The sequence below is a fragment of the Streptomyces albireticuli genome (assembly GCF_021228125.1).
Classification (GTDB): domain Bacteria; phylum Actinomycetota; class Actinomycetes; order Streptomycetales; family Streptomycetaceae; genus Streptomyces; species Streptomyces albireticuli.
In genome coordinates this window covers 113,667-287,361 of sequence record NZ_JAJQQS010000010.1, presented here as the reverse complement: position 1 = coordinate 287,361, position 173,695 = coordinate 113,667, and the positions used below count along the sequence as shown (strand labels likewise).

The following is a 173,695-nucleotide window of genomic DNA, read 5'->3' as shown; positions in this document are numbered from 1 at the left end:
GCCCGGCGCTGACCGACTTCGTCTTCATGGTCCGCGAGACCTCCCAGATGTTCATCACCGGCCCCGACGTCGTCCGCGCCGTCACCGGCGAGGAGATCAGCCAGAACGGCCTCGGCGGCGCCGACGTCCACTCCGCCACCTCGGGCGTCTCCCACTTCGCCTACGACGACGAGGAGAGCTGCCTGGAGGACGTGCGCTTCCTGCTCTCCCTGCTGCCGGCCAACAACCGCGAGCTGCCGCCCGCGACGCCCGGCCAGGACCCGGCCGACCGGCGCACCGAGGCCCTCCTCGACCTCGTCCCCGACGACCCGGGCCGCAGCTACGACATCCGCTCGGTCATCGAGGAGATCGTCGACGACGCCGAGTACTTCGAGATCCACCCGGCCTGGGCCACCAACATCGTCTGCGCCCTGGCCCGCCTCGACGGCCATGTCGTCGGCATCGTCGCCAACCAGCCCGCCTCGTACGCCGGTGTCCTGGACATCGAGTCCAGCGAGAAGGCGGCCCGCTTCGTGCAGTTCTGCGACGCCTTCAACATCCCGCTGGTGACCCTCGTCGACGTGCCCGGCTTCCTGCCCGGCGTCGACCAGGAGCACAACGGCATCATCCGGCGCGGCGCCAAGCTGCTCTACGCCTACTGCAACGCCACCGTCCCGCGGATCTCCCTGGTCCTGCGCAAGGCGTACGGCGGCGCCTACATCGTCATGGACTCCCGCTCCATCGGCGCCGACCTGGCCCTCGCCTGGCCCAGCAACGAGATCGCCGTCATGGGCGCCGAGGGCGCGGCCAACGTCATCTTCCGCCGCGAGATCAACGGCTCCGACGACCCCGAGGCGGTCCGGCAGCAGAAGATCAAGGAGTACAAGGCCGAGCTGATGCACCCGTACTACGCCGCCGAGCGCGGCCTGGTCGACGACGTCATCGACCCCGGCGAGACCCGCCAGGTGCTCATCCGCTCACTGGCCATGCTCCGCGCCAAGCACGCCGACCTGCCCTCGCGCAAGCACGGCAACCCGCCGCAGTGACCGTACCGACCGCGCCGCGACCGCAGTGCCGGAGGCACCCATGACCATCACCGATCCCCTCATCCGCGTCGAGAAGGGCCACGCCGGGCCCGAGGAACTGGCCGCCCTGACGGCCGTGCTCCTCGCCGTCACGGCCACGGCCGGCACCGAGCCCGACGACCTGGCCCGGCACTACCGGGCCACCGCCCGCTGGGGGCGCCACGAGCGCGCCGACCGGTCCCCGGGCCCGCGCAGCTGGCGCACCCGGCCGACCGGCCCGGGGGAGCGGTCCTGAACCGGCGCCCCTCCGGCGGCGCCTGACCGCCCCGCACACCCCCCACCCCTCCCTTTCTATCCCTGCCCGTTCACCACGCCCGTAGGAGAAGGTCATGTCCACGATCGACAGAGAACTCACCGAGCTGCATATCCAGGTGCGCGCGCTCGCCGACCGCGCCGCCATCAGTGAGCTCGTCGACCGCTATGTCGTCCTCCTGGACACCCAGGACGCCGACGGATTCGACGACAGCTGGCCGGCGACCGTCTTCACCGACGACGTCGAGCTGGCCTTCCCCGTGGGCACCTGGCAGGGCCTGGAGGGCGTGGCCCGCTTCCACTACGAGGCCAAGGCCCGCTTCGCCCACACCCTGCACCTGAGCGGCAACCACACCATCACCCTCGACGGTGACGAGGCCGACGTCCGGCTGCACCTGGTCGCCACCCACGTCCACCACCCCGCCGACCCGGCGCGCGCCCACTTCGACATCGGCGGCCACTACGCCGGCAGGGCGGTGCGCACCGACGACGGCTGGCGGTTCAGGACCTGGGGATTCCATCTGGACTGGAGCACCGGCCCCGGTCCGGACGGCGTCCCCCTCGGCTGACCGCCGGCGCCGGACGGCGTGAAATCCGGGATCCCCACAGGAAGAAGTGAAACCTCTGTCCGATCCGCGATAAATCAGGGGCGACCGGCCGAACGGACCGAATAGTTCCGGGAATATGGTCCCCAGTGGCCCGGCGCCCGGGCAATTCCCTTCCCGGAGCACGGCCGGCCTCTTCGCAACACCGATGAAAAGAATCAGGCGTCGACCCGACCCCGGCCACCGGCCGGCCGCCGAGAACCGTCCGGGCGACGCGGCGTCCGGCCGGCCGGGGGAGCGCGGACGGGGCGGGAAACACAGAGGAGACCAACCGTGGTGACCGATACGAACGACACCGTGCGAGCGGAGCGGCCGGGGCGACCGGCCGGTTCGCGCCCGCTCCTGATCACCCTGCTGCTGTCCAGCATGCTCACGACCATGGCCGGCGCCATCATCGCGCCGTCCCTGCCCGCGATGGAGAAGCACTTCTCCTCCGTGGACAACGCCGACTTCCTGGTCCGCATGGTCCTCACGGTCCCCGCGCTGATGATCGCCCTGGGCGCGCCCCTGGTGGGCACGCTGGTGGACCGGGTGGGCCGCAAGCCCGTACTGACCGCCTCCGTCGGCCTGTTCGGCTTCGCCGGCGGCTCCGGCCTGGTGCTCGACAACCTCTACGCCATACTCGCCGGCCGGCTCCTGCTGGGCGTCGCGGTGGCCGGCATCATGACCGCCACCACCACGCTCGTCACCGACCTCTACCCCGGGGAGTCCCGCTCGCGGGTGCTGGGCCTCCAGGCCGGCTTCATGGGCTTCGGCGGCGTGGCCTTCCTCTCGCTGGGCGGCCTGCTGGCCGACATCGACTGGCGCGGACCGTTCGCGATCTACCTCGTGGCCATGCCGCTGACCCTGCTCGTCCTGCGCTTCGTCACCGAACCGCCCCGCGCGGCGGCGACCCCGGGCGCGCCCGGCGACGCGGCCGGCGCCCGCTTCCCGAAGCTGGCCTACGGCATCTACGCCCTGGTCCTGCTCTCCCAGATCATGTTCTACCTGGTCCCCTCCCAGCTGCCCTTCTACCTGGAGGACATCGGCGGCATCGGGGCCAGCGGCGCCGGCCTCGCGATCGCCCTGATGAGCCTGGCCAACGCCCTGGTCGGCCTCAACTACGGAAAGATCAACAAGCGGTTCGGCTTCAAGCAGGTGGCCGTCGCCACCTTCGCCCTGCTCGCCACCGGCTACATCGCCATGGGCGCCACCTCGGCCGTCCCGCTGGTCCTCGTGGGCCTGGTGGTCCTCGGCTGCGGCGTCGGACTGCTGATCCCCAACTTCAACACCTGGCTGGCCTCCCGCACCCCCGTCGCCCTCCGCGGCCGGGTCATGGGCGGCGTCACCTCCTGCATGTTCCTGGGCCAGTTCCTCTCCCCGGCCCTGAGCCAGCCCGCCACCGGACCGCTCGGCATCGACGGCGTCTACCTCGCCGCGGGCGCGCTCGGCGCCACCGTCGCCGTAGTCCTGCTGCTCCTCCGCACCGGCTCCCGGGACGCCGCCCCCGGGGCAGCGGCCCCGGGCACCCCGGAGCCCGCTTCCCGGACCACCGCCGGGCGCCCCTGACGCCCCGTCGGCCCGTACCGTCACACCCCCGAAGCCCCTAAGGAACCATGACCCCCGTGAGCGACCGTCCCACGCCCCGCCGCGTCGACATCGTCCTCGACATCATCTGCGCCCACTCCTACATCGGCTACACACGCTTCGCCCGTGCCGCGCGCCGCTTCCGCGACGAGGGGGGCGAGGTGGAGGTCCGCTTCCACCCCTACCAGCTCGACCCGGACGCGTCGCCCGCCGGCGAGCCGCTCCTCGCCGCCCTGGAGCGCAAGTTCGGCGGCGGCGTACGCGCCGAGACCGCCCGCGTGGCGGCACACGCCGCGCACGACGGGCTGGTCCTGGACTACGAGCACGCCGTGCACACCACCACCCTCGAGGCCCACCGCCACCTCGTCCTGGCCGCCGGCCAGGGCAGGGCCGAGGAACTCGCCGAGCGCCTGTTCCGCGCCTACTTCACGGACGCCGTGAACATCGGCGACCCCGCCGTCCTCGCCCGCCTCGCCGACGAGACGGGCGTGAAGACCGGCGACGACCCCACCGAGGGCGCCGACGAGGTACGGGCCGGCCTGGAGCGCGTACGCCGCGGCAACATCCGCGCGGTCCCCGTCTTCCTCTTCGAGAACGGCCCCACCTTCACCGGCGCGCAATCGGAGGAGGCCTACCTGGCCGCACTCCGCACCACCGTGTGAAAGACACGGGAATGACAATTCCCTGTCAACTCTTTCCTCCTGGCTTGACCTGACCGGGGGGCGACGGTGGAGGGTTGTTTCCACCGCCACCGATTCCCCCGGACAGGGCCTTTCCCGCCTTTCCGGCACCTGAATTCCCGCACCACCCGAAGGAGCACATCTTGTCCGCTAGCACCGCGCCCCTGAAGCTCGCCGTCATCGTGGCCAGCGTCCGAGAGGGCCGCTTCGGCCCGACGGTGGCGAACTGGTTCGTCAAGCAGGCCGGTCTGCGCGACGACTTCGAGGTCGACGTCATCGACCTCGCCGACCACGAGCTGCCCTACGTCCTCTCGCAGCAGCCCTCCGCCGAGGTCGTCGAGGCCCTCTCGAAGGTCACGCCGCGACTGGAGCAGGCCGACGCCTTCGTCGTCGTCACGCCGGAGTACAACCACAGCTTCCCGGCCTCGCTCAAGAGCCTGATCGACTGGCACTACACGCAGTGGCAGGGCAAGCCGGTCGGCTTCGTCTCCTACGGCGGCCTCGCCGGCGGCCTGCGCTCCGCCGAGCAGCTGCGCCCGATCTTCGCCGAGCTGCACGCGGTCACCATCCGCGAGGCCGTCAGCTTCCACATGGCCTGGGAGAAGTTCGACGAGAGCGGCGAGCCCAAGGACCAGTCCGGCCCGGCCGGTGCCGCCAAGGCGCTGCTGGACCAGCTCGGCTGGTGGGCGGACGGCCTGCGCGAGCAGCGCGCCCGCCGCCCCTACGGCAAGTAGCCGTCACGGCCGGCGGGAACAGCACTCCCGCCCGCCGTCCACACGCACCGCGCACCCGCGCGGATCACACCCCCGGTGACGGACCCGGTGGCCCCTTGAGGGCCACCGGGTCCGTCGCGTCCGGGGGCGCGGCCCGCCGCGTCCGCCCGCGGCGCGCCGCCCCCGACCGCAGATCACCTCGCACAGCGGCGGGAGCCCGGACCGGTCACACGGCCCGGGCTCCCGCCGCTGTCCGCGTACGCCCCGCGCCCGCCCGCCGCGCCGCCGCCCGCCACGAGCCCGAACCGAGGAGACCCCGTGCCCGCACCCGACCAGCACGCCGCCCACCCGCGCGTCCGCCGCAAGGAACGCCCCGCCCGCCGCGCCACCCTGCGCGCCCGCGCCCGCCGCGCCGCGCTGCGCCTGGTCACCCACCCCACGCCGGCCACGAACCTCCCCGGGAGCGCCCAGTGACGATCACCGACACCGCCGCCCGCCCCGCCGACACCGCCGACCGCGTCCTGTTCCACGACGCCGTCGGCCGCGTGCTCCTCGCCGGCGAGGACGAGGACACCACGCCCGAGCCGCACATCTTCCGCGGCATCGACTGACGGACCGCCGGACCCCTCACGACCGTTCCCGCACTCCGCCCCGATGGGTCGTCATCCGGGCGCTGGACCAACTGGAGTACGCACCACATGACACAGCTGATCCAATCCACCGTCCCGGACGTGCGCGACATCGTCCTGGACGCGGCCGGCACCTCACTGTCGGGCCTGCTCGTCGAGCCCCGGCACACGCCTCCGCGGGCCCTCGTCGTGGCGGTGCACGGCGGCGGCATGCGCGCCGGCTACTTCCACGGCCAGACCCACCCCACCCAGTCGCTGATGACCCTCGGCGCCCGCCTGGGCTTCACGGTCCTCGCCGTGGACCGCCCCGGCTACGGGCTCTCCGCGGCCCGCTTCCCCGAGGGCCAGACCCTCGCCGAGCAGTCCCACATCCTGCACGCGGCCCTGGCAGGATTCGCCCGTACCCACGACACCGGCGCCGGCACCTTCCTCATGGCCCACTCCTACGGCGGCAAGCTCGCCCTGCACGCCGCGGCCGACGACCGCGGGGCCGGCCTCATCGGCCTGGACATCTCCGGCATCAGCCACCGCTACGCCGTCGACGTACGCCAGTTCCAGGACTTCCACGGGCTGAAGACCTGGCCGCTGCACTGGGGCAAGCTCGGCCTCTATCCGCCGGGCACCTTCCGCCACGCCAAGCCGCTGGTGACGCCCATGCCCCCGCGCGAGGCCGGCGAGGCCCGCCGCTGGGCGGAGGAGTTCCCCCGCCTCGCCGCCCGGGTGAAGGTACCGGTCCGCTTCACCTTCGCCGAGCACGAGGGCTGGTGGCACCACGACGACGAGACCCTCGCCTCCATGCGCCGCCTGCTGAGCGCCGCGCCGAGGGCCGTCTTCGACCGCCAGCCCAACGCCGGGCACAACATCAGCCTCGGCTGGGCGGCGCGCTCGTACCACCTGCGCGCCCTGGCCTTCGTGGAGGAGTGCCTCATGGAACGCGAGGTGCCGACCCCCGCCGGGCGCGTCACCGCCCTCGCCGCCGCCCGCGCGGCCTCCAGGACGGGCGCGGGAACGGGAACGGGACCGGGCACGGGCGAGGGGCCCGCCGCCCCCTTGCCGCCCGTCGTCCCCGGACCGCGCCGGCCCGCCGGAGCGGCCTGACGGCCGCCGTCGGCCGCTCGTTCCGTCGGCCGTCGGTTCCACCCGCACGCCCTCCGGTTCCACCCGCACGCCCTCCGGTTCCGCCCGCTGCCCGCCGCGCACCGGACCGCCCGCGCCGCCTGCCGCCACCGAGCACGTCCCCCCGCACCGGGCCGTCGGTTCCACCCGCACGCCCTCCGGGACCGGCCGCTGCCCGCCCAGCGCACCGGGCCGCCCGCGGCCCGCCGCCGAGCACGCCCCCCCCGCACCTCCGCAGCGCCTCTGCCCCCGGGGCGGGCGGCAGGGCGACGCCCCGACTCGCCGGGGCGTGCGGAACGGCGTCGGCGTGACCCGGCCGGTGGTGGGCGGGGCCGCGCCGCCCGCAGCACTCCCGCACCGCAGCACCCCCGCACCGCAGCACCCCCGCACCGCCGCACCCCCGGACCGCCACGCGGGCACCGGCAGGCCCGTCGGACCCGCCTCGTCCCCGACCCCGACCCCACTCCCACCCACCGGAAGCCCATGCAGCCCTTCATCGAACACGCCCGCACCCTCGGACACCGCATCGCCCAGCACGGCCACCACCGCGCCGAGTTCGGCCGCCTGGCCGCCGGCCAGTCGCCCGCGGCCCTCTTCGTGACCTGCTCCGACTCCCGGGTGATCCCCTCGCTGATCACCGGCGCCCGCCCCGGCGACCTCTTCGAACTCCGCACCGCCGGCAACGCCGTACCCCCCTACGCCCGGCACCGGCCCACCGGCGAGTGCGCCACCATCGAGTACGCCGTCGACGTCCTCGGGGTCCCCGACATCATCGTCTGCGGCCACTCGCACTGCGGCGCCGTCGGCGCCCGTGCCCGCGGCGAGGACCTCAGCGCCCTGCCCGCCGTCGCCAACTGGCTCGCCACCCAACTGCCCGACGGCCTCGGCGCCAACGGCCACGACCAGGACCCCGGCGCGCACGCCGCCGCCCAGCGCAACGTCCGCGCCCAGCTGGAGCGGCTGCGCGCCTACCCGAGCGTCGCCGAGCGGGTGGCCGCCGGGACCCTGCGCCTGCACGGCTGGTTCTACGGCGTGGACACCGGCCTCGTCCTCGCCCACGACCCGGAACTGGACGCCTTCCTCCCGCTCTGACGCCCCGTTCCCGACCACGGCCACGGCCCCACCCCGTTCCCACTTCAAGGAGCTCCCCATGACCGACCTCGCCCACGAGATCACCGAACTGCGCCGCGACGTGCGGACCCTCGCCGACCACGCCGCGCTCACCACCCTGCTCGACCGCTTCGCCGCGGGCCTCGACAGCACGGCCCCCGACCGGAACGACGAGACGTGGTACCGCTCGCTGTTCACCGAGGACGTCCGCCTGGAACTGCCCAACGGCGTCCACCACGGCACCGCGGGCCTGGACGGGTTCCTCGGCGCGCCCAAGAAGGCCTGGGCCCGCACCCACCACCTCGTCACCAACCCCGTCGTCACCGTCGACGGCGACCGGGCCACCGGGCGGGCCAACGCCCACGCCACCCACGTCCCGCACCCCGCCGAGGACGGCACCACCGGACCGCTCTTCGTCGGCGGCGCCCACTACGACTACACCGCCGTGCGGACCGCCGACGGCTGGCGCGTCGACGCCCTGACCGCCTCCGTCGTCTGGGTCGAGGGCGCCCCCGGGGCCTGACGGTGCGCGCCGTGCCCGCCGGGCCGACCAGGCCGGACCGGATCAGGCCAGGTCGGCCCGGCCGGGCGCGGGCACCGGCGGCGCCTTCGGCAGATGGCTCCGGGTACGCAGCCCGAACGCCGCCGTCGCCGCCAGCCACATCACCGCGAACCACAGCGGCCCCAGCAGCAGATGCCCGTACGGCACCGCCCCCGAGAACCCCGCGGCCACGCTCACCTGCGTCGGCCCGTACTCCGGCAGCAACTGCACACCGTCCTTGCTCGCCCCCGGATTGCTGACCGGGTTCTGGAGCATCGTGTCCAGCAGGCTCGTCATGATGATGACGAACATCCCCTCCAGCTCATGGCGCAGGAACGCCCCGAGCAGGATCCCGATCCCGCCGTACCCGACCGCCGCGCTGAACAGCCCCGCCGCCAGCAGCACGGGCCGCACGGGATCCCAGTACCAGCAGATCACGGCGGTCGCGTACGCGGCGGTGGCCGCCGACGCCAGCACCAGCGCCGCCACCTTCGCCACCAGCAGCGGGACCCGGGGATAGCCGGCGAGCGCCAGCCGCCGGTCGAAGGCCAGCGACTTGAAGGTGCTCATGAACATCATGAAGCCGACGATCAGCGTGACGGCGTTGAGCGCCCCGGAGATCATGGTCAGCCGGCCGGCGTCGACCGTCACCGTCCGCCCGGTCGCGCGCAACAGGAAGCGGCTGGGCGCCGGATCGACGAACCAGTGCACCATCGACAGCCAGAACGGGATGTAGAAGACCACCAGGACCAGCGCGAACCGGTTCCGCGCGTGCTCCAGCAGCGCGAAGCCGACCGCCGTCGTGAGCCGCCGCCACGCCTGTCTCACCGGCTCGCCCCCACCGCCACCGAGGGGTCCCCGTACGAGGGATCGGGCACCGGGGCCGGCCGCCACGGCTCGACCGCGCCCTCGCGCAGCCGGTACAGCACGTCCAGCCGCCCGGTGTCCCAGGCGAGGTGGGACACCACCAGCACGCACCGCCCCCGCTCCCGCAGCCGCCCCGCCACCTGCCAGAACCGCAGGTACGTCTCCCAGTCGAAGCCCTGGTACGGCTCGTCCAGCAGCAGCACCCCGGGGTCGTGCATCAGCGCCAGCGTCAGATTCAGCTTCTGCCGGGTGCCCCCGCTCAGTTCACCCGCCCGGGTGTGCCGGTACTCCCCGAACCGCAGCTCCTCCAGCAGTTCCTCCGCCCGGTGGGTGTCCCGCAGACCGTAGGCGACCCGGAAGTACCGCAGGTGCTGCGCGACGGTCAGGAAGTCGTTGAGCACCGCCTCCTGGGGGCAGTGCCCCAGCGTCCCCCGGACCACCGCCTCGCCGCGGTCCGCCGCCAGCTGCCCGGACAGGATCCGCAGCAGCGTGGTCTTCCCCGCCCCGTTCTCGCCGACGACCCCCGCCAGCGTGCCGGGTTCGAGGGCGAGGGAGACACCGCGCAGCACATGGCGGGCGCGGTAGGACTTGTGCACGTCGCGCACGTGCAGAGCGGGTGGAGGTCCGGGCATGGCGCACACCCTAGCCACGCCCGGAGCGCCCGGACGCCCACCACGGCGGGCGTGTGCCCGCTCCCGCCCGGCCGTCACCGGAACGCGTCAAAAACCCGGCCGCGCCCGTGTTGGAGGCATGGACCGGCGCGCGGAGCTGGAAGGGTGAAGCGCCGGGTACGCCTCCCGGCGCCCGCTTCCGCACCGCACCTCGCGAGGATCCGTGAACCTCGATCCAACCCCCGGGACCGGCCGGGCTCCGGCCGTCGTGTTCTCCGGTTACTACACCAGCCGCGTCCAGGACCTCTGGCCCCGGGACGACGACGCCCTGGACGACCTCGCGCGCTACGCCCTGCTGCCGCACGGCAAGCTGCTGCGCCCCCGGCTCTTCCTGCTCTGCGTCGCCGCGCTCGACGGCGACCTCGTCCAGGCCGCCGCGGTGGCCGCCGCGCTGGAGAGTCACCACACCGCGAGCCTGGTCCACGACGACCTCATCGACGGCGACGCCGAGCGCCGCGGCCGCCCCTCCGTGCACGCCCGCTACGGCACCGGACAGGCGCTGCTGGCCGGGGACGCCCTGCTGTGCCGCTCGTTCGCCGAGGTCGCCGAGTGCCACCGGCACGGTATCGCCCCGCGCCTGCTCCTGGACATCATCGCCCTCGCGGGCCACACGGGGGTGGAGATCTGCCGGGGTCAGCTCCTGGAGGAGCGGCTGCGCCGCGACCTCGCGTGCGGGCTCGACGCCTACCTCGCCATGGTGACCATGAAGACCGCCGCCCTGCTCAGCGCCACCTGCCGCACCGCGGCGCTGCTCTCCGGCGCGGACGAGAAGACCACCGCCGCCCTCACGGTCTACGGCGAGACCCTGGGCGTCGCCTTCCAGATGCGCGACGACCTGCTGCCCTACCGGGACGCCGAGACCGTCCGCGCCGCGGGCAAACCGCTCTCCAGCGACCTCCGCAACGGCCGCCCGACGCTACCGCTGCTGCTGGCCGTGGAACGGGCCGTACCGCGCCAGGCCCGGGGGCTGCGCCGGCTCTTCGCCCGCGCCGCCCACAGCGCGCGGGCGCGCGGCAGGCTGACAGCCCTGCTCCACGAGCTCGGCGCGGTCGAGGCGGCCACGGGGGTACTGGAGTCCTACGTGGAGAAGGCCCGCGTCCACCTGGACCACCTCCCCGCGACCCCGCACCGTGAACAACTGCACCGCCTCACCTACGCGATGGGCACGGGCTGAGCCGCCCATGAGGGGCTTTCCCCGGCCCCGCCCCTTCCCGCAGCGTCCGATGTGCGGCTCGCCCCGGACCCCGGTCCTCGAATTCCCCCGGCTATCTCCCCCAGCTACCGCTGGAGGCGCCCCCGGACGGGCTGAACCGTTCCCCGGAACCGGGCGAAAACCAGCCTGGTCGGCGACCGAGGCCACCGCGCGGCAGCGCGGCCGGGGGGCCCGGGGGCGGAGCCCCCGGTCAGGGGGAGGGGCGGGTCGGGGAAGGAGCCCCCGCCCCGAACTCCCGCACCGCGTCCTCCACGATCGTCTCCAGCCGCGCGTGGTGCGCCCCGCGCCAGTACACCCGGTCGCAGTCGACGCACTGCGCGAACACGTCGTACGTGGCGCGCGTGCCGTCCTCCAGGTGCTCGCCCACCGCCTCCTTCTCCGCGTCACGCAGCGGCCCGTTGCAGTTGGTGCAGCGGGTCCACGGCGCGAGGCGGGGCGCGAAGCGGCCCAGGACGTCCCGCAGCTGCTCGTCCGGCTTGTCGCTGTAGACGTAAGCGCCCGCCCAGATCTCCCGGCGCCGCAGCAGCCCCCGGTCGCGCGAGAGCATCACCCGTCGCTCGGCGGCCGACAGCGCGGCCAGCGCCGCGTCCCCGATGTCCTCGCTCTCGTAGGCGGCGTCCACGCCCAGCAGCCGGAGCCGGCGGGCGAGCGTGCCCAGGTGCACGTCGAGCAGGAAGCGCAGCGGGGCTCCCGGCACCTCCTGCGGGCGGGCCACCGCGCGCACCTCGACGGACTCCCCGGCCGCGGGTATGTGCGAGACCGTCACGGGGCGGCCGTCGACGAGGATCTCGCCCGCTTCCGTGAGCGGGACGCCGAAGGACTCGACGACGTGGCCGAGCGTGGAGGAGCCGTCCGTGACGAGCGGCACGTGAGCGCCGCGCCGGTCGGCGGGGGCGAAGAGGCGCAGCTCAGGGGCGAGGGTCAGATCGATACGAGGGCCGTTCACCCTTCCAGCATGCCATTGGCCCCTTCCACCCCTCACAGCGCGGTCGGCTCGTCCTCCGCCGCCGGTGCCCGGTCCCTCAGAACTCTTACGCGGCCGCCGATTTCGACGCTTCCGCCGGGGAGCGGACGTGTGCGGATCAGCGAGCCCCGGCCCTGGCGGATGTCCAGGGCGCGGCCGAGCTCATGGGTGAGGACCAGGGCGGCGGCGCCCGTCGCCTCGTCCTCGGCGATGCCGTCACCGCGGCGCGGGAAGCCGCGGGCCCGCACCTTCCCGGCCGCCTCGTCCTCCCACGCCCACGCGTAGAGCCAGCCCTCGCCCTCGGGCGGTGCCGGCAGCGCGTCGACGGCGGCGGGCGACCCGTACCGCCGGGTGTGCCGCCCGGCCGCCCACGCCGGGTCGGCGCGCACCCAGGTGAACTCGCCGTCCCGCCGCACCGGGACGTCCCGGCGGGCGGGCGGAGCACCCGGGCGTCCAGCAGCCGGCCGGTGCCGACGAGCGGGTGCCCGGCGAAGGGGAGCCGGCCGCTCGGCGTCCAGATGTCGACGACGCCGCGCCGGGCGTCGTCGACGAACACCGTCTCGCTGTGGCCGAGCGCGGCGGCGAGCTCCCGCCGCGCGCGCCCGCCGGGCACCGTCGTGCCGTCGCGCACCACGGCGAGGGTGTTGCCGCCCCGGCCGCCGGGTCCGCAGAAGACGCTGAGCACCGCTATGCCGATCATGCGGGCATTCAACATCACCCGCCGTCGGGGCCGGCCCGCCGGGTGCCGGTGGAGGGCGCGGGGGCGGCGGGAGCCACGGCCGGGGCGGTGGGGGCCTTCTGCCGGAGGAGACGCAGGAGCCGGGTGAGCGCTCCCGGCGGGCGGCGGACGACCTGGAGGGGCCGCGGCGCGGCCGTGGCGTCGTCCGGCGTCCGCTCGGTGGCGGACTCCGCGGTCCCGGCCGGGGCGGGCCCGGCGGGCGCGGCGGGCTCTCCGGGTGCCGGCGGCCGCTCGGGACGGCCGGCGGCCGGGGGTTCGGGGCTGCTTTCGCGGTAGGCCTGGGCGCGCAGATAGGCGCTCAGGGCACGTGCGGGGTCGAGCGGCATGGTGGCCTCTCCCTGGTCTCGTCCAGCTGGTGTGCGAGGGATGCGAGGGATGTGGGGGACGGGCCGGGAAGGGCCTGACCCGTTCGGAGGCAGCCCACGGCGCGGCCCCTCGGGGCCGGTGGGCGGGCTCGCTCCGGGGTGCTCCTCAGCAGCGCAGGACGGTGTGGCGCGCGGGGGTGCCGGACGGCGGGGCGGCCCCGGGCGGCGGCGCGGACGGCCGCGCGCGGGAGCCGGGCCCCGCGTCGCCGGCGGGCGGCAGGGCGGGCGGGCGGCCCCTTCTGCCGGGGCGCCTCCCCTCCCGCGCCGCGGCCGCGGCGGAGACATCGGTCTCGGAGGCGTATTCGTCGGCGGAGGTGAACTCCAGGGACACCGAGCCCGCTTCGCGCTCGCCGCCGGCCGCGGCGGTGGCGGCTTCCCCGCCGGGGATCAACAGGAGCAGGGCGATCAGCACGGCGGTCGCGCCGCGCGAGACGGACTGCGACAGAGCGCGACCCCACTCAGGCATGCACCTAGGGTAATTTGGCAATTACTTTGCGTGCATTCCCGCATTCGGGTGATATTTCGACGAACCACCCATCGAGGGCCAAGTATTTGTCGAGGTCCTGACAATTCGGCCGGGTGGTGGCACGCTCGAAGGCGCCCCTCCACGCGCCCCGCGTTCCCCGTTGCCCCTTCTTCCCCCCCTTCTTCCCTCTTCTTTCCCCCTCTTTCTCGCTCCCCTTGCTGCCCGCAGTCGCCCGCCGTCCCCACGGCCGCAGCCGACAAGGAGCCGCCATGGCCCGCACCCCCGCCCGCAGCCCGCTCCGCACACCCTCCCCGCGAGCACCGCGCCGCCGCGCCCGTCGCTCCCCGGCGGCCCTCGTCTGCGCCGCCGCCCTCGCCGCCGCCGCGCTCGCCGGCCCGCACACCACCCCGGCGGGCGCCGCCGCCCGCCCCGCCGGCATACCCGCCACGGGCACCGGCTGCGGCTCCACCGTCGGCAAGGTCACGCTCGACACCACCTACGACCCCGCGACCGGCCGCTATCTGCTGGCCGACCTCCGGCGCGCCGACCACCGGACGTACGACCTGAACGGCGCCACCACCGGCACCGGCACCCTGGTGACCGACGACGACAACGTCTGGTGCGAGGGCGGCCCGCAGGCCGCCGCGGTCGACGCCCACTACGTCAACGCCGTGGTGTGGGACTACTACCTCACCGTCCACGGCCGCAAGGGCGGGGTCTACCCCGACGGCCGGGGCGGGTGCGGCCGCGTCCACTACGGCGACCGCTACCAGAACGTCATCTGGCGCGACTCCTGCCTCACCTACGGCGACGGCGCCGACCCGGCCCGCCCGCTGACCAGGATCGACGCCGGCGGGCACATGCTGACCCAGGTGCTCGTCGCCGCCACGGCCGGCCTCAGCCCGTACAGCGGCGAGTCCGCCGCCCTCGCCTTCGCCACGAACGACATCTTCGGGGTCTCGGCGGAGTTCTTCGCGGACAACGCCGCCGACCCCGGCGACTACCTCGTCGCCGAGGCCACCGGGGCCGACGGCACCACGACGGCACTGCGCCACATGGACCGGCCCTCCAGGGACGGCCACGCCAAGGACTCCTGGTACCCCGGCATCGGCGCCACCTTCCCCGGCGACGCCGCGGGCCCCGCCGAGCACTTCTTCTACCTGCTGTCCGAGGGCAGCGGCCCCAAGGTGATCGGCGGCGTCGCCTACGACAGCCCGACCCACGACGGCCGACCGGTGGCGGGCGCCGGCCGGGCCGTGGCGGAGCGGATCTGGTTCCGGGCGCTGACCTTGTACATGACCCCGACGACGAACTACAAGGCGGCCCGTACCGCCACCCTCCGGGCGGCCGCGGACCTCCACGGCGCCGACAGCGCTCCGTACCGCGCGGTGGCGGCGGCCTGGGCCGCGGTCAACGTCGTGTGACCGGACCGGCGGCCTGGGTCAGGCGGTCCAGTGCGGCGGGCGCGTCAGCGCGGCCGGCAGCCGGGTGGCGGCGTCGCCCCGGGCGGCGTTCACCTGCATCTGGGTGAGGAAGAAGCTGCCGGTCAGGTCGGCCCCCGACAGATCGGCGTCACGCAGGTCGGCCCCGATGAGGTCGGCCGTCCGCAGGTCGGCGCCCTTGAGGTCGGCCGCTATCAGATAGGCGCCGCGCAGGCTGGCGCCCTGGAGGTTCGCGCCCCGCAGCCGGGCGCCCATCAGGTCGGCGCCCCGGTGGTTCTTCTTCTTGCCCTTGACCCCGGCCCGGACGAGCTCGCTCGTCCGCAGCAGCAGCTGGTTGACGGCGTGCCGGTGCTCCGCGACGTCGACCTCCCGCAGCGCGGCGGGGTTGTGCAGGGTGAGGCGCTCGGTCTCCTTCAGGGCGCGGCGCAGGTCGCCGTGGACCGGGCGGGCCGGCGCGAGGGCGAGCGCCTCGGTCAGGTACCAGAGCAGCTCATGGAGCTGCCGCATCACGGGGAAGGACTCGAACATCTGCCGGGCGGTGTCCGGGTCCGCCCGCCAGTCCCGGCCGCCGAAGGTGACCTGGGAGACCTTCTGCCCGGCGCCGAAGCAGTCGTAGACCGTGCAGCCGGTGTAGCCGCTCGTGCGCAGCCTCGCGTGGATGCCGCAGCGGAAGTCCTGCTGGAGGTTGCCGCACGGTTGTCCGGCGGGCTTGGTCACCGCGAAGTCCGAGGACGCCGAGAAGGGCAGGGCGACGCAGCACAGGCCGAAGCAGCTACCGCAGTCGGCCCGCAGCCCGAGACGGGTCCGGTCGGCTTCGGCGTCGTGGTGTTTCGCGGTCACGGTGAAAGGTTTCCTTAACTCCGGAGGGGCGGTCCGGAGCGAGTCCATCCCGGCGCGTCTGCGCAGGTAAAGCCATTTTACGGGCTTTGGGTGCGGGGCCCGGCGGCGGGCGGGTCCCGCCGGGCGGTCCCGAGGGGGGAGGGCCGCCCGGCGAGGTTGCGACGATCACAAAGACGATCACACAGAGGCGCCCGTGGCGGGAGGGCGCGCCGGGCCCGTCAGCGCACGGCCACCGGGGCCTCGGCGGCCCGGTCGGCGCGTCCGTGGTGGCGGCTGATGTTGCGCTCCAGCAGGGCCAGGCACTCCGCGACCCCGACGCCGGCCTCCGTGTGCACGGGCAGCCGCCCCTCGTCCGTCTTCAGCTCCGCGAGCGCCGCGTCCATCGCGGACTGCGCGGCGAACAGGCAGGGCGTGCTGTAGATCGCCACGTCCACGCCGAGCGCGCCGAGCTCCGGCAGGGAGAGCCGCGGCGACTTGCCGCCGGCGATCTGGTTGAACAGCAGGGGCTTGTCGCCGATGACGTCGCGGACCTTGCGGATCCAGTCGACGCTGCGCACGCCGTCCACCAGCAGGACGTCCGCGTCGGTCGCCGCGAGGGCCTTGGCCCGGCGGAGGATCTCCGCCTCCTCCGTGGCGTCGGTGCGGGCGACGACCACGAGGTCACGGCGGGAGTCGAGGACCATGCCGAGCTTGTCGAGGTACTCCTGCAGGGGCAGGATCCGCTTGCCGTCCACGTGCCCGCAGCGGCGTGGCCGCTGCTGGTCCTCCAGGATCACGCCGGACGCCCCGGCGGCCTCCAGCTGCTGCACGGCGTGGCAGGCGGTCTCGGGGTCCACGTAGCCGTCGTCGATGTCGACCAGGAGGTGCTGCGCCGGGAAGGCCAGGCGCAGCCGCTGGACGAAGGCGACGATGTCCGGCCAGGCGATGAAGCCGATGTCCGGCAGGCCGTAGTGGGAGGCGGCGAAGCCGAAGCCGGAGACGAACATCCCGTCGTAGTGCCGGGCCGCGACGGAGGCGGAGAACATGTCGAAGACGCCGATGAGCGGTGTGGTGCCGTCCGCCGCTATGGCGGTGCGTAGCCGAGCGGGGTGGTTCACGGTACCCTCCGGGAAACTGGGTTGCGTGGGTACGCCGTTCCGGTCGCCGTCGTCGAAGTCCGTGGCCGGGACCGGCGTTTCATGACCTGGTGCCCCGGGGTGCGGCGCCGCTCGCGACGGCGCCGCCCCGGGCATTTCCCTTGCCTGGGTGCTGCGTGTGCTCTTGATGCTGACCGGCCGGCTGACTGGCCGTCCGTTCCGCGGCGAGGCTAGTCAAGAGATGGTCATGGGGCAATATAGACAAGGTAAAGCGGATGGTGAGGGCGATGCTTTCACGCCGCCCCCGTCCGCCTCTTCCGTCCCGTCCGTCACGATCGGTTCCGGGCGGTCCCGCCCCTTCAGTGCCCCATCCGCACCTCCGGCCCCTCGCGCCCCGTGACCGATATCCGGAACAGCGGCCTCCTGCCAGGGGCGTAGCGTGTGAACGCTCCTGAAGCCCCTCCGCCGCGCGCCTCTGTCCGTACCGGCCCGGGCGCTTCCCGGACGCCGTTTCGCATATGCCGCGGATCGGCCGGATCTCGCTCCGCCTGCCCGCCGCCGGGCCGGCGAGGGGCCCCGCCCGGAAAATCGCATGATCGTTGCAGGTGGGAGCGGGTTCCGGTCATCATTTCCCCATGCATAGCGACCTCTTCGCCACCGAGAACATGGTCAAGCCCGCCACCACGGCGGGCATGAGCCTCCAGAACGCCAAGTCCATCGTCTACGCCGTGAACGGCGAGTGCTACGCCCGCCAGGGATCGATGATCGCCTTCCGCGGCAACCTCCAGTTCGAGAAGCTGGGCCAGGGCGTGGGCAAGTTCCTCAAGCGCGCCATGACCGGCGAGGGCCTGGCCCTGATGGCCGTGCGCGGCCAGGGCGAGGTGTGGTTCGCGCACGAGGCCGCCAACTGCTTCATCATCGACATCGCGCCCGGCGAGAGCCTTACCGTCAACGGCCGCAACGTGCTGTGCTTCGACCCCACGCTCTCCTACGAGATCAAGGTCGTGAAGGGCGCGGGCATGACCGGCGGCGGCCTCTTCAACAGCGTCTTCACCGGCCACGGCAAGCTCGGTGTGATGTGCGAGGGCAACCCCATCGTCATCCCCGTCTCCACGCACGCCCCGGTGTTCGTCGACACCGACGCCGTCGTCGGCTGGTCCGCCCACCTCCAGACCTCCCTGCACCGCTCGCAGAGCCTGGGCTCCATGCTGCGCGGCGGCTCCGGCGAGGCCGTCCAGCTCAAGCTGGAGGGCGAGGGCTTCGTGATCGTCCGGCCGAGCGAGGCGAAGCCCCAGCCGGCGAGCAACGGCTGACGCCCCGTCCGCGCCACCGCCGGTGAGCCCCGGGCCCGCCGGCCGTGGCGGCACCGGCGCGGTACCGGACGCGTGGCGCCGCGCCGAGCGCCGTCGTGGCCACCCGCCGGCGTCCGCCGGGCGCACACCGGTGGCCTCGCCCCTCGCCGCACGATCGGCGGCGCGACGGTCGTGGCCCCGGACATTCTGGGCGAACATGTGCTGGTACGGCCTGATACCTGACTGAGGAGGGGCCGAGATGGCCTTTATGACGACGGTGCTCGCCGCGTCGCTGGCCCTGACGCCGGGCCTGAGCACCCTGAGCACCACCGACAGCACCAGCCCCGAGGGCACCCAGCACAGCGCGGTGACCGTGACCGAGACCTTCCGGACGACCGCCGGATCCGGGTACGGGGCGGTGACCTACGACCCCAAGTCCGTACCGCCCGGCAGCCGTGTGGAAGTGCGGGAGCGGACGAGCGACCGCGGCACCTGGTTCGAACTCCGGCTGGCGGGCGTCCAGGCTAAACGGACCTTCGGCGCCCACGTCCACCAGAAACCCTGCGGCACCGACTCGGCGACCTCCGGCGGCGGGCACTACCAGAACGTCAAGGACCCCGTGCAGCCCTCCGTCGACCCCGCCTACGCCAACGCGCGCAACGAGGCGTGGCTGGACCTGACCACGGACGCGCGCGGCAACGGCCGCTCGCAGACCTCCGTGCGCTGGCGGGTCCGGGACGGCGAGGCCCGCTCCGTCGTGGTGCACGAACGCGCGACGGACACCAGGCCCGGCAAGGCGGGAACCGCCGGCGCCCGACTCGCCTGCGTCAACGTGCCGTTCGTGTAGGTGCGCCATGTCGATGCGCGACAGGATCAAAGGCGCGTTCGCGGGCCACCACGGCCGCGGGGAAGGGGCGAAGGCCCGCGCCGAACCGGGCGGGCCCGCCGCTCCGCCGTCCGGCCGGACGGCGGAGCGGGAGACCCGCGAGCGCCTGGAAGAGGTGCGCCGCAAGGCCGACGACGACGTCGACCCGCACGAGTGGCCCGATCAGGGCGACGGCACCGCCACCCCCGTATGAGCCGTGCGGACGGTACGGACGCCCCGGCGCGGCCCCTTCAGCCCCGCCGCCCCTTCAGCACCGCCTCCGCCGCGTCCCGGCCCATCAGCTCGTGCAGCAGACGGGTGGCGGGCAGCGCCGGATCGAGATAGACGTACTCGCGGCGGCGCTCGACGACGGCGAGCATCCTGCGCAGCGTGTCCGCCGCCTCCTCCCGGCGGCCGGCGTGGAACTGCGCCTGCCCCAGCAGTCCCAGGTGCAGCGGCAGCCGCAGACGCGTCCGGGACGGGCTCAGCTCGTCCAGCGACGTGCGCATCAGCGCCAGGCCCTCGTCCGCGTGACCGGAGTGCGTCAGGGCCCACCCGGCCGGCAGGCTCAGCATCGCCTTCCAGTACAGCAGCCCGTGCTCGCCCGCCACCCGGGCCCCCTCGCTGCCGGAGGCGAGCGCCGTGTCCACGTCGCCCTCCCAGGCGGCCACGACGGCGTCCACGTACAGCGCGAAGGCCCGGTCCGAGGGCCTGCTCTCGTAGTCGGTCAGGCGCCGCAGCTCGTGGCGGCGCACGGCCGCCGTCCGCCGGTCACCCAGGAGCCAGTGGGTGAACGTGTCGTACGAGCGGCACGAGACGCGCGGATCGTGCTGGAACGTCCGGGCCAATGAGTGGCCTTCCCGGGCGAAACGATCCGCCATCTCGACGCCGTGCTCCAGCTCCGCCAGCGCCTCGGGCAGCCGGCCGCGCACGTGCAGCACGATGCCCTCCCCGTACGCCGCGCCGAGCACCGCCACCGGCTGCCCGGTCCGCCCGGCCAGGTCCCGCAGCAGCCCGGAGAACCGCCGGGAGTCGTCGTAGCGGCCGGTCACCAGGAGCGCCGCGCACAGCGCCCACAGCACCGACGGGTCCTCGGGGCTGTGCGTGACCGAGCTCAGCGCCCGGCCCCGGCCCAGCGCCGCCTCGGCCTCGGCGTCGCCGTAACCGCGGATGGTGGCCAGCACCTGCCCGAGCTGGATGTGCAGCCGCTGCTCCAGGCCCGGCGCCGAGGGATCGTCGGCGGGCAGGAAACCGGCCAGGTGCACCGCCCGCCGCAGCCAGGTCTCGACCTGTTCGTACGCCAGGTGGTGCTCGGCCCGCTCGGCGGCGCGCAGCAGCCGGGGCAGCGTCTCCCCGGGCGCCAGCGCCTCCTTGGCGTGCCAGGAGTGGTGGGCCACCCGCTCGATCTCCTCGTCGCCCATCTGCCCGCGCCCCCGGGAGCACAACGCCTCGGCGACCCTCGCGTGCAGCCGGTGCCGCTCCTCACGGTCGGGCTCCTCGGCGAGCGTCTCCTGCACCAGCGCGTGGGCGAAGTGCAGCCGCCCCGGGTGGTGCGGGTCCTCGCCGAGCAGCCCGGCCCGGATCGCCGACTCCAGTGCCTCGGCGACCGGTTCGTCCTCGGTGGCCGTGCGGTGCAGCAGGTCCGTGTCCACCTCGGCGCCGATGACCGCGCACAGCCGCAGCACCCGTACGACCGGCTCCGGCAGCGCGGAGAACCGCTGCCGCAGCGCCTCGCGGACGCCCGTCGGCACCCGGGCGAGGAGGACGGTCGAGGCACCGGGGTCGTGCAGGTGCCGGACGTCGCCGAGGAGCGAGAGGAGCTGCATGACGAAGTAAGGATTGCCCTTGCTCCGCCGGTGCAGCGCCTCGACGACCTCCGCGTCCACACCCGGCCCGGCCTGCGCCTCGACCAGGGTCGCGACCGCCTGCCGGGGCAGCCCGTCGAGCCGCAGGGTCTCGCTGCGGGGGCCGCGGACCACCTCGGCCAGCAGCCGGCGCATCGTGGCGTCGGACTCGATCTCGAAGTCACGGGCCGTCAGCACGATGCTCAGCGGGTGCCCCAGGCGGCGGACGCCGAGCAGCCTCAGCAGGTCCAGGGAGGCGGTGTCCGCCCAGTGCAGGTCCTCCAGGAGCAGCACCAGCGGGCTGTCCGCGGCGAGGGCCAGGAGGACCTCGCAGACCGCGTCGTGGGTGAGGAAGCGGGCCTGCGCCCAGTCGACCTCGGCGGCCGGCGCGCCGCCCGGCCCGGCCGACCGCTCGGGCATCAGCGGGGCGAGCAGGGCGCCGAACGGCGCCGCCGCCGCGCGGAAGGCGTCCGGCCGGGTGGCCGAAAGCCTGCGCAGGACCTGCGTCCACAGCCAGTAGGGCGGCACGCCCTCACCGGGGAAGCAGTGGCTCCAGACCACTTCGAGCTGCTCGTCGGCGGCCTCCAGGCGCGGCGCGAGCTCCATCAGTAAGCGGGTCTTGCCGACCCCGGCGGGGCCGAGCACGGACACCACGTGCCCGTGGCCGGTGAGCGCCCCGGCCGCGGCCGTCGCCAGGCGGCGCAGCTCCTGGTCCCGGCCGGTGAACGGCCAGGGCGCCGAGGGGTCCCCGGTGTCGGCGCCGGCGTTCCCGGCGGAAGCCGGCGCGGGGATCCGCGACGGCGGGACCCGCCCGGGCTCCGGCGACCGCGTGAAGGGAGTGCCGGAAATGGCTGAAGCGAAGGGAAGGGAGGGAGGGGAGGGAGCGGGGGGAACGGGAGAAGCGGAGGCCGGGTCCGGGGCGGCAGCGGGCGCCGCCGCGGCCCGGCCGCCCGGCCCGTCCTCGCCCAGCTCCTGTCGCAGGATGGCCGTGCGCACCCGCTGGAGCTCCACGGCGGTGTCCACGCCGAACTCCTCGACCAGATGGCTGCGCGTCCGCTCGTACACCTCCAGCGCCTCCGCCTGCCGCCCCAGACGGGTCAGCGCGGTCATCAGATGGCCGACGAGGCGCTCGCGCATCGGGTGCCGGCGCACCTCCCGGTCCAGGTCGGCCGCCACCTCCTCGGCCGCGCCCAGGGCGAGCCGGGCCTCGGCGAAGGACTCCAGCGCGGCCAGCCGGACCTGCTCCAGCCGGGAGGTCTCGTCGGCCAGCGGCGGGTGGGCGGAGAACTCCGTGTAGGGGGAGCCGCGCCACAGCTCCAGGGCGTCGGCGAGCCGGTCCCGCGCGGTGCGCGGATCCCGCTGCTCCAGGAGCCGGCGCCCGGTGGACACGAGGTCCTCGAAGCGGCAGAAGTCCACCTGGTCCGGGGCGAGCTGGAGGACGTAGCCGGGCGCGACGTAGCGCAGCACCGACGGGGCGCCCGGCCCGGCCGTCGGGTCCAGCGCCCGGCGCAGGTGGGAGACGTGGCTCTGGAGCGTGGCGACGGGCTGGCGCGGCGGCTCCTCCCCCCACAGCTCGTCGACGATCAGTTCGGTGGGGACGACCCGGCCCAGCCGGATGAGCAGCAGGGCGAGCAGGGCGCGCCGGCGTGGCGGCCCGAGCGGCAGGTCCTGCCCCTCGAATCGCGCCGACATGGGTCCGAGTACCCGCAGCAGCGGTCCGTCCGGGTCCGCCCGCCCCGGTGGCGGCGGCGGGCTCGGCGTCCGGAGTGCGTGCATAGGGTCCTCATCGTTCTCGTTTCCGCGGGTGCGGCCGTGCCGGCGGACGGGCCGGGCGACCTTGTGTCGCCGAACCCCTCCAAAACGTGATCTTGGCATAACGGACAGGCCGTTCCAAGGCTGCCAAACCAGCAATTGGCAAGCAATCGGCAAGCGTCCCGCAAGAGTTGTGACAAGGGAACTACAGAGCTTCGCAAGATCCTGCCAGCGCCCGCACCAGGGGCCCGCAAGGGGACCGTCGCACGATGACGGCGTCGGTGATCCCGCCGGCCGATCCGCGTCGCGGGGGAACCGGTATCGAGCTGAGAGGCGCCATGTCGTTCGCGATTCTCTTCCCCGGGCAGGGAGCGCAGTTCCGAGGAATGGGCGCGGACGTCTTCGACCGCTATCCCGGCCTCACCCGGTTCGCCTGCGATCTCCTGGGGTACGACCTCCCCGCCCTCTGCCGCGACGACCCGGACGACGTCCTCTCGCGCACGGAATACACCCAGCCCGCGCTCTACACCGTGAACGCGCTGCGGATGTTCGAGCGCGAACACCGCGAGGAGCGGCGCGCCGACCACTACCTCGGCCACAGCCTCGGCGAGTACAACGCGCTCCTGGCGGCGGGCGTCCTCGACTTCGAGACCGGCCTCCGGCTCGTCAAGAGGCGCGGGGAACTGATGGCCGCGGCGTCCGGCGGCGGAATGACCGCGGTCATGGACGTACCGGCCGCGCGCCTGCGGGAGATCCTCGCGCAGGACGGTGTCGAGGGCGTGGACGTGGCCGGTTTCAACACCGACACCCAGATCGTCGTCGCCGCCCCGGCCGAGGTGCTCCGGGCCGCCCACGACGCGTTCGCCCGCCGGGACATCCGCTTCGCCCCGCTGCGCGTCAGCGCGCCGTTCCATTCACGCTACATGGAGCCGGTGCGGGCCGAATTCGAGGACTACCTCCGGGAATTCACGTTCCATGAGCCGGCGACCCCCGTGATCGCCAATGTGACCGGCCGCCCCTATGAGAAGGGGGCCGTCGTCCGGCTGCTGAGCGACCAGCTCGTCGAGCCGGTGCGCTGGACCGACAGCGTCCGCCTTCTGCTGGCCCTCGACCCCCGGACGGAATGCGAGGAAGTGGGCGGCCGGGCCCTCCTCCGCATGGTGCAGAAGATCCGGCGGTCCGCCGACCGTACGCCCCTCCGTGAAACCAGGACGTGAGACATGGACAGAACAGTCAGGATCCGGCAGTTCATCGAGGACCGCTTCCTCGTCGAATTCGGCGGTGAGGTGACGGACGGGACCGACCTCTTCAAGGCCGGGGTCATGGACTCCTTCGGATACATCCAGCTCATGGGCTTCCTGGAGGAGGAGTTCTCGATCGGCGTCACGGACGAGGAGATCCTCACCGACGTCTTCGTCTCCCTCGAAGCGATCGACGCCTTCGTGGCCCGGAAGCTCGCCGGGCCGGGCGCGGGGCAGGGGGACGCCTCATGTGCGGGATAGCCGGATTCCTGGCGCCGTCGCTGCACCCCGACGCCGCGCCCGGGGTCGTCACCTCGATGCTGTCCCTCATCCGGCACCGCGGGCCGGACGAGGCGGGCTACTACCTGGACGACGGCTTCGCCATGGGCACCGTCCGGCTGGCGATCGTCGACCTCGCCGCCGGCTCGCAGCCGATGTCCGACGCCGCGGAGCGCCACTGGATCTCCTTCAACGGCGAGCTGTACAACCACGTCGAGCTGCGGGAGGAGCTGCGGGCCCTCGGCCGGCCGTTCCGCACGCACTGCGACACCGAGGTCGTCCTCCAGGCCTGGATCCAGTGGGGGCCGGAGTGCCTCACCCGCTTCGACGGCGCCTTCGCCTTCGCCGTCCGGGACGCCGTCACGGGCGACCTCTTCCTGGCCCGCGACCGCTACGGCAAGCGCCCGCTCTTCTACACCGAGCACGGCGGCGCCCTCCTCTTCGCGTCCGAGATGAAGGCGTTCCGCGCCTTCCCCGGTTTCCGCTTCACGCTCGACCCGCGCGAGCTCGCCTCGGTCTTCGCCGTCTGGACGCCGCTGCCCGACCGCACCCCCTTCCAGGGCGTCCGGCAGCTCCCCATGGGCGGCGTCCTCACCGTCCGGGGCGGCCGCCGCACCCTGCGCACGTACGAGGAACTCGCCGTCGCCGCACCGCCGTTCGAGGGCTCCGAGGAGGACGCCGCCGCGTTCGTCCGCGAGACCCTGCGCGCGAGCGTCGAGAAGCGCCTGCGCGGTGACGTCGAGGTCGGCGTCTACCTGAGCGGCGGCCTTGACTCCTCGATCGTCACGAAGCTGGCGACGGACCTCTCCCCGCGAGAGGTGCGGACGTTCTCGGTCGAGTTCGAGAGCGCGGAGTTCGACGAGTCCGGCAGCCAGCGGGTCGTGGCCTCGCACCTGGGCACACGGCACTCCTCCGTCACGGTGTCCGGCGCCGACATCGCGGAGCACTTCCCCTCGGCCGTCGAGCACGCCGAGGTCCCGGCCTTCCGCACCGCGTTCGTCCCGATGTACCTCCTGTCCCGCCATGTGCGGGACTCCGGGATCAAGACGGTCCTGAGCGGCGAGGGCGCCGACGAGGCGTTCCTCGGCTACTCGCTGTTCCGCGAGACGATGCTGCGCGCCTCCTGGCACGAGCTGTCCGGCGAGGAGCGCGAGGCGGGGCTCGCGCGCCTCCACCCCGAGCTCGCCCACTTCGGGCCCGCGCACCGGAAGCACATGGCGGGCCTCTTCCAGCAGTTCTCCGAAGAACGCCTCCCGGGCCTCTTCTCGCACGAACTCCGCTACCAGAACGGCCGCTTCGCCGCCCGCCTGCTCGAGGACCGCGGCATCGACCCCTTCGCCGGCGTCCTCGACCTCGTGCGCACCGCGCCCGGCTACGCGGACCTGACCGCCGTCCAGAAGGCCCAGTGGCTGGAGTACAAGACGCTCCTCGCCGGCTATCTCCTCTCCACCCAGGGGGAGCGCATGAGCCTGGCGCACGGCGTCGAGAACCGGTGCCCCTTCCTCGACCCCGCCGTGGTGCGGGCCGCCGCCTCCGTGAACCTCCGCTTCGACGACGGATCCGAGGAGAAGGCCCTGCTGAAGAGGGCCTTCCGCGGTGAGCTGCCCGCCTCCAGCCTGGCCCGCCGGAAGCAGCCCTACCGCGCCCCCGGCAGCGCCGTGTTCAAGGACCGGCGGCCCGAATACCTGGAACTGGTGCTCTCCGACACCGAGCTCGGAAAGCTCGACTGGGCCGACCCGGTCTTCGCGCGGAAGCTCGTCGCGAAGATCATGGCCACCCCCGCCGAGGAGATCAGCACCAAGGAGGACCAGGCGTTCGTCCTCCTGCTCTCCACCGCGCTCCTCGACCAGCGGTTCGTGAGGGACACGGCGTGGCCGGACGCCTCGCCCGAGTCCGGCCTCAAGATCCGGACCGTCGTCGACAACCGACGGGTCCTGCCGCGCGTCGGAGGAATGCGATGAGCACGTTCACCACCCCGGAGGGCACGCGGGGCACGGAAGGCCCGGGGAACCCGGCGGACGCCCCGGCGGACACCGACGACATCGCGATCATCGGGCTCGCCCTGCGCCTTCCCGGCGCGGACACCCTGGAGGAGCTCTGGCGGCACCTCGTCGCCGGCCGTTCGCTCATCTCCGAGGTACCGGCCGAGCGCTGGTCGAAGGAGCGGTACTTCGGGGACCCCCGGCGCGGCGCCGAGAAGACCAGCAGCGTCTGGGGCGGCTTCGTCGAGGACGCCGACCGCTTCGACGCCTCCTTCTTCCAGATCTCCCCGCGCGAGGCGGAGACCATGGACCCGCAGCAGCGGTTCGCCCTCGAACTCGCGTGGCGGGCCGTCGAGGACGCCGGATACCGCGCGAGCGCCCTCGCGGGCACGCGGACGGGCGTCTTCATGGGCGTCTGCCACGCCGACTACGCCGAGCTCATGGAACGCGAGAAGGCCGCGACCGACGCCTACTTCCCCACCGGCACGGCCTATTCGATCATCTCCAACCGGGTCTCCTACTTCTTCGACCTCCAAGGCCCCAGCATCACCAACGACACCGCCTGCTCCAGCTCGCTGGTGTCCGTCTACGAGGCCGTCTCGGCCCTCCGCAACGGCGACTGCTCCATGGCCCTGGCCGGCGGGGTGAACCTCTGCTGGTCCCCGAAGCACTTCGTCGCGTTCAGCCAGGCGAGCATGCTCTCCCGCACCGGCGAGTGCCGGGCCTTCGACCAGGGCGCCGACGGCTACGTCCGCGGCGAGGGCGGCGCGGTGCTGCTCCTGAAGCCCCTCGCGCGGGCGCTCGCCGACCGCGACCCGGTGCACGCCGTCATCAAGGGCGTCGCCACCAACCACGGCGGCCGGACCAGCTCCCTGACGGTCACCAACCCGGCCGCGCAGGCGAGCCTCGTCGAAGGGCTCTACACCCGCGCCGGCATCCGGCCGGAGACCGTGACGTACATCGAGGCGCACGGCCCCGGCACCCCGGTCGGCGACCCGATCGAGATCATCGCGCTCAAGCGCGCCTTCCAGGCGCTCCACGAGGCACAGGGCACCCGCCCGGAGCCGGAGTCCTGCGGGATCGGCTCGGTCAAGACCAACATCGGCCACCTCGAAGGGGCCGCCGGCGTCGCGGGGATCGCCAAGGTCATCGGCGCCCTCGCCGGACGGAAGCTCCCCGCGACCGTCAACTTCGAGGTCCGCAACAAGCTCATCAAGCTCGACGGCAGCCCCTTCCACATCGTCCGCGACACCCAGCCCTGGGCCGGACCGCCCACCGGGGCGGACGGACGGCCCGCGCCGCGCCGCGCGGGCGTCAGCTCCTTCGGCTTCGGCGGCACCAACGCCCACGTCGTGCTGGAGGAACACCTGGCGGAACACCCGGGGGAGCGCCCGGCGGAACACCCGGCGGACGGCTCGCCGGAGCCCGCGGGCCCGTACCTCGTCCCCCTCTCGGCCAAGACCCCGGACCGGCTGCGCGCCGTGGCCGAGCTGCTGCTCGGCCACCTCCGCCCGCTCGGGCCCGGCGACGCCGCCGCCGCGCTCAGGCCGCCCCAGGACCTCGCCGACATCGCGTACACCCTGCGGGCCGGCCGGGAGCCGATGCCCGCCCGTGTCGCGTTCGTCGTCTCCTCCGTGCCCGAACTCACCGAGGCGCTCGAAGCCTTCCTGTCCGGCACGCTCGCCGGGGCCGGGGCACACCCCGGCGCGACCGTACGGGCCGGCGCCGCCCTCACCGAGGACGTGACCGCACTCCTGGAGACGGCCGCGCGCTGGGCCCGCGGAGAGACGGCTGAGCTACCGGAGCCGCACCACGCCGCCGGGTCCGCCGGGCCGCGCCGCGTCCGGCTCCCCGGCTACCCCTTCGCCCGCGAGCGCCACTGGTTCAAGACCCCGGAGGCGGACCCCGCGCGGGGCGCCGCCGCCCTCCACCCGCTCCTCCACCGCAACACCTCCGGCCTCGCCGGACAGCGCTACACCTCCACGTTCACCGGTGACGAGCCGTTCCTCGCGGCCCACCGGGTGGGCGGCGCGCGCGTCCTGCCCGCCGTCGCCTACCTGGAGATGGCCCGCGCGGCGGTCGCCGACGCCACGGGACACACCGCGCGGGCGTCGGACGGCGGGCTCCCCGCCGTCCGGCTCCGCGAGGTCGTGTGGCCGCGCCCGCTCGTCGCCGGTGACGCGCCCGTCGACGTCCGCGTCAGCCTGACGCCCGGCGCCGGGGAAGCGGCCGGGGAGCTCGCGTTCGAGGTGACCACCGCCCACGACGCCGCGCCGGCCGCGGTCCACGGCAGGGGCACCGCCGAACTCCTCCCGGCCGAGGAGCCGGAGACCCTCGACCTCGGCGCGCTCCGCGCCGCCTGCCCCACGCCCCACGCCCCCGAGGACGCCTACGCCGCGTTCCAGGGCCAGGGCCTCGACTACGGGCCCGCGATGCGCGCCCTGCGCGAGATCCACCTCGGCGAGGGGCAGCTCCTCGCCCGGATCCAGGCACCCGCCCCCGGAGCCCGCCCGGACCAGGGCCACGTCCTGCCCCCGAGCGTGCTGGACGCCGCCTTCCAGGCCTCGCTCGTCCTCATGGCGGCCGACCGCGAACAGGACCGCGAACCGGCCGGCCCCACCATGCCGTTCGCGCTGGAACGGATCGACGTCCACCGCCCCTGCGCGGCGGTGACCTGGGCCGTGGTCCGCCGGCGGCCGGGCGGCGGCGGGGCCGCCGTGTTCGACATCGACCTCTGCGACACGGAAGGAGCCGTCGACGTGCGGCTGCGCGGACTGGTCCAGCGGACGAGCACGCCCAAGGCGGCGCCCCGGGCGGCCGCCGGGGCGCGCGTCGTCACGGCCACATGCCGGTGGACGGACGCCCCGCCCGCCGCGGAGCGTGAGACGGCGACGGGCACGGAGACCGTGCACGCCTTCCTCACCGGAAAGGCCGCGGCCCGGACCCCCGGCCTCGCGGGCGAGCCCGGCCTGACGCTCACCCACCTGCCCGACATCACACCCGGCCGCCTCGCCGACGGCGTCGACACCGTGCTCGGCCTCGTCCTCGCACGGGTCCAGCAGGTCCTGGCGGCGCGCCCGAGGACGCCGCAGCGCTTCGTCGTCCTCGTCGACGACCGCGTGCCCCGGCACTTCCACGCGCCGCTCACCGGCCTCCTCGCCACCGCGGCCCTGGAGAACCCCCTGGTCTCGGGGCGCGTCGTCCGCGTCGCCGGACTCGACACCATGGCCCCCGGGCGGATCGCCGGCGTCCTCCGCGCCGAGGCCGCCGACCGGGAGACCCTCACCGAGGTCCACCGCACCGCCGACGGCACGCGCCGGGCGTGGCTGCCCGCCGGCCTCGCGCTCGGGGCGGGCCCCGAGGTCCCGCCGCTGAAGGAAGGCGGCGTGTACTGGGTGACGGGCGGTCTCGGCGGTCTCGGCCGGCACGTCGCCCGCTACTTCGCCCGGCACCCCGGCGTGACCGTCGTCCTCAGCGGGCGCTCGGCCCCCGGCCCGGCGAGCGAGGAGGCCCTCGCCGCGCTGCGGGCGGCCGGCGTCGACGCCCACTACCTCCCCGCCGACACCGGCAGCGCCGAGGACGTCGCACGCGCCGTCCGCACCCTCACCCGCGAACACGGGGCGCTCGACGGGATAGTGCACGCCGCGGGCGTCCTCCGCGACGCCTACGTGCTCCGCAAGGACGCGGCCGACCTCCCCGCGGTGCTGGAGCCGAAGGTGCGCGGCGTCCTCAACCTCGACGCGGCGACGCGCGCCCTCGCGCTCGACTTCCTCGTCGTCTTCTCCTCCGTCGCGGGCGTCTACGGCAACGCCGGGCAGGCGGACTACGCGGCGGCGAACGCCTTCCTCGACGCCTTCGCGCACCACCGGCAGGCCCTCGTCGACGCCGGTGAGCGCACGGGCCGGACGGCCGCCGTGAGCTGGCCGCTCTGGGCGGACGGCGGGATGACCGTCGACGACCTGACGCGGGAGTCGATGCGCGGGCAGCGCGGCTGGGAACCCCTCCCCACGGAGGAGGGCCTGCGGGTGCTCGGCCGTGTCCTGGACGACGCCCCGGCACACGTCGTCGTCGCCTACGGGGCCGACGCGACCCTCGCCCACCTCCCGACGGGCCCGGCCCCCGAGCCCGCCGCCCCCGCCGCTCCCGCGGCCCCCGGCGACGGCGCGCTCCGGGAGCGGACCGAGGACCTCCTGAAGGAGCTCCTCGGCGAGGTGATCCACCGCGACCCCGCCACGATGGAGGCGACGGTCGACCTGATCGAGTACGGGATCGACTCCCTCAGCATCCTGGAGATGACCGCCCGCCTCGAGGAGCGCTTCGGGCCGCTCTCGAAGACCCTCTTCTTCGAGTACCTGAACATCGAGGGCGTCGCGGGCTACTTCGTCGAAGCGCACCGCGAGCGGCTGGAGAACGTCCTCGGCGCGGCCCCCGCCGCACCCCGGACGCCGCCGGCGCCCGTCACCGCGACCACGGCCGCCGCGGCCCCGCTTCCCGCGCCTCCGCTTCCCGCCGCCCCGCTCCCCGTACCCGCTCCCACGCCGTCCCGCGACGACCGTCACGACATCGCCGTCATCGGCATCTCCGGCAGGTACCCCGGCGCCGGCACCCTCGACGAACTCTGGTCGCTCCTCGAAGAGGGCCGCCACGCTTTCGAGGAGGTCCCGCGCGACCGCTGGGACCACGACGCCGTCTACAGCCCCGACCGCTCCGTCCCCGGCAGGAGCGCCATCCGCACCGGGACGTTCCTGCGCGACATCGACAAGTTCGACCCCCGCTACTTCCGTGTCTCCCGGCGCGAGGCGGAGCGGATGTCGCCCGAGGTCCGCCTGTTCCTCCAGGCCGGGGTCGAGGCCCTGGAGGACGCGGGCTACTCGCGGGAGACGATCCAGCGGCAGTACCAGGGCGACGTCGCCGTCCTCGCCGGGACGATGAGCAACCACTACAACCTCTACGGCTTCCAGAACAGCCTCACCCGAGGGGCCCCGGCCACCGGCAGCTACACGGGGACGCTCCCCAACATGCTGTCGTACTTCTACGGGCTCACCGGACCGTCCGTCTTCCTGGACACCATGTGCTCGGCGTCCTCGACCTGCATCCACCAGGCCGTACAGATGCTGCGGTCGGGCGAGTGCGAGATGGCCGTCGCCGGCGGCGTCAACCTCCTCCTGCACCCGTACAACCTCATCACCTCCTCGCAGGAGCACTTCACCACCGCGACCTCCGACGTCATCCGCAGCTTCGGCCTCGGCGCCGACGGGACGATCCTCGGGGAAGGCGTGGGCGCCGTCGTCCTGAAGCCGCTCGTCGACGCCGAGCGCGACGGCGACCACATCCACGCCGTCATCAAGGGAACCGCGCTCACCAACGCGGGCGCCCGCAACGGCTTCACCGTCCCCAGCCCGCGCATGCAGGCGCGCGCCGTCGAGAAGGCCCTGGACGACGCCGGGGTCGACGCCCGGACGATCAGCTACGTCGAGGGCCACGGCTCGGGCACCTCGCTCGGCGACCCGATCGAGGTCAAGGCGCTGACCACCGCCTTCGGGAAGCACACCCGGGACACCGGGTTCTGCGCCCTCGGCTCGGTCAAGTCGAACGCGGGCCACCTCCTGGCGGCCGCCGGCATGATCGGCTTCGCCAAGGTGGTCCTCCAGCTCCGCGAGGGCAAGCTCGCCCCGTCCCTGCACAGCTCCGAGCTCAACCCCGACATCGCCTTCGCCGACACCCCCTTCCGCGTCCAGCGCGAACTCGCCGACTGGAAGCCGGCCGTCACGACGGACGGCGGACGCGAGACCGTCCACCCCCGGCGGGCCGGCATCACCTCGATCGGCGCGGGCGGGATGAACTCGCACATCGTCGTCGAGGAGTACCGGGGCACACCGGGCACGGCGTACGAGCACGACGGCCGCGAACAGCTCCTCGTCTTCTCGGCGATGACCGACACCGCCCTCGCCACCTCCCTCACCCGCTTCCGCGCCTACCTGGCCGGCGCGGCGGAGGACGCGCTCCCGTCGATCGCGCACACCCTCCGCGTGGGCAAGAACGAACTCCCGCGCCGCTGGGCCTTCCTCGCCCGGGACCGGCGGGCGGCCCTCGCGGCCGTCGACCGCTACCTCGCGGGCGACCGGGACACCGACGCCGCGCTCGCGAGCCACGACCCGCGCGCGGGCACGGCCCGCGCCCTCGCGGCGGCATGGCTGGAGGGGAAGGGCGTCGACTGGAGCGAGCTGACCGGTCCGCGCCCGCCCCGGCGAGTCCCCCTGCCCGCCTACCCCTTCGAGCGGGTGCGCTGCTGGGTGGAGGAGGAGCCGGAGGCGCCGTCCGTGACCGCGCCGCTCGCCCTCCGCGAGAAGCTCCACCCCTTCCTCGGCCGCAACGCCTCCGACGTCGACGGCCTGCGCTACGTCCTCGACGTCCACCTCGACGACCTCCTCGACTACGGCCACCGGCACGACAAGGAACGCGACGTCGCCCCGACGTTCGCCGCCGACCTGGCCCTCGCCGCCGCCAAGGCGTCCGGGTTCGCCGCCGCACCGGTCGTACGCGACCTCCGGCTGCCCGCCCCGGTCCCGTGGACGTCCGCCACCCGCCTGGTCACGACCCTCGCCGTCACGGGCGCCGGGACGGCCTCCGGCACCGTGACCGCCGAGGACGCGACCGGCGCGCGGACGACCGTCGCCACGTTCGACGTCCACCGGGGCGGCGCGAGCCCGGACCCGGGGGAGGGCTTCCCGGTCGGCACGCTCGGACGGGCCGCCGTACGCGCCCTGACCGGGGACGAGTTCCTCGCCGAGCTCGCCGAGGGCGGCCTCGACCACGACCCGCTGTACTCCGGCGTCCGCGGCGCGCACTGGCTGCCCGACGGACGGCTGGTCCTCGCCCTCGCCGCGCCGAGGCTCCGGCAGGACCACGGCGCACGCCACGTCACCCTCGCGCCGCACGTCCTCACGGCCGTCGCCCAGGGCCTCCGGCTCGTGGCGAAGCGCGCGGACGCCCCGCGCTGGGCCCGGACGGCCCCGTACGGGATCGAGGGGATCCATGTGCCCGGCGGCCCCGCCGACGTGGCGTACGCGCTCTTCGAACCCGACGGCCCCCACGGCCGCGTACGGCTCCTGGACGGCGACGGCGAGGCCGTCGGCGAACTCACGGGAGTGCGGTGCGACGACGGTGAACCACCGCGAAAGGAAAGGGAAGCGGACATGAAGAGGGAGGAGCGGCCCGCGCCCGTCCCGGAACCGCGGCCCACGGCGGAGCCCGCCAGGGAGGCGGCCACCGGCGCGGCCACGGGCCCCGGGATCGTCCCCTTCGTCGTCGCCGAACTGCGCGAACTCGCCTCCGCGATCCTGAAGTTCGCCCCCGACGAGCTGGACGACCGCACCACCTTCGACGCCTTCGGCTTCGACTCGATCTCGCTCGTCACCTTCTCCGGGTGGATCCGCGAGCGCTTCGGTGTCACCCTGAGCCCCGCCGCCTTCTTCGACCTGAGGACGCTCGGCGCGCTCGGCCGGCACCTCGCCCAGGAGTTCGACGGCCCCGTCCGTGAGGCGTACGCCCGGTCGCTCCCGGCCGGGGAGGCCCCCCGGGCCGCCGCCACCGGCACCCGGTCCGCCACCGTGGCCCCGGCCGCCGGGGCGCCGATGCCCATCGCGGTCGTCGGCGCGGCCGGCCGCTTCCCCGGGGCGCCCGACCTCGACACGTACTGGGCGAACCTGGCCGCGGGGAAGGACTCCGTCACGGACTTCCCCGCCCACCGCTACGGCCCGGCCTACGCCCGGGTCGTCGCGGAGGCCGACTTCCCCAAGCGGGCGGGCGTCCTCGACGGCGCCGACGGGTTCGACGCCGGGTTCTTCCGGATCTTCCCGCGCGAGGCCGAGCTCATGGACCCGCAGCACCGCCTGGCCCTGGAGACGGTCTGGAACGCCGTCGAGCACAGCGCGTACACCCCCGCCGACCTGCCGGAGAACACCGGCGTCTTCCTCGGCGTCTCGGGCCACGACTACGCGACGCTGCTCACGACCCACGGCGTCGCGCCGGACGCCTTCACCTCGACCGGCAACGCGCACTCGATGCTCGCCAACCGGATCTCCTACGTCCTCGACGTGCGTGGCCCGAGCGAGCCCGTGGACACCGCCTGTTCGAGCTCGCTCGTCGCCGTCCACCGCGCGATGGAGGCGATCCGGTCCGGAGCCTGCGACGCGGCGATCGCCGGCGGCGTGAACCTCCTCCTGAGCGTCGACACGTTCGTGAGCGCCCACCGGGCCGGGATGCTGAGCCCGGACGGCCGCTGCAAGACCTTCGCGAGCGACGCGGACGGCTATGTGCGGGGTGAGGGCGTCGGCGCGGTCGTCCTGAAGCCCCTCGCCGCGGCCGAGCGGGACGGCGACGCGATCCTCGGCGTCCTCGTCGGCGGCGCCGAGAACCACGGCGGGCGCGCCAACTCGCTGACCGCGCCCAGCGCCGACGCGCAGGCCGACCTGGTCACCGCCGCCATGGGCGCCGTCGACCCGGACACCGTCGGCTACATCGAGGCGCACGGCACCGGCACCGCCCTCGGCGACCCGGTCGAGGTGCGCGCGCTCACCACCGCGTTCCGCCGGCTGGGCGCCACCGGCCGGGGCACCTGCGGGCTCGGCTCGGTGAAGACGAACATCGGCCACCTGGAGGCGGCGGCGGGCATCGCCGGCCTGCTGAAGGTGCTGCTGGCGATGCGGCACCGGGTCCTGCCCGCGACGCTCCACTGCCGCGAGACCAACCCGTACATCGAGCTCGACGGCGGCCCGTTCCGCATCGTGCGCGAGCCGGAGCCCTGGCGGCGGCCGCGCGACCGCGAGGGCGCTCCCGCGCCGCGCCGGGCGGGCGTGAGCAGCTTCGGCTTCGGCGGCGCGAACTGCCACGTCGTGGTCGAGGAGTACGAGGAGAACGACCACCCGCGTGACGACAGGCACAAGGAGTACGAGGCTGTGGATGCCCACCACGACGGCGGTGAGACCGGCCGCGAGACCGGCCGCGGGACCTTCCGCGCGGACGGCGCGGAGGCGCTGATCCCGCTGTCGGCCCGCACGGGCGAGCAGCTCCGCGAGCGGGCGCGGGACCTCCTCGCGTACCTGGAGCGTACGGACGCGCCCGCGGGGCTCCACTCGATCGCGTGGACCTTGCAGACCGGGCGCGTGGCCATGGCGGAGCGCGTCGGCTGGGTGGTCGCCTCGCGCGGCGAACTCGCCGACAGGCTCCGGGATTTCCTCGCCGGTGACGGGCGCGCCACGGGCGGCTCGCGGGGCCGGGCCGCCCATGACGGCGGCCCCACCGCGCACACGTCCGCACCGGACGCGCGGGCAGGCGCCACGGCGGGCGGCGACCTCACGACGCTCCTGGCCGACTGGACCGGAGGCGCGTCCGTCGACTGGCGCGCCCTCCACGGGGCCCGGCCGCCGAAGCGGGCGCACCTGCCGGTGTACCCGTTCGCGTACGAGCGCCACTGGATCCCGGAGACGCCGGGGGCCGGGGAGACCCTGGTGCCCCGGGGAGCCGTAGAGATCCCGGCGGGCCCGGAGCTCCGGGAAACACCGGGGACTCCGGCGACCGCCGACACGGGGGCTCTTCTCGCGCACGCCCGGACCGGGGCACGCCCCGGCCACGGCCGTGACGGCGAGCCCACGCGTCCCGTCGCGCCGCGGAACGCAGGCGCGGGGACCACCGCGGGGACCACCGCGGGGACCACCGCGGGGACCACCGCGGGGACCACCGCGGGGACCACCGCGGGGACCACCGCGGGGACCACCGCGGGGACCACCGCGGGGACCACCGCGGGGACCACCGCGGGGACCACCGGCAGTGCGGCGGACCCCGCCGCCCCCGGCACCGTGCTTCTCCTCCCCGCCTGGGTGCCGCGGCCCCCCGTCACCGGCCACGCGGGCGAACTTCCCCACGCCCACCGCGTCGTGATCCTTTGCGGTGCCCTCGCCCAGGCGCGGCCCGACGTCGAGCGGCGCGTCCCCGGAGCCGTCTGTGTCACCGTCACCACGGCCGCGCGGCGCCTCGACAACCGGTTCACGGACGTCTCGCGGCAGGTCTTCGAGGCCCTCCGCGGCCTGGTCGCGGAAGAGCGCGACGGCACGACGCTCGTGCAGGTCGTCACGCCGTCGGACGGCGATGACAGCACCCTCGCCGCCCTCACCGGACTCCTGCGGACCCTGACCCTGGAGCACCCCCGGATCGCCGGGCAGGTCATCGGCCTCGACGGCGCGCCCACGGGCGACACCGTCGCCGCGCTCGTCGCGGAGAACGCGCGGAGCGCCGGCGAGGACACCGTCGTCCGCTACCACGAGGGCGAGCGCGCCGTGCGCGACTGGACCCCCGCCGCGCCCCGCACGGACGCGGCGGACACACCGTGGCGCGCGGGCGGCGTCTACCTGATCACCGGTGGCGCGGGCGGCGTCGGCGCCGTCGTCGCGCGGCGGATCGCCCGCGACGTCGCCCGGCCTGTGCTCGTCCTCGCCGGGCGGCGGCCGCGGGACGGGCGCGTCGACGCGCTCCTCCACGAGCTGCGGGACCTGGGCGCCGAGGCCCGCTACGAGCGGGCGGACGTCTCCCGCTGGGAAGAGGCGCGCCACCTGGTCGCCCGGGTCCGCGAGGACGCGGGCGGGATCCATGGCGTCGTGCACTCCGCCGGAGCGCTCCACGACGCGGCGCTCGCGCGGCAGACACCCGAGGAGTGGACCGAGGTCCTCGCGCCGAAGGTCGCCGGAACGGTTCACCTCGACCGGGCCACCGAGGCGGCGCCGCTGGAGTTCTTCCTGACCTTCTCGTCCGGTGCGGCCGTCACCGGGAACCGCGGCCAGGGCGCGTACGCCACGGCCAACGCGTTCCTCGACGAGTTCGCCGCGCTGCGCACCGCGCGCGTCGCGGCGGGGGAGCGGTCCGGCCGGACGCTGTCCCTGGCCTGGCCGCTGTGGAAGGACGGCGGGATGACCGTCGACGACGCCGCGCGCGCCGCCCTCCGGCGCGACCGCGGCCTGGTGCCCATGGAGTCGGCCGACGGCGTCGCGGCCCTCCTGGACGCCTGGCGGCTCGGCGGCGACCGGGTGTGGGTGCACCACGGCGACACCACCCGGGTGCCCCACCGTGCCCCGGCCCCCGCGGAACCCCCTCGCGCGACGGCACCGGCCGCCTCCGCGCGGGACACCTTCCGCCTCCTCGTGGGCCTCTTCGCCCGCGTCACCAAATCCGCCCCCGGCACCGTCGACGCCGACGCGCCGCTGGGCGCCCTGGGACTCGACTCGATCATGGTGGTGCAGTTGAACAAGGAGCTTTCCGCCGTGTACGGCGACGTCTCGAAGACCCTCTTCTACGAGCGGCCGACGCTGCGCGCGGTCGCCGAGCACCTCGCGGCGGAACACGCGCCGCGGCCGGCGGGCACGGACGCGCGGCCCCTGGCCGCCGCCGGCCCCGCCGCCCCCGTACCGGCCACGCCCGCGCCGAGGGAGCCGATCGCCGTCATCGGGATGAGCGGCCGCTACCCGGGCGCCGGGAACGTCGCCGAGTTCTGGGAGAACCTCAAGGCCGGACGGGACCGCGTCGGTGAGATCCCGGCCGACCGCTGGCCGCTGGACGGCTTCTTCGAACCGGACCGCGAGAAGGCCGTCGCGACCGGCCGCAGCTACGGCAAGTGGGGCGGTTTCGTCGACGACTTCGCGGCTTTCGACCCCCTCTTCTTCAAGATCGCGCCGCGTGACGCCTACGCGATGGACCCGCAGGAGCGGCTGTTCCTCCAGGCCTCCTGGGAGGTCCTGGAGGACGCGGGCTACACACGTGAGGAGCTCGCGCGCCGCCACGGCCGGCGGGTCGGCGTCTTCGCGGGCGTCACCAAGTCCGGCCACGCCCGGCACGGCGCCGGACGGCTCCCCTCGGGCGGTACGGTCGTCCCCGGTCTGTCCTTCGCCTCGGTCAGCGCCCGCACCTCGTACGTCCTCGACCTGCGCGGCCCCAGCCTGACCGTCGACACGATGTGCTCGGCGTCGCTCACCGCGGTCCACGAGGCCTGCGAGAACCTCCACCGGGGATCCTGCGAGGTCGCCGTCGCCGGCGGCGTGAACCTCTACACGCACCCGCTCGACTACACCGAGCTGAGCCGCTCCACGATGCTGTCGTCCGACGGGCACTGCCGCAGCTTCGGCGCCGGCGGCGACGGCTTCGTCCCCGGCGAAGGCGTCGGCTGCGTGCTGCTGAAGCCGCTCTCCCGCGCCCTCGCCGACGGGGACCGCGTGCTCGCGGTGATCCGGGGGACCAGCGTCAACCACGGCGGCCGCTCCCACGGTTACACCGTCCCGGACCCGGGCGCCCAGGCGGAGCTCGTCCGCGACGCCCTGGACCGCGCCGGGGTCTCCGCCCGCGAGGTGGGCTACGTGGAGGCGCACGGCACCGGCACGGAGCTGGGCGACCCGATCGAGGTCAAGGGCCTCACCACCGCGTTCGCGCGGGACACGGACGACAAGGGGTTCTGCGCGATCGGTTCGGTGAAGTCGCAGATCGGCCACCTGGAGGCGGCGGCCGGCATCGCCGGCCTCACCAAGGCCGTCCTCCAGCTCCGCCACGGGCAGCTCGTACCGAGCCTGCACGCCGAGGAGCCGAACCCGAACATCGACTTCGACCGGACCCCGTTCTTCGTCCAGCGTGACCTCGCCCCCTGGCGGCCCGAGCGCGGCCCGCGGATCGCCGCGGTCTCGTCCTTCGGCGCCGGCGGCTCGAACGCCCACGTGATCCTGGAGGAGTACGCCGACGCCGACACATACGAAGCCGGCACATACGAAACGGACGCGGCGGACGGCACCGAGCAGATCGTCGTCCTCTCCGCGCGGACGCCGGAGCGCCTCCGCGAGGCCGCCGCGCGCCTGGCGGACTTCCTCGACCGTGAGGAGGCGGCCGGCCGGCCCGTCTCCCTGGCCGACCTCGCCCACACCCTCCGGACCGGCCGCGAGGCGATGACGGAGCGCCTCGCCGTGGTCGTGGCGTCGACGTCCGAGCTGCGCCGCGTCCTGCGCGCGTACCCCGGTACGGGCGAGCCGGAGCCGGGCCTTCACCTGGGCACGGCCGGCGGCGCCCGGGGCGCCGCCGCCGAGATCGCCGCCGACGCCGACCTCCGGGAGCTCCTCGTGGCCCGCTGGGCCGCCGCCGGGAAGCTCGACAAGCTCGCCGCCCTGTGGGCCTCCGGCGTGGACCTCGACTGGCGCGCCCTTCACGGCCCCGCCGCCCGCCGGATCTCCCTGCCCACCTACCCCTTCGCCCGCGACCGCTTCTGGATCGGCGACCTGGAACCGGCGGGCGGTGCCCACCGCGCCCCCGCCACCGGCGGGAACACGGCGACCGCGCCCGCGGAGCGCCCGGCCCGTACCGCCGCGCCCGTACCGCCCGCCGGGCCGCCGGCCCCGCTCGACACCTCCGTGGCGCGGGTCGTCCGCGAGAAGATCGCGGCAGCCCTCGCCATGGACGAGGCCGGCCTCGACGGCCGGCTCGCCTTCGCCGACTACGGCGTCGACTCCATCCTCGCCGTCCGCATCGTGCACGACCTCAACGAGGCGCTCTCGCTGGCCCTCCCGACCAGCGTCCTCTTCGACCACAGCTCGGCCGACCGCCTCACCGCGCACCTGCTCGCCGACCACCGCGACACCCTCGTGCCCCCGGCCGCGGAGGCCGTCACCACCACGCCCGCCGCCGAGCCGCCGCGCGACGCCCCCCGCCCGCCGTCCGGGACACGGGAGCCGATCGCCGTCGTCGGCATGAGCGGCCGGTTCGCCGGCGCCGACTCCCCCGACGAGCTGTGGCGGCACCTCGCGAACGGCGACGAGCTCGTCACCGAGGCGACCCGCTGGGACCTCCGGGGCACCGGTGACGACGCGTCGGACCGCTGCACGCGCGGCGGGTTCCTCGACCGGATCGACACCTTCGACCCGATGTTCTTCAACATCTCCGGCGTCGAGGCCGCCGTCATGGACCCGCAGCAGAGACTCCTCCTGGAGGAGTCGTGGAAGGCCCTGGAGGACGCCGGATACGCCGGCCGGACCGGCGGCACCCGCTGCGGCGTCTACGTCGGCTGCTGGGACGGCGACTACCAGGAGATCGTCGGCGAGGACGCCCCCGCCCAGGCGTTCTGGGGCAACACCGCCTCGTTCGTCCCCGGCCGCGTCGCCTACTTCCTCGACCTCAAGGGCCCCGCCGTCGCGGTCGACACCTCCTGTTCGAGCTCGCTCGTCGCCATCGACATGGCCTGCAAGGACCTGTGGTCGGGCGAGACCGGGATGGCCCTCGCGGGCGGTGTCTTCGTCCAGGCCACACCCCGGCTGTACGAGCTCGCCGGGCGCGCCGGAATGCTGTCGCCGACCGGCCGCTGCCACACCTTCGACCACCGCGCCGACGGCTTCGTGCCCGGTGAGGCGGCCGGTGTCCTCGTCCTGAAGAGGCTGTCCGACGCGCTCGCCGACGGCGACCACGTCCACGGCGTGATCCGCGCGTCCGGCGTCAACCACGACGGAGCGACCAACGGGATCACGGCGCCCAGCTCCGTGTCCCAGGAGCACCTGCTCCGCGACGTCCACGAGTCGTTCGGCGTCGACGTCGAACGGATCGGGCTCGTCGAGGCGCACGGCACCGGGACCAAGCTCGGCGACCCCATCGAGTTCCGGGCGCTCACCCGGGCGTTCCGCGCCCGCACCGACAAGTCCGGCTACTGCGCGATCGGTTCGGTCAAGACCAACCTCGGACACACCCAGTTCGCGGCCGGTGTCACCGGCGTCGTCAAGGTCCTCCTCGCGATGCGGCACGGACGGATCCCCGCCTCGCTCCACTTCGAGACCGCGAACGAGGCCGTCCCCCTCGACGGCAGCCCCTTCTACCCGAGCACCCGCACCCACCCGTGGGAGACGCCCGGCGGCGGCCCGCGGCTCGGCGCCGTCAGCTCCTTCGGCGCCAGCGGCACCAACGCCCACCTCGTCCTCGAGGAGGCCCCGGCCGCGCGTCGCGTCCCCGCGCCGCGCCCCGCCCACCTCGTCGTCCTCTCCGCCCGCTCCCGCGAGCAGCTCGCCCGGCAGGTCGCCGGCCTCGCCGCGCACTGCCGCCGCGAGACCGCCCTCGACACCGGCGACGCCGCCTGGACCCTCGTCGTCGGCCGGGAGCACTTCGCCCACCGCTTCGCCTGCGTCGTCCGCGACCGCGCCGAACTCCTGAGCGTCCTCGACGAAGGACTCGACGGCCCGCGGGCGTTCACCGGCGAGGCCGCGGCCTCCCGCAAGAAGCCCACCGGGACCGCCGCCGGCCAGGAGCGCGGCGAGGAGTGCCTGCGCCGCTGCGCCACGCCGAGCGGCACGGACCACACCTACCGCACGGACCTCGCCACCCTCGCCGAGCTCTACGTCCAGGGCACCGCGCTCGACTACGACCGGCTGTTCCCGGCCGGCGCCCACCTGCGCGTACCGCTGCCCACCTACCCGTTCGCCCGCGAGAGCCACTGGGCCGCGCCCACGCCCCCGCCCGCCGCGCGCACCGCCGGGCCCGCCGCGCCGCCCGCCCCGCCGCACCCCCTCGTCCACACGACGGCCCCCGTGCCCGGCGAGCCCGGCGCGCTGCGCGCCACGACCACCCTCACCGGCGCGGAGGCCTTCCTCCGCGACCACACGGTGCACGGCCGGCGGATCCTGCCCGGCGTCGCCCACCTGGAGATGGCGCGCGAGACCGCGGCCCGCGCCCTCGGCGCCGACGCCACCACGCCGCTGCGCGTGCGGAACGTCACCTGGGTACGGCCGCTCGACGTCGAGGACGGCCCCCAGGACGTCGACGTCCTGGTGCGGCCCGCGGCCGACGGCGCCCTCACCTTCCAGGTCGCCTCGCGGGCCGCCGAGCCCGTCGTCTACAGCGAGGGCACCGTCGCCGCCTCCGGCGCACCGCGCCCGGCGCGCGTCGACCTCGCGGCCCTGCGGGCGGACTGCCCGACGGCGGTGCCCGCCGCGCGCGTCGCCGAGGCCCTCCACGCCATGGGCATCCGGCACGGGGACACCCTCCGCGCCATCGACGAGGCCTACGTCGGCCGGGGAGTGGTCCTCGCCCGGCTCACCGTGCCGGCCGCGGCCGGGCCCGCCGGCGCCCCCTACGTCCTGCACCCGTCCCTGATGGACTCGGCCGTCCAGGCGTCGATCGCGCTGCACCTCACCGGCGACGGTTCGCCCCGGGACACCACGGTGCCCTTCGCGCTCGGACAGCTGGAGCTGTACGCGCCCTGCGCGGCCTCGATGTGGGCCGTCGTCCGCGTCGCGGACGACAGCGCGGAGGTGAGTCCGCTCAGCCGGCTCGACATCGACCTCCTCGGCGCCGACGGAGAGGTCCACGTCCGGATGACCGGCTACGCCTCCCGCCGCGTCGCCGAACCGGTGCCCGCGCTCCACACACCCGTCTGGGACGCCCTCCCCGCCGGGACGCTCGGGGCCGCCGTGCCGTGCCGCAGGCAGCGCGTCCTCGTCGTCGGGGGCACCGCCGAGCAGCGCGCCGCGCTCACCGTCGCCCACCCGCTGGCCGAGCACTGGAGCCTCGCGCCCGGCGCCCCGGCCGACGAGGTCGCCCGCGCCGTCGAGGCCGCGGGCCCGGTCGACCACCTCCTGTGGCTCGCCCCCGGCACCGAGCTCGCGCCGGACGACGCCGCCGGCTTCGTCACCGCCCAGGAGGAAGGCGTCATCGCCGCCTTCCGCATGGTCAAGGCCCTGGTGCGCACCGGGCACGACGCGCGCCCCCTCGGCATCACCCTGGTGACCCACCGCGCCCTCGCCACCCACGCGCACGAGGACGTCCACCCCGCCCACGCCGGCCTGCACGGCCTGTTCGGCTCGCTCGGCCGCGAATACACCCACTGGACGGTCCGGCGCGTCGACCTCGACGGCACCGACTGGCCCGCGGATCTCACGGCCCTCCCCGCCCACTCGGGCGGCGACACCTGGGTCCGGCGCGCCGGCCAGTGGCTCGCCCGCCGGCTCGCCCCCTGCGAGGCCGGCCCCCGGCCCGCGGCCCCGTACCGCGAGGGCGGCGTCTACGTCGTGATCGGCGGCGCGGGCGGCCTCGGCACGGCGTGGACCCGGCACGTCGTCGAGCACCACCGCGCGAAGGTCGTATGGCTCGGCCGCCGCCCGCACGACGCCTCCGTCGACGCGAAGCTGCGCGGCATCCCCGGCGAGGTGAGCTACCTCCGCGCCGACGCCACGGACCCCGCCGCCCTCCGCCGCGCCCACGCCGAGATCACGGCCCGGCACGGCCGGATCCACGGCGTCGTCCAGGCGGCGCTCGTCCTCCGCGACCAGACCCTGGCCACCATGGACGAGGCCACGTTCCGCGCGAGCCTCGCCGCGAAGGTCGACGCGACCGTCGCCATGGCCGAGGTCTTCGCGGCCGAGCCGCTCGACTTCGCCCTGTTCTTCTCCTCCATCCAGTCCTTCGCCACCGCGGCGGGCCAGGCCAACTACGCGGCCGGCTGCACCTTCGGCGACTCCTACGCCCACTTCCTGTCCCGGCACCGGTCCTTCCCCGTCAAGGTGATGAATTGGGGCTGGTGGGGGAGCCTCGGCAGCGTCACCTCCGACTTCTACCGGGAGCGCATGACCCGCTCGGGACTCCTCTCGATCGAGCCCCCCGAGGCCATGGCGGCCCTCGACACCCTCCTCACCGGCCCGCAGGACCAGCTGAGCTTCGTCAAGATGACGAAGCCCGGCGTGCTGGAGGCCGTCGACCCGGCCACCCGCGCCACCGTCTACCCGCGCGACCCCTCCCCGGTCGACCCCGGCGTGGTCACGGCCCGGCCCCTCGAACCGGCCGACCGCGAGACCCTGGACGCCGTCGCCGCGTGGCGGGCCGAGGAGCGGGACCCGCTCCTCGCCAGGATGCTCCGCGCCCACCTCGACGCCCTCGGCGCCGCCCCCGGCCCCGGCGACACGCACACCGACGTCACGGCGCTCCGCGTCCGCGCGGGCATCCACGAGCGCTACACCCCCTGGCTGGAGCACTCGCTCCGCGCCGTGCCCGCCTCGGCCCCCTCGCTCGACGAGGTCACCCGAGAGTGGGACGAGCGCCGGGCGGCCTGGTCGGCCGAACCCGACCGGAAGGCCGAGCTGGAGCTCGTCGACACCATGCTCCGCGCCCTGCCCGGCATCCTCACCGGCGCGGTCCGGCCCACGGACGTCATGTTCCCGCGCGGCTCCGTCGAACTCGTCGAGGGCTGTTACCGGAACAACAAGGTGGCGGACACCTACAACCGCGCCCTGTGCGACGCCGCCGTCGCGATCGTCGCCGAGCGGCTGGCCGCGGAACCGGGCGTGCGGCTGCGCGTCCTGGAGATCGGCGCCGGCACCGGAGGGACCAGCGCCGGGATGTTCACCGCGCTGCGCCCCTATGCCGGACACATCGAGACGTACACCTACACCGACCTGTCGCAGGCGTTCCTGAACCACGCGCGCGCCGAGTACGGGCCCGGCGCGCCGTACCTGACGTGCGCCCGGCTGGACGCCGAACAGCCCCTCGCGGGCCAGGGGATCGACCCCGGAAGCTACGACCTCGTCATCGCCGCCAACGTCCTGCACGCCACCCGCGACACCCGGAACACCCTCCGCAACGCGAAGGCCGCCCTCCGGGACGGGGGCTGGCTCCTCCTGAACGAGCTCTCGGCGTTCGAGATCTTCGGACACCTCACCTTCGGGCTGCTGGAAGGCTGGTGGCTCTTCGAGGACACCGCGCTGCGCGTGCCCGGCTCGCCCGCGCTGTCGCCCGAGAGCTGGCGCGAGGTGCTGGAGGGCGAGGGCTTCCCGTCGGTCGTCATGGTCCTGCCGGAGGCGCGTGCGCTCGGCCAGCAGATCATCGCCGCCCGGAGCGACGGCATCGCCCGGCAGCGGGTCGTGCGCCGTACGCCCGGAGCGGCGGGTGCGCCGCGCGGCGGCGCGGCCCCGAAGCCCTCCCGCGTGGAGACCGCGACGCCGGCACCGGAGGCGGTACGCGCCCCCGCGCCCGCCCCGGAGAACCACGAGAACGCCGCGACGCGAACCGTCACGGAGAGCACGACCGGCACGCGTGCCGCGGCGGCCACGGTCAGCCGCCCCGCCCCCGGGGGCTCCGGCGCCCGAGCCGGTGCGGACGGTCCCGCCACCGCGGCGGGCGGTCGCGCGGAGGCCGGTTCGGGAACCGGCCCTGTCACGGCGGGTCCCGCCGCCGCGGGCACGCGTACGGAGCCCGGTTCGGGAAGTGGCCCCGCCCCCGCGGACGCCGGTCCCCGAGCCGGTGCGGACGACCCCGCCGCTGCCACGGGCACGCGCGCCGAGGCCGGTTCGGACGGTCGCCCCGCCACCGAGGGCTTCCGCGCCCGAGCCGGTGCGGACAACCCCGCCGCTGCCGCGGGCACGCGCGCCGAGGCCGGTTCGGACGGTGGCCCCGCCACCGAGGGCTCCCGCGCCCGAGCCGGTGCGGACAACCCCGCCGCTGCCGCGGGCACGCGCGCCGAGATCGGTTCGGACGGTGGCCCCGCCACCGAGGGCTCCCGCGCCCGAGCCGGTACGGACAACCCCGCCGCCGCAGGCTCCCGCGCCGAGGCCCTGGCCGGTTACCTCCGCGACAAGGCGGCCGCCACGCTGAGGATCCCCGCCGACAAGATCGACCCGTCGGTGCCCCTCGCCGACTACGGCATGGACTCCATCCTCGTCCTCCAGCTCACCAACGCCCTGCGCGAGGACCTCGGCGAGGTGCCGACCACGCTCCTCTTCGACGTGGAGAGCGTCGAGGAACTCGCCGAGCACTTCCTCGGCACCGGCACCGCCCGGGTCGAGGCGCTCGTCACGAGCCTGCTGCCCGCCCCGGAGGAGGAGACGCCCGAGCCCGCGGACGGGCCCGCGCACCTGCCCGGCCCCGAGCGGTCGGGTCTCTCCCAGGCCCAGCTGGGGCTCTGGCTCACCCAGCGGATCTCCCCGGACACCACGGCCTACCACGTCCCCCTCGCCTTCGAGGTGCGCGGCGAGCTCGACGAGCGCGCGCTGGAAGCGGCCGTCCGCTCACTGACCGCCAGGCACCCCGTGCTCGGCGCGGTCTTCCGCGAGGACGACGGCGTGCCGTACATGGAGACCGACGGGTCGCGCCGCATCCCGTTCGCCCGCGCCGAGCTCGTCGCGGAATCGCACGCCGAGCGGGCCGCCCGGGTGCGGGAGAAGGTGACCGCCCCCTTCGACCTCGCGGCCGGGCCCCTCGTCCGCGCCCACCTCATGACCTTCGTGACGCCGGACGGCACCGAGGAGGCGTGCCGCGTCCTGCTGCTGACGGCGCACCACATCGTCGTCGACGGGATCTCGGCAGGGCTCCTCGTCCGCTCGCTGACCGAGGCGTACCGCGCCGCCGTGCGGTCCGGAGGGGACCCGGAGACGCCCGAAGGGGCGGCCCGGTACGCCGAGTTCACGGCCTGGGAGGCCGCGATGCTCGCCGGACCCGAGGGCGAGGCGCACCTCGCCTACTGGACCCACGAGCTGCGCGCCCCCCGGCGGGCGCTCGCCCTGCCCGGCGACCGTCCCTTCGACCCGGCGGCCACGCCGCGCGGCGAGGAGGTCACCGCGAAACTCACGCCCGAGCTGTCCGCGGCGCTCACCGCCCGCGCCCGTGAGCGCCGGGCCGGCCCGGCCGTGGTCTTCCTCGCCTCGTACATGGCGTTCCTGCACCGGGTGACGGGGGAGTCCGACCTCGTCGTCGGCCTCCCGGCCGCCGGCCGGCCCGACGCCCGCTTCCGCGACGTCGTCGGCCACTTCGTGAACCTGCTGCCCATCCGCTGCGCCGTCGACGGCGGCGACACCTACGGGGACCTCCTCACCTCGGTGCGCCGGGCGGTGATGGGCGGCCTCGAACACGGCGCCTACCCGTTCCCGGCGATCGTCCGCGCGCTCGACGTGCGGCGTGACGGAACCCGGTCCCCGCTGGTCCGCACCAGCCTCTCGTACCAGAACTTCGAAGAGGCGGCGCTGTTCGCCGAGGACCCGGCGACGGTCCCCGGCGAGCTCGGCCTGCGGACGTTCGAAGGCGTCCGCCAGGAAGGCGAGTTCGAACTGGAGGCGGAGGTCTTCCAGGAGACCGACGGCTTCCGGCTCTTCCTCAAGTACGACGCCAACCGCTTCGACGCGACGACCGCCCGAGGACTGCTCGACGCCTGGTGCGCACAACTGGAGCGCGTGGCGCACGCACCGGACGGGCGCGTCGGCGACGCGGCACCGTCCGCCGGGGAGGCGGACGCGCGGACGGCGCTGTGCGCCCTCTTCGCCGAAACCCTGGGGCTCGGCCACGTCGGACCCCACGACGACTTCTTCACCCTGGGCGGCGACTCGCTCCGGGCCGCCCGGCTCGCAGGCCGGGCCGGCCGCGCCCTCGGCGTGGAGCTGTCGACGCGGGAGGTGTTCGAGGCGCCGACCCCCGCGGCGCTGGCGGCGCTGGCGACCCGGCCGGCCCGCGCGGCCGTACCCGCGCGACCGGCCCTCCGCAGGATGTTCCGAGAAGGAGATGCTTCATGATCCCGTTGTCGTTCGCGCAGCAGCGGCTGTGGTTCCTGCACAAGCTGGAGGGCCCCGGCGCCACGTACAACCTCCCCTTCGCGCTCCGGCTGACGGGAGAACTGGACACCGACGCCCTGGAGGCGGCCCTCCGCGACGTGATCGGCCGGCACGAGAGCCTGCGGACCGTCTTCCCCGAGACCGCGGGCGTCCCCCGGCAGCGGGTCCTGGACCCGGTCGAGGCGTGGCCGGGCATGAAGACCGTGCCCGTCTCCGAGGACGACCTGGCGGCGGAGGCCGGGAACGCGGCACGGTACGCGTTCGACCTGTCCTGCGAACCGCCCCTGCGGGCCACGCTCCTGCGGCTCGCGGAGCGGCGGCACGTCCTCGTCGTCACCCTGCACCGGATCGCGGGCGACGGCTGGTCGCTGGGCCCGCTGGCCCGCGACCTGTCGACCGCCTACGCGGCCCGGCGCGAGGGCGCGGCACCGGACTGGGCCGAACTGCCCGTCCAGTACGCCGACTACACGCTGTGGCAGCGCGAACTGCTCGGCGCCGAGGGCGACCCCGACGGACTGCCGGCCCGCCAGGGCGCCTACTGGCGGCAGGCGCTGGACGGCGCGCCGGAGGAACTGGCGCTGCCCCACGACAGGCCGCGGCCGGCCGTCGCCTCCTACCGCGGCGGGCACGTGTCCTTCGCGCTCGGCCCCGAGCTGCACGCCGGCCTGCGACGGGTCGCCCGCGAGCACGGCACGACCCTGTTCCTGGTCCTCCAGGCCGGTCTCGCGGCGCTGCTCTCCCGCATGGGCGCCGGCGAGGACATCCCCGTCGGCTTCGACGTGGCCGGGCGGCCGGACGAGGCCCTGGACGGCCTGGTCGGCCTCTTCGCCAACACCCTCGTCCTGCGCACCGACATATCGGGCGACCCCACCTTCACCGAGCTGCTGGGCCGGGTGCGGGAGCGCGCGCAGGAGGCGTACGGGCACCAGGACGTGCCCTACGAGCACCTGGTCGCGGCCCTCGCCCCGGCCCCCTCCGCCGCCCGCCACCCCCTCTTCCAGGTGGCGCTGCTGCTCCGGCACGAGCAGGCCGGGTACGCCTTCCCCGGCCTGCGCGCCCGGCCGGAGCGGGTGTCCACCGGCACCTGCCGCTTCGACCTGTCCTTCGCCCTCGCCGAGCGGCTGGGCGCGGACGGCGCCCCGGCCGGCCTGGACGGCACCCTGGACTACGCCGCCGAACTGTTCGACCACCCGACGGCCGTGGCGCTGGCCGCCCGTCTGACACGCGTCCTGGAGCAGGCCGTCGCCGAGCCGGGCGCGCCCGTGGGCCGCCTGGAGGTGCTGTCCGCCCGGGAGCGCCACGACGTCCTGGAGGGCTGGAACGACACCGCCCGTGAGGGCGGCGTGGGCGATGTGGTGGAGTGCGTCCGCGAACTCGCGGAGGCCCGGCCCGGCCACGTCGCCGTGGTCGACGGCTCCGGCGAGACGAGCTACGCGGCCCTGGCCACGCGCGCCGCCGGGGTGACGGCCCGGCTGCGGGAGCTCCCGGAGTGGGAGCGCGGCCGGGTGACCGGTCTGCTGGCCGGTCCCGGCACCGGCTTCGTCGCGGGCGTCCTCGGCGTGCTGGGCGCCGCGGGCGCGTTCGTCCCGCTGGACCCCGCGGCCCCCGCCGGCCGCTCCGGTGGCGTGGTCGCCGACGGCGGGGTACGCGTCCTGCTGGTGGAGGAGGGGCTGGAGCCCCTGGCCGCACGGGTGGTGGCCGCGTCCGGTGCCGAGGTGACGGTGCTGCCGCTGCGCGCCGCCGACGACGACCGGCCGCGGCCCTGGGAGGTGGCCCCGGCGTCCCCGCTGGACCTCGCCTACGTGATCTTCACATCCGGTTCGACCGGCCGCCCGAAGGGCGCCATGGTCCACCGCGGCGGCATGGCCAACCACCTCTCCGCGAAGGTCGCCGACCTCAGGCTGACCGCCGAGGACTCCGTCGTCCAGAACGCCCCGCTCACCTTCGACGTCGCCGTCTGGCAGATGCTCGCCCCGCTGGCCATCGGCGGCCGCGCCCGCGTCGTCGACCACGCCACGGCCGCCGACCCCGAGGCCCTGTTCGGCGTCGTGGAGGACGAGGACGTCACCGTCCTGGAGGTCGTCCCCTCCCTGCTGCGCACCGCCCTCGACGCCTGGGACGCCGGACTGCGCGCCCCCGGCCTCCCGGACCTCCGCCTGCTGATGCTCACCGGCGAGGAGCTGCCGCCCGAGCTGTGCGACCGCTGGTTCGCCCGCTACCCGGGCGTTCCGGTCGTCAACGCCTACGGCCCCACCGAGTGCTCCGACGACGTGACCCACGCCGTCCTCACCGGCCCGGTGACCGGCGCCCGCACCCCCATCGGCAAGCCCGTGCGCAACACCCGCCTCTACGTCCTGGACGAGGCGCTGCGCCCGGTGCCCGTCGGCGTCCCCGGCGAGCTGTACGTCGCCGGCCGCGGCGTCGGCCGCGGCTATGTTTCCGACCCGGTGCGCACCGCCGCCGTGTTCGTGGCCGACCCCTACGCCCCGGCCCCCGGCGAGCGCATGTACCGCACCGGCGACCAGGTGCGGTGGCGGGCCGACGGGCAGCTGGAGTTCCTCGGCCGCCGCGACTTCCAGATCAAGGTGCGGGGCCACCGCGTCGAGCTCGGCGAGATCGAGGCGGCCCTGCGCGGCGCGCCCGGCGTCACCGGCGCCGTCGCCGCCCTGGCCCACGACCCCGCCGGGCGGCCCCAGCTGTGCGGCTACGTCACCGGCGCCACCGACCCGGCGACGGTCCGCGCCCATCTGACCGGCCTGCTGCCCGGCTATATGGTCCCCGCCGCCGTGACGGTCCTGCCCGCCCTGCCGCTGACCGCGCACGGCAAGACCGACCGCAAGGCCCTGCCCGCCCCGGACCTCACCGCCGTCACCGCCACCGCCTCACGGCCCCCGCGCACCCCGGCCGAGGAGATGCTCTGCGGCCTCTTCGCCGAGATCCTCGGCCTCGACACGGTCGGCGCCGAGGACAGCTTCTTCGACCTCGGCGGCCACTCCCTCCTGGCCACCCGGCTGGCCTCCCGCGTCCGTACCGCCTTCGGCGCCGAACTGCCCGTACGGGACGTCTTCGAGGCGCCCACGCCCGCGGGCCTGGCCACTCGCCTGGACGCCGCCGCGGCGGCGCGGCCCGCGCTGGCGCGCCGGCCCCGGCCCGAGCCGCTCCCGCTGTCGTACGCGCAGCGGAGGCTGTGGTTCCTGCACAAGCTGGAGGGCCCCGGCGCGACCTACAACATGCCCGTGGCCCTGCGCCTCTCCGGCGAGCTGGACGTCCCCGCCCTGGAGGCGGCCCTGCGCGACGTGACCGGCCGGCACGAGAGCCTGCGCACGGTCTTCCCCGAGACCGGCGGCGTCCCCCGCCAGCTGGTGCTCGACCCGGCCGACGCGTGGCCCGGGCTGACCGCCGTGCCCGTCCCCGAGGACGGCCTGGCGGCGGAGATCGCGGCCGCGGCCCGGCACGGATTCGACCTGTCCTGCGAACCCCCGGTCCGCACCACGCTGCTGCGGGTCTCCGAGCGGGAGCACGTCCTGCTGTTCGTCCTGCACCACGTCGCGGGTGACGGCTGGTCCCTCGGCCCGCTGACGCGCGACCTGTCCGAGGCGTACCGCGCCCGGCGTGCCGGGCACGGCCCCGGCTGGGCCGAACTGCCCGTCCAGTACGCCGACTACACGCTGTGGCAGCGCGAACTGCTCGGCGCCGAGGACGACCCGGACAGCGCGATGTCCCGCCAGGTGGCCTACTGGCGCGACGAACTGGCCGGGGCCCCCGGGGAACTGGCCCTGCCCTACGACCGGCCCCGGCCCGCCGTCGCCTCCCACCAGGGCGGCTACGTCCCCTTCGAGGTGGGTCCCGAGCTGCACGAGGGCCTGTGCCGGGTGGCCCGCGAGCACGGCGCCACCCCCTTCATGGTCCTCCAGGCGGGGCTGGCCGCCCTGCTGTCCCGGCTCGGCGCGGGCGAGGACGTCCCCGTGGGCTTCGGCGTCGCCGGACGGCTCGACGACGCGCTCGACGGACTGGTGGGCTTCTTCGTCAACACCCTCGTCCTGCGCGCCGACCTCTCCGGCGCCCCGACGTTCGCCGAACTCCTCGGCCGCGTACGGCGGTCGGCGCTCGCCGCCTACGCCCACCAGGACGTGCCGTTCGAGCACCTCGTGGAGACCCTCGCCCCGGAACGCTCGGCCGCCCGCCACCCCCTGTTCCAGGTCGCGCTCGTGCTCCAGAACAACCGGCGCGCCGAGCTCGACCTGCCCGGCCTGCGCACCCGCATGGAGTGGGCGGGCACCGGCACCTCCCGGCTCGACCTCTTCTTCTCCCTGGACGAGCGGGAGGACGCCGAAGGCCGCCCGGCGGGCCTCGACGGATTCGTGGAGTACGCCACCGAGCTGTTCGACCGCGCGACGGTCGAAGGGCTCACCGGCCGCCTGCTGCGGGTCCTGGAGCAGGCCGTCGCCGACCCCGGCACCCCCGTGGGAGAGCTCGACCCGCTCTCCGCGCGGGACCGCCACGACGTGCTCGTCGGCTGGAACGACACCGCCGTGGCACCGCCCGGCCCGGCGACCCTGCCCGTCCTCTTCGAGGCCCAGGTGGCCCGCGCGCCCGGCGCGGTGGCCGTCGACCACGACGGCGAGGAGACGACCTACGCCGAACTGGACGCCCGCGCCGGTCTGCTGGCCCGGCGCCTGACCGCCGCCGGCGTCGGCCGCGAGGACCTCGTGGCGCTCGCCCTGCCGCGCTCCACCGAACTCGTCGTCGCGGTGCTGGGCGTGCTCAAGGCCGGTGCCGCCTACCTGCCCGTGGACCCCGGATACCCCGAGGCCCGGATCCGCTTCATGCTCTCCGACGCCGCCCCGAAGCTGCTGCTGACCGACCGCCCGACCGCGCGGACCCTCCCGGACACCGGCGTCGACCGGTGGCTCCTCGACGACCCGGCGGCCCCCGGAGCACCGCAGGCGCCCGTACGGCCCCCGCGCCCGGGCGACCCGGCCTACGTCATCTACACCTCCGGATCCACCGGCCGCCCCAAGGGCGTCGTCGTCCCGCACACGGGCCTGCCCGGCCTCGCCGCCGCACAGGCCGCGCACCTCGCGGTCGACGCGACGAGCCGGGTGCTCCAGCTCGCCTCGCCCAGCTTCGACGCCTCCGTCTGGGACCTCCTCATGGCCCTGGCCGCCGGCGGCACCCTGGTGCTGCCCGGCACCGACGGACCACTGGCCGGTGAGGCGCTCGCCGAGACCCTCGCCGCACGACGGGTCACCCACCTGACGATCACCCCCTCGGCGCTGGAGGCCGTACCCCCGGGCGCGGAGTCCACGCATCCGACCCCGCGCACCGTCGTGACCGCGGGCGAGACCTGCCCGGCGCCCCTGGTCGCGCGCTGGGCCCCCGGCCGGCTGATGGTCAACGCCTACGGGCCCACCGAGGCCACGGTGTGCGCCACCATGAGCGGACCCCTGTCCGCGGCGGCCACCGGCACCGGACCGGTCCCCATCGGCCGCCCGGTCGCCGGCTCCCGCGCGTACGTCCTGGACGACCGGCTGCGCCCGGTGCCGCCCGGCGTCACCGGCGACCTGTACCTGGCGGGCCCCGGCCTCGCCCGCGGCTACCTCGGCCGGCCCGGCCTGACGGCGGGGCGCTTCGTCGCCTGCCCGTTCGGCGCCCCCGGCGAGCGGATGTACCGCACCGGCGACCTCGCCGCCTGGACGCCCGGCGGACAGCTGGTGTTCCGGGGCCGTGCGGACGAGCAGGTGAAGGTCCGCGGCCACCGGGTCGAGCTCGGCGAGGTCGAGGCACGCCTCCGGGAACACCCCTCGGTCGCCCGGGCCGCGGTCGTGGCCCGCGAGGAGACCCCGGGCGACGTGCGCCTGGTGGCCTACGTCGTCCCCGCCGCCGGGGCGCACACCGCCGGCGGGGAACTCGTCGGCGAATGGCGGGACATCCACGACCAGGTGTACGCGGCCGCCGGGCCCGCACCGTGGGGCGAGGACTTCCGCGGCTGGCACAGCACCTACGACGGCGGGCCGATCCCGCTGGAGCACATGCGGGAGTGGCGGGACGCGACGGTGGCCCGGATCACCGAGCTGCGGCCGCGCCGCGTGCTGGAGATCGGCGTCGGCGCCGGCCTGCTCCTCTCCCGGCTCGCCGCGCACTGCGAGACGTACTGGGGCACCGACTTCTCCCCGGCCGCCGTGGCGAGGCTGACCGCCCACGTCGCCGCCGACCCGGGGCTGGCGGAGAAGGTCGAGCTGCGCTGCCGGCCCGCCGACGACGTCGACGGGCTGCCCGCGGACTTCTTCGACACCATCGTCATCAACTCCGTGGCGCAGTACTTCCCCGGCGCGGGCTATCTGTCGGAGGTCCTCGGCAAGTGCCTCGGCCTGCTCGCACCGGGCGGCGCCGTCTACGTGGGCGACGTCCGCAACCCGCGCACGCGGCGCGCCCTCCAGGCGGGTGTGGCGGGCCACCGGCCGGCCGACGACGCTCCCGGGCAGGACGGAACCGACCCGGCCACCGCCCTCGACCTCGCGGTCGACGCCGAGCCGGAGCTCCTGGTGGCCCCGGAGTACTTCACCGCCCTGGCCGCCGCCGACGACCGCGTCAGCGGCGTCGACATCCGCCTCAAGCGCGGCCTGCACCACAACGAGCTGACCCGCCACCGCTACGAGGCGGTGCTCCGCAAGGCGTCCGGCACCGCGACGGAGGACGCGCCCCTGCCGGTCGACGGCCTGGAGGAGCTTCCCTGGGACCGGCTCGTCACCGACGGCCCGGGCGCCGACGGCGTCGCCGCCCTCGCGGCCCGGCTGGCCACCGGCGGTACCGGAGTGCGCGTCACCGGCGTGCCCAACGGCCGTGTGCTGGCCGAGTTCTCCGCCCTGGCCGCGCTCGGCCGCCCCGGCGACCCGCCCGCGACACCGGTCCGGGGCCCGGGGGCCGACCCGGAGGCGCTCTGCCGGCTGGGCGAGGCCCTCGGCCTGCGGCCCGTCGCCACCTGGTCGCCCGCCCGGCACGACACCTTCGACATCGCCTTCCTGCCCGCCGGCACCACCGGCCCGGTGGCCGCGTACACCGCACCGGAGGCCGACCCCGACCCCGCCGCGCACGTCAGCACCCCCCTGCGCGCCCGTGGCCACCACGACCCCGCCACGGGCGTCCCCGCCCTGAAGCGGCACCTCGCCGAGGCCCTGCCGGCGTTCATGGTCCCGGCGGCCTACGTCACCCTCGACGAGCTGCCCATGACCGCGAACGGCAAGCTGGACCGCAAGGCCCTGCCCGAACCCGCCCACACCACCGCCCCGGCCGGACGCGCCGCGCGCACCCCCGTGGAAGAACTCCTCTGCGGCGCGTTCGCCGACGTCCTCGGCCTCGCGTCCGTGGGCACCGAGGACAGTTTCTTCGACCTCGGCGGCCACTCGCTGCTCGCGACCCGGCTGGTCAGCCGGATCCGGTCGGCGCTGGGCGCGGAGCTGACCCTCCGCGACCTCTTCGGCGCCCCCACCGTGGCCGAGCTGGCCGGACGGGTCGCCGAACGGCGCGCCGCGGCCCGGCCCGCGCCGGGGCCGTACGCCCGCCCCGAGCGCCTCCCGCTCTCCCCGGGCCAGGACCGCACCCTGCGGATCGGACTGGGCAACGCGGCCTCCAGCGCCCTGAAGAACATGCCGATCGCCCTCCGGCTCGCCGGAGACACGGACCGGGCGGCCCTGGAAGCGGCGCTGACGGACGTCGTCCACCGGCACGAGGCGCTGCGGACGCTCTTCCCCGGCCCCGACGGCGACCGGTACCAGCGCGTGCTCCCGCCCGAGGACGCCCGCGTCACCCTGCCGGTCGTCGACACCACCGAGGCCGCACTGGCCGACCGGGTCCGCGACGCCGCCCACCACGCGTTCGACCTGCGGAACGAACCGCCCTTCCGGGCCGTGCTGTTCCGGGTCGCCGAGCGCGAGCACGTCCTCGTGCTGGTGTGGCACCACATCGCGGGCGACGGCTGGTCGGTCGGCGTGCTGCTCGGCGACCTCGCCGCCGCGTACGCCGCCCGGCGCGCCGGCACCGGCGACCGCCGGGAGCCCCTCGCCCTCCAGTACGCCGACTACACCCTCTGGCTGCGGGACCTGCTGGGCGACGCCTCCGACCCGGACAGCCTCGCCGCGCGGGGACACGCCTTCTGGAACGAGACACTGGCCGGCCTGCCCGTGGAGGCGACCCTCCCCCTGGACCGGGCGCGCCCGGACGACCCCACCCACCGGGGAGCGACCGTCCCCTTCGAGATCGCCCCGGACGTCCACCGCGGCCTGCGGAAGCTGGCCGCCGAGCAGGACGCCACCCTGTTCATGGTGCTGCACACGGCCCTGGCCACCGCCCTGACCCTGAGCGGCGCCGGCACCGACATCCCCGTCGGCACGTCGATCGCCGGCCGGGTGGACGAGGGACTCGACGACCTCGTCGGCCTCTTCACCAACTACCTGGTCCTGCGGCTCGACACCTCGGACGACCCCGCCTTCACGGACCTCCTCCGCCGGGCCAGGGAAACCGACTTCGCCGCCTACGAACACCAGGAGCACCCCTTCACCGCCATGGTCGACGCCTGCGACCCGCCCCGGCACCCCGGGCGCCACCCGCTGTTCCAGACCATGCTCGTCCTCCAGAACTACGCCGGATCCGCCCTGGAACTCCCGGGGCTGACGGTGGAACCGGTCCCCGTGGACCATGTGTCGGCGCGCATCGACCTCTCCCTCCTGCTGACCGAGGCACCCGGCGCCGAGGGGCTGAGCGGACACGTGGAGTACGCCGACGAACTGTACGACCGGGAGACCGTCGAACGCTTCTGCGCGGTCCTGACCGACGTCCTGAAGGCCGCCGGCGACCACCCGGAACTCCCCATCGGACTGATGTCCCCCGCTGCCGCGACCGCCGCGCGCCGCCCGACCGCCGCGACCCCCGAAGGAGACCAGCTGTGAACCCGTTCGACGACGCCGACGCGACGTTCCTCGTCCTGACCAACGCGGAGGGCCAGCACTCGCTCTGGCCCGCCTTCGCCGAGGTCCCGGCCGGCTGGACGGTCGCGTTCGGCGAGGACACCCACGCGGCCTGCGTGGACCACATCGAGGCGAACTGGACCGACATGCGGCCCAAGAGCCTGGCCGAGCCGACGGACGCGCAGTGCTGACCGGGGAGCCCGGCATCCTGTCGACCGTGGGCGCGACCCCCCTCGTCGAACTCGTCAGACTCTTCCCGGACAGCCCCGTCCGCGTCTTCGCGAAGCTGGAGGGGTTCAACCCGGCCGGCAGCATCAAGGACCGGCCCGCCCTGAACATGCTGGGCGACCGCATCCGCCGCGGCGAGCTCGTACCCGGCGAGTCGGTGGTCGTCGAGTCCAGCTCCGGCAACCTCGGCATCGGCCTCGCCCAGGTCTGCCGGTACTACGGGCTGCGCTTCATCTGCGTCGTCGACCCCAGGGCGAACAAGCAGAACATCGACATCATGCGCGCCCTCGGCGCCGAGGTGGAGATGGTGACCGAGCCCGACCGGGAGACCGGCGACTACCTGCCCGCCCGCGTGCGCCGCGTACGCGAGCTGACCCTGACCGTCCCCGGCGCCTACTGGCCCAACCAGTACGGAAACCCCCTCAACGCCCTCGCGCACCGCACCACGATGCGGGAGATCGACGAGGCGCTGCCCGGTGGCCTGGACTACCTGATCTGCTCGGCGAGCTCCTGCGGCACCCTCCGCGGCTGCGCGGACTACATCCGCGCGCACCGCCTCCCCGTGAAGATCGTGGCCGTGGACGCGCTGGGCAGCGCCATCTTCGACCCCGAACCGCCCGCGGTCCCGCGCCTCCTCCCCGGGCACGGGGCCGCGACCCGGCCCCCGCTGCACACACCGGACCTGGCCGACACGGTCGTCCACGTCGGCGACCTGGACTGCGTCATCGGATGCCGCCGGCTGGCGGCGACGGAGGCGATCCTCGCCGGCGGCTCGTCCGGCGCGGTCGTCAGCGCCCTCGACAGCCTGCGCCACGTCATCCCGGACGGCTCGACCTGCGCGATCGTCCTGCCCGACCGAGGCGAGCGCTACCTCAGCACCATCTACAACGACGCCTGGGTCTCCGAGAACTTCGGCCGGGTCCCCCGGCCGCAGGGCCTTCCGGCAGACCTTCCGGCACTCCCGGCACCTTCCGCGATGGAGAAGATCTCATGCTCGTCATAGGCAACCACACCGTCCGCGGCACGCTGGACGGCAAGGAGCACGAGGTGCTCGACGCCGTCCGCGACGCCTACGTCGCCCACGCCGTCGGCGACACCGCCGTACCCCACTCCGTCTTCCTCCGCTTCCCCGCCGACGACACCAACCGGATCATCGGCCTCCCCGCCTACCTGGGCGGTGGCACCCAGGTCGCCGGGATGAAGTGGATCTCCTCCTTCCCCGGCAACGTGGCGTCCGGACTCCAGCGCGCCTCCGCCGCGATCATCCTCAACTCCCTGCGCACCGGGCAGCCCGAGGCGCTGATCGAGGGCTCCACCATCTCCGCCCGCCGCACCGCGGCGAGCGCCGCCCTGGCCGCCCGGACGATGCCGGGCGAGGCCCCCGACACCGGCGTCTCCCTCATCGGCTGCGGAGTCATCAACGCCGAGGTCCTGCGCTTCCTGAAGGTCGTGGCGCCGGAGCTGCGCACCGTCCGCCTCTTCGACCTCGACCGCGCGCGGGCCGAGGCATTCGCCGCGGCCCACGCGACCGGGCTGGCCGTCGAGTTCGCCGAATCGGCCGACGACGCCCTGGGCGCGCACCGCCTCGTCTCCGTCGCCACGACCGCCTCCACCCCGCACACGGGCCTCGGCCACTGCCGGCCCGGCACGCTGGTCCTGCACCTCTCCCTGCGCGATCTCACCCCCGAGGCGATCCTCGGCAGCGTGAACGTCGTGGACGACGCGGACCACGTGTGCCGCGCCTCGACCTCCCTGCACCTCGCGGAACAGCGCGCCGGGAACCGCGACTTCATCACGGCGGCCCTCGGCGACACCCTCGCCACGGGCCGCCCGCACCCCCGCGACCCGCGCGAGGTCACGGTCTTCTCGCCCTTCGGCCTGGGCATCCTGGACCTGGCCCTGGCGAACCTGGTCCGCGAAGCGGCGGAGAAGGAGGGCACGGGGGTCCGCTTGACGGACTTCCTGCCGGAGGCGTAACGGCCGGGCTTCAGCCCGGCCGGCGCTTGAGGCCACCGCGCGGAACGGTGGGCCGGGGGCGTCGCCCCCGGTTCCGGGAAGGGGCGGGGTGGGGGAGAAGGCCCCCACCCGCTACGGCACCCGCACCGGAACCCGCCGAGGCCCCCGCACCAGCAACCCCGGCCGGTACGGCAACCCCGAAGCCTCCGCCGCCAGTTCCAGCCCCGGCAACGCCTCGAACAGCCGGGGCAGCGCCACCGCCCCCTCCAGCCGGGCCAGCCGCGACCCCAGGCAGAAGTGCGGCCCGTGCCCGAACGCCAGGTGCGCCGCGGCCCGCTCGCCCTCGCCGCCTCCCGGGTCCGTCAGGTACCGGTCGGGAAGGAACGCGTCCGGCGAGGGGAAGCGGTCCGGATCGCGGTTAGCCGACGCCAGGACCACCAGCACCGACGCCCCCGCCGGTACGACCGTGCCCTGGCCGAGGTCCACCTCCACCGCCGCGCGCCGCCACGTCGTACCCTCCAGCGGGCTCGCGTGCCGCAGCGCCTCCTCCACCACGGCGGCCCACCGCTCCGGACCGCCGTCCCGCGCGGCCGCCAGCTCGTGGGGGTGGGTGAGCAGCAGCAGCGACGCCGAGGCGAGCAGGTTCATCGTCGTCTCGTAACCGGCGAACAGCAGCAGGAACGCCATGGCGAGCAGCTCACCGTCGTCCAGCCCGCCCTCGTCCGTGTCCCGGACCAGGGCGCTGAAGAGGTCCTCGCCCGGCTCCCGCCGCTTCCGCGCGATCAGTTCGGTGAAGTAGGCGTGCAGGCGCACCCACGCCTCGTCGGCCTCGCCCTCCGCCAGGGCGTCGGCGGGCGACCCCACGCGGTAGGTCCAGGCCCGCAGGTCCGCGCGGTCGGCCTCCGGCACGCCCAGGACCTCACCGATGACGAGCACCGGCAGCGGGAACGCGAAGGCGTCCACGAGGTCGGCGGTGCCGTCCGCCGCCACCCGACCGGCGACCTCCGCGACCAGCTTGTCGGTCAGTTCCTCGATCCGGGGGCGCAGGGCGTCGACCCGGCGCGGGGTGAACGCCGCCGTGGTGAGCCGCCGCAGCCGGGTGTGGTCGGGGGAGTCGGAGTTGAGCATGTGCCGGGCCAGGCACGCGCGGGCCCGCTGCGCCGGGGAGTCGGGCCGCGGCCGGCCGGCGCCGCTCGGCGGCACGTTCGAGAACCGCGCGTCCGCCAGGACCTCCCTGGCCTGCCGGTAGCCGGTGACCAGCCAGGCGTGGGTGCCGTTGGCCAGCGCGACCCGTGCCGCGGGGCGCCCCTCGGCGCGCAGCCGCGCGTAGTAGGGGTACGGGTCGCGAGCGAAGGCGGGGTCGGCGGGGTTCAGGAGATCATGCACGGGCCTCATCCTCGCTTTTTCCGGGCGCCACCACAGGGGGCACCGACGCCAGCGCTGACCCTGCCACGTCTGTTCGATTCCTACAAAGCCCCCCCAGGACCCCCGCGCCCTCCGGCTCGTGGAACCGTCCGGCACCGCCGCGCGTTCTCCCGGGAAGTACGGGCGAGCGGTGGTGGGTGGTGCGGCGATGAGCGATCTGGTGGCCGGCGGGAACCGGGCGATGCCGGACGGCGCGCTCTCCATACGGGTGCCCGGCCCGTTCGATCTGTCGGTGATCGTCACCGGTGAGGACGGCCGGACCGCCGGGGACGGCGACTTCGTCTTCTTCAACCAGCCGGCCGCCCCCGGTGCCCGGCTGCGCGCGGACACCCTCACCGTGGAGCCGGCGCGGCTGCGCCGGGGCGCCGCCAAGGTGACGGTGGTCGTCAGCCCAGCCGAACCCGGCACACCCCTCGCGGCCCTGCCCGTCCCCGTGATGACGGTCACCGGGCCCGGAGGCGGCACGCTGGCCCGGTTCACGCCGCCGCGCCCGACGCGGGAGACCGCCCTGCTGCTCGCCGAGCTGTACCGCCGGGGGACCGGGTGGAAGCTCCGGGCCCTCGGGCAGGGGTACGCGGACGGCCTGGCCGGAGTGGCCCGCGATTTCGGCATCGAGGTCGTGGAGGAGGACGGGGCCGCCCCGCCCGCCGCCGGCGCGCCGGGCGGCCCCGGGCCCGGCGGATCCGTGCCCCACGGACGCACGCCCCGTGTGCCCGCGCCCCGTACGCCCGCGTCCGGCACGCACACGTCCGCCACGCCCGCGTCCGCCACGCCCGCGTCCGCCACGCCCGCGTCCGCCACGCCCGCGTCCGGCACGCCCGCGTCCGCCACGCCCGCGTCCGCCACGCCCGCGTCCGGCACGCACACGTCCGCCACGCCCGCGTCCCACCGCCCCGGCTCCGCCGAAGCGGACGGTCTCCTCGCGCTGGTCAACGCGGAGCGGTCCCGCACCGGCGCCCGGCCCGTCACGGCCGACCCGAGGCTGTCGGCCGCCGCCCGCGCCCATGCCGCGGACATGGCCGCGCACGGCCGCCTGGGGAGGGAGAGCACGGCCGGGACCTCGCTGTTCCAGCGGATCACGGCGGGCGGCTACGCCTATCTCACGCTCGCCGAGCACCTGGTGTCCGGCCCCCGCACCCCTGCCGAGTTCATGGACTACTGCCTGCGCGGCACGGAGCTCCGCACCCCCGTGGGCGACCCGGTGTTCGTCCACCTCGGCGTCGGCCACGCCGTCCACGCGGGGTCGGGGGACGCGTTCTGGACGGTGGTGTGGGCGGAGCCGTTCACCCGGGCCGGCCTGGAGCGGGCGGTGGCCGACGTGCTCGCGCTCACCAACGCCGAGCGGCGGGCGGCCGGCCTGCGCCCGCTCGCCGCCGACGCGCGGCTGGGCACGGCGGCCCAGGCCCACAGCGCCGACATGGCGGGCCGGGGCTTCTACTCCCACACCACCCCGGAAGGGGGCGAGCCCTGGGACAGGGCCGCGGCGGCCGGGGCCGCGCACCGGGGCATCGGCGAGAACATCGCCTGCGGCCAGCGCACGCCCGCCGAGGTCGTCCGGGGCTGGATGGACAGCCCCGGACACCGTGCCAACATCCTCAAACCGGACTTCACCCACCTCGGCGTCGGCTACGCCACCGGGGGCTCCGCCGGCACGTACTGGACCCAGCTCTTCGGGGCCGCCGGATGAGACGGCTCCCGCCGGGCGCGCGCCAAGGTCAGACGACGCGGATGCCCAGGGCGTAGGCGGTGATCGAGGACGGGTCGGACCAGAGATGGTCCTTGGACGCCGCGGCGAAGCTCGGCGTCTGCGAGGTGGCCGGTTCGAGGCGCCACAGCAGATTGCCGGCGCCACGCCAGTGCGCCTCGCCACCGCCGCCCGTCAGCGCGTACCCCGGCGTCACCGAGGCGACGGCGGCCGGGTGCGCGGTCTGGCCGGAGTCGGCGCGGGTGACGGACGACACGACCCGCCCGACCGGGAGATCGCGGCGCAGGGCGATGGCGTACGCCCTGATGTTGGCCGGGTCGGACTGCCCGTGGTCCTTCGACCGGGCCTTCCAGGAGAACTCGGTCGACGGGAACGAGGCCGTGGCGAGGTTCCCCGCGCCGTGCCAGTCCACCCGGAAGCCGCCGCCCACCAGGACGTAGTCGTTCGACGAGGGGATTCCCGCCTCGGCCTCCGGGTGCGGGGCGGTACCGCTGTCCGCGCGGGACACGTAGACGGACCGCAGGAGCTGGGCCCGGCTCAGACCGGCGATCTTGAGACCGATGACGTACGAGGTGAGGGCGTGCGGGTGCGCCTGGAGATGGTCCTTGGAGCTGACGGTCCAGCCCGACAGGTCGTCGGTCGGGTAGGACGCGGTCAGCAGCGCCCCGGGGTTGCCGTCCGTCGCAGTGGCGCCGCCGCCGATGGCGATCATCTCGCCGTCGCCGACGAGGGTGGTCTTGTCGATCCAGTGCGACTGTGGAGGGTTGCCGTGGTGGGAGAAGACGGACACGGTCACACGCCCGGAGGCGTCGTGGAAGGTGTTGAGGGGCGTACCGACGGAGCCGAACGACCGCCGTGGCGACGCCGTGCCCGCCGCGAAGGCAGTCCCGCCGCCGATCGCTCCGACGGCCGCGACGCCCACCGCGGCCGTCGCCGCCCGGAGCACTTCTCTTCTGGATCTCATGGCCTGCCTCTCGTCGAATGCCGCACCATGATGCTTCGTCAGAAGCGGACCTTAGCCCCGGACGAGGGCACTTCAGTACCCCTGGAAATGGCCGTTGGCGGCGGCTCCCCGGGACACCCCGCGGGTACGCCGTCCGCGGTACGGCCGCGGCAGCGCGCCCCGCCGCGCGGAGTCTCTCCGAGGGCAAAGCGGAGCCGGGGGAGGCGCGGTGGACACAGGCGTGCGGCTTCCGTCCGGTCGTTCCCGGGAGCAACGCAAGACCCGGATCGAGTGAGCGGCCACGCCCGGGTGAATCGCACAAGCGCCGCCGGGCGCCCGCCCCCGGGAGCGCGGGCCGCTTGACGCGTCATCGAATTCCCGTGCGGGAAAACGCCCTTCGGTGGCCGTGACTCCCCCGATCGGACGTCGTTTTTCCGATCGCCCGTCCGATCCGGGTCAACGAGGAGGCGCAGTGCATCACCACCACGACCGCCACGCGAACACCACGAGAACGCGATCGTCGTTCGAACAGGGCGGGCCGCTGCCCGCCGCCGCCGGTGCCGAGGCCGCCACCGGGAGGCGCGGATGAGCCGTCCCCCGCGCTACAGGTGCGTGATCGACGTGATGGTCCTGCTGCACCGCGACGACGGCCGCGTGCTGCTGCTCCGCCGCGCCGGTGACGTGTACGCGAGCGGCCTGCTCGCCCCGCCGGGCGGGCACCTCGAAGAGGGTGAGACCGTCGTCGACGGCGCCTTGCGCGAGGTCCGTGAGGAGGTCGGACTGTGCCTCGACCCGGGGGAGTTGGAGTTCTGCCACCTCATCCACCACCACAGCCCCGAGGGGAACGGCCGCCTCGGGGTCGTCTTCACCGCGCAGCGCTGGGACGGCGAGCCGCGCAACCTGGAGCCGGCCAAGTGCGCGGCGCTGGTCTGGGCCGACCCCGCGCGTCCGCCCGCCGACTGCGTGCCGTACACGGCGGCGGTGCTGACCCGGTTCACCTCCGGGGCCCTGCTGTCGACGCACGGCTGGGCGGTGTGAAGGGGCGCGCGAAGGGCCCGCCCGCGCCGTCCCGGCGCCCGTCCGTATCCGTGAGAACCCGTGAGCGACCGCCAGGAGAAGGGAACCCACCCACCATGACCCGCACCGTGACCAGCCGCCCCCGCGGCACCGAGCCCCCGGCCGCGCACGCGGCCATCGGCGTCGGCGTGATCGTCGTCGACCCGCGCGAGCGGATCCTGCTCGGGCACCACCACGCCGGCGTCTGGGAACTGCCCGGCGGTTCGGTCGAGCCGGGGGAGTCCCTCCAGGCGGCGGCCGTGCGCGAGCTCCGCGAGGAGACCTCGCTGACCGCCGCCCCGGCGGACGCCGAGGTGACCGCGCTGCTGCTCGACGACGCCGGTGGCGTCAGCCGTCTGACGGCCGCCGTGCTCGTCACCGCGTACGAGGGCGCCCCGGTCGCCGCCGAGCCCCATCTCGTGGCCCGTTGGCAGTGGTTCCAGCCGGACGCGCTGCCCGGCCCGCTCTTCGTCCCCTCCGCGCAGGCCCTCACGGCGTGGCGGCCGGGACTGGCGATCGACCACCCGCCGGCCCACCGCTACCCGATCGCGTTCTGAGGCGTCTCGCGGGACACGCCAAGGATAAATCGGGGCATTTCACACCAGCCCGTCCGTGCGCGCAGAGACGTACGCACGGTGAACCACAAGCCCTGACTCCCCTTCCGCTTTCCGGACGGCGGGGGATATCTCTGGACGTGTGCGCGCGGCCCGCCGAGCCGGGCGCACACGAAAGGAGCCCACCATGCACGACGACCCGTCAGGCCCGCCCGCGGAAGGGCGCACGGCCCGGGGTACGAACGACTGGTACGTCGACTCCAGGTGCACCAACTGCGACGTCGCCCGCCAGCTCGCCCCCGGACTCATCGAGGAGGTCGGAGGCCGCGCGGAGGTCGTCCGGCAGCCGCGCGACGCCGCGGAGGTCCGGCAGCTGAACGCCGCCGCCCACGCCTGCCACACCCGCTCGATCCGGCCCGGTTCCGGGCGGCTCGACCCCGCGCAGGACCCCTTCCCGCTCGCCCTGGACGACCGTGTCCACCTGTGCGGACACAACTCCACCCACAACGCGGGCGCCAACTCCTACCTGCTGCGGCGCCCGTCCGGCACCATGATGATGATCGACACCCCCCGGTGGAGCACCGCGCTCGCCGCGCGCTACGAGGCGCTGGGGCCCGTCACCGACGTGCTCCTCACCCACTACGACCACGCCGCGCACGGCCGCGCGTACGCCGACCGCTTCGGCGCCCGCCTGTGGATCCACGAGGGGGATCTCGAAGCGGCCCCGGACGCCGACCGCGTGCTGCGCGGGACGGAACCGGCCGTGATCGGAGACGGCGTGCTCGCGTACCCGCTGCCGGGGCACACCCTCGGCAGCGTGCTCTACGTCGCCGACGAGCGCTACTGCTTCAGCGGCGACAGCCTGTACTGGTCCCGCACGACGGCCGATATGGAGGTGGTGGAGAGCGTCACCTGGTACTCGATGGCCGAGCTCAGCGCCTCCCTGCACAGGAACGCAGGCCGGCTGCGCTTCGAATGGCTGCTGCCGGGCCACGGCGACCGCAAGCGGCTCCCCGCCCCCGAGATGGCCCGGCGGCTCAGGGAGCTGACCGCCCGGACCCGGACGATGCCGGAACGGCCCGTCGACTTCACCGCCGTGCGCTGGTGACGCTCGGGCGCCGGGCGTCCCACTCGTGCCGCAGGACGGAGTAGGTCACGACGTCGTGCCAGCGCCCGCCGGTGCGGACCCAGTCGCGCATCCGGCCCTCCTGCGACATGCCCGCCTCGGTGATCGTGCCGTGCGTGACGGGATGGTCGTGGCGGCGCAGCCCCCAGATGCGGTGCAGCCCCAGCCGCTCGAAACCCAGGCCGATCATCAGTCGTAGAGCCTCGCTGCCGTAGCCCCGGGACCACACCTCCGGGACGAGCACGAGTTCGTTGAGCCATCCGGAGAGGTGGTGCGGGGGCTCCAGCGTCATCCCCAGCGTCCCGACCATGGCGGGGTCGTCCGGTGTGGTGACGGCCATCTCGAAGCGGGTACGGGGAGCGTCGAACGCGGTCCGGCGGCGCTCCTCGTACTTCGCGGCGGCCGCCTCGGCGTCCAGGGCGTCGAAGCGCAGATAGCGCGTGACCCGCGGGTCGCCGTACAGGCGGGTGAGCACGGGAAGGTCCTCGGACGTCAACTCCCGGAGGCACAGCCGGTCTCCGGTCACCGTGGCGGGGTACATTCTCGCGGTTTCCTCTGTTTCGACCGGGTGCGCGCCCTCGACCTGCGTACAGTCCGCTGCATGTCTTTGACGGCCCGGCATTTCAGCGACGTGGACAAGGCCCCGAGCCCGGGGGCGTACGAGGCGTACCTGGAGCTGGCCGAGCGCTCCGCGCCCGTCACGGCCCTGCGCGCCCACATCGCCCAACGACTCGGCCGGCCGACGGGACACGGCGTCGATGTCGGATGCGGCACCGGCCACGCGGTCGCCGAACTCCGCGCGGCGGGCCTGGCCGTCGTCGGCGTGGACCGCAGCAACTCCCTGGTGCGGACGGCCCGCACCCGTTTCGCCGGGAGCAGCTATCTCGTCGGTGACGCCATGGCCCTGCCTTTCCCGGACGGGCGCGTCGGCTGGTACCGCGCGGAGCGGCTCCTCATCCACCTCCCCGACGCGGCGCGCGCCCTGGAGGAGGCCCGCCGGGTGCTCCGTCCCGGCGGCCGCATCGCCCTGGCGGATCCGGACTTCGCCACGCTCGCCATCGCCTCCGGCCACACCGCCACGACCGGCCCCGCCGCCGAGGCCTTCGCCGAGGCCCTGGCCGACGGCCGGGCCGGCGCCCGCCATGACGCCCTCCTGGGGCGCGCGGGCTTCACCGACCGCGTCACGAGCACGGTGCCCCTGGTCTTCACGACGTTCGCCGAGGCGTGGCCGCTGCTCGTGGAACCGGCCTGCGCGGCAGCGGTGGCGGCGGGCGCCCTCGACCCGGAGCGGGTGCGCGCCCTGCGCGAGGAGCAGGAGTCCCGCGAGGGGAAGGGGCTGGTGGAGGCGTCCTGCCTGGCGCATGTGACGACGGCGACCCGCGCGTAGCGAGCCCGTAACCGGCGAAACGTCGCGGAAGGAACATCACCTCATCAGGTGGCCCGCCCGGACGGCGGCGGCTTCCCCGCCCGCCGGCCGGTCTACTGGGGTGGCCGGCCGCGCGCGGGGTGCGCGGGGCCCAGTGGACACCTGCCGACAATTGAGGAATGTGATGAGGAAGATCGTCGCCACCGTGCTCGCCGCTCTCGCCATGGGCTCCGCCGTCGCCGTCCCGGCGAGCGCGGCGCCGACCGGGGTCAACTCCCAATGCGGGAAGTACATCTGCGTCATGACGGCCCATCACAACCGGTTCGTCCAGGACATCACCGTCCGGACCACGGACGGCCTGCCCGGGACGCTGCGGTCCTACTGGGGCAACTACCACTCTCCCAAGGTGAACGCGGCGTCCCACAGGTGGGAGGTCGGCTACGAGCAGGCGGGCTCGAAGCTCGTCTGCGGCGGTCTGGAGCGGGACGGCCGCAGCATCGAGGACGGCGTCTGCGTCACCATCTGACCCGGGCGGGGGGCGTGCGCGTACGGTCCGTGCGCGTACGGACCGCCGCGGGTCCGGCCGGTGCCGGCTTCCTCCGCCGTGAGGGACGCGCTCCCGGCCCCGCCGGGGCACCCGTACCAGGGTGCTACCGGTACGGGGGGATATCCCCCCACGGATCGGCCGGGCAGCCGGATGTCCCCGGCCGGGGCGCTCCCGCGATCGTGGATCCCACGGAGAACGTGACGTGCCGTGTCACGTACAGGGAAGGACAGATCGTGCGACGCAAGAGTTCACCGGCCAAGGCCGTCACCGCGGTCATGGCGCTGGCCCTCGCCGGCGGGACCGTACTGACCGCCACCGGTGCCACGGCGGCCCCCGCCGCCCCGCGCCCGGCCACCGACGGCGTCTGGCGCATGGACGGCTACGGCACCGTGCTGGTCCTCGCGGACGGACACCTCCAGGAGTACCAGACCACCGCCGTGAGCTGTATGAAGAGCGACTCGGCCGAGCGGACCGGCACCGGCACCGGACCGGCCGTGTCCTACACCACCGGTGACGGGGTCGTCCTCACGGTGCGCGCCCGGCCGGGCGGTGACCGGGCCACCCTGCACGCGGACGGCGCGGTCGGCGACCGCGAGCTGCGGCGCACGGCGGCGCTCCCCGAGTCCTGCGGGCGCCAGGCGGATCCCAAGGACTCGCTCGCCTCCTTCGACGTCTTCTGGCAGTCCTTCGAGGAGAACTACCCCTTCTTCGCCGCCAAGGGCGTCGACTGGCACAAGGTGCGCGACAGGTACCGCCCGAAGGTGCGCGTCGACACGCCCAAGGACGAACTGTTCACGCTGTTCGGCGAGATGGTTGCGCCGCTGAACGACGCGCACGTCGCCGTCCAGGACGGAAAGAAGATCTTCGCTCGGACACGCCCCGGCACGGAGATGCCCGGCCCGGACCTGGACGAGCGCGCCAAGAAGCACATCCTGGAACGCGACCTCAAGGGGCGGAAGACGCACGAGTTCGCCAACGGCCGGATCACCTACGCCGACCTGCCCGGCGGACAGGGCTATCTGCGCGTCTCCGGATTCGGCGGCTACGCGGCGGAGGGCGCGCCGTACGCCACCCAGCTGGCCGAGCTGGACCGGGCGCTGGACGCGGTGTTCACCCGCGAACGAGTCAAGGACCTGCGCGGTCTGATCATCGATCTGCGGATCAACGGCGGCGGTTCCGACGCCATGGGGCTGCGCATCGCCGGGCGGCTCACCGACACCCCGTACCTCGCCTACTCCAAGCGGGCCCGCAACGACCCCGCCGACGCGACCCGGCACACCCGCCCGCAGCCGCTGTACGTCAACCCGGCGAAGGCGCCCCGGTACACCGGTCCGGTCGCCGTGCTGATCGGCGGCTCCACCGTCAGCGCCGGTGAGACCTTCACCCAGGCCCTCATGGACCGGCCGGGCGGGACGGTCCGGATCGGGCAGCACACACAGGGCGTGTTCTCGGACGTCATGACGCGCGTCCTGCCCGACGGCATGGCCGCCTGGCTGCCCAACGAGGAGTTCCTGAACCGCTCGGGCCGGTCCTACGACGGGCCCGGCATCCCGCCGAGCGCCCGCATGGAGGTGCCGGTCTTCACCGAGGAGGAGTTCGAGGCCGGCCGTGACTCGGCCTTCGACAAGGCCGTGGAGGTGCTGCGGGGCCGGAAGGCATAGCGGCGGAGCCGGTGTTCAGAAGCCGGGCGGAGTCTCCGACCAGACGCAGACCGCCGGGACCGCGCCCGGGTTGTGGTAGCGGTGCGGGGTGGTGGACTCGAAGCTGACGGTGTCGCCGGGCGTCAGGTGGTAGTGGACGCCGTCGACCCAGTAGTCGAGCTCGCCGCTGAGCAGGAGGCCGACCTCCTCGCCCGCGTGGGTGTGGGGGCGGTCCCCGGAGGACGCCCCCGGCGCCACCTCCAGGAGCATCATCTCCAGGCGGCCGACGGGGTCGGGGTTGAGCAGGGTGTAGGTGACGCCCTCCACTCCGGCGCGGGTGAGCTCCACCCGCTGGTCGGGCCGGGTCACCACGCGCCGCTCGCCGTCGATCTCCCGGAAGAGGCGGCTGAGGGAGACGCCCAGGGCGTCGACGATCGTGCGCAGCGTGTTGATGGTGGGGCTGTTGACGTCGCGCTCGACGTTGCTGAGGTAGCTGCGCGACAGGCCGGTCAGCTCGGCGAGCCGCTCCAGGGTGTAGCCCTTCTCCAGGCGCGCGCGGCGGAGGTGCCCGCCGATCCCGGCCTCCCGGCCGGGGGTGGACCGGTGGTCGTCGGTGGTCACCCGGACCCTCTTTCGTCTACGGATTTCGCCTACGGGAATATCTAGTAAAAAAGATGCCGCATCCAGCATAGTGGACGTCCGATGTCGAGGATGCTCTACGCTCCATCCGATATAGAGCACGCGCAGAGCACACGTGAACGTACGTCCGGAGGCCCCATGAACCACGACCCCGTGCTGCCCGAGCTGCGGCTGAACCTGCGCGCGCTGGAACACAACGTGGAGCTCATGGCCGCCTGGTGCCGTGAGCAGGGCGTCGAGCTGGCCCCGCACATCAAGACGACCATGACCCGCCCGATCGTGGAACGGCAGCTGGCCGCCGGCGCCTGGGGCGTCACGGTCGCCACCGTGCGGCAGGCCGGCATCGCCGTGGAGTGGGGGATCCGCCGCGTCCTGATCGCCAACGAGGTGGTGCGCGACGCCGACCTCACCACCCTGCGGCAGTGGCTCGACACCGTGCCGGACCTGGAGCTGTACTGCCTCGTCGACTCCCACGCGGGCCTCGGCCTCGCCCGTTCGGCGCTGCGCGGCGCCGCCAACCCCCTCCGGATCCTGATCGACGTGGGCACACCGGAGGGGCGGACCGGCGTCCGGGAACCCGCGGAGGCCCACGCCCTCGGCGAGGCCGTCGCCGACCCCGACGCCGCACCGGGACTGCTGCTGGCCGGTGTCGCCGGCTACGAGGGCGTCCGCCCCAACCGCCGGGACACGGACACCCTCGCCGACGTCGACGCGCACTGCCGCCGGACGGCCGAGGTCCTCCACGGCCTGGCCCCGCTGATCCGCTCCGGGCGGCCCGTCCTCAGCATGGGCGGCTCCGCGTTCCCCGACCGGGCCGTCGAGGCGTACCGCGAGCTCTCCGCGCGCCCGGACGGCCCGGCACCGGTGTTCGTCCTGCGCTCCGGCTGCTACGTCACCCACGACCACGGCACATACCGGCAGGTGACACCCTTCCCCGGGCTGGAGGGCGCGCTGACCGTCCGCGCGGTCGTCCTCTCCACCCCCGAGCCGGGACGCGCCGTCCTCGGCGCCGGCAAACGCGAATTGCCCTACGACGCCGGCCTGCCCGTCCTCCTCGGCGCCCGTACCCCGGGTGCCCCGTTCCGCGCCACGACCGGCACGGCCGTCCAGATCTTCGACCACCACCTGACGCTCACCGACGCGCACGACCTGCGCGTGGGCGACGAGGTCGACCTCGGGATCTCACACCCGTGCTCGGCCTTCGACAAGTGGCCGGACATCACGGTCGTCGACGAGGAGGGGACGTTCCGGGAGGTGTGGCACCCGCGGTTCCGCTAGCGGGTGCGGTGCGGGTGGGGTGCCGCTGCGCGGGGCTTTGTCCCCTACCCGCCCCTTCCCGAATGTCCTCAAGCGCCGGACGGGCTGAAATCAGCCCGTCCGGCGCTTGAGGACCGGGGTCCGGGGCGGAGCCCCGGTTCGGGAAGGGGCGGGTAGGGGACAAAGCCCGCCGCAGGCGCCCGGGCCGTATGCCCGTGCTCGCTACGGCTCGTTCGTCGGCTGAGCCGCCCGCTCCCCCTCACCCTCCACATCCACCCGAGGCAGAATCAGCACCCCCCACGTCACCAGCACCGCCCCCACCCCCTCCGGCACCAGCCACCACCCCGCCCGCACCCGCTCCCCGTACACCAGGATGCCGAGGGCCAGGCTGACCAGCCCCTCGCCCAGCGTGAGGGCCGGCTGGGAGGCCACCAGCGGGCCGGACTCCATGGCGTTGGCCAGGAGGAAGAGCGCGCACGCACCGGCGGCCACGAACGCGTAGGTCTGCCAGGCGGTGAGGAAGGCCCCGGCGCCGTCCCGCTCGAAGACACCCGTGGCGGACTTCATCAGCGTGGCCGTCAGGGCGTAGCCGATCGCGGAGGCGGAGCTGAACAGGGCCGCGCGCGCCCTGCCGCGCGGCCGGGGCAGGGCGGCCAGCACACAGAGCGCCATGGCACCGGCGGTGGCGAACAGGGTCAGCGCCCACAGGCCGGGGGAGGCGGTGGCGCGCCCGCCGCCCGGCGCGGCCGCCGCCAGCGCCAGGCCGAGCCCGGCGGCGACCATGACGGACGCCGCCCAGCCGGCCGCCGGCAGCCGCCGCCGGGCCAGCGCACCGGCGATGAGGAGGGTGAAGGGGAGTTCGAGCACGAGGAGCGGCTGGACGAGCGACAGCGAACCGAGCGTCAGGGCCAGCGCCTGGCACGCCGCCGCGCCGACGATCACGGCGACGCCGCCGAGCCACGCCGGGCTGCGCAGCAGATGCCGGACGAGCCGCACGCTGAAGGCGTCGCCCGGCGGCACGGTCCGCGCCGCCACGCGCTGGAGCACCGTCCCCGTGGCGTTGCCCACGGCCGCCAGCAGGGCGAACAGCGCGGAGAACAGGGCCATGGGTCGGTTCCTCGAGTTCCGGGGTGCCGGTCGCCGGTCGCCGGTCGCCGGTCGCCGGTCGCCGGTCCGGCCGGACGGCCCGGCCACTGGCCGCAACGGTCGCAGAGTGACCGCGCGCACCGGGGCCGCACCACCGGGCGGGGACGGCGACCACACGATCGGGCGCGTCCGGCGCCGCGCTCCGGTACGTACGGGAGCGCCCGGGGCCGGGCGGCTCGGACGGGGCGGACCGGCCACCCGGCACCCGGAACGTCCGGGGCGGCGTGCGGGCTACAGCGCCCGGCGCATACAGACCCGGGGCCAGCGGTCCAGTCCGTGGGCCGCCTCCGCCTCGCGGATCTCGCGGAGGCCAGGGGTGAGCTCCGCGTCCGGGACGGGGCCGAAGCCGCACCGCTCGTAGTACGGGCCGTTCCACGCCACCTCGGTGAACGTCGTCAGGGTGAGCGCCGGGGCACCGCGCTCCTTCGCCCAGCCGCCGACGTGTTCGATGAGGCCCGCGCCGACGCGCCGCCGGCCGTGCGCGGGGTCCACGGAGATCTGCTCGATGTGCGCGCAGCCGTCGACGAGGTCGACGACGACATAGCCGACGGCGACGTCCCGGTCGTCCGTGTGCACCCAGGCGCGGTCGGCGTCGATGTACTGCCGGAGCACTTCCGGGGACGGCGGCTCGTCCTCCGCGACCGCTGTCATGTCGATCTCGGAGAACAGCCTTCCGGCGGCCCGCTCGATGTCCCGCAGCCGCGGGATCTCTTCTCTTCTGGCTTGACGGATCACGGAGTGCATCGTCATCCCGGCACGGCCGCCGGTGCAAGCCCGTCGACGGGCCGGGGCACGGACCTCCGGGTCTCGGTCATTTCCCCGGGCGGGACGAGCCCACGGGCGCGGGCGACCTGGGACGACGGCGCCCCGGCGGGCCGCCGCGGCGGGGCGCGGCCGAAAATCGCTTAACGCGCAGCCGGGAGCGGCCCGATACTCCGACGCACGGGACCGGCCGCACCGCCGGCCCGGGCACCTTGTCCGCCCAGTGGTTCCGACAGGGGGGGTGAGCGCCTTGCCCGGAGGCTTCGTCCGCCTGCCGCGCCGGTGCGCGGTCGCCGTGGCCGTGACCACCGCGGCGCTGACCCTGGCGGTACCGGCGCGGGCGTCCGCCGCCGAGCCGCCGCCGTGCCGGGCGCGTCCCGCCGAAGCGCATGTGGACTGGACCGGGAGGAACTTCACCGGCGACTTCTGGTGCGAGCTGGAGCCCGGGTGGATACGCATCCAGTCGCGCTCCACCAGCGCGGTCATCGGGCGCATGGAGTTCTCCCCCGGCTGGCTGGTCTGCTGGAAGAAGGGCAGCGACTACCTCGGTGACGACCGCTGGTACTACACGCAGGGCGACCGGGTGCTGGCGAGCCCGGCGTCGAAGGCGTGGGGCTATATGCCGGCGGTCGCGGTCAAGGCGCCGAAGCACCCGGTCGCGGGCATGCCCGAGTGCCCCTGGACCGACGGCTCCTCGTCCCCCGCGCCTCGGTGAGGGCCGCCCCCGCTTCGCGGGACGCGAGAGGAGCTTCGCTTGAGACGGGACTCGTCGGCCGCCCCGGTCCTCCGCTCCCGGCGGCGCGGTCGTGGCGCCTTGGGCGCGGCCGTGGCGGGCGCGCTGGTGTCCGGGTCCGTGCTGCTCGGCCCCGCGCCGCCGGCGGCGGCAGCGGGCGTCTGCGGGATCCGGACGGGGATCGTCCTGCGGGACGCCATCGGCAATGTCTTCGACAAGGCGCTGTACTGCGACAACGAGCCCTCGGACGTCTACGGCAAGGCGGACTTCGGCGCCGTGCTCACCGGCTGGCTCAAGCTGTCCCCCTCGTGGTTCACGTGCTACACCTTCGGACCGAAGGACACGAAGGGGAACAGCGTCTGGTACTACGTGCAAGGCGATCAAGTGGCCGATCTGCCCAGGATCAAGGGGTGGGGTGCGGTGCCGGGCGAGGTGGTGAAGGTGCCCGCGGGGGTGGCGCATCCGTTCCCGGGGCTGCCGAACTGCCCGTGGGTCTGAGGGGCGTGGCGTCCGGCGGGAGCGGGAAGGGGAGAGAGGGCCATGGGATCGACATCGGCGCCGGCGCCAAGATCGGCACCGGCACCAAGAACGGTATCGGCACCGAGACCTCGACCGAGGCTGAGACCGGGCCGTCACCGACTCGCGGCAGCGCTGCTCGCGGCCGCCGCCCTGACCGTCACCGCCACGGCCGCCACCACCGCTGCCGCCGTCGGCTCCGCCACGACCGTCGCCGAATGGCGCCTGTGCATGTTCCTGGGCGGCCACCCCTCCTTGCGGAAGGGGAGTACGGGCGAGGCCGTACGTCACCTCCAGTGCATCCTCAACGAGGTGTACCGGTTCCAGAACGTCACTGTGAACGGCGTGTTCGAAGAGGTCACCGAGGCGTCGGTGAAGACCCTCCAGAGGCAGTTCAGCCTCGCGGTGACCGGTGTCGTCGACGCCGCCACGTGGGCCGCCCTGCATCCTTGACTCCTTTCCCGCCGAGCAGGGGGCCCGCCATGCCGTCACTCTCCCCGACCCGGCTCGCCGCCCGGTCGCGCGCGCTCGTCACGCTCCTGGCCGTCACGGTGCTGCTCGCTCTCGTGCCCGGGTACACCACCGTGGCGCGGGCCGCCCCGCGGCAGGAGGTCAACATCCTGGCCGCGCACAGCGGCAAGTGCCTGGAGGTCGCCTCCGCGGCGGAGGGGGAGGCCGTACGGCAGCAGCGCTGCGTCGGGAGCCCACGGGCCCTGTGGTACCTCCGGGCGTCCGAGGCCGGTGGGGGAACCGTCAACATCGTCAACGTCTACAGCGGCAAGTGCCTCGAGGTGGAGAACTCCAGCCCGGTGAACGGCGCCGCGATCCGGCAGGGGAACTGCGAGGGCAGGCCGGGAGCCGACTTCGGCCTGGCGGACGCCGGGGACAACGCCTGGCTCCAGCCCGCGACCGCGTCCCCGCGCAAGTGCGTCGAGGTCACCGGCTCCTCGCTGGAGGACGGGGCGCCGCTGCGGCAGTGGGACTGCGCGCGCCAGCCGGGTGCCGAGTTCGTCCAGCGGTCCGACCCGGTGCGGGAGACGACGCTCGTCAACGCCCACAGCGGTAAGTGCCTGGGGATCGAAGGGCGGAGCCCGGACGACGGGGCGAAGGTCGTCCAGCTGACCTGCTCCGGCACGGCACTGGAGCAGAAGTGGCAGGTCGGCACCGCCGCGGGCGGCGCCGTCACGCTGGCCAACGTGTACACGGGGAAGTGCCTGTCCATCGAGGGCGCGAGCACCGAGAACGGCGCCCGCGGCGTCCAGGCGGCCTGCGAGGGTGGTACCGAACAGGCGTGGCTGGCACGGCCGCAGGGCACCGGGTTCCACACCCTCGTCAATGTGAACAGCGCGAAACTCCTGGGAATCAAGGCCGTGAGCTCGGACGAGGGAGCGGAGACGGATCAGTGGACCGACTCCGGCACCAGGGACCAGCTGTGGCAGATGGTTCCCTCGGTGGCCCGAGTGGCGGCGCAATCGGCGTGATTCCGTTCTGACGAGTGGGTAGGAAGCAGTGTGACGGGAGGGCGGGGAAATTATCTGCCCCCTGTATGCACTGCTTCCTTGCGAGTCGTGAGTTACGAACGGGCATTCACCGACGCGGGCAGTCCGCTTGGCGGCCACGGCCCATATACTTCGTCGTGGTGGCTCGATGGCCGGGCCGACCGCCCCGACGCTCTCCTGCGCCATCGTCCGTCGGGCGGCTCGCACCTCACTATCATCGTCACAGAGAGCGGGAATCACTGTGCTGATATTCTCCGTGTTGGGCGCACTGGAAATAAATGTCCCGGGGAAGAAGATCGAGATTTCCGGGGAACTCCAGCGGACACTCCTCCAGACCCTGCTCGTCGGTGAGGGCGAAAGCGTGTCCAGCGAGGCGCTGATGCGGCGGATGTGGGGCGAGTCGATGTGGGATGTCCAGCCCAACACCCTGTACGCCCATATCAGCAGGCTCCGTCGCAGGCTCAGGGCGCTGGAGCCGGAGCGCACGGAGCCGCGGCTGACCGTCCATCCCTCCGGCTACCGGCTCGCCCTCGCCGAGGGCGAACTCGACGCCACTGAATTCGTCAGGAAGATCAACAGCGTCGAGGCGGGAAAATTCCATTCCCCTGGTGATTCGGTGCGGTTGTTACGGGAAGCGCTCGCCATGTGGCGCGGCCCGGCGTTCGGCGACGCCGCGCGGACCCCGGCGTGCAGAAGGGCCGCCGTGCGTTACGAGGCGTACCGCCTGCGCGCCCTGGAGCTCCTTTTCGGCGCCGAACTGGAGAATGGCAACCACGCCACGATACTGGCCGAGTTGTACGAGACGCATCTGGCTCATCCTTTGCACGAGCGCTATTGCGAACTGTTGATGATCGCCTTCTATCGCTCCGGCCGGCAGGCCGATGCCCTGGAGATCTATCGCCGTATGTGGCGCCGTCTCGCGGACGAATTGGGCGTCCGGCCCTCGCCGCAGCTCCAGCGCACGGAACAGGCGATCCTCTCGCACGACCCGGCCCTGGATCATCCGGCCGTACCTCCGGACGCCTCGGCCCCGTCCGCGCCTTGGACGAGATGTCCGGTGCTCTCGTGAAGTGAGCTGACGCAACGGGCGGTGGGGCGGGCCCGGGGTCCGGGAAGCCTGTGGTTCCGGTCGGCTCCGGTCAGGACCGGGCCTTCGGGGTGAGGACGAGCTGGGTCTGAGTGGTCTGCCCGACGAGCCGGTCCTCGTCGTCCCGCAGGTCGGTCTGCACCACCACGACGGTCCCTCCGACGTGCAGTGGGCGGGCGGTGGCGCGCACGCCGCCCGAGCGGACCGCCCGCAGGAAGTTGGTCTTGGACTCCACCGTCGACGTGCCCGCCCCCGCCGGGAGGTTGAGGTAGGCGCACACCGCGCCGACGGCGTCGGCCAGGGTCATCAGGGCGCCGCCGTGCAGGGCGCCGCCGACGGTGCACCGCTCGGCGGACCAGGCGAGGCTGCCGCGCGCGACCTCCGGCGTCGCCTCGTCGAGGGTCATGCCCAGGTGCGACGCGAACGGCATGGCGGCCAGGAGGCCGGCGAGGCCGGCCGCCCCGGGCGGCGTTCCCCCGGTGGTGGGCACGGATGCGGTTCCGGGGGTGGATCCGGATGCGGAACCGGGCGCGGAATCCGGCATGAGGGGCCGCCTTTCGGGAGGAGGACGTGGCCGGACGTCAGTCTGTCGCCGCCCGGCGGCGGCTGCCAGGGCTTCGCCACGGCTGATGGCCGGGGCCACGCCCAAGTCCCGAAAGCGCCCCGCGCCGCCTCCTGTCACAGGAGCCGTCGCGGCCCGCCGACGCCTCTCAGGAGCAGCTGCTGCCACTGCTGCAACTGGAGCACGAACTCCCGGAGGAGCAACTGCTGTAGCTGCTCGAACAGCTCGAAGCGCTCCCCGAGTCGCTGGAACCACTCGTGTCGCCGGAGTCCCCGGTGCCACAGGACGCCCCCACGATGATCGCCGAGGACGAGACCGAGGAGGAGGCGGAGGAGGTGGATCCGGAAGAACCGGAGGACCCGGAGGACGCTGAGGACCGTGAAGCCGAGGAGGAGGACGCGTACGACGAGGAAGTCCCACCCCCACGCGCCGTGGTGGCAGGGGTCAGGGCCGGCTTCTCCGCCGGCTGGTCGAACTGCGCGCGCAGCTCGTCATCTGTCAGGGCCTCCGGCCCCCGCACGGCGACCACCCCCGCGAGGCCCTCCGGGTGGAGCTCGGGGGTGTGGACGCTCCATGACCCCCGGTACCTGAGGTGCCGTGCGACGCGCTCGCCGTGATCGGTGCGGGGGACCCGCCACTTGGGCGGCTCGCACGTGCGGGCCACGAGGGCGGCCCCGAGGAGGGCCGGCGCCAGCACGACGAAAGGCAGCGGGTAGGAGGCGGGGAGGAAGAGCAGGACCACGGTCACGGTCGCCGCGACGGCCAGTCCCGCCTTCTGGACCAGAGCGGCACGCGGCCACCCGCGCCGGGTCGCCGGTGCCATGAGCAGCCCTTGGTCGACCAGCGAACGGTCGATCCCCTCCAGCGCCGGGTCCTCGCGCATCTCCCGGCGCAGGGTGCGCAGGGAGTTGCTCCAGTCGGTGCTGCACCGCTTGAGCAGCGCGCGCTCCATCGCGTGGCGGGAGGCCGGGTCGACCACGGTGACCCGGCCCTTCCGCAGCGTGATGCGCCGGTCCTCGTACATCTTGAGGACGGTCGCGTCCACGACGTGTTCCGCGCCGCCGAGCAGATAGGCCACACCCGGCAGGTCCGGGAGGCTGTCCGCGGCGTCCGCCGCCAGCGGCCCGCGCGCGCCGCGCCGCAGACGCGACAGCCGGACGGACGGGAGCAGCAGGCACAGCAGGGCGACGACGACAGCGATGGTGATCATCAGTCAGTTGCCTTTCCGCCGGCGCTCGGCGCGCCGGGAGCCAAGGGCCGCGGCGAGGCGGCTGAGGAGCGGTGGCCTGCCCGCGGAGCCGGAACGGGCGGTACAAGCGGTACAGGCGGTGTGGGCGGTACGTTCGGCCTCCCAGTCCGTCAGCCGCCGGTGCCGCTCCGGATCAGCTTCCAGGGCGCCGGTGCGCAGGACGCCGCGGGCGAAGTCCAGCGCGTCCCGGTGGTAGCCGTCGGTCATGGGCCGTTCCCGGGCGTAGCCCAGGAACAGCTCGTGGAAGCGGGGGCCCAGGATGTCGCGCAACTCGGGCGCGACCTTGGCGACGACGTGCGCGCGTTTGCCGAGCAGCGCCCGGCGCTGGACCTCCAGCCTTACCGGATCGAACCCTTCGGGTTCCGGGCCGCCCGCGACGAGGGTGGACAGCAGGGCGAGCTGGGCGTGCGCGAGCCGCTCCCGGGCGGCGGCGTCCGGATCCGGGGCGGCCGCGGAGTCCCCCGCTGCCGGCCGGGGCGCGCCGGTCGTCCGGGCCACGCCGCGAACGGGGGCGTCGGGTACGGGGACGTCGGGTACGGGGGCGTCGGGCAAACGCCCGTCGGGAACGGCCACATCGGACATGGGCCCGTCGGACATGGGCCCGTCGGACATGGGCCCGTCGGGCAGGGGGACGTCAGACACGGGCACGCGCCCGCCCGGTCACGGCCCGTATGGCGTCCAGCTCGGCCGAAAGCTCCTCCGCCTCCGGGAAGTGGTCGTCCCGTTCCAGGAGGACGCCCGGCGGTGCGACGCGGTCGCACAGCTCCGCCAGGACGTCCAGGACGGGCCGGGTCACCGGGTGGGCATGGCTGTCGTACCAGAGGCCCTCCCTTTCGAAGCCGCCCGCCACGTGCACGTAGGCGAGAGCCTCGACGGGGAGACCGTCCAGCACGGTCGCCGGGTCCTCGCCCCGGTTGACGTGGTTGGTGTGGAGGTTGGCGACGTCGACGAGCAGCCGCACCCCCGTCCGTTCGACGAGCTCGGAGAGGAACCGCCCCTCGGTGAGCTCCTCGCCGGGCCAGGTCACGAGGGCCGCGATGTTCTCCAGCGCGAGCGGTACGGGCAGCGCGGCCTGCGCCAGACGGACGTTCGCGCAGAGCACGTCCAGCGCGTCCCGGGTGCGGGGCACCGGCAGCAGGTGCCCGGCCTCGACCCGTGGTGACCCGGTCAGCGACCCCCCGGCCCGTACGAACGCGACGTGCTCGCTGACGAGCGGGGCGTCGAGCGCCTCCGCCAGCTCCGCGAGCGCGACGAGCCGGCCCAGGTCGGGGCGGTCCGCGCCGCCGAGACCGAGCGAGGCGCCGTGCGGGACGACGGTCGTACCCCGCGCGCGCAGGCGCCGCAGCGCTTCGGGCGGGTCGTCGGCGCGGATGTTCTCCGCGACGACCTCGACCCAGTCGACCCCGGGGAGACCGGCGATGTCCTCGGCGATCCCCGGCCGCCAGCCGATACCCGTCCCCAATGGCACACTCATGACCAACCCCCCGTACCCCCTGCAGTCCGTCACCAACGCGAAGGTAATTCCCTCCGGGGACCTCAGGAAAGACGGGGTGGGGTGTGATCTTGTCGTGGGGCACCGGAGCGGAACGCCGGCGGGCGGCATGCCCCCGAGCACGCCGCCCGCCCGCCTCGCGGTTCCCCCGTTCTCCGCGCCGCGAGGCGGAACGTGTGGGTCCGTCAGGCCGGGGTCAGCAGGCCTTGACGTACCACACGGGTCCCCAGTTCCCCGTCGGGTCGCCGGAAGCCGCCGGCGGGGTCGAGTAGATGAGCTTCTTGTTCTTGTCGTACATGCGGGCGACGGTCCCGTTGCTCTGGTTGTTGTACCAGGAGCCGCCGCTGTTCCAGCCGTCCGGTATCTCGTAGTAGACGTTGCACTTGGTGATCTTCCACAGCGTGCCCTTGTAGTTGGCCTGGGAGTAGCCGCAGAAGTACAGCTTGGGACAGTTGCCGGGAGCCGCCTGTGCCGCCGTCCCGGAGGTACCGGCGGCTCCGGCGGCCGTGGCCGGGACGATCGCCGTCGTCAGCCCGGCGACCGCCGCGGCGGCGGCCAGCCCGATCCTCGTGCGCCTGCGCAGTGACATGGTGATCCCTTTCCTGTCGCGTCCGGGAACCGGCGGGTGCCGGTCCCGGCGCGGGGCCCTTGTCGTGCCTCGGACGTTTCGACGGCGAATCTAGCCGGGCGGCCCGGAGCCGGTCGTCAACCCGGTGGCGTACGTACGCGGGGCACACCGGGCGGGCGCCGTCACGTACCGCCACACCTCGCGCGCGGCCGCGTCGGCCCCAGGGTGGAGGTCCGCCCGGGCCCGGTCCCGCATGTCACCCCAGGGGTGGAGCCGCCGGGACCGCGAGGTCGTCCCCCGCCCCGACGCCCCCCGCGGCCCCGCGTCGGTACGCTGCGCCCATGCGCTTAGGGACAGGGCCGGCCCAACGGCGTCTCGTCGACGTGGTCATCGCCGTCACCATGACGTCTCTGACGATCACCTTCGCGCTCCAGTACCACCCCGGCGCCCCCTGGCCTCCCTTCGACGCGTGGGCGATCGCGCTGAGCGCGGTGACCGGACTGCCGGTGGCCTTCCGCCGCGCCGCGCCGCGTACGGTCCTGGCCGTCTCCTGCGCGGGGCTGGCCCTCTACTCGGCCCGCGGCTATCAGCCCTCGGCCAATGTGTGGCCGCCCATGCTGGCGTTCTTCACCGTCGCCACCGAACTGCCGTCCCGCCGGGTCCTGCCCGGGGCGGTGCTGACCGCGTGCGTGTGGGAGTACGGCGGGCTCTCCGCCCATGTCGTCTCGTTCGTCGTGGCCACCGCGCAGACGGTGCTGGTCCTCGGCCTGGCCTGGGCCTTCGGCGCCGGTGCGCGGCGGCTGGCCGAGCGCAACGGGCAACTGCGCGTCCTGACCCGCCGCCTCCAGCTCGAACAGGCCGCCCGGGCCCGCCACGAGGTGACCGAGGAGCGCATGCGCATCGCGCGCGAGCTCCACGACGTCGTCGCCCACCACCTGTCCGTGATCGCCGTCCAGAGCGGCCTCGCCCGCTACGTGTTCGACACCGCGCCCGACACCGCCCGTACGGCCCTGGGCACCGTGGCCGACACCGCCCGGCAGTCCCTGGAGGAGATGCGCGGCCTCCTCCGGGTCCTGCGCCTGCCGACGGCGGACGGCAAGGGCCCCGATGCCGCCGTGGAGCCTCCGGAGGGTTCGGCCCCCGGCCTGGCGGACCTGCCCGAGCTGGTGGAGCGGGTACGCGCGGCGGGCGTCCGCGCGGACCTCGTCGTCAGCGGCATCGCCCGCCCCTTGCCGCCGGGCGGTGACCTGTCCGCGTACCGGATCGTCCAGGAGGCCCTCACCAACGTCCTCAAACACGCCCCCGCCGCCCGCGCGACCGTGGCGCTGCGCTACACCAGGGACCTGCTCGTCGTCCGCGTCGACGACGACGGGGGCGGGTCCGGCACGGCCTCCGCCGGAGGTGCGGCGGGCCCCGGCGCGGAACGGGTGCCCGGCGGCGGCCAGGGATTGCTGGGGATGCGGGAGCGCGCCAAGCTGTACGGCGGCACGTTCGCCGCGGGGCCGCGGCGGCAAGGAGGGTACGAGGTGCTGCTGACACTGCCGTTGCCCGCCCCGACGGCCGGCGCGTACCGCGCGGACGCCGGTACCGTACGGCCGCGCGCGGGGACGGGCCCGGCCGGCACCGGCCGGGGCGGGGGAGAGGAATCAGGGCCATGACCGAGCGGAGGACCCGCGTCCTCGTCGTCGACGACGAGATCCTGATCCGCGAGGGCCTGGCCGCCCTGCTGCGGGCCACACCCGACCTGGAGGTGTGCGGGCAGGCCGAGAGCGGCGAGGAAGCCGTGGCCCTGGCCGGTGAGCTCCGCCCCGACATCGTCCTGATGGACATCCGGCTGCGCGGGGCCGACGGCGTCACCGCCACCGAACGGATCCTCGCCGAGGCACCCGACCCCCGCCCCCGCATCCTGATCCTGACCACCTACGACCTCGACGAGTACGTCTACGCGGCGCTGCGCGCCGGCGCCGCCGGGTTCCTGCTGAAGGACACCCCGCCCGAGAGGCTGTTCACCGCCATCCGCACGGTCGCCGCGGGCGACATGCTGTTCGCACCGACGGTGACCCGCCGGCTCATCGAGGCGTACACCACGCGGCATGCGGCGCCCGCGGCTTCCGGTGACGTCCCTGAGAGCGCTCCCGAGGAGGACGCGTCCGAGCTGCTGGCACCGTTGACGCGGCGGGAGCGGGACATCCTGGGGCTGGTGGCGCGGGGTCTGACGAACCCGGAGATCGCGGCGCGGCTGACCGTCAGCATCTCCACGGTGAAGACGCACATCAACCGGATCATGACGAAGCTGGATCTGACGAGCCGGGCGCAGGCGGTGACGCTCGCGTACGAGTCGGGGCTGATCAGGCCGGCGGTGGTGCAGCGGTTCTCGTGACGGCGAGACGGCGAGACGGGCTGAGAACCAGCCCGTCCGGCGCTCGCGGCCTCCGCGGCCGTTCACCTCAGGCCGCGAGCTCGTACGCCTCCAGCCGCTTGATCAGCCGACGGACCATCAGCAGCGGGATCGCGCCGAAGAATCCGAACGACATGTCGATCAGCTGCCAGAAGAACGGAATTCCCCGGACCGAGCCGCAGATCAGCGCGAGCGGCACGATTCCGGCACATGCGATCACGCCGAACTCGATGACCCAGATGTTGCGCACGGGGTCCCGGTACGGTCCGTAGAACGCGACCGCGATGACCAGGTGCGCGAAGGCCAGCCAGTCCGTGCCGTACAGCACGAACGGATACTTCGCGTCGGTCGCCTCCAGGCCCTCCCGGACCCTGACCACCCACTCCATCAGTCCCGGCAGGTGCTCGGGGACCGGGGAGGCGCCGGAACCCAGCACCTCCTCCATCCACCGCACTTCGGTGACCAACGGGAACGCCGTCAGCCCGCTCAGCACGAGGCCGACGATGAAGACGACAAGCCAGATTCGAATACGGCGCCTCAGCGCGCCACGTCCGTCCATGATCGGAGCGTACGCCCGCCCGTATGACACCCCCGCACCGGGTCCGACCAGGCTTGATGTGCCCGCGCTCGCGCCCGGCCCGGTGGGGGCGTCGCCGCGAAGGCCCCGTCGGCCGGGCGGCACCGGCCGTCGGCGCACGGCCGGAAAGCGTCGCCGCCCTGAGGAGCCGGGGAGTCGAGAGGCTTCCGGTGCTCCTGGTGCGTGTGTTGTCCCGTGGCCATTTCGTGCGCTCGCGGCCGGGCCCGGGAACGCGACAGATTGAGCGGCGGTGTACAGGGCGGTCCCGCGTCCGGTCGAAGGTTCCCCCGCGCAGAAGGAGACAGCGGAATGGCGCAGAACGGCGAGCGGTTCTCCAAGGATCTCGGTGAGTTCCTCAAGAAGATCACCATGTGGTACGACACCAACCACGAGGGTTTCCGGACCCTGTACGACGCGGCGGTCGCGAACGTGGTCACGTACCCGGACGACACCCCGGAAGAGGTGCGCTGCGACTGGAAGAACAAGGACATCCGGTTCCTGTGCGACTTCTTCGAGGGGTGGTACAAGTGGCGGTCGGGGGTCAACGACGGGCTGGACTACATCGAGAAGTTCAGCTGGCTCAACTACGAGAACGACTACGGCATGGTCTTCGTGACCTGTGGTCCGGGCTACGAGATGACCGCCGACTTCACGCATCTGCAGGGCCTGCAGATGGACGAGGAAGGGCCGCGGGCCCAGAAGCTCATCGAGAAATGGGTCAAGGAGCTCGGCAAGAAGCGCATGGGCGAGTACAAGAAGGAGGACTGGAAGACCTTCAACGACTTCTTCGTCCGGCAGCTCAAGGAACCCCGGCGGGTCGACGCCGAAGGTGACGACAGCGTGGTGGTGGCCCCCGCCGACTGCGTCATCAACATGATCGTCGACGAGCTGACCGAGGACACGCCGATCCCGGTCAAGACGGTGAGCATGAACGTCGCGCAGCTGCTCGGGAACTCCAGCTACGCCGAGAAGTTCCTCGGCGGTACCGCGGTGTCGTGCATCCTGATGCCCGACAGCTACCACTGGTACCACGCCCCGGTGGCGGGCGAGGTGGTGGAGGCGTCCGAGAACCTCCCCGGCGTGTACTACGGGATGCGGGACTTCCCCGGACTGCTCGACAAGGGCAACGTCGGCTACGGATACGACTACTCGATGTTCGACGACTTCCGCCGCGGATACCTCGTCATCAGGACCAGGTACCTGAATTCCGAGGGAAAGCCGGACGGCGAGGGCTACGTCGGAATGGTGCCCGTCGGCCTCAACTCGATCGCCTCCGTGAACTTCCGCAAGAGGTTCAGGGGCCCGATCGAGGAGCCGGTCCCGGTCAAGAAGGGCGAGCAGATCGGGAACTTCAAGTACGGCGGGTCGCTGAACATCCTGCTCTTCGAGAAGGGCCGGTTCCCCGCGCTCCAGCTCCTCCAGGGACAGCGCATCGGCGTCCTTGAGGACCCGCGGCGGGCGGCCGGGCTGTTCAGCCACTCGTACCTCACCAGGTCCCAGCGCCGCCGCCCCCTGGCCTCCTGATCCAGCCGCCGGAAAGGATGGGTGAACCATGTTCCACGACGACCTCGTCACCTCGATACCCGCGAACATCCCCAACACGATGAGCATCGACCTCAACACCCGGGGCGCCAAGAAGGCGCGCTCCTACTCGGGGTACGCGCACATCGACAGCACGGAGAACCCGGGCAGCGAGAACCACCTGTTCTACTGGTTCTTCGAGAGCCAGACCTGCAATCCCCATGTCGCGGTCGCGGACCAGCAGGAGCTGATCAGCAGTACACCGCTGCTGATCTGGCTCAACGGCGGGCCGGGCGCCTCCTCGCTGCTGGGGCTGTTCATGGAGAACGGGCCGCTGGCCATCGGCGACGACGCCGCCGGGACGGTATCGGTGACCTCCACCACCTGGAACCAGGAAGCGCACGTCGTCTACTGGGACCAGCCCCTCGGTACCGGGTACAGCTATTCCGACGCGGGCGAGTACGTCAAGGGCGAGAAGGCCCTCGCCGGGATGTTCTGGGAGGCCCTCCAGAAGTTCTTCGGCGCGCACCCGGAGTACGCGCGGTGTCCGCTGTACGTCTGCGGGGAGAGCTACGCCGGCAAGTACGTACCGGCGATCGCCCTGGAGATCGACGAGCGGAACCGCCGGCAGGAGGGACAGCACCTCGACCTCCGGGGGATATCCGTCGGCAACGGCTGGATCAAGCCGGAGCTGTCGCTCCGCGTGCTCATCGACTACGCCTACACGACCGGCTTCCTCGGTATCGGGCAGAAGGAATCCCTGTACGAGGACTACGCCGTCTTCCAGGCCGCCCTCCATGAGGGGAAGACGAAGAAGGCGACCAAGCTCGGCAACGACCTGGTGGCCGACGTCCTGGCCTACGGGGGCGACTTCGACTTCTACGACGTGCGGCGCTGGGACGACCTTCCCATGGGGGCGCTGCGCGCCTATCTGGACAGCGCGGACGTGAAGAACGCCCTGCACGTGCGCACGGACGTGCCATGGCAATGCGCCGACAACGCGGGACCGGTGGCCGAAGCGCTGGTGAAGGACAACATGGCGGACGCCTCCGGCCTGTACACCGAGCTCGTCGACAAGGGTTACAAGACCCTGCTGTACACCGGGAACTTCGACACCGCCTGCGGCTACCAGAGCACCGAGGAGATCCTCGACGACCTGATGCGGCGCAAGGGCCCGCAGGAGCACGCGGAGTGGCGCAACGCCCCCCGGGTGATCTGGACCCAGGCGCAGGGGGACCCGAAGGGGTTCGTCCGTCGCCGGGGGAACCTGACGCAGGTCAGTGTGCCCGACTCCGGACACGAGGTGCCGGCGTTCCAGCCGCAGATCTGCCGGGAGATGCTCTACAACTGGCTCTTCGACCGTCCCTTCGCCGGTTACGACCCGCAGCAGCCGCTCAAGCCGGTCAACGGCGACGCCGGTCAGCGGAAGGCGTGACGGCGCCCGGGCGGCCGGCTCCGGCCGGAATCACCTGACAGGACCGGCCCGCGGGAATCCGCCTTCCCGCGGGCCGGTTCCGGCCGTGCGCGGACGCCTCCGGCCCGGCCGCCGAATATGAGCATTCCATGACAGAAGGAACTCCTGGCGGGACGCGCCTCTCCCTAGAGGCAGATCATCCCGCTCGGACCGGCGCGCGTCGCACCGGCCGGTACCACCCTGGAGTTCCGCCATGTCCCACCCGTCCCGCAGGACCTACCGCGCGCGCCGCCCCGGCCGTATGTCACGGGCGAGGAAGTGGTCCGTCGCGGTGATCGCCGCGCTGGTCCTGGGCGTGGCCTCCTGGCCGGTCCTCGACCACTTCGACGTCTTCTCCGACAAGGGCGACCCCATCAGCTTCGGGGACGACAAGGGCGGCGGCGCCGCCGCGCGGCCCGCCGACGCGGGGACCCTGATGCCGACGGGCCCCGAGGCCGACCTGAGGGTCGAGACGACGCTCGGCGACGGCACCAAGATCGCTAAGACGACGCTGCACGGCGCGAAGTCGGGCTTCACCGGCAAGGTGTGGGTGTGGGCCCCCAAGGAGTACAAGGACCCGAAGTACGCCAAGAGCGGCTTCCCGGTCCTGATCGCCCTCCCCGGCGGCGAGGGTGCCCAGCAGAACTACTGGATGGGCACCGACCTCAAGCTCCAGTCGAGCATCGCCAAGTGGTCCCAGGAGGGCAAGAGCCTGCCCTTCATCGTGGTGATGCCCGCGCTCAACCCGGACAAGAAGTTCTACCGCGACGGCAGTGACATCCCCGGCCACGAGAAGATGGGCACCTGGCTGACCGAGGACGTCCCGGACCTGGTCAAGGCCAACTTCCGCACCATCAAGTCCCGTGACGGCTGGGCGTTCATGGGCTCCTCCTCCGGCGGTTTCGCGGGTATGAAGGCCGTCCTGAAGCACCCGGACAAGTTCAAGGCCGCCATCGCCTCCGGCCCGGACATCGTGCCGGACTCCCCGCTCTGGGCCGGCCACGAGAAGGAGAAGCAGGAGAACAATCCGCAGGTGCTCGCCAAGCGGCTGGCCGACAGCGGGAAGCCGGACGTCTACCTCGCCTTCCAGGTCGGCACCGCCGAACCGGCGTCGGTGATGAGCCAGGTCAAGCAGTTCCGCGCGCAGTACGGGAAGGGGCCCGTCCACACGATGCTGCACGAGATACCCGGCGGGCAGCACGACGCCCACACCTACGTGCCGAACATGGAACTGGGCGGTCTGATCCAGTACATCAGCAAGAACATGCAGGGCCCGACGCCCGCGTCCTGACCGCGGACGGGGGAGGTGGGACGGCGGCCGGGGTGAAGAAATACCGCCCGGCCGCCGTCCCCCCTTCCCGTTCCGGCTCAGCCCTGCGGCTTCAGGTCCTTGGTGAAGTGGAAGGCGGAGATGGCCATCCGCTCCCGCAGGTAGAAACGGTGCGCGTCGGTGCGGTGGGTGCCCGAGTCCAGGACGAACACATGGGCGCCCGCCTCGCGGGCGTGCGCCTCCAGGTGGGCGAGCAGCTCGTGCCCGACACCGGTCGAGCGCGCGTCGGCCGCGGTCACCAGGTCGTCGACGTACAGCGAGCGGATCGTGCTGGTGTTGACGACGACGCGCCAGCCGGAGGCGCCGACGCAGCGGCCGTCGTCGGCGTAGGCGGCCGTGAACCTCAGGCCCTGGGCGTGGCCCTCCGCGTAGACGTCACGGAGGAGGTCCTCGGTGAGGTGGGGGCGGAGCTGGTGGAGGACGGGGAACAGGTCGGATATGAGCCGGGGGTCACCGGGCTCCAGGTCGATGATCTTCACACGGGCACTCTAGGGGGCGTCGGCCGGGCTTCACCCCCTTCCCGCCCCGGACCCGCCGCTCACGAGGGGCCGGCGGCGTCCGACCGCCTCAGGCTCCCGGCGGATCACCGCCGGGAGCCAGGGCGTGCACCAGCTGGACCCGGGAGCGGATGCCGAGCGTCGCGAAGACGTTGCGCAGGTGGTGGTCGACGGTCCGGTGGCTGAGGGTGAGCAGCGCGGCGACCTCCCTGTTGGTGCGGCCCTCGGCCACGTGCCGGGCCACCCGGAGCTGCTGCGGGGTGAGCGAGGCCAGCGCGCGCGGCCGGGTGTCCGGCTCCGCGCGCCCGGCCGCGCGCATCTCGTCCCTGGCCCGCTCCACCCATACGTCCGCCCCGCACGCCTCGAAGCGGAGCATGGCGCCCCGGAGATGGGCGCACGCCTCGCCCGGCCTGCGCCGCCGCCGGAGGGACATGCCGGCCAGCAGGCTGGTGCGCGCCTGCGCGAACTCGCTCCCCGCGCCCTCCATCAGGGCGAGGGCCCGGTCGAAGGCCGGGTCCGCGGCGCCGGGGGCGGCCAGCAGCGCCCGGCAGCGCAGCGCCGTGGCGCGGGCCTGCCGGTCGGCGCTCACCTCCGCCCACTCCTCGAAGCAGCGCAGCGTGGCCCGCGCCTGGCGGACGGCCCGTTCCCGGCCCACCGCGGGGAGCGCGGGCGCGGCCAGGGCGACGGCTTCCACGAAGTACGGGATCACGCGCTGCCGCCAGGCGAAGTGGTGCACCGAGGAGGTGCCGAGGACGAGCGGCCGCAGCCGCTCCACCGCCTCCACCGGCAGATTGCCGGCGAGGTCGAGCAGGCCCAGGCTCCAGGTCGCCAGCACGGCCGGGACCATCAGGCCGTGGGCCCGCGCCGTCGCCAGGGCCGCCCGCGCGTGGGCCCGGCAGCCGCCGTCGTCCCCGCGGACCGAGGCGGCCATCGCGAGGACGCCCCGCAGGTGCGCCGCGAGATCGGGGCGTCCGGCGGCGAGCGCGGCGTCCAGGCCCCGCAGGGCGTGCGACTCGGCACGCGCGTACTGGTCGGCGACTAGCTCGACCAGGGCGAGGTGGGTGAGGAGCCTCGGCACCGCGGCGGGGTGCCGGCCGGCCCGGACCAGCGCCGAGGTCGCCAGCGCCCGCGCCTGCGGCAGCCGGCCGAGCACCATCGCGGAACGGGAGGCGTGCAGCAGGGCGCGCGCGTCGTCCTCGGGAGCGGTCCGGCAGCCCGTGCGGAACAGGGCGGCCGACAGCCGCCCGTCGCCGCACATCGCCGCCGCGACACCGAGGTGGTAGTCCCGGACCGGGCCGGGCACCCCGCCGTGCGCGCCGAGGCGCCGCGCCGCGGCGAGGAAGCCCGCGCGGTCGCCGGCCGACCAGGCGGCCTCGGCGGTCCGCAGCAGGGCGAGCGCGTCCAGGGCCGTGGCCCGCCGCGGCAGTCCGGCGAGCCGGGCGTGGCACGCGGCCGACGCCAGCCGAGCCGTGTGCGTCGGCTGGTCCTCCGCGCGCTCCGCGGCCCGGGTGAGCGCCACGGAACAGCGGAGGTGCATCCGGCGTGCGGGGTCTCGCACCTGTTCCCTCCTCGCTCGGACGGGGCTCCGGTTCCAGGGATGGCGAACAAGTTACCTGTAAGTAAACCCCCTTGGGGAGTGGGCGGGCCGGTGCGGCCCTTACCGGCCGGAACACCCTGGCGATTTCGCCGATTCGCAGACAAGCGCCGTGGCCGCATGCTCCCCGCAGTCGATTCCTCACCGATGACCGACGGAGGCACCCATGCGAAGGATCACGAGAGCACTCGTCGCGGCGGCGGCCGCGGCCGGCACCGTCATGGCCGGTCAGACCGGCACCGCCGAGGCCGTGACACCCCGCGCGCCGGTCGTGTTCGTGCACGGCTACCTCGGCTCCGGCGCCATCTGGGAACCCGCGCGGTCGGCGTTCGAGAAGGCCGGATACGACAAGTCCGAACTGTTCACCTTCTCCTACGACTTCAATGCCTCCAACCGGACGACCGCGCAGGGCCTGGCCGACTTCGTCGACAAGGTGAAGCACGACACCGGGGCGAAGAAGGTCGACATCGTGAACCACTCCATGGGCGGCATGGTCACGATGTGGTACATCAAGCAGCTCGGCGGGACGGCGAACGTCGGCCGGGTGGCCTCCCTCGCGGGCGCCCACCACGGCACGAAGGTCTCCAACCTCTGCACGATCGTGTCCCCGTCGTGCAAGGAGATGATCCCCGGCTCGGAGTTCCTCACCACCCTGACGGTGGGCGACGAGACCCCCGGCCCCGTCGCCTACCGCACCTGGTACTCGCCCTGCGACGAGATCATCAACCCCTTCACGAGCACCGTGCTCGACGGCGCCGTCAACACCTTCGTCCTGTGCGAGGAACACCTCGCCTACCTGGTCGACGGCTCGCTGCTGTCGCAGGTCGCCGCGTTCGTCAAGGGCGCCTGACGGCCGCGCGGCACGGCACCCGGCGGCCGTCGCGGACGGCCGCCGTCAGCCGGTGAGCCGGGTGAACGCCCGGTCCAGCGCGGCGTCCGGCAGCAGCCGGGACAGCACCGCGGCCGTCCGGGCATCGGTGCCGACGTGGTAGCGGGTCCTGGCCCGAGGGGCGGTCAGCGCCCGGAAGACCGTGCGCGCGAAGTCCTCGGGCCGGGTCCCGCTCGTCCGCGCCCGCTCCTCGTTCATGTCCAGGAAGCGTTCGAACGACGCCCGGTAGAGGCCGGCGACCTCCTCGGGCGCCCGGCCCAGGAGCTCCTCGCCGGCCTCCCGCACCTTGTCCCAGATCGGTGTCGCGATCGTGCCCGGCCGCACCACCGACACCGAGACGCCGAAGGGCCGCAGCTCGCGCCGGAGGACGTCGCTCATGCCCTCCTTGGCGAACTGCCCCGTGGCGTAGGCGCCGAGGTAGGGCATCGCGACGGCGCCCAGGCCCGAGGAGACGTTGACGACGCGCCCCCGGGCGCGCCGCAGCTGCGGCAGGAACGCCTGGGTGACGGCGACCGCCCCGACGACGTTGGTGTCCAGCTGTGCCCGGAGCCGTTCGGGCGGGACGCACTCCAGCGGTGCCGACACGCACGTACCGGCGTTGTTCACCACCGCCCACACGCCCTGCCCGCCCGTCGCGTCGGCGACCTCGGCCGCCGCCGTCCGGACGGAGTCCTCGTCGGTCACGTCCAGGATCACCGGCCGCAGCCGGGCGGAGGACGCCTCGGCGCGCAGCTTCTCGCCGTCCTCCGCCCTGCGGACACCGGCGAAGACGCGGAAGCCGCGCCGCTCCAGATGGAGCGCGCACTCCTCGCCGAGCCCGGAGGAGGCCCCGGTGAGGACTACGGCGCGGCCGGCCGGAGGGATGGGCTTCGACTGTCGGATCAACTGCTCTCTCCTTATCGCGAGTTCTTGTGTCTGCCGCGGGTGCGGGTCAATCGAGGACGGCGGCCAGTACGACGCGCACGGACTCGTCGGCGAGCCGCTCCGCGCGCGCGGCCGGTACGAGCCCGTCGACGTAGCTGAAATTCCACGCGAGGCGGCCGTGGCTGGTGGTGGCGGTCGCCACGACGGCACCCGTCACCGAGACGGCCGCGACCACCTGGGTGCCGGAGACGCGCCAGGGGCCCACCAGATCGGGGAAGTCGTAACGGCCGAGGTTGGACAGGCACAGGTTGAGCGGCCCCCGCTCGTCCATGTACCGCATGAACGGCTCGCCGTCCGCCGACGACTTCGGCCCCACCCGCTCCAGCAGGTTGACCACGGCCAGGTGCTCCTCGCGCTTCCGGCGCTCCGTCAGCTCCCGGACGACGGCCCCGGCCAGCGGCCACAGCGGCCCGCCCGGCCGGTACAGGACGCGGGACGGGAGGGTGGCCGCGTACGAGCCCGCCTCGCCGGGGGCGACGGCGGGCTCCAGCTCGGCCCGGAAGTCGACGGGCGAGCCGATCGAGAAGTACGCGGGCTCCGTGGTGCCCGCCTCCCGGGCGACGGCGGTGACCATGGCGGCGGCGAGCGCCCCGTGCACCGTGGTCCCGTGCCGCTTGCACGCCCTCCTCAGCAGCTCCAGCTGCCCCGCGTCCAGGGACCTGGGCAGCCACCGGGTGCGCCGCTCCCCGAAGGGCACGGGTCCGCTGGGCACCACCCGGCGCGGTCGCAGCCGCGCGGCCTCCCGCTCGTCGCGCTCCAGCAGGGCCGTAAGCCGGTCCGCGCCCTCGGCGCCCCGGTGCCGGGCGGGCAGCAGGTCCTCCGCCGCGGGCAGCACCCGGAGGGAGGCGCGGGACGGCTCCTCGCCGGCCGCGAGCCGTGCGGCGGTCTCGATCCACTCCCTGAGGACGGCCAGGCCCGTCATGCCGTCGGCGACGCAGTGCGAGGCGGCGAGCAGCAGGTCGTGGACGCCCTCCGGGTCGTCGTCGGCCGTCTGCCGGCTGATCACGGTGGCGCGTACCAGCGGGCCGGTGCGCCAGTCGATGCCCTCGGCGAGCTCGTGCTCCTCGACCTCGCGCTCCCACCGGGTGCCGGCCGACGGGTCCTCGGGCGGCACCACGACGTGGCGCAGCGGGATCGGCCGCCCGGCCACCGGCCGGAAGGCGGGCTCCGCCCCTTCCTCGTCACCGGTGATCGCGACCCGCAGCAGGGGGTGCCGGGCCTGGACGACGTCGAGGGCGCGGCGCAGCAGCGGCAGCGGCGCGGGGCCGTGCAGCCGGGCCCGGATGACGCCGCTGAGCGGTGAGGTCCGGTCGGCCGTCCAGTACCAGCGCTCCAGCGGGCTGAGCGGGCGCCGCACGCGCGGCTCCGGGCCGGGGACGCCGGGGAAGGTGAGGGCCTCCTCGTTCTGCCGGGCGAGCTCCTCACGGGGCGTCAGCCGGAAGTAGTCGTCCCGCACCTTCCGCAGGCCGGGTGTGCCGGCCTGTTCGAGGTCGCTCATCGCCCGGGAGGCGGCGACCATGGCCCGGGTGCGGTCGCGGCGCCGGTCCTCGTACGTGCGCAGGGCGAGCGGCAGGTCGTCCAGGGCCCCCGGCTCGGCGAGGGTGTGCGCGAGGACGACGGCGTCCTCGACGGCCATGGCCGACCCCTGGCCGAGCGTGGTCAGCATGGGGTGGGCGGCGTCGCCGAGCAGGGTCACGGGCCCGTCGCCCCAGCGCTCCAGGAAGGCGCGGTCGCGGGAGGGCACGGCGATGACGTCCTCCGCCGGGGTGGCCTCGATCACCGCCCGCACCTCGTCGGCCCATCCCTCGTACGCCCGGACGATCTCGTCCTTGGTGCCGTCCCAGGTGTGCGAGCGGGCGGCGGGCATGGCCTTGGTGCCCCACCAGTAGTAGCGGCCGTGACCGATGTCGATGAGGCCGAACCGCTGCCCGCTGCCCCAGTAGTGGCGCACGGCGCCCGGGGTGAGCACCGGGTGGTCGAAGGGCACGATGCCGAGCCAGCAGACGTAGCCGCTGTCCTCGGAGGGCTCGGCGCCGCCGGTGAGCCGCGCGCGCACCGCCGAGTGGAAGCCGTCGGCGCCGATCAGGAGGTCGCCGCGGGCCGAACTCCCGTCCTCGAAACGGACGGTGACGCCCGCCTCGTCGGTCTCGTAACCGGTGGCGGCCGCGCCCAGATGGACGGGGAGGCCGCCGGCCGCGTCGAGCAGGGCCTCCTGGAGGTCCGAGCGGCTCAGGCAGACGCTCGGCGCGCCCACCTTGTCGCAGACCTCCTTGAAGGGGATGTCGCGTATCTCCTCGCCGGTGTGGTCCATGACCACGAACGACTCCACGACCCGGCCGCGCTTCTCCAGGCCGAGATCGATGCCGAGGGTGGCCAGCGCGGCGACGGCGTTGCTCATCACGGAGAGGCCGGACCCCGCCGCGCGCAGCTCGCCCGCGCGCTCGTACACCTCGACCCGGAGGCCGGCCTTGCGGAGGGCGACGGCGCAGGCCAGGCCGCCGATGCCGGCGCCGATGACGAGGGCCTTGGCGGGCGCCCGGTCGCGTGCGTGTCCCGTCATGGTGTCACCGCCCCCCGGGGGAGCCGGCGTTGCCGGTCCCGATCAGTTCCGCGACGGTCCTGGCCACGTGTTCCACGTACGGTTCCTCCATGATCGTGAGATGGTCGCCGGGCACGTCGACGACGCGGAGCAGTCCGTTGGTCATGTCGCGCCAGCCGTTGGTCCGGTCCTGGTGGCGGCTGCCGGCGGCGCCGTGCATGGCGGTGAGGACCTCCGGCAGCGGCTGCTTCGCCCGGACGAGCGTGAGGTCCTGGTCCTGGACGTCCGGCCGGTAGTCCAGGGTCGCCCGCCAGTTGGCCCGGTAGACGCCGAAGAGGCGGCGGATGACGGCTCCGGAGCTGCCCGCGGGCAGGACGCCCGCGTCGGTCGCCAGCCGGGCGATGAAGTCGAACTTCTCCTCCAGGGAGACCAGTTCGTCCGGGATGTGCTCCATCGGGGAGTCGCCTCCGCGTTCCAGCAGGAGCAGCTCCCAGAAGAACCACCGCAGCAGCGCGTCGTCGTCGTGCCGGGCACGCGCCCCGCGGTCCAGGGCGGTGGTGTCCAGCAGCACCAGGTGGGACACTTCCTCGCCCGCCGCCCTCAGCTGCCGGGCGATCTCGAAGGCGACGAAGCCGCCGAAAGACCATCCGCCGACGGCGTACGGGCCCTTGGGCCGCACCTCGCGCAGTGCGGCGACGTAGCGGGCCGCGATCTCCTCGACGGTGCGCAGCGGGGTGGTGCCGGGGTCCGCGCCGGCCGCCTGGAGGGCGTACAGCGGCTGGTCGTCGGGCAGGTGCCGGGCGAAGGGGACGTAGCACAGGACGTTGCCGCCCATGGGGTGGACCATGAACAGCGGGCGGCGGGTGCCCTCCGGGCGGATGGGCACCACGGGGTCGTACGCGGCGACCGCGTCGCCCTCGCGCAGCCGCGCCGCGAGCGCGGCCACGGTCGGCGCGGCCACGAACCCGGACAGCGGGATGCCGACGCCGTAGCGCTGCTCGATCCGGACGACGAGCCGCATGGCGGTGAGCGAGGTGCCGCCGAGGTCGAAGAGGCTGTCGCGCACGCCGACGGAGGGCAGCCCCAGCAGGTCCGCGAACATCTCGGCGAGCGCGCGCTCGTGGGCGTCGCGCGGCTCGGCGTAGGTCCCGGTGGCACCGGCGGCGGTGGTGAGCGGGATGCGGCGCAGCGCGGCGTCGTCGCGCTTGCCGCTGGGGGTCAGGGGAAGCGACGTCACCCACTGGAGGTGCGCGGGGACCATGTGGTCGGGAAGCGTGGCGCGCAGGTGTTCGCGGGCGCCGGCCAGGTCGGCGTCCGTGCCCTCGCCGACGAGGAAGGCCGCGAGGAAGGAGTCGCCGTCGTCGCGCCGCCGTGCCACGACGGCCGCGTCGCGCAGGGCCGGGTACCGGGCGGCGAGCCCGGTGAGGGCGAGCTCCACCTCCGCGGTCTCGACGCGGAATCCGCGCACCTTGACCTGGGAATCGGCCCGCCCGGCGTACGCGATCGTCCCGTCCGGCAGCACCAGGCCGAGGTCGCCGGTGTCGTAGAGGCGTCGCTCCGCGCAGGCGAAGGGGTGCGGGACGAAGCGCTCCTTGGTCAGGTCCGGGCGGCCCTCGTAGCCGTCGGCCAGGCAGGCGCCGCCGAGGTGGATCACGCCGCGCGCCCCGGCGGGCACCGGGCGCATCCGGTCGTCCAGCACATGCGCCTCGGCCCCGGCCACGGGGCGGCCTATCGGCGGCAGGGCGGGGAACGCGGCCGGGTCCCCGGTCATGGTGAAGGCGGTGGCGACATGCGTCTCGGTCGGCCCGTACTGGTTCTCCAGGACGGCGCCGGGCAACGCGGCGCACAGCCCGCGGATCTCCTGGGTGACGCGCAGTTGTTCGCCGGAGGAGACCAGCACCCGCAGGGCGCGGGGGACGACGCCCAGGGCGGCCGAGGTCTCGGCCAGCTGCTGGAGCGCGACGTAGGGGAGGAAGACCCGCTCGACGCCCTCGCGGTCCAGGAGCCGCAGCAGGCGGGGCATGTCGCGCCGTTCGGCGTCGCCCACCAGGTGCAGGGTGCCGCCGGAGCACAGGGTGGAGAAGATCTCCTGGAAGGAGACGTCGAAGCTCAGCGGCGCGTACTGGAGGGTCGACCCGCCCGCGGCGCCGCTCGCGGTCCCGTTCTGCCAGGCGACGAGGGCGGCCAGGGAGCGGTGCGGCATCGTCACGCCCTTGGGCGTGCCGGTGGAACCGGAGGTGAACAGGACGTAGGCGGCGCTGCCGGCGTCGACCGGCGGCGCGTCCGCGAACGGTTCCGCGAAGGACGGCGGCCCCTCGGTCAGGTGCTCGGCGGGCAGGACCAGCGAGGGGTCGCCGGCGAGGTGGGCGTACGGGGCGTGGGCGACGACCCGGAAGGGCCGCGCCGCCCGCAGCATCGCGGCCAGCCGCCCGGCCGGGTAGCCGACGTCCAGCGGCACCACCGCGCATCCGGCGCCCAGCACGCCCAGCAGCACGGCGATCATCTCGGGCGACCGGTCCATCGCGATGCCGATCCGGGCCCCGGGCCGGGCCCCGAGCGCGCGCAGCCGGTCCGCCACATGGCCGGCGGCCTCGGCCAGCCGCCCGTAGCTCCACCGCTCCTCACCCTTGACCAGCGCGGTCGCCAGCGGGGCGCGGGCGGCCCGCTCCGTGAAGAGTCCGACGACGGTGGGGTGGGCCACGGCCTTCGCGAGGACCGGCCGGTCGGCGAGGAAGGCGAAGTCGGGCTCGGCGTGCGGTTCCTCCAGCAGCTTGCGCAGGACCCGGAGGAACGCCCGGGCGTAGAGCTCGGCGCGTTCGGCGGAGAACGTCTCGCCGTCACCGTCGATCCTCAGCCGTACGCGTCCGCCGTCGGGGTCGGTGACCGCGTTCACCAGGAGCCGGAAGTTGGTCTCCTCCCAGGTGCGGAAGGCCCTCAGGCGCACGCCGGGCAGGCCCAGGACCTCGGCGAGCTGGTGGAAGCGCACGTAGTTGAAGGCGGTGTCCAGGACGGGGCCGCCGTGGTCCTCCTGGACGGCGCTCAGCGGGTAGCGGCGGTGGGCGTGCCCCTCCTGCTCCTGCCGGAAGGCCTCCCGCACCACGTCCAGCAGGCTGACCCGGCCGGTGTCCAGGCGCAGGGGCACCGTGTTCAGGAAGAGCCCGGCGACGCGTTCGGCGTGGGCGAGCTCGGGCCGTCCGTGGGTGACCAGCCCGGTGGTCACGTCGTGGGTGCCGGCGAACACGGCGAGCGTCAGGCAGTGCGTGGCGAACAGCACCGACTTCACGGGCAGTCCGTGCTCGGCGGCGAACGCCCGGGCCCGGGCGGCCAGCTCGTCGGGCAGGTCGGCGGAGTGCGTCACGGGACCGCCGCCGGTGTGCGGGCGGTGCGGGCGGAACGCCTCGATCTGGAGGGGTTCGTGGCCGGCCAGCTTCTCCCGCCAGTAGCGCCGCGCCTCCCCGGAGCCCAGGGCCGCCCGCTCCTCCCGTACGTGCGCCGCCGCCGGGGGGAGCGGAGCGGCGTCGGCGGGGCCTATGCCCAGGCCGAGGCCGTGCGCGTAGTCCTGGAGGAGCTCCTGGAGGAGGTTGGCCACGCTGCCGCCGTCGAGGAGCGCGTGGTGGAAGCTGAGGACCAGGTCGACCGTCCCGGGCCGGACGTGGGCCCGGAAGAGGTACAGCGGCGCCCGGCCGAAGTCGTAGGCGTGGCGTCGGCGTTCCTCGACGTGGGCGAGGACCTCGGCGTCGGCGGCGGCCGGGTCGAGGGGGCGCAGGTCCACGACGTCCAGGCCGCCGTCCACCCGGGGGCGTACGACCTGGAGCGGCTCGGAGCAGCCCGCCAGGTCGAAGCCGGAGCGCAGCGCCGGGTGCCGGGCCGCGAGCCGGGCGAACGACCGGCGGAACCGCTCCTCGTCCCACGGGAGTTCGAGGCTGTACAGGAACACGTCCTTGTACATGGCCGAGGACTCGTCCCGGCGGCTGTGGTAGAGCAGGCCGAGCTGGAGCCGACTGAGCGGCCAGGCGTCCTCGGCGCCTTCCAGCCGGGCCCGGTCGATCTTCGATACGAGCCCGAAGGGCGGCGGGGCGGCCTCGCCCTCAGGGGCCACCGCGCTCCCGGCGCGGGCGGCGAGTCCGGCGACCGTGGGGTTCCTGACGAGGTCGGTGAGCGAGAAGCGCAGCCCCCGCGCCTCGGCCTCGGCGCGCACCTTGAGCATCAGGATCGAGTCGCCGCCGAGGGCGAAGTAGTCGTCGTGGACGCCGACGTCCCCGACGCCCAGCACCTGGGCCCAGACCTCGACCAGGACCGCTTCGGCGTGGTTCCGCGCCTCCTGGCGCGCGGCCGCGCGCGGGGTGTCGTCCGGCTCGGGGAGCGCGCGGCGGTCGGCCTTGCCGTTGGGGGTCAGCGGCACGGCGTCGATGCGGACGAAGTGGGCCGGGACCATGAACGCGGGCAGGTCCCGCCCGAGCCGGTCCCGCAGCGACTCCGGGGCGATGACCGCGTCGGCCACGTAATAGCCGGTGAGGTAGGTGCCACGGGCCTCGGTGGTGCGGTCGACGACGAGGGCGTCACGGACGCCGGGCACCGCGCGCAGCGCGGCCGCCACCTCGCCGGGCTCGACCCGGTTGCCCCGGATCTTCACCTGGCCGTCGATGCGCCCGAGGTACTCCAGGGTGCCGTCCGCCAGCCGACGGGCGAGGTCGCCGGTGCGGTACATCCGGCCGCCCGGGACGAACGGGTCCCGGCGGAACCTCTCGGCGGTCAGTTCCGGCCGGTCCAGGTACCCCCGGGCGACACCGGCCCCGCCGACGCACAGCTCACCCGCGACGCCGGCCGGCTGCGGCAGGCCCGCCTCGTCCAGCACGTACAGCCGGGTGTTGTCGATCGGCCGGCCGATGGGCACCCGTGTCACGGCCCCTTCGCGGGGACAGTCGTGGTACGAGACGTCGACGGTGGCCTCGGTCGGGCCGTAGAGGTTCACCAGCCGCACGGGGGAGCCGGTGCCGAAGACGCGGTTGAACTGCTCCACGCGCGCGGCGGGCAGGGCCTCGCCGCTGGCGAAGACGTAGCGCAGGGAGTCCAGGTCCCGCGCGGCCTCCGGGGTCTCCTGGAGCAGGTCGAGGAAGGGGCCCAGCATGGAGGGCACGAAGTGGACGACGCTGACCCGCCGCTCGCGGACGGTCCGCAGGATCTCCCTCGGGTCCCGCTCGCCGCCGGGCGGCAGCAGCGCCACGCCCGCGCCCTCGATCGCCCACCAGAACAGCTCCCACACCGAGACGTCGAAGGAGACCGGGGTCTTCTGCAGCAGGACGTCGTCCGGCCCGAGCGGATAGCGGCCCTGCATCCACGCCAGGCGGTTGACGACGCTGTGGTGCTCCACCATCACGCCCTTGGGGCGGCCGGTCGAGCCGGAGGTGTAGATGACGTAGGCCAGGTCGCGGGAGGTGGCGAGCGGCGCGAGCGGGGCGCCGTCCGCGCGCAGCAGGTCCTCGACCCGGCGGACGGCCGTGCCCTCGGAGACCTCCGGGGCGGGCGCGTCGCCGTCCACGATCACCACCTTGGCGCGGCTGTCCGCGAGCAGGAACCGTACGCGCTCGGCCGGGTAGCCGCGGTCCACCGGTACATAGGCGCCACCGGACTTCAGTGTGCCCAGCAGGGCCACGAGCAGCAGCGGCCCGCGCCCGGTCATCACGGCGACCCGGTCGTCCGGGCCGACGCCCTCGGCGCGCAGGGCGCGGGCGACGCGGTTGGCCCGCTCGTCGAGCTCGGCGTAGGTCAGGGTCTCCCCGGCGGCGCCGGTGACGGCCGTCGCGCCGGGGATCCGGGCGGCCCGGGCCTCGAACAGGCCGTGCAGGGTTGCCTCGTCCGGGTACGGCACTCGGGGGCCGTGGGAGCGGACGGTGGTGAGGTCGGCGAACTCGTCGGCCTCCAGCATCGGCACGGTGGACACGGGCTCGTCCAGCATGTCCACGCCGTTGCGCAGGAGCGTCGTGAGGTGGCGGGCGACCGACTCGACGGGCAGGTCGTCGTCGAAGACGTCGCGGGCGTAGTCCAGGTCGACGTGGATGCCGGCGGTGTCGTCGAAGGCGGAGACGTAGACGCCGAGGGCGTCCTGTTCGTGGGAGGGCGCCATCAGGGCCGTACGCCGCTCGATCCCGGACGGCGCGGCCGGCCGGGGCCAGCGCATGTAGGAGAGCGTCACGTCGAACAGCCGCCGGGGGCCGTCGGGGGAGGCGGGCAGCTCGCGGAGGACGTCGCCGAGCGGCAGCCGCTGGTGCCGCTGGAGCGCGCGGGTCGCGTCCTGGGCGCCGGCGACCAGCTCGCGCACCGTACGTCCGCCGCCCGCGGGGATCCGCAGCGGCAGGGTGTTGGCGAACTGGCCGAGGACGTCCCGCCAGGGGCCCGCGCGGTTGAGGAGGGGAACGCCGAGCACGGCCTCCTCGGCGCGGTGCAGGCGCGTCAGGTACGTGCCGAGCAGGGCGGCGATGTACGCGAACGGGGAGAGGCCGGCGGCGCGCACCTTCCCGGCGAGGGTGCCGTCGACGACGAACGACTGGCGGCCGCGCGCCGATCCGCCCGCCGCGCGGGCGAAGAGGGCCGGCGTCACACCGGTGAGGGACTCCCGGTGGAAGGCGCGGTCCCGGCCGGCGTCCGGGCCGGCGCGGTAGGCGGCCTCCTCGTCGAGGACCGCGAGGTAGGAGGTCGCGGGGGAGTCGCTCACACCGCCCGCCGTCGTCCGCGCGTAGTCGTCGAGGATCTCGCCGCCGAGCCGGTGGAAGGTCCAGCCGTCGGTGACGAGGTGGTGCGCCTTGACGTGCAGGTGGGTGACGCCGGGACCTTCGGTGAGCAGCGTGGCCCGGACGAGCGGGCCGTCGGCGGGCGGCAGGGCCTCGGTCAGCGCGCGCCGCAGCCACGCGGCGCACGCCGCGCCGGGGTCGGGCTCCTGGCCGAAGTCGATCCTGTCCACGCGGACGCCCTCGGGCCCGGCCCACTGGAAGGGGGTCCCCGCGCGCTCGCCGAACCGCAGCCGAAACGTTTCGTGGCGCTGTAACGCGCGCTCCGCGCACCCGGCTAACCGGTCGCGGTCGACACTGCCCCGCAGGCGCTCGTGGAGGACGCAGTTGAACTGCGGCGAGTCCGGGTTCTGCGCGCTCGCGGCCCAGACGTCCCGTTGGTAGGCCGTCAGGGGGCGCTGTACATGACTGGTCATGTGGCTCTGCTTTCGACGGTGGACCGCTCGGGTCGTCGGCGGTCCCTTTCTTGATCGACATGATGCCTACTCGTGAGTAGTGGTTTGGTCATCGTGAGTAACGGACGGGCAAAGCAAGACGGAAATCCGCCAACGGTCGTAAGTGCCCATGGGCGGCGTATACCGGACACCGGCCGAGTGCCGTGATCTTCCGCGGGGGCCTCGGTCGGGGGAGTCCGAGGGGTGCCGGATGTCCGGAACGCCGCACCCGGCGGGGGCGCTGAGGAGCCGTCTGCCCCCGGAAAGATGGCGGAATCAAGGAATCCGTGGTTCCGGGGCGAGTGGCGGCGACGCGGGGAGCGCGCGGCAGGGTGCCGGGACGGAGCGGCGCGGCACGGTAGCAGCGTCCGGGGCGCGACAGCACCACTTCGGCGGAGGTTTGTCAGGGGCCGCGAACGCCCGTCCGCGCCGCGCCACCGGGGGCTAGCGTCCGTGGGCATTCCGGCAGGCGCGTTGAAGAAGCCGCGGACGCCGTATGTGCCGCGAAAGCCGCACAAGTCGAAGAGACCGCAGAAACCGCAGAAACCGCAGAAATCAAAGAAGCCGAAGAAGCCGAAGAAGGTGCCATGCGATCCGTTCGATTCCCCCGCTACGCGCGCTCCCCGGGCCTGCCGCGCTCGTTCTCCCAGCGGGCCCTCGGCACCGGGCTCATCGTCTTCTCCCTGGCGGCCACGCTCCTGGCGCTGCTGATCCCGGTCCACCTCTTCGGCGGCGCCGCGCCCGCCGCGGCCGACGCCCGCACCACCTGGAGCGACGACGGCCGGGGGACCACCGCCACCCCCTCCGGGCCGCTGACGCCGCTGGACCGGGACTTCGTCCGCAGGGTCCGGCTCGCCGGGCTGTGGGAGAAGCCCGCGGGCGGACTCGCCCAGGAGCGCGGCACCAAGGACGCGGTACGGATGGCCGGCGACCACCTCGTCGACGGCCACACCGAACTGGACCGGCGCTCCATCGAGGTGGCCCGCGCCCTGGACGTGGCCCTGCCGGAGCGGCCCGATGCCGACCAGCGCGGCTGGCTCGACCAGCTGCGCGCCGCCCGGGGGAGCACCTTCGAGCGGCTGTTCGCCAACCTCGTGCGCGCCGCCCACGGCAAGGTGTTCGCGCTGGTGGCGCTCGTCCGCGACCGCACCGGCAACGCCATGGTGCGGGCACTGGCGACCCGCGCCAACACGGTCGTCCTCGACCACATCACCGTCCTGGAGAACACCGGACTCGTCGACTTCCCCCACCCCGGCAACGACGAAAAGAAGTGACCCCACATGATGCGACAGGCCCACAAACGCTCGCAGCTGAGGACCCGGGCGGTGGTGGCCGCCGCGGCCCTGCTGCTCGGCGGCGGCGGAACGGCGGTGATCGCCCAGCACGCCTCCGCCGGCGCCTCCCGCGACACCGGCGGACAGGACACCGGGCGGACCTCCCCCGGCGCGGGCGGCGCTGCCGCCACCGGGGCGACGACCCTCGCCTGCCCCGACGTGGGCGACAAGCTCCGCGACGTCCCCGCGCCCGCACGGATCGCGGTCTCCCGGGGGCTCTCCGAACTCGACGCCCAAGTCGCCCGAGCCTACGAGCGGATAACGGCCGGTCAGGACGGGGCGGCGGCGCCCGGCGCCGTGCTCGACGAGCTGAAGGCGAAGCGCGCCGGGACCATAGGCCGGATCAACGACTCCCTCAAGACGGACGGCGCGAACCCGGGCCCCGCCGCAGTGGAACCGGCGGCGCTCAGCGGCTGCCGCGCCCGGCAGGTCGGCACCGCCGCCGTGGACGACTCCTCCCGCGACCTCGCCCCCCGGCTCGGAGCGCGGGGCAGGCCCGGCGGCCCCTCCCGCGCCGACTTCGCCGACATCAGGACCGCCCCGCGGCGAAACGGACAGAGCACCCGCCCCGGAGGCTCCACCGGCACGTTCACCTCCGTGTGCGGCCGCAACGAGAACGGCCACTTCAACCCCGACAACGTCATCGTCACCCCGGGCGTGCGCAACGGCGCCCACCACCTGCACGACTATGTGGGCAACAAATCCACGGACGCCTTCTCCACCGACGCGAGTCTCGCGGCCGCCGGAACGACCTGCGTCAACGGGGACAAGTCCAGCCACTACTGGCCCGTACTGCGCGTCCTGGACGGAAAAGCGGCACCGGACGCGAATGCCCCGGGCGGCGGACACGACGGGAACATGGGAACCGTGCTCCGGCCCACGTCCGTGACCCTGCAATTCAAGGGCAGCCCGGTCTCGAAGGTGACCGCCATGCCGCGCTTCCTCCGCATCATCACCGGGGACGCCAAGGCGCTCACCAACGGAGTGGCCAACGCGAATGCCTCATGGAGCTGCGAGGGCTTCGAGAACCGGCAGCTCAAGGACAAATACCCGATCTGCCCGAAGGGCGCCGACGTCGTCCGCACCTTCGCCTTCCAGAACTGCTGGGACGGCCGGAACACCGACAGCGCCAACCACCGCACCCACGTCGCCTTCGCCCGCCCGGACGGCTCCTGCCCGCGCGGCTTCCGGGCCGTCCCGCAGCTGGTGCAGCGCATCACCTACGACGTCCCGGCGGGCGTGCCGTTCGCCGTGGACAGCTTCCCCGAGCAGTTGCACAAGCCGGTCACGGACCACGGCGACTTCATCAACGTGATGTCCGAGCGCCTGATGTCCGAGGCGACGTCCTGCGTCAACGGCGGCCGCACCTGCTGACGGGAGACCGCGTCCCCGCCGCGTGACACCGGCTCCCCACGGACCCCCGGCCCGGGTGCTCCCCCCACGCATGCCACCCGGGCCGGGAAGGCGGCGGCTTCCGACAGCCGGGTCGGGGGCCGCCGCGCCACGCTCCTCACAGCCCGTTGACGCGGGCCCTCCCGGCCGGACCCAGCGGATGGACCGCCGCGCCGAGGGCCCGCGCGGCACCCGGCGCCCGCGACCGCGACTGCCGGGTACGGGACAGCAGTCGCCGGCCGCGCAGCGCCAGCTCCAGCTCGAAGCGCGTGCGCGGCTCGCGCATCGCCGGACCGAAGAGCTTCTCGATCTGACGGAGCCGGTAGCGCACCGTCTGCGGGTGCACCTTCAGGGTCCGCGCCGCCTCCGGCGCCCCGCCGCTCTCCAGCCAGGCCAGCAGCGTCACCTCCAGCCGCTCGCTCTGCCGCGGCGTCAGATCGTCCAGCGGGCGCAGCCACCGCGCCGAGAGGGCCCGCGCCAGCGACTCGTCCTGGAGCATCAGCAGGTCGGAGAGGTGGTCGTCGACGCACACCACCCGTTCCGCCGGGCCGCCCACGGCCGCGGCGACGGTCAGCAGCCGGCGCGCCCAGCGCAGCGAGGCGGCGGCCTCCGCGACCGGCACCGAGTGACCGACGGCCGCCACCCGGCCGCCCAGCGCCGTCTCCAGCGCGGCGCGCCCCGGCAGGCCCGGGTCCGGGACCAGCAGGCACAGGTCCGCCTCGACGGTGCCGGGCAGGCCCTGGCCGAGGGCCGCCACGAGCGCGGGCGCCAACGGGGGCACCAGCTGTGGGCCGGGCTGGGGAGCCGCCTGGGACGACGGGTGCGGCAGCGGGTGCGGCGAGGGGTGCGAGGGCGGGTGCGGTGACGGGTGCGGTGACGGGTGCGAGGGCGGATGTGGTGACGGGTGCGACGGGTTCGGTGACGGGTGGGACGGCAGCGCCTCTCCGGGGCTGCCGAGGACGACGGCGCGCACCCGGCGGGGGAGCGGCCAGCCGGCCAGGCCCGCCAGCTCGGCCAGGACCTCACCCGGTACGTGCCGGTCGTCGGCGAGCGCGGCGAACAGGGCCTGCCGGGCCCGGGTGGCGGGCATGGCGGTGACCACCCGCGCCGGTTTTCGCAGCGGTCGCGCGCCCGCCCCCGGCGGTATGCGCCCGGGGCCCGCCACCGGCGCCTGACCCAGCCCCAGCGTGCGCAGCAGCGCCTGTTCCACGGCGGCCCGCGTCGCCTCCGTACCGATGCGCTGTGACACCGCCGAGAACGCGGGCGTGCTGCGCTGGAGCTCCTCCACCACCGTGGCGGCGACCTCAGGGAGTTCCTTTCTCAGGCCCCGGATCCACTCACCGCGCGGTCGCGACCAGATGCGGTTCAGCATTTCGCACATCGTCTACCTCCGGACTTCCGTACCGGGCGGGAGGGCCGGGAAAGCCGTCGGCGGCCTCTCGCCTGAGTGGGCATCATCCGCAGCCGACCACTGCCGTGGGGACAGCCGGGCGTGAATTTGTCACAGCGCGATAAACCTTATGAAGTTCCGGTGAAGTTGGGCGATGCTTCCGCACATTCAACCGCCGGGCCATGAGTGCCCGGCCGGTCACATCGAGTGAATTCGACGATCGCCCGGCCGGCGGACACCGCCGACGCGCGCGATTTCCGGATTTCTCAGGAACACGGACGGTCGCCGGAACCCCTGCCGGCCGCCCGTCGGAGACCCAGATGCACAAGTCGCGAACGCAAACACTCCTGTCCCGCCCGCGAACCGGCCACCGGATGCGTACCGGAATCCGCCGCCGGGCCGTACGACCGCGGCCGCCGGGCCGCTCGCCGGCCCGCCCCACGGCCCGGCCGCCGGCCGAGCCGCCCGCCAAACCCTCGCCCCGGCCGAGGGCCCTGCCGCAGTCCCGGCCCTCCGCGCGCCCCGCCCTGCCGGCGGCGATCCTGCTGTTCCTCGCCGTCGCCGCACGTTCCGGCGTCGCCGAACGGGCCCGGGAATTCCTCGACTTCGGCGCGGGCGTACTCGCGCTCGTCTCGCTCACCTCCACCGTGCTGTGGGGGCTGGCCGCGACCGACCGACGGCTGCTGGGCTCGGCCCACCGGCTCCTCGCCCAGGGCGTGCACCGCGGACTGGCCGTGGCCGGGCTCGGATTTCTCGCCCTGCACGTGTGGGTGAAGATTGCCGAGGACCGTACCAGTACGACGGCCGCCGCCGTCCCGTTCACCGACTCCGGGCACCCCCTGCTCATCGGACTCGGTACGCTCGCCGGTTACCTCTTCGTCGCCGTCGCGGTCACCGGCGCGGTCCGCAGCGCCTTCTCCGGCGTCGGCCGCTCCGGCCGGTGGCGGGCCCTGCACATGGCGGCCTACCCGGCCTGGGGCGCCGCCCTGGTGCACGGACTCCACGCCGGCCGCCCCGCGGCCGGCTGGGCGACGGCCGGGTACGCGCTGTGCGTGGGCGGGGTCGGCGCCGCCCTCACCCTGCGGTGGCGGTCCCGGCCGCGCGAGGCGCGCGGAGCACGGCGGTGAACCGGGCCGTCCCCACCCTCGCCACCGTCGGACCACCCCGGCTGCTGGCCGGGCTCGACGAGACGGCGTGGATGGACCGCGAGGCCCACCTGGCGACGCACGGACCCGCCCCGGACCTCGGCCCCCACGAACTCGCCGCTCTCGCCGAGGACATCGGCCTGCGCGGCCGCGGCGGCGCGGGCTTCCTCTTCGCCCGCAAACTCCGGGCGGTCGCCGACGCCCAGCGGCACAGGAACCCCGGCGCCGCCGTCGTCGTCAACGGCAGCGAGGGCGAGCCGGGCTGCCTCAAGGACACCGCGCTGCTGCTCCACGCGCCGCACCTGGTCCTCGACGGCGCCGTGCTCGCGGCCAGGGCCCTCGGCGCGCACCGGGTGGCCGTCGGCGTCACCCGGCCGGACGTCGAACGGTCCGTGGCCCGGGCGCTCGCCGAACGGGACCCGGCCGGGCCCGCCGGCCCGGCCGTCGACGTCACCCTGCTGCCCGAACGCTTCGTCACCGGCGAGAGCAGCGCGCTCGTCCGCGGCATCGACGGCGGCCCCGCACTGCCCTCCGGCCGCCGCGTCCGCACCAGTGACAGCGGCCTGGGCGGCCTGCCCACCCTGCTGTCCAACACCGAGACCTTCGCCCAACTGTCCCTGGCCGCACGGCTCGGCGCCGCGGGGTACGGCGCGTGCGGGCTGCCGACCGAGCCCGGCACCGTGATGCTGACCGTCGCCGGCACCCACGCCGTGGAGACCCCGACCGGGGTGCCCCTGGCGTACGTCCTGGAGCTCTGCGGCACCGCGCCCGGGCAGGGCGTGCTGATCGGCGGCTACCACGGCGGCTGGCTGCCGCCCGACGCGGTGGGCGCCGCCACCGTCTCCCGCGACTCGCTCGCCGCGGCCGGCGGCGTCCTCGGCGCCGGCGCCGTGCTGCCGCTGCCGGAGACCACCTGCCCGGTCGGCGAGACCGTCCGCGTGGCCCGCTGGCTGGCCGCGCAGTCGGCGGGCCAGTGCGGCCCCTGCGCCCTCGGCCTGCCGGCGCTCGCCGACGCGCTCGCCGACGCCGCGGCGGGGGGCGGGCAGGGCGCCCTGGACGCCGCGCGCGCCCGGATGTCCGCCGTGGAAGGACGCGGGGCGTGCGGACACCCCGACGGCAGCGCGCGGTTCGTCTCCTCCGCCCTCACCGTCTTCGGCGAGGAGTTCGCCGCCCACGCCCTGGGCCACGGCTGCGCGCGCCGCACGCTCGGCGCGCTCCCGCTGCCCGCCGACGGGCCGCGCCCGGCGCCCGGGCCGCTTCCCGTCCGCGGCGCCGGCGCCGCGCGGTCCCCGGCGGGACGGCTGCTCGTCGACTGGACCCTGTGCCGGGGCCACGGGCTGTGCGCGGACCTGCTGCCCGGCCTGCTGCGCCTGGGCCCGGACGGCTACCCGGAGCGGGCCGCCATGCCCGTGCCCGCCCGGATGCGCCCGAGGGCGCTCCGGGCGGTACGGCGCTGCCCCGCCCTCGCGCTGCGCGTCGAGACCGCCGGCTGAGAGCGGCGGGGCCGTTCCGCCACCGGTCTTCGTCACCGGCTTTCGGTACCCGGCCCTGTCACCCCCCTGTCACCCGACCCTGTCACCGGTTCCGGCACGTGGTCTCTGTCATCCGGTGACAAATTCCCGGGCCCGTTGAGCACCGGGCGGGCCCGCCCCGTAATCCCACGGCAACGGCGGACCACCGCCGGGCCACGAGCAAAGGACAGTTCATGAATAAGCGTCAGGTCTCCCTCGCCTCGGCGGCGGTCACGGTCGTGCTGCTGACGGCGGCCTGCGAGGGCGGGGGCGGCTCGTCCGCGACGGACGACTACGGCAAGGCCCCCGCCGGGAACAGCTCGAAGATCGACGACGGGTACGGCTCGGGCGGGTCCTCGTCCTCGGACCCGTCCGCACCCGCCTCCGAGGGGACGAGGAGCGCCGAGGCCGGACGGCTCGCCGTGCGCGACGCCCCCGGCATCGGCTCCGTCGTCGCGGACGCCAAGGGCCGGACCCTTTACCGCTTCGACAAGGACACCGCCGGTCCGTCCGCCTCCCGCTGCGACGGCGACTGCGCGAAAGCGTGGCCGCCCGTGCCCGCCGACGACGCGAGCGCCACCTCCGGCATCGGCGCCGCGCTCGGCGAGGTGGAACGCGCCGACGGCACCCGGCAGCTCACCCTCGCCGGCTGGCCCGTCTACCGCTACGTCAAGGACACCACCCCCGGTGACACCAAGGGCCAAGGCGTCGGCGGCACATGGAACGCGTTCGCCCCCGACGGCAAGAAGGCCGGCGGGAAACCGGCCGACGGGCCGGACGCCTCGAAACCCGCCGACGCCCCGGACGACGCCCCGAACCCCGCCGGCCGGGCGAAACCGGCCGCCGAGGGCGTCTCCGTCAACGACGACCGGACCCTCGGCAAGATCCTCGTCGACGGGCGGGGGCGCACCCTCTACCGCTTCGACAAGGACAGCGCCTGGCCCATGAAGTTCGCCTGCGCCGACGCCTGCCTGGACACCTGGAAGCCCGCGAAGCCGGTCGAGAAGAGCGCGGTGCGCGGCGTGCCGGAGAAGCTGATCACCACCGTGACGCGCCCCGACGGCACGAAGCAACTGGCCGTGGACTGCTGGCCGGTCTACTGGTTCACGGGTGACAAGAAGCCCGGGGACACCCAGGGACAGGGCAAGCAGGGACTCTGGTTCGCCGTCGACGACCAGGGCGGGAAGGTGACCACCCCGGCGGGCTGAGACGGGTGGCTCCCCGGGTGGCGGGACCTCCAGGGAGACCCCGCCACCCGGCCCGGGTCAGGCCGGAAGGGCGTCGACCGTCGGCGTGACCGTACCGAAGAGATCGGTGATCGTCGTCAGGGCACCGGCCTTGAGCGCGGCCGCGGGGACGACGGTGCCGTCCGGGGCGGCGAGCGAGCGGGTGGCCGTGGCCTCGGCGACGACGGTGGGCCGGTAGCCGAGGTTGAAGGCGCCCTCGGCGGTGAACGTCACGCACATGTGCGTCATGAAGCCGGCCAGGACGAGGTCGTCACCCGCCCCGACACCGAGCTCCGTCAGCGTCTTGACCAGCTCCGTGTCGTGGAAGGAGTTCGGGAAGCGCTTCACGACGACGGCCTCGCCCTCCACCGGGGCGACCTCGTCGCTGATGCGGCCGATCTCGGCGCGGATGTCGTACGGCGATCCCTCGCCACCGTCGTGGAGGATGTGGACGACCGGCGTCCCCGCGGCCCGGGCCCGCGCCAGCAGCCGGGCACCGGCGGCCAGGGCGGCCTCGGCGCCGTCGAGCGCCATCACGCCGGAGCGGTAGGTGTTCTGGAAGTCGATCATGATCAGCGTCGACTCGCCCAGCCGGGGCGGGCGGTTGTCCATGCCGGACACGTCGCGGAGCGTGGTGGAGGGGCTGGAGGGGCTGGAGGGGGTGGAGGGGGTGGAGGGGGTGGTGGTGGAGGTGGTCATGAGAGGTCCTTTTCGGAATTGGTGTGTCATGGAAGGGGATGAAGAAGAAACTGGTCGAACGGGAACGGTCCCCGGGAATCCGGGCACGGCGGAGCCGCGCGGCCGGCCGGTGTCCGCGTCGGTGCGGCGGCCCGCGTTCCGGGCGTGGGGGACGTCCGTACGGACCGGAGGGATCAGGTGGTGGTCGTACGGAAGCGGCGGCGGTACGCGGCGGGAGTGGTGGCGAGCTGCCGCCGGAACGCCCGGTGCAGGGTTTCGACCGAGCCGAGTCCGGCGATGGCCGCCACCCGGTCGAGCGGGTGGTCGGTGCCCTCCAGCAGGCGGCGGGCCGCCTCGACCCGGGCGGCTTCGACGTAGGCGGCCGGGCTGGTGCCGGTCTCCTGGGTGAAGACCCGTGCGAAGTGCCGTTCGCTCAGGCACATCCGGGCCGCCAGGGCCCCTGCCGAGAGGTCCTCGCCGAGGTGGTCGGCGATCCACAGGCGCAGCTCGTCGATGTCCCGCCGGGAGGCGGCCGGCCCGGCCAGCGGTACGGAGAACTGGCTCTGCCCGCCCTGCCGCTTGAGATACATCACCAGCTGCCGGGCCACCGCGAGCGCCACCTCCTCGCCGTGGTCCTCGGCCACCAGGGCCAGGGAGAGGTCCAGACAGGCGCTGATCCCCGCCCCGGTCCAGAGCCGGCCCCGGTCGGCGCGGACGAAGATCGGGTCCGGGTCGACCGTGACGGCCGGGTGGTCGGCGGCCAGCTGGGCGGCGGTCGACCAGTGCGTGGTCGCCGTCCTCCCGTCCAGCAGGCCCGCCGCCGCCAGCACATGGGCGCCCACGCACACCGACGCCACCCGCCGGGCGTGCGGCGCGGTGGCCCGTACCCACTCCACGACCTCCGGGTCGACGCGGGCCACCGGGCCGGAGTCGCCCCGGTCGACCGCGCCCGGCACCAGCAGGGTGTCCACCCGCGCGCCGACCTCCGCGAACGACAGGTCGGCGCACAGCCGCACCCCCGCCGACGTCCGGACCTCGCCCGCCCGGGGCGCGGCGAGCCGGACGTCGTAACGGGCGCGGCCCCCGGTCTCCCGGTCGGCCAGGGCGAACACCTCGGCGGGGCCGGTGACGTCGAGGAGATCGACATCGGGGAAGACCGCGATGACGACACGGTGCGTAGTGGGCATGTGTCCATCGTCGGGGGTGAAGCCCATGGCCGCAATGACGGTTTCCTGTCACATCCGGACATGGGCCCACGCGGGCGGCCGTCACCCCGGCTCATCTCGGCCCGTCACCCCGGCTCATCTCGGCCCGGGCCACCCGCCGCCCATCTCGGCCCGTCACGCCCACGCTCACCTCAGCCCGTCGCACACCTCCAGCACCAGCTCGGCGACCGTCTCCGGGTCGCGCAGCATCAGCAGGTGGTCGCAGCCGGGCAGCCGGACCAGCCGGCAGCCCGGGATACGGGCGGCCATCTCCTCGTTGCACCGGACGACCTCGGGCTGGTCCAGCTCCGCGAGCACCAGCAGACACGGCGTGTCCAGCTCGCCGAGCCGGTCGAAGGAGGGCGGATCGGGCACCTGATGGGGGTAGTTGGTGAACCAGGCGGGGACGGCCGCCCGCACCTGCGCGGCCGCCTCGGCGTCGTCGCCCGTACCGGCCGCCGCCCAGGTGCGCAGCGCCAGGGCCACCAGGCCGTCCATGTCCCCCGCCTCGGCCAGCCTCTCGATCTCGGTCATCAGCTCGGGTGAGGTGAGCCCCGGATAGCCGGTGACGCCCGGGCACAGCAGCGCGAGCGCGGCGACCCGCTCCGGGTGGCCGAGGGCGAGACTCACCGCCGCGACCCCGCCCATGCTGGAGCCCACCAGGGCGGCCCGTTCCACCTCGAACCGGTCGAGGACCGCGACCAGGTCCTCGACCAGCGAATACGGGGCCGTGGCCGCCGGGGACCGCCCGTAGCCCCGTACGTCGTAGCGGATCACCCGGTGCCGCCGCGCGAGGCGCGGGACGACCGGGTCCCAGACGGTGGAGTCACCGATCCCGGGATGGAGCAGGACCAGCGGCAGGCCGTCCCCTCCGGAGTCGTCCGCCCATACCTCGCCGTCCTTGACCGACACCATGAGTTCCATGAGCCAAGTCTCCTCGGGGCGTTCCCGGGACCACCAGGGCGGACGGGTGGACGGGCGGACGGGCGCGTCCGCCTCACGCCGGTGGCGGCATCGCGGCACGGATGGCGTGGGCCAGTTCCGGCAGGTCCCAGTAGACGGAGTGGGTCCACAGCCCGGCGGACGCGGAGTGCGGGAGGGGCACGTCGACCGGGGGAGTGCCGTCGTCGAGGGTGAAGACGCGGGAGGCGGCGAAGGCCAGCACGTCTAGCGGCTGCCACAGATTGGTCCAGCGGGCGAGGGAGGGCGGCAGCGGGACGGGGCCGCCGCCCGCGTAGGCGGGGAGGCTGCCGCCGCGCGGGTCGCAGAGGTGGAAGTACGCGGCCTGGGAACCGAAGGTGAGCAGGGACGACGTCCACAGCGGCACCCGCGCCGTGGCCATGTCGACCGCGATCACCCCGCCGAGGCTGTGCGCCACCACGCGCACCGGGCGGTCGGGGCCGCTCCCCAGCGCGGGGTCGACCGCGGCGATCCGCTCCCGTACGCGGGCGTGGATCCGCTCGCGGTGGCGCTGGTACACCAGCACGTCGCCCAGGAACCGGGTGGTGCCCGGCCCGAAGCGGGTGCGCAGCCCGTGGTTGACCCTCCCGGCGAGCGCCTGCATCGCGGCGCCGGCCACCCGGTCGAGGTCCGCGAGCCGGCGCCGCACCACACCGCGCAGGCCGCCGCCCCCGGAACCCGGCCCGCGCAATCCTCCCCAGTCGGGATCCGTCTCCTGGGCGCCGGCGTCCGCGACGGCGCGGGCGATGGCCGTACCAGCCTCCCTCAGGAGCACCGGGTCGTCGGTGAGCGACAGCCAGCGCGTCGAGGGCCAGGCGTCGGCGAGCTCGGCCAGCACGTCCTCGCCGTCCGGCCCGCCGGGCCCCGCGGGGCCGCCGCGCAGCCCGGAGTCCTCCGTACCGTCCAGGCCCTCGCGGACCGCGTCCCGCACGGGGCCGGGCAGGCCTCCGGCACGCGCCGGCCCGCCCCCGCCCGAAGAGGCGGACGGTGCGGACAGCGCGGACAACAAGGCTTCGGGCGACGCGTCGGCCACCCCGTCCTCCGGATCAGGCCCGGCCCCGTCGGCGTCCCGGAGCCCGCCGGGCCGGGCCGGGAGCGCCAGGTCGACGAAGCGGTCGTCCGCGCCGAGGTCCCCCCAGTGGACCGGTACCAGCTCCATGTCCCCGCCCACGGCGGCCCGTACGGCGGCGACGGTCGTGGCGAACGCCCGCGCGTCGCGGTTGCCGACGCCGTGAATGACGAAAACCGGCTCGCTCATGGCTCTCCCGCTCTCCTTCGGTCCTGTCGGTCGGTCTCATGGCGCGGAGGCCCGGGCGGCCGGGCTCCCGTACATGGCGTAGGCCAGCCAGGTCGGGTCCCCGCCCTGGTCGCGGATGGCCCGGCGGGCGTTCAGGGACGCCTCGCCCAGCGTCTGGCGGTGGGTGAGCAGATGGTCGTAGAACGCACCGGCGAACGTCAGGGCGGAATCCGAGCGCACCGGCCACAGGGTGCCGACGAACGCCCCGGCCCCGGCCTTGAGGAACTGCGGCGCCCAGCCCATGCCGGAGGAGAACCAGTCGATCTGCCCGGCGCTCCGGCACGCGTTGAAGAACACCAGCGGATGCGTGGCGCGCAACGCCCCGGACTGGGTGGCGTAGGCCAGGTCGACCGGGTCGAACGGCCCGTCCGCCATCGCGACATGGGAGCCGCCGCTGGTGAAGGCGTTGTGGCAGGCGAAGTGCAGCAGGCCCGTGAGCCCCCTGTCGATCAGCGTGCTCACGGCGGACCCGTGCGTCAGGGTGCCGCCGTAGGCCACCCCGGAACCCAGCCTGGCCCGGAGGGCCGCGACCTCGCGCTCCGCCTCGGGCGGCGAACCCGGCGGCACGACGAACGCCGCGCGCGACAGGACCAGCTCGCGGACCCTGTCCTGCCCGAAGACCCGCCGCACCACCGGCAGCCACTCCGCGAGGAAACCCTCGCCCTCCCGCTCGCCGTCCAGCGGATACAGCAGCTCCCAGGGCACGATGTCGTGCTCGCCGAGCACGGTCAGCGCCGTGACGCGCCCGGCCTCGTCCCAGAACTGCCGCCGCACCGCGTCGGGCACGGCACTGGCCCACAGCTGCACCCCCAGGTTGCGCAGCCGCCGCCGCGCCCGGTCCGTGTCGAGCCCGCCGCCGGGCCCGGCCGCGGCGGCCGTGCGCCGGAGCTCGTCGTAGATCCGTTCCGTCGCGCCCCGGGAGTCCCCGGCCAGGAGGCGGAAGGACTCGGGCGCGTACGCGGTCTCGCCGAGCAGCTGGAAACTGTGCGAGCCGTCGGCCTCCTTGTGGACTTGGAGGCTCACCTCCCCCGGGTCGAACGCGGTGCTGAGCGGGGCGCCCCGGGTCGGCCCGTCCCGGGCCGGGGTACCGGTCCGCACGGAGATCTGGAGCCGCAGTTCGCCGAGGAGCGAGCCGCCGCGGAAGGCCCGTACGGTCACGGCGTGGAGCCCCGGGGCCATGGTCCGCAGACCGAAGTGCAGGACGTCCGAGTCCCGGCCCGGGAGGACGGTCAGCTCCTGCTGGAGGTCGCCCAGCGCCTGGAGGCCCGGGGCGTGCACGGTGACGAGCAGCCGGGCACCCTCGGCCGGGATCGCGAACGCCCGCAGCGGTACGCCCTCTTCCGTGGTGCCGCGTGTGACCTGGACGTGCAGGGGCACCTCCCGGCCGGGCGGTGCCTGCTCGGCCAGCTGGGCGGTGAGGCGGCGGGGGTCGTCGGGTTCCGCGGGTTCCGGGGGATCCGTGGGTTCCGGGGTCGCGAACGTGACGGTGGGTGCGCCACGGGGCCGGGCGCCCGGCGGCATTTGCTGGAAGGCGGGCGCTCCGGTCGGCTGCTGATAACTGGGCGGCTGCTGATAAGGGGACAGGTCGCGGCCGATCACAGTCGGTTCGGCGGGCGCGGGCACCCCCGCCAGGTGCTCCTGGAGCCGTGCGTGCCTGAACTGGTAGGTGGGTCCGGACCGCCGGAGCACACCGAGGCGGTGGGCGTCGGCGAGGAAGGACCGGAGCCGCCACGGCAGCTGTCCGCGCGCGGCGAGCACGCTCCGGGACAGGAGGTAGGACGGCCAGAGGGAGGAGGCCGACGCCAGGACGACGCACAGCAGACCGAGGGACAGCAGACCCGGCCCCGGGGCGGTCAGGGCGTCCGGCGCGGAGAACGCCCAGACGGCCCCGGTCACGCCTACCAGCGCGGCGGCGGAGGCGCCCCGGACGAGTGCGACGCGTGGCTCGGACCGGAGGGATGCCCGGGGGCCCCAGGCCGGCGCCCGGGTCTGCTTCCGCTCCGTAGCCGGAACCGACCGGCGCAGCTCCCACCAGGCCAGACCGCCGGCCGGCCGGTCGTGGAGGCGGCGGGCCAGGTAGGCGAGGTAGTGCCGGGCCTTCTCCGGATCCCACGCGAACCGTTGGAAGGGGTGGCTCTCGGAGCGGGCGAAGACGGCCGTGACGAATCTGTCGAGGAGGTGTTCCTCGACGGCGACGACGCTCGGGAACCGGGCGGGGTCGGCGAGCTCGGCGGGGTGGGTGCCGCGGCGGGCGTAGACGGTCGCCGCGAGGGACACCGTCAACGGGTTGGTCAGAGCGCGGGCCAGCGGCCCGTCGGGGTCGTGCCGCACATGGGCGGCGACGGTCATCCAGCCCTGTCCGTCCCGTTCGTACGGGTTGGCCCGGCGCAGCATGCCGAGCGCCTCGTCGACGGGTACGGGGGCGGGCCCGATCACCGTGACGCCCGCCAGGGGCGTCGTCGCGGCCGTGAGGCTGCCGTACTCATGGGTGCGGCAGGTGATGACCAGGGGGGCGTCCCAGGGGAGGTCCGTCCGCAGCGCGTGGAACGCCGAAACCCGTGCGTGGAGCGGAAGTTCGTCCAGGCCGTCGAGGACCGGCAGCACCTGTCCGCCGTCCAGCAGGACCCGCGCGGCGAGGAGCCCGTGCGCCCGTGAGCGGGTCGGGCCCGGGTGGGCGGTGGCGATCCCGTCGCACAGCCAGTCCCGCAAGGTCATGCGCGCGGGGTCGAAGGAGGCGAGCGGCAGCAGCACGGGGACGGGTCCGCCGTCTTGCGCCTCCCGGTTTCTGAGCAGTGCCAGCGACAGCAGCTGGACGAAGGTGGACTTGCCCGAGCCCGGCGGGCCGACGACCACGAGCCGCGGCGCGTCCATGCGACGGAAGACAGCGGCCAGGTCGTCCGACTCGTTCGACCGGAAGACCGGGGGTTCTCCTTCCGCGCCGGAGCCGGAGAACGACGAAGGGGAGCCCGCCACCGGCGACCACACCACCGGCAGCGCCAAGTCGGACAGCCGCCGGAGCAATGTCTCTTCCTCGTACTGCCTGCGGAGCCGCCGGGCGAGTACCTCCACCGCGTCGTGCCGCGTGTCGGCCGGCCACCGGAGCGTGGCGGAGGACATCCGGGCCGGCCACGACGTGACCAGCGCGGCCGCCAGCAGCGCGAGGACGCCGACGACGCCGAGGATCGCGGTGCCCGTGAGGAACGACCGATCGCTCAGCCACCACAGCGCCAGGGCCGCGGCCGGCGGAACGCCGCCCATGAGGACTCTCAGCACCCGACGCCGCCGCACCCGCTCCACCCCGTTCCGTCGATCACGCCCGCCCCGTACGCCCGATGCTCCTGACACACCTGGGCACCCGGCGCAACGACCCCTCGGTGCCGCCGGTCACGTTCAGGGCCCGGCGGCGGTCCCAGGCAGAGTGCCGGACGGGGCGTGCGTACGCCAATGGTCCGGACGGGGCGGTGCGTTGAAGTCCACCGCAACACTCGCTGCCATCTCCTTGCATTTGAAGGAAAGTCAAGGAGATGGATCATGAACGTCTAGCGGGAATCGGTCCTTCACCCGTGGATTCCGGCCGTCGCTGAGGCGCTCCGATCCCTGAGGTGCGTAGGGGCCCCTAGCATCGGTCGGGCTTCCCGGGAACTTCTCGGGAGCATGTGTCAGGGAGGCATTCCTGTGCGCACCATGAAGGCCATCGCCGCGCTCGCCCCGATCGCCCTGGGAGCGATCCTCACCCTTCCCGGCGGCGCCGTCGCCGCGGGTCAGGATCACACCTCGGACAAGGCCACGTCCCAGGCCGGCGCCGCGGCGTTCCGTAACTTCATTCTGCAGACCGGTACCGCGCTCCACGAGACCGACGACACCTTCGCCACCGCGACCGCCGACTGGGACCGTGACGGCCGGCCCGATCTGGTGGCGGTGAAGAAGAGCAGAACCGGCACGAACAGCACGGAGGTGCACGTCCTCTCCGGGGCGAGCAACTTCCAGCGGTTCGTGCTCCAGACCGGCACCGCGCTCCATGAGACGGACGGGACCTTCGATTTCGCGCTGGCGGACTGGGACCGTGACGGGCGCCCCGACCTGGTGGCGATCAAGAAGAGCCGGACGGGCACCAACAGCACCGAGGTGCACATCCTCTCCGGTGCCAGCAACTTCCAGCGCTTCATATTCCAGAGCGGTACGGCACTCCATGAGACCGATGGGACCTTCGACTTCGCCACCACGGACTGGGACCGTGACGGGCGCCCCGATCTGGTGGCGGTGAAGAAGAGCCGGACGGGCACCAACAGCACGGAGGTGCACGTCCTCTCCGGGGGGAGCGGTTTCCAGCGGTTCAGCCTGCAGACTGGTACGGCGCTGCACGAGACCGACGACACCTTCGACTTCGCGGCCGCCGACTGGGACCGTGACGGGCGCCCGGACCTGGTGGCGATCAAGAAGAGCCGGACCGGTACCAACAGCACGGAGGTGCACGTCCTCTCCGGGGGGAGCGGTTTCCAGCGGTTCAGCCTGCAGACCGGCACGGCGCTGCACGAGACCGACAGCACCTTCGAGTTCTCCGTCGCGGACTGGAACCGTGACGGCCGTCAGGACCTGGTGGCGGTGAAGAAGAGCCGGACGGGCACGAACAGCACCGAGGTCCACATCCTCGGCTGACCGGTCCCGCCGGAATCCGGACCCTGAATCCCGGACCCTGAATCCCGGACCCTGAATCCCGGACCCTGAATCCCGGACCCCGGACCCCGGACCCCGTATCCCGGACCCCGTATCCCGAACCCCGTATCCCGAATCCCGTCCGCCGGCGGTGACCGGCGCGCACACCCGGAACCCACCCCGGCTCTTCCCGCGGCCCTTCCCAGTTTCCCCGCCGCGGGGAGAGCCCCGGACCGTACCCGGGTGCCTGGGGGCGCCTGGGGGGTGCCTGGGGGTGCCATGTCGGCACCCTCCATACATCCGGCGCGTCCTGTGGGGTGGTGAACCATCGGCCCACCGTGGTGCGCGCGCCTAGGGTGCGGGCATGACCACGCCGCCGCCCGCCCCCGTTCCGGACCCCGAGGCCGATCACACCGCCCCTGCCCCCGTCCCCGTCCCCGTCCGCCCGTCCCCGGGCCTCCAGGGCCGTACCGCCCTCGTCACCGGCGCCGCCGGCGGCATCGGCGCGGCCTGCGCCCTCCGGCTCGCCGCCGCGGGAGCGCGCGTACGGGCACTGGACCGCGACGGGCCCGGTCTCGACGTGGTCGTGGCGCGGGCGGGGTGCCTGGCCGGCACCGTCGAACCCGTCGTCCTCGACCTCACGGACCTCGACGCGGCGGAGCGGGCCGCGGCCGGCACCGACATCCTCGTCAACAACGCCGGAATCCAGTGCGTACGCCCCATCGAGGACTTCCCGCCCGACGTCTTCCACACCGTCCTCACGCTCATGCTGGAGGCACCCTTCCGCCTCCTCAGGGGTGCCCTGCCGCACATGTACGAGCGTGGCTGGGGCCGGGTCGTCAACATCTCCTCCGTGCACGGGCTGCGCGCCTCGCCCTACAAGTCCGCCTACGTCGCTGCGAAACACGGCCTCGAAGGGCTGTCCAAGACCGCCGCCCTCGAAGGCGCCACCCATGGGGTGACCTCCAACTGCGTGAGCCCGGGCTACGTGCGTACGCCCCTGGTAGAGCGGCAGCTCGCGGACCAGGCCGCCGCCCACTCACTGCCCGTGGAACGCGTGCTGAGCGAGGTGCTGCTGGCCGACTCGGCGCACAAGCGGCTCGTCGAACCGGAAGAGGTCGCGGAGGCCGTCGCCTACCTCTGCGGGCCGCACGCCTCCTTCGTCACCGGGACCAGCCTCGTCATGGACGGCGGCTGGACGGCGCACTGAGCCCCTTCCACCCTCTGCCCTACCCCCCCACGAACTCCCGGGAAAGTATGTGGAAGCGACACCCGGTGCCCGGGATCCTGTGCCCATGTCCACGCCTTCCGTACCTCCTGTGCCCGCCGTCTCTCCCGCACCCGCGCCCGTACCCGAACCTGAACCCGAACCCACGCCCGCGCCCGAACCCGTACCCGCGCCCGTACCCGACGACCACACCGACGGCGGCCCCTCCGCCGCGTACCTCGCGCTCCTCGCGCACGGCGCGCCCGCCGAAGCGTACGAACGCCCCGTGCTGCGCGCCCGCGCCGAGGGGGCGTCGCCGGACCGCCTCGCCGCGGTGGAGCGCGCCAAGCTCCTCGCCCTGCGCGTCCGGGCCGAACTGGAGGACCGCAGACGGCGCGAGGCGGAACTCTCCGCCCTCTTCGCCACCGCCCACGACCTGGCGGGGCTGCGCGACCTCGACGCGGTCCTCACCGCCATCGTGCGGCGCGCCCGTTCCCTGCTGGGCGCCGACGCCGCGTACCTCACCCTCAACGACCCGGCCGCCGGGGACACCTACATGCGCGTCACCGACGGCTCGGTGTCCGCCCGCTTCCAGCAGCTGCGGCTCGGGATGGGGGAGGGGCTGGGCGGGCTCGTGGCCCAGACGGCCCGCCCGTACGTGACCGAGAGCTATCTGGACGACCTCCGGTTCCGGCACACCGGGATCATCGACTCCGGGGTGCGGGACGAGGGGCTCGTCGCGATCCTCGGCGTCCCGCTGGAGCTCGGCAGCGGTGTCATCGGGGTCCTGTTCGCCGCCGACCGGCGGGCCAGGGTGTTCGACCGGCAGCAGATCGCCTTGCTCGCCTCCTTCGCGGCCCACGCGGCCGTCGCCATCGACACGGCCAACCTGCTCGCCGAGACGCGCTCCGCGCTCGCCGGGCTGGAGACGGCCAACGCGACCGCCCGCGACCGCAGCGCCACGATCGAACGCGCCGCCGGCATCCACGACAGGCTCACCGAACTCGTCCTGCGGGGCGGGGGCGTCCACGACGTGGCGGAGGCGGTCACGGAGGTGCTCGCCGGGCACGTCGAGTTCCTGGAGACCGAGGACTGCCCGGTGCCCGCCGTGGAACGCTCCCGCGCGGACGGCCGTGCCGTCCGGCACGGCGACGGGTGGATCGCCGCGGTGTCGGCGGGCGGCGAACTGCTGGGCGCCCTACGGCTGCGCGGCCAGCCCTGCCTCGACCCGGTGGACCGGCGCACCCTGGAGCGGGCGGCCATGGTCACCTCGCTCCTCCGGCTCGCCTTCCGTTCGGCGGACGAGGCCGAGCAGCGCGTACGCGGCGAACTCCTGGACGACCTGATCGACGCGCCCGACCGCGACCCCCGCCTCCTCCGCGAACGCGCCGCCCGGCTGCGCGCCGCCCTCGACACCCCGCACCTCGTCCTCGCCGCCCGCACGGCGGACGAGCACGCGGACGCCCCGGCCGACCGCCAGCGCCTGTGGTCGGCCGCCTCCCACCTGGCCGCCACCCGGCACGGCCTGGCCGCAGCGCGCGACGGCGGCACCGTACTCCTCCTGCCCCACGGCCCGTACGACGACGCGACGCGTACGGCGCGGCACCTCGCCCAGCGGCTCGGCGCGGCCGTCCACGCCCCCGTCACCGTCGGCGCCGCAGGCCCTGTACCCGCTCCGGACAGCCACCCCGGAGCCGTCGCCACCGCTTACGCCGAGGCCCGCCGCTGCCTGGAGGCCCTGCGCGTCCTCGGGCGCGACGGCGACGGCGCGGCCGCCGAGGACTTCGGCTTCCTCGGCCTGCTCCTGACGGGCGGTGCGCACGGCCGCGACGGTGCGCGCGTGGGGGAGTTCATCGCCCGGACGATAGGCCCGGTCGTCGACTACGACGCGCGGCGCGGCACCGCGCTCGTGCGCACCCTCGACGCCTATTTCGCCGGCGGGGCGAGCCCGGCGCGCACCAAGGACGCGCTGCACGTGCACGTCAACACGGTCGCGCAGCGGCTGGAGCGGGTCGGCCGGCTGCTGGGCCCGGACTGGCAGACGCCCGCCCGGGCCCTGGAGATCCAGCTGGCGCTGCGGTTGTACGGGCTGTCAGCGGCGCTCGGCGACTGAGGAGCCGCCGCCGGTACGGGCCGGAGCCCGGCCCGTGTCGTCGTCCGCCTCCGCGAGGTCCCGGTGCCGGGTCTCCCGCGCGCACCCCACCGCGACGAGCGTCAGCACCGCGGCCGCCATGACGTACAGGGCGACCGGCGTACCGCTGTCGTGCTCGGCGAGCAGCGCCGTGGCGATCAGCGGGGCCGGCGCACCGGCGGCCACGGACGCGAACTGCGCCCCGATCGAGGCCCCCGAATAGCGCATCCGGGTGGCGAACATCTCGGAGAAGAAGGCGGCCTGCGGCGCGTACATCGCCCCGTGGCAGACCAGGCCGACCGTCACGGCCACGACCAGCGCCCAGAAGCGTCCGGTGTCCACGAGCGCGAAGAACGGGAACGCCCAGATCCCGACGCCCGCCGCCCCCAGCAGATAGACGGGCCGACGGCCGACCCGGTCCGACAGCGCGCCCCAGGCGGGGATGACGGCGAAGTGCGCGGCGGAGCCGATCAGCACCGCGTTGAGGGCGGTCTGCTGGGAGAGGTGCGTCCGCTCGGTCGCGTAGACGAGGATGAAGGCGGTGATCACGTAGTAGCTGATGTTCTCGGCCATCCGGGCACCCATGGCGACGAGTACGTCGCGCCGGTGGTCACGCAGCACGGCGACGAGCGGCGGGCGCTCGGCGACACCCCCTTGCTCCTTCCGCGCCTCGGCCCGGGCGAGGGCGGCCTTGAACACCGGCGACTCGTCGACGGACAGGCGTATCCAGAGCCCCACCATCACCAGCACCCCGGACAGCAGGAACGGCACCCGCCACCCCCACGCCTCGAAGGCCCCGTCCGACAGCACCGCGGTCAGCGCGGACAGCACCCCGGTGGCGAGCAACTGCCCGGCAGGCGCCCCGGTCTGCGGCCACGCCGCCCAGAACCCCCGCCGCCGGGCGTCCCCGTGCTCGGACACCAGCAGCACGGCCCCACCCCACTCACCCCCCAACGCGAACCCCTGCACCAACCGCAGCCCGGTCAGCAGCACAGGCGCCGCCGCCCCCACGGCGGCGTGCGTGGGCAGCAGCCCGATGCCGCACGTCGCACCCCCCATCATCAGCAGACTCACCACCAACAACTTCTTCCGCCCGAGCCGATCCCCGAAATGCCCGAAGACCAACGCCCCGACGGGCCGCGCGACAAAGCCCACGGCATAGGTCAGGAAGGAGAGCAGAGTGCCGACGAGCGGATCGGAGCCGGGAAAGAAGAGCTTGTTGAAGACGAGCGCGGCGGCGGACCCGTAGAGGAAGAAGTCGTACCACTCGATAGTGGTCCCGATGAGGCTCGCTACGACGATTTTGGGGAGCGAGTTGGGAGTTGGGGTGGCTGGGGGAGGGGTGGCCATGGTCATCACTTCCGGGTAAGGGAGGGGCGCGTCATTGCGTCGCCACACCGTAGGAAGGCGCAGGTCAGGGGCCTATGTGGCGGGGGACCACACTTCGGGGGCGGGGTGTGAGGGCAGCGCCCATGAGGGGGGTGCTGCGGGCCCGGCGTACCGCTCAACTCGAATTAGGAATTCGGTGCGGAGCTATGTCGCGATTGGGGTGATCTAGCACTCGGGTGCGGATTCCCGTGCTGACTTGGTGCTGACTAAAATCCCACGTCAGCAGCCCTGGTCACCTATCCCGTGCTGACTTGGTGCTGACTACGGAGCGTTGAACTTCGACATTCGGGCATGGATCGGACCCTGCGTTGGGCCGGAGGACTCCTCGGCCCGATGGGTTGGGAGACCGCCGCACCACCTGGGTCCGCTCTATGTGGAGGACGTCGCCTCCGATGAGATCAATGCCTGGAAGGCAAGCTCGCTCTCTCTGCAATTCGAGGGTCGTGCGCGAGAAGTTCGGCAAGTGGCCCTCGGGCGTCGGAGCCAGCGTCCCCGAGCTGCAGGACAGCGAGGTCGCCGTTCGACGAGGACGAGGCCGCCGAGGTCGGCTGGGTCCCGGATCGACAGCCTCGAGTGCGGGCCTGCCTTGGTCGCCGGCCCCGCACTCGGTACCACCTGGCACAGGTAGGCGGAACCGTCTCTTGGCGTCCACGTGGTCCAGATCGCTGCCGTTCACGCAGGTGGGGCCTTTGTGGTTCAGGTGCGTCGATGGTGTTGGTGACACGAATGTGACACGTGATGGTCACCGAGGCTCCTGCCGGGCAGGTGTCGGCGGGGGGTCTGCGTGCGACGTTTGGCAGTTGCCGCAGTTCGGAACGGTCTCTTGGAACTGTGCAGGGGGCGTCATGGTTACTGAGGGGCGGAGCCGCTTTGAGGTGGGACCAGCGGTAGATGGTGCGGCTGTGGCGCCGAATTTCGGCTAAGCCGCGGTGAACGTCGGCGAACGTAACCGACGTCCAGGTGCGTGGCCCGGGAGGTCTACCGCCTCGTCCAGGGGTGGCGTTCAGGGCCCGGGGTGCTCGCGAACGCCCCTTTAGCGCGCTCGGGTGCGGGTGCGGTGAGATCGGCCATGGACGGCGCACCGGCGATGGTGGTTCCATCGGCGCGCGAGCGCGGCGGAGAGCGCTTTCGGGGCGCCCGTCAAGACCTAATTTTCCGTCAGGCCGGATCAGCTCTTGATCATCTTCTGGTCATTTCCCTCGTGCGCCCCACCGTGGATGCGCACTGTGCGGGAGGGTGGCGCTTCGTCAGATCGGGAATCGCCACGAGAAGGGGCATACATGGGTCCGGAGAGCTCTCGCACCAGGGTCTACGGGGGCAGGCATTATCTGCACGTTGCTTTCGTCCGTCACCAGGGCACGACTGTCGCGCTCGCGATGGACGAGCACCGGCGCATCCACTACAGCGTGCTGGACCTGAACAGCACCGGGGCTCCGCAGGGCCGGGGCGCCGCGGCCGGAGGCGACCTGGACGTGTTCCACTGGTCGGAGGAGCCGCGCGAGCTGTGCTTTCCCCGCGAGGTGGCCCGGACCGGGTACGCGGCGGTCGGCGGTACCCGGCTCCCGCGGGTCAGGCAGGGTTCGCCGGCTGAGGTCGCCGACGACGAGGTCCTCGCTGCGGACGAGGTGGACACCTTCCGATCGTCCACTGCCCGGCTCACGGCCGACGCCCCCTTCCAGGCTCTTTCGGACGGCAAGCACATCTACGTCTTCCGGCAGTCCGTCGACGTCTCGCATGAGGACGCGTTGTTCCGGCTGAAGGGTGGTGGCGTCTCCAGGCAGGAGGGGCGTAGCGACTACCTGACGACCGGGGAGGGCGAGGCGGCGCACCGTGTGCCCTTGGTGGCCGACGGGTTGCTGTGTGACCGGTTCACGCTCGGCGGTGACCGGTTGCACCCGGTCGCGGAGGTGCGCTACCGGCGCAGCCGGCACCGCTCCCGCCCGGATTCGGCCAAGGACAGCCTTGGCACGAAGGACATGGACGGCAACGACTTCCACGAGCCGACGCTGCACCTGACGTTCGCCGGCGAGGTGCGCAACGGCCGGTTCACGGTCCTTCTCCTGCCCACGTCGGTGAACGAGCTGCGGCGCTGGCAGTTCTTCGTCCACAATCCCGTCGCCGGACGTATCGAATCCATCAATGTCGAGCAGTCCGAGGACGGCTTGTTCGACACCCAGGGGTCCCGCCTGTACACCAGCCCGGACCCCAGGTACCAGGATGCCGTTCTGGAGCGCAGTCCCGGTCAGTGCCCGATCACGCAGAAACCTTTGGTGCCGGTCGTGCCGGACACCGGGTTCGCGGCGACCGCGTTGGCGTTCGACGCCACCGGTGAGTCCCGCGTGGAGATTCCAGTGCCCGAGGGGATTCCGCTGGGCAAGGGGCCGTACACGGTCGAGGCGTGGATACGCAGGACGAGCGACGAAGCCGCCACACTGCTGTCCGCGGACACGGGCAAGGGCGTGGTGGAGCTCGCCTTCGCCGCGTCCGGTGAGTTGCGGCTGCGCCACCCCGAGGCCGGCGGCGAGGGGGTCTCCGCCTCGCGGGTCCCGGACTCGGGCGTCCCCACCCATGTGGCGGTGGTGTACGACGGCGAGCGGGCCACGTTCTTCGTCGACGGCGTGCAGAGCGGTGACCCCCAGGAGCTGGCTCCCGCCTCGGAGAGCGCCACGCGGCTGCTGATCGGTGCCACCACGGGCGACGACGGCGCCCCGGCCGGCTTCTACTCCGGCGAGCTCGACGAGATACGGCTGTGGACGCGCGCCCGCGGCGCCGATGAGCTGGCGCAGGACCGGACGTTTCGCCTGGTGGGTGACGAACCGGGCCTGGCGGCGTACCTGCGCTGCGACGACGGCTCCGGTGCGACCGTCTACGACCAGACGACGCACGGCCTCGACGGCACCCTTCTGGGGTCGGTCGGCTGGGTCACCTCACAGGCACCGGTCGCCGACCACCCCGGGATCCGCAAGGACAGCTTCCGACTGCCGGGCCGCACGGTCGGTGATGGGCTGACGGCGGCGCTGTACCACCAGCAGGAACAGGCCGTCACCGGTCACGGGGGTGAGGCCAAGCCGGTGAAGCGGCACGCCCGGGTCCTGCTGACCTTTGCGACGGAGCCGACGGAGCCGACGGAAACGGCGGAGGGTGGCGGCGAGGGCTGTCTTGCGGCACTGGACTTCGCCGTCTCGCGCGAGGGCCGCCTGGCCCAGGTGCCCGACGTGCTGGATCTGCCGGGCATCGGGGAGACGACGAAGCCGGACGACCCGCAGGAGGCCGACACCCTCCGTCAGGCGATCGGAGAGCTGGAAGGGGAGCTGGAGGAGATCCGCGCGGCGCGGAAGCAAGCGGAGAGCGACAGTGAGGACGCGAACTTCAAGGCGCTGACGAAGAAGCGGGATCGCCTGAAGCGGCGGCTCGACGGGCACTCCCCGCGGACAAGCAACCCCTTCGACATGGGCGCGTTCGTCATCGGCTTCGGTGAGAACAGCTCGGGTGAGCGCCAGTACCTGGCCGTGTCGAAGGACGCGAAGGGTCGGGACGAACTCGTCCTGCGACCGGACCCCTTCGACGAGGCTGCCTTGTGGGCGGCGAATGGACACCGAGAGAGCTGGGAGCTGTTCAGCCGCTCGGCCATGAAGGCGCTGAAGGCCGATCAAAAGAAGCTGATGCTGAGCAGCGATGGGCACTCGCCTGTCCGCGTCGTGCCGGTCGAGGACGGTCGCTACGCCCTTTACTTCAAGGGCATGGCAGTGGCCGTACGCGAGAACCGACCGGTTCTCGTGCTCATGGACAAGCCGGACGAGAGCCGCAGCAACGTCCCCAGCGTGGAGATCACCGACTACCGGCGGATCGAAGGCAAGCGTGAGCTCCGCCTGCTCGAGGAGCGACTGGACACGGCGCGCGACCTGCGCGACGGCTACGACTTCCTCCAGATGGACCTCGACCTCTACGAGGAGGAGCTGGCCGCGAAGCGGGAGGAGCTCGGCCGGCTCACCAGCGGGCTCAGCGGTCGCAGCACCCCGTCCCTGCCGATGCCCTTCCTCGGCCAGGACCACCGTGGCCTGGGCTACTCCGGCGCCCTGCTCACCTTCACCCGTGGGTCCAAGGCGCCGGTCCTGTCCGAGAGCGGCGCGGGACACCTGGGGCTGTACTTCCGTGACGCCGAAGACGGCTTCACCTCCGCCTACTACGGCACCGATGTCGCGCGCGCCGCCAAGGACCTGACCCTCACCAGCCGGTCCAAGATCCGGCTGACTGCCCGGGACGCGGCCTTCGACCTGGCCCAGGTCACCGTCGAGGTCGGACCGGACACGGTCGGATCCTTCCCCGACCGGTGCACGGTGACGCTCCGCCGCACCCTCTCCGACGGCACCGGGGCCGAGGAGGAGGTGTGGCCGCTGATGCCGCGCCGGGCCGATCACTTCGCCGACATCCTCACCGGTGTCCGCGGCAGCGCCGTCGTGGTGGGAACGACCGACTCACTGTCCGCCGGCACATTGACGCTCACCGCCGGCGGTACGAACCAGCCGCTGGGGGCCGGGAGTCTGCTGCGGCTCGGCGGCCAGGTGTACGCCGTGTCCGCCAAGGCCGCGGAAGGCGCGACGCAGCTCGCGCTGACTTCCGCCTCCACCGATACCTCCACTGCCCCCGTCGTACCGACCGGCACCGCCGTGGAGCTCATCGCCTACGATCCCTCCCTCGTGCGGCTCAGCCGTCCCGGCGCCACCGCCGTCCACGGCGCGCGTTGGGTGACGGCCGCCGTGGTCGGCCCCTCCGCCGCGGTACCGGACGGCAAGGCCACCGACCTCGCCAAGGGCCGCCCCGCCGCCTGGTGGGGTGAGACGCCCGGCCGAGCCCTGTTCTTCGGGCCGCAGACGAAGCCGCTGCGGCTGCCCGACGACCGGCTGGGGTCCGTCCGTGCGCCCAGCGACCTGACGCTGGAGGCGTGGGTCCGTCCCGAGGGCGGTGACGTGAGGGCCCCGATCGTCCTGGCCAACGTCCCCGATTCGCAGTACGTCCTGGCGCTGAGCCGCCCCACCACGGGCAAGGACGGTGCGGCGGCGGCCGGACCCGGCGTGGACACGGGCCGACGTCCCGTCGTCGGCGTCGGCGACCGCTTCGTGGCCGGGCTCGATCCCGTCCCGGACGCGCGGTGGACGCACATCGCCGCGGTCTACGGCCAGTCGTGGGCCGTGCGACTGGACGGCCAGGCCTCGCTGGAGGTCGAGCACGCGGACGACCTGGATCTCAAGGGCGACCTCACGCTGGAGGTCTTTTTCCGCACCGACGCACTCGGCCGGCGCCAGGGGCTGGTGTCCAAGGGGCGGCTGGCCTCCGGTGACGGGGGCGGGGTCCCCTACCAGCTGACGATCGCGGAGGACGGGCTGCTCGCCCTGGCGATGGAACTCGGCGACGGGACCATCGTGCGGGCCTGCTCCAGCGCCAAGGTGGTCCCCGGCAGGTGTCACCGTGTCGCCGTGGTCCGCAAGGCCGGCCGCGAGATGGTGGAGGACAAGGGCCAGACCACCGTCCAGGCCACCGGCCCCGACGGCAAGCCCTCGACCCTCACCTTCCCGGCCGTCAAGGGCATGAGCACGCGCCATTACTTCGACATCTCCTTCACCCTCGACGGGCAGCCCGCGGGCAGCACACGCATCCGGGTGGAGGCGCCGCTGGGCACGGAGTCGGCGCTGGAGCTCGGCTGCGGCTGGGAGCGCCAGGAGCCGTACCACTTCGCCGGTGACATCAGCGAGGTGCGGATCTGGAACACGGACCGTCCGGTCAACTGCCACGGCAAGGGGCTGGGCCGGCGTGAGCAGGGGCTCGTCGCCCACTGGCGCTTCGAGGAGAACGAGGGCGCCACCGCCCGGGACGAGCGCGACGCGCACCCGGCGAAGCTGCGGCACGCGGAGTGGACGAAGAACCCGGACCCGCGGGGCAGCGCCTTCCAGCTCTACATCGACGGCCGGCCCGTTCCCAGCGAGCCGCTCAACCAGGCCAAGGCCCTCGGTGAGGTGGGGTACGGCGCGCAGCAGTTCGCGCTCGGCGGCCGCGCCGTCGAGAAGAAGGGCATCTGGGGCCGCTTCAGCGGAACCCTGGACGAGGTCCGCGTCTGGCGCACCGCTCGGACCGAGGAGCAGATCCAGGACAGCCTCTTCACCCGGCTCAAGGGGGAGAAGGAGGACTTGCTGGCCTACTACTCCTTCGACGACGCCTCCACCGAGCCCGGTGCCACGGCACTGATCGACAACGGCCCGCGCGGCTGCGACCTGCCGCTGCCCGCGGACGGCCGGCCGCAGCCCACGATGTCGTCGGCCCCGGTCTCCGCGGACATGCCCGAGGTCCGCACCGCCTTCGCCACCGGACAACCCGGATACCTCCGGCGGATCGACGGGGTGCCCGCGGTCGCCGAGTACTCCGACCTGCAACGGCTGCCCGACGGCAGCACCCGGGGAGTGCTCAAACGCTGCTACGGCTACCTCCACGACGGCCGCTGGCACCTGGTCACCGGCTTCAAGATCGGCGACCTGACCACCGAATGGGTCGGCCAGGTCCAGTTCGACCCGCAGGTCATCGGCTACATCGAGGGGGCGCCCCCGGTGCCGTCCGAGAACCTGGTGGCCACCAAGAACCCCCGCAACCTCAGCTACATCAACACCTCCTCAGTGGAGTTCACCCAGGCGGACAAGACGGTCCACACCCTGTCCTCCTCGCGCCAGAGCAGCGTGGACATGACCTACGCGCTGGCGCTCACCCACGAAGTGGATGTCAACACCCTGCTCATCAGCGCACCGCTCGGCTTCGGCATCGCCAAGCCGGTCGCCGAGGGCGGCGCCTCCCTCGGCGTCTCCGGCAACCTGGAGTTCTCCAACGCCTGGGGGCACCAGACCGACATATCCCGGGAGACCGAGACCACACGCGCCACCACGGTGGGACTCTCGGGCGGCTGGGAGAGCGACGACCCCGGGGCCCAGATCGACCCCGAGGGCGGCCGCCGGTTCCAGCCCTCCAACACCGGCTACGCCCTCGTGCAGTCCGAGACCGCCGACGTCTTCGCCCTGCGCCTGGTCCACAACGGTGCGCTGGTGTCGTACCGCATGCTGCCCAACCCGGACATCCCGCGGGACTGGAACCTGCTGCCCTTCGCGATCAACCCCCGCTACGTCAAGCAGGGAACCCTCGACGGCACCGTCGGCATGCGCGAGAGGGCGGATGCCACGGGGAAGCTCAAGGCGGGCAAGATCCTCGACCCGGACTACGCCGACGCCGCCGATGACGGCGAGTTCAGCTACTTCAAGCCCCGCGAGGCCTACGCCCTCAAGCGGCGGCTCATCGAGGAGGAGCAGCGCCACCAGGCGTACTACGAGTCCGTCTCCACCGAGACCGCCGCCGAGGACCCCACCGCTGCCCAGGCGCGCAAGCTGCTTGACGACTTCATGGGGTCGGCCCGCAAGCCCGACGATCCCGCCCGGCGCGATGCCGCGGGGGCGGCGCGGTCCGTCGCCCGCCGCAACATCGCCAACACCTATGTGTGGACGGCCGACGGAGGGTTCTTCGCCGAGAGCACCCAGGGCGCGGACGCGGTCACCGAGACCACCACAGGTTCGTACAACTTCGCCGGCCGCGCCGGGGTGTCCTTCGGCACCGGCGTGAAGATCTTCGGGATCGGCGCCGAACTCCATCTGGACGCCTCGCTGGGCGGCAGCCTCACCCGGACCCGTTCCCGCAGCAAGGAGTCCACGCGCTCGTTCAGCCTCACGGTCAAGTGCGATCCTCCCGGCGACATGCAGAAGTACGCCGTGGCCCAGGGGAGCAAGGATCCGGGCAAGGACCCCGACCCGGTCTACGAGAACGGCAAGCCGGTCGAGGTCAAGGGCCGCGTCAACGCCTACCGGTTCATGACCTTCTACCTGGACTCCGACAAGGAGAACTTCGAGGACCTCTACGGGAAGGTCGTCGACCCGGCCTGGCTCAAGAGCTCCGACCCCAACGCGGCGGCCCTGCGGCAGGCCCGGCAGTCGGAGACCAAGCCGCCGTGCTGGCGCGTCCTGCACCGGGTCACCTTCGTCAGCCGTCAGCTCCCCGACGCCCTCCCGGACGACGCCCCGGCGCTGGAACGGGCCATGGCCGCCGAGAGGATCTCCAGCAGCTACGAACTGATCCGCCGACTGGACCCCTTCGTCAAACCCCACCTGCACGACCACCGGTCGATGGCCCGGGCCGTACGGGGAGCGATCAGGGAACAGCTCCCCGAACTTGCCCCGCATGAGGATGAGGTGATCGACTTCTTCGCCCGCTACTACGACATCCAGCCCTGAGCCACCCGCTTCCGTGTCCCGGCCGTCACCGTACGGCCGGGACACCGGTGGTCGCATGCGTGGCCGGACTGCTGGTTCTCGTCTCTACGTTCTGCTGAGCGGTAGCGCCTCGGCCGGTTCGCGCCGCTGTCGCCGGAGCTCGGTCAGGCCCTGCCGGTCCACGACAACCTGCACGGCGACGCGGTCGGCCCCTGCCGCACGTATTTCTCGACGGGCGCGGATCTGCTCGGTGTCGCCGAGTGCGAAGAGCATGTCGATGAGGGCCGCTGCTACCTGCCGGCCTTGTCCTGTTCATATAGGTACGCCCGAAAATGGGGGTCGACATGCGTGTCGCCGGCTCGATCATCTCGTCCTGACGGTCAGGGACATCGACGCCACCGTTGCCATGCGGGAGGTCACGTTCGACGGCGGGGGTCGCGCTGTCACCTTCGGCCACAGCAAGATCAACCTGCATCGATCGGGCCGGGAATCCGAGCCCCAGGCCGAACGCCCCACCCCTGGCAGCGGCGACCTGTGTTTCATCGTCGACCAGAGCCTCGACCAGGCCGTCGCCGAGCTCGCCTCCCGCGGCGTTCCGGTGATCTCCAAGCTGCGGACGGTGTAGTGGTGGGCCGGGGAGAGGCCGGCGCGGGTGAGGGCCTGTTCCTGGGACGCGGCTGTGCGGGCGCCGGCCTGGCGGGAGCCGGTGGAGAGGTGGCGGCAGGTGATGTGCCGGACGCGGGGCGCGCGGGCGAGGCGCTGGTTGAGGAGGGTCGCGTCGGCGGGGAGGTTGTCCAGGGTGCCGCGTTCGGCGGCCGTCCTGGCTGTTCCCGGGCCGGGGGGGTGGGCGAAGGCCTCCGGGTGGGCGGAGGCGACCAGGTCGCATCGGCCGCCGCTGAAGAGGACGCCGTCTCCCGCAGTGGCGCGGCTTTGGAATGTGGTGATCACGGCGGTGGTCTTCGGGTGGCGGTTGTCCTGCCGGCGTATGGCGAGATGGATTCGGTGATCGGGACGGTCAGCAGGAGTACAAGCAGTAGCCGATGGGGCAGCGGGAGGAGGGTGGCGGCCGCCGCGAGGGGCAGGGGGCGTTGCGGTGAAGGCCGGTGGCGCCTCCCTGCCGTCTTTCCCTGCTGACCGGCGGGGCGGGGCTTCGGATGCCTCGTGTAGTCCATGTGGGTGATGTTCGATCCAGCCATTTTGAAGTGTGCATGGTCGTGTTGAGGGTGGGCGAATCCGGTCCAGGCGTGGTGAAGCGGGGGATGGTTTGCGCCAGCTGAGGGGCCGGACGGTCATGAGAGGCGTCGGCGGCCGCCCCTTGCCGTTGATCATGGCGGGCGGGCCGGCCGCCATCAGGGAGCCGGCTCGTTTCCCGAGCCGGAGGAGCGGCCTGCCATGCCTGATGCCACGATCGATCTGCCCTTGAGTTTCCAGGTCCCCAAGGAATTCACCGCCATCGACTTCTCCGCCTCGGCGGAGGTGAACACCAACCGGCTTATCGACCGGCTGAAGACAGCCGCCCCGGGGGCGTCGAAGGAGGAGGTCGCGCACGCGGTCCTCACCCAGCAGTCGATGTACGAGCTGCTGTCCGCCGCGGGTGCCGTCTACGCGGGCACGCTGATGTACCGGCCGGAGAAGGCGAAGCCCGGGGTGGGCGTGGCATCGGTGGTCCTGACCGTCACCGCCCGCCCCGCCGAGCTGTCCAACGAGCAGACCGTCCACCGCCTGGCACGCACCATGGGCGCCATCTACCCGGACGCCGAGGTCGGTGTGGTCCGCCTCGCGGCCGGGCCCGCGGTACTGATGACCGAGGAACGCAAGGTCGAACGCCCGGTCAACCTCCTCGGCGACGGTGGCGGCCCCACGGTGGTGCGCCAGCTGCACACGTTCGTGCCGATCCCCGGCCGCCTGGCGATGGCCGACTTCGCCATCGCCACGGAGAACCTCGCCGACTGGAACTCCTGCGTGGAGATCCTCGCCGAGGTCTGCCGCACCATCACCTTCGGCACGGCCACCGCGGCCTGACCAGGAAAGAGGACAATCCATGCCTGACATGGGTGCGTTCTACGTCGATCTGCCGACCCTGGGCTACGAGCCGACTCATGACCAGATCGTCTCCAACGTTCAGACCGAATTGCGCAGGTACACCGAAGACCCCAAGGACGCCATGGAGGTCTGGGGCTGGGAACTCGGGGCTCTGCGCCCTGAGGACAAGTACCGGATCGACCAGCTCCTGCGCATGTACATCTTCCAGCGCGACCAGGTCGTCTCCGCGCTCAAGCGCCTCGACCGTGAGCTCGGTGCTTACGCCTCCCGCGGCTCGCAGGTCGAGAAGCAGCTGAAGGAGTTCATCGAATTCCTGCCCAAGGAGACCGATAAGGCCAGGATAGCCAAGGCCCCCTCCAGTCCCCGGACCGAATTCAGTTCGCTGGAGGAGCAGCAGAAGTACCTGCTGGAGTTCGGCTGGGACCAGGACACCGGCATCTTCCCGGCAGCCAAGGGCGTGATCGCTTTCCAGCATCCCGCCGTCACCCGTTGCCTCGGTATGGTCCCGTCCCTGGACATGGGCTACGACGGGGATGGGACCGGGGAATGGGTTCGAGCCGTGTACTTCCGGCTCACCGACCGCAGCTACCCCCGGGAGTGGATCAAGGACGGGCGCCTGTACGACCTTGTCGACACGGCGCTGGCCCTGCAGGCCGAGCTCCAGCTCCAGTGCCTGCTCACCGACCGCGAGTTCACCCGGCTCATCGAGACCCGCGGCCAGGAGTTCGAGTACCTGAAGGCGGAGGCCGCCCGCAAGGCGGCCGACGAGCAGGAGGACAGCAACTTCTGGGCTGCCTTCGGGGACGTCCTCGGCATCGTCTCCGCCGTTGCCGGCGCCCTGGCCCTGATACCGGTGTTCACCCCCATCGCCGGCCCGATCGCCGCGGTCACCGCGATCGGCGCCCTCGCCGCTCACACCACGGACGCCGCGCTCAAGGGCGACTGGGACGCGGCCACGATCGTCGGCCTGGGCGCCGACGCGCTCGCCGCCCTGCCCGCCATCGGCGCCATCGCCAAGAGCATCAGATCGGGCAAAGCCGTCCTCACCCACATCGGCGCCGGCTCCAAGGCGGTGTTCAGGGCCCAGGTCGCCACCCGCAGGGCCGGGCTGATCTTCCTCGCCGAGACCGGCGGCACCGGCGCCGCCGACGCCGCCAAGATCTTCGACTACATCGGCACCAAGGGCGCCAAGGCCGTCGGCGCCTCCGCGTCCGCCGGGAAGCTCACCGGAAAGGTCCTCCAGGGCTCGGTCAACCTCTCCACCCAAATCCCGCTGGTCATCGAGATGGCCACCGGCAAGGACATGGGCCAGGAGAAGAACGTCGCCGGCGGAGCCGCCCTGACCGCGAACTACGGCCAGACCATCGGAAGCTGGGGCGCGGTGGGCACCGCGGCCAAGAAGACCGCCACCGTGTCCCTCGCGGCATTCGCCAAGATCATCGCCCGCTGAACCCCGCCGCACTGGGCTCGCCCGAGCCCGGCGGCGCATGACCCCGGGGCGACGGCCCAAGGACCCCGCCCCGGGGTCATGCCGCAGAACAGGAGGATAGGCACGGTGGAACCCGGAGACCGCCGACCCACCCGCACCACCCTGCTCAAAGTGGCCGTCGCCGCCCTGGGCACGGTCTTCTTCCTCATCGCCCTCACCCTGCCCGCACCCTGGGCCTACGCCGTCGGCACCGCCCTCCTCGCCGTCTCCGTCGCCCTGGACCACCGGCCACGGCACCGCCGGTAATCGCGGGAGCACAACGCGAAACCCACCCGCACTTGTGCGACGACTGCACGCGTCCGTGGCCCGTTCGCCTGACACCGGTACCCCTGAGACCGTGTGGCTCTGCCCGGCAGGCACCACCGGATGACGGTGCCACGGGCCTCTGCCTCGGCCGCCCATCCGGACAGCAGCCGCCCACGCCGGGTGTCGCCCACCGTGACCGTGTACCTGCCGGTGGGAGTGTTCACCTTGGTGGACCGCGCGGGTCGCCGGGGGCAGGGGGGCGTGCTGGACTGCTGGAGGCAGCCGGTCCGGAGCGCGATTCCGTGGCCGGGAGGGCAGTCGAAGGAGCTGGTGATGAAGTTCTCCCGTCTGGCGTACACGGCCGTGCCGCTCGTCCTGGCCGCCTCCGTCACCGGAGCCACCGCCGTGGAAGCCCGGCCGCCGTCCAGGCCGAACGAGTGCCGCGACCGGGGACCGGGATACACGGACACGACAGTGCCCGCGGTGGGGCAGACATGGACGGCGGACTTCGGGGTGGACACCCCGATCGGCAAGGGCCCGTTCCTGACGACGATCACGTACCGCTCGGCCACGGCGGCGACGATCAAGGTGATCAAGGGCCCGGGAACGCTGACGGGCCTCACCCAGCAGATCACCTACTCCACGACCCGGCTGCGGGCCTGCCAGTACGCCGTGGCCTGGCACGAACCCATCAGCGGCGTGTACGTCACCCAGGTGGAGGACTACGCCCGGCACCGCACGTTCGACACCATCCTCAACGGCACCCAGTTCTTCCACATGACCGGCAAGTTCTACCCCGGCACCCCCTCGGCCTCCTCCGCCTCCCGCACGGGAAGCGCCAAGCACAAGAGCGCGGGACGGTGAGGACATGAAGGTGGGAATCATCGGCGCCGGCCGCCTGGGCACCGCCCTGGCCCAGCACTTCACCCGCGCGGGACACCAGGTGAAACTCTCGAGCTCGCGCGGCCCGGACGCCCTGGCCGGTCTCGTCGGCGAGCTCGGCGGGAACGCCTCGGCCGGGACAGCCCAGGAGGCCGCCGACTTCAGTGACGTCGTGGTCCTGGCCGTGCAGTGGGACCAGAAGGAGAGCGCGATCGCCTCGGTCTCCTCCTGGCAGGGATGCACCGTCCTCGTCCCCATCAACCCGCTGCGCGAGACCGCAGGCGGCCTGGAGCACGCCGACACCGCAGGCCGCGCGCCCACGGAGGTCGTCGCCTCACTCCTCCCCGGCGCCCTGGTGGTCAAGGGCTTCAACACCTACCCCGCCCAGGTCCTCGCCGAGGATCCCGCCGTCGACGGCGGGCGCCGCATCGTCCTGCTCGCCGGGGACGACGCCGGTGCCAAGCGGAAGGTGGCCGACCTGGCCGACAGTGCCGGCTTCCAGGCCGTCGACACCGGGACCCTCGCCGAGGGCGGCCCCCTCTTCGACAGCGGCGGACCGCTCGGCGGGCCCCGCAAGGACATCCTCGCTCTCTGACCGCCCCCCGCCCCCGGCCCTGAGGCGGGAACGACGGCAGCACCCTCCCTGCGCCCTTGGCGCGACCGGCACCGCACGTGGCAGGTGACAAACCTTGGCACCCCTCCCGGGCCTCGGCCCCATCGGCATCTGGAGCAACAAACTCCAGACGGACGACCCCGACGACCTCGGCCGGCTCCGTGACGCCGCGGCGGAGCTGGAAGAGCTCGGCTACGCGGCCCTGTGGATCGGCGGCAGCCCCAGCCTCGCTCACGCCGCCCACCTGCTGGCCGCGACGAACCACATCACGGTGGGCACCAGCATCCTGAGCATCTGGCAGCACCAAGCAGCCGATGTCACCCGGCAGCGCGCCGCCCTGGCCCCCGCCGACCGCGAACGCCTCCTCCTCGGCCTGGGCGTCAGCCACGCCCGCTTCGCCGCCCAGTACAACCGCCCGTACTCCGCCATGCGGGACTACCTCACCGCCCTGGACACCGCTCCCGAGCCGGTACCTGCTGACCGGCGCGTGCTCGCCGCGATCGGCCCCAAGATGCTCCGCCTGGCCGGCGACCGCGCGGCCGGCGCCATCCCCTACCTCGTCACACCCGAGTTCACCGCCCAGGCCCGCACGGCCCTGGGAGACCAGCCCTTCCTCGGCCCGGAAATGAAAGCCGTCCTCGACACCGACGAGGCCCGCGCCCGCGCCACCGCCCGCGACTACCTCACCGGCTACCTGACCCTGCCCAACTACACCAACAACCTCCAGCGCGCCGGCTACACCGAGGACGACTTCACCGGCGGCGGCAGCAACCGCCTCGTCGACGCCCTCGTCGCCCTCGGCGACGGGCAACAAATCAGCACCCGCATCGAGGAGTTCCGGAAGGCAGGAGCCGACCACGTCGCCGTACAGATCATCCTGCCCCCGGAACAGAGCTACCCCGAACTGCTACGGCAGTACCGCGAACTGGCACAAGCCCTGCCCCTGTGACCCGGCAGCTCTCTGGACGCCGTCTGACGGCCAGACCTCAGCTGGGCAAGGGCTAGCGCGTCGTGAAACTCTCCTGGCTCACCTGTACGGCGGTGCCGCTTGCCTTGGCCGTGTACACCGCCGGTCGGGGCGGAACCGACTTCCTCGTCACGGGCGCCGCAAGGCACCCCTGAGTGCGGGGAGCACAGGCAGGGCTACAGGGACGCGACAGTCCGACCATCGGCGAGACGTGGACCAAGGACTTCGGCAGCAACACGCCCATCACTCCCGGCCCGTTCGTCGTCGACATCACCTACACGTCGGCGTCCCGGGCCCGCCTCGTTCAGTGATCACCAAAAGGTGGGGCGCCGGCGAAGAGCTATGACTGGCAAGGACCGGAGGATCATTGTGGCGCTGACGGTCTGCCGGGCAGGAGGGGCGTGTGGGTCGGGTACGAGGCGCCAGTGCGAGGCGATGGCGGCGAGGATGAGGGCGGCTTCCGCCATGCCGAAGGTGTCACCGATACATTTGCGGCTGCCGTGGCCGAAAGGAAGCAGGGCCTTCCACTGCCGGGAGGAGGCCCTCTCAGGAAGCCACCGGTCGGGGTCGTAAGTGTCGGGCGCGGGAAAGACGTCCGGAAGACGATGAAGGAGATACGGGCTCCAGAACACGTCGGTTCGGGCGGGAAGCTGCACGCCACCGAGTTCCGTGGCCGAGGTGACGGATCGCGAGAAGATCCACCCCGGCGGCGTCATCCGGAGTGCTTCGGTGAGGCAGCGATTGAGGTGCCCCAGCCTGGGGAGGTCGGCGAAGGACGGGGGGTTTCCGTCCAGGACGTCATCGAGTTCCTGATGCAGGGCTTCTTCCGCGCTCGGGTTGTTTGCCAGGTGGTAGAAAGTCCACGCCAGCGTTGCCCCGTGGTCTCGGCCCCGGCAAAAAGGAGGGTAACGATCTGGTCGACGAGTTCCTCATCAGTGAAGGCCTCTTCAGTCGTGCCGGCATGCATCAGAGAGGAGATCAGGGAATCCTGGCTCGCTCCGTCTTTCCGGTGACGGTCGATGGACACCTGCCCCATCCTGCGGATGGCGGCGACGCTCTCCCAGTAGTCTCTGGTGGACCGCGTGGGCAGCCGGTTGAGAGCAGGGATCGGTGTTGTCGCACGCCGATAGGTCAGTTTGGTGCACCGTTCCAGATGTGGCGGAAGGGTGGCAACTTCTTCGTCGGTGATGTGTGAGCCGAGCAAGGCTTGGATCGTGACATTCGCCGTCATCCTGGAGAGCACCTGGGCCGCATCGAGGGGTTGTCCATCGGACCATGAGGCGATGGTGTTGTGGGCCTCCTCCTGCATCACCTTGAAGTAAGTGGCGATGCGCTTGTTGCTGAACGAGGGCTGTGCCAGGGCGCGTTGCCTGCGGTGATCCTCACGTAGCGCGGTGACGAGGCCGTTGCCCAGAGTGTCGCGCGCCACCTTGAACAGGGGGCCGCCCTTGTCGAAGACGGCAGGAGCTGCCAGGAGCTGGTGCACCAGTTCCGGGGCACACACCACATATGCGGTCGACGGACCGAGCTTGATCCGCACGATATCTCCCTGAGCCGGCAGAGACGTCAAGAAGTCCAGCGGTGTGCGCCGCAGGGCGAGCGCGTGCCCCAGCAGGGGAAGGGCACCGGAGGCCTGACCGATCCGCCACGGCTTCGCATGGTCTGTCGCGTGTTTCGGCACTGGGTCACTCCCAAGGGGTCAGTGGACCGTTTCGAGGGCAGATGAGCCGTGCAGGAGCCTTTGCTTGCCCCATGCCTCAGTGTCCTGCGATCGGCGTGCAGATCCTGAGCGATCCGCGTCGGTCATGGGTCGTCACAGGCTGGCGCGCGGCGTAACCGTCATGGGCAAGTGATTGGGGTGCACGTCGGCGCGTGCTACCGGAACGACCTTCGCTTCGGGCACCGGTTGCAACCGCCAGCGCTGGAAGATCACGGCAGTGACGATCGTGATCTCCATGATGGCGAACGAGTCGCCGATGCACTTGTGCACGCCGGCGCCGAACGGGATGTACGCCCCTTTGGGCACTGAGTGAGCCCTCTCGGGAAGCCAGCGGTCGGGGTCGAACCTCTCCGGTTCGGGAAACCAGCGCGGATCGTGGTGGAGCGCGTGCGGGCTGTAGAGCACCTCGGTCCCGGCGGGCAGGGTCGTTTCCCCCAGGGTGACGGGATCCTTCGTACGGCGCATGCCCATCCAGATCGCGTGCTGACGCAGGGTCTCCAGGATGACCCGTCCGGTCAGCTCCAGCTTCGGCAGGTCATCCGTGTCCGGCGGGGCGCCCCCGAGGACACGGTCGACCTCGGCCTGGACCTGATCAGCGATGCGGGGATGGCGGCCCAGTTCGTGGAAGACCCAAGCGAGCGTGGCTCCGGAAGTCTCCACTCCGGCAAGCATGATGTGCATGACATGGTCACAGATCTTCCGGTCGGTCCATACCTGGCCGTCTTCTTCCCGCTGTTCGGTGATCAGGTCGAGCAGACCGGCCGTTCCCTGCTCCCGGTCCCGGCAGACCGTGATGGCCTGGTTGATTGCCGACCGCATCGAGTCGATGGCGTGCTGGAACCTGCGGTTGGAGGGTGTGGGTACGTACATGCACCACGTCGGCAGGATGCAACGGGTCACCAGCCCTTGCGACAGGATCGACAGGTTCCGATGGAAGGCGGCGGTCATCTCCTCGGAGGGACGGCCGCCGAGCAAGCTCCGGACCAGGGAGGAGAGCACGAGCTCGTTCATGGCATGGTCGACGGGCACCACCTGGCCGGCTTCCCACCGTCCTGTGACGTCCTGTGCGGCCTCCCGCATGCCCTTGGCGAACCCGGCGATGTGATCGCGCCGGAACATCGGCTGCAGGGCCCGACGGTCACGCAGGTGGGTAGGCCCCGAGATGGCGACCAGGCCCTGCTCCCCGCCGATCATTCCCGTCTTCTCGAAGAAGCGGCCGCGCACGAAGCTGCGGCCGTCGGTCGCCAGGACCCGGTGGACCAGGCCCGGGTCCGTCACCGCTTGCACGGGGAGGGTGCCCAGGCGAAGGGGAACCACATCGCCGTAGGAGGACAACTGGGTCATGAAGCGGAGGGGGGAGCGCATGAGGGGCCAGGCATGGCCGAGCAAGGGCAGGGCCACCGGCGCTTTCCGCCCGTCACGATGCCGTGACTCAGGTGGCGAGGCTGCGGATTGCGCGCTGCTGGAGCGGTTTTCCCGGGAGGTCATCGTCATGAGTCCTTGCAGTCGGAGGTTGAGGCGGTGGTTCGGTGCGACGGGCACGCCGAGGGGTGCCGGGGCCCGCGGATGGGCTTCAATTCCGTGCTGCCTGGCTTCCCGCCAGTCCGCGACGGGCGAGGCCGATGCCTTGGTCGACGGCCGTGGACATGCCGCCGAACTGATAGATGGACCCGTCCGGGCTGCGGAGCAGGACCCGGGCCCCGGAGGGTTGCGAGGTGCGGGGGATGAAATGGCGGTCGCGCTTCCCCAGCATGTTCTTGATGAGGTTGACGACCGGGACGGCGAGGGGGTCGTGGAAGTCCGCCAGGATGATCGCCGACTGGCCTTCCTCGCGGAAGCGGCGGAAGAGGCCGGACGCGACCGATACAAATGTGGGCACCCGAAGCATGTAACTCAGTGGGACGTGGCCGTGGTAGGTGTCCACATGCTGGCTGCGGCCGCGACCGGTGGGGTCGAGTTCGTTCAGTACCCGATTGCAGACGGGAATGAATTTTTCGCAGAGCTGAATGTCGAGTTCGAGGCCGTAGACGGGACGGCGACGGTCCATGACCGGCAAGCTGTTGTCATCGTTCCGGTCCATCATCCTCACGAGGGCCAGGTTGGGCTGCTCGGGGTCGAAGACCTGGAACACCGCCCACATCGAGTGTCCCGGCATGCGGTAGGCGGGGCCGAGCCGCGCCTCCAGGCTGAACACCTCGGATCCGCTGTGCCCGGTCAGCGCCGCGTAACCGCCTTGCGGCACCTGATAGTGCTCCACGCGGGCATCGAGGCCGGACAGCTCGGCCGCAGCGACACCGAGCGCCTCCACGACGCGCTGCGCGGTGCTCGTCGGCCACAGGCTGATGACGGTCATCGGCCACCACCTTCGTGTTCGCAGATCAGGCAGGACGCGTCTGGGAGATGCTGCCCGGCGGGATGCCGCCGGATGCCGTTCACCCCCGGTCGGCACGTGGTGACTCAAGCGGCGGGTTCCCGGAGGCCGTGGACATCACCTGCACGGGATGTCGCTGCTGTTCCCACCAGGGATTGTCCGACGAGGTACCGGCAGGTGTGATTGCTCCAGTGGTTGACCCCGCCGGCGAACTGGCGCAGGGCCCCGGCGTAGCGGTGGATGCGCTCGCGCTGGTCTGTCGGCAGGCCGCAGTCGTCGATGAGGTCGCTGGTGGCCTCGAGGTCATCCGCAGCGGCCGCTGCCATGTCGGCCACCTCGTAGAGGGCTTCCTGTGCGGAAAGGCCCTCGGCTTCGGAGAGCATCCGGACGAAGGTTCCCTCACTTCGCCCGGCCAGGGTCTCCTTGATGAAGGAGCCGGCGTCGTTGTACAGCAACGCGTAGTCGCTGGAACAGTTCTCCAGCTTCGCCACGAGCGGGTGCTGGAGGATCTCGTCGGACAGGTCCGCGCGCGAGACCCAGTCGGCCACCGTGTGGTACACGGGCATCGCCGCGGACTCCCGCCGGTTGCCGATGTAGGCGGCGAGTGAGGTGAAGTGATCCATACCGTCCCGGGCTTTGACCTCCTTGCGAGATGATGCCCCGTACATTCGCATGGTCTGAACGAATCGTTCAGCGCATCTTTCACTCATGCCCAGCATCCGCATACGGCGGAAGAAATCCTCGAAGAGCGACAGTTCGGCAGTGCCGACAGACTCCAGCACGGTGCAGGCGTCCAGGCTGGCCTCGATGGCAGCTTTACGGTCCATTCGATCGTCCATCCAGACCGACCAGTGGTGCCAGTCGGTCAGGGCCCTGATCTGGCGGGCGGTGGCGTCGGGATAGACCCAGGAAACGAAGCCTCCCACGTCCTCGCGCAGCAGCCGCTCGTATTCGGCCTCCGGCGGCACCACCGCCTCCCGTAGCCAGCGGGCACTCTCCTGGACCGCTGAGACGTAGAAGAAGTTGCGCTGGACCGGAAACGGGCGGGAGCGCTTGGTCAGATCATGTCGCGGCGTCTTCAACCGGCTCAACAGTGTGCCGTCCCAAAGGACCGGTGAGACGTTCTGGCTGACATAGGTGTCATAGGCCAGGGAATGATCGTGTTCTGCCGCAGGACCCATCGGAATCCCCTTCATTATTTCCTGCGAAGGCTGGTGGTCGGAGTGCTGTCCGCTGCTGCTTTGGCCCGCAGGTCGCGGCGTAGTTCCTTGGGCAGTGAGCAGGTGATCTCCTCGTCTGTGGTCTCCACTGCTTCGACGTCTTCGTAGCCGCGCCGGGCCGGCCGGGCCAGGACCTCGTCGACGAGAACCGCGGAGACGGAGGCGCCGGAGGTCACGCCGACCGTGGTGACGCCTTCCAGCCGGGCTTCGTCGATCCCGAAGGCGGAGTCGACGAGGTACGAGGCCTTCGCACCGGCCTGCAGGACGATCTCGTGGCGCACGCACACCGGCGGGCAGTACTGCTCCACGGCCTTCTCCACGGTGACAATGGCCCGGTCCACCCCGGCACAGCAGCCGCGCGGAGCAGCCGGCAGCACGCGCTCGCGGGGGTTCATGAGGCGCGTTCCGTAGCCAGGGCCGCGATGCGGCGCAGGGCGAGGGTGACAGCGGGCGGGTAAGGGGTGTTCTCCAGGGCGGCCAGGGCCTGTTCGTAGCGGGTGGCGATCATGGTCTCGACGGTCGCGCGGGCGCCAGTGGCCTCCAGAACCTCGCAGATACGGGCGGCACCGCTCTCGTCCAGGGCGGGGTCGCCCACCATGGTGTGCAGCAGGGCGTGCTGGGTGGTGGTGGCGCACCGGGTGGCGAGGGCGAGCAGGACGGTGTGTTTGCCTTCGCGCAGGTCGTCCAGGACCGGTTTGCCGGTACGGGCGGGGTCGCCGAACGTGCCCAGGAGGTCATCACGCAGTTGGAAGGCTTCCCCCAGCGGGAGGGCGAAGCGACTCAGGTCCGCCCGCAGGGCGCTGCCGGCCCCGGCGAGGGCGGCGCCGGTGTGCAGGGGGCGCTCGACGGTGTATTTCGCGGTCTTGTAGCGGATCACCTTCAGGGCGGCGTCCAGATCCTCGGCGGGCCTGAGAGGGGAGAGCAGATCCAGGTACTGGCCGTAGACGACTTCTTCGCGCATCTGGTCGATCACGTGCCGCAGGGCGGCGTGGCGGCGCGGAGGGTGGGCGCTGTGCAGGAGTTCATCGGACCAGGCCAGGGCCACGTCGCCGACCAGGACCGCCCCGCAGACGCCCAGCCATGCGGTGTTGTGGCCGCCGGTCTCCGGGTGGCGGCCGGCCAGGGCGCGGTGGACGGTGGGCGCGCCGCGGCGGGTGGCGGAGTGGTCCATGACGTCGTCGTGGATGAGGGCGAAGGCGTGGAAGAGTTCCAGCGCCGCTGCGGCCCGGATCGCGGGGGCGATATCGCCGGTGCCGCCGGCGGCGTGCCAGCCGACGACACACAGCAGGGGGCGCAGCCGCTTCCCGCCCGCGTGCAGGAAATCCCGCAGGGCCTGGGGGACCTCCTCGGGCAGGCCGCGGGCTGCGGCGGTGCGTGTCTTGGCGGTAAGAAAGTCGTCCAGGACGGTGTCGATTTGGTGGCGTGCGGTGTTCAGGTCGAGGGGCTGGGCGGCCAGGAAGGGCGTGGTCATGGGACGTCACCTGCCTGCGGAGGGCCGGTCGGATCGGTCAGGCGCAGGGCTTCGCCCAGGGAGGTGTCAATCCCCATGAACGGATTGGTCAGGACACTCCCGCGGCACCATTCTTCGGCCACCCCGACCCACAACCATCCGCTGGTGTACGGAAGGGCAGGGGCAGACATCTCGTTTCCCAGACGTAACGTGGAGCAGAACCTGCCGGATTCTCATCGACCGGTTCCCCTTCATCGGCTGTAGCACTAGAAGAAGGTCCGCGCCACGACGTTCCTGACCACACAGAGCCGTGCTCTGGAACGGAAGATTCCCTACCCGCGCGGAGCGGCAAACCACCGGCGCACGTGCAAACGAAGCGCCGGGGCGCATACGGCGCACACCCCGCTCAACGCATATGCTCGTAAAAAACTGATGTGTGTGCCTGCTCGCCATCTATGCGCCTACCGTGACTCAAGGGGAAGAGGTTCCTTAAGTTCTTCCCGCTTTCCAGCAGGACCGTCACAACGCCGAACGACAGAGATCCTGAGGCAGCCAGCTGTGTCCCATGGGTGGGGCGAGCCAGCAGCCCCTGGTCGCGCCGCCATCGGGGGATTCACCCTGTGAGCTTGCCGTAACGCGCGATCGGCGGAATTGACTGCTGCCAGTTCAGTTCGAGGTGCCAACGCGTCCGAGTCCGCCGGGAGGGGTCATCCTGCTGGGGCGTGCAGTCTTTTGAGCTGAGTGCTGATGACGATCGAGCTGCCGAACGTTGCGCGTGAGGGATAGGGGGCTCCCGTACGACTCCATGTGGCCGCGCGGGGCTAATTTCAGGACCTATGCGCCGGCCTCGCTGGCAGGTAGCAGGTGATAACGCAGGGCGCGACAGCTCGAAGCGGGGGCGTTGGCTTCCTGGAAGGAAACGACTGGCCCCGGGCCCTCGCCGAAGGCCCGGCCGGCGCCGGGACGGCGAAAACGTGGTGTGCGGGGCCAACGGTACCGGGCAACGTCCTGGTCATGTTCTTCCAGACACCGATTTTCGAGTGAGCGCGTGATGGGCCCCTGCTGACGTCCTTTGATGTTTCCGCGCCCGTCCCCCACTGATGAATCCGTAGATTATTTCACCTCATTCCGGGAGAACCCGTGACCGATAGCAAGAACATCAACAATCCCGTGGGCCAGGGCGACGGCCAGCGCAAGAAGCTGTCCCGCGCCGAACGGCAGAACAACGGTCCGCACCGCAACCTCGACCGCCAGGGTGCCGCCGCCCAGAAGGCGGAGCTGGTTCGCAAGATGCGCGAGAAGGCACGCGCAGCCGGGGGTGCCGGGCAGGCGAGCGACGACACCGTGCAGAGCTGACGCATTGCCGCCGCGGGGCGACACCGCACGGGGCAGGACATGGCTGTCCCGCTCAGCTCGCGGCCGCGCACCCGCGTCTCAGCCGACCACCTGGGGCACCGGCAGATTCAGCAGCCGCGTCACCGCCACCACCCCGAGCGCGGCCAGGCGGCCTCGTCGAGGGGGCGTGTGGCCTGCGCGACGGGCTTCTCTATGACGGACGCTCCAGTGCTGTGGCCCATATGTCGTCGATAGAGAGGCGGTTGAGGAGGGTTTCGGCGATCTCGACAGGTGCGGTGGCGGTCACGGAGACGTGTCATATGCGTGGCCCGACGGGCGATTCGTAAGCGGCGATGGTCCAGTTGAAGGCCTCGGGGGCGGCCTCGTGGAGGAACTCCACCCGCAGGGCGAGGGCTTCGTGAGCAGCGATGGTTGTCTCGTCTGACCACGTCCGGTGGTGTTCCCACGCAGGCTGCGATGCGAGGAAAGAGTCCAGCAGGGCTTCGTGGTCGCCGGGGGACGCTGCCCACACCGGTACGCTCTCGCGCTTGCCCTTCGTCGGCTGGCCTCCGGTTACCTCTGGGGCTGGCGTGGCGGTCCGCCGTGGGGCGAGGGCGAGTGCCGCACGTTGTTCGATGTCGGTTGTTGGTGCGGGGCCGGGGCGTACGGCGTCACCGTTGAGGCGGTCGAACTCGGACAGGGCCTCGGTGGGGTTGTCGTAGACGAGGGCGACTTGGCGGAGGTGGTTTTCCCCGTGGAGGTGGATGCTCTTGCCATTGTGGCGGTACGTGCCGACGGCGACGAAGGTGTGGCCGTCGTGGGCGTGGGCGTGGATGACGAGGCGGCCGGAGGCGATGTCGTCGTGAATCGTCTGGGCTTCGGCTGAGACCTTGCGGATCTCCTCGCGTGTCAGCCAGGGCATGGGGTAGTCGGCCCAGGTCCACTCGGATGTCCTCCTGCAGGCTGGCGTCGATCTCGACGCCGGCACCTTGGGCGCGGAGGGCGTGCGCGGCCTGGTCGGCGTAGTAGGGCTCCTCGTGGCCGATGCGGGCCAGGACCATCGTCTGCTCATGGGCCGGGCGGAAGCTGTGGACGCTCAGCAGGGCAGACGCGGTGCGGGCCTCGGGGCCGGTGATGGTGGCGGTGACGGCGTCGGGGTGTTCGCGGTGCGGGGCCAGGTGGACGTGGGCGTTGAGAGGGGGGTGGGGCATGGCTGCTCGATTCTCGGGCCCGGCCGGCTCTGGCCGGCCGGGCCCAGGCGGTCAACGGGTGGTTCGGTGCATGCTGGCGGCGGCCGGTGGTCCGGCACGGGCGGCTGTCGGCGGAATGGACGCACGGCGGAGGGCCGGTGAGGGTCGTGGTGGGGTGGTGCGCTGCCAGCGGGCGCGGATGGCGGTGAGGTCGGCGAGGGCGCGGCGGCTGCCGGTGACGAGCTGGTGAGGGGTGTTGGCCGGGTCGCCGGCGAACGCCTGGATCCGCAGGGCGACGGCGTATGCTCGGGTGAGCAGGGCGCGCTGGAGGACGCGTTCGCCCCAGTGCTCCGGTGAGCCGACTGGCGTGGACAGCAAGGCGATCAGCTCGGGCGGCGTGATGTCTGTGGTGAGCAGGCCGCGGTGCTGGGCTTCCCACAGCACGGTGACCGCGTCGACGGGATCGCCCCGGTGGACCTGGGCGCTCAGGCACTGGAAGAGAGCACCGTGCAGGGGCAGGGCGAAGTCCTCGGCCTGCAGCCACCGCATGCTCTTGAGGCCGTCGGGGCGGGCAGTGGCGGACGCCAGCAGCAGCCGCTCTTCCTCCAGCGCCTCCTCATCGGCATGGTGCGGCGGGGCCGTGGGAGGCGGGGTGCGGGGGAGCGAGCCGGGGTGCGGGGCGAACTGGCCGGCGAGTTCGTCCACGAACCGGGCAAGGACATCGGCCTGATCCAGGACGACGCCGGCCGGGTCGGGGCCCGTGGTGTCGGTGGCCGATTGGCCCAGGCGCTGGGCGTGCATGCGCAAGGCCCGGCGGGCGTGATCGGCCCGGACGATCCGCGCGTACGCGGCCGCGTGCCCGGCCCAGGGGCAGGCGTGGACCAGGCTGTGCAGGTAGGCGGCGCTGAGGCCGGGGGCTTCGGGCCGGGCGGCGTGCAGGACGCCGTTCAGCCAGATCGGTTTCCTGGCGTGCGCCTCGGCGGCGGGCGGCAGGAGGCTGCGCATGGCTGTGAAGAGGGCCGCGTGGGAGTGGTCGCTGAAGTGGCTGGGCTCCAGGGCGTCGATGGTTTTGAGCTGCTGCGGGTCGAGGAGGAGAGCGCCGAGCAGTGCCTGCTCGGCGTAGTGCACTGGCTGTGGCGGAGCCGTCTCGTCCAGGCCGAGGTCGGGCTGAGGGTGGAGGGGGTCGGGCATCAGGCCGCCAGGGTGAAGTCGTCGGGGCCCAGTGTCTTGCCGAGGTGCGGGGCCAGGAGGTGAGCCGCGAGTCGTGGGGGGACCGCGTTGCCGATCTGGGAGAACCGCTGGCCCTTGTTGCCCTGCCACGGGTAGTCGGCGGGGAACGTCTGCAGCAGTCCGGCCTCGGCCGCGGTGATCCGGATCGGCTCCGGAGCCGGACCGGCCTCGTGCTGCTGTCCGTTGACGGGGTCGGCGACCCAGACGCATTCGTTGGCGCGGTGGCCGAAGAACAATGTCCCGGCCGGCTCGTCCAGGCTGCGGACGGTGGCGTTGGCCTGGTTGTTGCTGCGCAGCGACCAGGCCCCGCGCGCCTCCGAAGGAGGCACGGCCGGCACGTGGGCGGAGTCCTTCTGACCGGTGCCACGTGGATGGCTCTTCCAGGTGCCGCGGTCGCGGGCGTCGGCGAGGGCTTTGCGGGAGCCGGAGGGGAACGGTTCCGGGCCTCCGCCGGGCCCGCCGCCGGCACACACGGTCGGCACGGGGCGGTCGGTGGCGCCCCAGCCCAGGGCCTCGGCCATGGACACCCACTGCACCCGGCCCGGTCCGAACAGGGTGGGCGGCTCGACGGACTTTGCGTGCGTGGGGGCGGGAGGCTCAGCGGTGCGGGTGCGTGACGCGAGGAGGATGGCTCGCCGCCTCGTTTGGGGGACACCGAAGTCGGCCGCGTTGAGGATGCCGGACCATGCCGAGAAGCCCCAGCTGCGCAGGACGACGGCGTACTGCCGCCACAGCGGCAGGACATCGGGCACCTCTTCCATGGCCACCCACTCCGGCTCACCCACGGTGTTGAGGGCGTGCAGGTAGCGCATGGGTTCGGCGGCGAGCAGGGAACGCGGGTCCCGGCAAGCGGCGAGCAGCCGCTCACGGGTGTCGTGGCCCTCCGCGAGGTCGGCGACGGCCTGGTGGACCAAGGGCTGGTCCACCAAACCGAGGCGCTTACCGGCCATCGACCACGCCTGGCACGGCGGACTCGCGATGAGCCCCTGGGTCTTCCCTAGGAAGGGCCAGGCAGGGTACATCGCCACGTCGGTTCGGACCGTCACCAGCCCGGCCGCGGCCCGGGTCTTGCAGGCCCACTCGTCCCACTCCAGCCCGACTTCGCGGACGCCGAGCACCTTCAGGGGGTGGCTCCAACCGCCCGGGCCGGCGAAAAGGTCCAGGACGATCAAGAGGCCAGCCCGAAGTCATCCTGCACCGGCCCGACTTCACCGCGGCAGGCCCACGGGGAACAGCCGTCGGCAACGCCCTGCTCGAGCTCCTCCGCGTCTGCTGCGCCGGGTCCCTGCTGCAGGGCAGCCCGCTCGGCGGCAGTGACGTGGTCGATCGGCGCCTGGTCCAGGGGGACGCGGGAGCGGTGGAGGAACGCCTCGCCCAGCAGGCGCTGCCCGGCCGCGTTGGCGCGGGCGTTTCCGTTGCGGATCGCCGCGTCGAAGGCCACCACGTCCGCCCACTCGGACGGCGAGGTGTCCCTGATGTGTCTCCACTGGGCGTTGCCGTGGAAGGGGCACCCCAGGCAGCTGGACTTCGGGGTGCCGGCCAGCCCCAGCCCGGTCAGGTAGCGGACGCAATCGATCCGTGACCAGCCCATGTCGATGAGGGGGTGCCGGTTGCGCATGTACTTCACGTCAGCGTCCTTGGCCCGGTGGAATTCATCCGTGGAGATGCCGACCCACTGGTCGACGAACACCCCCTTCGGGACGCGCGTCGGATAGGGGTAGCCGAGGAGCTCCCGGACCTTCTTCTTGATCGGCTTGATCTTGTACTCGCCCGTGCATTGCCTGCGGGTCATCCCGGCCTTGCCGTCTTGATTGAGGATGTAGAGCGGCATGGACGCGAACCGGTGGGCAGGGTCCAGGGCGTCGTTGCGGATATTGCCGGACGAGACACGTAGAACAGAGATTCCGGCGGGTGCGGCTATCTCCCGTTCGAGGCCGTCGAGGTGGGAGTAGACAGCGGCTGGTTCCCAGCCGGTATCGGCGAAGATCGCATAGTCGACTTTCGGGAGGATGCCCTGGGCTGACAGGGCGAGCATCGCGCTGGACTGAACACCTGCGCCGAGCGAAATACAGCGGAAGGCGGGGGAATCGGGAATAGCGGGTCCTTGAACAGAAGTACGGTCGGCGCCGGGTCCGGAGAAAATCGGCGCCTGGTGGAAGACGTGGTGGGGAGGCGGCAGGGATGGTGTCGCCGGGTGAGCTTTCTGTCGGCGGGGTCAGCAGTGGCGCGCGGTGTGGGTGGGCGCTGCGCGGGCAACGGCATGGTGGATGTGCGGGTTCGCGGCGGCTCCCCGTGCGGGAGTGATCAGGGCGTAGCCGAGGTCGCGGGCCAGGAACGGGATCTCGCGGAACTCCCGTTCCGCCGGCGCACTGGTGGCCAGGTGGGCGAAGAACTGGGTGACCGCCGCAGGAGGGGCGTCGGCTGTAAAGCGGGTGCTCCAGTAGGTGCCGAACCCGCCGTGGACCGAGTGCTCGACGCTCCAGGCGATCTCTGTGTCCGGCGCGCGGCGCAGGGTGCAGTGACCGTCGGGCGAGGTGAACAGGCGCCCTTCGAGGGAGGCAGCCCAGTGGTTTTGGGCGGCGATGTCTGCGAGGGAGCTGGTGGTGAGCGGGATGCGGTCGGCGTGACGGCGGTCGCCGAGCAGCTGGGGCAGGCACTGGGTGACGGCGGCGACCGCCTCGATGGGGGTCTGCCGGGTGCACTCGACCTTCCAGAACGGCTCGTGGTGCGCGATCGTCCACCACACGCCGTCGGTGCGGCTGGGGGTGAAGTCCACAAACATGCTGCCCTCGGGGCTGTCGAGTGCCACGTGTCCGCTGGCGGCGTTGTGCTCGGTCTGCCAGCCGAAGAGGTGGATGAGCGGGCCGATCGCATCGGCGAGGTGGTCAAGGCCGGCCCCGGCCAGGTGACGCGGGGACACCAGGACCTTGTCATCGGGCGCGAGAGCCTTCACGCGCTGCACCGCCCGAGGAATCGTGCCGCTACCGCATGCGGTGCGTCGCAGAGGCGGGTCAACGAGTGTTCCTCTTCTGCCTGGGGGCCTGTGGCTGCGGTGCCGACATGGTGGTGCCGGTGCGGTCGGGTGCCGCGTTGATGGCCTGGGGTGTCGGGAGGCCGAGGGCGATCTCCGAGCCGAGGCCGAGGGACCACAGGTGGGCTTCGGCGCGGGCAACGGCGCTGACGCTTTCGCGTTCGCTCAGTTCGGTGGGAAGGGCGTATCCCTCCGGGGCAGGGACGAATCCGTGCTGTTCGAGCACGGTGTGGGCTGCCTCACTGTGGGCGAGGGCGGTGACGTGCCGGTGGGAAAGGTCGAAGCGGACGACCGCCTTGGGCAGGGGGCCGGTCCCCAGGAAGCGGGTCGTCCAGCTGAGGTCGACGAAGTCCGTCGTGTGCGTGAGGAGGTGGTGCAGGGCGTCGCCTGTGCGGTGGTGCGCCTCTTCCGGTGAGGTGTCGGGTGGGAGGAGATACAGGGTGCGGCCCTGGTGCTCGCGGGCGGTGAAACCGTGGACGATGAGGGCACGGTGGGCCGTGCGGATGCGGCGATTGAGGACGATGAAGGTGTGCCCGTCGTCGGTCGAGCCGACGAAGACGTCGTGGTGGTCGATGAAAGCCAAATGGCCCTTCCGGGGCTGGAGGTGTAGCTGACGGGAGAGGTCAGCGGGCCCGGCCGGATGCCGTGTTGAGTGCCGGCTGTGCGGGGCGCGCGGTGGCTGTCGCCTTGGCCCTGGCGGCTGGGGACAGCCCGATGAACGCGGCGACGGTTGCCGCGCCGTGGGAGGTGAGGCGCACGCGGTCTGGCAGCGGGCCGCCGACATAGGCGGGCGGCGCGGACTTGGGCTCTCGTGCGATGAGGCCCTTGGCCTCCAGCGATCGCAGCGTGCTGATCAGCACACGGACGTCGCGGCTGTGGACATATTGCCGACCGAGACTTTCGGAGACGCGGATGTGGCCGCGGGCGACTTCCTGCAGCGCGCTGTGCTGGACCGCGTCCAGCTCTTGCACCGGGTTGCCGGTCGAGGGCCGGCGTCGGCGCATTTCCCGGGCGATGCGGTCAGCGCACTCGACAGCCGCCTGGGGAGCGAGCGCGGTCAGTTCACCGGCCACCCGCACCTGTCGGCCGGCGTTTTCCAGCACCTCGGGACGATCAGGCTCTGTACTGCCTGACGCGGGCCGGGTGGTCAGGGCTTCTCGCGCATCGGCGAGGTGGAGGGCAGCCTCGTTGCTCAGGTAGGCGAGCTGCTTGAGCCGTACCACGGCGTCGATCAGCTCGCTGCTTTCGTAGAGCTGTCGGTCCTGGACGGCCTTGACGGCGGCGAGGGTCTCGTGGGCCAGGTGCCGCGCGGAGCCGGCGTACGTACCCACCACGGGGCCCGAGGAGGAGCTGAGACGGAAGGTGTCGATCGCGTCGTTGTGGTGGGTGTAGTGGTCGGCGAGGACCGGGAGTCGTTCGATGGGGGTGAGTGGCGTGGGCACGTCGAACAGGAGGGCATCGGCGGGCGGTGTCGTCATGGGAAGGCGGGTCTTCCGTCGGGGTGTGCCGGGGCGCGGACGGCGAGCGCCCGCGGACCTGAAGGTCAGTGGGTCCGCGCGGGGAGTGGATCGGCGCCGGGGCGGTGCAATGGTCGGCGCGGTGGGAGGTGAAGAACGGGTAGTGGAGGGGACGGGCTTCGCGAGGGCGGCTGAACGGGCCGTTCCATGGGTGCGGCGTGCCGTTGCGGGGCGCGGGTTCGTGGGGTGTCGGCGCCGGGTGGCCGAGGGCAGCCTTCGCGCCCCTGCGGAGCGCTAGGCGTGGTGCGGCTGGGTTACGCGGTCGTTCCGAAGTTCGTGATGTTGTGGCGCTGCCTTGGCGATGGCGCGGGCGGTGATGGCTTTGGAGGCGCGGTCAGAGGCGGCGGCGAGTTCGCCGGCGTCGGGTTCGAGGTACCAGGGGCGCAGGTTGAGCATGGCGGCGCGCATGCCGGTGGCGAAGCACAGGGCGGTGCCCTTGGGGAGGGCGCGGATGGCGTCGGCGGGCAGGATGCGTTCCTGGCGCATGCTGATGCTGGTGGACTTGCCGGACTCGGAGGTGGAGGTGGATTTCGTCTCGACGTCGTGGTCGCCGATCAGTCTGCTCAGTTTGTCGGCGAAGTCCGGGTCGTCGATGCCGGAGCCGATCACCTTGATTGTGGAGGCGGACCACATGGCGTCCATGCCCGCGTCCCCCCAGACCTTCTGGCCCTGCCGGTAGGACTGGAGGATGGTGATCGGGATGATCCCGCGGGAGCCGAGGTGGGAGTACAGGTCCGGAAGATCACTGATCTTGCAGACGTTGGCGGCTTCGTCGAGGATCGCGAGCATCGGCGGGTCCAGGCGTCCGCCGGCGCGTTCGGCCTGGGCGGTGGCGGCCCGCATCACCGAGTCCGCGCACGCGGCGATTAGCGCGCTCGCGCCTCCGCCGCCGTCCTTCGATAGCAGGTAGAGGGTGTCGCGGGAGGTGACGAACTGGGCCGGCCGGAATTCGGGGACGTTCTTCTGTGGGGTGACCCAGGCGGCGATCTCGCTGTTGAGTAGGGCGGCGGCGTACTGGCGGGCGGTTTCGTAGATGCCGTCGCGGGTCTCGGGCGGGCCTTCGACGGTGCCCTTGAGCTGGGCGGCGACGGCGCTGAAGCCGTGGTCGCGCAGGATGTCGAGCGGGGTGCGGTTGGCGGGGAAGGCCAGCCACTGCATCACGTCGGTGATGGGCCGTTCATCGAGGGCCGCGGCTAGGAACAGCTGGCTCAGGATGTTGGATCCGGCCTTGGACCAGAAATCGCCCTGCTGGGAGGCGTCGACGGAGGCTGCGAGGAAGTGCCCGGCGAGCCGCCCTGCGCCGTCGAGGGTTTTCGCGTCGGCGAGCGGGTTCCACCACATCTCCCGCTGCGCGTGGGCGATCTGCTGCGGGTCCATTGACCAGGTTCGGCCCGCCTCGGCCCGGGCGTCGAGGGTGGCGGTGTAGGCGTCGCCGGCGGCCTTGTTGGAGGTGAGCAGGACGGGGCCGGGGGCGCTCAGGATCGAGGGGATGGCGAGGCTGGTGGTCTTGCCGGAACGGGGCGCCATGATGGCGACGGCGACATCCTCGTAGCCCATGCGGACCTCGTGCCGGGTCCCTTGGAGGTTGCCGAGCAGGATGCCGGTGTCCTTCGCCTTGATGGTCTTGGCGTCCTTCAGGCTCGGGCGCAAGGAGCGGGCCTTGGCGGTGATGGCCTTAGGCAGCAGGGCCTCGATGTCCTTCTGCTTGGCCATCCCGGCCACCTTCTTCCGGCCGCTGGCGCCGCCACGGTGTCGCGACCAGAGCACGGCGCTGATGGCGGCGAGGGCGAGCAGGGTGGCGATGGGGACGATGCGCGCACCGATCAGCAGGGACGTTTCGCCGGTGTCGGGCCAGAGGCGTTCGGGGCGGAGGAGGGCTTCGACCGGCTGGTAGTCGGCCCAGGGGCCGGAGTCGGTGAGGTGGGCGGTGATGTTGCCGCCGAGCCAGGCGAGGTTGGACAGGGGGACGGTGATGGCGAGGGCGACGAGCAGGACGCGGAAGGCTATGTCGTAGCCGTCGGTTCCGCTGCCGGAGGGTGCGGGGGTTCTGGGCAAGGGGGCGGTTCCAGGGGGGTGCTGTGGTGGGCCGGCCGTCACCGGGAGCGGCGGGGTGGGGACAGGCGCGGGGATGGCGGGGCCGGTGGTGGGGTGCGCGTGCGGCGGGCGGTGAGTTCCCTGATGCGGTTCTCCAGGGCGAAGGCGGCAGCGGCGGCAGGGACCCGGTGGGTGCTGCTGCGGAAGTGGCGGCGGCCCAGGGCCGGTACCTGGTGCGGGTGGCGGGGCAGGGGCGCCTCGTCGCAGAGCGCGCGGGTGAAGGCCGTGATCAGGTGCGGCGGCGTGCTCCCGGTGAAGTGCGCCTTCCACAGCAGGCCGTAGGCGTCATCGTCGATGGCGACGTCGACGTACCAGCTGTCGGAGTTGCCTTGGGCGAAGTGCTCGACGTGGGCGATGCCGTCGGGCGAGATGAGGCCGTCACGGTGTTCGGCGTCCTCCCATCCGGCGGTGCGTAGCGGCTCGTAGGGGTCGGCTGTACGCGAGGCGGGGGCAGCAGGGCGGGTGAGGGCGTCGGTGACAGCGGCGATCAGTTCCACGGGGGTGCGTGCGCCGAAGGACGCCGACCAGGCCGGCCGAGTGGCGGTGGGGGCGTGCTGGAGGGTCCACCACTGCCGGTCCGGCGAGGGGTCCAGGCGCAGCATGGCCTGCTGGTCGGGGCTGGCCAGGTGGACGCGGGGCATCAACGGGTCGTGCCCGTGGCTCCAGCCGCAGGCCCGGTGGAGCGCGGCGGTGATCCAGGCCGGGTCGCCACCGCCGGCCAGGTAGCGCGGGGCGGATCAGTACCTGGTCGATGTCCTCAGGCGGGTGCGTCACCGGCGGGGCCCGGTCGCCTTGGCGGACGACAGGTGCGCGGCGGGAGTGTGTGACGGGGCGGCGGGTGCCGGCGCGCGCGGCGGGTGGTCCTGCTCGGCGGCGTGGATGTCGAGGAGGGCCTGGCCGTGGAGGGACCACTCGTTGAGGTAGTGCCAGGCTTCGGCGTTGCGCTCGGCGAGTGCATCGTCGTACGCCTCGGTGCCCGGCACCGCCGACGGCGGCAGAGAGTCCTGGGCGGCGAGCCAGTCCCACTGGAGGCGGGCGAGCTGGCCGAGCGCGGTGTCCAGGGCGCCGAGCTGCCAGGCCCACCGGGACTGGATGCGGGACGCGGGCAGCTTGTGCAGCTGGACCTCGGCGGCGGCGACCAGGCCCTTGGCGGAGCGCCGGATACGGTTGAAGGCACGCCAGGTTGCTGCGTCCCGGAGGCCGGCACGCAGCCCGTACGCATTCTCGTCGTGAGGCCAGCCGTCGAGGCCGGTGTGCTGATCGGAGTAGGCGTCCCAGTCCGCCAGGATCTGCTCGCTCTCCTGGATGAAAACGGCGAGCTGCTCAAGATGCGACTGATGGGATGAGGCGGAATTCTTCGTCAAAGGCGGGGGATTTTCCGGGCAGTGAGGTCATTGCGTGTGCGGCACGCGGGTTCTGTCTCGATCGGGCCCCGGCCGCGGTGGCCGGGGCCCGGTTGATTCAGCGGCGGGTCCGGGCACCGCTGCTGGCGGTGGCGTACGGGCCGGTGGGGTTCTTGCTGGGGTGGGTGCTGGCCCAGGAGCTGCGGGCCCAGGTGGCGGCGCGGGCGGCGGTGATGCGGGCCTGCTGCCAGGCGCTGAGCTGGGAGGGCAGCACGGAGACGGAAGTGCTGCGGATGCGTAGGGTGGGCGGGATGTGCCCGCGCGGTCGCATGACCGGCTGCGGGTCGGACAGGGCGGTGGTGAACGCCTGGACCAGGTGCATCGGGGTGGTCGGGGTGAACACCGCGTTCCATGCCGGGCCGTGTTCGGTCTGGGCCGCGGCCCACCAGTACGCCTGTCCCTGACCGTCCTGGTGGAATCGCACGAAGGCGTTGCCGTCCGGGCTCATCGCCGAGACGTGCTGCCCCTGCTCCGTGTGCCACCCGTGTTGCTGGAGTGGTTCCCACACGTTGGGGGCGTGCGCGGACCGGGGCCGGGTGAGGGCGTCGGTGAATCCGGCGACGATCTCGACCGGGACCTGCTTGCCGAGGGTGGCGTGCCAGGCTTCCTGCTGACCGGTCGCGGTGCCCCGGATCGTCCAGCCGCCCGGCTGGGTGTGGGGGTCGTAGCCGATACGGATCGTACGGTCGGGGCTGTCGAAGAGGACCGGGACGCCCGCCTTGGAGGAACGGTCCTGCCAGCCGGAGGCGCGCAGGAACTCCGTGACGTGGCCCAGGTCACCGCCGCCGGCCAGGTGCCTGGGCTCGATGAGGTAGTGCTGCTCGGCCTGCTGGCCGGCCTGCCCCCAGCCGGCCCACTCCTTCTTCTTCACCGGTGCCGCCTTGCCACCAGGGCAGAGGCGACCGGCGTCGGCAGCCGGGCCGTGCTGCTGGCCGCAGTGGGCTGGGCGAGGCGCTGGAAATCCTCGGCATGGTCGCTGAGGTCCGCGCACAGGCCGTTCAGGTCGTTCGCGGCACGGCCCAGGGCCAGCCACACCTCGGGCGGGAAGGAGCCCCGCTCGGTGTGGATCTGGGTGGATCGGGAGCCGGTCTCGACCAGGACGGTGACCTGCCCGAGGACGCCGTCGCCGGCGTCGAGGACGCGGCCGAGGATCTGAGCCGTCTGCGCGGGCGGAGCCTGGGAAAGGTGCTGGGCGAGAAGACCGAGCTGGCGGGCGATGTTGTCAGCGAGAAGTACGGGGTAGGGCGTCGGATCTGGCATGGCGCTCCGGTGATGAGGGGACAGTGGTCAGGGGCGCTGGCCGCGCCGGCGGGATTCGTCGAGAGCCCCGTACGGGCCGGTGGCCAGGGGGATGCCGCGAGTGCTGCTGCCCAGGGCGCAGGCATGCAGGTAGCGGCGGAAGAGGAAAGTCGCCAGGCGGGGCGGCCGGTCCGTGGTGATCGGTGGCGGGGTGGTGCGGTCGCGCTCGGGAATTGCTCGGGCTCCAGGCAGGTGCGGGGTAGGGGCCGGCCCCCGGTTGGGGTGCGGGGCCGGCCGGTGGTCGTCAGGGGCGGCTGCGCGCTGCGGGGGTGGCCGGAGCGGGCGCGGGGGTTCCGGCCGCTGTTGGCGTGGCGCGTTGGGTGCGGAGCTGGGCTACGGCGGTGCGGTAGGTGGCTTCGTCGAAGAGGCCGGGGTGGATGTTGACGCGGTATCCGGCCGCGAGCAGCGTGGGGATGGCACGGGTGGCGACCTTCTTCTGCTCCATCTCCGGCGGGTGGTCGGGGACTTCGTGCCAGACGTAGATCGCCGCGGTGCGACGCTCGAAGCCGAGATGGTCCAGCAGGGCCAGCAGTGGCTCGGCCGGTGCGCTGCCGCTGTCGACGTAGATCGTGTCGTTCAGAGGACGCCGGTGGATTTCGACGTCGTTGCCGGTCTGGTCAGCCAGGCTTCCCAGGGTGCTTCCTCCTGTTCAGCGAAGGGCGTGAGGGCTCCTGCCCGTACGGTGACGGGCGGCCGGGAGAGCGGGCGGCGCGGAGGCGGGGGCTGTCCGCGTGGGCTGGACGGCGGCCTGGTCGCGGATCTTCTCGATGACCCGGGCGTGGCTGGAGAGCCTGCTCGTGGCGTTCATCAGCTGCTCCGCGAGGGCCGGCTTCTGCCCAGCGGCCTCCAGACGATGGGTCCACGGTGCCCAGGTGGCGATGAGGGTCTGGGTGAGGCGGTGCAGCAGGCCGTCGTGGGGTGCGGCGATCTCGGTCAGGACGGCCGCGACCTCACGGTCGTCGCTGGCTTGCCGGGCGCGTTCGGCGAGCTCGTCGAGGTAGCGCAGGGCTGCTTGCCGGTCGCCGCCCGGGGTAGCGAGGGTGTTCAACGAGGGGTCGAGGTGGACGCTGAACCCGGCCAGCAGCAGGCCGTGAGCGGCTGCGGTGGCGCCCTGGCGCTGCTGGTCGACCGGCAGATCATGGGGCTGACGGTGGTACGCGCCGCCCGGGCCGGGCGCGGAGACGAAGCCGCCGAGCGTCTGCAGGATGCCCGCGGCCCTATTGTCCCCGCCCACGGCGACGACGAGCTGGGTGCGCGGATCCCGGGTGATGGTGATGTAGTCCAGGACGGAGAAGCGCGGCTCTTCGTCGGGGGTGGGAGTGCTCACCGGGTGCGGGTGGTCGGCTTGGCGGGTTGCGCGGGTGGCGTGGTCGTGGTCTCCAGAGCGGGTCGGCTGGGTGGGTGGCGCAGGATGACGCCGATGCCGTGGGCGGCCAGCTGGGTCCCGGCGGCGCGTACGGCCTGGGCCTGGAGGGTGGTGTCGTCGCCGGCCAGGACGAACGCCTGCTCGCGCGGGTCGTAGACAAAGCCGTTGTCGTACAGGGCCTTGGCCGCCTGCGGGCTGTCGGGCTTGGCGGCCAGCATGCCGTCGCCGAACCAGGTCATCACCACGCGCTCCGGCTCCCGGGCCGGGGCGGGGGCCGGCGGCCGGGGGTGGGCGGCGTTGTGCTGGACCTGGGCGGCAGCCTTCTCGTACCGCGGCAGCAGGTCGGAGGCGATGTCCTCCGCCGCGCGGAACGGGTCGTCGGGGACGGCAATGCCGTCGGGCTCTTGGACGCCAAGGAATGCTTCCGGCTCGAAGCCGGTTGGGGCGATCGCGCCGACGAGGTACTCGTCCGGATGCCCCGGCCGACCGGTGACGTACAGGCGGGCGCCGTCGTCGCGGGTGAGGACGGCATCGTGTCCGAGGACGTACTCGGCGATGGCGCCGGAGACCAGGTTCATGTCCCACACGTCCTCGGCGACCGGGAACTGGTCGGAGTACTCGGCGTGACGGTGGTACTGGCTGGTCCAGCGACCGGGCAGTTCACCGGCGAGGACTTGGGCGAACGACTCAAGGTCGCGGAGAGTCGTGGGGTCGGGCATGTTCTCCTTGGGTCAGCAGGATGAGGGTTCAGCGTCGGCGTCCGCCGACTGTTGCGGCGGGCGCGGAGGGAACGAGGGGCAGTGGAGGAGGGCAGGCGCATACGGCGGATGCCTCCTGCTCGGCATCCGGAACGTCGCCGTCGCAGGCGGTGCGCTGCGGGTGGGGTGAGTGCCGGTCTGCGAGGTCGTTGCGGATGCCGCGCAGGTCGGAGGCGATGACACCGAGGTGCTCGGTGGCGAGGAAGCGCAGGCGCTGGGCGTAGTGCGGGTCGGCACTTTGGCCGAGGTCCTGGTAGAAGTCCGCGGTGGCGGTGAGGACTTCGTGCAGGGCGTCGAGGATGCCGTCATGGGTGGCGGTCAGTTCCGTCAGCGCGTCGGCGGCGTCCTCGGTGGTCGAGGCATGGCGCATGCGGTCGGCGATGGCCGCCACCTGGGCGCCGAGGGTGAGGTAGTGCGGCTCGCGGTACTCGGTGTCGAAAGCCGCGTCGCAGCTGACGTGGTAGCCGACGGCCTTCAGTCGGGCGACGGCCCGGACGGCGAGCCGGGCCTCCTCGGCCGCATCGAGCCCGGTGGGCAGACGGTGGTAGTGCTCGTGGAGTCGGACGACGGGCACGAAGCCGGTGCGCTCAAGGATGCTGTGCGCCTCTGGATCGCCGCCACGTGCGAGTACTTCGCCGGAGTGCGCGTCGCGCCGCAGGGTCAGCAGACGGTTAGTAAGGGCCAAGAAGGGATCTTTCGGGGAAAGGATTGTCAGCGGGAGCGGTGGACCGGCGCGGCCGGCGATGGCGCCGGAACCTGAGAAGCGGCAGGCGGGCGCCGGGCGGCCCGGTCCAGGCTGGAGGCCGTGGCCTGGAGATCCTGCTGCAGTGCGAACAGACGCCGGGCGGCCCACTCCAGACGCCGGCCCGCCTCATTGCCACGGCCATCGGGAAGGTCCGCGACGTGGTATGCCACCTGTTCAACGAGCCGCCGGACCTCCGCCAGCGGTCCGTTGCTCTCCTCCGCGAGTCGGTGTAGCAGCGTCGCCTGCGCGGCGCCGGCGACCGCGGGATCCTGCACACTTTGCGGACCGTCCGTGGTGCTCCCGGCGACACGGAGTCCAAGGTCGGAGGCGATGCGGCGGGACTCGGACAAAAGGTGCGCGGGTAGCCGGTATGGCTGACGGGCCCGGGTGCCGTCCTCCCGGATGAGGTTGGCCACCAGATGAAGCCAGCGGGGCCCGCTCTGGACAGCGACCCAGCGGCACGCCTGTTTGTCTCCCGGCGGCGTGATCCCAGCGGCGCGGGCGAGTCGGCGGGCGGTCTGCGACCACTCCGCCCGAGTGAGCTCGCGGTCGTCAGGGTGAAGGCGGACGGAGGGGTGAAACACCAACGGCTGCTCTGGCAGCGGGCCTTGAGCGTGTCGGCGGGCAGGGGCCGCGAGGTGCTCTGCCACATCCCTGCTGGTCCAGCGCGGCCGATCACCGTCGGCGGAGAGGCCGGGGGAGTGGACGAGGATGATGTCGTCAGCCAGATTCTCGTCCGGAGCGAGAGCGCCGTCGAAGGCTTCGCCGAGGGCTCCGGTGAAGGATCTGCACGGCCGGTGGACGCGCGCGATCACCGCTGGGGCGAGGTGCCGGACAGCTGGGACAGGTGTGCCCAGTCGTGTGCTGCTGTGTTCAAGGAGCGTTCGCGGACGAGGTCGGCGTGGGCGGCCGTGTCGCCGGGCGGCAGCAGGCCGAGTGCTTGGTCGATGAGGTCCAGGGCCTTGCGGTAGTTGCCCAGGCCGCGTAGGGAGGCGGCCTTGTGGAGGAGGGCGATCGGGTCGGTGCGTCCGGCGAAGGGCGGTAGGTTCAGCAGCTGGAGCATGTGCTCCTCGCGGCCGGGAAGCCGGTGGCCGAGCCACAGCCCGTGAAGCAGCACCTGCAGGGTCTTCGGGTGGCCGTCGGCTTCCGCGAGCACCTTGTCCATCAGTGCCAAGCCGTCCGTGCGGGACTGGCCCAGCAGGGCGAAGGCCCACAGGGCGCGGCTGTAGGCGTCGAGGCTGTGCACGACCGCCGGCGGCATGCGGTGGAAGAGCACCTCGATGCTGGGGCAGCGGAAGTCGTAGCGCAGGCCGGACAGATACAGATGCCGGTACGTACGGGCGGTGACCGGGTCGGGCCCGGGGGAGGTGATCTGCTCGGGCCGCAGCACGAGCAGGGCGCTGCCCCCGGTGGCGCGGGCCTGCCAGGCGACGGCGGCGCACGCCTCGGCGGATTCCTGCCAGGTCGCGTGGAACTCGGTCAGGAGCCCGGCCAGGACGTCCGGCCACGCGTCGCCGGAAGCAGCGGCCGTGGCCGCGGTGGCGCGGACCTGCTCGAGAACAGTGGTGCGTTCGGTCATCGGCCGTGCCGGGCGTCGTCGATGTAGACCAGCTGGTTGAGGGCGGTCACGGTGTACCAGCCGCAGTCGACGATGCCGGTCGCCTCCCGGTACGCGGGCAGCAGGAGCTCCTTCAGGGCGCGGTGGTGGATCAGGCAGTCAGGGCAGCGGCGGGAGAGGTGGACCATGTAGCGGGGGTGGGCGGTGATGTAGGTGCGCTGGCCGCCGTTGGGGTTGCGCAGCCGCCAGCCGTCCTCGTCGGTCGGGGTGTGCCACGAGGGGTGACGACCGTCATGGCGTCGCCCCACAGATCGCCGTCGGCGACGCCCTTGAAGATGACGACCTGCTCGCCGGGGCGGAAGTGCGCGTGGGTGATGTCGCGCTTGGGAGTGAGGCGATCGAGGACCGGTGCCCAGATGGCGGGGATGTGCGGGGGGCGGGGTGCGGCGTCGTCGGGCACAGCGGTGAGTTCCTTCTACGAACGGCACAGGGTGGCGGTGGGGAGGATTCAATGGTCTGGAGGATCCCCGGTTTCGCTAACCGGGGATCACCGGGTATAAGCCCGCGCCTCTACCGGAACGGGTTTTCCGTGCCGCGGTCGTCGTCGGTGGCCGCATCCAGGAGTTCGGGCAGATCCAGAGCCTCGGCATCCCGCTGGTCGATCCACCACCCGGCGCGCGTGACGGTGCGGACCTTCTCCTCCAGCTCGGCCCAGTCCGCCTCATCCCAAGAACCTTCGGAGACCAGGGCGGTGTAGGCGGCACTCACCAGCTGATGGCGCGAGCGCTCACCCCAGTCCAGAGCCTTGGCAGGGCCGTCCAGCGGAGGCATCTGGAACTGCTGGGCCCACGCGGCGGCAGCTTGCTGCTCCTCGGCGCGCTTGGCGGCGAGCCACTCCTCCTTGCCGGTACCGTCGCCCTCCCGGGCGGCCTTCCAGCAGTCGGTGCAGTCCTTTCCGGCGAGCCAGCGGGCGAGGCCGGCGCGCTTGTCCGCCGGGCGGTTCGACAGATCGTGATCCACGCTGTGTCCACAACGGTGGTCAATGTTCCAGGTCTTTCGGACAGTCATGTAGGGGTCTCCTTGGTGAGAGAAGGTCAGGGACGGGCGGCGTGGACGGGAACACGCCGGTGTCGGCCGCGGCGGACTGCGCTGGGCAGGGCGATCTTGCGCCGGGCGCCGACGAGCACGGCGAGGCAGGTGACGGCACCAGCCGCCGGGAGCGCCGAGCAGCTGAAGGGCTGCGTCGCCAGGGCGCCGGCCAGGGCGGTCCCGGCGGCCTGGCCGGTACCGATCGAGGCGATCAACCAGGCGTACGCCTCGGTCGTGGTGCCGACCGGGGCAAGACCGTTCACGGTCAGGAAGGCGCTGGTGATTAGCGCGGTGAGGAACAGGCCCGGCAGCGCGGTGAAGGCGGTCGCCGCGATGGGCCCGGAGCCGGTCATCAGCGGCAGCCACCCGGCCGCGAAAGCCGCGGCGGCGATGGTGAGCTGGGTGGTGACGCAGCCGGGCCAGGTCCGCCGGCCGTAGAGGAGCCCGCCGACGAGGCTTCCCGTGGACAGTGCGGCGGGGATCAGCCCGGACAGCAGGCCCACCTCGTACCGGTCGGCCATGGCCACGGCCCACACGTTCATGGCGCCCAGCGCGAAGCCGGCGCCGGTCAGGGCGACAAAGAGCAGCAGCAGGCCGCGGTGCCGCAGCGGACCGAACGCCCCGGACCCGGGAACGGGTACGGGCGTCCAGTTCCGTGACGGCGACGCGGTCAGGACGATGACCGCACCGATCAGGCCGAGCACCGCAGTGACGGTCATCGCGGCGCCCGGGCCGGTGACAGCGACGAGGGCAGCCACCAGCGGGGGTCCGGCGACGTAGATCAGCCCTTGGGTGCCGGTGTCCAGGGCCAGGGCGGCGCGTTGCCGTTCCGGGTCGGGCAGCACGTGCGGCCACAGCGCCCGCAGGCTGGCTTCCAACGGCGGGGTGCTCAGCCCGGCGAGCGCGACGAGGCCGGCCGCGACGCCGGGCTGCGCGGCGGCGTCGATCACGGGCAGGAGCACGAGACACATGCTGGTGAGGATCACGGCCGTCGAGGTGGCCAGGGTCTGGCCGCGCCGGTCGACCATCCGGCCCAGGAGCGGCTGCCCGACGGCAGACGCCAGACCGTACAGGGCACATAGCGAACCGCCCAGCGACAGGGATCCGCCCTGGTCCGTGACCAGGAGGAGGATGGCGACAGGGGCCATGCCGTTGGGCAGGCGCCCGACCAGGGTGCCCAGAAGGAGGCGAGCGACGTGCGGGTGGGCCAGCACCGGGCGGGAGCCGGGTGGCTCGGTCGGGCGGTTGTTCGTGGTCAACGCGTGGTGCTTTCCGTGGTTGCGGTGGGCGCGTCGCCGAGCGGTGCCGGCGGTGCTGTGGGGCGGAGCGGTAGGACGCCGGCTCTGGGGGCGGGGCGCCGAGGGGGTGTCGGCGATCAGCGGCGGTGGCCCCTGCTGGCGTTCGAGGGCGGTGGCTGAGCGGTCATCGCCGTCTTGGTGCGACGGGCAGCAGCCGGACGCAAGCTCGGGTCGAGATCGACCTGGTATCGGGCGGCAGTGAGCATGTCGGCGGCCCAGCTGGCGCGTTCGTTTTCCCACATGCGGCCCATGTCGAATGGCAACCGGGCCCAGGAGTCACCCAAGGTTGGCCAGGACACGAACCCGGCGTGGGTCAGGATGCCGACGGCGAACGCGTCCAGGACACCCTCGACTTCCACTTCACCGCCGGGCCCGCGGACGATGCTGATCGGATCGCTGCTCATGCTCACCCGCTCCGTCCGGGACCCGCGGACCGCACCATTCCGACGGTCGGAGCGTACGAGGGCTGAGGCGGGATCGGCCGAGCGCCGGGAGAAGTGCCAGAGGCCGGGGGCCGCTGGGACGAATGTGTGGCGGCGGCCTGTGCGATCCGGCTGCGACGGCCCGTCAGGCCGTGGCGTGCCGCGCGCCGGGGAGGGCCCGGGGTGAGGGCGGGGTCGAGGGTGTAATCGGCTTGGACTCCATACTCGTGCCGACGCAGGTCCTGCACGGCCTGACGGGCCCGGCGCTGCCCATCCTGTTCCGGATTGGACAGCCGGTACAGGCCAGAGCCGCCGGGGACCGGTTCGAACTGCTCCCGCGTCAGGAACCAATCAGCCAGGTGTGCGGGCATGTTCGCGGTGGCGGTAGCGGCGAAGCCGTGGCGGGGGTGGGTGCCGAAGTGGAAGTGCTCAGGCAGGAGCGAAACCTTTCTGCGCGAGATCAACGCCGGGCGGGCACCGCGCCGGGGGGTGCTGGCAGGGCAGGTGGGAGGGCGGCGACGGTGTGGCTACGTACGGGCCCGGCGCTGGGGGAGGCGGGAGCGGCGGCGCCCGCTTGGCGCAGGAGCGCGTCGCCGTCGGCGAGCCATGTCTCGATCACCGGCTGCATCCGGGCGTCCCGCTCAGCCTTGACATCGGCGTCGGACTCGCGGGGCGGCGTTCTCGACGTGGCACGCAGCCCCTCGAGCCGAGCGTTCCACTCCGAGAGGATCTCCTGTCCGCGGCCCAGGGCGCCCTGGAGGCGGTCGAGCGCGGCGGTGTCCTGCGGCCATGCGGAATCAGCGGGCCGGCAGCGCTCCAGCACGGCCGGGGCGTGGAGCAGGACATCCCGGAATTCGAACCAGGAGAGACCGACGAACGCCTCTTCGGCTCCGGGAAGACCCTCGGGTGCCAGAGGACTTCCGTCGCTGTAGCGGCCGGACTCCTTGATCGCCTCCCACGTTTGGCCTTCCTCACGGATCCGGCCCAGGGCGGAGGCGACGGCGGCGGTGCGCCGGGTGTGCACGGCCTGGTGGTAGGCGGGCAGGAAGCGGTGGCTGATCGCGTGGGCGGAAGGCTGTGCCGCGCCGGGTACGACGATGCTGCTCGGTGCGTGCGGTTCGTCGTAGTTGTCGTCGAATCCGTCCGGTGCGAACGCGCCGACGACGTAGTCATGGTGGTGACCGGGGCGTTCGGTGAGCAGCAGGTTGATTCCGGTGCCGTCGGTGAGCACTGCGGCGTAGGGAATCCGGGTGGTCTGGATGGCCTGGGAGAGTTCTCCGGCATCCCACAGCCACGGCACGAGATCCTCCTGCCACACGGGGTGGCTGTAGACATCGACCGTCACGCTCCACTCACCGGGCAGATGCCCGGCGATGCCCTCGGCGACGTCACGGATGTAGGACCGGCCGGTGATCTTCACGATGCTCCGGTGTCGGTCAGCGATACGAAGAAGGCTGATCAACGTGGCCTGGGCGACCTGCGGATCCCCAAGGGCCAGGACATATGTGCCGTCCTTGCGTCGCTGGAAGCCGCTGGCCTCCAGCGCGGTCTGAGCCCAGGCGTATTTCTCGCCATTGGCGGCGGCGACGATGCCGACGCTTCGACTGAAGAAGAGGGTGATCTGCGCGGGGGCGCTCGTGGAAGTCATAGGCTCCTGGCGGTGCGGAGTGAGCGCTGGGCTCTACGCCGCGGTGAGGTCGGGGACGGCAAGGGCGGTTCGAAGGCTGTGCCCAAAGTTCCACGCGTGCTGTCGTGCCGCTACCTCCAGTTCGTCGTAGCGGACCTGCCGTGTCATCTGGTCCGAGTTCCCTATTGAATGGAGGTGTTGAAGCCGTACAGAGCGTCTCGGAGGGGCCGGATGTGGCGTGTGTTTTGGGTACCCAGGACAAGGGCTGAAGTGCCGACGAGAGTCCCGGAGCTGAAGGGCTGGAGCGATCTGCGGGAGCGCGAGAGTTCGGTTCAGATCCGGCCGGGTGATCCGATCCTCCTGGCTCCGGACTACCGGGTCGACGAGCTGACGACCTTGTACTTCAGCAGTCAGCCGTTCGCCGGGCACACCCCGGAGACGAAGCGGAACTACGCCACCGACCTGTGTCTGTTCTTCAACTTCCTGTGGGCGCACGGCGAGTTGTGGACCCAGGCCACTGCCGTCGATCTGGACGACTACCGGTACTGGCGGCAGGAGGCCACGGAGAATCCGCAGCGCGTCGGCGGCGCGAAGTGGAACCGTGAGCTGGCCGCGTTGTCGGGGCTGTACACATGGGCGGCCCGCCCTGGCAACGCCTTCGTCGCGGTGAATCCGGTGGAGACCCGCAGCCTGACGCTCCGCAGCGGCGCGGTCGCGGCCGTCCCGGTCCAGCGGGCGAAGGACTACCGCAGCAGCAACGTGCACTGGCTGACGCCGCGGGCTTTTCGCCGGTGGGTCGATGTGGGGTTGCGAGGCCGCACCCGCGATGGCCTGCCCTCTGCCGGTTGGAGAGGGCGGCTGGAGGCGCGGAACGTGGCCTTCGCCCGGCTGCTCTACGGGTCGGGGCTGCGCAGGTCGGAAGGTGCTTCGCTGCTGACGTTCGAGGTGCCGGAGTTGCGCCTGGAGGGCGGGCGCTACCTGGTGGGTCGGGTTGCGGCGGCTGTGACGCGGTCGAAGAAGCCGCGTACGTACTACGTGCCGGCCGAGGTGGTCGGGCAGATCGAAAGCTACGTGGAATCCGCCCGGGCCCGCGCCGTGCGTGCTGCCCAGGCCGTCGGCCGCTACGACCAGATCACTGAGATGCGCCTGGTAGTGCGGGTCACCAACGGGCCGCGGAGGATCGTCCACTGGTGCGACCGGGACGGGGTGCGCGGGCGGACGGAGCTGAATGCGGCTTCGGTGAGTGAGCGGACGACCTTCTACATCGAGGGCGGCGGGGGCCCGGAGCCGTTGTGGCTGTGGCTGAACGAGCAGGGACTGCCGTTCTTGCCACATTCGTGGGAAGGCGTCTTCACCGCGGCGAACGACCGGTGCCGCACCGTCCTGGCGGGCGGCAGGCGCGAACATGCGGCGGTGCGCGGAGTGGTGGAGGCGCCCTATCTGACGCCGCATGGATGTCGTCACAGCTTTGCCCTCTACATGTTGGTGATCTTGCATTACTTGATGGACGAGCGGTTCGGGCTGACCCCGCAGGAGCGTCGCGATTACCGGCTTCTGTACGGCGATGCCTGGGGGATGGTGCAGATGCTGCTGGGCCATGCCAGCCGGGAGACGACGGTGGAGCACTACCTCGCGCCCGTCGCTGACCTGCAGTTGAGATCACTGTTGGCCATCGCTCCGGCGGCTCAGGCGGTGCCAGTGGCCGGGTCGCTGGACGGGGTGTTCGCCCGGCTGGCCCGGGAGGCCGAAGGCATCCAGGACATCGATGACCGGATGGCTGCGTCGTGAGCGGCCGGGGTCGCCGGGCCGCGCTTCCGCCGACCGGGTCGGTGCCCACCCGCCCGCCGGTGCTGCACGCCGGCACGCTGGTGGTCGAGCACCGTGACGGTGATGGCAAGCTCGTGCGGTACGACTTCGCCGTCCTGCCGGGTGCGAAGCCGTTGAAGCGGTCGCTGGCCGAAGTGTTCGCCGCGCGCTGTACCCGCTCCGGAGGCTGGACGTCGCACAAGACCAGCGAGCAGGCGTGGTGGGCGGTGCGCCAGTTCGTGACCTGGCTGGCGGCCCAGGACGATGCGCCGAAGGATCTGGAGGGGCTGACCGCGAGTACCTGGAAGCGGTGGCGGCTGAGTCGGCCGTCCGGACCAGGCGGCCGAGCCCAGCTGAAACTTATGGCGTCACTGCTGAGGGAGCATCCACGGGTTCCGCTCGCGGCGCGGGAGGCGATAGCCGAACGGATCGGCAAGGCCAAGCCGGTGGAGCAGTCCTTCTCCCAGGCAGAGTTCGCGCGGCTGACCGCAACGGCCCGCCGTGTCTTCCGGACGGCGTATCTTCGGATCACGCAGAACGCTCGCACGCTGGTGGCCTGGCGCCGTGGCGAGCTTGACGAGGGATGCCAGCCGTGGTTGCTCGGCGAAGAGCTCGATCACCTCGCCCGCCACGGTGATCTCGGCCAGGCACCAGGCAGTGCTGCGAGCACGATCCGGCGCCGGCGCGCTGCCTCGGGTGTCGACAACATGCGCCAGTTCCGGCAGAGGCTGTTTCTGACGGGCCATGAGGCCACCGCCCTGGCGGCCTTGCTGACCGTTGAGTACGGCTTCAACCTGTCCACCATCTCCCGCCTGCGCGTGCCTCGGGCGAGTTCGGACGGGGGCGAGGACGGCCACCTGGTCTGGCGGCTGGAGCTTGAGAAGCCGCGCCGCGGTGCGGGCCGGCACTTCGAGACCCGCAACCTTGCGGACTTCGGCGCCAACTCGCCAGGCCGTCTGATCACCCAGGCCCTCGAAGCCACGCAGTTCGCCCGAGCCCTGCTGGCAGAGCAGCACCCGGAGGTGGACCGGCTGATGGTCTGGCGAGCAACCGTTCAAAATCCCTCCCGGGTGACTGCCTCGTACGGAGAAGCCTTCGGCGTCCTGCGGGTGGGAGTGACCCCCGTCATGGGCAAGAGGTGGGCCCAGGCGGAGAAGCTGGCCAGCTCGCCGTTCCGGCGCGGCCGGCGCACCAGCAACGTCCACCTGCGGCGCGAGCCCGGGCAGAACACCCAGGACACCCACGATTCGATCTACGTGCTGCCGGATGTGCGGATGCAGGAGCAGGCGATCGAGAGCATCGCCGCCGGCGTCGGTGACGCACTGGCCAGCGCTCGCCGCGCGGTGTTGTCCGCTCGTCTTCGGCCCGAGGCCGATGCCGGGGATGTTCCGACCGTGACTGCGGACTGCCATGACATCGATCACAGCCAGTTCACCGCCCCGGGCACGGCCTGCACCGCATCGTTTCTGCTCTGCCTGGCCTGCACCAATGCCCGCATTCACCCCGGGCACCATCCGCGCCTCGCGCACCTGCACCATTGCCTGGAGCAGCTGTCCAGCGTGCTGGATCCGGCCCGCTGGGCGTCGCGCTGGCAGCAGACCCACGAGCGCCTGGAAGACCTCAGAGCCAGGCTCGGCACGGCGGTGTGGGACCAGGCTCTGGACACCGTCACCGAAGCCGACCGTGACCTGGTCGATCTGTTGCTGAAGGGAGACTTCGACCGATGACCGCCGCCGCGCTGCAGGCGCACCGCTCCGAGCGGTCGGCGCCTTGCGCTGACGATCCCTTCGTCACCGACACCTGGGTCGTCGCCGGCCATACCGGTGCGATCGCCCATTACGGCGACGCGGTGTGGCCGTTGGCCCCGCTGACCGACAACCCCAGCGCGTTCGGCTACAGCATCTGGTGGGAGCCCTTCCCCGCATGCCTGCGCGAGGAGTTCAGGCTGATCGCCTGGACCATGGTCAACGAGACGCTGCCCAACCTCTTCTTGCGCGAACGCCCCCGCGGGTGGCGCTCCCGCGTCAGTGTCGCCAGGATGGCGGCCACCGTGCTGGTCTGGCGTGGCCTGGCCGACTGGCTCCAGGCGCGGTCGATCACCACCCTGGCCGACCTGACTCCGCAGATGCTCGCCGACTACGCGACGGCCACGTTCACCAGTACCTCCCGCAACTACGTCGGTACGCAGCTCGGAGCCCTCACCCGGCTGTGGGCCTTCGACCAGCTCAGCCCGGATCCGCTTGGTGTCCCTGAACCTCCCTGGGAGACCCACGGCGTGGATGACTACTTGCCCCCTGCCAGCCCGCAGGGCGAGAACGTCACCGACGCGGTCGCCGCGGACACCATGGGGCCGCTGCTGGTCTGGGCTATCCGTATGGTCGATGGCCTCGCCGACGACATCCTGGACGCCTGGGCGGAACGGCGTCGCCTGCACGCGAGCATCAACCCCGGCCCGGGCACTCCCGGCACCGCTGCGGCGGTCACCGCCTTCATCGACGACCTCATCCGTCGGGGACGGCCACTTCCCTCGACCTGGGTGCGCGGTGCCGTCGGCGTCGCGCCCGCCTACGTGGCCGCGCTCACCGGCGCCACGATCCCACAAGCCCACTACCGCCTGCGCAAGCCCGCCGTGCTGGACTACCTCGCCCTCAACGCCGGCCCGTGCCGGCTGGACACCAAGCTGACCGGCAAGGTCGAAGGCCGCCCTTGGCGCGAGTACATCGACTACCACGAGGCCGCCACCCTCGTGCGACACCTGGGAACCGCCTGCTTCATCGTGATCGCCTACCTCACCGGAATGCGGCCCGGCGAAGTCCTCGGCCTGCGCAGCGGCTGCTGCCCACCGCCGCGGTCGGGCCGGCACCTGATCTACGGGCACACCTTCAAAACCGCCCAGGACGAGCGCGGCCATCACGTCCCTGCCGGTGTGATGCGCGAGGTCCCCTGGGTGGCGATCAAGCCCGTCGTCAACGCCATCCGCGTCCTGGAACGTCTCGTCCCCAGCGGCAGCCTGCTCTTCGACCACGGTGTCCACGGACAGCGTGCTGCGGCGGGCACCGGCTCGCTGAACACGGAGACGATCAACACCCGCATCGAGGACTTCATCACCTGGGTCAACAGCGAGGCCATCCGCCTGGACCTGCCCGAGCACACCATCCCACCGGACCCGTACGGAGCCATCGGCGCCAGCCGCCTTCGCCGCACCCTGGCCTGGCACATCGCCCGACGCCCCGGCGGACTCGTCGCACTCGCCATCCAGTACGGCCATCTGCGCACCGCCATCAGCGGCAACTACGCCTCCCGCAGCCGCGACGGCATCCACGACCTCCTCGACGTCGAAACCGCCCTGGCGACCATCGACACCGTCACCAGTCTCCAAGACGACCTCGACCACGGCGGCGGCATCTCCGGCCCCGCGGCCCGACGTGCCATCCACGCCGCCGCCCAGGCCCACCGCTTCCAGGGCGTCACCATCACCGCCCGCACCGCCCGCGACGTCCTGCAGAACCCAAACCTGGCCGTCTACGACAACCCCCACGCCCTGCTGATGTGCGTCTACAAGCCCGACAAAGCCCTCTGCCGACGCGATACCACCACCAAAACTCCCACACTGGACGACTGCGTGAGTACCTGCGCGAACATCGCACGCACCGACCACCAAGCCGAACAACTCCGCCGACGCGCCGACGAACTCGACACCAAGGCCGTGCACGTCCCCGACCCGCTCGCCGAACGACTGCGGCGAAGCGCAGCCGCCCTGCGCCACGCCGCCGACCGCCACGACGCCACCCGCATCACGAACGAAAGCAGCTGACCGGTGCTCCCAGCCCTGGACGAACGCGACCGCATCCGTGCCGCCATGGACCGCATCTTGTCCGGCACGCCACAGCACTCGAACGGCGCACTGACGATCGTCGCCCTCGCCACCGAAGCCGACGTCCCCCGAAACGCTCTCACCCAGCGCCACCTGGACCTGAAGAACGAGTTCTACGCCAAGGTCAAAGAGCGGGGACAACCCACGGACGTCGAGCTCCGGCTTCGCAAGCAGGTCGTCAAACTCAAGACCCTGCGGCAGAAGGACCAAGCCGAACTGACCGCGCTCCGCCAGGACGTCGAGGCCCTGGTGCGCGTCGTGAACCAACTCACCACGGAGAACCGACGATACCGACAGCAGCTGACTGCTCCGGACAACGTCGTGCGGCTTCTGCCCACCCAGCCACAGCCCCCAGCGCCGTGACGGGACAGGCAGGCCCCGACCTATCCGAGCCGCCTCGGCAGCTGAGGTCATGCCGCTCGGGTCCCAGACTGTAGGGTCCGCTACTTCGTCAGCGCTGGCTCCTGCAGAAATGCCGAAATCCGGGCACGATGAGCATCGACGGTGTCGGTGGATGGTGAGCAATTGATGGCGCCTTCGTGGCCGAGCTGGTGACAACGAGTGAGGCATCCATCGTCTTGAGGATCCCCGGTTTCGCTAACCGGGGATCCTCGGCTATGTAGGACGGCAGTGCGGTCTCGGAATGGGAGCCGCGCTTCGCGCGATGCTGCCATTGCGGAGGCCATGGGCGGCGGGGCCGCTGGGCTGTGGCGCGGGACGGGACCGGCAGCACCAGACGGCATCTCGCTCCGGAGCCAGGATCCGGGCTGACCTGCCGATGCCGATCCAGAGCGTCGCCCGCGTGCACTTGCCGCCACGTCGGCGAAGGGGTTGGCCAGCAGTTTTCACTTCTCCGTACATCGGGCGGCAGCGTGGATCCGTGGTTGGCCGATGTGTGGCGGGATAGGTGGCCGCTCACCATTCGGGTTCTCTCCGGCCACCGCGGAGACCGGAGGGAAGGCGACGTGGGCTCCCGCCCCGGGTGGGAGGTCAGTTGTCAGTGAGCGTTTCGCCGTGGCGGAGCCAGGGGCGGGCGAGGGTGATCAGGGCGAGTGCGGCGAGGGCGACGGCGATGAGCATGATGAGGGCCATGGGGGTGGAGCTGGTTTCGCCGAAGAGGCCGACGAGGGGGGAGGCGAGGGCGCCGAAGAGGAATTGGAGTCCGCCGAGGAGGGCGGAGGCGGCTCCGGGGGCGGTGCGGCCGAGGGCCTGGCCGAGGGTGGTGGCGGCGGGGAAGATCAGTCCGACGCCGAGGAGGGTGACGAAGAGGCTGGCCCAGGTGCCGGCGAGGGTTTCACCGGCTGTGCCGAGGATGGCCAGCTGGCCGGTCACCCCGAGGCCGCATATGGCGACGCCCGTGGTCAGCATGGTATTGAGGCTGATCTTCCGGGAGAGCCTGCTGAAGGCGAAGCCCGCGATCAGCATGCCGACGGCGTTGGTGGCGAAGATCAGGGAGTAGGCCGTGGACGAGACACCGTGCAGGTGCTCGAAGACGAAGCTGGACCCGCTGATGTAGGCG

124 protein-coding genes and 5 pseudogenes (1 of these 129 running past the window's edge) are annotated in these 173,695 nt (G+C 73.0%); 65 read left to right on the top strand and 64 right to left on the bottom strand.

The window, feature by feature from the left end:
• From LUZ64_RS20265 to LUZ64_RS20215, 11 genes are all read left to right on the top strand, one after another.
• Positions 1-1,025, top strand: a 1,025-nt coding sequence (locus LUZ64_RS20265; protein WP_276522577.1) for an acyl-CoA carboxylase subunit beta, incomplete at its 5' end; no start/stop codon positions are given.
• A gap of 40 nt (positions 1,026-1,065) precedes the next feature.
• A complete protein-coding gene (locus LUZ64_RS20260) occupies positions 1,066-1,299 on the top strand; it encodes an acyl-CoA carboxylase epsilon subunit (protein WP_095581564.1) in 234 nt (77 codons plus the stop codon).
• A 94-nt stretch (positions 1,300-1,393) separates the two neighbouring features.
• On the top strand, positions 1,394-1,885 hold the full coding sequence (locus LUZ64_RS20255; protein ID WP_095581563.1) for a nuclear transport factor 2 family protein: 492 nt from the start codon (positions 1,394-1,396) through the stop codon (positions 1,883-1,885).
• Positions 1,886-2,194: 309 nt separating this feature from the next.
• Complete coding sequence (locus LUZ64_RS20250) at positions 2,195-3,469, top strand: MFS transporter (RefSeq protein WP_211305031.1); 1,275 nt, start codon at positions 2,195-2,197, stop codon at positions 3,467-3,469.
• Between the two features lie 56 nt (positions 3,470-3,525).
• On the top strand, positions 3,526-4,149 hold the full coding sequence (locus tag LUZ64_RS20245) for a DsbA family oxidoreductase (protein ID WP_170116750.1): 624 nt from the start codon (positions 3,526-3,528) through the stop codon (positions 4,147-4,149).
• Between the two features lie 161 nt (positions 4,150-4,310).
• Complete coding sequence (locus tag LUZ64_RS20240; RefSeq protein WP_232398664.1) at positions 4,311-4,901, top strand: NADPH-dependent FMN reductase; 591 nt, start codon at positions 4,311-4,313, stop codon at positions 4,899-4,901.
• 297 nt (positions 4,902-5,198) lie between these two features.
• A complete protein-coding gene (locus tag LUZ64_RS20235; protein WP_159395383.1) occupies positions 5,199-5,354 on the top strand; it encodes a hypothetical protein in 156 nt (51 codons plus the stop codon).
• Positions 5,351-5,491, top strand: coding sequence for a hypothetical protein (locus LUZ64_RS20230; protein WP_170116685.1), 141 nt, complete (start codon positions 5,351-5,353; stop codon positions 5,489-5,491). The genes LUZ64_RS20235 and LUZ64_RS20230 overlap by 4 nt, the downstream gene beginning before the upstream one ends.
• Positions 5,492-5,578: 87 nt before the next feature.
• Positions 5,579-6,607, top strand: coding sequence for an alpha/beta hydrolase (locus LUZ64_RS20225; protein WP_211304951.1), 1,029 nt, complete (start codon positions 5,579-5,581; stop codon positions 6,605-6,607).
• Between the two features lie 501 nt (positions 6,608-7,108).
• A complete protein-coding gene (locus tag LUZ64_RS20220; RefSeq protein WP_095580957.1) occupies positions 7,109-7,717 on the top strand; it encodes a carbonic anhydrase in 609 nt (202 codons plus the stop codon).
• 58 nt (positions 7,718-7,775) lie between these two features.
• Positions 7,776-8,258 carry a nuclear transport factor 2 family protein gene (locus tag LUZ64_RS20215; protein WP_095580958.1) on the top strand — a complete coding sequence of 161 codons (483 nt, stop codon included), beginning with the start codon at positions 7,776-7,778 and terminating at the stop codon, positions 8,256-8,258.
• Between the two features lie 42 nt (positions 8,259-8,300).
• Here the strand turns inward: LUZ64_RS20215 and LUZ64_RS20210 are convergent, their stop codons facing one another.
• Together LUZ64_RS20210 and LUZ64_RS20205 are read right to left on the bottom strand one after the other, a co-directional pair.
• A complete protein-coding gene (locus LUZ64_RS20210) occupies positions 8,301-9,104 on the bottom strand; it encodes a hypothetical protein (protein WP_095580959.1) in 804 nt (267 codons plus the stop codon).
• Positions 9,101-9,775, bottom strand: a complete 675-nt coding sequence (locus tag LUZ64_RS20205) for an ABC transporter ATP-binding protein (RefSeq protein WP_095580960.1) — start codon at positions 9,773-9,775, stop codon at positions 9,101-9,103. Before LUZ64_RS20205 ends, LUZ64_RS20210 begins: the two co-directional genes overlap by 4 nt.
• 202 nt (positions 9,776-9,977) lie before the next feature.
• On the opposite strand from LUZ64_RS20205, the gene LUZ64_RS20200 reads away from it, so the two are divergent.
• Entirely contained in the window at positions 9,978-10,988 is a 1,011-nt protein-coding gene (locus LUZ64_RS20200; protein ID WP_095580961.1) for a polyprenyl synthetase family protein, read from the top strand.
• A gap of 229 nt (positions 10,989-11,217) precedes the next feature.
• Here LUZ64_RS20200 and LUZ64_RS20195 read toward each other — a convergent pair whose 3' ends face one another.
• The 4 genes and pseudogenes from LUZ64_RS20195 to LUZ64_RS20180 form a co-directional block, all read right to left on the bottom strand.
• Entirely contained in the window at positions 11,218-11,973 is a 756-nt protein-coding gene (locus LUZ64_RS20195) for a Mut7-C RNAse domain-containing protein (RefSeq protein ID WP_232398661.1), read from the bottom strand.
• Between the two features lie 32 nt (positions 11,974-12,005).
• Positions 12,006-12,691 (bottom strand): annotated as a pseudogene (locus tag LUZ64_RS20190) (PhzF family phenazine biosynthesis protein).
• A 14-nt stretch (positions 12,692-12,705) separates the two neighbouring features.
• Positions 12,706-13,056: a hypothetical protein gene (locus tag LUZ64_RS20185; RefSeq protein ID WP_232398658.1), complete on the bottom strand. Its 351-nt coding sequence runs from the start codon at positions 13,054-13,056 to the stop codon at positions 12,706-12,708.
• Between the two features lie 145 nt (positions 13,057-13,201).
• Complete coding sequence (locus tag LUZ64_RS20180) at positions 13,202-13,561, bottom strand: hypothetical protein (protein ID WP_232398656.1); 360 nt, start codon at positions 13,559-13,561, stop codon at positions 13,202-13,204.
• A gap of 269 nt (positions 13,562-13,830) precedes the next feature.
• Between LUZ64_RS20180 and LUZ64_RS20175 the strand changes: the two genes are divergently transcribed.
• On the top strand, positions 13,831-14,985 hold the full coding sequence (locus LUZ64_RS20175) for a M4 family metallopeptidase (protein ID WP_095580295.1): 1,155 nt from the start codon (positions 13,831-13,833) through the stop codon (positions 14,983-14,985).
• A gap of 18 nt (positions 14,986-15,003) precedes the next feature.
• Here the strand turns inward: LUZ64_RS20175 and LUZ64_RS20170 are convergent, their stop codons facing one another.
• Entirely contained in the window at positions 15,004-15,843 is an 840-nt protein-coding gene (locus tag LUZ64_RS20170) for a pentapeptide repeat-containing protein (protein ID WP_232398654.1), read from the bottom strand.
• 218 nt (positions 15,844-16,061) lie between these two features.
• Positions 16,062-16,940, bottom strand: a complete 879-nt coding sequence (locus tag LUZ64_RS20165; RefSeq protein WP_232398652.1) for an isocitrate lyase/PEP mutase family protein — start codon at positions 16,938-16,940, stop codon at positions 16,062-16,064.
• 614 nt (positions 16,941-17,554) lie between these two features.
• Here LUZ64_RS20165 and LUZ64_RS20160 point away from each other — a divergent pair.
• From LUZ64_RS20160 to LUZ64_RS20150, 3 genes are all read left to right on the top strand, one after another.
• A complete protein-coding gene (locus tag LUZ64_RS20160) occupies positions 17,555-18,232 on the top strand; it encodes an AIM24 family protein (protein WP_095580289.1) in 678 nt (225 codons plus the stop codon).
• Positions 18,233-18,470: 238 nt separating this feature from the next.
• Positions 18,471-19,058 carry a superoxide dismutase family protein gene (locus LUZ64_RS20155; protein ID WP_232398650.1) on the top strand — a complete coding sequence of 196 codons (588 nt, stop codon included), beginning with the start codon at positions 18,471-18,473 and terminating at the stop codon, positions 19,056-19,058.
• 13 nt (positions 19,059-19,071) lie between these two features.
• A complete protein-coding gene (locus LUZ64_RS20150) occupies positions 19,072-19,290 on the top strand; it encodes a hypothetical protein (RefSeq protein WP_143593066.1) in 219 nt (72 codons plus the stop codon).
• Between the two features lie 37 nt (positions 19,291-19,327).
• Here the strand turns inward: LUZ64_RS20150 and LUZ64_RS20145 are convergent, their stop codons facing one another.
• Positions 19,328-22,612 (bottom strand): ATP-binding protein, encoded by a 3,285-nt coding sequence (locus LUZ64_RS20145; protein WP_095580283.1) that lies wholly within the window; start codon positions 22,610-22,612, stop codon positions 19,328-19,330.
• A 398-nt stretch (positions 22,613-23,010) separates the two neighbouring features.
• Here LUZ64_RS20145 and LUZ64_RS20140 point away from each other — a divergent pair, with 398 nt between their 5' ends.
• From LUZ64_RS20140 to sbnB, 8 genes and pseudogenes are all read left to right on the top strand, one after another.
• Complete coding sequence (locus tag LUZ64_RS20140; RefSeq protein WP_095580281.1) at positions 23,011-23,889, top strand: ACP S-malonyltransferase; 879 nt, start codon at positions 23,011-23,013, stop codon at positions 23,887-23,889.
• 3 nt (positions 23,890-23,892) lie between these two features.
• A complete protein-coding gene (locus LUZ64_RS20135; protein ID WP_095580279.1) occupies positions 23,893-24,174 on the top strand; it encodes an acyl carrier protein in 282 nt (93 codons plus the stop codon).
• Positions 24,162-26,153 (top strand): asparagine synthase (glutamine-hydrolyzing), encoded by a 1,992-nt coding sequence (gene asnB, locus LUZ64_RS20130; protein ID WP_095580277.1) that lies wholly within the window; start codon positions 24,162-24,164, stop codon positions 26,151-26,153. The genes LUZ64_RS20135 and asnB overlap by 13 nt, the downstream gene beginning before the upstream one ends.
• A complete protein-coding gene (locus LUZ64_RS20125) occupies positions 26,150-47,722 on the top strand; it encodes an SDR family NAD(P)-dependent oxidoreductase (protein ID WP_232398648.1) in 21,573 nt (7,190 codons plus the stop codon). The genes asnB and LUZ64_RS20125 overlap by 4 nt, the downstream gene beginning before the upstream one ends.
• Positions 47,719-56,706: pseudogene (locus tag LUZ64_RS20120) on the top strand (non-ribosomal peptide synthetase); the annotation flags it as partial. The gene LUZ64_RS20125 and the pseudogene LUZ64_RS20120, both read left to right, overlap by 4 nt.
• The gene (locus LUZ64_RS20115; RefSeq protein ID WP_095584192.1) at positions 56,703-56,915 is read left to right on the top strand and encodes an MbtH family protein; all 213 of its coding nucleotides are present in this window, start codon (positions 56,703-56,705) and stop codon (positions 56,913-56,915) included. The pseudogene LUZ64_RS20120 and the gene LUZ64_RS20115, both read left to right, overlap by 4 nt.
• Positions 56,916-56,941: 26 nt before the next feature.
• Positions 56,942-57,955 (top strand): 2,3-diaminopropionate biosynthesis protein SbnA, encoded by a 1,014-nt coding sequence (sbnA, locus tag LUZ64_RS20110; protein ID WP_233447322.1) that lies wholly within the window; start codon positions 56,942-56,944, stop codon positions 57,953-57,955.
• Positions 57,943-58,929, top strand: a complete 987-nt coding sequence (gene sbnB / locus LUZ64_RS20105) for a 2,3-diaminopropionate biosynthesis protein SbnB (protein WP_095584193.1) — start codon at positions 57,943-57,945, stop codon at positions 58,927-58,929. Before sbnA ends, sbnB begins: the two co-directional genes overlap by 13 nt.
• A gap of 111 nt (positions 58,930-59,040) precedes the next feature.
• Here sbnB and LUZ64_RS37210 read toward each other — a convergent pair whose 3' ends face one another.
• On the bottom strand, positions 59,041-60,294 hold the full coding sequence (locus LUZ64_RS37210) for a cytochrome P450 family protein (RefSeq protein ID WP_095584194.1): 1,254 nt from the start codon (positions 60,292-60,294) through the stop codon (positions 59,041-59,043).
• Between the two features lie 187 nt (positions 60,295-60,481).
• On the opposite strand from LUZ64_RS37210, the gene LUZ64_RS20095 reads away from it, so the two are divergent.
• On the top strand, positions 60,482-62,020 hold the full coding sequence (locus LUZ64_RS20095; protein ID WP_095584195.1) for a CAP domain-containing protein: 1,539 nt from the start codon (positions 60,482-60,484) through the stop codon (positions 62,018-62,020).
• Between the two features lie 28 nt (positions 62,021-62,048).
• On the opposite strand, the gene LUZ64_RS20090 is transcribed toward LUZ64_RS20095, so the two are convergent.
• Positions 62,049-63,002, bottom strand: coding sequence for a hypothetical protein (locus LUZ64_RS20090; protein ID WP_143593419.1), 954 nt, complete (start codon positions 63,000-63,002; stop codon positions 62,049-62,051).
• Between the two features lie 564 nt (positions 63,003-63,566).
• On the opposite strand from LUZ64_RS20090, the gene LUZ64_RS20085 reads away from it, so the two are divergent.
• The 3 genes from LUZ64_RS20085 (at position 63,567) to LUZ64_RS20075 (ending at position 65,699) form a co-directional block, all read left to right on the top strand.
• A complete protein-coding gene (locus LUZ64_RS20085; RefSeq protein WP_095584197.1) occupies positions 63,567-64,019 on the top strand; it encodes an NUDIX hydrolase in 453 nt (150 codons plus the stop codon).
• A 95-nt stretch (positions 64,020-64,114) separates the two neighbouring features.
• Entirely contained in the window at positions 64,115-64,594 is a 480-nt protein-coding gene (locus tag LUZ64_RS20080; protein ID WP_095584198.1) for a nucleotide triphosphate diphosphatase NUDT15, read from the top strand.
• Between the two features lie 184 nt (positions 64,595-64,778).
• Positions 64,779-65,699 carry an MBL fold metallo-hydrolase gene (locus LUZ64_RS20075; RefSeq protein WP_095584199.1) on the top strand — a complete coding sequence of 307 codons (921 nt, stop codon included), beginning with the start codon at positions 64,779-64,781 and terminating at the stop codon, positions 65,697-65,699.
• On the opposite strand, the gene LUZ64_RS20070 is transcribed toward LUZ64_RS20075, so the two are convergent.
• Positions 65,680-66,258 carry a GNAT family N-acetyltransferase gene (locus LUZ64_RS20070; protein WP_170116909.1) on the bottom strand — a complete coding sequence of 193 codons (579 nt, stop codon included), beginning with the start codon at positions 66,256-66,258 and terminating at the stop codon, positions 65,680-65,682. The two genes, LUZ64_RS20075 and LUZ64_RS20070, sit on opposite strands and share 20 nt — an antisense overlap.
• A gap of 60 nt (positions 66,259-66,318) precedes the next feature.
• Here LUZ64_RS20070 and LUZ64_RS20065 point away from each other — a divergent pair, with 60 nt between their 5' ends.
• The 3 genes from LUZ64_RS20065 (at position 66,319) to LUZ64_RS20055 (ending at position 69,291) form a co-directional block, all read left to right on the top strand.
• Entirely contained in the window at positions 66,319-67,104 is a 786-nt protein-coding gene (locus LUZ64_RS20065) for a methyltransferase domain-containing protein (protein WP_095584200.1), read from the top strand.
• 163 nt (positions 67,105-67,267) lie between these two features.
• Positions 67,268-67,609: a hypothetical protein gene (locus LUZ64_RS20060; RefSeq protein ID WP_095584201.1), complete on the top strand. Its 342-nt coding sequence runs from the start codon at positions 67,268-67,270 to the stop codon at positions 67,607-67,609.
• 296 nt (positions 67,610-67,905) lie between these two features.
• Positions 67,906-69,291, top strand: coding sequence for a S41 family peptidase (locus tag LUZ64_RS20055; protein WP_095584206.1), 1,386 nt, complete (start codon positions 67,906-67,908; stop codon positions 69,289-69,291).
• 15 nt (positions 69,292-69,306) lie between these two features.
• Here the strand turns inward: LUZ64_RS20055 and LUZ64_RS20050 are convergent, their stop codons facing one another.
• Entirely contained in the window at positions 69,307-69,891 is a 585-nt protein-coding gene (locus LUZ64_RS20050) for a cupin domain-containing protein (protein WP_170116910.1), read from the bottom strand.
• A 156-nt stretch (positions 69,892-70,047) separates the two neighbouring features.
• Here LUZ64_RS20050 and LUZ64_RS20045 point away from each other — a divergent pair, with 156 nt between their 5' ends.
• The gene (locus LUZ64_RS20045) at positions 70,048-71,187 is read left to right on the top strand and encodes an alanine racemase (RefSeq protein WP_170116911.1); all 1,140 of its coding nucleotides are present in this window, start codon (positions 70,048-70,050) and stop codon (positions 71,185-71,187) included.
• Positions 71,188-71,388: 201 nt separating this feature from the next.
• Here LUZ64_RS20045 and LUZ64_RS20040 read toward each other — a convergent pair whose 3' ends face one another.
• A complete protein-coding gene (locus LUZ64_RS20040) occupies positions 71,389-72,273 on the bottom strand; it encodes a DMT family transporter (protein ID WP_232398646.1) in 885 nt (294 codons plus the stop codon).
• Positions 72,274-72,543: 270 nt separating this feature from the next.
• Positions 72,544-73,047, bottom strand: coding sequence for a GNAT family N-acetyltransferase (locus LUZ64_RS20035; RefSeq protein ID WP_372478732.1), 504 nt, complete (start codon positions 73,045-73,047; stop codon positions 72,544-72,546).
• Positions 73,048-73,315: 268 nt separating this feature from the next.
• On the opposite strand from LUZ64_RS20035, the gene LUZ64_RS20030 reads away from it, so the two are divergent.
• From LUZ64_RS20030 to LUZ64_RS20010, 5 genes are all read left to right on the top strand, one after another.
• Positions 73,316-73,789, top strand: a complete 474-nt coding sequence (locus LUZ64_RS20030; RefSeq protein ID WP_143593344.1) for a hypothetical protein — start codon at positions 73,316-73,318, stop codon at positions 73,787-73,789.
• Positions 73,790-73,828: 39 nt separating this feature from the next.
• Positions 73,829-74,305: a hypothetical protein gene (locus LUZ64_RS20025; protein ID WP_095583056.1), complete on the top strand. Its 477-nt coding sequence runs from the start codon at positions 73,829-73,831 to the stop codon at positions 74,303-74,305.
• 42 nt (positions 74,306-74,347) lie between these two features.
• Entirely contained in the window at positions 74,348-74,776 is a 429-nt protein-coding gene (locus LUZ64_RS20020) for a peptidoglycan-binding domain-containing protein (protein ID WP_095583057.1), read from the top strand.
• A gap of 29 nt (positions 74,777-74,805) precedes the next feature.
• On the top strand, positions 74,806-75,804 hold the full coding sequence (locus LUZ64_RS20015) for an RICIN domain-containing protein (RefSeq protein WP_095583058.1): 999 nt from the start codon (positions 74,806-74,808) through the stop codon (positions 75,802-75,804).
• Positions 75,805-76,063: 259 nt separating this feature from the next.
• Entirely contained in the window at positions 76,064-76,891 is an 828-nt protein-coding gene (locus LUZ64_RS20010; RefSeq protein WP_095583059.1) for an AfsR/SARP family transcriptional regulator, read from the top strand.
• A 70-nt stretch (positions 76,892-76,961) separates the two neighbouring features.
• Here LUZ64_RS20010 and LUZ64_RS20005 read toward each other — a convergent pair whose 3' ends face one another.
• The 4 genes and pseudogenes from LUZ64_RS20005 to LUZ64_RS19990 form a co-directional block, all read right to left on the bottom strand.
• Positions 76,962-77,339, bottom strand: coding sequence for a PaaI family thioesterase (locus LUZ64_RS20005; RefSeq protein WP_232398677.1), 378 nt, complete (start codon positions 77,337-77,339; stop codon positions 76,962-76,964).
• A gap of 280 nt (positions 77,340-77,619) precedes the next feature.
• A complete protein-coding gene (locus LUZ64_RS20000; protein ID WP_095583061.1) occupies positions 77,620-78,681 on the bottom strand; it encodes a TIGR04222 domain-containing membrane protein in 1,062 nt (353 codons plus the stop codon).
• Between the two features lie 3 nt (positions 78,682-78,684).
• A pseudogene (locus tag LUZ64_RS19995) lies at positions 78,685-80,194 on the bottom strand (MbnB/TglH/ChrH family RiPP precursor modification enzyme).
• A gap of 214 nt (positions 80,195-80,408) precedes the next feature.
• Entirely contained in the window at positions 80,409-80,801 is a 393-nt protein-coding gene (locus tag LUZ64_RS19990; protein WP_095583064.1) for a peptidase inhibitor family I36 protein, read from the bottom strand.
• A 320-nt stretch (positions 80,802-81,121) separates the two neighbouring features.
• On the opposite strand from LUZ64_RS19990, the gene LUZ64_RS37205 reads away from it, so the two are divergent.
• Positions 81,122-82,438, top strand: coding sequence for a sensor histidine kinase (locus LUZ64_RS37205; protein ID WP_095583065.1), 1,317 nt, complete (start codon positions 81,122-81,124; stop codon positions 82,436-82,438).
• Positions 82,435-83,160 (top strand): response regulator, encoded by a 726-nt coding sequence (locus tag LUZ64_RS19980; RefSeq protein ID WP_095583066.1) that lies wholly within the window; start codon positions 82,435-82,437, stop codon positions 83,158-83,160. Before LUZ64_RS37205 ends, LUZ64_RS19980 begins: the two co-directional genes overlap by 4 nt.
• A 67-nt stretch (positions 83,161-83,227) precedes the next feature.
• Here the strand turns inward: LUZ64_RS19980 and LUZ64_RS19975 are convergent, their stop codons facing one another.
• Positions 83,228-83,737 (bottom strand): hypothetical protein, encoded by a 510-nt coding sequence (locus LUZ64_RS19975; protein ID WP_095583067.1) that lies wholly within the window; start codon positions 83,735-83,737, stop codon positions 83,228-83,230.
• Between the two features lie 327 nt (positions 83,738-84,064).
• On the opposite strand from LUZ64_RS19975, the gene LUZ64_RS19970 reads away from it, so the two are divergent.
• The 3 genes from LUZ64_RS19970 to LUZ64_RS19960 all read left to right on the top strand — a co-directional run bounded on the left by LUZ64_RS19970 (position 84,065) and on the right by LUZ64_RS19960 (position 88,020).
• A complete protein-coding gene (locus LUZ64_RS19970; protein ID WP_095583068.1) occupies positions 84,065-85,279 on the top strand; it encodes a phosphatidylserine decarboxylase in 1,215 nt (404 codons plus the stop codon).
• A 28-nt stretch (positions 85,280-85,307) separates the two neighbouring features.
• Complete coding sequence (locus tag LUZ64_RS19965) at positions 85,308-86,711, top strand: S10 family serine carboxypeptidase-like protein (RefSeq protein WP_095583069.1); 1,404 nt, start codon at positions 85,308-85,310, stop codon at positions 86,709-86,711.
• Between the two features lie 232 nt (positions 86,712-86,943).
• The gene (locus tag LUZ64_RS19960; RefSeq protein ID WP_095583070.1) at positions 86,944-88,020 is read left to right on the top strand and encodes an alpha/beta hydrolase; all 1,077 of its coding nucleotides are present in this window, start codon (positions 86,944-86,946) and stop codon (positions 88,018-88,020) included.
• A gap of 77 nt (positions 88,021-88,097) precedes the next feature.
• On the opposite strand, the gene LUZ64_RS19955 is transcribed toward LUZ64_RS19960, so the two are convergent.
• Together LUZ64_RS19955 and LUZ64_RS37555 are read right to left on the bottom strand one after the other, a co-directional pair.
• Positions 88,098-88,538, bottom strand: coding sequence for a GNAT family N-acetyltransferase (locus tag LUZ64_RS19955; RefSeq protein WP_095583071.1), 441 nt, complete (start codon positions 88,536-88,538; stop codon positions 88,098-88,100).
• 88 nt (positions 88,539-88,626) lie between these two features.
• Entirely contained in the window at positions 88,627-90,114 is a 1,488-nt protein-coding gene (locus LUZ64_RS37555) for a helix-turn-helix domain-containing protein (RefSeq protein ID WP_143593349.1), read from the bottom strand.
• Between the two features lie 202 nt (positions 90,115-90,316).
• Here LUZ64_RS37555 and LUZ64_RS19945 point away from each other — a divergent pair, with 202 nt between their 5' ends.
• The gene (locus LUZ64_RS19945) at positions 90,317-91,000 is read left to right on the top strand and encodes an esterase/lipase family protein (RefSeq protein WP_095583073.1); all 684 of its coding nucleotides are present in this window, start codon (positions 90,317-90,319) and stop codon (positions 90,998-91,000) included.
• A gap of 45 nt (positions 91,001-91,045) precedes the next feature.
• Here LUZ64_RS19945 and LUZ64_RS19940 read toward each other — a convergent pair whose 3' ends face one another.
• The 3 genes from LUZ64_RS19940 to LUZ64_RS19930 are packed head-to-tail and all read right to left on the bottom strand — an operon-like array spanning position 91,046 to position 101,703.
• Positions 91,046-91,924 (bottom strand): SDR family oxidoreductase, encoded by an 879-nt coding sequence (locus LUZ64_RS19940; protein WP_095583074.1) that lies wholly within the window; start codon positions 91,922-91,924, stop codon positions 91,046-91,048.
• A 46-nt stretch (positions 91,925-91,970) separates the two neighbouring features.
• On the bottom strand, positions 91,971-94,523 hold the full coding sequence (locus tag LUZ64_RS37550; RefSeq protein WP_095583075.1) for an FAD-dependent monooxygenase: 2,553 nt from the start codon (positions 94,521-94,523) through the stop codon (positions 91,971-91,973).
• A 4-nt stretch (positions 94,524-94,527) separates the two neighbouring features.
• Positions 94,528-101,703 (bottom strand): non-ribosomal peptide synthetase, encoded by a 7,176-nt coding sequence (locus LUZ64_RS19930; RefSeq protein ID WP_095583076.1) that lies wholly within the window; start codon positions 101,701-101,703, stop codon positions 94,528-94,530.
• A gap of 605 nt (positions 101,704-102,308) precedes the next feature.
• Here LUZ64_RS19930 and LUZ64_RS19925 point away from each other — a divergent pair.
• Both LUZ64_RS19925 and LUZ64_RS19920 read left to right on the top strand, forming a co-directional pair.
• A complete protein-coding gene (locus LUZ64_RS19925; RefSeq protein WP_095583077.1) occupies positions 102,309-102,995 on the top strand; it encodes a DUF4142 domain-containing protein in 687 nt (228 codons plus the stop codon).
• Positions 102,996-103,001: 6 nt separating this feature from the next.
• Positions 103,002-104,429: a DUF1996 domain-containing protein gene (locus LUZ64_RS19920; protein ID WP_095583078.1), complete on the top strand. Its 1,428-nt coding sequence runs from the start codon at positions 103,002-103,004 to the stop codon at positions 104,427-104,429.
• A gap of 136 nt (positions 104,430-104,565) precedes the next feature.
• Here LUZ64_RS19920 and LUZ64_RS19915 read toward each other — a convergent pair whose 3' ends face one another.
• Positions 104,566-105,819, bottom strand: a complete 1,254-nt coding sequence (locus LUZ64_RS19915; RefSeq protein ID WP_308251772.1) for a PucR family transcriptional regulator — start codon at positions 105,817-105,819, stop codon at positions 104,566-104,568.
• 392 nt (positions 105,820-106,211) lie between these two features.
• Here LUZ64_RS19915 and LUZ64_RS19910 point away from each other — a divergent pair, with 392 nt between their 5' ends.
• The 3 genes from LUZ64_RS19910 to LUZ64_RS19900 all read left to right on the top strand — a co-directional run bounded on the left by LUZ64_RS19910 (position 106,212) and on the right by LUZ64_RS19900 (position 109,701).
• Positions 106,212-106,964 (top strand): hypothetical protein, encoded by a 753-nt coding sequence (locus tag LUZ64_RS19910; RefSeq protein WP_232398644.1) that lies wholly within the window; start codon positions 106,212-106,214, stop codon positions 106,962-106,964.
• A 71-nt stretch (positions 106,965-107,035) separates the two neighbouring features.
• The gene (locus LUZ64_RS19905) at positions 107,036-108,475 is read left to right on the top strand and encodes an NADH-ubiquinone oxidoreductase-F iron-sulfur binding region domain-containing protein (RefSeq protein WP_095583087.1); all 1,440 of its coding nucleotides are present in this window, start codon (positions 107,036-107,038) and stop codon (positions 108,473-108,475) included.
• A 212-nt stretch (positions 108,476-108,687) separates the two neighbouring features.
• Entirely contained in the window at positions 108,688-109,701 is a 1,014-nt protein-coding gene (locus LUZ64_RS19900) for an SCO0930 family lipoprotein (RefSeq protein WP_095583080.1), read from the top strand.
• 57 nt (positions 109,702-109,758) lie between these two features.
• Here LUZ64_RS19900 and LUZ64_RS19895 read toward each other — a convergent pair whose 3' ends face one another.
• The 5 genes from LUZ64_RS19895 to LUZ64_RS19875 all read right to left on the bottom strand — a co-directional run bounded on the left by LUZ64_RS19895 (position 109,759) and on the right by LUZ64_RS19875 (position 117,117).
• Positions 109,759-110,418, bottom strand: a complete 660-nt coding sequence (locus LUZ64_RS19895; protein WP_232398642.1) for an isochorismatase family protein — start codon at positions 110,416-110,418, stop codon at positions 109,759-109,761.
• Between the two features lie 173 nt (positions 110,419-110,591).
• Complete coding sequence (locus LUZ64_RS19890) at positions 110,592-111,584, bottom strand: GlxA family transcriptional regulator (RefSeq protein WP_095583088.1); 993 nt, start codon at positions 111,582-111,584, stop codon at positions 110,592-110,594.
• A 165-nt stretch (positions 111,585-111,749) separates the two neighbouring features.
• Complete coding sequence (locus tag LUZ64_RS19885) at positions 111,750-112,526, bottom strand: alpha/beta fold hydrolase (protein WP_095583082.1); 777 nt, start codon at positions 112,524-112,526, stop codon at positions 111,750-111,752.
• A 73-nt stretch (positions 112,527-112,599) separates the two neighbouring features.
• Positions 112,600-113,820 carry a hypothetical protein gene (locus LUZ64_RS19880; RefSeq protein ID WP_095583083.1) on the bottom strand — a complete coding sequence of 407 codons (1,221 nt, stop codon included), beginning with the start codon at positions 113,818-113,820 and terminating at the stop codon, positions 112,600-112,602.
• Positions 113,821-113,856: 36 nt separating this feature from the next.
• A complete protein-coding gene (locus tag LUZ64_RS19875; RefSeq protein WP_095583084.1) occupies positions 113,857-117,117 on the bottom strand; it encodes a CHAT domain-containing protein in 3,261 nt (1,086 codons plus the stop codon).
• Positions 117,118-117,543: 426 nt separating this feature from the next.
• On the opposite strand from LUZ64_RS19875, the gene LUZ64_RS19870 reads away from it, so the two are divergent.
• The 3 genes from LUZ64_RS19870 (at position 117,544) to LUZ64_RS19860 (ending at position 121,832) form a co-directional block, all read left to right on the top strand.
• Positions 117,544-118,515 (top strand): FG-GAP repeat domain-containing protein, encoded by a 972-nt coding sequence (locus LUZ64_RS19870; protein WP_232398673.1) that lies wholly within the window; start codon positions 117,544-117,546, stop codon positions 118,513-118,515.
• Positions 118,516-118,876: 361 nt separating this feature from the next.
• Positions 118,877-119,722, top strand: coding sequence for a 3-hydroxybutyrate dehydrogenase (locus LUZ64_RS19865; protein WP_095580297.1), 846 nt, complete (start codon positions 118,877-118,879; stop codon positions 119,720-119,722).
• An 85-nt stretch (positions 119,723-119,807) separates the two neighbouring features.
• On the top strand, positions 119,808-121,832 hold the full coding sequence (locus LUZ64_RS19860; RefSeq protein WP_095580299.1) for a helix-turn-helix domain-containing protein: 2,025 nt from the start codon (positions 119,808-119,810) through the stop codon (positions 121,830-121,832).
• Here the strand turns inward: LUZ64_RS19860 and LUZ64_RS19855 are convergent.
• A complete protein-coding gene (locus LUZ64_RS19855; protein ID WP_232398672.1) occupies positions 121,812-123,200 on the bottom strand; it encodes an MFS transporter in 1,389 nt (462 codons plus the stop codon). The two genes, LUZ64_RS19860 and LUZ64_RS19855, sit on opposite strands and share 21 nt — an antisense overlap.
• Before the next feature lie 1,319 nt (positions 123,201-124,519).
• Here LUZ64_RS19855 and LUZ64_RS19850 point away from each other — a divergent pair.
• Positions 124,520-131,554, top strand: coding sequence for a LamG domain-containing protein (locus tag LUZ64_RS19850; RefSeq protein ID WP_095581689.1), 7,035 nt, complete (start codon positions 124,520-124,522; stop codon positions 131,552-131,554).
• Between the two features lie 84 nt (positions 131,555-131,638).
• Here LUZ64_RS19850 and LUZ64_RS19845 read toward each other — a convergent pair whose 3' ends face one another.
• Complete coding sequence (locus LUZ64_RS19845) at positions 131,639-131,806, bottom strand: hypothetical protein (RefSeq protein ID WP_170116758.1); 168 nt, start codon at positions 131,804-131,806, stop codon at positions 131,639-131,641.
• Between the two features lie 133 nt (positions 131,807-131,939).
• Between LUZ64_RS19845 and LUZ64_RS19840 the strand changes: the two genes are divergently transcribed.
• The 8 genes from LUZ64_RS19840 to LUZ64_RS19805 all read left to right on the top strand — a co-directional run bounded on the left by LUZ64_RS19840 (position 131,940) and on the right by LUZ64_RS19805 (position 138,084).
• Positions 131,940-132,158 carry a VOC family protein gene (locus tag LUZ64_RS19840; protein WP_211305036.1) on the top strand — a complete coding sequence of 73 codons (219 nt, stop codon included), beginning with the start codon at positions 131,940-131,942 and terminating at the stop codon, positions 132,156-132,158.
• A 767-nt stretch (positions 132,159-132,925) separates the two neighbouring features.
• Positions 132,926-133,555: a hypothetical protein gene (locus LUZ64_RS19835; RefSeq protein WP_095581690.1), complete on the top strand. Its 630-nt coding sequence runs from the start codon at positions 132,926-132,928 to the stop codon at positions 133,553-133,555.
• A 19-nt stretch (positions 133,556-133,574) separates the two neighbouring features.
• On the top strand, positions 133,575-135,026 hold the full coding sequence (locus tag LUZ64_RS19830) for a hypothetical protein (RefSeq protein ID WP_143593161.1): 1,452 nt from the start codon (positions 133,575-133,577) through the stop codon (positions 135,024-135,026).
• Between the two features lie 105 nt (positions 135,027-135,131).
• Positions 135,132-135,311 (top strand): hypothetical protein, encoded by a 180-nt coding sequence (locus LUZ64_RS19825; RefSeq protein WP_095581692.1) that lies wholly within the window; start codon positions 135,132-135,134, stop codon positions 135,309-135,311.
• A 333-nt stretch (positions 135,312-135,644) separates the two neighbouring features.
• On the top strand, positions 135,645-136,175 hold the full coding sequence (locus LUZ64_RS19820) for a MoaF-related domain-containing protein (protein WP_095581693.1): 531 nt from the start codon (positions 135,645-135,647) through the stop codon (positions 136,173-136,175).
• Positions 136,176-136,179: 4 nt separating this feature from the next.
• On the top strand, positions 136,180-136,788 hold the full coding sequence (locus LUZ64_RS19815) for an NADPH-dependent F420 reductase (protein WP_095581694.1): 609 nt from the start codon (positions 136,180-136,182) through the stop codon (positions 136,786-136,788).
• Between the two features lie 94 nt (positions 136,789-136,882).
• Positions 136,883-137,755, top strand: coding sequence for a TIGR03620 family F420-dependent LLM class oxidoreductase (locus tag LUZ64_RS19810; RefSeq protein WP_095581695.1), 873 nt, complete (start codon positions 136,883-136,885; stop codon positions 137,753-137,755).
• Between the two features lie 173 nt (positions 137,756-137,928).
• The gene (locus LUZ64_RS19805; RefSeq protein WP_170116759.1) at positions 137,929-138,084 is read left to right on the top strand and encodes a hypothetical protein; all 156 of its coding nucleotides are present in this window, start codon (positions 137,929-137,931) and stop codon (positions 138,082-138,084) included.
• On the opposite strand, the gene LUZ64_RS37815 is transcribed toward LUZ64_RS19805, so the two are convergent.
• The 7 genes and pseudogenes from LUZ64_RS37815 to LUZ64_RS19775 form a co-directional block, all read right to left on the bottom strand.
• On the bottom strand, positions 138,085-138,591 hold the full coding sequence (locus LUZ64_RS37815) for a cytochrome P450 (protein WP_372478734.1): 507 nt from the start codon (positions 138,589-138,591) through the stop codon (positions 138,085-138,087).
• Positions 138,486-139,454 carry a cytochrome P450 gene (locus tag LUZ64_RS19800; protein WP_095581697.1) on the bottom strand — a complete coding sequence of 323 codons (969 nt, stop codon included), beginning with the start codon at positions 139,452-139,454 and terminating at the stop codon, positions 138,486-138,488. The genes LUZ64_RS37815 and LUZ64_RS19800 overlap by 106 nt, the downstream gene beginning before the upstream one ends.
• Before the next feature lie 132 nt (positions 139,455-139,586).
• Positions 139,587-140,987, bottom strand: coding sequence for a cytochrome P450 (locus LUZ64_RS19795; RefSeq protein WP_095581698.1), 1,401 nt, complete (start codon positions 140,985-140,987; stop codon positions 139,587-139,589).
• A 79-nt stretch (positions 140,988-141,066) separates the two neighbouring features.
• Complete coding sequence (locus LUZ64_RS19790; protein ID WP_095581699.1) at positions 141,067-141,846, bottom strand: hypothetical protein; 780 nt, start codon at positions 141,844-141,846, stop codon at positions 141,067-141,069.
• Positions 141,847-141,950: 104 nt separating this feature from the next.
• Complete coding sequence (locus tag LUZ64_RS19785) at positions 141,951-143,045, bottom strand: terpene synthase family protein (RefSeq protein WP_143593164.1); 1,095 nt, start codon at positions 143,043-143,045, stop codon at positions 141,951-141,953.
• Between the two features lie 14 nt (positions 143,046-143,059).
• A pseudogene (locus LUZ64_RS19780) lies at positions 143,060-143,356 on the bottom strand (4-hydroxy-3-methylbut-2-enyl diphosphate reductase); the annotation flags it as partial.
• Between the two features lie 119 nt (positions 143,357-143,475).
• Positions 143,476-144,555, bottom strand: coding sequence for a polyprenyl synthetase family protein (locus LUZ64_RS19775; RefSeq protein WP_095581702.1), 1,080 nt, complete (start codon positions 144,553-144,555; stop codon positions 143,476-143,478).
• Positions 144,556-145,674: 1,119 nt separating this feature from the next.
• On the opposite strand from LUZ64_RS19775, the gene LUZ64_RS19770 reads away from it, so the two are divergent.
• Positions 145,675-145,890 carry a DUF6243 family protein gene (locus LUZ64_RS19770; protein ID WP_095581703.1) on the top strand — a complete coding sequence of 72 codons (216 nt, stop codon included), beginning with the start codon at positions 145,675-145,677 and terminating at the stop codon, positions 145,888-145,890.
• 295 nt (positions 145,891-146,185) lie between these two features.
• Here the strand turns inward: LUZ64_RS19770 and LUZ64_RS19765 are convergent, their stop codons facing one another.
• The 23 genes and pseudogenes from LUZ64_RS19765 to LUZ64_RS19650 form a co-directional block, all read right to left on the bottom strand.
• On the bottom strand, positions 146,186-146,791 hold the full coding sequence (locus tag LUZ64_RS19765) for a hypothetical protein (protein ID WP_095581704.1): 606 nt from the start codon (positions 146,789-146,791) through the stop codon (positions 146,186-146,188).
• A gap of 340 nt (positions 146,792-147,131) precedes the next feature.
• Positions 147,132-148,250 carry a DnaB-like helicase N-terminal domain-containing protein gene (locus LUZ64_RS19760; protein WP_232398637.1) on the bottom strand — a complete coding sequence of 373 codons (1,119 nt, stop codon included), beginning with the start codon at positions 148,248-148,250 and terminating at the stop codon, positions 147,132-147,134.
• Positions 148,250-149,461: a DNA cytosine methyltransferase gene (locus LUZ64_RS19755; protein WP_170116760.1), complete on the bottom strand. Its 1,212-nt coding sequence runs from the start codon at positions 149,459-149,461 to the stop codon at positions 148,250-148,252. The genes LUZ64_RS19760 and LUZ64_RS19755 overlap by 1 nt, the downstream gene beginning before the upstream one ends.
• Positions 149,458-150,324: an adenine nucleotide alpha hydrolase family protein gene (locus LUZ64_RS19750; protein ID WP_211305037.1), complete on the bottom strand. Its 867-nt coding sequence runs from the start codon at positions 150,322-150,324 to the stop codon at positions 149,458-149,460. The genes LUZ64_RS19755 and LUZ64_RS19750 overlap by 4 nt, the downstream gene beginning before the upstream one ends.
• A gap of 180 nt (positions 150,325-150,504) precedes the next feature.
• Positions 150,505-151,242, bottom strand: coding sequence for an SPDY domain-containing protein (locus tag LUZ64_RS19745; RefSeq protein WP_095581711.1), 738 nt, complete (start codon positions 151,240-151,242; stop codon positions 150,505-150,507).
• Positions 151,243-151,300: 58 nt separating this feature from the next.
• Complete coding sequence (locus tag LUZ64_RS19740) at positions 151,301-151,903, bottom strand: hypothetical protein (protein ID WP_095581706.1); 603 nt, start codon at positions 151,901-151,903, stop codon at positions 151,301-151,303.
• Positions 151,904-151,943: 40 nt separating this feature from the next.
• Positions 151,944-152,798 (bottom strand): hypothetical protein, encoded by an 855-nt coding sequence (locus LUZ64_RS19735; protein ID WP_095581707.1) that lies wholly within the window; start codon positions 152,796-152,798, stop codon positions 151,944-151,946.
• A gap of 273 nt (positions 152,799-153,071) precedes the next feature.
• Positions 153,072-154,892 carry a type IV secretory system conjugative DNA transfer family protein gene (locus LUZ64_RS19730; RefSeq protein WP_095581708.1) on the bottom strand — a complete coding sequence of 607 codons (1,821 nt, stop codon included), beginning with the start codon at positions 154,890-154,892 and terminating at the stop codon, positions 153,072-153,074.
• Positions 154,893-154,930: 38 nt separating this feature from the next.
• On the bottom strand, positions 154,931-155,572 hold the full coding sequence (locus LUZ64_RS19725; RefSeq protein ID WP_232398635.1) for an SPDY domain-containing protein: 642 nt from the start codon (positions 155,570-155,572) through the stop codon (positions 154,931-154,933).
• 129 nt (positions 155,573-155,701) lie between these two features.
• Positions 155,702-156,295: a hypothetical protein gene (locus LUZ64_RS19720; protein ID WP_095582052.1), complete on the bottom strand. Its 594-nt coding sequence runs from the start codon at positions 156,293-156,295 to the stop codon at positions 155,702-155,704.
• A gap of 97 nt (positions 156,296-156,392) precedes the next feature.
• Positions 156,393-157,205, bottom strand: coding sequence for an SPDY domain-containing protein (locus LUZ64_RS19715; RefSeq protein ID WP_095582051.1), 813 nt, complete (start codon positions 157,203-157,205; stop codon positions 156,393-156,395).
• On the bottom strand, positions 157,202-157,594 hold the full coding sequence (locus LUZ64_RS19710; protein ID WP_095582050.1) for a hypothetical protein: 393 nt from the start codon (positions 157,592-157,594) through the stop codon (positions 157,202-157,204). The genes LUZ64_RS19715 and LUZ64_RS19710 overlap by 4 nt, the downstream gene beginning before the upstream one ends.
• Before the next feature lie 283 nt (positions 157,595-157,877).
• Entirely contained in the window at positions 157,878-158,078 is a 201-nt protein-coding gene (locus LUZ64_RS19705; RefSeq protein WP_095582049.1) for a hypothetical protein, read from the bottom strand.
• Positions 158,079-158,282: 204 nt separating this feature from the next.
• Entirely contained in the window at positions 158,283-158,960 is a 678-nt protein-coding gene (locus tag LUZ64_RS19700) for a hypothetical protein (protein ID WP_211305055.1), read from the bottom strand.
• On the bottom strand, positions 158,957-159,718 hold the full coding sequence (locus LUZ64_RS19695) for a hypothetical protein (RefSeq protein ID WP_232398633.1): 762 nt from the start codon (positions 159,716-159,718) through the stop codon (positions 158,957-158,959). The genes LUZ64_RS19700 and LUZ64_RS19695 overlap by 4 nt, the downstream gene beginning before the upstream one ends.
• Positions 159,719-159,746: 28 nt before the next feature.
• Positions 159,747-160,442 (bottom strand): hypothetical protein, encoded by a 696-nt coding sequence (locus LUZ64_RS19690; protein ID WP_095584691.1) that lies wholly within the window; start codon positions 160,440-160,442, stop codon positions 159,747-159,749.
• A gap of 26 nt (positions 160,443-160,468) precedes the next feature.
• On the bottom strand, positions 160,469-160,918 hold the full coding sequence (locus tag LUZ64_RS19685; protein ID WP_143593448.1) for a hypothetical protein: 450 nt from the start codon (positions 160,916-160,918) through the stop codon (positions 160,469-160,471).
• Between the two features lie 395 nt (positions 160,919-161,313).
• Positions 161,314-162,081, bottom strand: a complete 768-nt coding sequence (locus LUZ64_RS37200; protein ID WP_095584693.1) for a hypothetical protein — start codon at positions 162,079-162,081, stop codon at positions 161,314-161,316.
• Positions 162,078-162,520 (bottom strand): annotated as a pseudogene (locus LUZ64_RS19675) (hypothetical protein). The gene LUZ64_RS37200 and the pseudogene LUZ64_RS19675 overlap by 4 nt, the downstream one beginning before the upstream one ends.
• Positions 162,521-162,630: 110 nt before the next feature.
• Positions 162,631-163,128 (bottom strand): hypothetical protein, encoded by a 498-nt coding sequence (locus tag LUZ64_RS19670; protein WP_211305173.1) that lies wholly within the window; start codon positions 163,126-163,128, stop codon positions 162,631-162,633.
• Positions 163,129-163,154: 26 nt separating this feature from the next.
• Positions 163,155-164,408 carry an MFS transporter gene (locus LUZ64_RS19665; protein WP_095584695.1) on the bottom strand — a complete coding sequence of 418 codons (1,254 nt, stop codon included), beginning with the start codon at positions 164,406-164,408 and terminating at the stop codon, positions 163,155-163,157.
• A 116-nt stretch (positions 164,409-164,524) separates the two neighbouring features.
• Positions 164,525-164,851: a hypothetical protein gene (locus tag LUZ64_RS19660; RefSeq protein WP_095584696.1), complete on the bottom strand. Its 327-nt coding sequence runs from the start codon at positions 164,849-164,851 to the stop codon at positions 164,525-164,527.
• Positions 164,852-165,329: 478 nt separating this feature from the next.
• Positions 165,330-166,517 carry a hypothetical protein gene (locus LUZ64_RS19650; RefSeq protein WP_095584697.1) on the bottom strand — a complete coding sequence of 396 codons (1,188 nt, stop codon included), beginning with the start codon at positions 166,515-166,517 and terminating at the stop codon, positions 165,330-165,332.
• Positions 166,518-166,766: 249 nt separating this feature from the next.
• Between LUZ64_RS19650 and LUZ64_RS19645 the strand changes: the two genes are divergently transcribed.
• Genes LUZ64_RS19645 through LUZ64_RS19630 form a run of 4 tightly spaced genes read left to right on the top strand, consistent with a single transcriptional unit; the run spans position 166,767 to position 172,539 of the window.
• Complete coding sequence (locus LUZ64_RS19645; protein WP_232398629.1) at positions 166,767-168,284, top strand: site-specific integrase; 1,518 nt, start codon at positions 166,767-166,769, stop codon at positions 168,282-168,284.
• 59 nt (positions 168,285-168,343) lie between these two features.
• Positions 168,344-170,029 (top strand): hypothetical protein, encoded by a 1,686-nt coding sequence (locus tag LUZ64_RS19640; RefSeq protein ID WP_143593449.1) that lies wholly within the window; start codon positions 168,344-168,346, stop codon positions 170,027-170,029.
• A complete protein-coding gene (locus LUZ64_RS19635) occupies positions 170,026-172,116 on the top strand; it encodes an integrase (protein WP_211305174.1) in 2,091 nt (696 codons plus the stop codon). The genes LUZ64_RS19640 and LUZ64_RS19635 overlap by 4 nt, the downstream gene beginning before the upstream one ends.
• A 3-nt stretch (positions 172,117-172,119) precedes the next feature.
• Positions 172,120-172,539: a hypothetical protein gene (locus LUZ64_RS19630; RefSeq protein ID WP_211305175.1), complete on the top strand. Its 420-nt coding sequence runs from the start codon at positions 172,120-172,122 to the stop codon at positions 172,537-172,539.
• Positions 172,540-173,166: 627 nt separating this feature from the next.
• Here LUZ64_RS19630 and LUZ64_RS19625 read toward each other — a convergent pair.
• On the bottom strand, positions 173,167-173,695 hold the final stretch of the coding sequence (locus LUZ64_RS19625; RefSeq protein WP_095584700.1) for a multidrug effflux MFS transporter. The gene runs 728 nt beyond the window's last position; only the last 529 of its 1,257 coding nucleotides appear in the window; the start codon falls outside the window, past its right edge — the gene reads right to left on this strand; it ends in the stop codon at positions 173,167-173,169.

Coding starts and splice junctions, on each gene's coding strand:
- LUZ64_RS20185 (WP_232398658.1), bottom strand. CDS start 13,056: ATGCCGCTCGACCCCGCACGTGCCCTGAGCGCCTATCTGCGCGCCCAG.
- LUZ64_RS20150 (WP_143593066.1), top strand. CDS start 19,072: ATGCGCGACAGGATCAAAGGCGCGTTCGCGGGCCACCACGGCCGCGGG.
- LUZ64_RS19970 (WP_095583068.1), top strand. CDS start 84,065: ATGGCGCAGAACGGCGAGCGGTTCTCCAAGGATCTCGGTGAGTTCCTC.
- LUZ64_RS19870 (WP_232398673.1), top strand. CDS start 117,544: ATGAAGGCCATCGCCGCGCTCGCCCCGATCGCCCTGGGAGCGATCCTC.
- LUZ64_RS20255 (WP_095581563.1), top strand. CDS start 1,394: ATGTCCACGATCGACAGAGAACTCACCGAGCTGCATATCCAGGTGCGC.
- LUZ64_RS19775 (WP_095581702.1), bottom strand. CDS start 144,555: ATGACCACGCCCTTCCTGGCCGCCCAGCCCCTCGACCTGAACACCGCA.
- LUZ64_RS19710 (WP_095582050.1), bottom strand. CDS start 157,594: ATGCCAGATCCGACGCCCTACCCCGTACTTCTCGCTGACAACATCGCC.
- LUZ64_RS19725 (WP_232398635.1), bottom strand. CDS start 155,572: ATGCCCCGCGTCCACCTGGCCAGCCCCGACCAGCAGGCCATGCTGCGC.
- LUZ64_RS19795 (WP_095581698.1), bottom strand. CDS start 140,987: ATGACGATGACCTCCCGGGAAAACCGCTCCAGCAGCGCGCAATCCGCA.
- LUZ64_RS20065 (WP_095584200.1), top strand. CDS start 66,319: ATGTCTTTGACGGCCCGGCATTTCAGCGACGTGGACAAGGCCCCGAGC.
- sbnB (WP_095584193.1), top strand. CDS start 57,943: ATGCTCGTCATAGGCAACCACACCGTCCGCGGCACGCTGGACGGCAAG.
- LUZ64_RS20005 (WP_232398677.1), bottom strand. CDS start 77,339: ATGCCGTTCGCGTCGCACCTGGGCATGACCCTCGACGAGGCGACGCCG.
- LUZ64_RS19845 (WP_170116758.1), bottom strand. CDS start 131,806: ATGCTCTTCGCACTCGGCGACACCGAGCAGATCCGCGCCCGTCGAGAA.
- LUZ64_RS19820 (WP_095581693.1), top strand. CDS start 135,645: ATGAAGTTCTCCCGTCTGGCGTACACGGCCGTGCCGCTCGTCCTGGCC.
- LUZ64_RS20045 (WP_170116911.1), top strand. CDS start 70,048: ATGAACCACGACCCCGTGCTGCCCGAGCTGCGGCTGAACCTGCGCGCG.
- LUZ64_RS19705 (WP_095582049.1), bottom strand. CDS start 158,078: ATGGAGCAGAAGAAGGTCGCCACCCGTGCCATCCCCACGCTGCTCGCG.
- LUZ64_RS19840 (WP_211305036.1), top strand. CDS start 131,940: ATGCGGGAGGTCACGTTCGACGGCGGGGGTCGCGCTGTCACCTTCGGC.
- LUZ64_RS19925 (WP_095583077.1), top strand. CDS start 102,309: ATGCGATCCGTTCGATTCCCCCGCTACGCGCGCTCCCCGGGCCTGCCG.
- LUZ64_RS19855 (WP_232398672.1), bottom strand. CDS start 123,200: ATGGCCACCCCTCCCCCAGCCACCCCAACTCCCAACTCGCTCCCCAAA.
- LUZ64_RS20015 (WP_095583058.1), top strand. CDS start 74,806: ATGCCGTCACTCTCCCCGACCCGGCTCGCCGCCCGGTCGCGCGCGCTC.
- LUZ64_RS20020 (WP_095583057.1), top strand. CDS start 74,348: ATGGGATCGACATCGGCGCCGGCGCCAAGATCGGCACCGGCACCAAGA.
- LUZ64_RS20055 (WP_095584206.1), top strand. CDS start 67,906: ATGGCGCTGGCCCTCGCCGGCGGGACCGTACTGACCGCCACCGGTGCC.
- LUZ64_RS20180 (WP_232398656.1), bottom strand. CDS start 13,561: ATGCCTGAGTGGGGTCGCGCTCTGTCGCAGTCCGTCTCGCGCGGCGCG.
- LUZ64_RS19765 (WP_095581704.1), bottom strand. CDS start 146,791: ATGCCCTGGCTGACACGCGAGGAGATCCGCAAGGTCTCAGCCGAAGCC.
- LUZ64_RS20215 (WP_095580958.1), top strand. CDS start 7,776: ATGACCGACCTCGCCCACGAGATCACCGAACTGCGCCGCGACGTGCGG.
- LUZ64_RS19735 (WP_095581707.1), bottom strand. CDS start 152,798: ATGACGACACCGCCCGCCGATGCCCTCCTGTTCGACGTGCCCACGCCA.
- LUZ64_RS20080 (WP_095584198.1), top strand. CDS start 64,115: ATGACCCGCACCGTGACCAGCCGCCCCCGCGGCACCGAGCCCCCGGCC.
- LUZ64_RS19990 (WP_095583064.1), bottom strand. CDS start 80,801: ATGTCACTGCGCAGGCGCACGAGGATCGGGCTGGCCGCCGCCGCGGCG.
- LUZ64_RS19635 (WP_211305174.1), top strand. CDS start 170,026: ATGACCGCCGCCGCGCTGCAGGCGCACCGCTCCGAGCGGTCGGCGCCT.
- LUZ64_RS19760 (WP_232398637.1), bottom strand. CDS start 148,250: ATGCCCGACCCCCTCCACCCTCAGCCCGACCTCGGCCTGGACGAGACG.
- LUZ64_RS20225 (WP_211304951.1), top strand. CDS start 5,579: ATGACACAGCTGATCCAATCCACCGTCCCGGACGTGCGCGACATCGTC.
- LUZ64_RS19890 (WP_095583088.1), bottom strand. CDS start 111,584: ATGCCCACTACGCACCGTGTCGTCATCGCGGTCTTCCCCGATGTCGAT.
- LUZ64_RS19790 (WP_095581699.1), bottom strand. CDS start 141,846: ATGACCGTCATCAGCCTGTGGCCGACGAGCACCGCGCAGCGCGTCGTG.
- LUZ64_RS20075 (WP_095584199.1), top strand. CDS start 64,779: ATGCACGACGACCCGTCAGGCCCGCCCGCGGAAGGGCGCACGGCCCGG.
- LUZ64_RS20095 (WP_095584195.1), top strand. CDS start 60,482: ATGAGCGATCTGGTGGCCGGCGGGAACCGGGCGATGCCGGACGGCGCG.
- LUZ64_RS19960 (WP_095583070.1), top strand. CDS start 86,944: ATGTCCCACCCGTCCCGCAGGACCTACCGCGCGCGCCGCCCCGGCCGT.
- LUZ64_RS19930 (WP_095583076.1), bottom strand. CDS start 101,703: ATGACCAGTCATGTACAGCGCCCCCTGACGGCCTACCAACGGGACGTC.
- LUZ64_RS20085 (WP_095584197.1), top strand. CDS start 63,567: ATGAGCCGTCCCCCGCGCTACAGGTGCGTGATCGACGTGATGGTCCTG.
- LUZ64_RS19865 (WP_095580297.1), top strand. CDS start 118,877: ATGACCACGCCGCCGCCCGCCCCCGTTCCGGACCCCGAGGCCGATCAC.
- LUZ64_RS19860 (WP_095580299.1), top strand. CDS start 119,808: ATGTCCACGCCTTCCGTACCTCCTGTGCCCGCCGTCTCTCCCGCACCC.
- LUZ64_RS19900 (WP_095583080.1), top strand. CDS start 108,688: ATGAATAAGCGTCAGGTCTCCCTCGCCTCGGCGGCGGTCACGGTCGTG.
- LUZ64_RS19910 (WP_232398644.1), top strand. CDS start 106,212: ATGCGTACCGGAATCCGCCGCCGGGCCGTACGACCGCGGCCGCCGGGC.
- LUZ64_RS20145 (WP_095580283.1), bottom strand. CDS start 22,612: ATGTCGGCGCGATTCGAGGGGCAGGACCTGCCGCTCGGGCCGCCACGC.
- LUZ64_RS19915 (WP_308251772.1), bottom strand. CDS start 105,819: ATGCTGAACCGCATCTGGTCGCGACCGCGCGGTGAGTGGATCCGGGGC.
- LUZ64_RS20175 (WP_095580295.1), top strand. CDS start 13,831: ATGGCCCGCACCCCCGCCCGCAGCCCGCTCCGCACACCCTCCCCGCGA.
- LUZ64_RS20155 (WP_232398650.1), top strand. CDS start 18,471: ATGGCCTTTATGACGACGGTGCTCGCCGCGTCGCTGGCCCTGACGCCG.
- LUZ64_RS20000 (WP_095583061.1), bottom strand. CDS start 78,681: ATGATCACCATCGCTGTCGTCGTCGCCCTGCTGTGCCTGCTGCTCCCG.
- LUZ64_RS19880 (WP_095583083.1), bottom strand. CDS start 113,820: ATGAGCGAGCCGGTTTTCGTCATTCACGGCGTCGGCAACCGCGACGCG.
- LUZ64_RS19650 (WP_095584697.1), bottom strand. CDS start 166,517: ATGACTTCCACGAGCGCCCCCGCGCAGATCACCCTCTTCTTCAGTCGA.
- LUZ64_RS19750 (WP_211305037.1), bottom strand. CDS start 150,324: ATGCTCGCCCTGTCAGCCCAGGGCATCCTCCCGAAAGTCGACTATGCG.
- LUZ64_RS19895 (WP_232398642.1), bottom strand. CDS start 110,418: ATGACCACCTCCACCACCACCCCCTCCACCCCCTCCACCCCCTCCAGC.
- LUZ64_RS20060 (WP_095584201.1), top strand. CDS start 67,268: ATGAGGAAGATCGTCGCCACCGTGCTCGCCGCTCTCGCCATGGGCTCC.
- LUZ64_RS20125 (WP_232398648.1), top strand. CDS start 26,150: ATGAGCACGTTCACCACCCCGGAGGGCACGCGGGGCACGGAAGGCCCG.
- LUZ64_RS37200 (WP_095584693.1), bottom strand. CDS start 162,081: ATGACCGAACGCACCACTGTTCTCGAGCAGGTCCGCGCCACCGCGGCC.
- LUZ64_RS19830 (WP_143593161.1), top strand. CDS start 133,575: ATGCCTGACATGGGTGCGTTCTACGTCGATCTGCCGACCCTGGGCTAC.
- LUZ64_RS19980 (WP_095583066.1), top strand. CDS start 82,435: ATGACCGAGCGGAGGACCCGCGTCCTCGTCGTCGACGACGAGATCCTG.
- LUZ64_RS19815 (WP_095581694.1), top strand. CDS start 136,180: ATGAAGGTGGGAATCATCGGCGCCGGCCGCCTGGGCACCGCCCTGGCC.
- LUZ64_RS20260 (WP_095581564.1), top strand. CDS start 1,066: ATGACCATCACCGATCCCCTCATCCGCGTCGAGAAGGGCCACGCCGGG.
- LUZ64_RS19885 (WP_095583082.1), bottom strand. CDS start 112,526: ATGGAACTCATGGTGTCGGTCAAGGACGGCGAGGTATGGGCGGACGAC.
- LUZ64_RS19905 (WP_095583087.1), top strand. CDS start 107,036: ATGGACCGCGAGGCCCACCTGGCGACGCACGGACCCGCCCCGGACCTC.
- LUZ64_RS20205 (WP_095580960.1), bottom strand. CDS start 9,775: ATGCCCGGACCTCCACCCGCTCTGCACGTGCGCGACGTGCACAAGTCC.
- LUZ64_RS20070 (WP_170116909.1), bottom strand. CDS start 66,258: ATGTACCCCGCCACGGTGACCGGAGACCGGCTGTGCCTCCGGGAGTTG.
- LUZ64_RS19850 (WP_095581689.1), top strand. CDS start 124,520: ATGGGTCCGGAGAGCTCTCGCACCAGGGTCTACGGGGGCAGGCATTAT.
- LUZ64_RS20135 (WP_095580279.1), top strand. CDS start 23,893: ATGGACAGAACAGTCAGGATCCGGCAGTTCATCGAGGACCGCTTCCTC.
- LUZ64_RS37205 (WP_095583065.1), top strand. CDS start 81,122: ATGCGCTTAGGGACAGGGCCGGCCCAACGGCGTCTCGTCGACGTGGTC.
- LUZ64_RS19835 (WP_095581690.1), top strand. CDS start 132,926: ATGCCTGATGCCACGATCGATCTGCCCTTGAGTTTCCAGGTCCCCAAG.
- LUZ64_RS37550 (WP_095583075.1), bottom strand. CDS start 94,523: ATGACGGGACACGCACGCGACCGGGCGCCCGCCAAGGCCCTCGTCATC.
- LUZ64_RS19660 (WP_095584696.1), bottom strand. CDS start 164,851: ATGAGCAGCGATCCGATCAGCATCGTCCGCGGGCCCGGCGGTGAAGTG.
- LUZ64_RS19975 (WP_095583067.1), bottom strand. CDS start 83,737: ATGGACGGACGTGGCGCGCTGAGGCGCCGTATTCGAATCTGGCTTGTC.
- LUZ64_RS20160 (WP_095580289.1), top strand. CDS start 17,555: ATGCATAGCGACCTCTTCGCCACCGAGAACATGGTCAAGCCCGCCACC.
- LUZ64_RS20090 (WP_143593419.1), bottom strand. CDS start 63,002: ATGAGATCCAGAAGAGAAGTGCTCCGGGCGGCGACGGCCGCGGTGGGC.
- LUZ64_RS19670 (WP_211305173.1), bottom strand. CDS start 163,128: ATGACTGTCCGAAAGACCTGGAACATTGACCACCGTTGTGGACACAGC.
- LUZ64_RS20140 (WP_095580281.1), top strand. CDS start 23,011: ATGTCGTTCGCGATTCTCTTCCCCGGGCAGGGAGCGCAGTTCCGAGGA.
- asnB (WP_095580277.1), top strand. CDS start 24,162: ATGTGCGGGATAGCCGGATTCCTGGCGCCGTCGCTGCACCCCGACGCC.
- LUZ64_RS19920 (WP_095583078.1), top strand. CDS start 103,002: ATGATGCGACAGGCCCACAAACGCTCGCAGCTGAGGACCCGGGCGGTG.
- LUZ64_RS19965 (WP_095583069.1), top strand. CDS start 85,308: ATGTTCCACGACGACCTCGTCACCTCGATACCCGCGAACATCCCCAAC.
- LUZ64_RS19785 (WP_143593164.1), bottom strand. CDS start 143,045: ATGGGTCCTGCGGCAGAACACGATCATTCCCTGGCCTATGACACCTAT.
- LUZ64_RS19695 (WP_232398633.1), bottom strand. CDS start 159,718: ATGCCCGACCCCACGACTCTCCGCGACCTTGAGTCGTTCGCCCAAGTC.
- LUZ64_RS19875 (WP_095583084.1), bottom strand. CDS start 117,117: ATGGGCGGCGTTCCGCCGGCCGCGGCCCTGGCGCTGTGGTGGCTGAGC.
- LUZ64_RS20220 (WP_095580957.1), top strand. CDS start 7,109: ATGCAGCCCTTCATCGAACACGCCCGCACCCTCGGACACCGCATCGCC.
- LUZ64_RS19945 (WP_095583073.1), top strand. CDS start 90,317: ATGCGAAGGATCACGAGAGCACTCGTCGCGGCGGCGGCCGCGGCCGGC.
- LUZ64_RS20040 (WP_232398646.1), bottom strand. CDS start 72,273: ATGGCCCTGTTCTCCGCGCTGTTCGCCCTGCTGGCGGCCGTGGGCAAC.